Origin of the sequence: Rhizobium sp. WW22 (assembly GCF_047041135.1) — a bacterium.
Classification (GTDB): Bacteria; Pseudomonadota; Alphaproteobacteria; order Rhizobiales; family Rhizobiaceae; genus Rhizobium.
In genome coordinates this window covers 57,672-288,357 of the sequence record NZ_CP178199.1, presented here as the reverse complement: position 1 = coordinate 288,357, position 230,686 = coordinate 57,672, and the positions used below count along the sequence as shown (strand labels likewise).

Below are 230,686 nucleotides of genomic sequence, written 5' to 3'. Positions count from 1 at the left end.
ATCGCCGAAGCGGTCTGTTGAGCTGTTTGGACTGGCGCGTAGCCATTGGTGGCCAGATTGGTGTAGCGCTTGTTGTTCTGCTCGGCGAAGGTTTCGTTGGCTTTATCGACATCGAGCGTTGCTCGGGCGGCAGCGATTGTGGACTGCTGAATGTCAAGCGACGCCTGCTTGGCATTGACCGTCGCCTCCGCGGCGGCGACATCTGCCGTCGCCTGATCGAGCGCCGTACGGAAATCCCGATCATCGATATGGGCGAGTGGTTGGCCAGCCTTGACCACTTCATTGTCGCTGACAAGAACCTCGGACAGATAGCCGGAAACCTTCGGTGCGACGGTCGTGCTGTCCGCCTTGACATAGGCGTCATCGGTCGAAACCTCGAAGCGGCCCTCCGTCCAATAATTGTGCCCATAATACGCAACGGCGGCAGCCACAGCGATAGCTGCCGCACCAAGTAGCAATGAGCGTCCGCGAAGCTGGCGGCTCGGTCCATGCGCCGTCGCGACCGCGGCCGCCGCGCCACTGCGGGGCGTCTTGCCGGCGTCAAGAGTTGTGGGCACTCGTTCCGCGGCCGGTTCGAGGGTAGATCTAGCTCCCGCAGCGTTTTCGTTTACGGCATGCAGCGCTTGAACAGACATCATCCTTCTCCTTGTGAAAGGTCGCTGTCATCTCGGCCGCGGCCTTGAAATTGGGGGCAAGCTCTCTTTAGGAAACTATCTGTTTTCCAATATACGTCACTCGCCCGCGGTGTCAATATTTTAGAAAACAAATTGTTTCCTAATTATCCAACTTGCCGATGCCTAATCTTTATTCCTGGAGGCGTGAACGCCTAGCGCTACGTCCGGTCTCGTGTGAGAAAACAGCGCGCCGCAGATTCGCTGCTGTCGTCAAAATAGGAAACTTGCTATTTTCTTTAACAATCATATCGTGGTGGAGAAACACGAGGACTACGGAATGACTGAGCGAAACCGGCAGGAAAAGCGATGCCGCGGCAGGCCACGAGTAAGATCGGACGAGGAAACGAGACAGTTAATCCTTGAGGCAGCAAACCAGCAGTTTGTGAAGGCAGGCTATGCGTCGGCAAATATCAGCGTCATTGCTCAAACGGCAGGCATTTCAACGAAGACGCTATATCGCCTTTTCCCGACAAAAGCGGATCTGTTTTCCGACGTTATCTCAAAGACGATCAACGACTACATGCTTGCCTCGGATTTTGAGCAACTCGCAAAGTTGCCCCTCCGGGAAAGCCTCGAAAAGCTGCTAATCGCTTACGGCAGGCTTACGCTTTCCCATGAGACAATCATCATGACGCGGCTTGTCCTCGGCGAATCCGAACGTTTTCCAGAGATTGCAACGGCGTTTTATGTACGGGCCATTCAAAAGACCAGCAAGACAATGCAAGATTGGCTGCAGACACGTATCGCCTCACAAGAGATCGAGGTTCAGGATGCGCATGCCGCGACCGGAATGCTCCGGGGAATGATGGTGATGGAACCTCAGCGCGCTGTCATGCTTGGCCAGGTAGAAGACATAGCCGATGGCGAGATCGTCGCGCGCGCGCAAGCCTGCGCACAGCTTTTCCTGGAAGGCACGAGGGCGCGATAACGAAACGGCGCCGCTGCTGCGTTTCTCGGTCAGCTCTCCGCTCGTCGCGTTTCTGCACCAATGAAGGCTCGAACAGGCGCGAATGCAAGGCGGTCCCAACGTTTGCCGGTCGATAGGTCAAACGATCGTGAAACCAGCGTCAAGCTGTTGGTCCGTTCGACAGGCGCGATCATCGCTCCCGTCGGCGAGCTTGTGTAACAGCGCGCGCGGCCCGGGTTGCAAAGCTCCGCCGACTCTGAAGGGCTGCCGCGTCCATTCCTCACGGTCATGATCTCTTGGCTTGCAATTCTGTTCGTAAAATTCGACCTTCAGGCACCGCCGCATAGAACAGTCCTCACGGTTATACTTGTTTCGGCCTTGCCCGTCGCGGGCGCAGTCTTCGTCATTTCCGACATGGCAAACCCCTATGCTGGCGTTACCAGGGCCTCCCAAGAACCGCCACAGGAGCGTCTTGGGCGTGCCGACGCTGAGCTTACTGTCGACGGTCAATCGAAATCCTGGAATCAGGGGGGCGCCTTCTCCTTTATGAAGAGCAAAAGTGATACAATTTTTAGTGGTCTTGAAGAGACATGAACCGTCTACCCTTGCGCTATCGTGGAGTCGAAGGGAATCGAACCCCAAGAACCGAGGCTGTCAAACTGCTCGTTCCTTGTCCCCGTCGCCGCAAGACGCTATATAAGGCAATGTATTAATTGCGGTAAAAATCGATGACGTTCGTCACTATGACAGTATTAGCCACGGTAAACGCCCCTTACGGGACGAGCCTTTCGGCTGAGCAGTTGACGTCAAAGATTGTCGACCCGGCAAGCGCCAAGTATTGCGACGCATCTGCATTTGCGTTCTTTTCTGAAGTTTGCGAAAGCCTTCAGCATTCGTTTCTGGATGAAATGTACGTCAATCTTACTGATGCCTCTGTCGTTGCACAGCGGTTTTCCGACATGGCCGGATACGAACTATCGCTTGCCCGGGCCGCCTAGGCCGTGTCCCCATAACGGGGTTCATGTTGGTGCTGGTGTGTGATTCAATCTCCAGAAAAGGAGATTGCCATGCGCCGTCATGAATTGACCGACGAGGAATGGGCGGTTATCGCGCCGTTGCTGCCGACCAACAGCCGTGGAATTGAGCGCGTAGATGACCGCCGGGTGATCAATGGTATCCTATGGCGCTTCCGGACTGGCTCATCCTGGCGTGATGTGCCGGAGCGCTATGGTCCACGCACAACGCTTTACAATCGGTTCTCGCGCTGGCGTAAAGCGGGCGTCTGGGATCGCCTTCTGGCTGCTGTTTCAAAACGTTATGCCGGCGACATAGTGATGATCGATTCCTCCTGCGTCCGCGTTCACCAACATGGTGCCAATGCAAAAAAGGGGGATCTGCCGATCCTTGCATGGGACGTTCGCGTGGCGGCCTGACAACAAAGATCCACGCGCTCGTCGATGCTGATGGCTTGCCTGTTCGGCTGGAACCGAGCGCGGGTCAAGCCGCCGATGCTCCCATGGCCGAAAAGTTGCTGAGCGACATGCAGCCCGGATCGACACTCCTTGCAGACAAGGCCTACGACACCGACGCGATCCGTAACTTTGCCAAGCAACGCAAGTGCTGGGCAAACATCCCCGCCAAGGCCAACCGCAGACAGACCTTCAGCTTCAGCCGTTGGGTCTATCGCCAGCGCAATCTGGTGGAGCGTTTCTTCAATCGCATCAAACAGATGCGTGGTCTGGCAACACGATACGACAGACGTGCGGACAACTACCTTGCAGGCCTCAAACTCGCCGCAACGAGGATATGGATCGCTTCAGCTAATGAGTCCGCGTCCTAGTGACACAATCGCAAAATAGTCATTGGGCAGCGCTCTTTGACCAGGCCCTGAAAATAATCAGCCAAGCTAATTCGAAGTTTCCGTTCTCGACAGCTGGAGTTTCGGCGGCGGCACTGCGCTGATGCTTCAAATCGGCCACCGGGAAAGTTTCGACGTCGATATCTTCATCGACGATCCTCAGGTGCTACCTTATCTCAATCCACAAACGCAGGGCTTCGCTCTCGACCTGTACCCTGACGCTTACACTTTCGACGGCACACATGCTCTCAAAATCGTGTTCAAGGATATCGGAGAGGTCGCTCTATCGTCGCAACGCACCTTGGGTTTGAGCCCACGAGAGAAAGAGAAATACGTGGGCAGAGGCTTTACCTCGAAACGCCAGCCGAGATCGTTGCGAAAAAGATTTTCTATCGCGGGGGCTCAATGCAGCCGCGCGACGCCCGGCTCGACGAGGCTGTTATGTCTAAACTTTTATACCAATCAGAATACTCAAGGATTCCATCACAAGCCCACCAGATGACAATTGAGATTTTAGAGGCCGTTTGTGGCTATGAGCCAACAACCGAGGTTTAAGCGGGACTACTTGCTCTTGATGGGATTCGAACCATCGATCCGGCCGCCCGATTTGCAATTATGATGCGCAAAAGTCTGAACACTTTAGCTTCCACCGCAGGTCGCCGCATCCGAACATCCTGCGGGCCGCAGCGCAGATTGCAAAACCTGCATCGCCAGCGCGTTTTCGATTGCGGCTCCGGAAGCGGTATTGTCGAACACGCACCAGCCGTCCGGCGCCAAAAGTTTCGAAAACGATCGCATCTCCTCATCTGCATAGCTCGAGTAGTAGATTTTAGGTTTACCGTGGAGACGAACGTATCGCGGCACCGTGTCGAAATCCTCTGCCTGCCACACCGGCGCAGGATCGGCGAGAACCCGGTCAATCGCAAAGCTTTTGATCAGATCCAATGCCTCGGCCGATGCCCAGCTCTTATGCCTTACCTCGATGACAATCGGTCCCTTATCGGCGTTCCGCATCGCCTTAAACGTCGTCTCGAACTCATCAGCGTCGAACGCCAGCGACGGTGGCAGCTGGCAGAGCAGCGGACCGCGTTTTTCTCCAAGGGGCGCGATCTCATCGAGAAATGTCTGGAACAGCTGGGCGATGTCTTTCATCGCTCGAGTATGGGTAATCTCTTTGGGGATCTTTACCGCAAACCGGAAATTCTTGGGAACGGTTTCGGCCCAGCGTGCAAAAGTTGATGTTTTGTGATGGCGGTAAAAGGTGGAATTGATCTCGACGCCATCGAACACCGAAGCGTATCGAGTCAACGCACTTCCCTCCTGTGCAAACCGGCCGGCTACCTTTTTTGGAATGGACCAGGCCGCAGTGGCAACGATCGGCAAATCGACTTCCTCCGAGCTTTTGGGCGCTCGAACGAAACGAGGGAGCCAATGGCAGAGTTCCGGCCGCCATTAGGCAACGTCGCGAACCACAATGCTATCCAGAACATTTTAAGCTGACGTGCCACCCAGTATTTAACCTTATCTTGGTCAGACAAAGTGCTATTTTGCAGCATGCCCTTGACGAGATCGGCGATGGCTGGTGTCAGCAGCGCAGAGGTTGCAGCGCCAGCAGCCCCTTGAACGCACCCTCCCAGCCATTGACGACGCCGAGAATACCGGCACCGATCATGCGCAGCAGCACGCGGCCGGCTCCGCCCTCCCTCCAACGTTGGTCGACACCACAACAGACGCTCAGCGAGCGCGATCCTGTTCGGCACTTGTCAACAATTTAATAGTGATCGCTATTTTAATGGATCAACAAGCCCGCAAGCGTGGCAGGCCACGCGTGCTCGATCGCGACGCCGGGCTCGATATCGCGGCACGGCTGTTCTGGGAGCACGGTTACGAAGGAACATCGACAGCCGACCTGACGAAAGCCATGGGGATCAATCCGCCGACGCTTTATTCGATGTTCGGCTCAAAGGAAGAATTGTACCGCCAGGCGCTCGACTTCAGCATTGCCCGGGAGACCAGCCGTCGATCGGAAATCCTGCAATCTGATCTTCCAGTCTATGAGGCTTTGAGCCGTTACCTTTACGATATCGCCGATGGTGACACGCAGCCGGACAAGCCACGAGGTTGCATGGTCTCGACCGCTGTCCTGCAGCATGCGGAGGAGAATGCATCCGTGGCGCGAATGACGGCGGCACTGCGCGAGACGTCAATGCAGACCCTCAAAGCCCGCTTCGACCGGGCCGTCGAGGAGGGCGAACTACCCACACATACAGATACCGATACCCTCGCGCGCTTCTATGGTGCGATCATCCAGGGCATGTCCGCTCAGGCTTGCGACGGCGCCTGCAATGCCCTGCTGAAACGGCTGATCGACGTTGCACTCACGGCCTGGCCCGGGAAGCGTGGCACCTGAAGGGAACCGATAGACACGCCCCTTATGCTGTCCGCAAGTAGAGAACTTTATTGCGGCCGGCGTATGGGCGCCTTGAAGGGATCCGAACTTGCGACCTCTTGAACGGTTAGCTAACACGTTGGAATATCCGCCGATATTCCACGCAACATCACGATCGTTCCAAGTGGTGGGCAGGTCTGGCCAGCATGTTGATTCCACCTGCACGGATGCAGACGTCAAGTTGGCAATTTCCCACTCGGCCACACCATAATGGCTCAAAACCGCATGTCGCCCAGCATAAATCTTTAGGACACCCAACCGATCCGCCCTGGCTTTCGGGCAACTATGGCCATCCAATCATATAATAACCCTTGATCCTCCTTGGAGAAAGGCGCCCTGTGTTTAAGCCATTCCAAGGTATCCCGGGATGGCAACGGGCGTAATCCTCGCGGATCAGTGCCTCGTATCCGTCACCAAGCTGAGATCGCCCGGCTCGATCGGCAACATAAGTCTATCCGCTGCGAGAAAAAGCGTTGGGTTCTCGGCTGCACTCATCGCCGCCCCGACTTCGTCAATGTGGAGCAGGAGATCTGCCGGGTCGGCATAGACACGAATCGCACCTTCTTGTCGAGGATATCGATGCGGCAACGTCTTCCATCCATCTGTTGGTCTACATATTTGCAGACGATACCGTCGCCCAGAGGACTGCAGATGCGCTCGGACGCGCGAAGGTCCGCGGCGTCGAAGGCGACGAAGGCGACGGTTTGGCTTCGTTGTGGATTTACTTCGGGGTCACGTCGAAGCCGAACCATTTCTGAGACAGCTTTGCGATCGTGCCGTCGGCTTTTGCCGCTGCGATCGCATCGTTGAACATCGCCTTCAACTCGGTGTCGTCCTTGCGCAGGCCGACGGAACTGCCGCGACCGAGAAGGCCGCCTTGGAAGCGCGGTCCGGTCACGGTCATATCTTCATTGCCGGGCTTTGCAGCTGCTGTCGAAAGATAGGCCATGGATGCCATGATGAGATCGACGCGGCCGGCCTTCAGGTCGAGGTCGTGCTGCTCGGTCGTCTTGTATTCGCGAATATCGGCAATGCCCTTCAGATACTTGTCGAGGAAGGTTGCCGCGATCGATGCCGTCTGCACGCCGATCGTCTTGCCCTTGAGCATCGGTTCGAGTTCCTTCAGCGCCTTGACCGCGCCGGCTTCATCGGTCGCGAGGGAAAACACCTGGCCCTTCATCGGAAGATCGACAAGTGGGGAGTCCTTCAGGGTTGCGAAAGTCTGGCCGGTCGTCCCGTAGGAATCGCTGAAGGCAATGACTTCCTCCCGCTTTGCGGTTGCCGACATGCCAGAAATGATCGCGTCGAACTTACCTGCATTGAGCGCCGGGATCATGCCGTCGAAGGGCTGGATGACGGTCGTGCATTCGACTTTCATGTGATCGCAGAGATATTTGATCAGTTCGATCTCATATCCGTCCAGGCTGCCGTCCGCCTTGGTGAAATTCCATGGGCGAAAAGCGCCTTCGGTCGCGATGGTGACATGCGTCCACTTTTTGTCCTCCGCGCGCACGACGCTCGTCGTTGCGAGGGTCGCGACCATCATGATCGCAGTCAGCAGTCCGGTCAGGTATTTCATGATCGAGTTCCCCATTGTAATTGAGCTTGAAATTATTGGCTGATGAACTGGCGGAAGCGTTCGGAACGCGAACCGGCAAAGACATCCTGCGGCTTGCCGTCTTCCTCGACGACGCCCTTGTGCAGGAAGATGACGCGGCTCGAGACCTCGCGCGCAAAGCCCATCTCATGCGTAACGACGAGCATGGTGCGCCCCTCCTCGGCGAGCGCGCGCATGACCCTCAGGACCTCGCCCACAAGCTCGGGGTCGAGCGCCGACGTCGGTTCATCGAACAGCATGACCTTCGGATGCATGGCGAGCGCACGCGCGATGGCCGCGCGCTGTTGTTGGCCCCCCGAAAGATGAGTCGGGTAGAAATTGCGCTTGTCGGCGATGCCGACCTTGGCGAGCAGCGCTTCCGCTTCCTCTATGCATTCGGCGCGCGAACGACCCTGGACGTAGACGGGCGCCTCTATCACGTTCTCCAGCACCGTCTTGTGGGACCAGAGATTGAAGCTCTGGAACACCATGCCGAGCTGGGACCGGATGCGATCGACCTGCCTGCCGTCAGACGCGCGATGGGCGCCGCGGGCGGTGCGCTGCATACGGATCGTTTCGCCCGCCACGGTTACTTCGCCGGAATCGGGCGTCTCCAGCAAATTGATGCATCGCAGGAACGTCGATTTTCCAGAGCCTGACGAGCCGAGAATCGAGACGACGTCGCCTTCCAACGCATCGAGCGAGATGCCCCTGAGCACCTCGACCGGTCCAAAGCTCTTGTGCATGTCGCGCACGCTGAGTGCGATTGGCGTGGCGGTCATTTCGGATCTCCTATGGAGGCTGCCGCAGCGGCGGTATCGCGCATCACCGGCACGGGCGGGCGCAGGTGTGGGCTCAGCCGGTACTCGGCAAACTGGATGAGGCGTGTCAGCACGAAGTTGATCGCCAGGTAGATGGCACCTGAAACAACGAAGACCTCGATGGCGCGGTAGCTTTCCGAAATAATCTTCGCCGCAACGCCCGTGACTTCCATCAGCGTGATGATCGAGGCGAGCGATGTCGCCTTCACCATCGAGATCATCTCGTTGCCATAGCCCGGCAGCGCCTGGCGGATGGCAAGCGGAAGGATGATGCGCCGGAACATCATGAGACGATGCATGCCACAGGCGCGCGCAGCCTCCACCTGCCCATGCGGCACCGAAAGCAGACCACCGCGGATGATTTCGCTGGCATAGGCCGCCGTATTCAGGGTCAACGCAAGGACGGCGCACCAATAGGGATCGCGCAGAAACGGCCAGAAAATACTGTGACGGATGACGGGGAACTGGCCGAGACCGTAGTAGATCAGGAAGATCTGGACGAGCAGCGGCGTGCCGCGAAAGACGAAGACGTAGAGCCGGGCAAACCAGTCGAGAATGGTGAAGCCCGACAGACGTGCAAGCGCCAGAAGCAATGCGAGGATGGCGCCGAGGCAGATCGATGTCACAGCAAGTTCGATCGTCAACGGGATCGCCGCGACAAGGCTCACGAAAGTCTCTTCAAGAAATTGCCAATCCATCAGCGTTTCCTCACACCGCGCGACAGATGGCGCTCGGCCCGCTGGATGACCAGGCCGGATAGGGTCGAGATCATCAGATAGATCACCCCTGCGATCAGGTAGAAATCGAACGGCAGTCCCGTGGAGCCAGCGCCGACCTGCGCCTGTCGCAGCAACTCGGCAACACCGGTGATCGAGACCAGCGCCGACTCCTTGAGGACGACCTGCCAGACGTTACCGAGCCCCGGCAGCGCATGGCGCAAGGTCAGCGGCGCGATAATCCGGCGCAAGCGCAGCCAGCGCGGCATTCCGCAGGCAATGGCAGCCTCGATCTCACCGGGATGCACGGCCTTGAACCCGCCGCGCAGCACCTCTGTGAACTGCGCACCGGACGTGACACCGACGGCAAGAGAACCAGCCAGGAAACCCGGAAAACCGAGGAAGCCTTCCGCTCCGAACATCTTGCCGATGGCCGTAACGACCGCGCTGCCGCCGAAGTAGAAGAGGTAGATGACCAATAGATCGGGAATGCCGCGAAGGACCGTCGTATAGGCATCCGCCGTGGCGCGGGCAAACCGATTGCCCGCGATTTTGCCCCACGCGCCGAGCGTTCCGATACAGGCGCCGACTGCATAGCCGGCAAGCGCGACAAGAATGGTCATCCAGGCGCCGGCCAGGAGGGCATGACCCCAGCCATCCGGACCGAAGCCGGCAAGCTCGAATAGGGTTGGCTGGTTCATGCGCTTGACCTGAAAGAATGGATATGGGCAAGGGAAGTCATGGTCTTAGCCTCGGCCAGGAACGATGGATGCGGGATGCGCTCAATTGGCCTCGAAGGTCGGCGTCAAATCGATCTTGCTCCATTTTTCCGAGAGCTGCTTGATGGTACCATCCTTGGCCGCCTGCTTGATGGCATCGTCGAATTTCGCCTTCAGATCGGTTTCGCCCTTGCGCATGCCGAGAGCGACCTCCGTTGCCAACATCGCACCCTTCACCAGGGGTCCGGACATCATCAGATCGTCGTTGCCGGGTTTGGCGAGCACGGAGGTTTCGTAGACGCCGCTGTCGAAGCCGGCATCGATACGGCCCGCCTTCAGATCGAGATCGCGCTCTCCGGAATTCTTATAGGCGCGCACCGTCACATCGGATCCGAAATAGGAATTGATCAACTGCTCCTGGCTGGTCGACTGGACGACGCCAACCGTCTTACCCTTCAAAGCCTTGCCGATCTCCGCCATCACCGGATCCGCCTTCGCTTTATCGTTGAGATTCAGCCGCTCACCCGTCATCGGCAAGGGTGAAACCGATCCATCTTTCACGAGCAGGAAGCTTGCGACACCGCTCGCATAGGGTACGGTAAAATCGACCACCTGCTTGCGCTTCTCGTTGATGCCGAGCGTCATCACCAGATCGAACTTGCCGGCATTCAGGCTTGGGATCATCGCGTTCCATTCGCCGGCTATCAACTCGCAATCCACCTTGGCGCGCTTGCAGAGATCGTTGATGAGATCGACGTCGAAGCCGGCAAGCTTGCCGCTCGAATCCATCAGATTCCATGGCGGGAATGCGCCTTCGATGCCGACCTTCACCTGGGTCCAGTCCTTGGCGCCGGCGGTCAGCGGAGCAAGGAAGGTAATCACGCCGAATACGGCGGCAAGGATTTTTCTATTTTTCATGTTCGTTCCCCTTTTCGGCTGCCTAAGCGGCCTTTTCTCAGATCCGGTATTCTCGGCGTCAGGTCTCCAGAGCCGCTTGCAGGGCTGCATTGGCTTCCCGCAGCGCGTGAGCGACGCGATTTCTCGTCTGACGCGCATGAACGACGTAAAAAGCGGTATCCGGCGCGCCCTCATCCAATCTCGCCAGCGCGCGCAGCCCTTCCAGCGAGGGCCAGGCGACGTGCGGGAGCGCGGAATCGGGATGGAAGCGTTCGCCGCTCGTATAGTTCAGCGGCACGAGATGCCGCCCTGCGCGCATCAGCGAGGCATCCATCCGCGCCGCTCTTTCCGGCGTGGGATCCCTCACCCGCAGAAGCGAATTTGCGTTGACGCGCAAGTCTTCGATGGCCTGGGACAGGCCGGAGATATCGAGACGGCCGGCAAGCGCTGCCCGCAATTGCCCAATCTGTTCGCCGAGGGAGGCGGCATATTGAGTGTAATCCAGCGGCAGGACGGGCAAAGTCAGCAGCCGCAAGAGAACCTCGAGAACAATCGCCGTGTCCCGGCAAAGATTGTCCGGATCGATATGTTCCGCGGTATCGTGCGGCGTATGCCACCACCATCCAAGCGCCGTCAGCATCTTGACAGGCCCCGGGGGCTGATGGCTGAGGCTGCCGAACATCGAGGGAATGCCGATGCCCCAGAAAGACTGATCCGCAGCACGGCCATGACGCCTGCCGGCGTGTTTCTGTCCGGTCACGCGCTCGATCACATCCGCGGCCAAAGGCCTGAGTTCGTCGATCACACCGGAATTGGTGAGGACGGTCGCGCCCTCGCCGCCGGTGGAATCGACATTGACATGGACGGCGCAGCGACGATCGAGTTCGTCGAAATACTCGTCCGCGTACCAGGCGGAGCCGGAATAGCGGCCATGGGAATGACCGGACCAGAAGCATAGGCGCAAGCCCCGGCGCCATTCGGAGGCACGAAGCGCGAGCAGGCGCGCCGCTTCCAGCATCGTCGCGTTGGCGCCGCCATTGTCCATGACCCCGAAATGCCAGGTATCGTGATGGCCGGAAAACAGGACGAAGGGCCCATCGTCGCCTTTCGGTTGAAGCTCGGCAACAAGCAGCGGCGTCTTGCGCCAACCCGTATCGACGTCCGCGCAAAGCGTTGCAGTTACGGCTTCTCCGCGCGCAATCCTTTCACGCAGGCGGCGGCCGTCATCCTTCGCGATCGAGCAGATGACGGTCGTCGGCAGCCTGTCGCGCGTGTGTTGCGACGGGCTGCCCCAGACCGGCGAGACGCACATCTCGTAGAGATGCTCGTTCGGACTGATGTGAAGTTCGCCGAGCGCGCCGAACGCACTCGCAAGAGCGGCCACTTCTTCGGTCGCGATACCATCGACCAGAACGATCTTGCCGGCAACATCCTTACCTGCGAAATCGGTTTCGGTTCCCTCGCCGACATGGATGAGATGGCCGGTTACCCCTGCGGCTGAAGTCGAGACCGACATGGAATGCGTGATGCAATGAAGGTTCTCGCCATCGATCTCAACAGTGGCGGCGCCTGGCAAACTGATGAAGGCATCGTGCGTCAGAAGCTGGGTGCGATAGCCAAAGCCGTCCATTTCAGCCTGGAGATAGCGGAAGCTTTCCAGCTCTTCGGCCGTGCCCGAAAGCTTTACCCGGCGCGCGAATTCGCCAATATGCGCCATCAAGCGCGCGCGATCGGGCTTCAGACCGGCCTCAGCCATTGACCTTCTCCGGCAGCGGCGGCTCGACATCGTTCGGGATCGGATTGACGAAGGGCGTACCTTCGAGGCGCGCCTTGTGATCTTCCTTGGCGGCCGCGATGAGCGCGGGATTGCGGATGAGTTCGACGGCCGTGCTCGCCATCACCTTGGCGGCATGTTCGGTGCCCTTGTGAGCGACAGGCAGCTTGCCCTGCGCGACGAGCTGCCAGGAGTGCCCGGGCGTGCCGATCGCATAGGTGGCGCCGCGCATCTGCACGGTCGGGACGACCCAGCTGACCGTTCCGACATCGGTCGAACCGACCAGCGTGCCGTCGCCGGCATTCAACGGAAAGATTTCCTCGCAGAGCGCCTGGCCCTTCTTCGGCTTCAACGCAAATCGGCCGTAGGAAGCGGCGATATCCTCTGCACTGAAGGTCTGCTGAAACTTCAGCGCGGTCTCGCGATCCGTGTCGTCAAACACGGGCGGCCCGAGCCGATCCAGCTGCGCGAACATGCATTCCTCGAGCGGTGTATTGCCGACGAGATTGGCGTCGCCGCTGATGATCTCGCTGCGAACCGTCGTCTCCGTCATCAAGGCGGCACCCTCGGCAACCTTCTTGACACGGGCGACCAGCGAAAGGAGTTCCGGCAGGGTCCGCGCCCGCACGAGATAACGCACGGTGGCGCGCGCCTGCACCACATTGGGAGCAGCGCCGCCAGCATCGGTGACGGCATAGTGAATGCGCGCCGTCGACGGCATGTGTTCGCGCATGTAGTTGACGCCGACATTCATCAGCTCGACCGCATCCAGCGCGCTGCGGCCAAGATGAGGCGTGGCCGAAGCGTGCGAGGCACGGCCGGAAAAATGGAAATTGATCTCGTTGCAGGCGAGCGAAATGGGATTGTTGACGCCGGCGAAGGCTGCTGGATGCCAGGAGATCGCGATATCGACATCATCGAAAACGCCAGCGCGAACCATGAAGCCCTTGGAGGATCCACCCTCCTCGGCCGGGCAACCGTAATAGCGCACCCTACCCTTCAGGCCGTTTTGCGCGAGGAAATCCTTGACCGCGGCCGCGGCGAGCATAGAGCCGGCGCCCAGCATGTTATGACCGCAACCATGGCCATTGCCGCCATCGACCAGCGGCCGCTCTTCCGCTACACCGGCTTCCTGGCTCAATCCCGGCAGCGCATCGAACTCGCCGAGGATCGCGATGACCGGACCATCCTCGCCCGCCTCGCCCATAACAGCCGTCGGCATGCCGGCGATGCCGCGCTCGACGCGAAACCCCTGACGCTCAAGCATCTCGGCATGTTCTTCCGCGGATCGGTATTCCAGGTAGTTCGTTTCCGGAATGTCCCAGATCCGATCGCTGAGTGCGAAGAATTCGGCACTTTTCTTTTCGACGATGTCCCAGACCGCATCGGAATTTTGCATGGACTTGCCATTCGCCTCATATAATGGATACTAAATTGGCACCAATTTATGTGCCAATAAGAACGGATGCGCAAGAGATGAGCATGGATATTTTTTCGGCAGCGATCACGGGCCGTTGTTGAAAAATGCGGACCTATGATAGTCATCGCCAACTTGGGAAGGTCTGGGAGAGCTGCATGAACTCACTGGAAGCTGAAGCGGCAGCGCCGTCACACGAAGATATGCCCGACGTGACCGAGCTCATTCTCCAGGACATCCTTGCGGGCAGGCTCCCACCGGGAACATGGCTAAAGCAGATCGATCTGGAGCGTCGGTACAGCTGTACGAGGCCGCAGGTGCGGCGGGCGCTCGACCGCCTCGTGCAGAAGCGGCTTGTCGAGCACATTCCCAATCGCGGCTATCACGTGCACGAGCAGGACGGGCGCCGCGCCCAGGAAGTAAGCGATATTCGCGTGATCCTCGAAGTGGCGATCAGCGACCGTATCGTCGCCAATGCCGGCGACGCGGATATTGCCAATTTGCGTACGCTGGCTTCGCGCTTCGACGATCTGGTGCTCAATGGCACCATGCTCGAACTTTACGAAGCCAACTTGGCTTTTCACCGGTACCTGCTGGTACTTGCGGGAAATCAGGAGCTTGTCGAACTCATCACCGAAATCCGGCAGCGCACCTCGTCGGCACCGGTGTCGCAATGGCGAACCCGAGCCCGCATCGAGCAGTCCGGCCGCGAGCACCAGCAGATGATCGACGCAATAGAGAAACGCGACGTCGATATACTCAAGGAGCTGACCCGCAGGCATATTTTGCAGACATAGGTGATATCGACCACAGCTCGAATAAAAGGGGCATGCCCGGCGAGCCTATCCCCACAGATTCTGACAAGGCGTGTCCTTTGCCTTCGCGGATCTTCTATTGATGATGCGGGCACAATCGCGTCAAGTCATAAAGCTCTTGAAGGTGCGGCCAGAGGGCGTCCACGGTTCTCATAGCATTGCAGCCGATTGCAGAGTGGGATGCTCCGACGGATTTCAAGGAGCTTCCCGCCCCCATGCCAGAACTAAGTCCAGATAGTAGCTGGCGGAAAGCGGGTAGGCAACTTGATGAAAACCGGACGTCGGCGATGTTATGAACGCAGCTCCGCCAAGACGCCGTCCTCGACGGTGTTTTGACATTTCCACTCAGCGCGAGGATGTTCATGACGACAACGTGCCCAGTTGATTAGATAATTTACACTATATTTTAGTAGATTTTAGGCAGGAAAAGATGTTCTAATCTTCAAAGAAAATTGGATTGAATTGCTGCTTCCAGCAGCGACTCATCGGAAGAATTTTCTCTGGCGCTAAGTGTCATCCATAGCAGCGGGGCGCTAGGCCGCAGCGAAATCCGGAGCAGATTGTTATGCGAGAACCTGGAAAGCTCAAACTCGGATGTCGAATTGCGAGACTTCGATCAGAACACTGACGGGTGCTGTCACGTTGATTTCGGTTTAATGGTTGGCTGTTAGGTCGGGCAGGATGAGCTTGCCGACCGTCAATGATAAGTACCGCCGTTTCCCGCCACAGGTCACCGCTCGGGCAGTTTGGCTGTATTTCCGGTTCCTACTGAGCCTGCGATTGGTGGAGGAGATGCTGTTGGAACGCGGCGTCGTCGCTTCCTATGAAATCATCCGCCGATGGGGCCGGAAATTCGGCTCCGCCTATGCGCGGCAAGAAACCGTCGCATCGTGACATCTGGCATCTGGATGAGGTCATGATAGCCATCGGCGGGCGAAGACATTGGCTTTGGCGCGCGGTTGACCAGGATGGTTATGGTCTCGATGAGATCGTTCAAACCCGCAGGAACACAAAGGTGGCCAAGCGGTTGCTGATCCGGCTGCTGAAGAAACAAAGTCTCGCACCCAAGCGCATCATCACCGACAAACTGCGCTCATACGGTGCGGCCAAGCGCGACGTCATGCCAGCCGTCGAGCGCCGATCCCACAAGGGACTGAACAATCGAGCGGAGAGCTCGCATCTACCTTTGCGAAAACGAGAGCGAATGATGCAGGGCTTCCGATCGCCTGGAGGTCTGCAGCGGTTCATCAGCATATTCTCAACGCTGCGAAATCTCTTCGTCCCACCAAGCTCCAAAAACTCCGCGCTGGCCATCCATATCCACCGCCAAGGCCATGGCGGAATAGAAAGCCGTGACCGGAATGCGGTACTAAATTAGGTCCCGCTGCTCAATGCTGACCTTTTCAAACAACGTGACAGCACCTACCGGGAGTTTGACGCTACACCTTATGCTGTGCCGATATGGGCTCCCGGATACCAGTCAGCCCAGGCCACGAAGCAGAAATGCGAACATGATCGTCGAGATCGGTTCCGCGTCACGAGGTAGCGAATTTCACGGTCACCCCGCGTTGACGAAAATAGGCCTGCATGAGTTTCCTGCCTGAACGATTGTTCTGCACCAGTTTAGCCGGGTCGAATACGGCTTCCTTTAAACCCGCCCGCGCCAAGGCTGCCTTGAGGGTCGCGATATGCAAGTCGATGTCGGCATTGTCCGCCTGGAGCGATTCATAAATGCGGTTGATTGCGTCTGATACGGTCGGGTCAGTCACTCTGATGCTCCTGTTGTGGCTTCGCTCGTTCTTACCAAATTTCTCGGCGCGACCTTATTGTGGTGAAGTACGTCCTCGTCAATGAGTAGCGACGGATCAAAATGCCGCATACGCTGTTCGAGATGAGCCAAGACAAGCCGACCAGCGTGCCGACCCCCGGGCTTTTCACGCTCTTGACAATCAGAAGCGCTCCTAATCTCGATTATTGAAAAGCCACAAGGAAAGTTTTAGTTTCTAAGTGAATTCCCCAATCCATGGTCAGGAGATGGCGAAGGGTGGTCAATAGATACTCTCGCACCAGAGATATGTCCCTGGATTCCGAGGCGCTCGGTACCTGTCAACACGTATTTGACGCCATCCTTGCCGAACTGAGCATTAATCGGGAAGCCGAAAAGGCTGAGGACATTGCCGCCTTTGTCATCAAGCTTTATCAGCAGGGCGTCCACGATGAGAAAAAGCTCTTCGAGCTTGGTATGAGCGCCGCCGATCATCTCGGATGACTAAGCAGTGCAGGCCTTATGCCCATGCCTATATCTCGCATGATCCTGATGATGAGAAGATTTTCGTGTCGGCAGCCGAGCACTCCACGTTGAGGAGCTTTGCCATATCCTCGGCGAGACGTTCGCTGAGACCGGCAAGAATAACGTTGTTGTAAGCCGCAACCCGGCCTGTGTTCGCGTCGAGGACAGACCAAGACCAAGCGGTGTCGCGCACGGCGCAATATCTTGCAGGCCCCATCTTAGACCTCCGAAATTCATACCGCTTAAACCCCTCCCGGTGGTCTGAGGTTCCCACGTGGGACGCGGGCAACGCCCTATCATTTCGTCAGCTGAGACCTCGCCGTCAGCTTATTTCCGTCAACATCGCGAAGATATGCGACGAATGCTCCATTCGGGCGCTCCGCAGGCGGGCTCTCAATTGCCGCACCGCCATGTGCGACACCGGCGGCATGCCACGCCAGAACATGGCCGCGACTTGCGGCGGCGATACCGATCGCCCCACCGTTGGCAGCGGTCGCGGGCTTACCGTCGATCGGTTTCGTGATCATCAGCCGATGGGACCAGAACATCTTGGCCTGCATGAACACGTCCGAAATTGGCGTTAGCGATTGCGGAACGCTTTTCCTTGCCCATATCATGGTCGGATCAAGCAGTGGGACGCATTTTTCGAAAATTTACGGGGCGGCACCGGCGACCCGAAGACTACGCCTGAAGGCGTTTCAGGCAGGGGGGTGCCGAAGCGGGTTCGCCCCTGCGGAGCGCAACGGCATACTCTATGGTGCTGAGTAGATCGGTCGCGAAGACGGGCTTAACCAGAGCCCCGATAGCGTGAGGATCGGCGGCGACGATTTCCGGATTGGCGGTTGCGAATATGACAGTGACACCATGCGCTTGGCTTAGGTACCCGGCCAATGAGGGACCCGTCTGACCATCACTGAGATGAACATCGACGAGGGCGATATCGGCGCCAATTCCCAACTCGGTAGCATCCTCGCTATTGCCGACTGGCCCTGCAACGTCATAGCCGGCTGAGCGCAGTACAGATTCCACATCAAGGGCAATCAGAACTTCATCTTCAACAACCAGGATTCGCATGAATGCCTCGTCAAAATCCTTGTGCGATTTGTCGGATCGCTGGCCCGGCCGGAGGGTAAATAGCGGCCCATCGGCAGCTGTCCACCTTCGTCAGGAAGTCCGGCAAGCGGCGGCGCATTTCGGTCATTCCAACATCACGCCAATAGAAATGTTCCCAAAGCCACCCAGCGCGATTGAACTTTCCGGGCGAATAGTCGCCACTTGAGCGGGAGACTCTGCTGATGCCGCTAGAGACATCATTAACTTTGAAACTTCTCGGCTTGGCATCCATTATACAGAGCATAGGTTAAATGCGGTTACTCGGATCGATCCGGGCAGCTGAGAGGCAGTCTATCGCGCCTCCAAGAGACGACACGACGAATTGATTCTCGCAATCTGTGACAGCGTAAGAGACAGGAGAAACAAGTGTCACACGCACGCAACGATGCCCATTCGGCGGCCCTCCCCCTATCGGCTGACGCCTGGCTTGCTGCAATCGTCGAAAGTTCAGAAGATGCCATTATCAGCAAATCCGTCAACGGCATCATCACGAGCTGGAACAAAAGCGCAGAGCGACTCTTCGGTTTCTCAGCTGCCGAAGCAATCGGACAGCCCATCACCATTATCGTGCCGCCCAATCTTTTGGATGAGGAGGCAACCATAATCGCCTCCATTCGGGCAGGCCGGCGGATTGAGCATTATGAGACGGTGAGGTGTCGCAAAGATGGGACGCTGGTCGATATTTCGCTGACGGTTTCCCCTGTGACGGACAAGGATGGCGAGATCGTCGGCGCTTCCAAGATCGTACGCGACATTTCCGAGCGGAAGCGGTTGATCGAGAGGCAAGATCTCCTGCTGCAAGAGATGAGCCACCGGGTGAAGAACCTGTTTGCCGTCATGAATTCGCTTGTCTCGGTGAGCGAACGAACAACCACGAGCGCCCGCGGCCTTGCCGACGACTTGCGCGCGCGCATCCGGGCTCTTTCTGCCGCACACAATCTCGTTTTGGGTCACACCGGCGGAAACTCCCAATCCAGCGGCTCCGCGAGCCTTTTTGCCCTCATTCAAGCGATTTTCGCAGCGCACCAGGATCAGAAGGGTGAGCGCATCGCCGTCCAAGGCAATGACATTGCGGTCGGCGCTGTTGCGCTTACATCGATCGCGTTGCTCCTTCATGAGCTGGTCACCAATTCGATCAAATATGGCGCGCTGTCGGCATCCGGTGGCCATATCGACGTCGAAGTTCGAGACCAGGATGGAGTTGAGTTGCATTGGGCCGAGGTCGGTGGGCCCTCAATTGACGCGCCAAGCGGGGCGGCTGGTTTCGGCTCTCGATTGGAGCAACTCGCACTGGACGCTCTCAAGGGCTCGATCACCCGAGATTGGAGATCGGACGGCTTGCGCATCAGTCTGAGGATCCCGCTACAGTCGCTTGGTGGATAATCCCTCTAGCAGACCCGAAATATGCCAGCGAACAAGGCATGCGATTGTGGAGTTAAACCATTTAGGAGTTAAACCATTTAACTGTACCATCTGGCGACCAGTGGAGGCATCGCGCTTCAAATTTTCCGGCTCAATCAGCTTCACCTAACGCCGCGCAAGCTGATCAGGGATTTCAACGAGGATACGCACCCCATCAGGACGCCAATCTCGATGGATCGATCCCCTCAATGAGGCGATTGTCATGCGTTCAAGCTCAGATCCGAAGCCAGCGGATCCCTCGGGGACCCGTGCGGGAGGCCCATCGACTTCGGTCCACGTCAGCGCGAGTCCGTTATTACGAGAGACCTCAATTTCGACCCGACCGCCGTTTACCGAAAGAGAGCCATATTTTATCGCGTTCGTTGCGAATTCGTGCAAAAGCAGAGCTAGCGACGTCAGCACGGCATTGTTCACGCTAACGTCCTCTCCGCTAACGACGATGCGGGCGCCATTCTTGTCCTGGTGAGCCGACAAGATTGCGTCAATGAGACCAAAAAGGCTTGTTGAAGCATGCCCATCGGAGCCGCCTTCTGATTCCTTTAGGACAAAATTTTGAGCGGCGGCCAATGCTGCCACCCGCGCGCGTAGGTCGTTGGCGAAAGATGAACCGGGCGCTTCCGCGGACCTTTCGCTGACGGAAATCAATGCGCTGACGATGGCGAACAGATTTTTGATGCGATGGTGCATTTCCCGCAGCATCAGCCGCTGTCGCTCCACCATCCGCTTTCGCTCGGAGATGTCGCGAGCGATCTTCGACGCGCCGACAATTTCGCCATTCTTATCCCGGACTGGTGAGATCGTCAGCGAAATATCGAGGAGCGTTCCATCCTTATGCTGCCTTATCGTCTCGAAATGTTCGATCCTCCTGCCATTGCGAATGTGATTGATAATTGTATCTTCTTCATGCAGGCGATCGTCAGGGATGATGATACTGATGTGACGCCCTACCGCCTCGGCGGCGGAAAATCCGAAAAGTCGCTCGGCGCTTCTGTTCCAGCTGGTGATAATTCCATTGACGGTCTTACTGACGATCGCATCGTCGGAATTTTCAACGATGGCGGCGAGCCACGCTTCGGCAGAAAGACCCAAGATACCGAAGTGTCCCCCCAGCGGGTTGTTCATCACCGAATCCGAGGACGCCTTCCTCCGTTCGTACGCGGTGAAGGGCGAACCTGTAGGCTCATTTGCATCTTGCGTCATATTCACGCTCCTCCATCGCCAGCAGCCTTGTCTCGAAAGCTGCTTGCCGAGCGCCGACCAGCTTGGATGGGAAGCAGGTTGGGGTTTAAACACCGGACAGCGCATAGCCCTGAGGCTATGAGGGAGACATGAGGATTGCCAATCCTTCCTCCAGCTGGACCACGAGCATTGCTCTATTGTCTAAAAATGTGTCGCAATACGATTTTTTCAAGCACAAGCGTCTAGCCGCACCGTGGAGCACCTCGTCAATTCGCGTATCGGCTTCCTTTAAGGCAAGGAAGAAGCTCGATAATCTTCACGTCGGAAGGTTCGAATTGACAAAGATTGCGAGCCCCTGGCGCTGTGCAGTGCAGAAGGTGGAAGGCGGCGGCTCAAAGCATGGCGCATTCGCTCGAACCAATACAAATGAAACGCGTTGTCCCCTGAGAAACAATGAGGAGACAACGCAATGGACTGGAAGCAAGTAAGGGCGCGGTCCGACGTCGATAATTGGTACGATCGTCAAACCTGGTGAGCGGAAAGTATCCTTTCTGCCAACAGCTTTGTACAAATCTGTGCATTAGACTCATATCGCCGGGCCGCATGCTGGTACGAGGTCCGGCAATCTAGAGGTTATCGGAGAGGTCTCCTTCAGCGAGCCAAAAGACCAAGCCGTTAAATAGACATCCTTGCTGCGATAGGAGGCATGTTGACGCTCCCTTCGACAACGTCATGCGGCAGATATGGGTGCGTTTAGCGCAGCGCGACAGGTCTGCCTTGCTCGATCGCGACGCAAAGGCCATGGTGAACCGCGCATTGCGTCTATCTGGTTCCGCGACGTTGGAGCGCTGATACGTAGCCCAATAGCTCGCCCAGGCCGTGCGTGCTCTTTCACAATATTTCGCGCTGTGGGGAACTTTCAGTCTCGCCAGCGATTTTGCTGAGCTACGCGAGGAGATGACGCAATATGGAAACGCAACGGCCTTTGGAGCGGCGCCGACTGGTAAGGGGCAACCCCTATTCGCTGGAGGATTTCCAAAAGAAATATGGTCTCGATGATGCCATGGCCGAAAACCTTTTCCTTCGTTTCGGCCCATCATCGATCGAGCTCGATTTGCTCATGGCTGCGAAACGTCGGTCTCCGTCATTTAGCGAACTGACGAATGACTTTCCGATAAAAACCAGGAGGAACTTCCGTGGCCAATCACGAAGACAAAAACTCGGATAAGCGTCGTGAGCGTGCCTACAAAATCTGGGAGGAAGAGGGTCGACCGGAGGGACGGCACCTTGATCATTGGCAACGCGCCGAAGAACAGCATGAGCGAACCGAGCAAGAGACCGACAAGTCAGAGGACCTGAAAAGCAATGGTTCGGGACCGCATGACCGTAAAGAGAAGAAAACTACTCGTGCCAAAAGCCCGCGACCCATTCGTGAATAACCTGTTTCCAGGGTCGTCGGGCCGCAGAGACTACAAACCGGGCTCCATCCGACGACGGAGCAGCGGCCCGGAATCTCGTGAATTCTCTTGCAGGGCGCAGCCAGTAGGTGGTTCCCTGATGGAGACAAATCTATATCGCAACAATCATTTCCGCCCGTACTGGCCCTTGCGAGACCGATGCCCGCACTCGAATGGTCCCCCTACTCACGCAAATCGACGACGCTAAAGTTCCGGCGGGACATACGAGCGCCAAAGAGACAATCACACCTGTATTCAACTGTCATCAGGAACTTTCTCAAAGGCGCGCGGTTCTATAACCGGAAGGGTTCCCCGCCTTCCTTTCGGTTCTCCTGCCGAAGAGCCGATAGCTGCCGACGAGCAGCTATCGGCGTTCGTGCGCAGCCGAGATGCGGATTGCGACAGTCGATTGGAAATCCTGTGCATTTCCAAGAACCTCCCTGCTCGACATAGCTTGCGCGCCGCTCATCCGCATTGACTGCATGGGCCTGAAGGATCGATCGAGCTCGCGCTACGCGATCATCGTCCAGGGGGCGGCGACCAGGGACCCGCCGCGGCGAATTCCCTCGCCATATAAATTCGCCTCCTCCTCCGGCACACCTTCGTCGATCATCGCGCCGACGAGGCCCGAGCAAACGACGCCGTTGCGAAAACCGCCGCACTGAAGGTGATGGGCGCAAGCTTTTTCGTCATCAAGCCCTTCGTGGATATGTATGTGCCAACCATACCAAGGGCCGCATGTTCCCGGAATTTCACTAGAGTATGAATTTGGAGGACAAACAAGGACAGCAATCCCTTTATCGACATATCCCCGCCATGGCCGAGATAATCCACCAGGCATCAGCCTGCGCCGGGAACCGGAATCACTCCTTGAGGTTATATTCATAGGAAAGGAGACGCTGCCATGATCCGCAAACTGAAGTCAGGCGAATATCGCCTTTACTCGCGCAAGCTCGATCCCAAGACGCACAGGCGTAAAAACCTCGGGACTTTCAAAACCCGTGAGGCGGCAGAAAAGCACGAGCGCGAAGTGCAATATTTCAAGCACCATTAGAAACAAGAACGCTGGGCCACGCATCGCACCGAGTGTCCGGGCTGGCTGCCGCTGTGCTGGAAATGGAGGCCTGGGATGAGGAGGCATGCGCCTTTCCTTCTCAGGTTCTTTCGCTGATCGTTTGCCCTCGCCAACCCTCATCCGACCCTCAGGTTCCCTGCACAACGAAGAGTCCTCACGCCAATGGAACCTGCGGAGCTTCAGGTGGTTCTGACCCTTCAACGTCCCAGGGATTTCGGATCGCCGAATTTAGCAGAGGAAGCGATGCGTCAAGCCAACGGTCGGCAGAGTGGCCCTGCCTAAGCTGCCGTCAACGGCTGGGGCAGTCTTGGCAGGCATCGATCACGACAGGCAACATGGAGGCGATGCCATGCATCACAAGAAAATCGATCTTCAAAACGGGCAGAAGACCTATGTCGTCGTTCTCGACGCGAATGAGGACGCATTCGCGACGCTTGCCGCATTCGCAACCGAACAGGGGTTGACCGCAGCTTCAATCACCGCAATCGGCGCCTTTGAACATGCGACCGTCGGCTGGTTCGATTTCGCCGACTGCAGCTATCGCAAGATTCTCGTTGCCGAACAGTGCGAGGTGCTGAACCTGATTGGTGATATTGCGACGGGCGACGATGGCAAGGCGAGCCTCCATCTTCATGCCGTCTTGGGTCTCAGAGATGGCTCGACGCGCGGCGGTCATTTCCTTGAAGGTGTCGTGCATCCGACCTTGGAAGCGACCATCATCGAAACGCCGGTAGCGCTGCATCGTCGCCATCGGAAGGATCTCGGCATCGCACTGATCGAGCTTTGAGATCGTCGGATACCAATCTCAAATCAAGCGGAACATTGCCGATCGAAAGAGGTTCGGTCTGCAGTTCCGACGGCAAAAGGAGGACATCATGGCGACAGACACACCCTTCGAAACTTCCCGCGGCGAAGGCGGCGAGACACACCAGCACATCCCCGAGAGTGGCCCCCATGGGGGCGCCGATCATCTGACGACCAACCAGGGCATTCGGGTTTCCGACAATCAGAACAGCCTCAAATCCGGTGTCCGAGGCCCGACCCTGCTAGAAGACTTTGTCCTGCGTGAAAAGATCTTCCATTTCGACCACGAGCGTATTCCCGAAAGGATCGTGCATGCCCGCGGATCGGCTGCGCACGGCTTCTTTGAGCTTTATGAGCCCCTTTCGGACATCACGAGCGCCGATCTTTTTCAGCGCAAAGGCGAGAAGACGCCGGTTTTCGTCCGCTTCTCAACCGTCGCCGGCGGCGCCGGCTCGGTGGACACACCGCGCGATGTTCGCGGCTTCGCGGTAAAGTTCTATACCAAGCAAGGCAATTGGGACCTAGTCGGCAACAACATCCCTGTGTTCTTCATCCAGGACGCGATGAAGTTTCCAGACCTCGTTCATGCCGTTAAAATGGAAGCTGACCGGGGCTATCCGCAGGCCGCCACCGCCCATGACACCTTCTGGGACTGGGCGTCGCTGATGCCGGAATCCACACATATGCTGATGTGGGCAATGTCGGATCGCGCCATTCCCCGATCCTTCCGCATGATGCAAGGGTTCGGCGTTCACACCTTCCGCCTCGTCAACGATGCGGGCAAATCGACATTCGTGAAGTTTCACTGGAGACCGAAGCTTGGCGTGCAATCGCTGGTCTGGGACGAGGCATTGAAATTACAGGCGGCCGATAACGACTATCATCGCCGCGATCTTTTCGAAGCGATCGCCGCCGGGCACTTTCCGGAATGGGAGTTCGGATTGCAGCTGTTCGACGAGGCCCTTGCAGAGAGCCTTCCCTACGACATCCTCGACCCCACCAAGATCATCCCGGAAGAAGTCCTGCCGCTGAAGATCGTCGGACGCCTCGTCCTCGATCGCAACCCGGACAATTTCTTTGCCGAAACCGAACAGGTGGCGTTCTGCCCGGCCAACATCGTACCGGGTGTCGATTTCACCAACGATCCCCTGCTCCAAGGTCGTCTCTTCAGCTATCTCGACACGCAGAAATCCCGTCTCGGGACGACCAATTTCCATCAATTGCCAATCAACGCGCCGAAATGCCCCGTCATGAATTTCCAGCGCGACGGGCAAATGCAAATGGAGATTCCGAAGGGCCGCGCCAGTTACGAACCGAACAGTTTAAGTGAGAATAGCGAAGCCGGAGGCCCCCGCGAATGTCCTGTAACCGGCTTCCACACCTATGAGCATGCGTCGGCTCCTGGTGAACAAGGCGACAAGCGGCGTGCGCGTGCCGAACTTTTTGCCGACCACTACAGCCAGGCGCGTCTCTTCTGGAAATCCCAGACGCCGTCAGAACAGGCCCACATTGCTTCCGCCTTCGTCTTCGAGCTATCAAAAGTGCAACTGCCGCATGTGCCTCCGCGCATGGTCGGCAATCTCTTGAACGTCGATGCAGGTCTCGCCAATCGCGTTGCCGCCGGGCTGGGACTTGTCAACCCGGCCAGGAACTCGCCGGCGCGCGAACCGATCGAGCTCGATGCGTCCGCCGCTCTTTCCATTCAGAAAAACATGAAAGAAACGCTGGAAGGACGGCAGATCGGCATATTGATCGCTGGCGGAAGCGACGCCAAGACTATCTCCGATCTCATCGGCGCCCTGAACAACGCCAAGGCGAGGCCCTTTATCGTCGCACCCAAGGTCGGGGAGACGAAGCTTTCCGACGGAAATACGATCCGTGCCGACGGACAGCTCCTTGGTTCACCTTCGCAGCTTTTCGACGCGATCGCCGTCATTCTTTCAAACGAGGGAGCAACGTCTTTGATACACGAGGGAGCGGCGGTTCAGTGGGTCATGGATGCATTCGGACACTTGAAAGCCATCGGTCATGACGCAGCCGCGAAGGCGCTGCTCGACAAAGCGGGTATTCAACCCGATGCCGGCGTCGTAGATCTCGGCTCCTTCATAGAGGCCGCTTCCAAGCGATATTGGGATCGCGAGCCCAAAATACGCATGCTCGCCTGAACAGCCGACGACCCATGCCGCCACTCATGGATTGGAATCGTGTCGAAGGCAACTGGAAGCAGTTTAAAGGCAAGGTCAAAGAGCAATGGGGTAAGCTTACCGACGACGATCTTGATCAAATCGCCGGAAAGCGGGACAGCTCGAAGGTAAAATCCAGGAGCGGTACGGACTTGCGACGGACCGCGCCAAATCTGATGTCGACGATTGGTATGGCCACCAGACTTGGTAAGGATGTCGGAGGACCGGCTTGGCATAAGTCGCGGCCATCTAACTATGCGAACGGATCTGCCCCAACCGGCTGTTCGCATTCGAGGTTGATTGCTTAGCCTCACAGCCTGCCTCGGAACCCCGAGGCAGGTCTATTTGCCGATAGACAACGGCCCATTCACTTCACTACATCGGCTCTTTCTCGGGGACGGACGAGGCCATCACCGCGAAGGCTTTGCTCAGGCGACAATTCGTTCTCATCGAACGCGTGCCGGCGCAAAAGCTTGAAAATCGCTTCGTTTATGTCGCGTCCGTCGAGGAGGCTGGGATCGTCGCACAACACATCGATCGTCCGCCGAGCCACACGTTTTGCGACCATCTCGGACCTGACAAGCTTTCGAGCCCACAGCAATAACGCTTCGCGGAAATTGGGATCATTTGGAATAGATGCGTATTTCCGAAAGGGCATAATGCCGCTTCCTCGGTCTTGCAGGCGGGAGCACGTATAAGCCCTCAGTCGCCACCGCCTACTTATTCGCTTGGCGACGATACCTCATCTTACGCTTTGAGAAGCCGGAGTCCATCCGTTCCTACGCCAACAAACCGAGCTTTCATGATCTCTGAGGCCTAAGTCCTTGCTTAGCCGGGACTTTGGTCCGTATCCACGAGCAGCGCTCATGGCATACTAGGCCTAAGGCGCAGGTTAGCGCGCCGCCGCCCTATGTAGATTGGAATGGAAAGACATGAAAAGAATTGTAATCGCAGCACTGGCGCTCGCCGCGACCTTGGCTGCATCGCCGGCATTCTCTCAGGTCTACTTTGAATATGGAGTTGGACCTCGCTACGACTATGATGCGCCGCCACGCTATTATCGCGATCGGCCGGCCTACGCAGATGATGGATACTATGACGCTCCGCGCTATAGGTATCATCGCCGGTGCTGGACGGAGAGGCGCTATGGCTACCGCCATCATCATCGGGTCGTCGTGCGTGAAACCGTTTGCGAATAGTCGGTGCGGGAACGTAATTCTGGTTCCGCATGTCCATTCCTAGATGCGAATGGTGGCATTCACAAAACTGTCACACAATGATAGATTGAGGTGCGCAAGTTACTGAACTCCAGTTCCCCCCACTCGCGCAAATACTGCTACGCAGCCGCCCTGCCTGGCCCCACCCGGCAGGGCAATTTCTTTGAGGTAATCGGAACGTTAGAGCGGTTCATTGCGTATCGGAATCGGAGTGGATTCCCAAATCATCAGAATTGTGATTCATGATGGATGCTGGAATGGAAGCTTGGATCTATGACGCGACCCTATCCTAGCTTCCACATTCCTAAGACCTGGATGTGCATCGTCTTTTCTCCCACGCTTGTTTCAGGCTGGCCGCAAAAGCGAGAGGCTGCGGGCTTCAAGTTTCAAGAATTTCTTGTCGACCATGCCTCGATCCGGCTCATCTGGATCGGATGTCGACAGTTCCGGCGCCCAGCGTTTGTCATCTGGCAAGGTAAAGTTGACATCTCCATCGTGAGGGTTGAACAGGATCAGAACATCATCCCAGCCCTCTTCGAATGGCTGCTCGCGCAATAGGCGCAAACCGATCGCCGTATTCGCTTCATCGTCCCATTGCTCATCCGTCCGCTCACCACCACCCGGATTGAGCCAGGTGACAATCAGACCATCGCGCCAATTTTCTCGTCTGAGAATGGAATGTGCCTGACGCAAGGCGATCAGGCGTTTGACGAAAGTATAAAGCGCTTCGGCGCTGCCATATCGATCGTCCCAATGCAGCCAGCTAAGTTCGTTGTCCTGACAGTAGCCATTGTTGTTGCCCATCTGGCTTCGGCCGGATTCATCACCCGCCAGCAGCATCGGGGTACCATGCGAAAGAAAGAGGGTCGCGAGAAAATTGCGCTTTTGGCGCTCCCGAACGGTATTGATGGCTTCATCGTCCGTCGGACCTTCAGCGCCATAATTGTAGCTACGGTTGTCGTTGTGGCCATCATTGTTATCTTCGCCATTCGCCTCATTATGCTTCTCGTTATAGGAGACGAGATCATTGAGCGTGAAGCCATCATGGGCGGCGATGAAATTGACGCTCGCCCATGGGCGGCGGCCGCGAAGATCATAAACATCGCCTGACCCTAAAATGCGGGCGGCAAAATCCCTTGTCATGCCGGGTGTGCCCTTCCAGTAATCCCGTACCGTGTCGCGATATTTGTCATTCCATTCCGCCCAGCCCGGCGGAAATCCCCCCACTTGATAACCGCCCGGGCCGATGTCCCACGGCTCGCCGACAAGTTTGACTTTAGCAAGCACCGGATCCTGGCCGACTGCATCGAAGAAGCCGCTCCGTTGGTCGAACCCCTGGGGTTCACGGCCAAGAATGGTCCCGAGATCGAAACGAAAGCCATCGACCTGCATTTCTTCGACCCAATAGCGTAGCGAGTCCGTCACCATTTGCAGCACGCGCGGATGCGACGTGTTGATCGTGTTACCGGTGCCGGTGTCGTTAATATAGTAACGGGGCTGATCCGGCAGGGTCCGGTAATAGGAGAAATTATCGATGCCTTTGAATGAAAGGGTCGGACCGAGTTCATTGCCCTCCGCGGTGTGATTGTAGACGACATCGAGGATGACCTCGATACCGGCATCGTGAAAGGCACGCACCATGTCGCGAACGCCTTCGAGGCCTTTCGGCCCGTAATAACGCGTTGCCGGCGCGAAGAAGGCAAGGCTGTTGTAGCCCCAATAGTTGCGCAGACCCTTGTCGAGCAGATGACTGTCATCGGGAAAGAAATGGATGGGAAGGAGCTCGATCGAGGTAATGCCGAGGCTCTTGATGTAATCGACGACTGCTGCGTGCCCAAAGCCGTCAAACGTGCCACGCAACGGCTCCGGAATTGCCGGATGCAGCATCGTCATTCCCTTGACGTGCGCCTCATAGAAAATGGTGTCAGGCCATGCGACAGTCGGCCTTTTATCGGGCGCTTCATTTTTCAGGTCGACGACACGGCATTTGGGCATCTGTCCGGCGCTATCGGTCTCGTCGAAGGAAAGATCCTTTTGTTCGTCGTCCAGACCATAGGCGAACTGGGCCTGCGACCATTCTATGTTGCCTACAAGCTCGCGGGCGTAGGGATCGACAAGCAATTTGTTCGCATTGAAACGATGGCCTTTTAACGGGTCGAACGGGCCATGCACGCGGTAGCCATATAAGGCGCCCGGCTTCAATCCTGGAACATAGCCATGCCAGATCTCATGGGTATATTCCGGCAGAGCGATCCGTTCGATCTCCTGCTTTCCGCTTTCGTCGAAAAGGCAAAGCTCCACCTTTTCCGCATAGGCGCTGAAAAGCGCAAAATTGACACCCTCTCCATCATAATTTGCTCCCAGGCGCGTGTAATCGCCCGGCTCGATCGCATGCCTACCGCCGCTTTGCGTCATGGAAGCCTCGTGATTGTTGCTGCGCAGCATAAACACCAATCGAAGCGCTTTGTTCCGGCCTTGCGGTTGGAGTACGCATGAACCGATGCCGTGATCGTCACCTATCTCCAACGAAAAGGGCGACGGGATGATCGGCAAACAGCTGCGCTGCGAGAAGGTTGTCGGCTGAGACCGGCCGATCCGTGAGGAGATCATAGAGCGGCCCCTTGAACTCTCGCGGCATCACGACGGCGGTGTCTTGCCAGAAATCCGATGAAGGCATGCGGACCAGACGCGGCACGATGGTAACCGCTATTTCCCGCTCGTGAACGCGCGCGAAGGCCACGAGATTGGACGCTCGTGGCCCGCTGGTTTCCAGGGGCACATATTTGCCCTCAAGAAAAAGAAGGGGGTGCTGATTGCGATAACTCAGCACCTTGCAGAGGATGTGCCGTTTCAAGGACGCGGCATCCGACGCGAGAGAGTGGGCTGCTCCCGTGTCGGCCCACAGATGGTCGACCGGTCTTCGATTGTCCGGATCGACCAGGCTGAAATCCAGACTCTCGGTACCCTGATAGATATCTGGAATGCCTGGAGCCGTGAGCTTGATCAGCAATTGCGACAGGCTGTTGCGAAAGCCAAACTCCATGAAAGGGCGCAGGGTCCGGTCAAAGTCGCGGATGAACTCCCGATTGTCCTCCGAAAACAAGGCGGCAGCAAAGGTCTGAACCGCACGCTCGTAGGTAGGATTTTCATTCATCCAATCCGTCCGGAGCTTGGCTTCTCGGATCGCTTTCAAGACATAGGCGCAAAACCGCTCCTGCAGCGCGTTCCGATCGGCGACTTCCATCTCCTGCGGCCAGACGCCGGCCAGTGCCTGGTAAAGCATCCATTCGACATTGGGCTCAGGCGCAAGTCCATCTGCGAGGCTGGAGCGGAAAGGAGAACTCATGCTGCGCCACCGCTCGGCACCGGCGATCCACGCATCAGGATCCTGCGTCAGGCTGTAGAGGCGGGCGCGGGCGTCTTCTCCCCGCTTGGTATCATGCGTCGATGTCGCGGAAAGGCCGCGAGGTTGCCGCCGAAATCGATCGGTCATGAATTGATGAAAGCCCGCTACCGAGCCCGGCGGCACATGGGGCTCGCCTCCGACCTCGTTCAACCCGATGAGGCGGTTATACCGATAAAACAGCGTGTCCTCGACCGCCTTTGCCATGATCGGACCGCTGAGCTGCTGGAATCTGGCTCGAAACTCCAGAGCTTGGGCTGCAGAAACCTCCCCTTTCAAAAGACGGCCGAGCGCATCCAGGACATCAATGACCGGTAATCGGCTTCGTGCGTTCTCGCAGGCACTCTCGATGACCGCCGCGTCATTAGACGATGCAGCGCCCCGATAGCCGTAGGTACGATAAACCGGGAAGGCAACCAGCAGCTCGCGAAGTGCCAACGATATTTCTCCCGCGTCGAAATCGGGAAAAATCGAACATGCCAGCTGCGTCAGGCGCCTCATCTCGCCGGCAAAATTGCGCTCGACCATCAGCAGCTTCGCCTTGCGCAAACCTGCGGCAAAGTCGGCATCTTCCGCGCTGACGGACCTGTAAACGGCGTCCAACTTGCGTAATCCCTCTTCGTCAACGAAGAGATCGGCCATGGCGGCAATGAACTCGTAGCCGGTCGTTCCTGATACCGGCCAATCCGCCGGCAGCGTTTCGCCATGGGCAAGGATCTTCTCGACTACGACGAAAATGTCCGGGCCGATGGCCTGCCGCAAATGCTCTAGATAGCTCTTCGGATCGGCCAGTCCGTCGATATGGTCGACGCGTAATCCTTGGACCTGTCCGGCGCGAACCAATTCGATGATCAGCCGATGCGTGTCGTTGAAGACGCGTGCGTCCTCCACTCGCATCCCGACCAGACCTGCCACCTCGAAGAAGCGCCGATAGCTCAGGTTTTCGGCGGCGTCTTTCCAATAGAGCAATTGGCAGTGCTGTTCCGCGAGAAGTTCTCTCATCGCGGCCGCATCGTTCGAAAATGCGCGCAACCGCTCCGCATCCGTTCCTATGTCCGCCGTCAGCCGCTCGGCACTTTCGATCGAGAGCGGAAGCAGATCGTCGAAATAGACCAAATAGATGCCCCCATCCGTAGGCTCGTAGCGAAGATGAAAGTCCGCCGCGGCCAGACTTTCCTCGAACGGACGCCCCAGAAGCGGCAAAGTGAGCTTACGGCGCCAGTCGATATCGAAATGGCTGGCATAGGCACTGCCCGGTCCACGCTGCAACACGTCACGCCACCACGGGTTTTCGACGGAGGCGGCCATATGGTTGGGCACGATATCGAGGATCAGGCCCAGCTTCGCCTGCTGCAAGGCCGTGCAGAAAACATCGAACCCGGCGCGGCCGCCAAGCGCCGGGTCGATCTCGTTCGCATCCGTGACATCATATCCATGCGTCGATCCCTTCTTGGCTGCAAAGATCGGCGAGGCATAGACATGGCTGATGCCGAGATCCTTCAGATAGGGAACCAACTCCGTTGCCCTGTCGAAGGTGACATCTCCGCGAAACTGCAGGCGATAGGTAGAGGTTAAGACAGTCATAGCTTCCTCGCTGCGTCGGACCGCCTTAACGAACGGGACTGAAAGAGATCTGTTCCCACCTCAGGAACCGTTCTCAGCAAGATGCGTTGGAATGCAGGAAAATTTCAACGTCATCGACGGACGGGATGTCATGCAGCACAACTTCGCATTTGGACCGCAACTCAACGAGAATGCCGTCCTGTTCCGCCTATGGGCGCCCTTGGCGGAGCGCGTGCTTGTCCGCATCGAGCAGCGTGGGGAATGGACCATGCGGCGGAGGCAGGACGGGTGGCATGTCGTCGAAGTCAAGGATGCGCGGATCGGCGATCGCTATAAATTCGTGCTGGGCGACGGGTTTGCCGTGCCGGATCCTGCCTCGCGCTTTCAACCCGAAGACGTCCACGGCCCGAGCGAGCTAATCGATCCATTGTTCGAATGGCAAACGCAGGGATGGAAGGGACGCCGCTGGGAAGAAATCGTCATCTACGAATTGCATGTCGGCGCCTTCACCGAAGCTGGCACGTTTCTAGCGGCCATGGAAAAGCTCGACCATTTGCAGCGCCTTGGAATAACGGCCATTCAACTCATGCCGCTTTCGGATTTTCGCGGTCGATATGGGTGGGGTTACGACGGTGTTTTACCCTATGCGCCGGATAGCAGCTATGGTCGCCCCGAACGGTGGCGTCGCCTTAACTGATTCTGGCCGAAGGAGGGGCTTGTGCGCCGAACGTCAGAGCACGCTGGACAATGCGATTTCACGCCAGGTTGTGACGGCATCGGCGCGGAGTTGGCGGTGGGCTGCGGCAGTGTGACATTTCCGATGTAGGTGGAAGAGGTTGGCGATCTGGCCATGGGCTGAAACGAAATGTTGGCATTGTCGCGTCGACTTGAAGCGCATCATGCGCCTCTCTCGTCGTCTCAGCGGAAGATGAGAATTTTCAGCGCGGTTGTTCAATCCTTTATGCGAGCGATGCTCGACGTCTGGCATCAACTCAGCCCTTGCGGCGGCGTAAGAGCGCAACTTGTCGGTTACCATCACTCGCGGCATGACGCCCTGTCCTTTGAGCAGCTTGCGCATCAGCCGAAGAGCTGCCTTTTTGTTTCTCCGGCTTTGCAACAGAGCATCGAGAACGAAACCATCCTGATCTACGGCACGCCAAAGCCAATATTTCCTGCCCTTGATCGAGACGACCAGGCGAGTGGCGCAGGGGAATTTCACCCCCACGCTCTCTCAGAACCGGACGTGATACTCTCGCATCATCCGGCTCCCATTGTTCGACCGTATCCATGAAGCAGAGGCCAATGGGCGAACAGCCGAGGTTGGCGCTGCGCGATGCGCAAAAGCCAATGCCGGGATCGCCGCTTATGCCCACGCAAGGACTTGTACTTTCCCGAGGCCCATCGGGCCAAGTATCGCTCGACACTCCAGAGCGTAGGTTGGAGAGCTGAAGGACAGAACCGACCATAGTAATTGATCCAGCCGCGGATGTACGAGTTGAACATCCGTGCCAGATCATCGAGAGCCCTGTCACTGCGAAGGTGCAAGGACCAACTACGGATCGTGCCCCGTATCGCCTTGAGCGCCGTCGGACTGGCCGCAGGACCGAATGAAACACCCATGCCCCCGGCCTTCTTGCTCACAAGTCTCGGCCGGAAAGCGTAGCCGAGAAAGTCGAACTTGTAGACCGGATGAGTGCCTCGCCGACTTTCATCCCTGCAATAGACGATTTTGGTCTTGTCAGGATGAAGCGTCAGCCCACAATCAGTAAAACGCGCGTCCAGAGCGTTCCGAAGCGCCATCGCCTGGTCCTCGGTCCGACAATGACAGATCGCGTCGTCAGCATAACGCTCAAACGGAATGTTCGGGAAATTCCGACACATCCACATGTCAAACGCATAGTGAAGAAAGAGGTTTGCCAAGAGAGGGCTGATTACCCCGCCCTGTGGCGTTCCTCGTTCTCTGGCGACGAGATTTCCGTCCGGCATCTGCACTGGCGCTTTCAGCCATCGTTCAATGTATAAAAGCACCCACGGGCAATCGGTGTGCTTGCGCACAGCCCGCATCAGCAGGTCCGGTTCAATGCTATCAAAGAAAGCCTTGATATCGAGATCAAGAACCCAGTTGTAACGCCAGCATCGCTGCCGCGCCACGCTGATCGCATCGAGTGCCGATTTGCCGGGCCGATACCCATAGGAATCCGGATGGAATTCAGGCTCCACCGCCGGTTCCAGATGGCGTTTGACCACCATCTGCGCAATGCGATCGGCGACCGTGGGTATGCCCAGCGGGCGCGTCTTCCCATCGCTCTTGGGTATGTCGACCCGCCGCACCGGCGGCGGAAAGTAGCTGCCCGACGCCAGCCGATTCCAGAGCTTGTACAGGTTGTTCGTAAGATCAGCCTCAAAGTCCAAAATCGTCTGGCCGTCAATACCAGCCGCTCCTTGGTTGGCTCTAACCCTCTTATATGCTTCCCACACCTCCCTTTTCGGGATCGCGTACGGCTTTGCTCTATCCACGAGGATCCTCCCGTCGCCGGTTGTCCACGCTCCAGAGCTGAACAACGCAGCCCCTTCGCTCCAGCCCCATTACAGGACCTTCAGCACTACTACGGGCTGCTCCGCCCCTGTGCTCCGCTTCGGTAATCTCACCCTCGCAGGGACCGCCGGCTTGGGTTTCTCCCTTAACATCGGAGCGACAGGTTCCCGCGTTCCACACGAAAGCCTGGTTAAGAGTCACGCCGCCTTCATGCCGGATGCCGCCTGGGCAGAAATCAGGTCGCCCCCCAGACTTGTCCCGGGCTAACGAATTCCTCCCGGTTTCGACATCATCTTGCACTTTTCGACACGTCATCAGCGGTTCGCTTGCGCTCGTCTCTCTAAACCTCACCTGACGGACTAACGTCCGCCTTTTCTGCAACGCTCACCACCACGGCTCTTTACCGTTGCAGCTTGCAGTGGTTTGAAACCTACCCCTGACGGTCGGCTTCGAGGGACCATACCCTCATCTTCCGTGCAGCTCGGCTCCCACACTGCTGTGGGTGCCTCGCGGCACACTCTCATCGAGCTGCCACTTGTCGGCAAAGTGGCCTCGTGAGCGCCTCCGTAGTTGATAAGCGAATTTGAGGCCAAACTTCGCCGCCCATTCCGCGACGGTCTGAAACGAGACGTTAATTCCGCGCTCGGAAAGCAGGTCCTCGACGTCGCGCAGGCTCAGCAGAAACCGATAATAGAGCCAGACTGCATGGGCGATAATTTCGGCTGGAAAGCGATGGCGGCGGTAATGGTTAAGCGGCTCTTCGGTCATGCTGGTCGGATATCATTTCGCTCAGCAAAATCCGTTAAGGCGACGCCACCGTTCAATGGCTTCGCCGACTATGAATACTTTCCGACCCCTCACCTGTAATCGTCTTAGGCCCAGAAATGCTGCGCCTGCGCGTATAACTTCCTGACCTCTGCAGCGCTTCATCCATATCGCTGCGAAGACATATCCCGGCTCCGTTTAGGCTGAAGCACCTTCCCCCACCTCATCAATAATGATGAGGCAAGGCGAACGACCTCCACCTTCCTCAAGGCTTCCCCAGGCTGCATACTGGCGTTGCGGCCTTGGACTTAACGTCCGGCGTTCGCAGCTCCCCTTGTATGGAACAGCGTCCGTTTGGGAAGCGTCGCAGGCGGGACATGTACATGAAGCTATCGCACCACTCTCCACACTTGTTCTTTCGAGCTGCATCTGTCATCGGTGTAGTCGCCTTTCTCTTCGGAGCAATGTCGCCAGCACACGCCGATGGTGGTCCCTTTGTTTCGCAGACTAGAATGCGTCTGACAGTTGTCCAATGGATTCAATCGAAAGGCCAATATGAACGATGGGATGCGCTTGGGGGCGAATATACAGTCTCGGATGAAGGTGCCGTCCTTTTACCCTTTCTAGGATCCCTTCCCGTTGTAAACCGCGACAGCGCCAGCGTTACAGGCGAGATTGCCAGGCGTCTGCAGGAAAAAATCGGCTTGGTTCAGCCACCCGCAGTCACCATCGAAATTCTCGACTACCCCCCAATTTATGTCGTGGGGGACGTAACCACACCTGGCGAGTACAAATTCCGTCTAGGACTTACCGTCCTGCAATCCCTTGCAATGAGCGGCGGCCCGTTCCGTGAAAAAAGCCAATCGCAAACGCAGTCGATCAGGTTTGCAGGCGAATTGCGAGAAATCGATCACTCCATCCTGCGCAGCGCGGCAAAGTTATCGCGACTAGAAGCAGAGATGGAGGGGGCGAAGGAGATAACGTTCGACAACGCGCCGGGTGTCGACCAGCAATATGTCGCCGGGATCGACAACGAGGAAAGGGTTATCTTTCAAGCTCGCGCAAACGCGCTGGACAGGCAGTCAAAGGCGCTCACGGAATTGCGCGATCTTTTGACCACCGAGATCGCAACACTGACGGAAAAGCTGGCAGGTGCCGATGACAACATCAAATCGGTCGAGGACCAACTGAGCAGCGTTAAGGGCCTAGTCGAGAAGGGCCTTGCGCTCTCGTCGCGTCAACTGGACCTGGAGCGATTGCTCACGACCTACCGCTCCGATAAGCTTGACCTCGTCACCGCCGTCATGCGGGGCCGCCAGGCAATCAGCGAGACAACGCGGAACCTTGAGGGATTGTCTGACACGCGACGGAGCGAAGTCGCTTCCGAAGCGCAGTCGGAACGAGCAAATCTGGATCAGCTCAAAATGAAGCGTGAGATGACGCAAAGGCTACTCGTCGATGACCTCGCGACCGGCGGCGGCGCAAAAAATCGAGGCGAAGAACTTCCGCTCACTTTTACCGTAAGCCGGCGGAGTGAAGGACAGATCAAACAGTTCGAAGCCTCTGAGACAACCACGTTGGTACCGGGCGATGTCGTGAGAGTTGTTCAGCACCACATTTCAGACGCCTCGTCTGAGGCCGCCTCTGATTTCTCTTCTGATCCTGAGACGCTCGCCAATAGGTCAAATCAATGATCAGCGAAAAGCAAGTGTTCCAATCAAGCCCTTTGTCGGCTGGCTTCTTGCGCTCCACAGGCAAGATCAACGCAGAAGCGGTCGTCCACTTGGGCTGGGTCGAAGGCAAAACCTCAAGCAATCAGGACAAGTCGGTAAAGCCGAGTTCCGTTAGACACCGGAGATCCAATCCCACAAGACAACTGGCCAGGGATATCTGACGACTTTGCGCACAATCCCACCCAGCGGTCAGACTTATACCCAGATCCTCAAGTCGACAATGCTGATGGGCGGCTCCTCGCTCGTGAATGTTGCCCTTAGCATCATCCGCAACAAAGCTCTGGCTGTTCTGCTCGGACCGGAGGGTGTGGGGCTTATCGGCCTCTATGGGTCCATCGTCGATATTGCGCAAACGGCAGCGGGCCTGGGATTGGGAGGTAGCGGGGTACGCCAGATCGCCGAGGCTGCCGGCACCGACGATGCCGCGAGGATCGCACAGTCGGCTAAAGTGCTCAGACGCATATCAATGGTGCTCGGCTTGTTTGGCGCACTCTTCCTCGCTGCGCTGGCATTTCCGGTCTCGAATTTTACGTTCGGCGACTATCAGCACGCCGGCGGCATTGCGCTGCTCTCCCTGGCCGTATTCTTCCGCGTGGTATCTTCTGGACAGACTGCGTTGATCCAAGGATTGCGGGGCATTGCAAATCTTGCGCGCATCAACGTGCTCGCAGGTCTTCTCGGCACCTTGATCAGTGTCCCGCTGATCTACCTTTTCGGTGCTTACGCCATTGCGCCTTCCGTAGTGGCCGTAGCAGCAGTCACAACCCTTTCGACCTGGTGGTACAGCAGACGGATAGGCGCAAGCCCGCCTCCGATGTCGATGCGCCAGTTTAGCCGGGAAGGTAACGTATTGTTCAGGCTCGGGATCGTCTTCATGGCAAGCGGACTGCTGACCTTCGGCGCAGCCTATGCCATCCGCCTCATTATGCTCAAGGAAGGGGGCGCCGTAGCCGCGGGATTATATCAGGCGGCCTGGGGGCTCGGCGGTCTCTACGCAGGCTTCATTTTGCAGGCGATGGGAACTGACTTCTATCCGCGCTTGACTGCGACCGCAGACAACCATGCCGAATGCAACCGGCTGGTCAATGAGCAGACAGAAATCAGCATACTATTGGCCGGCCCCGGTCTGCTTGCCACATTGACACTGGCGCCGCTCATGATGAGTTTGTTCTACTCCGCGGAGTTTCATGGAGCGGTGGAACTTCTTCGCTGGATATGCCTGGGGATGATGCTCAGGATCGTCGCGTGGCCGATGGGTTTCATCGTCGTGGCGAAGGGTGCGCAGACTATTTTTTTCTGGACCGAGGTAGCGGCGACGCTGGTGCATGTGGGGCTGGCCTGGCTCTTCGTATCAAAGCTCGGCGCGCCAGGAGCCGGCATGGCATTTTTTGGCCTCTATGTCTGGCACGGTATCCTGATTTACGTGATCGTGCGGCGGCTTACCGGCTTCCGCTGGTCCATAGCCAATCGCAGGCACTCGCTGCTTTTCCTGCCCGCATCAGGATTGGTATTTTCGGCGTTCCTGGTCTTGCCGCCGTGGTCGGCGATGGTAGTTGGCTTCATCGCCGTGGCTCTCAGCGGGCTGTACTCGCTGCGCATGTTGGTCGAACTGCTACCGCTCGAGTCAGTGCCCGCATTTATCAAGGGGTGGATCACGAATTCCGCGTGACAAACGATGGGCATCGAGCCCTGCAGCATGCAAATGCTACATCACGCAAGAGCGATGTTCCGATCGCGGTAAATCGCGTCTGTGGTGGCGCCTCCACCAAAGGATCTGCGCAGTTCCTCGACAACCCTGATGATGTCAAGGTCCGTCATCTGAACAAAAAGCGGCAGAATTATCGTTTGCCGCTGTGCCGACACGCTTCGAACCAAGCTTTTATCGGCACGATGGAAGCCTGCGCTGGAATAGGCTCCCTCCAGATGAATGTTCATCACACCGCGCCGGGTCGAGATCCCCTTATCGAGTAGCGCCTGCATGACTATTCGTTGGTCGACCGTATCAGGCAATCTCACGCAAAAGCTCTGCCAGTTACTGCGAGCCCAGCCAGGCTCGATCGGCAACGTTAGTCCGGTGATCGTTGAAAGCCGCTCGCAATACTGTTCGGCAAGCCGCCTTCGCTGCGCAATTAGGTCCGGCAGCCGCCGCAACTGCACCCGTCCGACCGCCGCCTGGAGATCGGTCATACGATAGTTGTAACCCAATTCATCGTAGTTCTCGAAGATCACCTGTTTCGAACCGTGGCGGACTGCATCGGTGACGCTCATGCCATGCTGGCGCCATAGTCGGAATTTTCGGTCATATTCGGGATTAGCAGTAGTCAACATGCCGCCGTCACCTGTCGTGATCACCTTCCGGGGATGGAAAGAGAAGCAAGCAATATCGCCATGCGGCTTGCCGATCTTCTCCCAACGCTCATTCCAGAAGATTTCGCTTCCCGTCGCGCAGGCAGCATCTTCAATAATCGGTATGGAGTGGCGCCTCCCGATTTCCACGACGGCGCGGAGATCACAAGGCATGCCGAGCTGATGCACACACAGGATTGCCTTGGTACGGGATGTGATTGCTGCTTCGATCTGACTGGGGTCGATGTTGTAACCATCCGCCTCGATGTCGATGAAAACAGGCACGCCATCGCAATATCGAATGGCGTTCGCCGTTGCGATGAACGAATGGCTGACCGTAATGACTTCATCACCGGCGCCTACGCCGACCGTCTTCAAGGCCAGATGAAGCGCAGTCGTGCAGTTGGAAACGGCGCAGGCGTATGCGGCGCCGACAAAGGCCGCAAATTCACGCTCGAAAGCTGCGACTTCGGGTCCCTGCGTCACCCATCCCGACAGAATAACGCGGCGAACAGCCTCAGCCTCTTCTTCTCCGAGAACGGGCTTGGCGACTGGAATTGCAGAGAGCGATAGCGTCATGCAGCTTGACCTCCTGTCAGTGCGGTCTTCAGCCGCCACCACGCGACGAGGTCACGAAGTCCCTCCTCGATCTGCGTCTCTGCCTTGAACCCCAGAAGACGTTCGGTTTTGCCCGTGTCGGCAAGACGACGGGTCACGCCGTTGACCGTCCGCGCCTCGAGGTGCTGCGGTTCGAGCGCGGCCCCCATGACGTCGCTCAGAATTTTCGCGAGTTCCCGGAGGCTTGTCTCTTTGCCGCTGGCGACATTGAACACCTCGTCCGTGACATCACTCGTCGCGGCCAACAGGTTAGCTCGCGCAATGTCGCGGACATGCACGAAGTCCATGGTTTGGTTGCCGTCTCCGTAGATGATAGGCGGCATTCCGGCCGCCAGTCGCTCCATCCAGCGGATCAATACTTCCGTATAGGCCCCGTAAACGTCCATTCGTGGGCCATAGACGTTGAAATAGCGCAGCGCGACATAGCGCAGCCCATACATCTCCGCGAAACTGCGAAGGAGCCCCTCGTTGAAGGTTTTCGCCGCGCCGTAGATCGTCCGATTGTTGTAAGGGTGATGCTCTTCAGTCGTCGGAAAGCTCTCGGCAAGGCCCAGCACCGAAGCGGAAGAGGCTGCAACCACCTTCGAGACGCCTGCCTTAACGGCAGCTTCGAGAACATTGAATGTGCCTTCCGCCAGAACCTCGAAGGCAAGCCGCGGCTCTTCGGCACATTGCGTAATTCGGATGGCGGCCTGATGGAAGACGATGTCCACGCCTTCGAAGACTTTCGCCAACAGCGATCTGTCTCGGATATCTCCGTCGATAATGTTAAGCGGCCCGCGGCTTATTGCCGTGCTGAGATTGTCGCGGCGACCGCGCACGAAATTGTCGAGGATGATAATCTCACGCGGCTTTTCCAATGCAACGAGATCGGCAATATGCGAACCGATAAGACCGGCTCCGCCGGTAATGAGCACCCGTTTATCTCTCATGATCTTTCCCACGCGAAATATCCATCACCGGATCGGCGTCGGTGCGCCAACGTATGAACCTCGCCGGCACACCGGCTACGACTGAAAACGGCTCGACGTCAGAGACAACGACTGCTCCCGCTCCAACGATCGCGCCCTTCCCTATGCATACGCCGGGAAGAACTGTCGCATTCGTTCCGATGTCGGCCCATGCGCCGATGCGCACCGGTTTGATTTCCAGGTCCGTGCGAATGATTGGCACGTCCACAGGCAGCGCTGTGTGGGTCGAGCCAAGCACCTTGGCGCCAGGCCCCCACCCCACGCAATCCTCGATCACCAGATCACGCGCGTCGAAATAGGCCATCGGCCCGATCCAGACGTTGTCCCCGATCACGCATGTGCCATCGTAGCGTCCCTGGATATAGGCCTGAGCTCCAATGAACACTCCGTTGCCGATTTCGAAAGTTTCGGGGTGTTTGAAGCCGGCGCCGCTTGAGACGTGCAAAGCTTCACCGCAGCGTCGCGCGATGCTTTGCCAGATAGCTTTCCGCATCAAGGTGTCGACAACCCCTTCGCCTGTCGCGAAGCGACCGTAGAGTTCGATCAGGCCGGCACGTCCGTAGGATTGCCTGAGTTCTTCGACCAACCCGGCCTGGTAGGCCGGATCTGCCCGCTTTTCATGGCGGCCGTGGACCGCTTGTACGAGTCGAGTCTTCCCTGCGCGGTTAACTGACATAGGCATGCTCCAGCGCGGCGACCACCTGGTCAAGATGCCACGCGGGCATCTCGGGATAGATCGGCAGCGAGAGAACCTCCCGTGCGGCGTCCTCCGAGATTGGGAAATCATTGGTTTTGTAACCAAGATCGGCATGGGCCTTCTGCAGGTGAACAGGAATGGGATAGTGCAGTCCGGATTGGATGCCTTCCGCGCTAAGCGCGCGCTGGAGCCCGTCGCGATCGCGACTTCTTATCGCATAGACATGATAGACGTGACGCCGGTCGGCTGCTTCCACAGGGGTTATCAAATCCACTGATCCGGCAAGCAGCGATGAGTAGCGGCGGGCATGAGCACGACGCGCTTCGGTCCAGGCTTCGAGATGCCGAAGCTTGACACGCAGGATTGCGCCTTGAATGGCGTCCATGCGGTAGTTAAAGCCTTTCAGCAGATGGTGATAGCGCTGTTCCTGACCCCAGTCCCGCAGCATGCGTATCGTCTTGGCCTGCTCGTCGCTGCTGGTAACGACCATCCCCCCCTCGCCGCAGGCGCCGAGATTTTTGCCGGGATAGAAGCTGAAGCAGCCGGATACACCGATGCTGCCGGCACGGTCGCCTTTGTAACGCGCGCCATGGGCTTGGCAGGCATCTTCGATGATCGGTATCCGGTAGTGGCCAGCAACCGCCTTGATTGCGTCCATATCCGCCATTTGTCCGTAAAGGTGGACAGGAACAATGGCCTTCGTCCGAGGCGTAATCTTTGCCTCGATCCTGGCCGGATCCATTGTGAGCGTCACCGGCTCAACATCGACGAACACGGGTCGCGCGCCTGTGTAGCAGATTGCCGATGCGGTTGCGACAAACGTGAACGGCACGGTAATGACCTCATCGCCAGGGCCGATGCCCGCAGCAAGAAAGGCAAGATGCAAGGCACTCGTTCCGGTGTTGACGGCAATCGCGTGCTTGACGTTGCAATAGTCCGCGAATTCCTGCTCGAAACGCGCGACCTCGTCGCCCAATGCGTACTGGCCCGATGCCAGGACACTGAGCACGGCCGCGTCGATCTCGTCCTTGATCGACGCATATTGTGCTTTGATGTTCAGGAAGGGGATCATGCGATGCGCCTCACCTCTTCGAGCTCAACGATACGGCCGCGCTGGGCGAGCGATCGGGTCGCGGCTTCCAGGATGCGAACGACACGCAACCCGGCAAGGCCGTCTGTGATGGGCCGCGCACTTTGCTCGATGCAATCGACGAACAGTTCCAGTTCGCGCTTCAATGCCTCGGTCATATCAAGCTTGGGCGCCCACATGTCGCCACTGCGATAGCCCACCAACATCTGATGGACGTTCTCGCCGTATGCGAGAGAATTGGGGTTCAGCGTGATGCCCCTGTCGTAGACCTTGATCTTTTCACTTGGTTCCAGATCGTCGTAGACGATCATCTTATTGCTGCCGCCGATCAGCGTGCGGCGTACTTTGACCGGCGCCAGCCAATTCACGTGGATGTGCGCGATGAGCTTACTTTCGAAGAAAAGCGTCAAATAGGCGATGTTTTCCGGTTCGCCCAGCACATGGCTCATTCCCATGGCCGAAACCGCCACAGGCTTCTCCTGCAGGACATAGTCCAAGATAGACAGATCATGCACTGCGAGGTCCCAAATGACGCTGACATCGTGCTGGAAGAGCCCCAGATTGACCCGAACAGAGTCGTAGTAATACATGTCTCCCAGGCCGCTTTCGACGAGTTCGCACATCTTACGAACGGCGCCCGTGTGGACGAAGGTATGGTCCACGGCCAAGACGACGCGGCGGCGCGCTGCTTCGTCGACCATCCGCGCGGCTTCCTCCCCCGTCGCGGCCATCGGCTTTTCGACAAAAACGTGCTTTCCTGCCATCAAAGCCTGCATGGCAAGCCTGAAATGGCTTGAAACGGGCGTCGCGATTGCGATGGCATCCACAGTCGAATCGCGTAAGACTTCCTCGAAATTATCGGTGGTCTTTATTGCCGGATAGCGGCTCCGAACAGCAGCCAGTCGCTCGCTGTTTAGATCACAGACCGAAACGAGGCGTGCTCCAGCCGCCTCCGAGATGTTGCGAACCAGATTAGGGCCCCAATATCCATACCCCACAACAGCGATGCCGATCATCGCATTCCCTCCAACGCATGCATATCATCGTCTGGCCCACCATTCACGCGACCGATTATTCTGGCCGGGACGCCAGCGACGATGCCGCCGGCGGGCACATCCTTTGTCACAACCGCTCCGGCGCCGACCAGCGCAGCTTCTCCGATCATCACACCAGGCAGAATGGTGGCGTTGCTGCCGATCGACGCGTGGCGCTTAACCAGCGTAGGGATGACCATCCAGTCGGCCTCCGTCTGGAGGCTGCTATCCGGATTAACGGCACGCGGGTAAATGTCGTTTGTAAACATGACTCCGTGGCCTATGAAAACGCCATCTTCCAGGGTCACCCCCTCGCAGAGGAAGGAATGGCTGGAGATCTTGCAGTTTTTTCCGATCACAACGTTTTTCTGAATCTCAACGAAGGTACCGATGCGCGTTCCTGAGCCGATTGTGCAGCCATAAAGGTTCACAAGGTCCGGATGATGGATAACGACGCCGTCTTCCAGGTTGACGTTTGATGCGATCATCCTGTCCCCCTAAACAGGCCCTGATTTTCAGCTGAAACCTGCAATCGCGTGATTTGCGCTCAAGCTTTCTTTGCTACAGGGCCGATATTTCTTCCTTCCAAGAGAAATGTTTTTATCAACCGAGTAAAGAAACAATACGTTTGAGCTGGTTCACCTAACGACGTATCTTTTTATGAAGGAGAACCACAAAATGTATGATGCACAATAACATTTGTAATATATCTCGCTCAATCGCGACACCATGAGCACAGTTTTCGTCCGTGTTGTCGCGACAATCTTACTGATTGAATTTAAAATTTAAATCACCGCTAAATACCTCTAATACAAGTGTAGTATCTAACAAGTTTCATTTATGAATAGAACTATTTTATTATTTCTCGCGAAAGTTCTATTTTGTTGTTGTATATTTCTTAGTGTAATTCTTTATAAACTATGTTATTCAATTCCTAATTTAATGTATTTACAGAGCCCACGGATCAAAGAGGGGCTAAATGTTTCGCCTTAGTGGCGGAGAAACTAGGTAAGGGAGGATGAAGCGGTGAATTCAGCGCTTATACAAAATTTGAACCTTCGGCAGGAAAACGCAGCTCCTCCCCTCAAGATAGAGAACGGTTCGACGGCACTTACCCTGCCGCCAGAGCCAATGCGCTCGCTCGTCATACTCGACAACCGTGAATTGGATAGGCAATGCCTTGCGCAATGCATGGCCGTCCATAAGACGGATTTGCTTATCCTGGCATTTGGATCGATTGAGGAGTGGAAGCAAAAACGCGACGAGTATCCCCCGCTTGCAGCAATCCTCTTAAACATCGGTGGCAAAAAGATCGACGAGCCTGCAGTTTCGGAGCATATCAAAAGTCTTTCGTCGGAATTCGATCCGACACCAGTCATCATATTGGCGGATAGTGACGATTTCACCCAAATCGTGAAGGCGTTCGAATTGGGGGCCAAGGGTTATATACCTACGTTGGTCAGCATTCGCGTGTGCATGGAACTGATCGCTTTGTCCGTGGCCGGCGGACTTTTTGTGCCTGCAAGCGCCCTATTCGCCATGCATCACCTACTGGAGTCGAGCAACTCAACCACCCGCCCATTGGCCGACATATTCACGGATCGCCAGGCCGAAGTCGTAGAGGCGCTCCGGCGCGGAAAAGCGAACAAGATCATTGCCTACGAGCTCAAACTGCGCGAAAGCACCGTTAAAGTGCATGTTCGCAACATCATGAAAAAGCTCAAAGCAACGAACCGAACCGAAGTCGTATTCAAGCTTAACCATCTCTTGGACAAGCCTACGGGGTCGGGGGCGAATAGAGCGCAGCTCTGATGTCCCCAGCCACTCAAGACTTCCTTCACATCATAAGCGATTGCTCGCTTTGAACCATAGTTGGTGGCGCAAAACAAACGCACTGACCAAGACTGAGATCTAGTGCCGAGGTCTCTCGGATGGGCGGCCCCGAAGGTCTCGCCTGCGGCGACCTCATGCACAGGCGTGATTGTAAGGTGCTTCTTACTTAATATCACCCATAGTAATTACCAACGGTCATAGAGAAAGCCTGGAAAACGCCATTCGGATCCTCCGCAACGCGCTTCTCTGCGAATGAGGGACCAAGCCGCGTGCAAGCTGCCAAAGATACTGAAATTCCGGGAGGGGTGGTACGTTTGGTCTGAAGTCACTCAGGTGCAGTTTAATCATCAGGCTATCCGCGGCTGAGTAGAACCGCAGATGCCAATCAACGTCGCGTTTGGAGTGTAGAGACGGTACGGTCTCGGCCGCTCCGCCGCCTTCAAAGGCAACATGACGAAGAACCTTTGCAAGATCTGGCTGCTGACAGCGATCGAGAATATCGGAGAACCAGGCAAGCCACTCGGGATCGCTCCGTTTAGGGATTTGGTGAATGCTTTTTCGATCGCTGCAATGCTGGCTGGAACTAACACGCTCATCCTTGCGGTCGAGTTGATCAAGGACAATGCGAGCGCGCCTGAGTTCGTCGTGGGATAAGCGTGGATAAAAGTCTTGCAGCCTGCGCGCCTGATCAAGGTGGCCTCTACAGATCATGGCAAGTAGGAAATACGCCCATTCGACTGGGTCCGGGTCGGCCGCCCCATAGTCAATCATCGTTACCTTGACCATGTTGACCAGAAGGCCGTAGGCGCGATCAGCATCGCCCTGCCGCAATGCGCATATGGCGAGACGGAATTTGGCTTCAGGCAGATAAGAAACGTAGTCCAGGCAGCGGATATAGCACTGCTTGGCCTCCTCCACTCTGTCCTGTTCAAGAAGAAAATCGCCTTGCTTCAGTAAAGCGCGATCACTCGCTTCCCCGATAATGCGGATGCTCTCTCGCTGTGAGGTACGCTCCACCTTGATAAGATCGCTGAATGGTCCGGGCTGGATGATTTTTTCGTCGGATCGCAGGCCTTTGTTCAACATGAACCATTGATATATTTGCGGCCTGTCATTCAGCGTATGACGCGAGTGGATCAAATTATAACCGGCTGCAGCAATTCGTTGTACTTCGTCGGGATGAGCAAAGAGATAGTCTAGTCGGTCCACAACGTTGCGGTGGTCGGCAAAGACACAGTTCTCCATATCGGTAAAGCCAGCCGTCTCCACTGCTGCCGTGCGTTCCGTCACTAAACAGGCATTCGCCCCTGGAATCTCAAAGTGCTTCCGCACAACCTCTCCAGCAACAGTTCCGCATGTAGGGACGACGAGGCTTGCGTTGAGGACGCGCGCATAGGCCTCTCCCGATAGCTGCTGGGAGGCAAGCTTGCTCTCATATGTGTGTTGCGGTGATCCTAGGCAGGGGTAACGGTCGCGGATTAACGGGAAAACCTTCTCTCGCCAAGGGTACAGGCCACTGACCTGGCCCGTTAGCGTAACCGGTATGATCTTGTGCTGGCGATAGTCGTGGTAAATCTCGGGATCGATGAAATTGGGCCAGACGAATAGGTTCTCCTTCAACTCCGGCATATATTCTGGTGTCATCGTTCCGATCGAGAAATATGTATCGATACCCCACTGCTCCATATCGGAAAGGAACCCGGTGCGCCGATCGCACCATGGATCGGCATTATGAAGGCCAAGCTTCGGGACGTCGATATGAGAACGGGTGTTGGTGATTTTTATCCGCCGCGAACCATGTGACCGATAGCCGCTTTCAAACAGCGTCAGATCCGGTTCGTACCTGTCGCAGATCTCAGCGTAGTCGCAGTCGTGGTTTATGACGACGACATCGAAGTGCGTCTCAAGGCATTTGACCTGCTGCTGCATATGCAGCAGCAGGTAACCGGCGCCATTTACATTGGGATAGTGATCCCACTGAAAGAAAACGAGCCTTGGTTTTTGATGATCTGCGTTGCTATCCATGTCCTTATCTGATGGCTTCTGAAACGGGAAGGCCGGCGTTCGGAAGCAGCTGATGCGGATAAGCCTGGTGCAAGGAATTGGCGCTGAGCATGTTCCCCACCCCTCCCGAAAGCTTCCACTCGAAATAGGCGATCGTTCTCTCGAGTCCTTCACGCAGGCACACCGTCGGCTGCCAGCCAAGTTCCTTCGTTGCGCAGCTGATATCCGGCTTCCGCTGTGTCGGGTCGTCCGCCGGCAGAGGCTTGAAGGCGATGCCTGATTTCGATCCCGTCATTTCGATCACCATTTCGGCCAATTCACGCACCTGGAATTCTACAGGGTTGCCGAGATTAATTGGACCCGTCACCCCGGTGGGCGCACCCATTAGACGGATGAAGCCGTCGATCAGATCATCCACATAACAGAACGACCGTGTCTGCGTGCCGTTTCCGAAGATGGTGATCGGCTCGCCTCGAAGCGCCTGAACGATGAAATTGGAGACGACTCGGCCGTCATTGGTCTGCATTCGTGGCCCATATGTGTTGAAGATCCGGGCCACGCGGATTTCCACGCCGTATTGACGATGATAGTCGAAAAACAGAGTTTCGGCGCACCGCTTACCTTCATCATAGCAAGCTCGCGGGCCTATGGGATTGACGCTGCCTCGATAATCCTCAGTCTGAGGGTGGACTGTCGGATCGCCATAAACTTCGCTCGTGGATGCCTGGAAGATCTTCGCCTTGGTGCGTTTGGCCAAGCCGAGCATGTTGATGGCCCCATGCACATTGGTCTTCACGGTCTGCACGGGATCGAACTGGTAGTGGACCGGTGATGCTGGGCAGGCGAGGTTGTAGATCTCGTCGACCTCCACATAAAGCGGGAAGGTGATGTCGTGGCGAAGAATCTCAAAGCGGGGATCGTCAAGAAGATGCAGAACATTTTCACGTGATCCGGTGTAGTAATTGTCCACGCAAAGGACGTCATTGCCTTCTCGCAGAAGCCTTTCGCACAAGAATGACCCCAGGAAGCCGGTGCCACCGGTTACCATAATTCGCCTTTGTCCATGCATTGTGTGCTCCATTGTTGATGGTTGCCTCGCAGATGGCGAGGATGGTCAGTAGGCTCCCCTGCCTTTAAAGACCGCAGGGATTGTGCTGAGAAGAATTTGGCAGTCCAACCATGGGGACCGGTTGTCGATGTAATATTCGTCGAGTTGCTGCTGCAGTTCGATGTCCGCGTTGCTTCGTTCGGATATTTGCCAAAGGCCTGTGAGCCCCGGCATGACGGAGCGCCGCTTGTCTCGAAATTCGCCGTCCATGGCCCGAAGGTGGTAGTCCGGAAACGGGCGGGGTCCGACGATGGCCATCTGACCCGCAACGATGTTCACCAACTGCGGGAGCTCATCGATGCTCCAAGAGCGCAGCAAATGACCTATAACCGGAAGGATGCGCGGGTCATCCTGGAGCTTGAAGTGGCTCAACCACTCGGCTCGCATGGCAGGGTTGTCCCGGAATAAGGCTTCAAGACGCTGCTCCGCATCTTGATACATTGTCCTCAATTTCAGTACGCGCACCGGCTTGCCGGACCGCCCTTCCCTGGTATGTCGAAAGAAGACGGGACCTGGATCGATGGCATAGATTGCGACCGCTGCAAACGCTACGAATGGCGCGGCCACTATCATTGCGGGGATGGCAATTGCGAGATCGAGGATCCGGCGAACCAGATCCGAGTTGACCCAACTCCCCCCGCTGATGAGGCGAACGCCGATCTCTCCGCCGATATCCGCAGGTCGCAAACCGCTTACCTTGAGCCTCGGCGTGTCGGACAGCAAAATGACTTCGGCGAACTTTCGACGCATCGTCGCCAACTCGGCAGCAAGGGAGCCCGTGTCCCCCGCAATCAGGGCAATGGATGGCCCGTCCTCGAGTGATATTTCCAAAGCGTCGGGTGAATAGAATTCCGGCCTGATGCCATACTGCCAATGGTCGGTGAAATGCGCCATGAGAGCGGGCATACGATTGCGGTTCCCTATGATTACCGCCCGTTCTCCCCAGATTCCAAGCCTCCGGCACAGGTCTCGTACGACCCAATGCAGGACAGGTTGAACAATCAGCCCGAGGCCAACAAAGCCAAGGACGCCAATCAGCAATCGCGATCCTTCTGGCAGGAGGATCGCCCCGAGCGCCGCAAAGACAGCCACTTTCACGGAAGCTATCGTGCGGCGGCGCAGATGCTCGTGGTCATGAAGCCGATATCCAGGATAGAGAGCGTCCGATGCATAGAGAATGATCGCCGCCAAGGCTGCGAAAGCGAAAACACGCTCCAGAACCGCGTTCTCGGAACCGTTCGGAAGAAACGGCAGAAGAAGAAAATAAGCGATGAGATAGCTCGCGACATCGCCAGCGACCAAAAGTGACGACGTAGCAAGCCGGCTCTGCTTACGGGATTCGGCGACCTTTGCGGGGTTTGTTACGGGTCGGACAGACGCCGGCGACGCAAATGAGGACATGATGGTATTACTCCCCTACATTCGTTGTCTCGACGCGCTCGATCCACCAACCTCATCAGCGATCGGAAACGTCCGAAGCCCCAGTCTCTGGACTATAGTCAGTGAGATGAAGGTAGGCACGACGACCGCATAACGCAGCCACAGCCGCCGCGGCTCGCATAGAAGGCGGAACGCCCATTCAAAACCACTTCTTTGGATTATCCTCGGAGCTTGCCGCTTGAGACCTGCGTGGAAATCGAAGGCAGCTCCGACGCCGATGAGCATCGAAGCATCCAGGCGCTCGCGCATGCGCGCCATCCAGAGTTCCTGCTTGGGGCTGCCGAGTCCCACCCAGATGATATCGGCGCCCGATCGATTGATCCGGTCAACGATATCGCCTTCCTCTTGCTTAGACAGTTCGCGAAAAGGCGGCGCATAGGAGCCGACTATCAGCGCCTCCGGAAATCTTAGCAGGAGTCGCGCCTGCAGCTGCTCAAGCGTCTTCGTAGTTGCACCATAGATGAAGTGGCGTAGGCCGTTGGCTCTGCCGGCCTCAAAAACAGATAGCATCAGATCAGGTCCGTAAACCCTGCCGCTTTCCGAATGGCCAGCATGCTTCAATGCCCATACCAGCGGCATGCCGTCAGGTGTCACTAGGAACGCCCGATTATGAATAGACCGAAGCTCGGGGTCCGTTTGACAGCGGACGACGCCGTGTGCGTCGCGAACGCACACATATTCTTTCTTTCCCTCTGCAACCGCCTTTTGAATGAGTCTGGTCGCGCTTTTAAGATTGACCGCCGAAATGCGAACACCGAGGACATTAGTCCATTCAAATGAGCCCATTGAATTGGGAGCTGAAGTTTGCCCGCTGTCCGACGTTTGCACTCTCATGGCTTATGCCTTCACGACCTGAACTGACGCAAGGATATGACGCCAGGCCGATTGCCTCCATAGTTACCATCGCAGCTATTGGACGTAAAAAGACTGCCTATTTGTAACTCGGCGCTGACATGAACTACGATATTTGAAGTAAGGCACATACATCTTGGTCGACCGCCTTGCTCTTTTGGATGACCTCAACACCAAAAGAACGGTATGACGCTCGCAGCGCTGCACAAGATAGTTGCTTTCGCGCAAATAATTCTGAGCAGTTCTAAGCTGCATCGACCATTCATCAATTCCAGACGAAGACGGCGGATAGATGGATGGGCCCTAGGAAGTTGATGGCATATGTGGTGACGGGTCGCGACGCGACGGAAGTATTGAACTTGTCGAAGCAGTGCTTGATGAGTTTTGAGCCTAATAGGCTTGAAGTCGTATGCAACGAGGTACTTGTGCGCGAAGGTGTAGCCATTTTTGCTGAACTTTCTCTTCACGTTGCGGATGCGGATTGAGGGAAGGCTAGAGACCCGGTCGCCACATTCGCAAGGATGGTCGACAACCAAAGTCGCTTGGCGGCGTTGAACAATCGCGCGTCGAGCCGCGCCAATAGATCCACTCACCGGCAACGCGCATGAAATGGCGGTAGAGTTTTCTAAATCGACACAGCTGGACCCCCTGTCTCCGGCGGAAAGCCGCTCGTGCCGGGAAACGCCTTTATTGCGAACCCGACAGGACGCTGCCGGAGTCCACGCCAGCTTTCTGAAGATCGCCTAGGCTGCCAAACTCCCCGGATGGCAGGATCCTGGGATGTATTCGGAAGCTTTTGTCGTTTAGATTACCGCTGTAGCGATTGCGTGCGAATCGTACCGAGCCCGGCTTGTGGTCGGGCGCATAGACATAAGCGGCAAGCCCGTTGCCACTTTCGACGGATACGATATTGTCCTCGATCCGATTTGGATCTGCCCAAGGGGGATGCCATCCTATCCCGGTGCCGTCGTCAACGCGAAAGGCTGCGCCGGATCCACCTCGAATGGTGTTTCCTATCACCAAGTTGCTCCAGCCGCCATTGATGCCAATCGCCGATACGTTGTCGGAGAGAGTATTGCCCTCGATGCGTACCCCACTGGCCTTCCCGTCGATGTAGATGGCCCAACTGATAGGAGACGGCCATTCATCGATATTTTCATATCGGGGTGGCCAGAATGTACCATCGGCCCTGTTCATAAGCTGGTCTGTGCCGGTGACCAAATTGTAGCGGATACTGCTGTTCAGGGGATCGGACTGCTCGCCCATCATCTTGATGGCCCCACCATCCGCTGTTTGCTGATTGGCGTTGCGGATCACGTTATATTCGATGATCGCGTCATGCACAGCGTCCTGGGGGCCCCATAGGGAACCACCAGCTATGCCGAACTGCGCGGCGTGTTCGATCAAGTTGTGAGCTATCCTGATATCGTCTCCCGCCTGGAACCATATCCCCGCAGTTTCAAAATAAACCCTTCCGATATCATGGATATGGTTCGACAGGATCCTGGCACGATCGGATTTGCCGAAGGTACCATAGGCCGTGCCAAGGTAAATCCCGTTACCGGCCACATTTCCGATCGCATTGCCCGCGATCAGAACATCCTTGCTTTCGGCCACGTGGATTCCAACGCCGACGTTTTCGATCACGTTGCCGAGCAGCTTGACGCGATCGGCATGTTCGAGCCGTATGGCGCCAAACCCTCTGGTGTCGGTCTCGAACTTGCCGCTACCCTGCGGGGCTCCATCACGAAAGTGAAGGCCTGACACAGCCATTCCATCGGCTCCATTCAGCCTGAAGAACGTAGGCAGAAGGCCGGCGACGACCTTGGAACTGGGTAAAAATCGGTCCGTAGGAATGTAGTCAAGCTTTCCGCCATGGCTATCGTACCACCATTCGCCCGGGGCATCGAGGAAGGCCGCCGCGCCGGTTAAAAAATAGCGACTACCTTCCTCAGTGAAGAAATAAGCGGTGCCCTTGGTATGAATGGTCTGGGTTGCGGTGTCGATTGAGACCACTGGGAGCGTGTCGCTACCCCACTGGCTTCCGGGGAGAAAGCCACCCACGATGTTCGCGACAAGCCCTTTTGCATCGCCTAACGCCGGTAAGTCGCCGCTGTGAAAGCAAAAACGCGTATTGCCTTGCCAGCCGTTGCTATCTGTTCCACACTTGGCCGCAAACAGCCACCCTTTCCGCGGATCTCCATCAAGGGGAGCATTGGGAAAACGGGCTTGCGTCTGGAGGACCCCATCTACGAAAAGGTCGCCCACCGCCTTATCTGGAGATAATTTCAGGGATGCCGTCCAACGACCGTCGGCCTGCAACACCCAATGCCCCACAAGCGGGCCGCCGTGCAGGACCGGCGTCTGGTTGCATCTCGAAGTAATGATCAGGCCGGAATCACGAGAGTCAAAGACGATCGATTGAGTGAGATAGTAATCTCCATTGCCCATCGCGATCGTGCTTTGGCCCCCCTTCGCGCGCGCGGCATCGCGCGCCCTCTCAATTGTGGCAAAAGGACCATCGGAGCGTTGAGAATTTGCTTTGGGAAGGAGGCCGCTCCAAGTGTCTTTGCCATCTGGAGAAACGTAGAGTATGGTCCGGGCCGCGGGTGCGCTGGCCAATAAATCGCTCAGGGAAGTCCCCTGCAGCTTGGCCGATAAGCTCGCTGGCGCAGCTTCCGCACAAGTCGCTTCGCTGATTGCCGTTTGCAGCCGGTCGGGTGCATCAGCGTCCGAACTCGACCATGCCAGCGCATCTGACGGTAGAAGCGGCGTCGCAAGCAAAATGCTCAGGATCGGAGCGAAGCGCAACCTCATAAGATTTGCTACTCCATTATTATGCAGCCCGCGGACGGCTGACGCACTGAAGCCGAATTGCTCGAGACGACGGGCGCATATAGCGAGAACATGATGATCGCCGTGGCAAATAGAACGAAAATGGCGTCGTTCTGAAGAAAGAACGTGCTCTCGGTCAGATTCATCACCAAAATCGCGACCGTGAAGACGTTTAACCACAGCCAACCATATTTCCGATCGTGACAATGAAGAGCCGCGCCTTGATGCACCGCGTGGAAAAGCATCAGGACGAACAAAGCCATTCCGGTTATTCCGAAGTTCAACATGGTATCGCGGAATCCATTATGAGCGTGGGGAGCCATCCATTGGAGCTTTCCCCAGATAACCCATGCTTCGGGATTCGATTCAGTCCAAAATGCCTGATAGCCGAAACCGAGAAGCAGATGATCACCTATCTGACCATCAACCAGCTCCCATAGCGGCAGGCGGCCCGTCAAAGTAGAATCCTTGCCAAGAGCTTCCAAGAACGGCACAAGGAATTCATGCAACGAAATCAGGAGACCTGCTGCTATCTGAACAGAAATCAGAACAAAGACGATACGGCTGACGCCGCGGATTCGTGGTAAGATGGAGTAGAAGCCGATCAAACAGTATGACGATGCCGTCACAATTATCGCGGTCACAGACCCTGAGCCTACGAGACACACCACGCCTGCGATCAACAGAGCCAAAGCAGTTCGCCGCAAGCTTAGAGCACCGTCCATCAGTACGGCGGTCGCCGCAAGTATCGTTATACTGGCATACCAACCGAGATTATTCTTGTGAATGAAGATACCCCGTATCGCCCCATCGGGCATGCGTGCCAGGTGCGGTGACGCTGCAAAGACGGCCAGGCTAAGGACGATGCACGTTCCAAACGTTGCGAATGCGAGTAGAAGCAACTGCCTCGGAGTGAAACGTATCGCCAACACATAGGCCAGAAGCATTGTAAACAGGAGTGCGACGGCACGCCGCAAGGTCGTCGATGGGCCGACGGACCAGAAGACAGACACAAACGGCAAGGCAACCATCAGAGGGACAAAAAGATTCCGCCTTAGTGCAATCCGAAATTGCGGAAAGTTCCGCATCAGCATCAATAGGGTATATGCATATACGGGTAGGCAGAGGAGACGCAATATGGATTTGGCCGAACCGTTGAGGTCGCCGGCGGCATCGGCCAACATAAGCGGAAAAAGCGCACCGGTCTGAAGAAAAAGAGACATGGCGGCGCCCCAACATTCTATGGCTCGCCAACCGAAGGCCAGCCTACTCGCAACTTCGGGCGCATTCGGCCTCATCGTCGGTCCCAGCTGGCTTGGACAACCAAGTGAGTGTTGATCGCGGCAATTTGGAAAGACATGGGTTCCGTCTCATAGCTGCGCTAATCACCAAAGAACAATCATCCGGCCACCTCCGCAGTCAACTAACGCAAATGAAGGTTGGGGTAATTCTAACGCTTATGCCCTCCATCAAAAGACGGTGGTGCGTTTGAGCTCTCAGTCGACCTATTCCCCAAAGGGTGAATGGCCGGGTCGACCAGCTTGCCAATAAGAGCAGATGTTACCCGTGATCATTCATCAGTAGCTTGATGATGGGCGCTAACCACGAAAGCGCGGCGCTGAGCCGCAGCTTCCGGTCAAACAAGGCAATAGTTCTGGCGCGACTGACAATCCGCAGTTGAGGTATAGAATGGTTGGGACTCTTATGGTTTTGCGTGACGGTGCTGGTCCTCGTTCTTTACGTTATACGACAAGAACGTCACTCGTTGCAGCATTAGCGGCGCTGATCTTGCCAGCTCCGGCCGAAGGCGTGGTTGCAGGGAATGACGCCGGGCCGCATCTACTTTCTCCGCAATATCTCGCGCTGCCAAACGCGCGAAAGTTCGCAACTCTGCCGCACCAACGCGTTGCGCAGCGACCCGCGTGAGAGGTGTCATGAAGCGACCGGCCATCAGCGTGCTTATCAACAATTATAATTACGCTCGCTTCGTTGGCCGTGCGATTGACAGCGTCTTGGCACAACAGGCGCCGGACATCGAGATAATCGTCGTAGACGACGGGTCAAGCGACGAATCGTGCTCCATTCTGGCCGCCTACGGCGACCGCATTAAAGTGCTCTTTCAGGAAAATCAGGGGCAGGCCGCCGCGATCAATGCCGCAGTACAACTAAGCAGTGGCGACATCCTCAGTTTTTTGGATGCAGACGACTGGTGGGCGCCGGACAAGCTGTCCGCGACTGCGGCGGCTTTCCACACGAATCCTCAGGCATCACTCGTCTATCACCGACTTCAGCCAGCGCTGACCGATGGCTCGCCGGTCCTCAAGCCAATCCCTCGAACCTTGTGTTCGGGAGATTTGTCGCCACGGCTCACTCAGTCGGCTGGCTGGTGGCCGTTCCCGATGACGTCCGCAATCGCTGTGCGACGCAGCGCGTGGGATGCTGCAGGGGATATTCCCAAACAGTTCCGCATATCTGCCGACGCTTGGCTTGTGGGCATCTATCCGTTCCTAGGGGACGTTGCTGCTTTGCCCAGTCCTCTTGGATTCTACCGTATTCACGACAATACATGGTATCGGCCGATCGATGATGCCGCCATGCTGCGAAAGCGAATGGCTCACTGGCTTGCGGTCGTTGAGGCGACAAACATCTTTCTTGCAAGCCGGGGGTTAGCAGAGAGGCTTCATCTGGCTGATCATTATCCTTACCGGATCGCGTCAGCGAAGCTGGGCGGCGTTGATTGGCGCACTCGGTTCAAAATTGCAGTCGAAGGACTTTTCTTTGCAGGAGAACCAAATTTGCTTAGGCGGGTGCGCGATGCGTTGCGCACAGCTTACAACCTCCCTCGGCTCGATCGAGACGCCGGCGTATCGGAGCCCGCGAAATGAAAGCGCTGTTGCTGGTTTCCGAACTGGAAGACTACACCATCTCCTTCGCCAACGGCGTTGCGGGACATGCGCAAGTCGTCCTGGCGGTTCCGCGCAGGCGCTATGCGCGCCTTGCCTCCTGGCTTGATCCGGCTGTCGATCTGCACCTTATGGACTGGCCAAGGCACCGCTCGCTCTCTAATCCATGGTTCCTTCACCAGCTCACACGTCTCATCCGGCGCGAACGGCCCGACCTCATCCACCTCTTAAGCAATTCTACCCTTTGGTTGAACTTCGCTGCTCCGTTCTGGCGACCCATCCCGCTTGTCACGACCGTGCATGACGTGGATGTGCATCCTGGCGATTCCGATACCCGAACGCTACCTGCCTGGGCATCCGGATGTATGGTGAGGCAATCAAAACATGTCATCGTACATGGCGAGGGGCTGAAGCAGATGATCCTCGACCGATACAAAAAAGCCGCCAATTGCGTCCATGTTCTGTCCCATCCGGCCATTCCTCGTTATGCCGACCTCGCGCGGCAGCAGAAATTGGCGCGACGCCGCGCAGACGGAACCGTGCGCGTCCTGCTCTTTGGCCGGATTTTTGCTTACAAGGGCTTGGAGCATTTGATCCGCGCCGAGGCGATGCTCAAGGACTCGCTCCCCAATCTACGCATCACTGTGGCGGGCCGTGGCGACGATGCGTGGGCCTTCCAGTCACTCATGGGAGAAGCTATCCGCTATGATATTCACAACCGCTTTATTGAAGATGCGGAGGTTGCCCAGCTTTTCCTGGACGCCGATATCGTTGTTCTCCCCTACACGGAAGCCTCCCAAAGTGGGGTCCTCAACATCGCAGCGACGTTCGGCAAACCCGTTATCGTCACAGACGTCGGCGAATTGCGGGCCACTGTTCAGCCCAATAGGGTGGGATTGGTGGTTCCCCCACGGGATGCCGAACAGCTTGCGAGAGCCATCAGGGTACTGGCAGAAAACGGCGAGCTCAGAAGCCGCTTCGGGACCAACGCACTCGAATGGGCGACCGGACCGAATTCGCCTAAACAGGTCGGAGCCAAGGCCGCCGCCGTTTATCGGGAGGTGGTCGGGGCATGTTGATGAAGGCGTTCACGAGCGGAAATCAGACAGCACCACGGAATGCGGCAACCGTACGCCACTATGTGCCGGGTGGCTGCGAGAACGGCGGCGGTATCGGCAGGCTGGTTGGCTATATATCCGGTGCGGCAAGGGAGTTAGGCGGAAAACATCTGGTTACCGATACCAGAGGAGCTCGATGGTCCGTGGCGACGTCGCCGCTGCACCTATTGGGTGCCGTCTTGATGATGGTGAAAGATAGGATCGTTGCTCCGGCACGCATTCACCATATCCATGTCGCGGGTCGCGGCAGCACTTCGCGAAAACTGATCTTAACGCAGGCCGCCCGTTTTCTTCGGTGCTTTCATGTCTTGCACCTGCACGACTACGATTATGCGAGCGACTTTGCTGCCCGCTCGCCTCGGCAACAATTGCTCATCCGCCGGATGTTTCAAAATGCTGATTACGTCGTGGTGCTCGGCCAGCGTGATCATATGACACTAACGACACTGCTGGGCGTGGAGGAGTGCCGTATAGTCGTCGCACATAATTGCGTTCCCGATCCCGGAATACGCAATGTTCGGGTCGGCGAGACGCCGTTGATCGTATTCCTCGGTCGATTGAGCGAGCGTAAGGGTGTTAAGGAGCTTCTGCTTGCGCTAAGCGACCCGATCATGAAAGAGCTCCGGTGGCGAGCCGTGCTGGCTGGCGACGGGCCTGTAGAAGACTACAGACGCCAGGCCGCAGACATGGCGCTTTCAGATTTAGTGGAAATGCCAGGCTGGCTTGACGCCAACGCGGCGCGGGCCTTGTGCGCACGGGCAGATATTCTGGTCTTGCCCTCGCATGCCGAGGGCATGGCGATGGCGGTGATGAGGGTCTTGCCCACGGCCTCGCCGTCGTCACTACCCGTGTTGGGGCCCATGACGAAGCTATTTCCGATGGCGAAACTGGCATCTTCGTGCCTGTCGGAGACAAGGATGCTTTGGCTGTAGCATTGGCAAAACTGGTCAGTGATCCTGACATCAGGAGCCACCTCTCCTCCAAAGGCCGTGCCCACTATCTCAAGCACTTCAGTATGGACGCATACATGCGATCGCTGGAAAATCTCTATGAAGCAGTCTCCGCGCCACGCAAAAAAAGGGTTGGAGCACCATGACAATCTCAACTCCTCCTCCGGCCCGCAGCGGCTCGTTCCCGTCGATGCGCTATGAGCCACAGTTCCAGGCAGGGGCCAAATCGGACGATTTTGACCTGACGTCATGCTTGCGCCTCATCCGCCGAAGGACCCCCGTGATCGTGGCTCTCACCACACTGCTATTGGCACCTGCCATCCCGGTGATTTGGGGACTGAAACCGAGCTATCATGCCGAATCCCGCCTGATAATTCACAGGCCTCTGGCGACAACGCTCGGCGCGGAGGATCCCGTCCGTAACGATCCGCTGGACCTTACATCTGAGACCGAGCGGCTTCTTTCCAGAAGTGCCGCAGAAAGAGTTATCCGCGAGCTGCGGCTCGAGGAGCGGCCTGAATTCAATCCGACACTGCGGAAAACCTCACTTGTCGGCAAGGCCAGAGAAACATTTCGCGATCTGTTCGACAATGAAGGAACGTCTTTGCCGATACGAAACAACCTGGAGCCGGTAATTCCGGCGTACTACAGAGCGCTCCGGGTATGGCGCGACGGCCAAGGCGGCGTTATCGAGATCGGGTTCGATTCAAGTGATCCCGAACTGGCAGCCGCGGTTCCGAACCGGCTTCTCAGCATCTACCTCGAAGAACGGAAGGTGAGTATCCGTGGCCGTCTGGACGCAGCGGAGGGATGGATTCAACAGCGAATCGCCGAACAGCAGGTTCGGGCAAAGGCAGCCCGTGATGCTGCCGACAGTTACCAGAAAACGATGAGCGCGACCTCAAACGACGACACGCAGGGTGACCAGATCAAGTCGTTGATGGAGCTGAGCGACCGGCAGATAAAAATCGAACAAAGCCGCGCCGAGCTAACCGCAACGATTTCCACTCTCGAAGCGGCCGACGACGCCTCCCTTGCTCTGCAGAATATATCCATCCCCGACAGCATTGGCGCGATGGTACGCGACCTTCGTGCGCAACAGCAAGATCTCGATCATCTTCTTGAGACATACGGCAATAACGCCGAAGCAGTGGTCGACTTGCGTGCAAAGATACTTAAGTCCCGCACGGATCTCGGTCTTGCGGTCGATCGATATCTCCAGTCAATGCGCGCCAAACTTACGGCACTTGATCGTGAAGGAGGCGCAGTCCGATCCGCGTTAGCGGCCGCTTACGAGCAACGTTCTCGCTCTGCCCTGGCACAAACTGAGTTGGCGCGGTTACAGCGCAGTGCCGAAAGGGAGCAAACGGCGTTAGATGAGCTCGAGGCGCAGCGCCGGACCTTGGCGGGACAAGCCATGCTGCCGGGAGCGGAAGTAGAGGTTCTGTCACCGGCTGCGGTGCCGCTCGCGCCACAGGGACGCGGACGGCTTTTCTATCTGATCGGTGCCCTGCTAGGTTCGATTTCGATCGCGGTGACGGCCGCTTTCGTGGTGGAGATGTTGGATAAGACTGTCCGCAGCTTCGACCAGTTGACCGGAATGGCGCGTATCTTGCCCGCCGGGTTCATACCACGCCTGAGAAGGACAGACCGGAAAAATCAATCCATACTCTTAGGACATGTTCAAGGCGGGATGTTTGAGGAAGCGATGCGCACCATCGTAATTTCGCTCAAACAATCCAATGGTGGAAAGTTACCGAGCAGTATTCTTGTAACGTCGGCTCACAGCGGAGAAGGTAAGTCTCTGGTCGCCAGATCGCTGGCAATCGAACTCGCCGCCAGCGGAAGCTCAGTGCTGCTTGTCGATGGCGATCTCCGACGCGGAAACCTCGACTCGATTTTCAAATCGGGGCTAAAGCATGGATTGAATGAATTCCTGCGCGGGCAGGCTGGAATCCAGGAGGTTATCCACCACCACCCAAGTGGCATCGACTTCATCCCAGCCGGCGCTCTCAGTTTGCGTCGCCGCGCCGGTTTGACTGCGGTGGCTGACATCATCGAGATGGCCCGCGCGCGCGGCCAAATCGTTATCTTCGACAGCGCTCCCGTACTTGCCTCGACTGATACGAGACACCTGGCAGCGTTGGCAGAACAAACGTTAGTCATAGTGAAATGGGGCAGAACGAGCCGCCGCGCTGTCGAACTCAGCTTGCAGCATCTGAAAAACTCACGAAATTCCGAAATTCCGATTGCCATCAATAACGTTAACCCGAAGAAGCATGCGCAATACAACTTTACAGACTCAGAACTATTTTCAAAATCATTGATGAAATACTATGTTCTCAAAACATAGTTTTGAATATATTGGAAAATTTATCTTTCGAGACCAATAATTTTATCTGGGAGGTGAAAATGAGTAGACCAGAAATCTTAAGTGCCGGCTTTACAAGCAAGGATGGAGCCAATCCGTCCGAACGGTTTCGTCGCAAACCTGCCTTAACAGCCCGCAATCCCATCCGGTTTCTGGCGGTCGGGCGACAAGCCGGACGATGGACTCGGTTGACAGGCGAAGCTCGCCTATTCCGTTTGATGTCAGCTTCTCGAAGCCGTCATGCCGACGGGTTCCATTTGGGAGGAAAATTATGGATGACGCGGTGAGAAATAACGGCAGAGTCGCGCTGATTTCCGGAGTAACAGGTCAGGACGGAGCGTATTTGGCCGAAATGCTCCTGGAGAAGGGCTATATCGTTCACGGCATCAAGCGGCGCTCATCCTCCTTCAACACCACTCGTATCGAGCATCTCTACGAGGATCCCCACGTCGAGAATCCTCGCTTTATCCTGCATTTCGGAGACATGACGGATTCAACGAATCTGATCCGGATCGTTCAGGAAACCCAGCCTGACGAGATCTACAATCTTGCGGCACAAAGCCATGTCCAAGTCTCTTTCGAGACGCCGGAATATACATCCAATGCGGATGGAACAGGCACCCTCCGGCTGCTTGAAGCGGTTCGCCTCTTAGGCCTGACCAAGAAGACCCGCTTCTATCAGGCGTCCACCTCCGAACTTTACGGCAAAGTTCAGGAAGTTCCCCAGAGCGAGACAACACCGTTCTATCCTCGCTCACCCTACGCGGCTGCCAAACTTTATGCCTATTGGATCGTGGTCAATTATCGCGAGGCCTATGGCATGCATGCCTCGAATGGCATTTTGTTCAATCACGAAAGCCCCATCCGCGGCGAGACATTCGTGACGCGCAAAATTACTCGGGCGGCCGCGGCTATCCATCTTGGCCTCCAGGAACGACTCTATCTTGGCAATTTGAATGCCAAGCGTGACTGGGGGCATGCGCGAGAATATGTCCGCGGCATGTGGCTGATGTTGCAACAGGATGAACCGGAAGACTACGTCCTGGCGACCGGCGAAACCCACTCTGTTCGCTCCTTTGTCGAGAAGGCCTTTGCCAAACTGGGCATGCCGATTGCTTGGCGTGGCGAGGGTGCTGAGGAAAAGGGATACGACAAGACATCGGGTCATTGTGTGGTGGAGGTCGATCCAGCTTACTTCCGCCCGACGGAAGTTGATCTTCTGATTGGCGATCCAACGAAAGCGTATAAAAAGCTTGGCTGGAAACATGAGACCAGTCTCGATCAGCTGGTTGCGGAAATGGTTCGCGAGGACCTGAAAGTAATGGCGCGAAATGTTCCGTCGATAGGTGTGAACAAAGGCTTGGCTTATGCCTGAGGTGATCTACAGCCTTGCTGGAAAAAAGGTCTATGTCGCGGGCCACCGCGGCATGGTGGGCTCTGCGATCGTGCGACGTCTCGCTTCTGAGGACTGCGAGATTTTGACGGCCACGCGCGCCGAGGTCGATCTGAGACGGCAGGAACAGGTCGAAGCCTGGATGTGCAAACACCGCCCCGACGTTGTCTTCCTGGCCGCAGCGAGGGTCGGCGGTATTCTCGCGAACGCTACCTATCCGGCTGATTTTCTATACGATAACATGATCCTCCAAGCGAACGTCATCCATGCAGCTTATAAAACTCACGTCGAAAAGCTTATGTTTTTGGGCTCGTCCTGCATCTATCCAAAAATCGCCGATCAGCCGATCGCTGAGGAGGCGCTTCTGACCGGACCCCTTGAACCAACGAACGAATGGTATGCGATCGCCAAAATTGCCGGATTGAAGCTCTGCCAAGCTTATCGCAAACAGCACGGCAAAGATTTCATCTCGGCCATGCCGACCAATCTCTATGGTCCGGGTGACAATTTTGACCTCGAGTCGAGTCATGTCATGCCGGCACTAATACGCAAAACGCATGAAGCCAAGATTCATCAGCAGCAAGAAATATGCATCTGGGGCACTGGAAATCCACGACGCGAATTCCTGCATGTCGACGATTGCGCCGACGCGTGCGTCCATCTCATGAAGACCTATTCGGCCGAAAGTCATGTGAATGTCGGCTCCGGCGAAGATATCACCGTCCTCAACTTGGCGCATCTCGTCTCCATGGTTGTGGGTTTCGAAGGTAAAATTACTCACGATCTGACCAAACCGGATGGCACGATACGCAAACTCATGAGCGTCGACAAACTCCGCACACTCGGCTGGTCGCCTAAGATAGGGCTAAAAGAGGGCATCGCAGACGCTTATCGCTCTTTCCTGAACGGGCGCAATTTTGAACGCAGCAACGCAGTGCCGCTAAACGGCAACGCTTGAAGTGCTTCCTGGTGGATCCGTCAGTGATTCTTCCGCAGGGGCGTCCTCGCCGCCATGCTCGTCCAAGACGGTGCTGTTGACAGACATATCATCCTGGTCGTCGCAAGGCTCTGGCATCGATCATGTGGTTATTTGCGAAATCACCTAATTTGGGGAGGCGCGTTGCCCGTCCTCAGCTCTTCGAACCAGGCGAGCGACCACCTCAGTCCGGTTCTGGACCCGCAACTTGCGCATTATGTGCTGCAGATGCATCTTCACCGTATGCCCCGACAGGTTGAGCTTTCCTGCAATAACCTTGTTTGAGCAGCCACATTGCAACTCCGCGAGAACTTCCGCCTCCCGGGGAGTGAAATCGGCTATCGGCCAATATTGCGTCCTTTCATCCAAGCTTTTCTCCGCCTCGTTTCTGGCTGGAGCATGCTCGTCTGATCCATCTGCGACAACGCCCAGCAGCTGCGGGCAGAATGTTCCTCCCGCCAGAACGAGACGAAGGCCGGCAAGGGCAATATCAATGGGAAGTGATGTCGAAAAGAAACCCCGGATGCCCATCTTGAGCGCCTGACGAACTATACCGACATCATCTGTACCTAAGAGCAAGGTGACGGGAGCCTCAGGAAAGCGCTCGGCGATCGCCGCAAGATCGTCACGCAGGCTTATACTCTCGACACCCCTGCCGGCCAAATCTAGCGCAATTAAGCGCACCTCGGCTCCGAGAGCTCTATCAAGACTCTCTGTCGAGTTCATATCGATAAAATTCCAACCCGCGAATTCGCGCTCAAGAAGCTTCACCACAGTCGTGCGCGCCAATGTGGAATGTTGAATAACGACAATAGTTGGTAAATTGCGCCCGATGTGACGCTTAGCTTTAGCACTACTGGACACTTGACTGCTCCCCGAAATATTTGCAGCCCGTAATCTATGTTATTCTCGTTCTCGTTTCATGTCACGATACAAAAAGAGGTATTATTGATATCAATAGTCTTATTATCACGATAGTGATTATAGGATGTAAGCAATCATATAGATCAAACCTTTGCATGTATAATAAAATGAAATATTCATCTATCAGGATATATCGCTTCGATATGTCGCGCTGAAATCATAGGCAGAAAGCGCACCAGAGAAGCGTTGGAGGGTATTGGAAATATATATGAAATTATACAAACAAAGTCAGCAAATCCGGGTCGATGCAACTATCTATCGATCAACTTTGTTTTAAGCGCGACTTTCAATTTAAAGCCGCTGCAATATCGAATTTCGCACCTAGAGATCGCCGCCAGACACAACAAACGCAGACTGTCCGGATCTATAACAGCGTAAATATTGTTATGCCGGAATATTCCGCATCCCGGTGACCGGCATTCCGCGCAGTGTCGCTCCGAGAGGCAAAGGCCACTCGGATGATGCGATTCGGCATATATTTGAGAAATGGCACGCAAGACAACTTCATGAAGTTGAGCTTTCGCAATGCCAGCAGGAGACTATATGTCAGGTATGTCCGAAGCCCAGAATGTCGTCTACGAGGGCTGAGTGGGTGTCCATAAGGTTGCCGCCGCCACCATGGCCGCCGATGCCGGCCACTTGAAGTGCATGCTGATCGTAGAGAACATGGTCGATCTGCTGGGCATCCGCAGTGCCGCCGGCCGGAACTGCAATATTGATAGGATGGAAATAGGCGAGATTGACGTCCACCATGCTGCCGGTCGACGATCCAAATCCGCCGCCGCCAGCTTCGTGGTTGCCCGTAAAAATCGTCCCCGATGACATGTTGAAGCCACCACCGTTGCCGCCGATGCCGGCAATCTGCATGGTGCCCTGATCAAAAATTGCGTTGTTTGTCTGATGGGCTTCGGCCGAACCGCCTGCAGCGCCTACCGCGATGTTGATCGGGGAGAAGATGGCCACGTTCACATCGACCATGCTGCCGACGAAAACGCCGTTGCCGCCATGTCCCGCATAATTGTCTCCGGTAAATGTAACTGCAGTTCCCGGGCTCACCGCCGGGTCGTGGAGTGCGACATTATGGTCCCCGCCGGAACCGCCGATGCCACCCATCTGGGTTGCCCCCTGCAGGAATAGCGCGTTATTCGATTGATCGGCGTGAGCCTCAGCGCCAGGCCCAACCGCCACAGCGGTGTTCACGGGGGCAAACACCGCAACATCGGAGCTAACGAGCCCACCAAAAAAGAGGCCGTTGCCACCGGTGCCGGCATGATTGACGTCCCCACCGCCGCCGATGGCAACATTGCCGCTTCCGCCATGCCCGCCGATCCCAGCTATTTCGGTGGGATGCTGATTGATTAGTGCATCGTTACCCTGGAAGGCGTCTGCGCTCGAATGAGGTCCCGCAATGGCCACATTCGAGGGCACGAAGACGGCCAGTGCGTTGCTGTCGATCACACCGTCGCTTATCCCGTCACCGCCGCTGCCAGCTGAATTGTAGGTCGGACCCGAAGCGACATCCAGTGGAAGCCAGGTCGGGACCAGAGCCAGATGCCCAGTGGCAGAATTGGAGGTGAGGTTCTGATCGGTGCCCGTTTTGGGCAAGTCTTCCAATACGGAACGGGTTTCCGTCATAACCATCTCCATTGCACAATTGACCCACATTGAGGTGGGTGGACAACTTATGCGGCCAGAATTTCCGAACATTGTGCATCTGAACGTGAGAAAAGCAGAGCCTGCAATTCGTCTACATCCAGTCGGCTAGTATCGTAGCCATTTGGCTATCATGGATGTAGCCTTTCATCATGTTAATTTGAGAGCGTCAAAGCCGCCTCGCAGGAGAGACCCGACGTGTTTGCGCCGTTTTCTCGCAACTGTTTTCGGCTCTGAACCGGCCCTCCTCAGCCCCCTAAAATTCAGCCTGTTCGCTTGAACTGCCTTTGCTTCGAAGGATTAGGCGCGTCGATCAGGCCCCGACCTGATCACGACCATCTCATCTACAGCCTATCACGACGCACTGAGGTCAAATTGCGCTCCGTCATCTCCGAACATGCGCCCGAACGAGTGTCCCCGAATATCTAGATAGTTCGCAGATTTGACCACAGGTAATATTCACCCGCGGTTATATTGCTGGCGGTGAAATACTGAGTACGCCTGCCATAGAACCCACAGACGAAACGAAAGCGAAGGAGGAACATCAATGCCTATTCCACAAATATCTGACACGATTCATTTCAGCGACCCGATTGCCGGCGACGGGAGCGCTGGCAATGGCGGCGCTGGCAATAGCCATGGCAATATCGACTACAATCCGGTTGCGTATGTCGCCAACGTGCAATCGGTCGAAGGAGCATCTACCGATCTGCACAACGGCGACCATGTCGGACAGATGGCAGATTGGACTGCCGGTAGCGGCGGACCTGGTGGCTTTACTCAGGCCCAGAATGGCTTCCTGGCGGCAGTCACGAATAGCGGCGCCGGAGGTGCCGGAGGAGATTCTCACTCCAACGGGAGCCAGGGAAGCGTGAGCGGCGGCGATACGGCGGCGGTAAGCGCGGGTACGACGGCGACGCAATATACTCAGCTTATGGCTGATCAGCATGCCACCATTCTCGCGGGAGTCGGCGGCAACGGCGGTAACGGCAACATGGCCCGCGGCGGCGACATCTCGGCAGCGCTAGTTCACACGGATCCCTCAACGACGACCGTGAATAATGCTCTCGATCATTTCACGAACGACTTCGGCCATATCGACCTCAGCCATCTTGGCTCATGAACCACGAGCCCAAGGGTCGCCGGGTTTGGCTGGCGACCCTCATAGGCTGCGCAATCTACCGGCAGCCTCGTCTTGTCAGCATCACGTGGAGCGAGATCGATAATGGCAACGCCTTCTGTAACGCCATCGCGCCCACAGACAGAGCTCGTTGTTGCGCTGCGGGCCTGCGCCGGAGCCCTAGGGTTGGTTTTCCTCTATAGCTGCGGCTACAATCTCTTCCTCTTAGCACCTTCCGTCTATCTCCTGCAGATCTATGACAGGGTTCTATCGAGCCGAAGCGCTGACACGCTTCTGATGCTGACAATGATCATCGCCATCGCCGTGGTGGTCGGCGCAATGCTGGACATCGTGCGGCGGGCAGCTCTCTCGCGCATCGGCAGCTGGCTGGATCACAGACTACGGCCCATGGTGCTCACCGCATCATTCGAATATGCTGCGCGCGCCGATGCGGGAGCCGCCACAGAATGCTACAGGGACTTGGCCACCTTACGCCAATTCCTGGATTCACCGGCAAGTTCCCTGTTTTTTGACGTACCCTGGGCGCCGGTTTTCCTGCTCCTGCTCTTTCTTGTTCATCCCCTGCTTGGGGCGATCGGTCTTCTGAGCGCACTGGCGCTTCTGCTGTTTGCGTTCCTCACGGAATTGGCGACGCAACAGCCGCTCGCCCGCGCCAATCTTGCCCTTTCTAGAAGCTATATGCGATTTGCGAGCATCCTCAAAAACATCGAGGTGATCCGGGCAATGGGCATGCAGTATGGTGCAGCGTTGCTGGTCTATCGCGATGCGGAAATGGCAAGAAGGGCGCAAGACATTGCGATGCATCGAACGGAGATCATTCTTGGTTTCTCCAAATCGATCCGGACACTCGCGCAGATCCTGATGATGGGATCTGCCACATGGCTCGTGCTTGCGAGCAACAGCAGCCCCGGCATCATCTTCGTTGCGAGCCTGCTGCTCGGGCGCGGGCTTGCGCCGATCGAGGGCGCGATAGGTGCATGGCGCTCCCTGACCTTTGCTCGCAATGCCTTCAATCGCCTTAACCGAATGCTGATCGCCGTTGCATCGGAACGCGATGCCCGAACGATACCGCAACCGGAACCCAATGGCCTCGTTCTCGATAACGTCGGCTATATTCAGCCATTCGCCAACAGGCAGATACTGACGGGCATCACATTGCGCCTGGCGCCCGGCGATTGCGTCGCCCTCATCGGCCCGTCGGGATCGGGGAAATCGACGCTAGGTCGCGTCATCGCCGGCGTTGTGCAAGCAACAAGCGGCTGCGCTCTTCTTGGCGGGGTCGATATTTCGGCCCTACGCCTTTGCGGAGGGACCCACCACGTCGGATACCTGCCGCAGGACATCGAACTCTTCGGCGGAGCAATCAAGGATGTGATCGGCCGGCTGGATGGAGCAGATTCTGCCAAAGCGATCGATGCCGCGAAGCTGGTTGGATTGCACGAAGCGATCATGCGGCTGCCAAAGGGCTACGAGACCGATATCGGCGAAGGCGGAAGCCTGCTCCTTCGCGCTCAGCGCCAACAGCTGGGATTGGCACGGGCCGCCTATGGAAATCCGTCCCTCATCGTTCTCGACGATCCGAATTCGAGCCTGGATTATGACGGCGAGCGCATGCTTTACAAGGCGATCGAGCGCATGAAATCGAGGGGCATGACCGTCGTTATCATAACTCACCGGATGGGTATCCTGCCAGTTACCAACAAGATTGCGATTATGCGCAACGGGACGGTATCCGCCTTCGGCGACAGTGAGCGGATTTATGAAACCTATCTTCAACCGCCATCTCGAACAGGAACGTAGGGAGGAACGCCATGACCCTTGTTCGACTGGACGCAACGCTGGCAAGATTTTCGAATTCATCAAGAGCTAGTCAACGGTTCGCTGAACGATCAATTGCGGCGCCCAAGCAACTGGTAGCCTACGCGCCGGTGATCGAGTCGAAACAGCGCGGACCCGCGCCCCCTTCGCCGATACCGAGGCTTAGAGGCGTTATCTGGACAGGGAACCTATTAATCGGCGTCTTCATAGTCGGATTGGGAATCTGGTCAGTTCTCGCACCGCTGAAAAGTGCAGCGGTTGCATCGGGCGTCATCGAACCGGAGTCCAGCCGCAAGACCATTCAGCACCTGGAAGGCGGAATCGTGCGACGCATACTCGTCAAGAACGGCGACGCGGTCACGGCCGGTCAAGTCTTGATAGAACTCGACGACACGAAGTCCCGCTCGGAGCGCGACAGCATCCAAGGCCAGCTTTGGGACGCCGAAGGAAGCCGCGCCCGCCTGCTTGCCGAGCAAACGGGCACCGATGATATAGTCTTTCCGCAGGATCTCAGGGTAGCAATGGACAAAGATCTTTCGGTCGGCGCGATTATAACCGGACAACGGAAAATCTTTGAAGCGCGCCGCGAGGTCATGCAGGCAGAAGCTGGTATCACCAATGAGAAAATCGCGCAGGTTCGGCAGGAAATCATCGGACTTAGCGCGCAAAAGGCGGCACTGACCGATAGAGCGGTAATCTCGCAGCAGGAACTGAATCAGGTTACGGCTCTCAACGCCAAGGGATTGGAACGAAAGAATACTGTTCTCAACCTTCAGCGGGAAAAAGCAGACCTTGCCGGCCAGCAGGGTCAGGTGGAGGCGCAGATTTCCCGCGCCTACCAAGTGATCAGCGGGGCGCAGGCCGATCTCGCAAAGCTTGAGAGCGACCGGCTGAGCGAAGTCGCGCAGGGCATGCGCGATACGGAAAACCAGATAATGCAATTGCGCGAGCGCTTGTGGGCGATCGACGACCAGCTTTCAAGGACCGAGATCCGTGCCCCCGAAGATGGAACAATCATGAACCTGCGCATCCACACCGCCGGCGGAGTGATCGGCGCGGGCGAGCCGCTCGTGGATCTTGTGCCGCGCAGCGATCGGCTCATCGTATCAGCCCATGTCAGACCGGAAGACATCAATCTCGTCCGTGCGGGGCTTGAGGCGCAGGTTCACCTCCTCCCATACAATCAGCGGCGCGTTCCATTGCTGAAGGGCCGGGTCGAATATGTATCGGCGGACCGTCTCACCGACGCGCAGAGCGGCCAGCCGTACTTTGCCGCGACGATCCGAGTGACGGACAAGCGGTTGGCGAAAATGAGCGACGTCGAACTGGTCGCGGGCATGCCCGTACAGACATTGATCGAAACGGGCAAAAGCAGCGTGGCGTTCTATGCCATCAGACCACTCCTCGACAGCTTCAACAGAGCATTTCGTGAGGACTGAAGCGGTGATGGGCAAGAGAAAATTCAACGACGACCAGATTACCGGCATTCTGAAGGAGCACCAGGCAGGGGTGACGGTGGCGGATGTTTGCCACAAGCACGGCATCAGCGAACCGACCTTCTATCGATGGCAATCCCTGCAGTCCGGAAATACCGGTCTCGATACCAAAAGATTGAGAGCACTGGAGGAAGAGAACCAGAAGCTCAAGAAGCTTCTGGCCGAAGCCATGCTCTCGGCGGCGACGCTGAGTGAGATGCTAGCGAAGACATCGAATGGGCGACACTAACCGTTAAGCCTTTCATTTCAGCAATAATCGCCCTCTCCACAGCACTCTTCGGTGATCCAATGGTTGGATCCTGTTCTGCTTCGATCACCATCCACACTTTATAGCCGCGCTCGAAGGACCTGATGAAGGGCGCAGGCCTCACGTGTGGCGGTCCTAAACATAATTCGCGTCGAAGGACGATCTTGCCGTGTTTGCATAGCGGTAGGCACTGGAAAACACCACAAAAAGATGGTCGACCGCGGCGGCAACGCCTCAGATCCCTTGGAAGCAATCATGTCGTTCTGTCTCTCCAAGGATCACAGAGGAGAGAAGGCGGAAGGTTGCCCGCTTTGGCGCTGAGTGCGGATGCGGCTCGGCAAAAATGAGAGGTTAGGCACCCATATGAGAACGTACTGCCGGCTTCGTCTTCGAGAGCGATATGCCTACTCCTTTTGACGGAGAGCCAGCGCTGTTCGGTGAAGTTGAATAAAAAGCAACCTGTCGTATCATTTGCAGCTATTCCTTTTGAAAAAGGAGACGAGCATGTCCTCCAGGAAAAACCCGAAGCGGCCGCGTAATGCTGCACGCAGGCATTTTCTAGGTGTCGCCGCAGCGGCCGGTGCCGGGCTTGCTGGCCTAGCAGCCTTGGCAATGGCAATTTCTACCTCTCCTGCAAGTGCGATGGGGCGTCTTTGGGGGCGGGGCGACGCTGATGGACACGGAGACTCTCACGGCAGTGCTCCCGGTGGAGGCTATGGCGGCGGTGCGAACTGCTTTCTGCGTGGTACGGCGATCCTCACCGATCGCGGTGAAAAGCCCGTAGAAGATCTACGCATCAATGATTGCGTGACCCTTCCGGACGGGAGCGCCCGCCCAATCAAATGGATCGGTCGCCAAGTCTTCAAGAAGAGCGGCGCCCTCTGGCACAAGGACGTCATCCCGATCCGAGTTTCCCGTTACGCGCTGGATGGCCACACACCACATTCCGATCTGTACCTGTCGCCCGGCCATGCGCTGTTTCTGGACGGCGTTTTTATCCGCGTGAAGGAACTTGTAAACGGCACGACTATCGCACCTGTAATCCCAGCCGACGGCATGCCGATTGAGTACTATGCCGTGATGCTCGATACCCATGAAGTCATCCTTGCCGAGGGTGCTGCTGCCGAGACTTTTTGTCTAAAGGGTAGCAATCACGAGAACTTCGCCAATTTTGCCGAGTACACGCGTCTCTACGGCGAAGAACGCACCGTGATGACATCCTATGCGCCGGTGCTTGGGGGCGGCTGGATGCATTTTAAAGCGCTTATCCTGCTCGGCGTTTCCCCGCTAGTGCCAGTGCGCGATCCGGTCCGGGATGCCTGCGAGAAAATCAACGCACGAGCCAAGGAGCTATCGCCCTGATAAGCTGCGCGACTGCGATCAAAGTCTCCGGGCTTCAGGGTGGGTTCAAGTCGGAATTTACATACGTCCAACTCGGATTTCAACTTCGTCCAATCCGGAATTTTGCCGTCCGTTTCGGATGTGAACATGTGCCAGCTTGGGGCCACAACAAGAGCAGTCCGAAATCGATGGGATGGAATGCTCCCGCTCCCCCGGTGCTAGAATGGCATCGTGTGTGGAAGGCTCCCGCGTTGAGGGAAAATGGCTTCATTATGCAGCGCATCTCGAGTGCAGTCGTGGGTAGCGTCGCCTTAACTGATTCTGGCCGAAGGAGGGGCTTGTGCGCCGAACGTCAGAGCACGCTGGACAATGCGATTTCACGCCAGGTTGTGACGGCATCGGCGCGGAGTTGGCGGTGGGCTGCGGCAGTGTGACATTTCCGATGTAGGTGGAAGAGGTTGGCGATCTGGCCATGGGCTGAAACGAAATGTTGGCATTGTCGCGTCGACTTGAAGCGCATCATGCGCCTCTCTCGTCGTCTCAGCGGAAGATGAGAATTTTCAGCGCGGTTGTTCAATCCTTTATGCGAGCGATGCTCGACGTCTGGCATCAACTCAGCCCTTGCGGCGGCGTAAGAGCGCAACTTGTCGGTTACCATCACTCGCGGCATGACGCCCTGTCCTTTGAGCAGCTTGCGCATCAGCCGAAGAGCTGCCTTTTTGTTTCTCCGGCTTTGCAACAGAGCATCGAGAACGAAACCATCCTGATCTACGGCACGCCAAAGCCAATATTTCCTGCCCTTGATCGAGACGACCAGGCGAGTGGCGCAGGGGAATTTCACCCCCACGCTCTCTCAGAACCGGACGTGATACTCTCGCATCATCCGGCTCCCATTGTTCGACCGTATCCATGAAGCAGAGGCCAATGGGCGAACAGCCGAGGTTGGCGCTGCGCGATGCGCAAAAGCCAATGCCGGGATCGCCGCTTATGCCCACGCAAGGACTTGTACTTTCCCGAGGCCCATCGGGCCAAGTATCGCTCGACACTCCAGAGCGTAGGTTGGAGAGCTGAAGGACAGAACCGACCATAGTAATTGATCCAGCCGCGGATGTACGAGTTGAACATCCGTGCCAGATCATCGAGAGCCCTGTCACTGCGAAGGTGCAAGGACCAACTACGGATCGTGCCCCGTATCGCCTTGAGCGCCGTCGGACTGGCCGCAGGACCGAATGAAACACCCATGCCCCCGGCCTTCTTGCTCACAAGTCTCGGCCGGAAAGCGTAGCCGAGAAAGTCGAACTTGTAGACCGGATGAGTGCCTCGCCGACTTTCATCCCTGCAATAGACGATTTTGGTCTTGTCAGGATGAAGCGTCAGCCCACAATCAGTAAAACGCGCGTCCAGAGCGTTCCGAAGCGCCATCGCCTGGTCCTCGGTCCGACAATGACAGATCGCGTCGTCAGCATAACGCTCAAACGGAATGTTCGGGAAATTCCGACACATCCACATGTCAAACGCATAGTGAAGAAAGAGGTTTGCCAAGAGAGGGCTGATTACCCCGCCCTGTGGCGTTCCTCGTTCTCTGGCGACGAGATTTCCGTCCGGCATCTGCACTGGCGCTTTCAGCCATCGTTCAATGTATAAAAGCACCCACGGGCAATCGGTGTGCTTGCGCACAGCCCGCATCAGCAGGTCCGGTTCAATGCTATCAAAGAAAGCCTTGATATCGAGATCAAGAACCCAGTTGTAACGCCAGCATCGCTGCCGCGCCACGCTGATCGCATCGAGTGCCGATTTGCCGGGCCGATACCCATAGGAATCCGGATGGAATTCAGGCTCCACCGCCGGTTCCAGATGGCGTTTGACCACCATCTGCGCAATGCGATCGGCGACCGTGGGTATGCCCAGCGGGCGCGTCTTCCCATCGCTCTTGGGTATGTCGACCCGCCGCACCGGCGGCGGAAAGTAGCTGCCCGACGCCAGCCGATTCCAGAGCTTGTACAGGTTGTTCGTAAGATCAGCCTCAAAGTCCAAAATCGTCTGGCCGTCAATACCAGCCGCTCCTTGGTTGGCTCTAACCCTCTTATATGCTTCCCACACCTCCCTTTTCGGGATCGCGTACGGCTTTGCTCTATCCACGAGGATCCTCCCGTCGCCGGTTGTCCACGCTCCAGAGCTGAACAACGCAGCCCCTTCGCTCCAGCCCCATTACAGGACCTTCAGCACTACTACGGGCTGCTCCGCCCCTGTGCTCCGCTTCGGTAATCTCACCCTCGCAGGGACCGCCGGCTTGGGTTTCTCCCTTAACATCGGAGCGACAGGTTCCCGCGTTCCACACGAAAGCCTGGTTAAGAGTCACGCCGCCTTCATGCCGGATGCCGCCTGGGCAGAAATCAGGTCGCCCCCCAGACTTGTCCCGGGCTAACGAATTCCTCCCGGTTTCGACATCATCTTGCACTTTTCGACACGTCATCAGCGGTTCGCTTGCGCTCGTCTCTCTAAACCTCACCTGACGGACTAACGTCCGCCTTTTCTGCAACGCTCACCACCACGGCTCTTTACCGTTGCAGCTTGCAGTGGTTTGAAACCTACCCCTGACGGTCGGCTTCGAGGGACCATACCCTCATCTTCCGTGCAGCTCGGCTCCCACACTGCTGTGGGTGCCTCGCGGCACACTCTCATCGAGCTGCCACTTGTCGGCAAAGTGGCCTCGTGAGCGCCGCCGGAGCTGATGAGCGAACTTCAAGCCGAATTTTGCCGCCCATTCCGTGACGGTCTGAAACGTGACCGTGATGCCGCGCTCCGCCAATAGATCTTCGACGTCGCGCAGGCTCAGCGGGAATCGATAATACAGCCATACCGCATGGGCAATGATCTCAGCAGGAAACCGGTGGCGTCTGAAGTGAGCATGCGGGGCTTCGGTCATGACAGACCGAATACCAAGTCGATTCAAACCAGCCGGTTAAGGCGACGCCACCATTGCGGATTGAACGAACAATCAGCGCATATGTATGGCTGCTTGTCTTCTGGAAATCAGCGAGGCGCTAAGGCCAATCGCCCTCCCATTCGGAGGGCTCATACCTCGTTTTTCTTATTCTCTTTGAGCACCATATCGACCCTGCGCAGCAGGCTTTTCAACTCTGGCTCGCGGACATGAGCGGCGGCCTCATTGGGCGAGAACCACTGCAGGTGGCGCTGACCGCGCTCGGGAAAGCGCTCGACTAATTCGGCGACTTCAAGCAGATGAACCTGAACGACGGCGGGGACAGTATCGCCGGTATCGAGAGACTTCAAATAGGTGTAATAGCCAAAACTCTTCTTCCTGGCCTTTCCCTTGACGCCGGCCTCTTCCCAGGCCTCACGTTCGGCGACCTGATGCGGCAGCTTGCCAACGATCGGCCATCCCTTTGGAATGATCCACCGACGGCTGTCGCGCGAGGTGATCAGCAGGATTTCTACATCTTTCAGCACCGGCGAGCGCCTATAGCAGATCGCGGCATATTGCTCGATCGGCCGACCGGCGAAGAGCTTTTCTGCCGCGTCCGCCAAACGGCTGAGATAGGTCTTTTTACTCATGTGCGGTCACTGCAACCGGTTGGGCCGGGCCTGGAGTCCGGCTTTGCAGGAGTTCGCCGCGCTCCTCCAGAACGGGATAGGCGGCAGCGGCGACCAGATGGGAATTGATCTGTTTGAGATCACGTAGCAGGTCGAGGTGAAGAGAACTGGTCTCGACGGTCTCGATCCCGCCTTGCCGCAGGCGTTGGAAATGAGCCTCCGTACCCTCACGCTCCGCTTTGCGAAAGATAACCTTCTCCTCCGCCAGCATGCGAGCGGTGCTCTCGTTTTGGGTCATGAGCAAGGCCGCCGTCGTGCGCAGGTTCGTCTGCAATCGATCGAACAGCCGCGCCAATTCAAGTTGGCCCTCCTTCGAGAAGTTCAGACCCCGGCGCAGACGTTTGGCCAGATGCGGCAAGAGGTTCTGATCGAGAACGTCGCCGGCGTGTTCCATATTCATCGAGAACAGCAGGATCTCGTTCAAGCGTCGTCTGTCGGCCTCGCCGAGTTCATCGGGATCGATCGAGGTGAGATAGGTCTTTACGGCCGCATTCAGACTGTCGAGGATATTGTCCAGCGACCGCAATCGCGTCAGCGCCTTTCGATCCGTATCCGACAGGGCAGTCTTGGCGCCGGCGAGCATTTCGGAGAGGACATCGACCAATCTCAATGCCTCCCGTGCTGCCGCGCCAAGCGCGACGACAGGCGTCTCCTTGGCAGCCGGGTCGAGATATCGGGGACGCGTCGGATCGGCCTCGTCAATCTTCCGCGGCAGCAATTTGGTCAGGAGATCGGCATAGGGCCGCAATAGCGGCATGAACACCATGGCCAAAACGACGTTGAAGGCGGTATGAAAATTGGCGACGGCGCGGGCGCTATCGCTATCCACCAGCGCCGACAGGCGCGTGACCGGTTCGAGAAAGCCAATCAGCGCGGCGACGCCGACAATGCGTGTCATCATATTGCCGATGGGTAGGCGTTTCACCGATAGATCGGTCCCCGATTGCCCTTCGATGAGCGGATTGATCGCGGTTCCGAGATTGGCGCCCAGAACGAGCGCAAAAGCCTGGTCGACATCGACAAGGCCCTTGCTCGCGAGAGACATGATGAGCAACACGACGGCCACGCTGGAATGGGCGGCCCATGTCAGAATAGCGGCAAGGAGCATGCTCAGCACCGGCGTCGCGGCAATCGCATCGAGGACGTATGCAAGCGCCGTCGATCCCTCATACTGAGTCATCAGGTCGAGAAGTTGATGCAGCGCCAGAAGCATGAAGCCAAGCCCGACCATAACCCGGCCAAGATCGTGCACGCGTGAATTCCCGGTTCGGCGGAACATCAGCACGCCGATCAGGATCAGCGCCGGGGAAGCCGCCGCGACATTGAAAGACAACACCTGGACGATCAGGGTCGTGCCAACATTGGCTCCCAGCATGACGGCAAGCGCCGGCACAAGATCCACCAGGCCACCGGCCGCGAAGCCGGAAGCCATCAGGCCGGTTGCCGTGCTGCTCTGCAGGATGGCAGTGACGCCGATCCCGGCAAAAAACGCCTTGGTGCGATTGCTAAGCGCGCGGCCCAGAAAAGACCGCAGATCAGGTCCGAAGGCGCGCTGAATGCCGGTCTGGACCATACGCGTGCCCCAGAGCAGAAGGGCGATGTGGCCGGCCAGAGCAACGAGGCCGAGGATAAGCGCCATAATGGTCCTCCATAAGCCTGCGATCTCTCCCGAGACAAGCGCTGGGAATCAAGATTGCAGATTGTAAACTTTCATTAGCCGACTATGTTCTTTGTCTTTGCACCTTTTGCAAGGGCGGATTGTCATAAAACTGTCGTAAATCAAGTTTTTGTTTTATAAACAACGGGATATGGTCCCCCTATCCGCCTCTGATCGTCTCGCGCCAGACGAGGTCCGCCTGCATTGTCAAAGACTTGCCCTTGACAATGCCGCTTTCGGCCAACCAGGTTACGGCCTCACGTGCAATTGCCGTGACTGGCTGCGAAAACGTGGTCAGCCGGTAGGAAGACCAGGACGCCTGTTCGATGTCGTCGAAACCGACGACGCAGAGCTGCTGCGGGATCGACAAGGAAAACTGATGGCGAGCGGCATCCATGAAGCCACAGGCTAGCAGATCGGTCGCACAGAAGACGGCATCGGGCCGCTCCTTTCGTGTCAGCAGGCGCTGTGCCACGATCTGACCCGCCTCATATCCGGTCCAACCATGCCTTTCCACCACGACACTAAGACCGTGCTCGCGAGCGGCGGCTATAAAGCCCTCCTCCCTTGCCATGAGGCTTGGCGTACCAGCCTCAGAATTCGCAAAGGCGAGCCGCGCGCAGCCAGCACGCACAAACGCCGTTACCACACGTGCGGCCGCCTCGCGGTCGTCGAGATTGATGTGCAGCGGCCCCGACTGATCTTCATCGCGATTGATCAATACGAGCCGCTGTCCGCTCCGCAGACAGAGCTGCGTAATCGACTTGTCCGGCAGGCCTGAAAGGATCACGGATGCATCGGCCCGGTAGCGGATCGCCTGCTGCAGCGCTTTGTTGACGCTGCCGTCGGAACGATCGGTATTGATCAGCATCGCCACCTTTCCGGCAAGTTGCAAGTGCAGCGTCAGTTCGCGTAGAAGGGCGGAGCGATAGGGTGTCGCGACATCCGAAACGATGAGGCAGACGATGCCGCTTTCGTTGCGCATCAACCCACGGGCAAGATGATTGACCTGGTATCCCAACTCTTCCGCCGCCTGCAGGACCTTCTGCCTGGTAGCCTCGGAGACGCTCGCCCCCGGCGTGAAGGCGCGCGAGACCGCCGAGCGCGAAACACCTGCGCGCTGCGCCACTTCCTCAGCGCTGACAAAATCTCGTTGCGACACGGCGCCTCCCCTATTCGCCACAAGACTTCATCATAGTTTGCAATCGCGTGCAACACATTGATCATGGCGGCATTGTGAAACTTTTGTGAAAATTCGGGTTGACAGCGCAAGCCGAGCAATGCAGCATTTGCACACGCTTGCAAAAAGCGCTCGGCGTGGAGGCGCCGCATAGCAGGGAGGACATCATGCGATTGATCAACATGGCTGCGGCAACCCTTGCCGCGGGAATATCTCTTATTGCCTGGTCGGCCCATGCAGCCGGCGATCTCAATGTGATCTGCTCTGCCGATCCCGAAGTCTGCGATCTGATGAAGGGGCTGTTCGAGAAGCAGAGCGACATCAAGGTCAACATGGTTCGGCTTTCGGCCGGCGAAACGTACGCCAAGATCCGCGCCGAGGCGCGTAATCCAAAGACGGACATCTGGTGGGCTGGAACCGGCGACCCGCATTTGCAGGCCGCAGCCGAGGGCTTGACGCTGGAATATAAATCACCGCTTTTCGATCAGCTTCAGGGCTGGGCGAAGAAGCAGGCAGAAAGCGCCAATTTCCGTACGGTCGGCGTTTATGCGGGAGCGCTTGGCTGGGGCTATAACACGGACATCTTGAAGAAGAAGGGCTTGAAGGAGCCCAAATGCTGGGCCGACCTTCCTGACCCCTCCTATAAGGGCGAGATCCAGATCGCCAATCCGAACTCGTCGGGGACATCCTACAACACGCTAGCGACACTTGTGCAGATCATGGGCGAGGACAAGGCCTTCGATTACCTATCGAAGCTCAATGCCAATGTCTCGCAATATACCAAGTCTGGTTCCGCCCCTGTGAAGGCGGCTGCTCGCGGGGAATCGACGATCGGCATCGTTTTCATGCATGACGCGGTTGCACAGACCGTCGAAGGCTTTCCCATCAAGGCGGTCGCACCGTGCGAAGGCACGGGCTACGAGATTGGCTCCATGTCGATCATCAAGGGCGCCAGAAATCTAGATAATGCCAAGAAGTGGTATGATTGGGCGCTCAGCGCCGAGGCGCAATCGCACATGAAGGATGCCAAGTCCTATCAGCTTCCCTCCAACAAGTCGGCTGCCGTTCCGAAGGAAGCCCCGAAGTTCGAGGACATTAAGCTGATCGACTACGACTTCAAGAAATACGGCGATCCCACGATCCGCAAGGCCCTGCTTGCGCGATGGGACAAGGAAATCGGCGCCAAGGCCAACTGACGGCTTTTTCGACTGCCCTCGCAGGCCGGTTCCTCGCACATCCGACCTGCTTCATCTCTGAATTTTGCTGAATGGGATGCGAATCCGACCATGACCAATAGCAAACGCCGGCTGGATGTTGCGCTGATCTTCGGTACTGCTGCCCTGATACTCCTCCCATGGTATCGCATCGAGGGCGGCTTCTTCAGCCTTGGCTGGTTAGGCAGCTTTCCAAGCGACCCCTCCACAGCGCCTGGGATCCTGCAGATTGCCAGCTACGGCCGATGGTGGCTCGCGATCGCCGCCGGGCTCCTAATGCTCGGTGGCATCGCGCGCTTCATATCCAGTCCGATGTCGCGCGGCGCGCTCATGACGCTTGCCGGTGCATTGGGTTTTGCCTTTTTGTCGCTGCAGGGACTCGCGATCACGTCGGCGGGCTGGAGCTGGTCGATCTGCGAGACCATCTTCGGTGCGCTGGCGGACGGCCAACCAGCGATGGGTGCCGGCGCCATTATCCTAGGCATCGTCTTCGTCCTGCTCTTTTCATTTGGCCTTGCCGAACGCGGCGTAATGAAGGGCGATGCCTTCGTTGTCAGTGCCGTCACCATGCTGGTCGTGCTGGTCGCGATCTTTGTGTTCTATCCCGTTGGCAGCATGTTTGTCGGCGCTTTCCAGTCATTCGACGGATCGTTCGATCCCGGCGGCTTCACGACGAACATCCAGGATCCGTCGATCTGGAGTCTTGGCTGCGTGGTTGGCGGCGACCGTTGCGGTGTGGCCTGGCGCACACTCTTGCTGGCGATCCTGACGGCAGGCGCGTCGACGCTACTTGGGCTCTGCTTTGCCCTTGTCGCCACTCGCACCCGCTTTCCCTTCAAGAAGGGACTGAGGCTTCTCACGATCCTGCCGATCATCACACCGCCCTTCGTAGTCGGTCTGGCGCTGACCCTGCTGTTCGGACGGGCCGGTGTAGTCACCCAAGCTGCGGCCTCGATCTTCGGAACCGAACCCAGCCGCTGGCTCTATGGCCTGACGGGTATCTGGATCGCGCAGGTTCTTTCCTTTACGCCAATTTCCTTTCTTGTCCTCATCGGCGTGGTCGAAGGCGTCAGCCCGTCGATGGAAGAGGCGTCACAGACCCTGCGCGCCAATCGCTGGCGCACGTTTTGGCGCGTGTCCCTGCCGCTGATGAAGCCGGGTCTCGCAAACGCCTTCCTGATCGGCTTCATCGAAAGCATGGCGGATTTCGGCAATCCGATGGTTCTCGGCGGCAGCCACGGGGTTCTGTCGACAGAGATATTCTTCAGTGTCGTCGGCGCACAGAACGATCCGTCGCGCGCGGCAGTCCTTGCCATGATCCTGCTCGTCTTCACGCTCAGCGCCTTCCTCGCGCAACGCCTCTGGCTACAGGGCAAGAGCTTTGCGACGGTGACAGGCAAGGGAGATTCGGGCGCTCATGGCGCCCTGCCCCGCGGCCTCTCGATCGCGGTCCATACGCTCGTCATCCCCTGGATGGTGTTCACCGTCGTTGTCTACGTCATGATACTCTTCGGCGGCTTTGTCCGCACCTGGGGTCTCGACAACACGCTGACGGTGGAACATTACGTCAAGGCCTTCTCGATCGGCCTACGTGACGATGGCGGCATCGCCTGGACCGGTGTTGCCTGGAACTCCTTCTGGACGACGATGGAGATCGCCCTGATCTCCGCGCCCTTGACGGCTGCCGTCGGCCTTCTGACGGCCTATCTGATCGTGCGCCAGAAATTCGTCGGGCGCGGCCTGTTCGAATTCGCGCTGATGATGAGCTTTGCCATCCCCGGCACGGTCATCGGCATCAGCTACATCATGGCCTTCAACCTGCCGCCGCTGGAGATGACCGGGACTGCGCTCATTCTCATTGCCTGCTTCGTGTTTCGCAACATGCCGGTCGGTGTGCGCGGCGGCGTTGCCGCCATGAGCCAGCTCGACAAAAGCCTCGACGAGGCATCGCTGACATTGCGGGCCGACAGCCTGCGCACCATCCGGAAAGTAATTCTGCCGCTGCTGCGGCCGGCGATTACCGCAGCACTTGTCTATTCCTTCGTACGGGCCATCACCTCGATCAGCGCCGCTATCTTCCTCGTCAGCGCCCAGTACAACATGTCCACGGCCTATATCGTCGGCCTGGTCGAAAACGGCGAGTATGGCATCGCAATCGCTTATTCCTCCGCCCTTATCGTCGTCATGATATCAGTCATTGCCGGGTTCCAGCTGCTCGTCGGAGAAAGGCGGCTGCGGCGCGTAAACCGCGTCGCGATGACGCCGTCGCCGACCGCGCCCGCATCCATCGTTCAGGAGAAAACCGCATGAATCCGAAGGCTCCCGGTTCCGTCGTCTTCGAGAATGTTCGAAAAACCTTCGGCGCGTTCACGGCCATTCCCGATCTGTCGCTCACCATCGAGCCCGGCACGCTCGTCACCCTGCTCGGCCCTTCCGGCTGCGGCAAGACGACGACGCTTCGCATGCTGGCGGGGCTGGAACACCCCTCCTCCGGCCGCATTCTGATCGGCGGCAAGGATGTCACCATGCTTCCGGCCAATGAACGCGACGTCTCGATGGTCTTCCAGAGCTATGCCTTGTTTCCGCATATGACGGCGCTCGACAATGTCGCCTATGGACTGGAATCCTCCGGCATGAAACGCAGGGACGCACGCGAGAAGGCGGAAGGTGCGCTTGGCCTTGTCGGCCTTGCCGGCATGGGCTCGCGTCTTCCGGCCGAACTTTCCGGGGGCCAGCAGCAGCGTGTCGCCGTGGCGCGTGCGCTCGTCGTCGAACCTCAGGTGCTGCTTCTCGACGAGCCGCTTTCCAATCTCGATGCTCGGCTGCGCCGGCGCGTCCGGACGGATATCCGCGAATTGCAGCAGCGGCTTGGCTTTACTGCCGTCTATGTGACCCATGACCAGGACGAAGCACTTGCCGTATCCGATCGCATCATCGTCATGAAGGATGGCGGCATCGCGCAGCAGGGTGCACCGCGCGAGCTCTACGATACGCCAGCCTCCGCCTTCATTGCCGACTTCATGGGCGAAGCCAATGTCGTGCCATGCGATGTCGTCGAAACCGACGGCGATGGCGTCACGATCACGATCCAGGGACTTCGCCACAGGGTCAACAGCCGTTCGGTCAAATGCGGTTCCGCGCAGCTCGCCGTGCGGCCGAACGCGATCATTCTGACGCCAGGAACAGGCAACGGCCAGTTCAATGGCCAGATCACTCATTCCGCCTATCTCGGCGATCACGTCGAGTACGAGGTAAAGACCGATCGCGGATCGCTCTTCGTTGTCGATGCAACGGTCGATTCCGCCCTTCCTCCCAACACCGATGTCACGATCGCTTTCAAGGATCGCGGCATTGCCGTCATCGGCGGCTGATTGCCGTCAAACATCAGACGATTAAGGACCTAGCTGCATGACCTCCGTTACCCTCGCCGATCTCGAAGCACGCCTCGTTCTTGCCGAGACCATCGCCCGCGAGGCCGGCAATCTCGCTCTCGACTATTTCAAGCGGCGCGAGACCCTGATCATCGAAACCAAGCGCGACCTGCAGGATGTTGTCTCGATTGCCGACCGGGAGGTTGAAAATCTCATCCGCGGAAGCATCCATACGGCGCATCCTCAGGACAGCATCCTCGGCGAGGAATATGGTCTGGAAACCGGCACCTCCGGCTACACCTGGGTCGTCGACCCGATCGATGGGACGAGCCCCTTCGTCAACGGCATGCCCAACTGGTGCGTTTCCATCGCAGTATTGCGTGACGGCACTCCCGTGATCGGCGTCATCTCGGCACCATGCCACGATGAGCTTTACGTCGCCGCGCACGGCAGAGGTGCCACCTTGAACGGCAAGAGCCTCAAGCTGGATGCATCGCGCAATATCCGCAACGCCGTGACTGGCATCGGCGCCAACAATCATGTCTCACCCGCCTTCGTCGCGAAAATGGTCGAGCAGGTTCTCGAAGCCGGCGGCAATTTCATCCGCAACGGCTCGGGCGCCCTGATGCTCGCCTATGTCGCCGCCGGCCGCCTGGTCGGCTATTACGAACCATACATGCATGCCTGGGATTGCCTGGCCGGCTATTGCCTCGTGAAGGAAGCCGGCGGCTGGTACCATCCCTTCCCGACGGAAGGCGAACGTCTGACCAAGGGATCGGTGGTTCTGGGTGCCGCCCCGGGTGCGATCGACGATCTGAAAAAGATAGCTGGCTTATAAGTTTTCCCGGTAGACAACAGTTGAGTAAGCATTAGTTTAAATGAACGCGCTTGCAAGTTGATCGTCACATCCGGCGGCAGTGCAGCGCAAAGCGGGTCGGCCGATCGAGGAGGATCGACCAAGCCGTTTCACGGAACGAATAATAATGGGAGGAAAAATGCCTAATCGCCTCGCGTGGAGCTGCCTTGTAGCGGCAGCAATTTCATTCGGAGGAACGTCGCACGCGTTTGCAGTGACCGAGCTGCAATGGTGGCACGCAATGTCGGGCGCCAACAACGAAGTCGTCGAGCAACTGGCCAAGGAATTCAACGAGGGCCAAAAGGACTATAAAATTGTTCCGGTGTTCAAGGGCACCTATCCGGAAGCGCTGAATGCCGGTATTGCGGCGTTTCGCTCCAAGCAGGCGCCGGCGATCCTGCAGGTCTTCGACGCCGGCAGCGGCGTGATGATGGGTGCGGAAGGCGCGATCATGCCGGCGGCCGATGTGTTGAAGAAGGGGGGCTACACGTTCGACAAATCACAATACTTGTCGGGCATCGTCTCCTATTATTCAAAGCCGGACGGCACGATGCTGTCCTTCCCCTATAATTCGTCTTCGCCGATCCTCTACTACAACAAGGACACCTTCAAGAAGGCTGGGCTCGACCCCGAGAATCCGCCGAAAACCTGGCCTGACGTCTTCGAGGCCGCCAAGAAGATCAAGTCGAGCGGCGCATCGGCCTGCGGCTTCACCTCGACCTGGCTCACCTGGATTCAGACCGAGAATTTCGCAGCCTGGAACAATGTCAGCTACGGCACCAACGAAAACGGGCTGGGCGGCACCGACGTCAAGCTGGCGTTCAATGCACCGCTCTTCGTCCAGCATTTCCAAGCGATCGCCGATCTTGCCAAGGATGGCACCTTCCGCTACGGCGGCCGCACCTCGGAGGCCAAGCAACTCTTCACCTCGGGTGAATGCGGCATTCTGACGGAATCGTCTGGCGGCCTTGGCGATATCATCAAGAGCGGCATGAATTACGGCATCGGCCAGCTTCCCTATTATGATGGTGAAGGCCGGCCGCAGAACACCATCCCGGGCGGCGCCAGCCTCTGGGTTTTCGCGGGCAAGAGCGATACCGAATACAAAGGCATCGCCGAGTTCTTCCATTTCCTCTCACAGACCAAGATCCAGGCGCGCCTGCATCAGGTTTCGGGTTATCTGCCGGTGACAATGGCCGCCTACGAGGAAACCAAGAAATCCGGTTTTTACGACAAGAATCCCGGCCGCGAGACGCCGATCCTGCAGATGCTCGGCAAGGCTCCCACGACCAACTCCAAGGGCGTTCGCCTCGTCAACCTGCCGCAGGTGCGCGACATCATGAACGAGGAGTTCGAGGCGATGCTGGCCGGCAAGGAAGATGCCAAGACGGCACTCGACAAGGCCGTCGAACGCGGCAATGCCGCTATCCAGCAAGCCATCGGCAACTGATGCACTGATACGGTTTGGCCCGCGGCCACCAAGGCTGCGGGCAGTTTCCCATCACAGGAGATCGCCGTGCAGCGCGTCGTCTTTCCAAACAAGATCCTTCCTTATTTCCTGGTCGCACCGCAGATCATCCTGACGGTCGTCTTCTTTTTCTGGCCGGCAAGCCAGGCGCTTTATCAATCGACACAGCGCGAAGACCCCTTCGGGCTGAAGAGCGGCTTCGTGGGGTTTGCGAATTTCCGCGCGATTTTGTCTGACGGGACCTATCTGCATTCCCTGCAGGTGACGGTGATTTTCAGCGTTGCGACGGCGCTGCTGTCGATGATTGTTGCGCTCGCGCTCGCCACTGCTGCCGACAAGGTGGTGCGCGGACAGACGCTCTATCGTGCGCTGCTGATCTGGCCCTACGCGGTCGCACCCGCCGTCGCCGGCATGCTCTGGCTGTTCATGTTCAACCCGGCCATGGGCACCTTGGCCTATATTCTGCGCCGCAATGGCTTTGCCTGGGATCCGCTGCTGAACGGCAACCAGGCACTGGTGCTGGTCATTGTCGCCGCCGCCTGGAAACAGATCAGCTACAATTTCCTGTTCTTCGTCGCGGGGCTGCAGGCAATCCCCAAATCATTGCTCGAAGCGGCCTCCATCGACGGTGCTCGCGGCAATCGGCGCTTCTGGACGATCGTCTTTCCGCTGCTAGCGCCGACGACCTTCTTTCTCCTGGTGGTCAATACGGTCTACGCCTTCTTCGACACCTTCGGCATCATCCATGCCGTCACCGGCGGCGGACCGGCAAAGGCGACAGAGACCCTGGTCTACAAGGTCTACAATGACGGCTTCGTCAATCTCAATCTCGGCTCGTCGGCAGCCCAGTCCGTCGTCCTCATGGTGATCGTGATCGCGCTGACGGCATTCCAATTCCGCTTCGTCGAGAAGCGCGTGCATTATGCGTGAGGCGAGACGATGATTGAAAAACGCCCCATCGCCAATCTGATCGGCCATCTGATGCTGATCATCGGCATTATCATCGTCGCCTTCCCGATCTATTACACCTTCGTCGCCTCGACGATGACGTCGGCCGAGATTTTGCGGCCGCCGATCTCGCTGCTGCCCGGCGGCCATTTCGCCGAAAACTATGGCGAGGCGCTGAACGGCGGTGTCGAGCGCGTGGTCGGCGTCAGCCTCGAGCGGATGCTCTGGAATACATTTGTCGTTGCAGTCGTCATCGCTGCCGGCAAGATCGCGATCTCTTTCCTGTCGGCCTTTGCCATCGTCTTCTTTCGCTTTCCACTGCGGATGGTGTTCTTCTGGATGATCTTCGTCACGCTGATGCTGCCGGTGGAGGTGCGCATCTTGCCGACCTACAAGGTTATCGTCGATCTTGGAATGATCGACACCTATGCAGGTCTGACTTTACCGCTGATGGCGTCGGCAACGGCGACATTCCTGTTCCGGCAGTTCTTCCTGACGGTGCCGGGGGAGCTGCTGGAAGCCGCCCGCATCGACAATGCCGGCCCCTTTCGCTTCATGCGCGATATCCTATTGCCGCTGTCGAAGACCAATATCGCAGCCCTTTTCGTGATCCTCTTCATCTACGGCTGGACGCAATATTTGTGGCCACTGCTCGTCACCAACGACGCGAAGATGTCGACGATCATTATTGGGCTGCGGAAAATGGTGGATTTCGCCGATGCGGCGACACCCTGGAATTTCGTGATGGTGACGGCGATCCTGGCGATCATCCCGCCCATTCTCGTCGTCGTGCTGATGCAGCGCTGGTTCGTCAAAGGTCTTGTGGAGACGGAGAAATAATGGCTGGGATCACCCTCAAGGATGTCCGCAAAACCTATGGCGGCAACGTTGATGCAATCAAGGGCGTGTCGCTCGATATCGCCGACGGCGAACTCGTCGTGCTGGTCGGGCCTTCCGGCTGCGGCAAGTCCACGCTCCTGCGTATGATCGCAGGTCTTGAAGCCATCACATCCGGCGAAATCAATATAGGCGGCCGCATCGTCAATCGTCTGGAACCCTCCGAACGCGACATCGCGATGGTCTTTCAGAACTATGCGCTTTATCCGCACATGACCGTGCGCCAGAACCTGGCATATGGTCTGAAGAACAGGAATGTGCCAGCTGCGGAAATAGACCAGCGCATCCAGTCGGCAGCTCGATCGCTGGAGATCGAATCTTTCCTCGAGCGCAAGCCACGTCAGCTCTCCGGCGGCCAGCGGCAACGTGTGGCGATGGGCCGTGCCATCGTGCGCGAGCCGGCGGCGTTCCTGTTCGACGAGCCGCTCTCCAATCTCGATGCCAAGCTGCGGGTGCAAATGCGTGTCGAGATCAGACGGCTGCAACGATCTCTCGCGACCACGAGCGTCTATGTCACCCATGACCAGATGGAGGCCATGACGCTGGCCGATCGCCTGGTCGTCTTGAATGGCGGGCGAATCGAACAGGTCGGCACACCCATCGAACTCTATGAACGACCCGCCACGACCTTCGTTGCGACCTTCATAGGCTCGCCTTCCATGAACCTTCTGAAATCTACCGAAAGCAGCACAATTGCGCTTTCACCCGGCGGCCGCCTTATCGGCGCTGACACGACGATCGGCGTTCGGCCCGAGGACCTTCACCTGGCCGATGGCGCGAGCGATGCGGCGTTCAGCGCAAAAGCGCGTGTCCAGGCGGTGGAGCTCGTCGGGGCGGAAAGCTATGTCTACGGTGCTCTGGCGGATGGCCAAACCATCGTCTTTCGAGTTTCGGGGCGGTCCCGGATCGCAATTGACAGCGAATGCGTGGTTGCCGCTTCCGCCGACAGCCTGCATTTCTTCGACGGTCACGGGAACCGATTAGACCGCGCATAAGCAGTTCAAATCTTGTGATGAGACTGTCGGAGAGCGCCGTTTTGCGGATGTCTCGGCTTTCCATGTCGGGCCCCGTCATTTATGACGGATTTATGACAACGCCTGTTTGGAGTGCGGAAAGTGAACTGGTTTCGTAGACTGATGCCGAGAGAAGACCGTTTTTTTGATCTTTTCTCTCGACATTCGCGCACGATCGTCAGCGCGGCGGAAGCTCTGAACGAATTGCTGGCTGGCAAAGACACGGAGCAGCACTGCCAGCGCATCGTTGAGCTCGAGAACGAGGCCGATGACATCACGCGCGAAGTTCTGCTTGCCACTCGGCGCAGTTTCATCACGCCCTTTGACCGTGGCGACATCAAGGATCTCATCATGTCAATGGACGATGCGATCGACATGATGCACAAGACGGTCAAGACCATCCGGCTATTCGAACAGGACAGCTTTGATCCCGGTATGCAGGAAATGGGCAAGGCGATCGTCGAGGCCGCAAAACTGGTAGCCGAGGCAATCCCTCTCCTTGATCGCATGAGTGCCAACTCTTCTCGCCTCAGCGCGCTCACTGAAGAGGTCGTAAAGGTCGAGGGTCGCTCCGATGAGCTACATGATCAAGGTCTAAAAGATCTCTTTCGCCGGTATGGCGGCACCAATCCAATGGCATACATGATCGGCAGCGAGATCTTTGGTGAATTGGAGAAGGTGGTAGACCGTTTCGAGGATGTCGCCAATGAAATCAACGGCATCGTAATCGAGAACGTCTGATGGAGGCCACTCTCGCTTTCCCATTGCTGGTGGGCCTCATCGCGGTGGCATTGTTCTTCGATTTTTTGAATGGGCTGCACGACGCAGCCAACTCAATTGCCACCATCGTCTCGACCCGGGTCCTGCGACCGCAATACGCCGTGTTATGGGCCGCATTCTTCAATTTCATCGCTTTCCTGTTCTTCGGGCTCCACGTCGCCGAAACCCTCGGCACCGGCATTATCGATCCCAACATCGTCACGCCACAGGTCATCTTCGCCGCCCTGATAGGGGCGATCATATGGAATATCGTGACCTGGGTACTGGGCATCCCATCAAGCTCGTCGCATGCTCTGGTCGGTGGCCTCGTCGGTGCCGGCGTGGCGAAGATTGGCATGGATGCCATTGTTTGGTCCGGCCTGCTGAAGACGGCCGGCGCCATCGTCATGTCGCCACTGCTTGGCTTCGTGCTCGCGCTCTTCCTCGTGCTGTGCGTGACATGGATATTCGTTCGCCAGACGCCTTTCGCCGTCGACAGCACCTTCCGCGTCCTGCAATTCGTCTCCGCTTCTCTCTACTCCCTCGGCCATGGCGGAAACGACGCCCAGAAGACCATGGGCATCATCGCCGTACTGCTCTACTCCCAAGGTCATACCGGTGCGGAGTTCCACGTGCCCCTGTGGGTGGTGTTATCCTGTCAATCCGCGATGGCGCTCGGGACACTGTTTGGCGGTTGGCGGATCGTGCACACGATGGGCTCGAAGATCACGAGGCTCAATCCAATGCAGGGCTTTTGCGCTGAGACCGGTGGCGCCTTGACCTTGTTCGCCGCGACATGGCTTGGCATCCCAGTCTCGACGACCCATACGATCACGGGCGCAATCGTCGGTGTCGGCGCCGCGCGGCGGATCTCGGCGGTTCGATGGGGATTGGCGAGCAATATCGTCGTCGCATGGATAATAACCCTGCCCGCGGCGGCGGCTATCTCGGCAATAGCCTACTGGATCACGAACTGGGTGTGAATCGGCGTCGCCGAATGACCCCGCCCATCCTTGAAATATCAACAGCTTGTGACGCCGATTTGCCCCTAATCATCGCGCCGATTCACAGCCAGCATTTCCGTTTGCGCCTTCCCGATCTTTGCGGCGACCTGTTGGTCTAGAGCGTTTCTGATTTTGTTAGAATCGCAGATTCCCTTTTGCTGTGGAATGTGATTCAAGATGCTGGCTGAGAGGAGGTCAGCATCGATGGTCGCACCTCTTTCGAATGATCTGCGTGAACGTGTCGTGGGCGCTGTAGCGGCGGGAGAGAGCTGCCGCTCGGTGGCGGTGCGGTTTGGTGTCTCGGTCTCATCTGTGGTGAAGTGGTCGCAGCGGTATCGCCGCAGCGGTTCGGTCGCGCCCGGTCAGATGGGAGGGCATCGCAAACGTCTTTTGGAACCACATCGCGCTTTCATAGCCGAGCGGATTGCGCAGAGCCCGCAAATCAGCCTGCATGGTCTCAAGGACGAACTGGCGGTCAGAGGCGTCATTGTCTCGCATGACGCCGTTTGGCGTTTCCTGCGCCGCGAGGGGCTGCGCTTCAAAAAACGTATGGCTCGCCCGTCTGCAAGTGGTATGAAAGAGCCTGATCAATCTGCACCAACGTATCCGGTCTCAAAGCATGCCTTGGCCAAGATGGAGCTCCGCACGCCCTGATCCTCATAAACGCTTCGGCGAGGTCCGCCATCTTTTTGATCGGGTTTTCAAGGCGTCGTCTAACTGTCAGGCCATCTTCCTCATTCCACCCGCAGATACTCGCGAGGCAGCAACGCCTCGACTACGACACGGCGGCTGTGTGTTCGAACATCACACGTTTCTGCAACACTGCCCAAATGATGCGCGCCATCTTTGCCGCCAATGCGACGATAACGATGTTTGGATGAGCGCGCGCGATCAGTCCTCGTAGCCACGCTCCAGTTGCGGTCTGGGTTCGTGCCAGATGCGGCATGGCGGCCCTGGCCCCATGGATCAGCATGCGACGCAGGGCTTCTGTTGCAAACTTCCTGGTTACTGGTGACATGGCATTGATCTCCGGAAGTCGCGGAGATTGGCAATGTTCAAAGGTCGGCATTTCGAGCAGTCGGTGATCTTGCTGTGCGTGCGCTGGTATCTGAGCTATGGCCTGAGCCTGCGCGACCTGAAGGAAATGATGGCCGAAGGCGGCATCAGCGTCGATCATTCGACGATCCATCGCTGGGTCGTCCACTTTGCGCCCCCGTTGGCGGATCGGTTCAATCGGCGCAAGCGCGCCATCACTGGCAAGCGGCACGCCGACGACACTATATCAAGGTTCGCGGCCGATGGACGTATCTCTATCGCGCCATCGACAGCAACGGCGACACGGTCGAGTTCTTCTTCAGCGAGAAGCGCAACCCGCCGGCTGCCAAATGCTTCTTCAGAAAGGCTTTCGCCCGGCACGGCCGGTCGGAGCGCATTGTCATCGATGGCAGCCAGACCAACCGGGAAGCGATCATTTCCTGTGACACCACAAGCCGCCTTCAGGATCGGTCCTGCCGTCGCCCTGAATCCCTATGCATTCGACAGAGTCAGTATCTGAACAACCGCATCGAGCAGGATCACCGGCGCATCAAGCGGCGTGTCAGACCGATGCTCGGCTTCAAGTCATTTAAATCGGCCATAGCAACATTGTCCGGAATTGAGATGATCCACATGCTACGAAAGCGCCAATTGCAGGACGCTTACGCTGCCAACCCGTCAATCTCTGATCAGGTTGAGAGCCTGGCTGCCGCGTTCTGAGCAGCCGTGGCAATCGGTCGACGCGACTACCTCAAATTTTGCAACAGAACCGATGAAAGGGCCGTGCTCGTAGATCATTCCACGATTTATCGCCGGGTCCGGAAATAAGCGCCGGAAATGGAAAGCGGTTGCGCTCGCACTGGCGCCGGCCGCAGTCAACAAGCTGGCGCGTCGATGAAACCTACGTTAAGGTGCGCGGACAATGGACCTACCTTTTCCGGGCCGTCGGTAAATTCGGCAACACCATCCAAATAATAAACCGGACCAAGCATCGTGAAACTCGATGGGCGGTATTTTATATGAAGTTCTCCCTGCCATTGTTGCCAACGAATGCGATTGCGTCGATTTCGACTAGATATCCGTAGTGAAGTTCAGGCACTGGCACAACGGTGCGGGCCGGTTTTGCGTCCCCCAGTCGCTGCGCATAGATCTGATTGAAGCGCGGCCAGTTGCCGACCCCAACTATGTAGGCGGTCACTCTGACGAGGTCAGCCGGGGCGCCGCCCGCAGCCTTCAAGATTGCCAACACGTTGTCGATTGCCTGTTCGACCTGCGTCTCGAAGCTGTCGTCATGGAGCGGCGCCCCGTCCGGCCGGATAGGAAGCTGGCCGGAGATGAAGATATGTTGAAAAGCGACCTTTGCCTGCACATAATGCCCTGCCGGGGCCGGAGCGTGATCTGTACTGACGTTAATAGGTGCGGACATCACCAACCTCCAAAGCGCGGCCAGCAGGCCTCGACCACTTGCGAATGCCCGCGCACGACATGATATGCGTCATGCTGCGCAGCGGTTGCACATGCATGGTTCGGCAGAATCCTCACCCGTTCCCCCACCGCAAGATCGGGCAGCTGCGCACCCGACCCGGGACGAACTGCGATAATTCCGTGCTCCTGATTGGCGTCGGCAACAATAATGTCGCCATAAAGGTTGCCATCGATGTCACAGACTAGACCGTAGCCCTGATCAACAGCCTGCTTGGCCGTGCCGCGATCACGCGAAAGCGACATCCACCCGCCGTCAGTGATGATCCAGCCCTTTTCACGCTGATGTCCGATTACCGTCGCAAGAACGCTGAGCGCGATGTCGCTGACCTGGCAGATGCCGATGCCGGCCATGACCAGATCGAAGAAGACGAACACGCCGGCGCGGACCTCCGTCACACCGGAAAGATCCGTCGCATGATGCGCGGTTGGGGTCGAGCCAACGCTAACGACTGGGCAAGATAGACCGGCGGCGCGCAGGACCCGCGCGGCCTCCACAACGGCCAACCGCTCCGCTTCGGCATAGCGCTGCTGCGCTTCTACGCCGCCGCCCTTATAACTATCGCCGGCATGGGTCATCACCCCCCGCAATTCGGCGCCCGCCGCCAGCGCTTGCCCGACTTCCAGAAGCAAGGCCCGATTGGCTGGCGCAATCCCGGACCGATGCCCGTCGCAATCGATTTCGATCATGGCCGGGATGGGTATTCCCGCATTCAGGGACGCCTCGGCGATCGCATGGGCCTGATCAACGCTGTCGAGAACGACGACCAGATCGCCCCCCTTCTCTCGCAGCGCCAGAACACGGGCAATCTTGGAAGGCGTGATCCCGACCGCGTAGATCATGTCGCGAACGCCTGCGGACGCAAATTGCTCTGCTTCCTTTAGCGTGGAGACTGTTGCCGGGCCTTCGGGCGTCGTCATCACCCGGCGGGCTACCTCGGCAGACTTGGCTGTCTTCAGATGCGGGCGCAGCGAGACGCCCAGACCATCCAGCCGGCTCCTCAGTCGCTTGATGTTCCGCTCCATCCGCTCGGCGTCCAGCACCAGACAGGGCGTCTCCAATGTTTGAAGCGTCATTTCCGTTTCCGTGTGGGCGGTCGTCGCAACCGTCTGTTCCATCCGTTCCATTTCCGTTTGCCTTTGATCTTGCTTTCTTTGCAGTCCTGACGGCGTCAAAATCCGAGGATGGATTTCGTCTCGAGATATTCCTCGAGCCCATAGACCCCGTATTCACGCCCGTTGCCCGACCGCTTGTAACCACCAAAGGCGGCTGCTCCGTCCCAAGCCGGATAGTTGATATGAACCTGGCCCGCCCGGATCCGCGCCGCGACCCTTCGCGCCCGTTCTAAATTGGAGGACTGCACATGGGCGCCGAGACCATAGACGCTGTCATTGGCAATCGAGACAGCGTCATCCTCATCCCTATAGGACATGATGGAAAGCACGGGGCCGAAGATTTCCTCCCGCGCGATCCGCATGTCGGGCGTCACCTCGGAAAAGATCGTCGGCCTGGCAAAGAAACCATGGTTCAGTTCGTTTGGGCGCCCGAGGCCGCCGCACAACAGCTTGGCGCCGTCATCGATGCCGGCTTGAATCATCGCCTGGACACGCTCGAACTGGGCGCGATTGGCAATAGGTCCCATGTTGGTTTGCGGATCACGCGGATCGCCAACAACGAGTGCGCGCGCAGTCTTCGCTGCCAAATCTTCGACCTCGGCAAGCCGATGCGCGGGAACGAGCATCCGGGTCGGCGCACTACACGACTGGCCGACATTGCGCATGCCGGCCAGCACGCCCTTCGCAACTGCCTCGTCTAAATCGGCGTCATCAAGAAGAATATTGGGTGATTTGCCGCCGAGTTCCTGAACGACCCGCTTGACGGTGGGTGCAGCGGCCTGTGCGACGAGCACGCCCGCGCGCGTCGAGCCGGTAATGGAAATCATGTCGACCTCCGGATGGCTGGCAAGAGCCGCTCCGACGCTCTCGCCTGTGCCATTGACCAGATTGAACACTCCCGGTGGCGTACCTGCATCATGCATCAGCTGTGCAAAAAGGAGGGCGCTGTAAGGCGAGAGCTCGCTGGGCTTGAGCACGATCGTGCAGCCAGCAGCGATGGCCGGGGCCACCTTGGCGGTGATCTGATAAAGCGGCCAGTTCCAAGGCGTGATCAAGGCACAGACGCCGATGGCTTCCCTAGTCGTCGCTCGTGTCCCATCGACCGCAACGAAGGGATATTTCTCGAGAACCTCCATCTGAACCCGGATATGCTCGGCGGCAAAAGGCACCTGTGACGCGCGTGCAAAGCTGATCGCGGCTCCCATTTCCGTGACGAGGGCCTGCGCAAAAGCCTCGGCGCGCTCCTTCAGAAGGGAATGCATCCTGCCAAGCAGACTAATCCTTTCCGGCACAGGCATTTGCGAAAATTTCGGAAATGCCTTGCGGGCGGCCGCAACGGCGATGTCCACGTGGCGGGCTCCTCCCGCTGCAATCTGCCCGGTCACCATTTCCGACGTCGGATCGATGACGGGTAGACGGGCCACATCCCTGAATTCCTGCCACTGGCCGTCAATGTAGAAACTGCTTTCTCTCTCAATCATAAGGGTTTCCTTGCGCTACGACATGACGGCCATTTCGCGGGGGCTAAAGTGGCCTAAAGGGTAAAAAGGGCGGGCAATCAACGGAGGCGGAACCCCGTTACCAAGCAGTCTTGACTTCAAGCCTCCCACTTGAGGTGTGGCTCGCAGCAGCCCTAGCCGAGCGCCTGGCTCACCAGCGAATAGGTGCGCGTCCCCGATGATTTTCCGATCGCGGATATGAACCATCCTTGTAACACGGTCACCCAACAGGTGCCTCGTCGTTGCAACGGCTTTGGCTGTCGGTCATATCTTAGTCTGTTCCGCTACAGGTGTAGCATCGATAGTATTCGAGGATGGCGAGGCATTTGCATTCTCTCTTTCATCCTATCACTGCTCTAAACGCCGTTTCACGTTTTCGATCCCAAACACAGGGCTTGTCAGAACTGGAATGCAGTGTGTCATTCCCCGCACCGCACGCGCCATCGATGCTTGCGCCAAGACGATTACGTCGACCTTCTGCGATAGCTCTTCGAGAGCTTGGCGCAATTGCGCATTATGGGTCTCCACGTCCCCGCCGGCGAGGAGTTGAAACGCGCCCTGAACAAGCACATCGTCGATCATCACGTCCTTGCCCGCCTCATGTGCCTGGCGCTTCAGCAGATCCATCGTCGGGACCAGCGTCGTGGATAAGGTCGCCATGACGCCTATGCGATTTCCATGCTCGACGGCGGCTTTGGCCATGCCTTCGTCAATTCGGAACAGCGGCACAGGGCAAAGCGGCGCAACCGCATCGACTGCCGACCATGTGTAGATCGCGAGCCTCCGTATCGTCAGATCGGACAACGACCCGCGCTCGATCGTATCCCGCAAGAGGCTCTCGTCGAGAACCGCGAATGGCTTCCAGTCGGGCAGATGTTGTTTCGCGAGGCCCTCAAACTCGGAAACAAGGCCCGAAACGGTATGGATGAACGCCAGGTTTCTGGCTGGAGCGCTTGGTATTGACATATGATTTCCATATAGCTTCTACGAAGATCTCGCTCATCTGCGGCCAAATCGCATCAGATGGCGCCCACTTCAATTTTCGATCTGTCCGTAAAACGCGACAACCGGAATGGGGTCGGATCGACGCATGGAGCGTCGCCCGCGACCAGATCCGCCGCCAGATGGCCAATGCCAGGGCCAGCTCCGAAGCCGTGTCCGGAACAGCCTGCGGCGGTGTACACGCCTGCGATGCTGTCCACCGGTGAAATCACGGGTATGGCATCCGGTGTGCAGTCGACATATCCACCCCAAGAGGACACAATGCCTGCATCGGCAACGGCGGGGAACAAGGCTTTTACCCGCGTCATTATGGTTGCCACCAGCCGCATGTCCGGAGCGGGATCGAGTACGCGGATACGTTCAAACGGGGTTGGCCTGTCGAGATGCCAGCGCTCGAGTGTTTCCGGACCCTGGAAGAACGAGCGGCCCATGCCGATCTCGATGGTACTCAGTCGCTTGATGAACATGGGCATGAACGGGCGCGCATAGCGGATGCTCTGCGGTGTGAGTTCGAGCTTCGCCCTGCCGCTGACGGCTACCGTGTAGCTGCCATCGATCCGGCGCGTCAGGGCACAGTCAGACGTATAGATTGCCCCGCCAAAATCCGGCGCAGGGCCAGTCCGTAAGGCGGTCTGACGGACGCTGGCCTGGGGCAGCGAAACCGCGTGCATGCGCAGGAAAGCGGAAGCCCAGGCGCCGGCTGCACAGAGTACCGCGCTGGTGCGGATGGTGCCATTCTCAGTGACGACGCCACTCACTTGCCCATTGGTGATGTCCAGTCCGCGTGCTGCGCAGTTCTGATGAATGGTGGCGCCATGCATGCGCGCGCCCTCAGCTATCCGGGGGGCGGCGAGCCATGGCTCGGCCTTGCCGTCGTCTGCCGCGTGGACCCCGCCCAGCCACTTGCGGCCGCTAGCCGCAGGAACGGCGGCGGCGGCCTCATTGGCCGTAAGCATCCGCGTATTGACGTCGAACCGTTCGGCAACCTCGCGCCATTTGTCCCATTCGGCGAGTTGCTTTTGATCGGAGCTCGCATAGATGAGCCCGCAACGGCGGAAACCAAGGTCATGCCCGATCTCTTTGGTGAGTTGTTCCCACAGCCGCAGCGCCAGATTGGCGATCGGCAACTCACGTGCATCGCGGTTCTGCCGGCGGCACCAGCCCCAGTTCCGGCTCGACTGTTCGCAACCGACATATCCCTTTTCGATCAGCGCCACCGACAGGCCGCGCCGCGCCAGAAAATAGGCCGCGCTGGCGCCGACAATCCCGCCGCCGATCACTACAACGTCCGCAGACTTGGGCAGCGCTTCATCACTGCAGATGTGGTGGATTGTAGGGGACATCGGCGCCTCGACGATCAACAGGAACTGGCATTATCGGCAATTGGTGCCGCAGAATGCACCTACTGCATCAGCATTTCGGTATTTTGCGCCGAATATTGCCTGCATTCAGCAAATGACGCGGAAGAGGCGGCGCGACCCTCGAAGCACGCGACAACGCTTGCACCGGCAGACCTGGACGGGAGTACGTGGTCTTCCGAGAATCTCTGGTCTTCACGGAGATGCTTCTGAGCGTCTCTTCTTGCGCTTCGCGCCCTGGTATGGTCCGCTGGATGACGGGTTTCGGGGAATGGCTTAGCTCTGCTGAACGACCGATATGACGGCGTAAAGCTGCCGAAGGCGTACACTACTGGCGGGCCTCGCCCACGAAGGGCTGACCCGATTTACGAACGTCTACCGCCTTGAATAGATTTGAACCCTCGGCCTCATATCTGCGATTTGCTCAGCGCGTTGAATTTTTATGGCAATGTTCTCTGTCGTTAGTAGAATGAGCCTCCTCGGTTACTATCAATGCACCACAGGACCGACATCGAGGCCGGAATAGGTCACGGCCTCCTTGACGACGGTAACGTTTGTTCCGTTGCGGAACTTCGTGCGCATGCGTTCGAAGGGCTCAAGCTTGTTGACGATGGCGCGCGCAGCGGCGAAATCGCCTTTCTCCAAGGCAGCGTGAACGGCAAGCCCACGGCAGCCTCATGAATCCTGCTGTGGGCATGAAGGAGGTCGGTTACGAAAATCCTGTCCTGATCGCAGTGGGTAACGCTGTTTCGGCCCGCCAAAACACGACCGCAAATGCCTACGGCCTTGCGGAAAACCCCACGGGAGCTATAGGTGCGATCTCTCCGAAAAATTCGCGTCTGCTCAACGATCATTGGTCAGTGACCGCTTTCGGATGAGCTCCAAAATAAGGACGCCGCTCGAGTTCGGCAGATTTCAAGGAACTCCTGAGCCGCAACAAGTCCTTACGCGCGATTAGGCCAACAAGTTTGCCGGTCGATCGATCTATGATAGGGATTCGGCCGGTGTCTGCGGCAAGCATGAGATCGGCAATGAATCCAACGGTGTCGTCGGGATGACCGACGGGGAGCGAACCGTCAGAAATGTTTTCCTTAAGACTTTGGCCGGCAAGATCTTCGTCACCCTGCCAACGCAGCACGTCGGCACGAGAGACCACGCCTGCAAGCAGGCCACTATCTTCGACGACCGGATAGACGCGATGGCTTTTTTGTTGAGATGAAAAGAAGCTACAGGCCTCTCCGAGGCTTATATTTGCAGACAAAGTGTCAACTTGCCGGATCATAATTTCGGATGCACGTGTCAGTTCAAAGGGATCAATGCCGTATTCGCGGGTGATATGCTGACCGCGACGTGCAATCTTTTCGGTCAGAATGGAACGGCGGAGCAGCAGAACGGTGACGGCGTAGGCTGTGACCGTCGCTGCAAGCAGCGGCACAAGGGCGCTGATGTCGCCGGTGATCTCGACCGCGAAGAACGTTCCAGTCAACGGCGCACGCATCGTGCCACCCATCATGGCAGCCATGCCCAGCAAGGCCCAGAAGCCTGGATCTCCGGGAAAGACGAGCCCAACGAGCCAGCCGAGAGCACCACCGAGAATGAGGAGCGGCGCAAGCACGCCACCTGACGTTCCAGAGGACAGAGCCACCAGCCAGATCCCGGCCTTAACAAGAAGGATTGCAAGGACCGCTTTGGCAACGATATGGCTGCCCAACAGATCCGAGATGATGTCATAGCCGACGCCAAGCGCACGCGGTTCGATCAACCCACCAAGCCCCACTACTAAGCCACCGAGCGCAGGCCACCACATCCAATGGATCGGTAACCGTTCGAACGCATCCTCAATTTTGTAAAGCAAGGTCGTCAGCAGACCGGACTGCAGACCGGAAATGATGCCCATCGCAAGGCAGAGAAACACGCTCCACCAGGGAAGATGGCTCTGGAAATTGGTCGGAAAAAGTGGACCTTGTCCAAACAGTAGCGGTCGCCAGTAGATCGAAACACATGCCGCCACCGCAACGGGAATGAAGCTGCGCGGTTTCCATTCGAACAACAACAATTCGACAGCCAGCATCACTGCCGCAATCGGCGATCCGAAAATCGCTGTCATACCGGCCGCAGCACCTGCAACCAGCAGCGTTTTGCGTTCCGCAGCGCTCATGTGGAAACATTGCGCAAACAGCGAGCCGATGGCACCGCCGGTCATGATGATCGGACCTTCCGCGCCGAAAGGGCCGCCGGTTCCAATGGAGATGGCCGATGAAAGCGGCTTTAGAAGTGCGACTTTGGGTGACATCCGACTGCCGCCGATCAGGATGGCCTCGATGGCCTCGGGAATACCGTGCCCGCGGATCTTGTCAGAGCCGAACCGGGCCAACAGGCCGATCACGAGGCCACCGATCACGGGAGCCGCCACCATCCAGGCCGATCGCGGCGCATTCGCGAGTGAAGACGCTTGCGTGCTGACGTGTCCGAGCCACACAACGTTTGTCACAAGCGAAATCAAATTGACGAGTAACCAGGCGGCTAAGGCGCCGCCCGTGCCGACGATAATCGCCATGCCGATCAATAAAAGCACGCGCTTGTCTGTTGTGAAGTCGCCAGCCTCCCGTCGGGCAAGGCCGCCGGTGAAATCATGTTGACGATGGTGTGGTCTGCTTTCCGGGTTTTTCAATGCGTTGTCTCCAAATCGCGCTGCTGTTCAACGCAGGCGCATTTTTTCATCGCTTCCCCGATATGTCGTGATACGATATAAATCAACATCTTTGTGACTGATGGAGTTGCAGCATGACCACGAAAACACATGAGGATGCCCTTTCGCCGGGAGATTATGAGGCCCTTGCGAACCTGCGCTATGCACTGCGAAAATTTACGGAGTTCAGTAACGCGGAAGTATCGAATCTCGGCCTGACGCCACAGCAACATCTGGCGCTGCTTGCGATCAAAGGGCTACCACCTGAAAAAGAGATGACCGTCGGAATGCTCGCCGATCGGCTGCTGATTGCGTCGCATTCAGCAACGGAGCTTGTGAGCAGGATCGCCGAGGCGGGCTATATTGAGCGCATATCGAGCAAGGCCCATGGCCGCTGGCAGATCGTACGATTGATGGACAAGGCCGAACGCATTCTGGCAAAGCTCAGCGGAGCGCATCTGCACGAAATCAGGGAGATGGCTCCGGAGCTGATGCAAGCACTGCGTATCCTCCAGGATCGACGCAAGCTGGAGAAAATCGCCTGGATGGCATAGATGTGGTTGGCTAGAGCGACGCAAATACTGAGATCGTGCAGATGACGAAAGAAACTTTGAGTGGCAGTGATTATGAAGCGTTGGCCAATTTACGCTATACGCTGCGCAGATTTATGGATTTCAGCACATCGGCTGCCCAGGAAGAAGGACTTCCCAGCCAGCAGCACCAGGCCTTGCTCGCGATCAAGGCGCAGCCCGTCAATGATGCTATGACCATCGGATTGCTGGCGAACCGTCTACTGATTGCACCCCACACAGCGACCGAGCTCGTTGGACGATTGAGCGCCGCCGATTTGGTGACACGACACTCGGACCCGCAGGACAAACGGCGACAGACATTGACGCTGACCGCGAAGGCAGACGACGTCCTGCTGCGGCTCAGCGCTGTGCACCTCAAGGAAATACGGGAAATGGCACCCGAACTCATCATGATCCTGCAACGCCTGCAGGCCAAAATCGCCTGACGACGAAGATTTCATCGTGGTATCCGGTCCGCCTTGCAATCTCGCTGTAGGTGAGGCCCTGCTGGCGCAAAGCTTGAAGCGTGTCGAAAATTTCCTGACGAGATTGCCTGTGCGCCAAGCGGGCACGGCGCTGTTGTGACCTGGCGCTGGCGATAGCATCTTCGGAGAGTATCGGCCTAATATGGGCGTGACCATAAACGCTGATCTGCTCCTTGATTGCCTCCCTGAGATTTTGAACCAGATGAAAACGATCAGCCACCTGGCGGGCTTGGGGCGCCCCCTCTCGGGCTGCCTGTGCATACAAGCCGCAGCGATCTCGGCTCACGACCTCGATCGTCGGACGCTCTTGCAACCAAGATTTTGCGCTCTCGACGCTGCGGTCCTCCAGAACATCGACGACCGAATGACGCTCAAGATCGACCATGATTGTCCCGTATCGCGAGGAATGCCGCCAGCTCCAATCATCAATGCCCACGACCCGAATAGTGTCTTTTTGTATGGATGCCGGATTACCGCGCTTCAACTGCCGCAAGATCGTGTCGTCGCTGACCGGCATACCGAGCCGATGCATCAAGTTCTCTCCTGGACGACCACCTAGTCTGTGGCCAATCAAGCCGACAATCTCCGCCATCCGCCCAGTTCGTCGCATATAGGGTGCAGCAATCCCGGGCAATCTGTCGGTGAAGGTTCGTCGCCCGCATTTCCTGTGTCGACACTGCCATCGGTTCAGAGCGAGTTTGATTCTCACCACTTGACCTTGAACAGGCAAGTCCTGGAGGCGGCGGTTGTGCCAGCCGTGCCTGTGTCGGCTTCGTGTTCCGCAATCTGGGCAGATGCCGACCGGTTTCGCAGCAGCCGAAACAACCCAGTTTTCTTCATCATGAAGCGTGATACCCAGAATTTTGACCCCTGGGCCGGGTGACCATTTCGATTGCGTTCGCATCCCCGCAGATAGCAGTCGTGGCGCTAACACTCTGTTAACCACAGAAATTGAGGAAGAACCCGCCATTTCGATAGCTTACAGTTTTATCTCTGCACCTTTTGGCCATCGAGGTAGCCGTGTTCGAAAGCCTTGGCGAGCACGCTTCGTTCCGGATAAGGATTTTCCTCACCTGTCACGTCCCGCATACCAGCTTCGCCGCCACGCTCATATGCCTCTCTGGTCGCCTCATCCGAGGCTTTCAAATCCGGGAGTTCGAGTATTTCTGTGCCGACCGGATCAGGAGGGTTCGACGTCACGCGGTGTCCTGACGGACCTGGACGATTTTCGACTTGCATAGCTGTTTCCTCCTGAGGGCGTGGAGCGATGAGCACTGACGAACAGGCCGCGTATGCGGTCATCACAAAGGCCGCATTTAAAAGAAGCCGTTCCATCGCCCCGAAGGATCGCGATCTGCTGATCGAGGCGAGACGAGAGCGACGCTGACAAAATCAGTATCGCTCTCCATTTAAGGCTATTTGATGCGCTCAGGCTTGCGGGATTTATCGTTTCTGCTCTTGCTGGATGATGTCTTCGCATCGAAGGCCTGCCCGAAATTCGTGCCGCCGAGATGCCCGCCACCACTCGTGTTGTTGACTTGGCGCAGTGTGTGATCAGGCTCGGAACACTGACCCTGTTGAAAGTCCCGACAACGATTTGAAATTAATGGCAAAAGCGGGTGGCTTGCGGGGGTTATGACCGACGCCGATTGCAACCCGCCAATATTACGGAAAGTCAAATCTATTTCAACAGCTTAAGCGCGCTCTCGACGGGGTGATTCTTCAACGCTTATTCACAGCCATGGAGATGTGGAATGGGATCGCACGCTTGAAAACGGCATAAGCGAAAGCAGAGGGTGAGATTTTTGGCCGGACAGCATTAAGTTTACAGTGCCCTCTCCCGAGACCATGACCTTCCAAGCTATCCGCGCCATCTTTTTCGCGAGTGCTCGATGACGCAGACGGCCAGCTACTACAACAATGCCGAACGAAGAAACGGACGCCCGGCGCGACTTGTGATCTGAACTGCGATCACGTCGGCCACCGGAATGTGAAAATTACTTGCTGCCTGTCAGTCAAGAGCCTAATCTGTGGACCAGTCGGAGAAGAGGATGCATCACGTTTACCAACTTGGCGCAATCTCTGATGGGCAGAAGTGTTTGCCAACCGGCTCGCCTCAGATGCCGGTTCTCGCCTCCAATAGTGAAAGCGAGGCAGCCCATGGATATCTTCATTGCAAAGAGAAACATCCAAAACTTCAATACTTTGCTCCTTGCGGAGCAGAGCGATATTCAGAAAAGCGTTCTCGTGGAGCTGCTTCGACGAGAAGAGAAAAAGCTAAAAGCAGCAATCTTGGCAGACGACCATCGAACCCTAGCGCACAACGACTCAAACGAGATTCCAAACTCCTCGCCCCCGGCGATGGAAGCTAGCGCAAGGTGCGCTAATCTCCCTGCGGTTTCTGGTAATGTGCTCTGGAGAAAAATCGCGCTTGAGCGATGGGAAAATGAAGGCGGTGCCACTCGACTGCATTGATGGTGGCTAGGAAGGGCGCACGAGGTTTTGCTACGCTCTCAACAATGGGAAATGAGGTGCTCTCCTACTCGACGGAATACGCGGTGATAGTCGAGCGAGCGGCTTTTCGCGCTTCTCCCACTCTGGCACTTCCACTATTACGCGTCAGGCTTGCAGAACGTCAGCAGCACTTTTAGAAATCCTATAGCGGCCGGCGATGGCTTGGACGCGCAGCTGGGCATTGATGATATAGACGCCCGCGACGATCGCAGTGTGTGGCAAGGTGAGTTTGTTTGAAGCCACCATTGGAGGATGGGCATCATGATTGAAGTTCGTACGATTGGTCTGGATCTGGCCAAGACGGTATTTCAGGTCCATGGCGCGGATGCATCTGGGGTAACTGTGCTTCGCAAGCAGTTGCGGCGCGGACAGGTTTTGAAATTCTTTGGTGGCCTGCCACGGTGCCTGGTTGCGATGGAAACCTGCGGAAGTTCTCATTTCTGGGCTCGCGAGATCGGCCGTCTGGGACACGAGGTCCGGATGATCCCTCCGGCTTACGTGAAGCCGTTTGTGAAGCGTCAAAAGAACGACATGGCCGATGCCGAGGCGATCTGCGAGGCAGCGCAACGACCAACGATGCGCTTTGTTGCCGTGAAGAGCGAAGAGACACAAGGAGCAGCAGTGGTATTACGCACCCGCGATCTGCTGATTCGGCAACGAACGCAGACCATCAATGCGCTGCGTGGCCATCTGGCAGAATTCGGCGAGGTGGCACCGCAGGGCTTGGGCTACGGTCCGAAACTGTTCGCGATGGTCGAGGATCCGCAAACAGCGCTTCCGGAAACGGCACGGACTGCTCTGCGGTTTCTGACGGCGACCTTGTCGCAATTGAATGACCAGATCCGGGCGCTGGATGCGCAGATCGTGCGCCGGGCCCGTGAAGATGAGACAGTGCGTCGGTTGATGACAATTCCCGGAATTGGGCCGCTGATTGCCAGCGCACTGGTGGCGCTTGCACCATCGCCGGAAACTTTCAAACGTGGACGGGACTTTGCCGCATGGCTTGGGCTCGTGCCGCGACAACATTCGACAGGCGGCAAGCAACGTCTCGGCTCCACGACGAAGATGGGGGAACGATCTCTGCGGCGGCTCCTGATCATGGGAGCCAATAGCGAGGTCGTGTGGCGCGCCCGCAAGGGAGCAGCGCCTGGATCATGGCTGGCCAGGATACTGGCGCGCAAACCACCGATGCTGGTGAGAGTGGCGCTTGCCAATAAGATGGCGCGCATCGTCTGGGCGATCATGTCCAGGGGAGGAATATACAGAGCTCCGGTTGCTGCGGCTTAACGCCAACGTAACCGAGGGGGACGTCGCGGCGAGAGAGGTCATTGGAAGTATGGCGCAACGGTCGTGAGACGGGATCAGGAAAACCAGTGCGCACCAAAGTGTCTCAAGAGCACGCGGCGTTGATTTGGACCTGACCTGCGAACACCATACGGGCCAGCGGCATATGAGAAAGCCGCACAACAGGCCGGACACATGTCAGCACCGACAACGCGCAAATGCCGACCCAAAGATTCCTCTTGCCAACCGGGTGTCTACACATGGTGCGCGGTTCGTTAATGGCGTTGTCGTACGTGGTCGGCAATCGCAATAACCGGTCTTCGTCACGATGCCTTTCAAGTACAATGCTTCCCGCCGCCATCGCATTGGCAAGATGAAGTTCAAGGTCACGAACTGGGCGGAATATGAGGCAGGTCTTCGTCGATGCGGTAGTCTGACCCTGTGGATCACGGCGGAGGCCCTGTGGCCCTGTCGTCCTGGCAGGCGCCGAAGCGCACGACGCGCGGTGGCCAGTTCGCGGCCGATGGCGCCTATGACGGCAATCCGACCTATGACGCCGTCACCAGGCACAGTGCCGGTGCTGTCGTGGTCATTCCGCCACGCGCCAATGCGGTGGAACGGCCGGACGCCGATCCTTCGAGCCAGCGAGACCGACACATTGCGGCGAGCAACACCGATGGCCGGTTGAAGTGGCAAGCCGCTACGGGATATGGCAAGCGATCGCTGGTCGAGACTGCGATCGGTCGCTACAAGTCGATCATCGGACACCGACTACGGGCACGCTCATTCGGCGCCCAGCAGACGGAAGTCGCCATCGGCTGCGCCGTCCTCAATAGAATGCTGGCATGCGCACGCCCGAAATCCGTCCGCTGCAAGACTGCAACGCCGTAGCAACAGCATCAAAGTGCGGACTCTGAAAAACACCCGAGCCGCGCACCAAAGCCAATACGACGCCTACTCTGAACGCTCCAATGAAATTAGCCCCTCGGAGAAACGGTGCCGGAAATCATCCAAGCTGCTGCTATCTTGGATGGAAATGTCGGTCAGTTTCTGAACCTCAGAAATCAGGTTCGCGCTGCGAAGTTTCAGTTCGGCAACCAGCATTTCTTGCCGCGCCTGCAAAGCTTTGAGATCTTCCACGTCTGTCGATGTGGCGAGCCATTCCAGAACTGTGCCATTGTCATCGCGAACTGGCGTCGCCTGCGTACGAAACCAGCGATACGAGCCTGTTTCAGCGTTGCGAATACGATATTCGATTTCGAAGCCGCCCATTTCGATCGCGTCTTCCCAGGTCTTCGTTGCTACCTCACGGTCGTCAGGGTGAACGACTTCGAGCCACCCCAGCCCATGGCTTTCAAGTTCTTTCTGTCCGGTGTAGTTCATCCACTGCGGACCAGACCACGTGAAATGTCCCCCCTCAGTGGCTCGCCAGACAAGTTGCGGTATCCCTTCTAGAAAGGCACGTTGGCGTAATTGCGCAGTTGCCAACGCTTCTTCCGCTTTCTTTATTGATGTGATGTCGTGGCAGATCCCGCCCAAATGGACAATCTTGCCATTGCCGTCTTTGATGGGGAAGTCGGTTGTGCGGAGCCATCGAATGCTGCCGTCGGTAGGCCGCTCGATACGGTAGTCGAACGTCACAAATTCTCCGCTCCGAACTCGGCGGAGGTTTTCCGCAGCACCGTCCCGATCCTCTTTCACGATCAACTCAAGCCAGCCGAGCATATTGTCAGCGCGCAGCGCCGCTTCACGGTCCAGGCCAAAGATTTTTTCGAACGCCGGCGTTAGATACGACCATTGCAAGGTCTCTGCATCTCGGATCCAGAGGATGTCCTGTGACGCCTCTCCGAATTGACGGAAGCGATTCTCACTCTCTCTTAGCGCTGCTTGCGCACGGGCTCGTTCCGAGACATCCACGAATGTAACGACGGTCCCATCAATCCTATCTTCCACGGTTCTGTAAGGCCGAAGGCGCATGGAAAATTCCTTGCCCCGCCGGCTGGTGACCTCTCGCTCGATCGGCACCAGATCCTTCAAAACCTTTCGCGCATCAGCGTCGATATCGTCATAGTCGAGAAAGTGTGTGAAGTCCGTGATTGCGCGACCAATATCGTGCCGGGTGATATTGAAGAGCTCGGCGACCGGTGCGGTAAACATCTTGATCCTGAGATCGGAGTCGAGAAAGAGGGTGCCGATCTCCGTCGCAGACGACAGGTTCTGTAGGTCGCTGTGCGCGGCAGATATGCTATCGAGCTTGTTTTTCAGTTCGGCGTTGACTGTGTGCAATTCCTCATTGATAGACTGCAGCTCTTCCTTTGAAGTTTCAAGCTCTTCGGCTGTCGAGCGGTATTCCTCATTCATCGACTGAAGTTCTTCGTTGGCCGCACGGAGCTCCTGGACGAGAGCCTCGTGCCCGTTTCGGCTCATCATCAAGGCTTCTTGTGACGCTTTCAGCTCCGCGTAAATGCGACGCACTTCATCGGGTCGGGTGTCAGAAACCTGGGCAGCATCCTCGTTTTCGAGCACGATACCGCCATCCAGGAAGAACACGAGCGCTTGAGTGGCCTTGTCCGTCTCGTTCCTAACCGGAGTTACCTGTAATGCGACACGCCGTTTGCCGTGGTCGAAGGCGACAACCGTCGGAAATGTCAACGACGGCTCCCCCGATTCCAGTGCGCGTGCAAGCGCGATGCCAAGGCCCAGGCGCAACTCCGGTCTTACAACCGCCGTCAGTGACCGTGAGACTGGGCCTGCAGAATGGAGAAGGAAGCGACCGGCAGTTGGGGAAAGATGCAGGATATTCTCGCTGTCATCGAGGAGCGCGCTAGCTGGCGCGTGTTGCTCCAATGACGCGACGTGGAGAGCCGCAGGCAGAGCTCCCCGATCGCTGACGAGCGGAATGGGACGGGTAAAATCTGCAAGCTGTTCTGAAACAGCAAACTGCGGAAGGATAGGAAGCAATTGGGTGCCATTTGCGCGGGCGCTGTAAATCCGCGCCTGTCGGTCTATTGGCGCAAAAAGATTGGCAGCGGCATCGACTGTTTCCGCCGAACCCAGGAACAAAAAACGCCCGGTTCGCAGGCTATAGCTGAACAGCGAGCAAATCTGGGCTTGCAGCCCGCGTTCAAGATAGATCAGCAGGTTGCGACATGTGATCAAATCGAGCCGCATAAACGGCGGCTCTTTGAGAATGCTGTGTTTGGCAAAAAGGACTGTTTCGCGAAGCTCCTTACGCACACGAAAGTGGGTCCCCTCGTCGACAAAAAACTGCGCAAGTCGCTCTTGCGAAACATCGGCCTCGATTGATCGAGGATAACGACCTTCCCTGGCCACCGCCAAGGCAGCTTCGTCAAGGTCTGTCGCAAAAATCTGCAGCGGTATATTTACGCTTTGCCGAGCCATTTCCTCGTGGAGCAAGATTGCGACGCTGTAGGCTTCTTCGCCTGTTGCGCAACCGACGACCCACACTCGTACGCTATCCTCGTTTGCTGCATCGTATCCACTAACCAGGGGGCATATCACCTGGCGCGCCAGTGCCGCAAAAGCATGTTCATCCCGAAAAAACATCGTTACCGATATTAGAAGGTCGGAGAAAAGGGCCATTGCTTCGTCAGGGGTGGCTATTAGGTAATCGGCGTACTCGGTGAGCGTCTTACTTCGGCTCACCTGCATTCGACGAACGACACGCCGCATGACTGTGGCGCGCTTGTAGGCGGAAAAGTCATGGCCGACGCGAGAGCGCAACAATGCGACAATGCGCCGAAGATCGCTTGCTGATCCCTTTACATCGAGAGACCGCACAGCGTCCTTGCTGCCAGCCACTTCGGCGAGATGCTCAATAAGGCGTGCAATCGGTGCAACGAAATCAGCCGCTCCTGTCGCTATGGCATTCCGCGGCATGGATGGGAAGGCCGCCTCTGCGGGATCCTGCACCATGATGACGCCGCCAGCTTCCTTGACGGCTGTGACACCAAGCGAGCCGTCGGTTCCAGCTCCTGTCAGCACAATCGCGACGCCGTCGCCGCGGGCTAGCGCCACAGAACGAAAAAACATATCGATAGGAGCCCGTTTGCCCCGAGGCTCCGTAAACGGTCGCGCTGCGATGCTGTCGCCCTCGATAACGAGTTCGCGGTCTGGCGGGATGACATAGACGCAGTTTGCCATAAGCGTCGGAGTGTCTTCTATCTGGTAGACCGGCATGCGTGTGCAAACGGAAAGAATCTCTCGCAGCGCACTAGGCTCGTCTGGTGATAGATGGAGAATGACGACGTAAGCCAAACCGAGATCGGGAGCGATCAGCCTGAACATGGTTTGCAGAGCCGCCACGCCACCTGCGGACGCTCCGATCGCACACACCGGTACGAAGTTCTGACTGCTGTTGAAGGGTTTCTCAGTAAGATCCGTCATGTAGCCTCTGTTATTGTCAACCGCCACCCCGCGCAACAGTGGCTAGCGGGCGCGTCGACAATATATACTGAGGCGCGACTGAAGCTAGGCGGCTGACTTCGGGCTCCCGGAAATTTTGCCGATTTCTTCGAGTGTCGCCATGACTTTCAAAATGTCTTGTGATGAACACGAGTAGTAAAGGTTTTGTGCTTCTCGGCGCACAGCAACCAGATTGGCGCTCCTGAATCGTGCAAGATGCTGAGACAAGGAAGACTGGCTAAGCCCCAGCTCCGTTGCAAGCTCTGACACGCCCCACTCATCTTTGGTGATCAGCTCCAGCACTTTCAGACGGCTGGGATTTGCGAGAAGCCCAAGCAGCTCCGCAGCTTTATCGGCATTGAACTTTATATCGTCTGTCATCAAGCAATCCCCTAAGAATTTGGGGTGAGAAAAAACGCCAGTCATCACAGTTGATAAAGGTAATGTTCAATACCCTGTGCTTGTATTAGGTTATACTATGCTATGAAGGCGGACAATGGGCCTTGGAGAGGGCGTTCAATTGGAGCAAATGGAGCGAACGAAGGTTCTTACGTCGGAGATCGCCGGTCTCCTGTCGGATGTCCGGGAGAACATCAGTTTAAGCCGCAGGCTTTTGCAGGACGCGCCGAGTGTCCCGTCTGCGCGCGAAACCGTAAGGCTTGTGATCCCCGAAATCGGCTTCTTTACGTGGTTTGTTGCAGGGAACCTTTACCATGGTGATAGCTTATTCGCGGCGCTCCACGGGATGGAGGCAGAGGACCTGGCGGCCGGTGTGGCTGTCGAGGACTTAATAGGCCGTATGGAGAAAAGTGACCAGCCTCAGGTCGCTCACGGGCTCTTTCAAGCCATCAAAACAGGAGAACGATGCCATCTTGAATACTCGACCTATCCCGGTGGAACCCAACGGAAAGTGGTGCTTACGGGCTGCTGTCTGAGAAATGAGCTAGGTCTAGCCTCATTCTTTTGCGGCATAGTCGTCGAGAAGAAAGCCGCCCTTGTTCTTGATGGCTCGGAGCCGTTTCAGGCTTACTGTGATGCAGCCTTGTCTTTGGCGAGGGAGCGGGGAAACCTGCTCGCAGCCCGCTACCTCAAGTCGGCGCTCAATTCAGTACAGGTGTCGCTTTGCTCTTAAAGGCGAGATGAGAGCTTTGGTGCGCGGCTCGGGTGTTTTTCAGAGTCCGCACTTTGATGTTGTCGTCTAGGGGGTTGCCTTCCCGCAACGGACGGATTTCGGGCGTGCACATGCCAACATGCGATTGAGGGCTCTGTTGCAAACATTGCGAGAGGTTGGATAGGTGCCGTGTTCTCTACCCTCATGCAGCCTGAGTTTCGAGATTCCGGGCGAGCAGAGCTACGGCTTCCGTCAGGGCGCTCGGTCCGATGCCAAAAGCCCGTTCAACGATACGGGCTTCACCACGGGCGTCACCCGTCAGATTGAAAATCGCAGCCTGGCCCTTGCGCAAGGCTCGCATGACCTCGAAACCTTTGATCGACGCATAGGCTGTTTTCAGCGTCTTGAACCCTCTCACCGGCCTGATCAGTTGTTTCAGCTTGCCATGATCAGCCTCAACGACATTGTTCAGATATTTGACCTGCCGGTGCACAAGCTCGCCGGGGCATTTGCCTTCGGCCTTCAATTGCGCGATGGCAATGCCATAGGTTGGCGCTTTGTCGGTGTTGATCACGGCTGGCTTTTCCCAATCCTTCAGACCGTTCAGGGCCTTGCCGAGAAAGCGCGTGGCGGCTTTCGCGTTGCGGGTCGGGGACAAATAGAAATCGATCGTGTTGCCGAATTTGTCGACGGCCCGGTAAAGGTATGTCCATTGGCCACGAACCTTCACATAAGTTTCGTCGACACGCCAACTCGTTGATTGCGGACGACGCCAGTGCCAGCGCAGCCGTTTTTCGATCTCCGGCGCGTACTTCTGGACCCAACGATAGATCGTGGAATGATCAACAGGAACGCCCCGTTCACCCATCATCTGTTCAAGATCCCGGTAGCTCACCCCATAGCGGCAGTACCAGCGGACCGCCCAAAGGATGATTTCACCCTGGAAATGACGCCACTTAAAATCGCTCATCAAAAATCTCACTCAAAATCTTTGGTGCTCCTTCCGGCATCTTTGGAATTTTTGCAACAGAGCCTTCCTGTCAGCATAGGGTGTCTGCGGCTCGTATCGAAATCTCTCGGATCTGCTGACGGAAAACCTGTCGGAACTCCCTGAAGTTATCGAACCCGAGAGCAACGGCAACTCTGGCCACGGTTGAGGGCGACACTCCGCATCGGTTCGCAAGCGATTGCGCAGTGCCGAACGCTACAATTTCAGGATGAGCGAGAGCCGTGCGTGCGACACGCTCTTGTTGCTCCGGGAGGCTAAGCTTGGTTGCTACAATCATATCCTTTAGCTCGGCGATGGTCGTCAGTTTTCGAATTGTTTTATCCGTGCTCATGATCATGCTTCCGGTGCTTGTTCGGCTATAACTTTTGGGAAGGGTCGTTGAAGGTTGTCACCCCCGAACTTTGCCTGGAGGGCAGCACAGGCCTGCGCCATGTATTCTCTAAGCGGAGCAATCGCGGACTTACCCCCGCTTCGACGACGAGCCATCCGGCACAAACCACGTTCTCCACAAGTGCATGACCGGATCGAATTCAACGGAAACGTTCCTTCGGATGGTGAACGTTCCCGTCCGCACCATCGCTCAACCTGATATCCTGTGGCCGGTACCCGTAGTCGCAGCAGGTCGTTGATCGAGTCTTCAGCGGCGCATCCTCCGGCATCAGGAGTATGCGACGGCTCGATCCGAAGGTCGGGCCGCCGCTAGATCGGGCAGGAGGAGTTGTCCGACAGAGACTGTTTTGCTTTCTCTGAAAGCTCAGCCAAGAACCTCTGCCAATTTCACGAGGGATCCGGTCTTTGCAGACTGGGTTGCAGCTTCCGCCATGGCGAGCGCTGCGACACCATCATCGAGCGTGACCGGCAGAGCCGAGGCTGTGTTCACAGCGGTGACAAATGCTGCCCATTCCGCCGCATAGGCGGGCATGTAGCGTTCGAGGAAGAAATAGGTGGGCTTTGAGCCCGTCACGCCAGAGGTGGTGGACTTTACCACTGTGTTTTCCAGCATGTTCTGCGCCTGCAGCAATCCTTCCGAACCCAGCAATTCCAGACGCTGATCATAGCCATAGACGGCGCGGCGGCTGTTCTTGATCACGGCAATACGGCCATCGGCGTAGGAAAGCGTCACCACGGCGGTATCGACATCACCAGCGGCACCGATTTCGGGATCAACGACCGATGTTCCGACAGCCGAGACAGCGACGGGAGCCGCACCCAGGATGAAGTTAGCCATGTCGAAGTCATGGATCATCATGTCACGGAAGAGGCCGCCCGAGACCTTGATATAGGCGACCGGCGGCGGCGCGGGGTCGAAGGACGTGATTGACAGGAGTTCAGTCTTGCCGATTTCACCACGGTCGGCTGCTGCCTTGAGAGCCGCAAAGTTGGGATCGAAACGGCGGTTGAAGCCAATCATCACCGGCTTACCGGTAGCGACGGCCGTCTTCTGGCAAACCTGTGCCCTTGCAAGGCTGAGGTCGACAGGCTTTTCACAAAGCACGGCCTTGCCTGCTGTCGTCGCCCGCTCGATCAAGTCGGAATGGGTATCGGTGGAGGTGGCAATCAGCACGGCATCAATGGCGCGATCATCGAGGATCGCATCGGTCGAGCGAGCTTCGGCGCCATACTGGGCGGCGATCTTCTCAGCGGCGGCCTGATTGATGTCGGAGACAGCCGCGAGGCGGCTGCCGGGATTGGTGGAAATGGCGGTGGCATGGACGCCAGCAATACGGCCTGCGCCCAAAAGACCGACGTTCAGGATGGTGGATGACACGGATGATCCTCCTAGGAAAACAACATCAGATAGTGAAAGCGGTGCGGAACGCTTCAAGCGCATCTTCCGGATCGCCGGAGGCAAAGGCTTCCATACCGACAGGCCCCGCATAGCCCATCGCTTTCAGGGCTTTTGCAACGCCGTGCCAGTTCACTTCGCCCGTGCCCGGCTCGCAACGGCCGGGATTGTCAGCCACCTGAACCTCCCCAATCCAGGGCAGACAGGCCTTGCACCAGCGGATAAGATCACCCTCGCCGATCTGGGTATGGTAGAGATCGAGATTGATGCGCAATTGCGGGCGGTTCACGGCAGAAACGATAGCAAGCACATCAGCGGTCGAGCCGAAAGGGCAACCAGGATGATCGATGGGGTTGAGGTTTTCTAACGTGAAAACCTGACCCTCGGCTTCTGCCAGATCGCAGATGCGGTTAAGCGTATCGCGCGCCCGCTGTTCCATACCCGGCGCGAAGGCACCGATCTTCGGTATCGGAATGCCCAGTTCACCAAGCCCCGTGCCATGCAGATTGAGGCGGTGGACACCGAGGCGCTTGCCAACCTTCGCCGTTTCCGTGGCAGACGCCAGAAGCATCTCACAACCTTCTGCATCGGTGAGCCGACCTTCGAGATAGCCGTTCATGATAGTGAAGGTGGCACCGGTTTTTTCCAGGGCGTCGAGATTCCAGGCGGGCCAGTTCCAAAGGCCGACGCCGAAGCCCATCTCCTTCAGGCGGCTTGCCCGCCATTCGATTGGTCTGTCGCGCCAGAGCATTTCGGCGCAAGCGGCAAGTTGGAAGGTCATCTTAGATTTCCTGAAGTTTGAAATCGGCCGGTGCAACGGGCATAACACCCCTTAGTAGGGCCACGGATTTTTTAAGCCCTTCGAGCGAATTGAGAAGCACGTCCTCATGTTCAACGGAGAGCCAGCCGTCGTAACCGGCCATTTTCAGGCGATAGCAGAACTGGCGCCACCATTCCTCCCCGTGGCCGAAGCCGAGCGTGATATAGGACCAGGAGCGGGCCGGAATGTCGGTGAGGCTCCCATTTTCGAGGAGGCTGGTCACCGCCTGCTTCGGCGCGTTCAGGAATGTATCCTTGGCATGGACGTGATAGACGGCCTTCCCCAATGCCTCGGCCGCTATCAGCGGATCCGCCCCCATCCAGAACAGATGTGAAGGGTCGAGGTTTGCACCGACGACAGGGCCGACTTGCTGTCGGAGCTTCAGGAGCGACGGCACGTTGTAGACGCACTGGTTACCATGTAGTTCGAGCGCAATCCTTTCCACGCCGCATTCGTTTGCCAGCGCCACTATCTCGGCCCAGAAGGGCAGGAGCTTTTCTTCCCACTGGTATTTGAGGATCGCCTGCGTTTCCGGCGGCCAGGAAGAGACGACCCAATTCGGCATGGTATCGGACGGATTGCCCGCAGGCAGGCCAGACATGGTGCAGACCGTCTTGATGCCCATTTCGCCTGCGACCCGGATGGTTTTCTTCAGATCTTCGCCCTGAGCCGGATCGGTTGGGTGAAGCGGATTGCCATTGGCATTCAGGCTGATCACATCAAGCCCACGATCTGAAAAGCCCTTGAGGAAGTCCTTCTGCGCGACCGTGTTGCCCAGCATGGATTTGAGATCGAAATGCGGGGCTGTCGACCAGCCGCAAGTGTTGACCTCGACCCCCGAGACACCCATGCGGGCCGCATTGTCGAGTAGGTCATTGAGCGGCATGTCCCCAAGGCTGTCGGATACGAAACCCAGTTTCATGCGTAGAACTCCGGCTTGGAAATCATGGTGACGGGTTGCTTTTGACCGCAAGCAAGTGCTTTAACGCCTGCCTCGGCGACGACGGCAGCGGTATAGCCATCCCAGCAGCTCGATGCGAATTCCGGGAAAATGCCTGTCTTGACGAAGCCTAGGAAAGCCCGGTTCTGGCGGCGATAGGCATCGAAATAGCGGCTTCGCCAATCGGCATCGTAGCCGGTATGAACACCCAGCGACTGCTCCAGCCGTGTATAGGCGACATGGTTCATTGCCATGCTCGCCTGCTCGCCGACGAGTTCGGCACGGACATCATAGCCGTATGCCGCGTTGTTATTGATCTCGATATTGACGAGTTGACCATGAGAGGTTTCGAGAACCATGAAGACTGGTGCAACCCTGGCATCCGATCGAACGGGCTGGAAGGCCGAAATCGCGGCATATTCAGTTCCGAGCACATAGCGGACCACGTCGAATTCATGTGGCGCCGAATTGGTGATCGCCATTGCCCCCGTAAAGTTCGAAGCGGGCGTTTCCACATTGCGGTGGAAGTTGTGCATCATCAGCGCCCGGCCAAGTTTGCCGGTCGACAATGCCTGCTTCATCTCGCAATAGGATTGGTCGTAGCGCCGCATGAAGCCAAGCTGTACGAACCTTCGACCGACTTTCTGTTCCGCCTGCATAACCGAGAGGCATTCTGCCGAGGACTGCGACAGAGGCTTTTCGCACAGCACCTTCTTGCCCGCGTTGATGCAGGCGAGTGACAGCGGCGCATGTGTGAAGTCCGGGCTCGCGACGATCACCGCATCCACATCGGCGCGGGCAATCACAGCTTCCGGGTCAGTCGCAACGTCTGCTGCACCATGGGCATCGGCCACCTTGCGCGCCCGGACTTCGTCCATGTCGCAGACCACCTGAAGGCTTGCGCCTTGCATTTCCTCGGTGACGATCCTGGCATGATCAGCGCCCATCAGTCCCGCACCAATGACTGCGATTCGCACCATTGGACAAACTCCTTCCATTCGGTTGGCGCAAGGCCCAACCGCTTCCGTTCAACACAATCCGCTACGTGATGGCTCAATCAGATTCATTCAGTGCGCGGGCGGGGCGGAACACCGTCATGGGTCTCCCTATAGCCTTCGATGGAGGCTTCGAGAGTTGCCATCGATTCCCCTCCGGCCATTAGATCGGCGATCTGCTCGCGTGTTTTTTCCCCCTTTCGGAAGTCGGCCGCAATGGCACCCCGGATGAGCACCGCGAAGTGATCGCCCACGGCCATGGCATGCATCACCTGATGGGTGATGAAAACGACCGCGAGGCCGCGGCGTTTGGCCTCATTGACGATCCGCAGTACGTGCGCAGCCTGTTTGACGCCGAGGGCTGCCGTCGGCTCGTCAAGGATGAGAACACGGGCTCCGAAATAGACAGCACGCGCGATCGCGAGCGACTGGCGCTCCCCTCCGGACAGACCGCCGACCAAACGGTCCCCGTCGGTGATGCGAGTGATCCCCATCTTCTGAACCTCCGCAACGGCCACTCGGTTGGCGGTCGTGCGGTCGAAATACTTGAACGGGCCCCAGCCCTTTGTCGGTTCTGAACCCATGAAAAAGTTGCGCCCTATGGACATCAAGGGATAGGTCCCACCGAATTGGTGAACCGTAGCGATCCCCCGTTCCTGCGCTTCGCGGGGACTGGAGAAATTGGTGGGCTCGCCATCCATCAAGATTTCGCCACGCGTCGGCTGATAGACTCCGGACAGGGTCTTGATGAGTGTGGACTTGCCCGCGCCGTTGTCGCCAAGCAGGCAGAGCACCTCACCTTCGACTACCTTAATACTGATATCGTGCAGAGCATCAATATGGCCAAAGGATTTGTCGACGTTTCGAAATTCGAGAACGGGTTTCTTGGCGGACATTGTCGCTCTCCTTACTTCTTCTTGGACGTCGACCAGCTGGTGGCCAAATGACGAAACGTGTCGTTGAGCAGGACGGCGATCAAAAGCATGACGCCGATGATCAGAAAGGACAGGTTTCTGTCGATCTCCGTGAAACCGATAGCCTGGGTTACGATCGAAAGCGTGAGCACCCCGAAGACAATGCCCATTACCGTACCGAAACCACCGGTCAGGAGAACGCCACCGACGACGACCGCGATAATGGTGTTGAAGATCAGGCCAAAATTGGCCTGGGACGTTGCGGAGCTGAATGTCATCACCTGGAGAACACCGGCGAAGGCCGCCGACGTGGAACACAGCATGAAGAGAGCAATCTTCATCTTAGTTACAGGGATACCTGCGTTTCTCGCGCTTTCCTGGTCGCCACCGAGAGCGAAGACCCAGCTTCCCTTTGGGGAGTAGTGCAGGAAGAAGACGAATGCTGTGATGAGGCCACCCCACCAGAAGACGGAAGAGTTAAAGCCATACACTTTGCCGCCGAAGAGCGATTTTGCCCAATCTGGCGCATGATAGAAAGAATTGGTGTTGTTGATGAAGAAGATCGACAGGTAGAGCGTGATACCTGCCACGGCAAAGAGCGTCGCCAATGTCACGATGAACGACGGCACGCGCGTGTGAGTGACGATGTATCCGTTGATGAAGCCGATCAGGGCACCAATGGCAAGAGCCGCAGCGACACCAACAAGCACGGGCATCTGATAGTGCTCACAGACGATCGCAATCGTCATAGTCGACGCAGGAAGTACGGCACCCGTCGAAATGTCGAGTTCACCGGCGATCATCAGAAATCCGACTGGAATTGCGATCATCCCGACCAGGGACGCGAAATTGACCCATGTCGTCACACCCGGAACTGAGAGAAAATTACGGCTGTATCCGAAAATCGAAAAGAGAACGAAGACGGCCACGAATCCCATGAAAGCACCAGCGGCAGGGGTGCGAAAAAAGGCCTTGATGGATGAAATGGTCGTTTCACTCTGGACGGCGGTTGTCTCAACGGTGCTGGTTCTCAGGTTTGTGGCGGTCATGTAGCAAAATCCTCAATCAACGCAGACGAAGTTACATGGAGGGAGCAGGGCTGAAACCCGGCCAGTTTAGTGGCCAGATCTCAGCCTCAGGCCCGCCTCAACGTGCGCCGAGCTTGACGCCTTCGATTGCGGAAGCAACATTGGTCTTGTCGACAATCGCCGGGCCGGTCAGAACCGGCTTCGTTGCAATCGCAGTGCCGAACTTCAGGTTGGCGAACAGCATCGAGGTTGCGAGGAATCCCTGCAGATAGGGCTGCTGGTCTATGGCGAAGGTCTGCGTGCCCTTCGAAATGCGATCCAGAACCGAGGCGGACATATCGAAGGTGCCAAGCTGAATCTTGCCGCTCTTGCCCTGCTGATCGATGGAGCTAGCGGCAGCATCCGCGGCCCAGGCGGCGAGCGTGATTACGGCGTCGATCGACGGATCGGCGATCAGCTCGGATTTGATCGCCTCAGAGGTACCATTCATGTCCTGGTCGAGGTTGGCGGGAACACGAAGGATGAAGGTGTCCGCGCCAGCCTTCTTCGCACCGTCCTGAACGCCCTTGCAGCGGGTTTCGAGGTTTACGGCTCCCGGGTTCTGGATGTGGCAGAGGATCTTCTTTGCACCGTGAGATGCGAGATACTTGCCGCCCTCGACGCCCGCCAGGTATTCGTCCGAGCCGAAATAGTTCAGCGAGCCGTAATTATCCATCTCGCCTTGGCCAGCGTTGAAGGAGATGATCACCACGCCCTTGTCGCGCGCAGCCTTGAGGGCAGGCGTTTCGGATTCCGGCAGCCAGTTCGGAATAGCGATACCCTTGGCCCCCTGGGCTACGGCCTGTTCGATCAGCGAAGCGAGATCCGGGCCAAAGTTGTCATAGTTTTGGGTCTGCATGAAGTTGACGGTGCCGCCATTGGCCTTGACCATCAGCGACGCGTCGTCGACGCCCTTCTTGACCATGTTCCAGAAGCCATCTTGAGCCGAACCAACGATGACGGCGATATCCGTGTCAGCCGCATGAGCGCTGGATGCCAGCATGAATGCCATGGCTGCGGTGGCGATTTTCTTGGTGAACGACATGTCGAATTCCTCCTCAGGTTAAAGCCGCATGGCTGCGGCTCGACATATTTTTTTGGCCATGCGGCCGATCCCGGCAGGCACGCGCAGGTCCGCGATCTCAACCAAGCGCCGTTGAGCTCCCTCGTCCAAATTGTGCGCTGGGCCTCCCCCCAAAGCGCTGACGGCTCCTAGATCGCTGAGCGCCGTCAACGCGCAATGAATGCTACGTTGACATCTTTCGGGTCAACATGGATTAATATCGCTTACTAAATTCGTCTCAAATCGTTTCAACAACTTGGCTAAATGACATGTTGTGACATACCTGCAATCATGGAAATGGAAATTTTGACATGAAGAGACCAACCATTCCAGACTTGGCGAGAGCGGCGGCTGTATCCGTGTCAACGGTCAATCGTGTTCTCTCCGAGCCTCAATCGGTCCGCAGCAATACGCGCACGCGCGTTTTGGCAGCCGCTGAGGAAATCGGCTTCTACGGACTTGGCACCATCAAGCAGGCGGCGAAGGCACAAGAGGTGATCCACCGTGTTGGGGTTTTGCTGCAGCGACGAGAGAGACGATTCTATCGCCTACTTGGCGATTCAATAGCGCAAGCCGCGAAAGCTCATCCTGCCGCCAATATAGATCTTGCCGTCGAGTACATGGAAGATCTCACGCCGGAGAAAGTCGCAGCACATATTCAGTCGCTCGGCGCTCGGTGCGAAGCACTTGCGATTGTAGCGCCGCAGCATCCCGCCGTTGCTGACGCGATCGACGCAGTTCTTGAAAGCGGCGTGCCGGTCGTTTCACTTATCGGCCCCCTTACGGCCAAGGGAGGAATCAGCTTTGTCGGGCTCGACAATTGGAAAGTGGGACGCACCGCTGCCTGGGCGTTTGACCGCATGGTGCGACAGCCGGGGAAGATAGGCATTCTTGTGGGCAGCCACCGATTGCGAAACCAGGAAATGAATGAAAGCGGGTTTCGGTCCTACTTCCGTGAACATAATTCGGGATTCACGCTGCTCGAACCGCTACCAACTTACGAGTCGGCTGTGGTTGCCCGTGAACATGTCGAAAAGCTGCTGACAGACCATCCCGATATGTGCGGGCTATTCATCTCGGGGGGTGGTGTTACAGGTGCGATAGCCGCGCTCAGAGCTACTCCGAAACGGGAAGACTTCGTCACCGTAGGCTATGAGCTTTTTGAAGATACGCGGGCTGCTTTGATAGATGGCACAATTTCGCTGATCCTGTCACACCCCATAGAGCGTTTTGCATCTGAGACAATTGCGACTTTGCTGAAAGCGAAGAACGCAAGTCCTGATAACGGAGTATTTAGGATCACATTTCCATTCGATATGTATAGCCCCGAGAGCGTCTGATGAGGACCTCTTAAGTTGGCCATGCAAGTGGCAGGCTGGGGTTCGCCTGCGTCTTCGCGTCCGCCTTGGGGCCGAATCGAAAGGTCCTCAACTATACGATGGACGAACTCTTAACGCCTACACGCCGATGAGGGAAGCCCCGCCGGCACGGCCGAAATCGGGCGCCTGCGCCAAAGTGGTATTTCCATCATTGAAAATTGGTGCGTTTCACAATTGCGCGCTCGGTGACGCGGCCCTTCGCTCGGCAGACAATCATGAACATCGCGATATTGCGAGATTCTCACCAGCACCTAAAAGTGTGGCTCCCCTATGAACATCGTCGCCTTGAAGGGACCGCTGTTTTCGTGTCGCATCCCACATTATCAATGACTTAGGCATCCGATCCAGCATAGTGCGATTTATGGAACTTCGCTTATCGAAGACATTTGAGTTCGCTAGCGGGCAGCCCGAGACGTACCGAGTTGCAGCTGATTCATTCATAATCCCTTCGCTCTTGCAGCTCGCTTGTTCTTGCTGAGGCCCCACAAGGACCGCACTGAAGTTCGCCCGACCAGCTTACAAGGTAGCAGCACCAGTCACGAACCCGCTGACATATGACGATTTCCCTTGTCACATACGTATGAAGCGGGCTGCGTCGAATGCGTTCGGACTGTCTGTAGCGGCGTACTTAGAACGTCGGTTCATGAAGAGGTCGCCACCGCCGGATACCGGCATCAGGCGGTGGCAAGTTCGCCTGCTTCCCGCCATCTGCGCAGCAAAGCGAACAACTCTTCGCGGTCCTTCTCATCAAGACGTGGCACGCCCGGAACGCGGACAGGACCGACATCGAGGCCGGAATAGGTCACGGCCTCCTTGACGACGGTAACGTTTGTTCCGTTGCGGAACTTCGTGCGCATGCGTTCGAAGGGCTCAAGCTTGTTGACGATGGCGCGCGCAGCGGTGAAATCGCCTTTCTCCAAGGCAGCGTGAACGGCAAGCGACAGCTTCGGCGCAACATTGACGAGGCCTGAGGTGAAGCCTCTTGCGCCCGCCGCCGCAAATGTCGGAGCCCAGCTTTCGGCCAGACCGCAGACGAAGAGCGCGCCTTTTGGGTCGGAACTCGCGATCGCCCGCGAAAGCAGCATCAGATCCGTCGTCGCAAACTTGATGCCGACAACGTTGCCGTGACCGGCCAGGCGAACCATGTCTTCGACGCTGAAGCCCTCGGCACGGACATAGGCAACGAGCGGCAGGGGCGAGGCCTCCGCCAGATCGCGGAAATAGTCGATCTGCGAGCCGGGTGCGGCGAAAGGATCCACCGGCTGGTGCGACATGACGGCTGAAGCACCGATCGAGGCAGCATCCTTCGCCATCTGGATCGCCTCGCGCAATGAACGGCCAATCGCCGCCGTCACCGGCGCCTTGCCGTCGACGCCGGATATCGCCGCTTCATGGACGCGGCGGATTTCTTGCGGAGTGAGCGCATAGAACTCGCCGGTATTCCCAGCCGCAACGATGTTGTGAATGCCGGCAGCCGCTACCCGCTGATAGACCTGAGCGGTGACGCGCGGTTCCACCTCGCCACTTCCATCATAGGCCGTGACCGGAACACCGGAGACGCCGGTCAGCACCTGCCGCATGGTTTCAATGCTCATCTTCCTACCCTGACCCTTTATCATCCATCGAGACGCAAACGAGGAGACGTAAAGAAGCCATCACCTCGCCTTCGCCTCATCCAATTCCCTATACGCCCTGGAACATGCGGGCGCGTGCATTCAAGATATGGCGCTTCATGGCATCGTGAGCCTCGGTCTCCTGCCGCGCGAAAATCGCCTGCACGATGACGGCATGCTCATCCTGAACACTGCGGATCTGTTCTGGCGTCCGCTTGAGGCTGAGGCTGCGGGTCACGGAATGACCGATGGCGAAGTGCGGCTTGAACAATTCGCGAGCAGAGACATGGAATTGATTGCCGGTGGCGACCGCAATGGCATCGTGCAGTTCCTGATCTTCTTCAGCGCCAAGTCGGCCCTCGCGAAGACACTGTTCGATTTTTTGAAGCGCTAGTGTGATCCGCTCCTTGTCATCAGCCTGCCAGTTGCGCGCAGCAAGCTCGGCGGCCTCCGCCTCAAGCCCGGCGCGAAATTCGAAAAAGCGCTGGACATCGGCAAGCGATCCTACAGGCACCATTTTCAGGACCGACGAATCCGGCCTTTGCCTGACATAGGAACCCGACCCCTTGCTCGAAACGACCAAACCATCTGCACGCAGCCGCTCCAGAGCGTCGCGCACAACAGGCCGTGACGCGCCGAACATTTCCGCGAGCTTGGCTTCCGCCGGCAACCGCTCGTTCACGGGAAAGGTTCCATCCGCAATCATCGCGACGATCCTCTCATAGATGATGTCGCCGAAGCGCGTCACGCCTACACCGGAATCGTTGGCGACAGAGAGTTTCATCATCATCCTTCGTGAATGGCGGCGCAGGCACAGCGCACCTGCGCGTTCAGAACTACAAAATCTGTAAAAATCTGTCAACTATTGTAATTACCTGAGAATGTAATATGGTCTCGACGCTGCGCCGGATGGGTGCATGGTGACGGGACGGGAGCCTGTTGCATCGGCCGAGGCAGAGCCAGGTCGAGATTAAAACGGGAGGGATTCGATGCGCGATGAAATATTGCCCCGCGGCGTGAGCAGGCGCGCCGTCCTCGGCGGCATGGCGGGAATGGCAGCCCTGTCTGTGGCCGGTCGTGTCAACGCTGCCGATGCAGGTGGCGAGGCGCCCGCCCTGGCTGTGCTCGTCAAAGAAGGCAAGCTGCCGCCGCTGGCCGACCGCTTGCCGAAAAAGCCAATGGTCGTCACCCCTTACGAGAAGGTCGGAACCTATGGCGGCACGTTACGGCGTGGCCTGCGCGGCTCGTCCGACCATAATGGCATTCTGCGCATGGTGGGCAATCAGAGCCTGGTGCGCTGGAACCTCGAGTTTACTCAGGTCCTGCCGAACCTCGCCGAACGCTGGGACGTCAATGCCGACGCTTCGCAATTCACCTTCTATCTCATTCAAGGCGCTCGCTGGTCCGACGGCCATCCCTTTACGGCCGACGACGTCGTTTTCGCTATCGAAGACTGTGTCAAGAATACCGATCTCTATAGCGCGGCGCCGGCGCAACTGTCCGTCGCCGGCAAGGCCGTCAGTGTCACGAAGATCGACGACTATACGGTGAAATTCACCTTTGCCGCTCCAAACGCGCTTTATCTGGAAAATCTCGCAACCCCGCTCGGCCAGCACCCGACGCTGTTTCCGAAGCACTATTGCAGCCAGTTCCTGCCTAAATACAATCCGAACGTCGCCGAGGATGCGAAGAAGGCCGGCGTCAGCAATTGGCCCGAACTCTTCCGCGCCCGCTGCGGCGACATCGAAATCCCCTCGCGGTGGGGCAATCCCGACAAACCGACGCTCGATCCCTGGGTCGTCAAGGAACCCTATACCGGCGGTGCAACCCGCGTCGTCATGACGCGCAACCCATACTTCTGGCAGGTCGATACATCAGGAACCAGCTTCCCTATGTCGACGAGATCAATTTCGGCATCTCGCAGGATGTGGAATCGCTGATGCTGAATGTCATCTCCGGCAAGATCGATATTCAAGAGCGCCATATCAGCGTACTCGCCAACAAGCCGACGCTTTCGCAGAACATGAAGAAGGGCGACTATCGCCTTCTAACTCTTATTCCTTCCACCTCGCAGCAATGCCAGATCTACTTCAACATCACCCATAAAGATCCGGCCATGCGCAAGATGTTTGCCGACAAGTCGATCCGGCAGGCGCTCTCGCTCGGTATCAACCGGCAGGAGATCATCGACATCGTCTACTTCGGCCAGAGCCAACCCTACCAGGCCGGGCCGCGTCCGGAGCATCCCTGGTACAACGAGAAATATGCCCGCCAGTTCACCGACTATGATCCGGACAAGGCCGGCGCGATGCTGGACCAGGCCGGTTATGGCAAGAAGGATGCGAACGGCTTCCGGCTCCGGCCGGATGGTCAGAAGATGTTCTTCACCGTCGATGTCATTCCGACCCTCTATCCCGATCTGGTCGATGCTCTCGAGCTGGTGAAGGCACATTGGGCACAGATCGGCGTCGACATGAAAGTCAACACGATCGAGCGGGCGCTTTACTATACGCGCGGCGACGACAACGCCCATGATGCCCAGGTCTGGCCAGGCCCCGGTGGCCTCGATCCGATGCTCGACCCGCGCGACTTCTTCGCTTTCCACCCGCAAGGCTCGCGCTACGCAATCCCATGGTCGGTCTGGTACACCTCGAACGGCAAGCAGGGCGAGGAACCACCGGAAAGCCAAAAGAAGCGTATGAAACTTTTCGATGAGGCGCGCTCGACGGCCGATCTCGACAAGCGCGGCGCGGTCATGAAGCAGATTTTTGATATCGCCGCCGAAGAATTTGAAACCGTTGGCCTTTGCCTCGCCGTCGGCGGCTTCGGCATCATCCGCAACAATCTGCGCAATGTTCCCGAAAAGCAGCCGGACAGCTGGTCGTGGCCCAATCCGGGACCGGCCATGCCGCAGCAATTCTTCTTTACCAGCTGATCACACCGATCCGGCGCCGCCTTGCATGGGCGGCGCTTTCCATCATGCGGAGCTGCCCGCGGCAGCGCTCACTGCGAGAAACAGCCATGCTGGTCTTCATCGGTAAACGCCTTTTATGGATGATCCCATCCCTTTTTGCCGTCAGCTTCCTGGCCTTCGTGCTGATCCAGCTGCCTCCCGGCGACTATGTGACGACGTATATCGCCACGCTCGCCTCTTCGAATGAGGTGGTCGATCAGAACACGGCCGCGCAGCTACGCGAGCGCTTCGGCCTCGATCAGCCGATGCTCATCCAATATCTGAAATGGATGTGGGGCATTCTTTCGCGCGGCGATTTCGGTATCTCATTTGAATGGCAACAGCCGGTCTCCGGCCTTATCTGGGAGCGCATGGCGCTGACGCTCATTCTGGCGCTTGCGGCGCTGATTGCCACCTGGGCGATCGCGCTGCCGATCGGCGTCTATTCCGCCGTCAAGAAATACTCGATCGGCGATTATCTCTTTACCGCCTTCACCTTTCTCGGACTTGCCATTCCCTCCTTCCTGCTCGCGCTGGTGCTGATGTATGTCGCCGCGGTCGAGTTCGGCCAGGATGTCGGCGGCCTGTTTTCCTCTCAGTTCGAGACGGCACCCTGGAGTATCGCCAAGACGGTGGATCTCCTGTCGCATTTGTGGCTGCCGGTCGTCATCCTTGCAGTTTCATCGACCGCAAGCCTCATCCGCGTCATGCGCGCCAATATGCTGGACGAGCTGCCCAAACCCTATGTGACGACGGCACGGGCAAAAGGCCTCTCCGAGTTCCGGCTGCTGGTCAAATATCCGCTGCGCATTGCCCTCAATCCGTTTATTTCCACCATCGCCTGGCTGCTGCCCAATCTCATTTCCGGGTCGGTCGTCGTGGCGATCGTCCTCAACCTGCCAACGGCGGCGCCCTTGCTGCTGCAGGCGCTGATGGCACAGGACATGTATCTCGCCGGCGCTTTCGTGCTGCTGATCTGCGCGCTCACGCTGATCGGGTCACTCATCAGCGACATTCTGCTTGCCCTCGTCGATCCCCGCATCCGGTTGGAATAGGAGCAGCCCATGGCCGATATCGCCGTCACAACCCTGCGCCCCGACCGCGCCGCCGTCGCCTCGCAATGGCAGCTGATCTGGTGGGCCTTCCGCCGCCACAAGCTTGCCATGGTTGCGCTTGTCGTCACCGTGATGATGTATATCGTCGCGATCGTGCCAGGCTTCTTTGCCATAAACGATCCCAATCAGCAAAACGCGCGCGCAACCTTCCACCCGCCGCAAAGGGTGCATTTATTTGACACGGATAACTGCTTTTCCCTCGGGCTTCACTATTATCCGCTGAAGCTAACCCGCGATCCGGAGACACTTGCACCGATCTTCAAGGAGGATACGACGAAGCCCGTCTCCATCAGCCTGTTCGGGAGAGGCTATGAGTATTCCGTGCTCGGGCTCTTCACGAGCAACATCCATCTCTTGGCATCTTCCGACAAGTCGACGCCTCTTCTTCTGTTCGGCGCAGACCGACTCGGGCGCGACGTCTTCAGCCGCACCGTTCAGGGCTCACAGATTTCGCTGTCGATCGGCCTCGTCGGCGTCTTCTTTTCGCTTCTGCTCGGTATCGTTCTTGGTGGGGTTTCGGGCTATTACGGTGGAAAGCTCGACTTTTTCATCCAGCGCCTGATCGATTTCGTACTGTCGCTGCCCACCATCCCCATCTGGCTCGCCATGGCGGCAGCGCTGCCGCAAGGCTGGCCGGCGGCACTGCAATATATGATGATCACGATCATCCTGTCCTTGACCGGCTGGGCTCAGCTTGCCCGCGTCGTACGCGGCCGCTTCCTATCGCTGCGGACGGAAGAATTCGTCGCCGCCGCAAGGCTCGATGGCGCCAGCGAGGGGCGCATCATCTTCCGCCACATGCTGCCGAGTTTTGCCAGCCACATCATCGCTTCCATCACGCTTGCCGTGCCGGCGATGATTCTGGCCGAGACGTCGCTTTCCTTCCTCGGGCTCGGCCTCCAGCCGCCGACCATCTCCTGGGGGGTGCTGCTGCGCGAGGCGCAAAACATCCGCTCGATCGCAACGGCACCGTGGCTCTTCCTGCCGGGTGTCGCCGTCGTCATCGCCGTCATGGCGTTGAACCTTCTCGGCGACGGCCTGCGCGACGCGGCCGATCCCTACAACAAATGAGGCGGGAATGACCGATATCGTTTCCATGAACACCGCTCGCCCGCTGCTGCAGGTCAAGAATCTCACCGTCGACTTCCCGTTGCGAACCGGCACCTTTCGCGCGGTCGACAATCTCTCCTTCGCCATCGAGCCGGGAAAGACACTCTGCGTCGTCGGGGAGAGCGGATCCGGCAAATCGGTCACCGCGCGCTCTATCCTGCAGATCGTCGACGCCCCCGGCAGCATCACCGGCGGCTCGATCATTCTCAACGGCACCGGCGGCAGTTCGGTCGATCTCGCCAAGCTCAATCCGCGCGGGCGGCAGATCAGATCCATCCGCGGGCGCGATATCGCCATGATCTTCCAGGAGCCGATGGCCTCGCTCTCGCCGGTCCACACGGTCGGCGACCAGATCATGGAGGCGCTGCGTCTTCACACGCGCATGAGCAAGGCGGAAGCACGCGCCGAGGCGATCTCGCTTCTAAAGCAGGTGGAAATCCCCTTTCCGGAAAAAGCCATAGACCGCTACGCCTTTCAATATTCGGGCGGCATGCGCCAGCGCGCCATGATCGCCATGGCGCTCGCCTGCAAGCCGCAGCTGCTGATCGCCGACGAACCGACAACGGCGCTCGACGTGACGACACAAGCCGAAATCCTCGATCTCATTGCCCGGCTGCAGAAGGCCACCGGCATGGCGGTGCTGTTCATCACCCACGACATGGGTGTGGTCGCACAGATCGCCGACGACGTGCTCGTCATGCACAATGGCGTGGTCAAGGAACATGGTCCGGTCGAGCAGATCTTCCATGCTCCGAAAGACGACTATACTCGCATGTTGATCGGTTCCGTGCTGAAGCTCGAAAGGAAGGCGGAAATCCGTCTGGCGCGACCGCCGCTCGATAAAGGCGCGGCGCCGATCCTCGAATTGCGCAATGTCTCGATGGCCTTCGGCGAGGTCCGCGCCCTCGATGATGTCTCGATCTCGCTCTTGCCGCGCGAGACGCTCGGCATCGTCGGCGAGAGCGGGTCCGGCAAAACGACAATGGGTCGCTCGATCATGCGCCTTATCGATCCGAGTGCAGGCGAAATCCTCTATCGCCGCGCCGATGGCGATATCACCGACTTGGCAAGCGCAAAGGGGCCGTCCCTTGCGGCAGCACGCCGCGAATTGCGCATGGTGTTTCAGGACCCGTTCGGCTCGCTCAATCCGCGCATGACCGTCTCGCAGATCATCGGCGAGCCATTGCTCGTCAACGGCATTGCCAAGGGCCGCGCGCTCGACGAGCGCGTCTGCCATCTGATGGAGCAGGTCGGGCTCGATCCAAGGGCGCGCGAGCGCTATCCTCATGCCTTCTCCGGCGGCCAGCGCCAGCGCATCGGCATTGCCCGCGCCATCACGCTTAATCCGCGCGTGATCGTCGCTGACGAGGCGACATCGGCTCTCGATGTCTCCGTGCGCTCACAGGTGCTCGATCTTCTGATGCGCCTGCAGGACGAGCTTGGCCTCGCCTATATCTTCATCAGCCATGATATCGGCGTCATCCGCTACATGTGCGACCGTGTCGGCGTCATGTACAAGGGGCGCCTGGTCGAGGTTGGCGACGCCGACAAGGTCTGCAATTCACCCGACCACGCCTATACGCAAGCACTGATTTCGGCGATCCCGCGCCCCGACCCTCGCGATCGCGATCGCTCGCGACGCTTTCGCTATGTCGAGCCGGAAACCGTGAAGAACGGAAGCGCTGCGTGATGGCCTTATTCAACCAGGCCGGAACGCTTATTTGCCGCGCTCGGATTTCGCCGCAGCACGGCAAGGATCTCCCCACCTGCGGCACCTCCCATGCCGCATTTATAACCACCGATAGAAGGAAGTAAGATGAAGATCGACCGCATGCGGGTATTCATGACCCGCGACAAGGATCGCCCGCGCGTCATCGTGGCGCTGGACACCGACGACGGATTGACCGGCTGGGGCGAGTGCTACAATCACGGCCCGGATTTGGCGCTGCCGCCGATCCTCGACTATCTCTATGGCTTCATCGGCGGCCAGGATCCGAGCCGCATCGACTATCTCATCAACCTCTTGATCCAGCAGAGCCGCTTCCCGCCGGGCGCGCTTGGCCTTTCGGCGATCTCCGCGCTCGACCATTGCCTTTGGGATCTCTCGGCAAAGGCTCTCAATGTCCCGGTCTACAAGCTGCTCGGCGGTGCGGTGCGCGATCGCATCAAGGTCTATGCCGGCGTTTACACCGCGCCGGACGCGCCGGCGGCCCGCGACGAGCTCGATCGACTGAACGCCGAATGGGGTTTTACCGCCTTCAAGCTCAGCCCTTGGCGCATCGACATGCACGCCCATCGCTGGGGCAATGTCGTGAAGGCATCGGCTGACTATTTTCGCTCGCTGCGCGAGACCGTGCGCGACGATTATGAGATCGCCTTCGACGCCCATGCCAAGATCTTCGAGCCGATCGCCGCCCGCCAGCTTGGCAATGCGCTGGCGCCCTATGACCCGCTCTTCTACGAGGAGCCGCTGCGTCCGGAAAACATCGAGATGTGGGGCGAACTGAAACAGGGCCTCAATTGTGTGCTCGCGACCGGCGAGTCCCTCTATAACCGCAACGAGTTCCTGCGTCTGCTGCAGGTCAAGGGCGCCGACCTCATCCAGCCGGATATCTGCGTGGTCGGCGGCATCAGCGAGATGCGGCGCATCGCGACGATCGCCGAAGCGCATTTCGTCGGCGTCGCTCCACACAACCCGATGGGGCCGCTCGCGACCGCCGTCAATGTGCACTTCTCCGCCGCCGCGCAGAACTTCAAGATCCTCGAATACCGGCTGCCGAAAGGCCAAGCCTATGTCTATGGCGGCAACGAGGTCGAGCAGCGGCAAGGGGAGACCCGCTATGTCGTCGATCCCTATCTGCCGAAGGACGGCTATCTCGAGCTGAGGCCGGACCGGCCCGGCTGGGGCGTCGACATGGATGAGAAGGCCATGGAAGAGGAAGGCTATATTCATTGGCAGCGGCGCGTGCCGAAGCGTCCGGATGGTTCGTATGCCTTTGCGTGAGCTTGACATCAGCGTCACCTGAAAAATCGGGGCGGCCATTGGGGCGCCCCTCTTTGGTCGATGCCTTTAAAAGTATGAGCGCAATCATTTCACGCGTGCTGCGCCTGAATTGCCGAGATCTTCCGGACGCGGTATGCGCGGCACTATGCGCCCGATCACAAGAACCAGCAGCACCGCGATCACAAGGCAGGCAGCCAGGAAGAACATCGATGCGATCGTGCTGCCCGTCGCATCCTTGATCCAGGGCACGACATTCTAGACGATGAAGCCGCCGAGATTGCCGACCGAATTGATAGCAGCAAGACCCGCGGCAGCCCCTTTCCCTGCAGGAAGCGCGACGGCAAGCTCCAGAACACCGGCTGGCCCGCGAAAATGCCGGCTGCCGCGATGGAGGGGAAGATGCACGGATGCGTTGCTATCCGTGCACTGTGTCGAGCGATCACATTATTAGCACTGCGCTTAAGCGCATAAGAGGCAGAGCGCACCGGATTGCAGTAGCGCTGCGTTGCCACCGCCGGCGACTGTTTGAGACTTTACGCTGCCCTGATCTTCGTCTCTGCATCGCGATCACGGTAAGCGATCAGATCCTCAATGGTGATAAGATGGAGGCCATGCCGCTCGGCGAACACTTCAAGGTCGGGAAGGCGCGCCATGGTACCATCGTCTTTAGCGACCTCGCAGATGACTCCGGACGCGGAAAGGCCAGCAAGCCGGGCAAGATCGACAGCAGCCTCAGTGTGCCCCGGCCTTCCGAGTACACCTTCGGGATGAGCGCGCAACGGGAAGATATGGCCGGGTCGGGCGAAGTCCTCAGGACGCGCACCCTTCGTCACCAAGGCGCGGACGGTCGCAGCGCGGTCAGCCGCCGAGATGCCCGTTGTCGTCTCAGGGATATAGTCGACCGAAACGGTGAAAGCGGTCTTCAGCATCTCGGTGTTGTTAGGCACCATCAAGGGAATGTCGAGTTCGTCCAGCCGCTCGCCTTCCATCGGCACGCAGATCAGACCGCGCGCATGGTTCATCATGAACGCGATGGCCTCCGGCGTGATCAATTCCGATGCGACGAGCAGATCCCCTTCATTTTCTCTGTCGCGGTCATCGACCACAACCACGATTTCACCACGGCCGATCGCGGCGATCGCATCTTCAATTCGGGAAATTGCCATTTCAATGCCTTTCAAGGGTTAACCGCTTTAGCGGCCGCATGACCAATGACGGCCACAAATATCCCTTGGGCGAACAGGCGTAGGAACGTCGCAACCCGCGACGCCCGCTGCATGCTCTCTTCCATCCGGACTATACCGTCGGCCCCGGCCTCTCACCGGATCTGCTGACCTTCCGTTCGCGGAAGCGCTCGCGGGCTCCGGGTTTCCCCGATACCGCCGGTGGGGAATTGCACCCCGCCCTGAGAACAAATCTAACATAAGGGACCGGACCTCATCTTTGCAAGAGGGCCACGCCACCTTCCAACTTCCGAACCTTGCGATGCGATCGAACACACCGTTCTGGAATAGTGAATTACGACATGATCAGTCCGCCGTCGACGTTAATGGTCTGGCCGGTAATATAGGCAGCATCGTCGCTCGCAAGGAAGGTCACGAGGCCGGCCACGTCTTCGCCGGAGCCTGCGCGCTTCATCGGAATGCCTTCGACCCATTCTTTCATCAGTTCGCCGGGGCCGTAGTTGCCGAGCAGCTTGCCCCAAGCCTGGTCGTTATAGGCCCACATGTCGGTTTCGATGATGCCTGGGCAGAAAGCGTTGACAGTGATTTTCTGCGTGGCAACTTCCTTGGCGAGGCTCTGGGTGATGCCGACGACGCCCATTTTTGATGCGGCATAGTGCGGCGTATAGATGAAGCCGGCGCGAGCCTGCCCGGACGCTGTATTGATGATGCGGCCACCGCGACCATGCTTGCGCATCCGGGCGATCGCTTCCTGGGCGCAGAGAAATACGCCCTTCGTGTTGACGGCCATTACCTTGTCCCACTCCCCTTCGGTCATGTCCTCGATCTTGGCGATGGTGATGACACCGGCGTTCTGGATGGAAACGTCTACTGTGCCAAAGGCCTGTTCCGCTGCGTCATAGAGCGCGATGACGCTTGACTTGTCGGTAACGTCGCCGACGAAGGGGATCGCCTTGCCGCCGTCTGCCTTGATCTGCTCGGCAACTGCATGAACGCTGTCTTCGTTGGCAGAGACAACGAGGTTCGCGCCCTCGCAGGCAAAGCGTTTGGCAATCGCGGCACCGATGCCACGGCTTGCGCCGGTTATGACCACCGTCTTGTTTTCGAAGCGTTGCATTCTCTTTTCCTTCCAGGATGCGGCTGTACGCGCTCCTCAACCGGAGTGCCCGCTCAAATTCACGTGGCTGCCAGAACAATCTCGGCGAAGTCCGACGCATTCAACGAGGCGCCGCCGACCAGAGCGCCATCCACATTGCGCAATCCGAAAATCGCCGCAGCATTGACGCCTTTGACGGAGCCGCCATAGAGGATCCTAACGGCACCGCCATCGTGTCCGAAACGCTGCTCGAGCCCCTTGCGAATGGTGGCATGGACCTCTTCGATCTGTTCATGCGTCGGCACCAGACCGGTCCCGATCGCCCAGACGGGTTCGTAGGCGATGACGAGGTTGCGGCTGTCGGTTTCACCCGGGACGGACCCCGCCAATTGCTCGTTTACCACTTCGATTGCCCGCCCTTCGTCGCGCTCGTGGCGCGTCTCGCCGATGCAGACGATGGTCGTCAGACCAGCGCGATGGGCGGCTCTTACCTTTGCAAGCACAATCTCGTCATCCTCGCCGTGAGAGACACGACGCTCGGAATGCCCGAGGATAATGTAGCGCGCGCCGCTGTCGGCGAGCATTTCGGCAGAAACATCGCCAGTGAAGGCTCCGTTCGCCTGCGCGTGGCAATCCTGCGCTCCGACCGAAAGGGGCGAGCCAACGGCCTGCCGAACAGCGCGGTCAATCAGCGTAAAGGGCGGGCAGACGACGATATCGCAGGCCGCACTACCCGTTAGCCCCTTCAGCGCCTCGATCTCTGCCAGGGAGGAAACGAGACCGTTCATTTTCCAATTGCCCGCAATCAGCTTTCGCATGGCATCACCAGCAGCAGAAGCCGCCGTCGACGAGCAGGTCGACGCCCGTCACGAAGCTTGCGGCCTCGGACAACAAGAAGACTGCCGGACCGACCATTTCATTGACGGATGCCATGCGCTGCATCGGAGTCTGCTCTTCGAAGAGCTTCGTCTGATGAATCATTTCAGGCCGCGTATTCATCGGCGTTGCCGTATAGCCGGGCGATATGGTGTTGACGCGGATGCCGCGGTCGACCCACTCCATGGCAAACGACTTCGACAGGTGGATCACACCTGCCTTGGACGCATTGTAATGCGCCTGGCTGAGCCCCCGGTTGACGATGACGCCGGACATGGAGGCGATGTTGACGATCGAGCCGCGGCCATTCTTCAGCATGGCGCGCGCTTCTGCCTGGCAAGACAGGAAGATGCCTTTCAGGTTGACGTCCATCAACGCCTGATATTGGTCTTCTTCCATTTCCTCGGCCGGGTTTGCGTTGGCGATGCCCGCCGCGTTCACAGCCAGCGAAAGAGGTCCGAGCTCAGCTTCGGTTCGGGCCACCGCATTGGCGAGCGATCCCTTGTTCGTGACGTCAGCGGCAATTTCGATCGAGCGACGGCCGGCAGCTCTGATGTGGCCTGCGGTTGTCGCTAAGCCGTCATCGCTGCGACGATCGAGAAGTGCGACGTCGGCGCCGCATTGCGCAAGGCCGATGGCGATACGTTGGCCGATACCGCTGCCGGCGCCGGTAACGATAGCCACCTGGCCGCTGAGATCGAATAGTTTCGGTGCATTGAGAGTGACGTCCGACACCGCTCTTCCTTTCTGTCTTGTTTAGATTGTCGCCAGTTCCATGACGGAGACGTCGTTGGCCTCGTCCCGGTTCAAAATGCCCGCCTGTTTGCCCTGCGCCAAAACGAGGATGCGGTTCGAAACGCCGAGGATCTCCTCGAGGTCCGAGCTGACGACGATGACCGCAACGCCCTGTTTAGCGAGGTTGACGATGATGTCGTAGATACCGGCGCGAGCGCCGACATCGATGCCGCGCGTCGGCTCATCCAGTACGACAACCTTAGGATCGCGCATCAGCCACTTGGCGATGACGACCTTCTGCTGGTTGCCGCCGGACAGATCCGAGGCAAACTGCTCGGCGCGACCCTTGACGCCAAACTTGGCGACCGCTTTATCGGCGAAGGCACGCTTGACTGCGGAAGTAATCCACCGCCCGCCCAGCTTGTCGAGATTGGCGTAGATAATGTTTTCGCCGATCCTGTGCGAAACGACGAGGCCTTGTTGCTTGCGGTCTTCGGGGACCATGACGATGCCGCGGGCAATCGCGTCTGCAGGACTGCGCAGCTTCAGGGCTTCGCCCTCCAGCCTGATCGTGCCGGAACTGACGGGATCGGCACCTGATATCGCCCGCACGAGCTCGGTGCGTCCGGCGCCGACGAGACCGGCGATGCCAAGGATCTCACCCGCATGAACGTCGAAGCTGACATCACGGAAGGATTTTTCCGGCGACGATAGGCCGGAAACCTGAAGCACCGGCCGGTCGGTCGGTACTGGAAGTGTTGGGAATAAGCGATCGAGAGAGCGCCCAACCATGCTTTCGACGATTGTACGCACCTGCGTCGAGCTGTCGGCAAATTCGTGAACCCGCTCGCCGTCACGCAAAACAACGATACGGTCGGTGATCTTCTTGATCTCTTCCATGCGGTGCGAAATGTAGATGATGCCGACGCCCTCGGCGCGAAGCTTGCGCACCTGCTCAAAGAGAGCTTCCGTCTCGGCCCCGCCAAGGGCCGCTGTCGGCTCATCGAGGATCAGCAGCTTCGCGTTTAGCGCGAGAGCCTTGGCGATCTCGATGAGCTGCTGGTTGGCGGTCGACAGGCCCGCGACCTTGCGCGTCGCCGGAATGTGCAGGTTGAGCCGGGCGAGCTGTTCCTGAGCACGGCGAACCATCTCCTTGCGATCGACCACGCCATTCTTCATCGGCCAGCGGCCGATGAAGACGTTCTCGGCGATCGAAAGATGCGGCAGAAGCTGGAGTTCCTGGTGGATCAGCACCAAACCCTTGTCGATCGCCTCGCGTGGGGTGGCCGGGGCATAGGGCTGCCCCAGCCAGGTCATCGTGCCCTCGGAGGGTGTCCGCGATCCAGCAATGATGCCCGATAGCGTCGATTTACCGGCGCCGTTTTCTCCGAGAAGCGCAACCACTTCGCCGGGATATACGTCCAGGTCCACGTTTTTGAGAACCTGAAGCACTCCGTAGCGCTTGGATATGCCCCTGAGGGAAAGAACCGGCTCGGTCACGACACTACCTCCTCTGGATATCGACTGATCACGGGTGGTTGGCGATAAAGCCAGCCACGTTTTCCTTGGTCGTCAGGGTCGCGTCGAGAAGCTGTACCGGCGGCACCTTTTCGCCGGCAACGAGCTTAACGGCATTTGCGACCGCATCGCGGCCCATCTTCTGCGTCTGCTGCGTAGCCGTCACGTCGAACACGCCCTTGCTCAGCGCTTCGAGCGCCGCGGTGTCGCCGTCAAACCCGCCGACGACGATTTTCTGGGAGGGATTGCCGACCTTGATTGCCTGGGCGGCGCCGAGCGCCAGAGCGTCGGCCTGTGCGAAGACGATGGAGATGTCCGGATTGGCCTGCAGCATGTTCTGCATGATCTGGAAGCCCTCGTCCTGGAACCAGTTGTTGGAATACTGTTCGGCGACGACCTTCACGTCCGGATTGGCCTTCAGCGAATCCGCGCATCCCTTTGAGCGGTCGAGCTCGGGCGTCGTGCCCTTCTGGCCATGGATGATGACCATCTTGCCCTTGCCGCCAGCTTCCTTGAGGATGTAGTCGCAAACGGCCTTCGCGGATGCAACCGAGTCCGTTGCAAGGAAGGTGTCGCCCGGCGCGCCGTCAGCGTTGCGGTCCACGTTGACAACCGGGATGCCTGCCTGCTTGGCGAGCTTCACCGGGACGGTTGCGGCTGCCGCACCTGCCGGAATGTAGATGAGGGCGTCGATCTTCTGCGTCAGAAGGTCCTGTACCTGGTTGATCTGGGTCGGGCCATCGCCCTTCGCATCGACCGTTACAACCTGAATGCCGCGCGCCTTGGCTTCGGCCTCAACGGCCTGCTTGATCTGATTGAAGAAGTTTGCCTGCAGGTTGGCGACGGCGAGACCGATCTTCTTAGCTTCCTTGGCCTGAACCGAGCCGAGCGAGACGGCCAGAACGGCGGCCGAGGTCAAAAGAATACGCGCAAGTTTCATTTTCTTTCCTCCATTTTGATGAACCCCTGGGTACCTCCCCATCGGGTCGTAGTCCGCTCCAACCTTTCGGAGAGGAATATGCTTGGCCCGCACGGCTCCCGGGCCGAAATCTCAAGCAGCCCGACGTCTGCGAATTGTCTCTGCGCCGACCGCCAGAACGATGACGATGCCGATGACGACCTGTTGCAGGAATGGGGAGACGTTGAGCAGGTTCAGGCCGTTGCGAAGGACACCGATGATGAGAACGCCAATCAGCGTGCCGCCAATGCCGCCGGTGCCGCCCGAGAGCGACGTCCCGCCAATGACCACAGCAGCGATCGTGTCCAGTTCATAGCCGAAACCGCTGGACGGCTGCGCGGAGTCGAGGCGAGCCGCAAGGACGATGCCGGCGAGGCCCGCGAGAATCGCGCTCAGTACATAGACGAGAATCGTGACGATCTGCACGTTTATGCCGGCAAGGCGCGCAACCTCGGGATTGCCGCCCACGGCATAAAGCATGCGGCCTTCCGACCGGAAATGTAGAAACAGCCAGGCGATGAGCGCAACGGCGAGCATCAGAAAAACAGTTGCCGTCAACACACCGAAATGGCGGTCGATCGCCAGCATCATGAACCAGTCTGGAAAGCCGACGATCTGCTGCCCGTCGGTGATCATGTTGGCAACACCGCGCGCCGCCGACATCATCGCAAGTGTCGCGATAAAGGCGGGCACCCGGAAGAGCGTGATGACCAGACCGACGATGAGCCCGCTGGTCGCCGAGGCCAGCAATCCGAGTGCGATACCGGCGCCGAGCGGCAGGCCGGCAGTATTGGCCGTCCAGCCCATCACCATCATCGAAAGCGCAAGAACCGACCCGACCGACAGGTCGATCCCGCCGATCAAGATCACGAAGGTCATGCCGACGGCCATGATGCCGAGCACGGTGATCTGGTCGAGAATGTTCAAGCCATTGCGCAGCGACAGGAATGCGTCGGTGGTGAATGTCAGGAACAGGCAAAGAAGAAAAAGGCCGACAAGCGGCCCCGTGGCTCCAGTGAGCTTGCTGCGCCATGTCCCAGACGAATGAGCCCGGTCTTGGATATCTACCGCCACCATCGTTCCTCCTGCAATTGCGACGTTACCTTGATATTTGTTCATATAAGAATAAATATTCAAGCATGGTGGAAAATTCGTAACAACTTGACGAAAGCCTGTCAACTACCGTTCTCCAGCCGCATCAATTATTGAAACGCCGCAATGGGGCTTGACTAAACCGATCGCTGTGCAAAAATATCATGATCTGAATAATTATGCACTATGAGGGAATATCATGGAGATTACCGACCTTGAGCGCGTTGCTCGACAGATCCGTGTGCGCGACCTACAGGCCGTCTACGAAGCCGGCGCCGGTCATATCGGCGGAGAAATGTCGGTGATCGATCTTCTGGCAGCACTCTATTTTCGAGTGCTGCGGGTTTGGCCGGATAATCCGAAGAACCCCGATCGCGATCGCTTCGTCCTTTCCAAGGGTCATACGGCCTGCGCGCTCTATGTCGTGCTGGCAAAGCGCGGCTTCATCCCGGAAGAGGAAATCTCGTCTTTCCTCAAGCCGCATTCGCGGCTGAACGGCCACCCCAACTGCAACAAGGTTCCCGGCGTTGAGACCAATACGGGGCCGCTCGGACACGGGCTGCCTGTCGCTGTCGGGATGGCCAAAGCCGCAAAGCTATCAGGTGCGCGCTACCACACCTATGTCATCACCGGCGACGGCGAGATGCAGGAAGGTTCGAACTGGGAAGCGATCATGGCGGCCGCCCAGTTCGGCCTCGACAATCTCACGCTTGTCGTCGATCACAATCGTTTCCAGCAGGGCGCGTCCCTCTCCGACACGAACGATATCGCCCCTCTACGCCCAAAGCTCGAGGCTTTCGGCTGGGACGTCACCGAGATTGATGGCAACTCTATGGCTGAAGTCGTTCCCGCGCTCGAGCGCCGCGGATCGCGCCCGCATTGCATCGTCGCCCACACGAACAAGGGGCACGGCATCTCGTTCATGCAGGACACAGTCGACTGGCACCACAAGGTTCCGAGCAAGGAACAATATGAAATCGCATTGGCAGAACTGTCGGAGGCAATTTGATGAACGCGCCCTTAAACACACCGAAGCTTCACGACTGCCGCGATGCCTTCGCCGCGACGCTTGAACGCCTGGCGGCCGAAAACGAAACGATCGTCGCCGTCTGCAACGACTCCGTCGGCTCCTCCAAGCTTGGAGGTTTCAAGTCCAAGTTTCCCGAACGCCTCGTCAACGTCGGCATCGCGGAGCAGAACATGGTCGGCGTTAGCGCCGGCCTCGCAAACGGCGGGCGGCTGCCCTATGTCTGCGGTGCCTCGCCATTTCTGACCGGCCGCTCGCTGGAACAGATCAAGGCCGACATTTCCTACTCCAATGCCAACGTCAAGCTCGTCGGCATCTCCTCGGGCTTGGCTTACGGCGAACTCGGGCCGACCCATCATTCAATCGAGGATTTCGCCTGGACCCGCGTGCTGCCGAACCTTCCGGTGATCGCCCCCTGCGATCGCATCGAGACGGCCACCGCCGTCGAATGGGCCGCAAGCTACAACGGTCCCTGTTTCCTGCGCCTGTCACGGGTCGGCGTTCCGGATCTGCTGCCCGAAGGTCACAAGTTCGAAGTCGGCAAGGCGAACCTGCTGCGCGAAGGCTCCGATGTCACGCTGATTGCCAACGGCACGCTGACTCACCGGATGATGAAGGCCGCCGAGATCCTGGCCGAGCGCGGAATCCAGGCTCGTGTCCTGAACATGGCAACTGTCCGCCCGATCGACGAGGCGGCAATCATAGCTGCAGCCAACGAGACGGGCGCAATCGTGACGGCCGAAGAGCATTCGATCTTCGGCGGTCTCGGCTCGGCCGTAGCCGAAGTCGTCGTCGACAATGCACCCGTGCCGATGAAGCGCCTCGGCGTTCCCGGTATCTACGCCCCGACGGGCTCGGCCGAATTCCTCCTCGACGAATTCGGCATGGCGCCTATAGCAATTGCCGATGCCGCAGGCGCGCTGCTCAAGCGCAAATAATCTAGTAGCAGATTATATAAGCCGGCGCGCGCATCCGCCCCGGCCCTATATGTGAGGAGACGACGATGCGGGCAATTCTGGCAATCGACCAGGGTACCACCAATTCCAAGGCCGTATTGGTTTCCGAAACTGGAGAGATCCTTGCCAGAGGCTCGGCCGCGGTTGGAATTTCCTATCCGCAGCCGGGCTGGGTGGAGCAAGATCCACGCAGAATTTTCGCTTCCGTCTGCGAAGCGATCGAGGCCTGCCTGACGAAGGCCGGCGAAGTCACCGTCGAGGCGGTCGCTATCTCCAATCAACGCGAATCCGTCACCGTCTGGGACGCCGAAACCGGCGATGCGCTCGGCCCGGTGCTCAGCTGGCAGTGCCGGCGAACCGCTAGCGATTGCGAACGCCTGATAGGCGAGGGCCATCTATCGCGTGTGGAAGCGCTGACCGGCTTGCCGCTCGATCCGATGTTTCCTGGCGCGAAGTTTCGCTGGCTTCTCGACCGTGCTCCAGCCGGCCGGCGGCTTAGGCTTGGGACCATCGACAGCTGGCTCATTCATTGCCTGAGCGGTGGCAGCCGGCATGTCTGCGATGCGTCCAACGCCGCGCGTAGCCAGTTGTTTGACCTCAAACATCAGAAATGGAGCGAGGAACTCGGCGAGATCTTCGGCATCGATGTCGGGCTCCTACCCGAGGTGCTCGACAGTTCAGCCGATTTCGGATCCACGCAAGGGCTGCCCGGCATTGCCGATGGCACGCCGATCCGCGCCGCTATCGGTGATAGTCATGCGGCGCTTTTCGGCCACGGCGCCTTTAAACCGGGCGACGGAAAGGTGACCTTCGGTACCGGGTCTTCCGTCATGAAGACGCTGCCCGCATTTATCGCACCGCGCAACGGCATCACGACGACCGTTGCCTGGCGGATCGGCGGAACGCCAACCTTCGCTTTCGAAGGCAATATCCTCGTTTCCGCCGCCAGCCTGCCGTGGATGGCGGAGATCCTCGGGCTCGCCGACGTTGCGGCATTGGTCGAACTCGCCGCAACCGCAGAACCGGGCGGCCCAGGCTTCGTCCCGGCTTTCGTCGGCCTCGGAGCACCCTATTGGAATTCGGAGGCGCGGGCTCTTTTTTCGCAGATCAACTTTTCCACGACGAAAGCGCAGATGGCGCGCGCCGTGACGGACTCGATCGCCTGCCAAGTGCATGACGTGATCGCCGCGATGCGCGCCCAAAGCGGAGGCGAGCTCGGCGCGCTCTACGTCGACGGCGGGCCAAGCCAGAACCGCTTCCTGATGCAAAGCGTCTCAAACCTTATCGAGCATGCCGTCATCCAGTGCGAAGCGCCGGAGGCATCGGCGCTTGGTGCCGCTTATCTTGCCGGGCTCTCGTTGGGTCTGTGGAAGGATCTCGACACAATCGCGTCCCTTCCCCGGGCCGTTCGGGCAATCACTCCTGAGGCTCGGGACCGTGCCGGTTTATTGAATACGTGGAATGATGCGCTCGCGCGCTCGACGGCGCGCCCGACACCGGCTAAGTGTGAATAAACATTCAAGCCGGAATTGCCCATGTCCCGCCTCAACGAACTCCGCCTGATTTCGAGAGTGGCCCAGATGTATCACATCGAAGGGCGACGACAGGCGGAAATCGCCCAGCATCTGAGACTGTCGCAAGCGACCGTCTCACGAATGCTGAAACGGGCAGAGGCCGAAGACATCGTGCGCACGAGCGTCATCCCTCCGGTCGGGACTTATAGCGAACTCGAGAGCGGGCTACGCGAAAAATACGGCCTTCCGGAAGCAATCGTCGTCGAATGTACGGAAGATCGCGATGGCGCGATCATGGCGCGCATCGGCGAGGCGGCAGCCCATCTGCTCGAATTGACGCTGTCCCCTGGAGAGATCATCGGCGTCTCGAGCTGGAGCCAGACGATCTTCAAGATGGTCGAAAACATCCATCCGCAGAAGAGCGCTCGGGCAAAATACGTCGTGCAGACGCTCGGCGGGATGGGCGACCCTTCCGTCCAGACGCACGCGACGCAGTTGACGACGCGTTTGGCCCGCCTAACGGGCGCCGAGCCCAAACTTCTTCCTGTGCAAGGCGTGACCTCCTCGCGCGAGGCGAAGCTCCTCATGCAAGCCGATCCCTTCGTTCGCGAGACGATGGACCTGTTTGGCAGCATTACGCTGGCGATCGTCGGTATTGGCGCAGTCGAACCATCGGAGCTGCTCAGCCGATCCGGAAACATCTTCTCGTCACGCGAGCTAGCCGATCTCGCCGAGGCCGGCGCCGTTGGCGACATCTCGCTTCGCTTTTTCGACAAAGACGGAAAATCTGTGAAAACCCCGCTCGACGACCGGGTCATCGGCCTTCCGCTCGAAGACCTCCACGGCGTCGACCGCGTTATTGCATTGGCCGGGGGCGCGAAGAAGAGCGCGGCAATCGCCGGCGCGTTGCGAGTGGGCGTGATCGACACGCTGGTGACAGACAAATTCACGGCACAGAGGCTAATCGGCCAGGCTGACCAATCCCACCCATAGTGTCCGCGGACGTCCGTCCTGCCGCTGATTAGATTAGCCGCCTTGAGCGGATTAGAACCGGCGACCGGGTTGTTACGAAAGCGAACCGTCTGAAATTCCCCAGTAGCGGACATTAGCCCTTCCGGCATGTAATGACCGACATAGGGGCCGGAAGCAGACCGACATCCCAGAATAGCAAGATATAGCTTCCCCTGGTTAGAGGGATTTCGCCGGAGCTGTGACCAGGCCAGTCGGCGGCATCAGTCGAGGCACACCCGGCTGCGTGCCGATGTGCGTACCGAGGATCAGATCGACGGCGAGGTTAACCAAGATGAGGCGGACATTGCTCGCGCGCCATTTGACGGCCAAGGATTGTCGCGGCGGTGATTCAGTGACAATTCCACCGATCTGCGAGAGGAGTTTCCCGTCCTCCCTCATTTTTTCCGAAAGGCATTGAATGCCGTCATTATTGACGCTATATAGCGTCTATATTAATGGCACCATGAAGATGGAGGCGGATCATGGGCATCGCCCAATATGCAGACGATGGGCTGTTCGCACCACGCAAGATCGCGGATGCATTTCGCACGACCAGCGAAGAGATCGCGCGCACTGCCGGACTTGGAAAAGACGCGATCCAACGTAAGGATCGTATTCGCTCCGACAGAACGCAGCGGCGCCTGCGGGAGATGATTGAGATCGTCAATAAGGTCGAACCGCGCTTCGGCTCGGCGCTGATGGCCTACGCTTGGTATCGCTCCGAGCCGCTGTCTGGTTTCTCCGGTCAGACGGCGATGCAACTGGTCCGCAACGGTCGCGCCGACGAGGTGCTCGACTATATCGACGCGGTCGACGCCGGCATTCACGCATAACCCCCGCCGATGCAGTATCAAGGAAAGCTCTATCGGGCGCTCAACCCGATCTACGCCCGCGAGCCTTTGTCGGGACGCGGCGCGGAACTCTATGGCGGCCGCTTCAACCCGAAAGGCGTGCCGGCCCTCTATACGGCGCTGACTATCATGACGGCGCTGAAGGAAGCGAATCAGGTCGGAAATCTGCAACCGACGACGCTGGTTTCCTATGATGCCAATATCGAACATGTGTTCGACTGCCGGGACGACGCGGCCCTTCGGACGCGGGGCATGGATGCGAAGGCACTCGCCGATCCAACATGGCGTGACCAGATGAAGGTTTCGGGTGAGGCGAAAACACAAGCCTTCGCGCGCCAGCTTGCTGCCGACGGCTGTTGCGGGCTGCTCGTGAAGAGCTTCGCATCCGCTGCAACGAACGACGATTTCAATCTCGTCCTCTGGACGTGGGGCAGCACACCGCCTAGCCGCCTAATCCTGATCGACGACAAACACCGACTGTCACGATAATCTGCGCAGCACATCATCTATCTCGCCGCGGAAAAACTTGCCGCGGATGACCACGCGACCGGCCCATCATTGCATCAACCGCTCATCGCCCGACGCGATAGCTTTGGCCATGGCGAATTGGTCGGCGGTACCCTTGCCAATATCCTCAAGCCTCCGGATCGAGGTGAAGCCGGAGAGTGCCGCGGCGATGAACCGCGCCTTGCGCTCGTTGTTCTGCCACATCGAGGCGGCAAGCGAGCCTTCGGTGGCATAGGCGAAGATATCGACCTCCTCATGCTGATTGCCCTGGCGGACAATACGTCCCTCGTGCTGTTCGATCTGCGATGGCAACCACGAGACGTCGAGATGCTGGAGCGTTTTGAGCCTGAGCTGGGCATTGACGCCGGTGCCTATCGTCTCCGACGAGCCTATCAGGAAACGAACCTTGCCGGCGCTGGCACCGCCGAACAGCCAGTTGAAGGTCTACGCCTGCATCATCTCAGCCCCATCGAATACCGAAAAAGTCTCGGCCTTAACGTGAAAATCAGTCCAACTTTTAATCCGCCCCCCCAGAAGGTCAACTCGCGGCGGTATTCGACAACCCATTGGCAGCGGCGATAACTTCACCGCTGCCATAGATACGGTCACTCAACCGGCTTGATCGAGGCGATGATCGCCTTGACTTCAGCATCGTGCTTATCTTCCTCGCCCTTGTCTCCCCAGTACGTCACGACGAGAGCGTTGTCAGCGCTCACCTGCGCGATTAGCAAGCCGACGCTAACGGGACCGTCTTCATCCTTGCCATCCCATTCCAGGGTGGCCATCTGCATACCGTTGACGTCGGTTGCAGGCGTCTCCTTTTGGGAAGATGGGTCGATCGTTACTTTGTTTTCTGCGAGAAAATCGATTGCACCGGTAACAACTTTCTCCATGGATTTGCCGCTGGCGACCTCGACTGAAAGGTAGACCGCAGAATCGTCGGAGGTTCCCTGGACGCCACCGTCGGTTTCCTCCGGCTTCCAGCTATCCGGAATGGTGATACTTGCGACGGGCTTGTCACCGGGAAATGTCAAGGTCGCGGCCTGCGCCCCGAAAGGAGACGCTAATACAAGCAGGGCCAATGCAAAGATTTTCTTCATGGTAGAATCCTTAGAACTTAAAACCGATATAAAGGACGGCCATGAGACTTCTAAATGCACATGTTAAGATCTTAACCATTTTGCCAAACAAAGTAGCAAATTTAACTGCAATAATCCAAGCCGACATATATTCAGTTATTATTGACACGCTAAACAACAGAACAATTTCTAATCGCTGGCCGTTTTCTCATACTTGATAAGTATGTAATGATATTTAGGCCTCGGATGTGAAATTTCTTACAAGAATTCAGGCCAATTCCCATCTTGCGATAGCCCGGAGTCGGTGGGAAATAACAAAGAATTTCACAGTCCTGTCCGCCCTTTGCCGAGGTAACTTTTGGGGGAAGGGCCTGGTAGAATCTCGACCTCAGCCGGCCCCACGGAGGCAATTAAGGAGATGCTCGCGGCAATCTTCAAAGTTGGGCCTGATCGTCTCTTTGCGGTCGGCCTCGAGATCACGGTAGCTGATGCCGTAGCGGCAATACCATCGCACCGTCCAAAGGATAATCACGCCCTCAAAATGACGCCATTTGAAATCGTTCATTAAAAATCTCGCTGAAAATCTGCGGCCCTCTTTCGGACATCAACGCGGTTTTTGCAACAGTGCCACCGGCCTTCGGTCAGCAGCACGCAAACCTCTTACCCAGCCATTCTGTCTGAGCAGGATCGACTTGCCGCGCACGGGCCCCGTCAACGCGACCGGCCAACGTGCCGGAGGCCGTCCTGTGGCTTTTCACCGACGACCTTGTCCGTCTTCTGACCGTGGGTCCGGAGCAGCACAGCCATTTCGGACGCGGGCATCGCCTTGGCATAAAGATAGCCTTGGCCAAGGGTGCAGCCACGGGCCAGGAGTATGTCGGCCTGCGCTGGGGTTTCCACACCTTCCGCGACCACAGGGACCCCCATTCGCCTGGCGATGTGGAGTATGCCTTCGACAATTGCTATGCCGACATCATCGTCACCCAAACGATCGGTAAACGATTTGTCGATCTTGATCAGGTCGACCGGGATTGTGATCAGGTGTGTGAGCGAGGCAAAGCCCGTGCCGAAGTCATCCAGCGCAATCTTGAAGCCAGCCGCACGCATCGCGGCTATCTTCTTGGCAACGATCTGATCTCGTCCGCCGAGATAAACGGATTCGGTCACCTCAAGAATTGCATGATGGAGCGGAACTCCCTCTCGTTCGAACGCGGCTTGGAGACTCTGCGGAAAATCCTCGCATTGAAAATCCGCGGCTGAGAGATTGATGCCCACATGCTGGATTGGAATGCCCGATCTAAGCCAGTGACCGACGTCCTTCGAAATGCAGTTGATCATCAAGCGTGTGAGGGATGCCGCCACATGGGCGTCTTTCGTTGCTTCATGGAAAACGGCGGCCGGCAACACTTCGCCGCTCGCCAGACGTAGGCGCGCCAAAGCTTCGACGCCGACGATCTCTCCGGTATCGATGCGGACGATCGGTTGGTACCAAGCTTCGATTCGTTCGTCCCTCAAGGCCGCCGCGACGGTCTGCACAACTTCGTAGCGCTTTGCGATTGTCGAAGTCAGAGCCGCGTCGTAGGTGACGAAGCCGCCGCGAACTGTATCCTTTGCATGGTAAAGGGCGAGGTCGGCGAGATGGCGGATTTCTTCAGTCGAATGTCTTTGCTCAGAATGCGCGATTCCGACGGTGATAGATGGAAACACCGTATGACCGGCGCATATAGTCGGCTGATGGACCTTCCGGGCAAATTCAGTGGCGATTTCTTCCGCTTCAGTGACCGAAGCGGGATCAAGGACGATTGCGAACTCGTCGCCCCCCAGACGATAGACGGCTCGAGGGCTGACGACGCTCAGCAACCCTCGTGCGACCGATGCAATCAGGTCGTCGCCCGCCGCATGGCCGAATGTGTCGTTGACGATCTTCAAGTTGTCGACGTCGACAAGCAGAAGCGCCCAGTCGCCCGGCGACATTTCGTCCATCGCGACGTTGAACCTTGCGCGATTTGGTAGCCCGGTCAGGATGTCGGTGAAGGCAAGTCGGCGGTGCTCCCGCAAACGCTCGTGCCGCTCCAGCGCAATCATGCAAAGCGGCAAACAGCTTTCTACGATAGCTTGCTCAAGCAAAGACGGTGCACGCGCATACCGAAAATAGAGCGCGAATGTGCCAAGGATTTTGCCCTTGCTACCAAAGATCGGGCTCGAGTAACATGCCCTGAGGCTGTGCGGCAATGCGAGGGCCTTGAAATCAGCCCATCGAGGATCTCGCTCGATGTCATCAACGATCACCGCTTCGCCAAAAAATGCCGCAGACCCACACGAACCGACAGCCGGCCCGATTTCGACATCATCAAGCGCCATTGAGTAGCTTAAAGGCAAGCCGGGCGCAGCACATGGGTGTAGGCGTCCCTGATCATCCAAGGTTAGTACCGATGCAACAGCGCCCGGCAGGAGGTGCTCGACCTCGACGCAAAGTCTCTCCAAGGTCGCTTGGAGCTCGTCGCCCTGCGCAACCATTCTGAGGATGATGTTCTGCAGGCCCAGTAACATTGATGTCTCCATGCGGCTGGAAGACATTGAACCTAGCTAAGGTTGCAGATTACTTATCGCCGGGCAGAAATTCAATGGTTTTTGCTAAATGGGAGCTTTCCAGTGTTCGAACCTCGTTAGCCAAACTGTAGTTTGCAGCTATAGCCTCTTCGACCGTAGCCGCGTTCTTCTGCGTATCCTGGTCCAATTGATTGACGGCTGTGTTGATCTGCTGAAGCCCGGAAGACTGCTCTTGAGCTGATTCCACGATTGCGGAGACATGGCGCTTGATTTCCTGCACCTCCGCCACGATGGTCTCGAGACCGTCCGGTATCGCTGACGAGCTGCATGCTCTGCTGGAGCAACTCTGAGCCATAGAACATCGACCCCAGCGTGTGGTGGAAGCACCGATGAGGAAAGGGCTATATCGCGAGGGGTGCGTCCGACGGCAATATAAGGGGCAACCGTCGGACGCTGCACTGTCCGACCCGAGGGTGGCATTCAGGCCGGCAATTAGAATATTAGCGTCTACCATTGGTTTAGTTGAGCTACCCGTTTGGGTTGGTGCTACTGGCGTTCCGGTGCGTTCGCGTCAATCGTGCCGCCGCTCCTTCGATCAAGGCTTTCCGCCCGATGCGGCGAGGAACCTGCCAGTACGGTGGCTGGAACTGCGCGTAGGATGGGCGGATGCCTGTGCCGGAGGATACTGTGGTCGTCAGGCCGGCGTAGGCGGCCAGCCCTTTTTGACTGGCTCCAAGCTTCGCGAAGACAAAGCCCGCGCGAAGCGGGTTCAGCATTGCATTTGGCGAACTTTCAAGGGTCTGGCTTATTCACCTGCTTTGGTCTTGATCCTTCTCGGGCCAGGCTTCGCACGCGGGGCTCTGGCGGCAGACGTCACTGACGCGGACCTGGCTGCCCCGCTTGCGCTTATTGCCAGCAGACCCGAGACGAGTGCCAGTCGCGTGATGACGCTCCATTTCGATAGCATTCGCATTCCCCTCACCGCTTTTGAAGCAACCCAGAACATCGGTGGTTGGACGGCTAGATTCAAAGTTTATGTCGATCGAGCGCTTCACGCTGCAAACGAAACTCCGACCCGAATTGGCGAAGGATGAGCGCAGGTATTCCAGGAGATCCAGCCTGCGAGAAGGAGACGTGAAGGCCAGGAGCAGGCGAACTGAAGGTCCTTTCACCACTTGGCACCAGCGGAACTGGATTGAGCGATCCAACTTGCAAAGTTAGACCATCATCGCCAAACGCGACAATCGACGTTATGCCGCCAGCGTGCCTATATGTGCCTGCCAACGCTCCGTAGTCGAGCACGCTCGCTTCAGTGTGTGCGTTGGATGTGAGAGCTGCGGCTTCAAACCTGCGGAAATCTGGAGAATGGATGACGTGGTTCGTCAGCGATATTTGAGAAAACCGGTTGATGCAGACAAGCTCCGCTGACGCTCCCGGCCAACCTTATTCGAGAGTCGCTATGAGCGCCACGACGTCACCCAAAGAGTTGCAGGCGTAGTCTGGCTCGGGCAGTTCGAGAGGCCATGTTTCGATTTCCCCGAAATACACCGCACTCATTCCCGCATTCAGAGCCCCCAACACATCCGCCGTCGGATTATCTCCGACGAACACGCATTCCGAAGGAAGCAGGCCTAGCCTTTCTGCAGCCATTTCAAAAATCTGACGATCGGGCTTACGAATACCTACTTCGCCGGATATGAGAGCAAATTCAATCAGGTCTGCGAGACCGGCTACCTCAATTTTCTTCCTCTGGACGCCCCCCTCGCCATTGCTGATAATCGCACAAGGCAGGCCCACCTTCCGGAGGGTTTGAAGAGCTTCACGTGCCCCGTTCATCGGGCGAGCCATTTCGGGATAACGCAAACGGAAATGATTGAGGAGCGGACCTGACAACTCAGCAGGTAATCCGAATGATGCGACAAGCGCAGGGTAAAGGTCGGACTTTTTTACGAGGCCTTCTTCTTCGAGTTTGAAGTAGCGTGCTGCATACTGATCTTGCGACAGAGCGTCACCGAACTGCCCGGCGACCAGTTCACGATACTGCATCTGCAAGAATTCAGCTGCCGTTGAACGCCGATCCAACAGTGTCTCGTCGAGGTCGAACAGGATTGCTTTTATCACCACGCCGCCCCCTCAACTCTCAGTCACTCGCCTTGCATAATCCATGCTTATGACAAGCCGCTTCGTCAACGCGGAGAAATTTGAAAGCGGTGACAGGCCTGCTGGGCAGGTGACGCAGAACCAATACCTGCCCGATTGCCGGGTATTCAACTGCGTGGCGCGGTAAAGCTCGCAAGTCATGGTGAATATTTGATTACAGCCACTCGATCTTCGTCTTCCCTTTGACATTGGCCATGGCGGCTCCCATCTCTCTGCCGCTTGTTTTCGGGAGAGACAATGAGAGACTTTGTGAATGCGACGTTCGGATCCGTTGAACTCGACATCATCAGCCAGGCACTCGAGGAGTGGCGAACTTCAATCGGTATCGACCGTGCCGCCCCGGAGTACGAAATCGCGGCCGCCACCGTTGTCACCTTGTTCAGGGAAGGCAACCGGACGCTTCCGGAGCTTCAAGCTGCAATTTCGACCCACCAGTGGCTCTCTCGGGATGCCGTGGAACTGGCGAAGATCTCGGTGCATCCCGCAAGTAAGGCTTCGTAGGCGCGGAGCATAAAAAGCGCCTTCGGCAGGACCACTGAAGAGGCACCGCGATTCAGCTTGCCCGCACAGAACAGTGCATTACCAAACCAGCGCGACCGGTCTACCATTCGAGACGGCTGCGCGACAGGCTTCCAACAGGTCCTCTGCGCATTCGCTGAAGAGCGGTCGAGGGTCGTTTGGCATGCGTTCTATCCAAACTCTCAAGGGATCTAAAAGCTTGGCCGCATCGGCTGGCGCAATCAGAATGTGATCGCTCGCTATCTCAAGCGCCTCATTAACTGCTCGAACAACACTCTCGACTTCAGATCCGGCTCCTTCCGAAATCTCAGCCAACACGGCCTCAAACGGCGTCCCGGATTTGTCGCGTCCGACGAATGGTGGACAATGAATATTGATACCACCCATAATGGCTCTTCCCTTGCTCGGCGAATGCTTGGCAGCCCACCATGATATCCGCGATTTGGGGGCGAATGCCAGCGAGCAGCTTCGACAATATGCCGAACTCTAGTTCACCCTCACCATGAGCCGATTTGATCTGACCGACCTCGGTTAAGGCGTATTCTCGGCAATAGCCAGCAATGCATCTTTCACGCCAGCAAACGTCAGAGCCTTCACGTGTTCTCGACTATATATGAGCGCACCGTCACCGATTTCGAATGCTCTGCGCGTGTCGACCCCTTGCCGAAGCTCCAAACGGCTCAGCTTCGCGCCAGTTGCCGGGTCAGAGAAACAGACGCTGACAATCCCGGCGTATATTGCTTTCCGAACTGGATCGTCCATGCTGCTTCACCCGTGTCTTAGCTCGTGTGGCGTGAGAACCACTTTAGATCCGGGATGTGATCGCATCGATGACAAATCGATGCCACGACCACGGGTGATCGTTCTTGCTGTCGGTGCGTAGATCGCGACCGCCTCTTCTCCAGCGGCTCTCCCATTGTTATGACAGGAGTGCCTCGAACTAAGAGAACCCGAATGCCACACGACTTCCTCGTCACCGGCCCTGAAGACGCCAAGATCACGATCGTTCTCGCTCATGGAGCGGGCGGTGCAATGGACACGATGTGGATGGAAAACATGTCGTCCGCATTTGCCGATCAGGGCCTGCGGGTCGTCCGATTCGAGTTCGATTACATGGCAGCACGACGTTCCACCGGAAAACGGTCGCCGCCCCCACGCGCCGAACTCCTGAAGCAGGAATATGAAGCTGTGATCGATGGACTCGGTGCGCGAGGAACCCTCGTCATCGCGGGCAAATCCATGGGCGGTCGCGTGGCCAGCATGATCGCGGATGACCTCTACGATACCGGAAAGATCTCCGGACTGCTCTGCCTGGGTTACCCGTTCCATCCCATCGGAAAACCTGACAGCTTGCGGACAGACCATCTCGCGGAAATGAAGACCCCGACCCTCATCTGCCAGGGCACACGTGATCTATTCGGATCGCGAGAGGAGGTTTCGGGCTACACGCTTTCCAGCATGATCGAAATTCTGTGGCTCGAAGATGGAGATCACGATTTTCGGCCGAGAAAGGCTGTTTCCGGCCTGACGGTTGCAGAGCATATCACGACAGTCGCCGATCACGTAGCTAAATGGGCCCACGGGCTACCGTAAGCCGCCGAATGTTAGCCTTGACCGGTGACTGAGTAGCCGCATTTACGCCTGGTTTGCAGAAGTCCCTACCCGGTGAGGTCACGTATGGCGAAACGTGTAAAAGCGGAACCAAGTAAAATTGGTTGGCCCGAAGTCGAAGTCGGTCACTGGAGCGGCGAGTTTGCCAAAAGGCCCTCCGGGTCTATCGGGCAGCACGTCCAACCAGGCCCCCCAGCGATGTCTGTAGAATTCACCTATCTTATCGTCGGTGCAGCAGTGCTCACGCCGCAAACAAAAATGCGATGGCCTGCAGTCGTGTCGTTTTGGGTACGCACGCCATTTACTCCTGAGAGAGTTGAGGCCGGTTTTATGTTTAAGTCGGACAACATGCCCTCCTTCAATCTCGGACTGGAGGTTACTCGACCGCAGTTCACCGAGACGGTGTGGCTCTTTGGAGAGAAACTGCTCAGCAATTTCCATTTCACTGTTGCCCAACGACGCGACAACCATTGGCCGATTACCAGCTGGGGTGCCACATTTGAGCTATAGACTCTGATCAGGCTCGGAACACTGACCCTGTTGAAAGTCCCGACAACGATTTGAAATTAATGGCAAAAGCAGGTGACTTGCAGGGTCATGACCGACGCCGATCGCAACCCGCCAATATTTCGGAACGTCAAATCTATTTCAGCAGCTTAAGCGCTTTCTCGACGGGGTGATTCTTTAATCCTTATTCACAATCGACGAAGGGCGGCGATACGAGATGGCCGCCGGCCTCGACCGCGCTCGTGCCGCCCAATTATCCACCCGGCTGGAGCCGATGAAACATCCGCTCGATCTGGGCTACGAGGGCGAAGAAGGCAATGCCGGACAGCGAGGCGAGAACGACGGCGGCGAAAAGCCTTTCCGCCTGATAGTTGAAGGTCGACTGGATGATGACGGCGCCCAGCCCCTGATTCGAGCCGATCCACTCCCCGACGATGGCGCCGATGACGCAGGTGGTGGCGGAGATGCGCAACGAAGCAAAGAGTAGCGGCGCTGCCCGCGGCGCCCGCAGCCGCCAGAATGTTTCCAAACCGCTAGCTGACAGCACATGCATCAGCTCCAGCTCGTTGGCCGTCGCGAGGTTGAGGCCCTGTGCCGTGTTCACAAGGGTTGGAAAGAAGCAGAGGAGTGCTGCGATGATGACCTTCGGCAACATGCCCAAGCCGAAAATCAGAATGATGATCGGCGCGAGCGCGAGCACGGGGATCGTGTTGAACAGCAGGACGACCGGGAAATAGGCAGCCCGCAGGCGTGGATTGTAGGCAAAGGCGACGGCCATGAGCACGCCGAGGACGTTGCCGAGCAGAAAGCCGAGCGCTGCCTCGGCCCAGGTCGGCAGGGCGTTCAGCAGGAGGAAGCGCCATTCCGTCGCGAAGGTGCGCAGCACGGCGGCCGGCGTTGGCACGATATAGGCGGGAACACCGAGCGCCGGCACCAGCCATTGCCAGGCGGCGAGCAGCGACAGGGCACCGATCAACGGGAGGGCGGCCGTTTCGGTCATGGACAGACGAGACTGCATCATGCCGGAAGGCTCCCTTCCTGCAGCAGCCGGCGCAGATGGGCCGCGGTCTCCTGGACGTCGGCACTCTCCCGGCGGCAGAAGCCGTTTTCATCCTTAAGCGGTGCAAGGTCGATCATCGCCTGGACCCGCCCCGGATTGGCGGCCAGCACGAGCACGCGCCCGCCGAGATAGATGGCCTCGATGATGCTGTGGGTCACGAACAGGATGGTCGCGCCGGTCCTGCGCCAGATGGTCAGCAGCTCATCGTTCAAGCGGTCGCGGGTGATCTCGTCGAGGGCGCCGAAGGGTTCGTCCATGAGCAGCACGTCCGGCTCGCACTGCAGCGCTCGGGCAATGGCGACGCGCTGGCGCTGTCCGCCGGAAAGCTGGTGCGGATAGCGATCAGCGAGGTGGGAGAGGCCGACGAGGTCGAGCCAATGATCCGGCTTCGGTTCGACCGGGCGCGAGACGCTTTTCCTCCCGACTTGCAGCGGCAGCGCAACATTTTGCCGGACGGTGCGCCATGGCAGTAGGGTCGCCTCTTGGAAGACGAAGGCGACTTCTCTGCTATTTCGGGCTTCGGATGGCGTCCGTCCGAATACCGACAGGTTGCCGTCCATGGTTGGCAGCAGGTCCGCCACCGCCCGCAGAAGGGTGGACTTGCCGCATCCGGAGGGGCCGAGAATGGTCAGGAATTCTCCCTTGCCGATGGTAAGATCGACACCGGAGAGGACGCGCACGGGGCCGCCTGCCCCAGCATAACCCAGGGACAATCCGGTTGCTCGGATGGCAGATGCTTCAGGCAACGATCCCTCACGCGATCTTGGGGCGATCGGCCGCCGTCATGTCCAGTATCTTGGTGGAATAGCAGTCTTCCACCTTCGGCGCACCGGACTTGAACTGGCCGATCTTGTCATAGACGGAAATCTGTTCGGCAATGGCGGCGGGATCGAAAATGCCCCATCCATCCTTGCCGGTCGCAGCGTCGAAGCTGAGCGAAAGAATGCGAGGCACGGTTTTCAGTTCGATGGCGAGATCGAGCTGGGGATAGACTTCGACCGCCAGCTTGACCGCATCCTCGGGATGCTCATGCGTCCACGCCCAACCCTTGGCGATGGCTCGTAGAGCGGCCGCCAGCGTATCGGCATGGTTTTGCAGAGCGTCATCGGTGGCGAAATAGACATTGGCGTAAGACGGCAGGCCGGTATCCTTCATCATAAGGTCTATACGGTCGGGGCCGATGATGGAGAGCGCCTGAGTATTGGTGATCCAGCCGGTGACTGCGCCGACCTGGCCGGTGGTAAGGGGCGTCATGTCGAAGCCGATATTGGTGATGGTGAGGCTGGAGGGATCGATGTTGTTCTTCAGCAGAATAGCGTCGAGCACGTAGCGCGCCGTTGGCTGGATGCCGATACGCTTGCCGACCATGTCCTGAACGGTGCGGATCGGCGCCTTCGGCAGCGAATAGAAGGCAAAGGGTGCCATGCGGAAGCCGCAGGCGAAGATCTTGACCGGAACGCCGGAGGCGCGAGCGAGAAGGAGCTGAGCGGAATCCGAGAACTGGCCGAACTGCGCCTGGCCGGTAACGACGGGCGGCACCGTCGCCGAATTGGGACCGCCGGGGGAGAATTCCACGTCCAGCCCTTCCGCCTGGAAGAAACCCTGTTTGGCGGCGACGATATCGCCGATCTGGCCGTTGCTCATCAGCCAGTCATACTTGACGACCACCTTGGCGGCCGCCTTCGAGTCGCGGGGGGTAAGCAGGCTGATGCCTGCGGCCGCTGCGGCAAACGTGAAGGCTGCGCCCTTCAGGATAGTGCGACGGCCTGGCATTGTCGGATTTGTGCGTTCTGTCATCGTTCTTGCCTTCCCCTCTTGTTTCTTGAATGGCGTGCGGGACAAACCGCCGGCTAGTTCCGATCGATATCGCCGATTGGGCCGCCATCAGCCCAGGCATAAAGTTCCCAGAGATTGTCGTCCGGATCGGCGAAATAGCAGCAGCGGGCGTTCCAGCTATAATCCTGCGGCGGCCGTTGGAAGACGACGCCGGCGGCTTTCAGTTCTTCATAGGCCGTGTCGACCGCGGCCGGCGAGGAAAGCTCCACGGCTGCGCAGGCCTTATGCACGCCGGCGGGTGCTCGAAGGCTTGAGACGCCGGTGTTCTCGGCGATATGGCCGATCTCCCAGAGCGCCAGCGTTACGCCTGCGCAACTGAAATCGGCAAAGCCCGGCGCCCGGCGGCGGGGCTTGAAGCCCATCCGTTCGACATAAAATGCTGTGGCCCTGTCGATATCCTCGACCAGAAAGCAGATGTCGGTAATGGGGTTGAGCTGGGCAAATGCTGTCATGATGCGGTCTCCTGATAGAGGGAGACTCGCAGGTCGCGGGCCGTCTGGCTTTCATATTCCTGCTAAGCTTTTTCCTGAAACTGCTGACTTGCCGTCCCACAAGGGCCGCTTCACGGCTGGACCGATCGCCGGTATTCTTTCGGCGTCATGCCGGTCAGGCGATGAAAGACGCTGGAAAAGTGCGCCTGGCTTGAAAAGCCCGTCGCGTAGGCGATATCGGTGAGCAGCCGCTTGCCATCGGCAAGATGCAGTTTCGCCCGCTCGACTCTGCGCTCCAGAATGAAGCGGTGCGGCGCCACGCCCGTGGTTCGCTTGAATTCCCGGCTGAAATGAAAAGGGCTCATATGGGCGACGCCGGCCAGTTCCTCGATGCTGAGATCGGATTTGCCGAGCAGGCCCTCTATATAGTCGATCACCCGCCGAAGATTGCCCGAGGTCAGCGGACTGCCCGCGGTGGGGCCAGTCCCCAGCAGTTTCACGACGCAGCAGGCGAGCGCAGTTCCCAGATGTTCCATCAGCAAGGGATCGCTGCTGTCGGCCTGGATGGCGAGTGCAAGGGAGAGCGCGACCTGCAAGGTAGTCGGATCGGTGATCGCACTGAGCCCTTCTTCGTTGCGACAGTCGGGGTCGAAGTCATTGCCGCCGATACTTTCGTATAGCGCCGTGGGTTGGAAGATAGAGATATAGTCGGACGCATCGCCATCGACTTCCAGCGCCACGTTTGCGGGCTGGAAGCCCAGAGTAAAAGCCGGTCGATCGACCTTTCGAAACGCGCCACTGCCGAATCGGTAGGCATATCGGCCATGGGCGGTGCGATTGATCGATATCCGGTGAAGAGAACCCTTCGAAATCATCTGGCCAGCTTCGCTGCGGTAGGTTTCGACGATCATGTTGCGCTGCACGAACGCCCTGTAGTTTGCAAGCGCGGGACGGCTTATCGAGAAAATCTGCGGATCTATGTCTGGCATGGCGGTTCTCCTGCGGATTTGGAGAAGCAAGTTTCGCGCCATGTGGAGCTGATGCCGAGGCGCACTTGCCGGAATGCAGCGGGCGTGCGGAGGCGTGCAGCGTAGCGGGAACTCCATCCCGTTCGAGGAGCAGTCCCAGCCATTCCACGTGCCAGAGATGTTCGGCTTCGCCATTGGAGATGGGCTAACCACCCACCCCACATCCATTCACAAGGGGCGGCATCATCTCGGAACGAGGGGGCGGCTATTTCTCGGAATTGGGGGGCGACATCATTTCGGAATCAGAGAGCGGATTGCCTCGGAATTTGCAGATTCGAACGCGGCAGGCCATTTTATTGTCTGCCGATGGATGCCGAACGCCTGAAAGATGAGCTTGAGAAACCGATCCGTAGCGCGGAAGCAGCCGAGAAGATGCCGTCGCCGAGATCCTTCGCTTCCGATTCCCCTGTTTAACAAAGGTTCAGGCTGAAGCGTCGCCTTGAACAGATTCGAACCAACGGCCCCATGGTTAGAAAGTGCTTCCCTCCTCAAGTTTTCCAATAGCACGCATCGCCCTAGCGTCGATGGAATGTCCGACCCGAGGCCGACGGCTTCCAACGACCTACCGATCACGGTTTCGCTTGGGAAGGACTGCTAAATACAACTCTCGGAGATTTTTCGGGATAGAGGCCGTGCGCAATTCTCCAACCCAGTTTTGGCATCCATCGAAGAGGCGATGTATCGCATTCGGTATTGCGCGTTACAGTTGATGCGATAACATGCATCTGGTGTTTTTCGGGGTGAGTACCGGTGTTGCTGCGTCGATCCGTTCTGGCCATCATCGCATCCGCAACCTTGTTCGGCGCGGCGCATGCAGACATGACGATACAGAGGATACCAATAGAAAACGCGGCTCCCGTTCTTCTTCTGAAGGGTGAATTCAGCCAGTCGGATGATCCTCAGCAGCTCTCCCGGGAGGTCGCAGCAAGCGGCGCCAAGGCTGTTACCTTTGACAGCAACGGCGGCAACATCCTTGCAGCGATGGCCTACGGCAGGATGATCCGGTCGCTCGGGCTGGCGACGTTTCAGCTGCGTGCCAGCCAATGCGCATCCGCCTGCACGCTGGCATTCGTCGGCGGGCTGATCCGCCAAGCAGAGCCGGGCGCCATCGGTGTTCATCAATCTTCGTTTGCGCCAGGGGCCGGGCTCGACAGTCCCACAGCCGTAGCTGCGATACAGACAATGACGGCACAAATCATGTCGTATTTTACGGAGATGGGCGTCGATCCAAAGTTGCTCCAGGTCAGCCTCTCCGTACCCAGCGACGATATGCGGTATCTCACCGCCAGCGAGATGCAGAGCTATGGCGTGACCTTCGGCAACCTGAAGGATATAGCTGGCCAGTTTACCGCAGCAGGAGCGGCTGTGCCGGCGCCTCCCTCTTCCGCATCGCAGGAACCTGCAGCACAGACAACCGAGCAAAAGGCCAGGGCCTTCATATCTGCCTATTACGACGCATGGTCTGGCGGGAATACCGAAGCCGTTGCATTCATGGAAAAGACGTATGGCGAGACCGTGGATTTCTACGGGAAAGCGACACCCAAAGCGGAGGTGGTCACTGCAAAGCGCGACTTTGCGACACGATGGCCGATACGGGCATACAGCGAAAAGCCGCAGTCTCTGAAGATCAGCTGTTCCGATACCTGTAGGATCGACGGAAATGTCGATTGGTACGCAAAGCGCGCCGGCGATCGCATATCGTCGGGAACTGCGGAGTTCGCCTTCGTCTGGGATGTGAAGACCGGAACAATCATATCGGAGAGTGGAAAGGTCAACGAGGCGGATAAGGGAGCCTCCGCACCGATCCGCCTGATAGCGCAGTGGCAAGAGCAAAATGGAACATGCCGCGGTGGTAGTGGAGATTCGACTGACACTCTGGCAGCCTGTGACCGACGCGAGCGCATCGCAGCAAAGCTTCAGACCGTCGGCTGGTGCTTTGGTCGCGAAGGCGAGTATGGCTATCAAATGGACTGGCATGCATGTGACGTCCCATCGTCTCCGAAAATAGCTGCAGGCGCCAACGCATCAGGTGCACCGAGTGTCGTGCGGAAAAACCCGGCCGACTTTCCAACCTCAGGCCGATTTGCCGGAAGGACGATGCTACCGGACTTCAAGGGGCGAGACCGCGAGTTCAATTCCTTCAGAACTCGCATCCGTGATGGCATGCGCCAAGGACCCAACTTTGCGGGGCACTACACCCTTATTCAGATCGGCTGCGGAACGGGATGCTCCTTCGCGATCGTCGCCGACAACAAGACTGGCCAGCCGGCGAGCTTTCCGCGCGGCGGCGAAGCTAACATGTATCTCACGTTGGATTATCGTCTCGAAAGTCGCCTGCTTGCGGCTCAATGGTTCAGCTACGACGCTGGTCGCTGCTTTCTTGAGTATTTCGATTTTGATCGAGATGAGTGGAAACCGCTAACCAAGGCTGACATCGGAAATAGCGATACCTGCTACAAGACCATCGAAGAAAATCTTCACTGATGCCGCGCTGTCGTGGCTCAGAAGGGTGGCGTCGCCTTAACTGATTCTAGCCGAAGGAGGGGCTTGTGCGCCGAACGTCAGAGCACGCTGGACAATGCGATTTCACGCCAGGTTGTGACGGCATCGGCGCGGAGTTGGCGGTGGGCTGCGGCAGTGTGATGTTTCCGATGTAGGTGGAAGAGGTTGGCGATCTGGCCATGGGCTGAAACGAAATGTTGGCATTGTCGCGTCGACTTGAAGCGCATCATGCGCCTCTCTCGTCGTCTCAGCGGAAGATGAGAATTTTCAGCGCGGTTGTTCAATCCTTTATGCGAGCGATGCTCGACGTCTGGCATCAACTCAGCCCTTGCGGCGGCGTAAGAGCGCAGCTTGTCGGTTACCATCACTCGCGGCATGACGCCCTGCCCTTTGAGCAGCTTGCGCATCAGCCGAAGAGCTGCCTTTTTGTTTCTCCGGCTTTGCAACAGAGCATCGAGAACGAAACCATCCTGATCTACGGCACGCCAAAGCCAATATTTCCTGCCCTTGATCGAGACGACCAGGCGAGTGGCGCAGGGGAATTTCACCCCCACGCTCTCTCAGAACCGGACGTGATACTCTCGCATCATCCGGCTCCCATTGTTCGACCGTATCCATGAAGCAGAGGCCAATGGGCGAACAGCCGAGGTTGGCGCTGCGCGATGCGCAAAAGCCAATGCCGGGATCGCCGCTTATGCCCACGCAAGGACTTGTACTTTCCCGAGGCCCATCGGGCCAAGTATCGCTCGACACTCCAGAGCGTAGGTTGGAGAGCTGAAGGACAGAACCGACCATAGTAATTGATCCAGCCGCGGATGTACGAGTTGAACATCCGTGCCAGATCATCGAGAGCCCTGTCACTGCGAAGGTGCAAGGACCAACTACGGATCGTGCCCCGTATCGCCTTGAGCGCCGTCGGACTGGCCGCAGGACCGAATGAAACACCCATGCCCCCGGCCTTCTTGCTCACAAGTCTCGGCCGGAAAGCGTAGCCGAGAAAGTCGAACTTGTAGACCGGATGAGTGCCTCGCCGACTTTCATCCCTGCAATAGACGATTTTGGTCTTGTCAGGATGAAGCGTCAGCCCACAATCAGTAAAACGCGCGTCCAGAGCGTTCCGAAGCGCCATCGCCTGGTCCTCGGTCCGACAATGACAGATCGCGTCGTCAGCATAACGCTCAAACGGAATGTTCGGGAAATTCCGACACATCCACATGTCAAACGCATAGTGAAGAAAGAGGTTTGCCAAGAGAGGGCTGATTACCCCGCCCTGTGGCGTTCCTCGTTCTCTGGCGACGAGATTTCCGTCCGGCATCTGCACTGGCGCTTTCAGCCATCGTTCAATGTATAAAAGCACCCACGGGCAATCGGTGTGCTTGCGCACAGCCCGCATCAGCAGGTCCGGTTCAATGCTATCAAAGAAAGCCTTGATATCGAGATCAAGAACCCAGTTGTAACGCCAGCATCGCTGCCGCGCCACGCTGATCGCATCGAGTGCCGATTTGCCGGGCCGATACCCATAGGAATCCGGATGGAATTCAGGCTCCACCGCCGGTTCCAGATGGCGTTTGACCACCATCTGCGCAATGCGATCGGCGACCGTGGGTATGCCCAGCGGGCGCGTCTTCCCATCGCTCTTGGGTATGTCGACCCGCCGCACCGGCGGCGGAAAGTAGCTGCCCGACGCCAGCCGATTCCAGAGCTTGTACAGGTTGTTCGTAAGATCAGCCTCAAAGTCCAAAATCGTCTGGCCGTCAATACCAGCCGCTCCTTGGTTGGCTCTAACCCTCTTATATGCTTCCCACACCTCCCTTTTCGGGATCGCGTACGGCTTTGCTCTATCCACGAGGATCCTCCCGTCGCCGGTTGTCCACGCTCCAGAGCTGAACAACGCAGCCCCTTCGCTCCAGCCCCATTACAGGACCTTCAGCACTACTACGGGCTGCTCCGCCCCTGTGCTCCGCTTCGGTAATCTCACCCTCGCAGGGACCGCCGGCTTGGGTTTCTCCCTTAACATCGGAGCGACAGGTTCCCGCGTTCCACACGAAAGCCTGGTTAAGAGTCACGCCGCCTTCATGCCGGATGCCGCCTGGGCAGAAATCAGGTCGCCCCCCAGACTTGTCCCGGGCTAACGAATTCCTCCCGGTTTCGACATCATCTTGCACTTTTCGACACGTCATCAGCGGTTCGCTTGCGCTCGTCTCTCTAAACCTCACCTGACGGACTAACGTCCGCCTTTTCTGCAACGCTCACCACCACGGCTCTTTACCGTTGCAGCTTGCAGTGGTTTGAAACCTACCCCTGACGGTCGGCTTCGAGGGACCATACCCTCATCTTCCGTGCAGCTCGGCTCCCACACTGCTGTGGGTGCCTCGCGGCATACTCTCGTCGAGGTGCCACTTGGCGGCAAGGTTGCCGCGCCATCGCCTCCGTAGTTGATAAGCGAATTTGAGGCCAAACTTCGCCGCCCATTCCGCGACGGTCTGAAACGAGACGTTAATTCCGCGCTCGGAAAGCAGGTCCTCGACGTCGCGCAGGCTCAGCAGAAACCGATAATAGAGCCAGACTGCATGGGCGATAATTTCGGCTGGAAAGCGATGGCGGCGGTAATGGTTAAGCGGCTCTTCGGTCATGCTGGTCGGATATCATTTCGCTCAGCAAAATCCGTTAAGGCGACGCCACCCTGTGAGGTGATATCACCAATCTACAGCCAGAACGAGACTTGCCGGCGCCAGCCGGTCCTTGTCTCCGGAAACAACCGCCGATATATATTCAAGGGCGTTCGCAATTCCGTTCATTGTGTAGGGCTTCTCAATAGCGCCAATCGCACCAGCGAAGTCCGGCGGCAGCTTTTTGATATTGCCGCTGACAAAGACGTACGGGATACCCCTTTCAGCAAGCGCTCGCCCAAAATCGATACCCTTCGGCCCGTCCTGCAACTGGATGTCCACAAAAGCAAATTCCGGTGGAGACGTTTCCAAAAATTCCAGTGCTTGAGCGCTACTTGCCGCCTGTCCGACAACCGTATGACCGGCAGCCTCGATCTCCCATTGGAGCTCCATCGCAAGCAACATTTCGTCTTCAACGATCATGACTTTCAAAGCAGTAGTTCCTCCTAGATTTCGATCCGTAAAGTGACGTCCACGGTCGTGTGCCGCCCTTCGCACTTTCGCTCGATTGTCGCGCCTACCTGAAGCGCCGACCTCTCCAGAAGCAGCCGACTCAATTCTGCGCTCACCTCATCCGGGGTAACCGGTTCCGATATATCCTCCACCCTGATGAGGAGGCATCCGTTGAAGTGTTTGACGACAACATGAATGTCACCTCCGCTGTCCCTGATCCCATGGCTGAGGGCATCGCCGACCAACTCGTTCACGATAAGCGACAGCGGCGACGCCTTCAGCGCAGGAACATAAGCCGGCGAAATATCGAGTGTCAGTCGTATATCATCACGTTTGATAGCTCCGAGGAGATCCAAAACGAGCTCATACGCGAAATCACCCAGGTCAAAGCGAGTGACGTCGTTGGTTGTAAAAAGCTTACGCTGGACGGTGCTTATCGCTTCGATTCGGTTGAGCACGGACATCAGCGCATTTTGCTGGCCATGGTCCTTCGTCAACCTTAATTGCATCTTGACGATCGAAGCCATGGTCAGAAGATTGTTTCTGACACGATGATCAACTTCGTGAATCAGCAGTGTCTTGGCCGCCAGCGCTGCGTGCAGATCGTTCGTACGATCCTTGACTGCTTCCTCGGCCTGGTGACGAGCGGACGCTAGGTCCGCCTCCCTGCTTCTAATGTTCGTAAAGTCGAGTTGCGAAGCGAAGAAATAGATAATTCTACCTTGCTGATCCCATACCGGGCTGATGAACAATGCATTCCAGAACGCGCTGCCATCCTTCCTATAGTTCAAAATGTCGACCGAGACACCGCGTCCGTTGGCAAGTGCATCGCGGACGACAGCAACGGTCTCTCGATTGGTCTCCGCACCCTGCAGAATTCGACAATTGCGCCCGATCAATTCTTCGTTCGAATAACCGGTTAGACGTTCAAAGGCGCCGTTGCAAAATATAATCGGATTGTCGTGCTGGTTTGGGTCGGTGATAATCATCGGCATGCGCGTTGCCTTGAACGCCGCAGCGAACGGATCTTCGCTTGAGTGAGCTGCTACAAGCCGTTCGCCGGCTCGCCTTGCCTCTTCCTGATCCTGATCTCGGTCCATAATACTCGATCCCGTGCCTAGAGGAGCGAAATTGGGGATATCCGATTAATTTCAACGGCAGGCAATCTTTCGGTTCATGGAACCAAGACACCGCATCTAGGGACATGCCATATCGTCAACCGACGAATACCAAAATGAAACCTTTGCTCCTTGTCCTAAATCGCATCTAAGTCCGATCGACGACTTTCCTCTAAACTGTGCCGGATTACTCTTTCCGACCAGAGATTTTCTATTGCATCCCACATCCGACACTTACAAAAATTCGCTCTAGCCACGAGCGATGCTTTGGCCGCGAACCAATTTGTGACTTTGATCTTCTGTTAGTACACATGACGGTCTCCGTTGAATTCCAGAACGAAATGATCGGCAAGAAGTATTGTTCCCGGGGCTATTTGTCTTCTCCACCAGCACTGGCGCTCAAACGCAATCAGATGCCTACGATAGGCGCGAGCAATCTGCCAAGAAATCCCTTGAAGCGCACACGTCCTTCGATAGCCGCCAGGGATATGCACTCGCCGTCGCTACCGATCACAGGACTATGATCCGTCTCATCGTCACCCTCTACGAAGTCACCTGCCTCGTAACGACTATCGCCATCCGAGAACGATCCTTTCAGGACCTGCGTCACCTCCAGGTTCGTATGCCCATGCGCCGGCATGCGCTTGTTCGCTTTAACCTTCAGCAAAATGACGTTTGCTTCTGGCGCATGGGGCACGCCGACACGGCTAAGCCGGACGCCTGGACCCACGGCACGCCAAGGTCCTACTTTGCAGCCAGCTAGCGGGCCTGGGAGAATAATGCCATCAATGGAAACCGGTGAGGGCTGCGGCGCGGTGCGACCCGCCCTGTGATCCAAGTCCAAACGCGCAAGCGTTTGTTCAAGAGCCTCGGGAGAAAGCGCCTGGGGGTCCGTCCGGACCAGCATCTCACCCCCAATGGCCTCGAAGATCGCCACGCGCCTCTGACAGAAAGGGCAACCACTCAAATGGGCGGCAACGACGAGCGCAGGACCGGCCGGCAACGTGCCTGCAGCAAAACGCAGGAGTGTCTGATCGCTGGGATGATGCTTGTTCGTCATAATGTTTCTTCCAGCATATCCCTAAGTTTTCCAAGCGCACGCCTGATACGAGACTTCACAGTGCCGAGCGGCAAATCCAATTCCCTGGCAATTTCAGAGTGAGGACGATCACGGAAAAAGGACAATCTGATGATCTCTTCCTGTTCGGAACTCAGCGCCTGAAGCGCGGCGCGAACCTTTTCTTCATCCGCTCTGATAAACAAAATCTCTTCAGGCGTGGGTTCAGCAGCCTGCATGACCTCAGTTTCGTCACCATACGGCTGATTTGACGACCTTGATTTCCGCTGAAAATCAATCCGCAAGTTGCGGGCTATCGTGAAAATCCATGTCATCGCACTGGCGCGCGCCGGATCGAAATAAGTTGCCTTGCGCCAGACCACAAGCATCGCCTCCTGGGCGATTTCTTCGGCAATTTCAGCCGTCGAGCCCGAGCGCATCATGAACGCCTTGATCCGGGGCGCTGCAAAATTGAAGAGCTCGGCAAAGGCCTGACGATCCTGACGGGTTGCTATCGTCAGAACAAGTTGATTGACCGCTTCGCGCGACAATGGATCGTGCTCGTGCAAAGTCGTCACCGCTCGTCTCCTTTCGAAGGAGATGATGCTGTTCTGTTTGCCACGGCTATCGATAGGCGGTGCTGAAACATTCATGCGCTTTCTACGATGGGCAATGCCGCTTGGATCCCATGATCCGATCCAGAAAAATCCACGTATCAGATTTGAAGAGCAGGAACAAAGGCTTCGGTTTGGCAAACGCCGTGCAGGAAGCGGGCCAGAAGAGAGATTATGATGCCGCGAAAAACAGTGGACCAACAAAAGCCTTTGGTGAAGGCCGGCCTCGCGGCGATCCCGGTTATCTTAACCCTTCTTCTCGGACAGTGGGCGACCCTGCCGAACATTGAGGGCTGGTACGCAGGCCTTGCCAAGCCCGCATTCAATCCACCGAATTGGATCTTTGGGCCGGTCTGGACCTTCCTTTATGCATCTATGTCGTTTGCGGTCTGGCGCATATGGATACTTCCAGGAGACCAACCGCAAAAGTCGGCGGCGCTCATTTGCTTTTATCTGCAACTGGCGTTCAATGCCGCATGGTCGTGGGCCTTCTTTGCGCTCCATAGCCCGCTGCTTGGCGTTATCAACATCGTTCCGCAATGGATTTTAATCCTGCTCACAATCTTCAAGTTTCGCCTTCTCGACCGGACCGCTAGTTACAGTCTTGTACCTCTCGCTGTTTGGGTTGCTTTCGCGATAGCGCTCAATTTCGAAATTTGGCGGTTAAATCTTTGAATGTGCAGGCTATCGCGAATAGCACTCACCCCTGATCCTCAGCCATGTGTAACAGTTCCGAGGAGACGCGCCGTTATCCATTGCCCGCAACCGGCGGCAAAGCCTGAGAGGACCGTACCCCAAAAAAGATCGGCTAAGGTCAGAACAGTCGACCAGTTCTTGAGTGTCGCCTGATTGGTCAGATCATAGGTGGCATAAGCCGTAAAGCCGAGCATCGCCCCGCACACTATCGCAGTCTGGATCGACTCCCCGATCAGACCGGGGCGAACAGCGAGAACCGTAAGTCCAAACGCATAAATCAGGTAGAAGGCGATGGCAGGCGCGAGCCGGAAGTCAGCTGTCAGTATCTCTGCCATTACAGGTCGGTAAAGACGGTCGGTCATGCTGCTCAGCCAGATAAAATCGATGGCGATGAACACAACCAGTGTGACGATATAGGCAACGACGTAGGTTTTCACCACATTCTCCATAGCGGCCTTCCTTCGGTCGATCAGCGGATGCGTGTCCAATCGACACCCCGGCAAATCAGGCCGGCGATAACACAGCCCCTCGTGGACATCCGATCACCATCCACTTTCACTGTGATCCGGTAGCTCAAATCACGTTGAGGATCGAAAGCCTCACCGGAATAGACGCCATCGTCACTGGGTTTGATCGTCATCACCAGCTTGTCGCCAGCCTTTTCGCTTGGCGTTCCCGGCTTGATCCACGTATTGGTTGCGCAGACGTCCGATCCGCAGGGTGCAACTCTCACTTTGGCATTGCCATCTGCCCGAGCCCATAGGCCCTCGATTTCGGCCGCTTGCGCATTAGTTGCAGATGCTGCGGCCAGATAAACAATCGCTCCAATCATCGCTCTCATGCCTGGATCTCCTTTTAACCGCCGACCTTCATGCGTGCTCAAGTGTATAAAGTCCGACGTCGATGCTCCCCTCCTCAAAGCCGGCTTCGCAATAACACAGGTAGTAGTGCCAAAGGCAACGGAATCGCTCGTCAAAGCCTAGGGCCGCAATGGTCGGCCAGCGCGCATGAAAACGGGTGCGCCACTCGAGAAGTGTTCGTGCGTAGGATTTGCCGAAATGTTCTCTTGCTGCCAGCCGGAAGCCCGCTTTTGCAACTGCCGCCTCCAAAGCGGAACCAGAGGGCAGAAAGCCGCCGGGAAAGACATGCTTCTGGATAAAATCGGAGCCGCGCCGATAGGCATCAAAGCGCTTTTCTTCAATCGAGATCACCTGCAGCACAGCCTTTCCACCTGGTCGCAAACAACGTTTCAACGTCGAGAAATATTCCGGCCAATAGGCCTCGCCTACTGCTTCGAACATCTCTATAGAAACGATGCGATCGAACTGGCCATCGAGATCACGGTAGTCCTGCAGGCGCAGGTCCACCTGCTCTATCACGTCAGCACTGGCGGCTGCCTGTCTTGCCCAGGCGAGCTGTGAAGGTGACAAGGTGATACCCGTCACCTTGGCGTTGGCACGCGCTGCCAAGAATACGGAAAGAGCACCCCAGCCACAGCCGATTTCCAAAACACTCTGGTTGTGATCGAGCGCAAGCTTTTTCAGAACTTGCTCTAGCTTCTTTTGCTGGGCGGCTTCGAGGGTGTGCGTACAATCATCATAAATTCCCGAGGAATATAGCATCGTCGGGTCGAGCCACTGTCTGTAGAATTCGTTGCCGAGATCGTAATGTGCCTCGATGTTGCGACGGCTGCCATGCTTCGTATTGGCATTGAAGAGATGCTTTGCACGATTGAACAGCCGCATTATCGCGCTGCCTTGGATAGCGGGTGCTAACGCTTGCGTATTTCTTGCCGCGAAGCGGATGACCGCCGTTAGATCGGGAGTCGTCCAGTCCTCATCGAGGTAACTCTCCGCAAAGCCGATATCTCCCGCAACGATCAGGCGAGGTAACATACGCCAACGCCGCATGTTGACGATCGCCTCGGGACCCGGTTCGGCACCGGATTTTTCGACCACCAGTCCTGAAGGCAGCGTGATCCTCAGATGGCCATAGCGCACGTTGCGCAATAGCCTCATGAGGAGGTGCCCGACAAGGCCGAGTCCCCCTATGCTATCGGACGCACGCATCGACGCCCTGGAGAAATCGTCAAAATGGCTCATGAATTTCAACCTTGGAATTGGGTATTTTCACTTCAGTGGGAGATGAGCAACCGAATGAAACAGAGCTTTCCGGAGGATGGGGACGTACCCGCAATCCAATACCTTTCAGCCAGATCTTCATCGCTTCCCAATGAATGCCTCCGACGACACGAAGCGTCAGAAAAGGGATCGCGAAAAACGCCTTAAGCAATGCGCGATCCGTAAGCTCGCTACGACGCGCCACATGCCTCGCGGTCAATACCGGCCCATCGCGATCGAAAGTCTCGATTCGGATCGAAAGAACGTCGGCGGGCGGCGACACGCGAAACTGATACCGCAGATCCATGTCCATAAAAGGCGAGACATAGAAAGCCTTGTCGCACTGCTGGATAATTTCCGGCGCATCGTTCGCCTCGACCGGGATCATATAGCCGTGACGCTCACCGAACGTGTTGTCCACTTCCCAGAGGATGGCTTTGAGCGACACATCCTTCGAATAACAGAAGAACACGCTCAGCGGATTGAAAGCCCAACCGAACAGTCGCGGCATTGTCAGCAGCCGTATTGGACCGCCATCCGGGTCGATACCGGCGCTTCGCATGTTCCTCTCGACCTGTTTCCTCAGATCGGATCCTGACCGGTCGCCTCGATCCTTGCGATAGAAGGAGAAAAGGTTGAAACGATCGATGGAGAGAAGGCGGAACCGCCGATCGATCTGGTCAAGCTCATCGAGATCGAGCAGCAGAGAATAGATCCGATAGCTAAGCTTGTGCTGCTTAGGCCTTACACGAGCATGTGTGACCAGGCCGGAAAAAAGCGCAGATTGAAGTTCCGCACTCATGCGGTAACCTCCACGCCCGGCAGCGGCTTGACAGGCTGGCTAATCGGCTGACGGACGATACGACCACTTTCCCGCGAGACCTGCCAAGGCCGCCGCAAGCCACCGAGATCCTCGGCGACCGCAAGGCCCGCCTGGATGCCATCCTCGTGGAAGCCAGAACCGAAATGCGCGCCACAAAACCAGGTATTGCGGATGCCTTGAAGCGACCAGATTTCCTTCTGTGCACGATCGGTCAATAGGTCGAAAACCGGATGTTCATATATCTCACGGCAGATGATGGTTTCCTCCTTTGGCGCTCTGCGCGGATTGAGGGTGACAAAGGTCGGCGGCGCTGAACCCAGCGGCTGCAGCTTATTCATCCAATAGGTGATGGAGGGTTGGCTCGGTCCGTCGCGCGTATCCGCTGTATAGTTCCAGCTCGACCAGGCAGCGCGCCGTTTCGGCATTAGCGAGACATCGCTATGCAGGACAGCTTCGTTACGCGAATAGCGGAAAGCACCCAGAATACGTCTTTCCTCGGTGCTTGCATCCACAAGCATTCGAAGCGCCTGATCAGCATGGGTGGCGATCACCACATCGTCGAAGAGGTGATGGCCGCCAGTAGCCGCCTCAAGCTCTACGCCTTGTGATCCGCGTCTTATCGACTTTACTGGCGTCGACAACCGGATACGGACGAAAAAGCTGTTGGTCATGCGGGCAACATATTCGCGGCTGCCGCCCCTTACAGTGCGCCAAATCGGCCGACCCCATAGATTGAGCAAGCCGTGATTGTTACAGAAGCGGACAAAACTTGCCGCTGGATAAGCGCCGATCTCCATCGCAGGGGTAGACCAGATCGCCGCGGCCATCGGGTAGAGATGGTCGTCGCGAAAGGCGCGACCATAGCCGTTGCATGAGAGATAATCATCGAGGGAGATGCCGTCCATGTCGGGCAAGTCCCGCGGGGCATCGCGATAGAAGCGCACCAGATCGCGCATCATTGACCAGAAACGCGGGCGGACAATGTTTGATTTCTGTGCGAAAAGACCGAGACCCGTACCGCCGGAATATTCATAGGCGCCGTCGTTGATCGAAACGGCAAAGGACATATTGGAGGCAGCCGTGGGCACGTCGAGCGTGCGGAACAACGCCGTCAAATTAGGATATGTGAGCTCGTTGTAGACAATGAAGCCTGTATCAACGGAAACAGCGCCTGCGGCGCTTTCGAATGTCACCGTATTACTATGGCCGCCGAGCCGATCGCTTGCTTCGAAGACAGTCACGTCATGGCGATTTGAGAGAAGCCAAGCTGCCGACAGTCCCGAAATGCCACTTCCTATTATCGCAATGTTCAGACGGCGGCCGCCGTTTCGATCGTAGTTACCCATAAAACCCCTCGGCTCCCGCAATAAGCTTTTGACTTTCAAGACAGATACGGAGGGCGGCGGCGGCTGGTTTCGCACAAAGAGAGATTTTTTCGAGTAGCACGAAACCGGTTCAACCGACCGTCCGTAAATAGTTCACAGCGACACAAGAGCGCATCAATGCGAGCGAACGGATGGATTGGTTTCTTCTAGCTATCGTGGCTGTCGGCATATCTCTGGCGATGGCCGCCGCCTGGATCGTGCAGCGCAAAACCGGTATGAGCGGGTGGATCGACACCATTTGGTCCGCGGCTGTGGGCTTGGGCGGCATCCTCACCGCCGGCTGTGCAGAAGGCTCATTCTCGCGCCGGATGACGCTGATAATGATCGTGGCAGCCTGGGCGCTGCGGCTCGCCTGGCATATTGGAGTTCGCACCAAAGGCGGCGGAGAAGATCCACGCTATGCCAAACTGATGAAGGACTGGGGCGCCAGTGCCAGCTCGCGGCTCTTTATCTTTCTGCAGGTTCAGGCTCTTGCGGCTTTCATCCTTGTATTCGCGATCTATCTCGCCGCGATCAATGACAAGGCCTATCCGGCGGTAACGGATTTCGTTGCCGTGTTGCTTTCCGCCACAGCCCTCGCTGGAGAGGCGCTTTCAGATGCGCAGCTTTCCCGATTTCGCAGAAGGCCAGAAGCCAAGACTGAGGTCTGCAAGACGGGGTTGTGGCGTTATTCCCGCCATCCCAACTATTTTTTCGAATGGCTGTTCTGGTGCTGCCTGCCGCTATTCGCCGTCACAAGCTCACCAACGAGCTTGTTATCGCTGCTCGCACCGGCGTTGATGTATTGGCTGCTGGTGCATGTATCCGGAATTCCCCCGTTGGAAGAGCATATGCTGCGCTCGCGCGGCGATAAATTTCGCGCACAGCGGAAGCGTGTGAACGCCTTCTTTCCAGGCCCTCGCAAAACCGAATTCGTTTCCCAAGGAGAATAGTCGATGAATATGCTGGCATTTGCGATCAACGCCGCAGAGCGAGCACCGCTTACGGACAGCATGACGCTGGCTGGGATAGATTTTCTCTGTGCACGCACCAAACACCGTCTGTCGCTGATTTCGCAAGATGCGGAAAATACGTTCGTCGAGGCAATGGGCAGTTTTCCGGTAGCGACGCACACTGATGAGGCCAACCGACAGCATTATGAAGTCCCGGCGGAATTCTTCAGCTTAACCCTGGGACCTCAACGAAAATACTCTTGCTGCCTTTATCCGGACCCCCATACGACGCTGGCGGAAGCTGAGACTTATGCACTTGCCGAAACTGTGGAGCATGCCGAAATCGAGGATGGAAACAGTATCCTGGAACTTGGTTGCGGCTGGGGTTCGCTGTCCCTTTATCTTGCAAAGCAATTTCCCAATTCGCGGATTACGTCGGTTTCGAACTCCACCTCACAGCGCGAATACATTCTCGCCATGGCGCAGAAGCACGATCTCGGCAATCTTACCGTCATCACGGCAGACATGAACGACTTTGCGACCGATGGACGCTTTGATCGCGTGATCTCGGTCGAGATGTTCGAGCATATGTCCAACTGGCGCACCTTGCTAGAGCGTGTCCGCGAATGGCTCAATCCGCACGGCAAGCTTTTCCTCCATGTCTTCACCCACAAGGACCGCTCCTATCGCTTCAACCACCAGGATCCGGCCGACTGGATTGCCCGTCATTTCTTTACCGGCGGCATTATGCCGGCACATGATCTGCCGTATCGCTTTGCCGATCTGCTTTCAGTCGAAAAGGAATGGCGCTGGTCGGGCATGCATTACCGCCGGACGGCACTCGACTGGCTCGCCAATTTCGACCGTGAGATCGACCGCATCCAGCCGATCTTCGCCAAGGTCTATGGGAGGGACAGCACACTCTGGCAGCGCCGTTGGCGGCTCTTTTTCCTCGCCACCGCTGGCCTCTTCGGCCACGACAACGGTCATGTCTGGGGCGTAGGTCACTATTTGCTGAGGCCAGCGGGATGAGGCGGCCGGCGCTCGATGCAAGGACCGGAGCAACGATTACCATTGCCTGGGTCATCTTAGCCAACAAGCCGTTCTACCCAATGTATGTTTGGTGGCTGGTTGGCGATGGCGTTGAAACATCAGCCATAACGCTCGTCGCCATTCCCTTTTTTCTGGCGGTACCTTTGATCGCTAGAAAATCGCCGTTTAGTGCCCGGCTGGCGCTGCCGCTGATCGGCACGATCGATACCGTATTCGAATCCATCGTTTTCGGAAGAGCGTCCGCCACACTTCTATTCCTTGCACCCTGCATGGCGCTGACACTAGTCTCGTTCCAACCCGATGAGAAATGGTGGCAGCGGGGCCTTGTTTGCTGCATCTTTGTCTGCTTTGCGATATGCTGGTGGAGGCTCAAGGACCCCGTCTTTCCATGGACCGGTGGCCAGATCGCAATGCTGATGAACATCAATGTCTTTGCAGTGGCCAGTCTGATGACCTTTATTGGCGCGCGCTATGCCGGCACATAGCCCGAAAACACGTCCTTCTAAACGAGCCGAGCTCAGGCGTAGCGTTGTAGAACTCTTCAACAATCGCTATATTCGGCGCTTTTGATGGGGTCCGAACCCACGACCCGCACCATTCGGAACCTAACTCGTTGATTTTGCGTGAAGGGGGCAACGGCGACTATATAATTTCGTGGCTAAAATCAAGCTGGTCATTGGCTACGATTGACGGCCGCCGCAAACGGCGAAATCAATCCGCTTTCATATAGCCCAGACCTTCAAAGCCCAACATTATCGAATTGTTCGAACTCAGTGAAACTGTGCCCGAGAATTGATGGGATAGTTGCCCAGCTTTTGCGAAGCCTGCAGTCCCTTCACTTCAGCTCTATCAAATCAGTGAAAACCGCCCGCCTTTGCAATTCCGCCAACGCACCGGGTTGATTGGCTGGGGATGGGTATTCATATTCCGTCACCCGAATGCGTCGATCGAACTCGCCTTGCGGCAGCGGGAGTATGAGCTGCGCGCCCAAAGTCCCGCTCGTGGCTTGTGGAACCGCCCGCCAGCCTGGAATCGCAGAATCCGCTTGCATTACCGTCGGCCCGCTCCAGTCGCCTGTCCCCTTGGGCCTTTGTTCTAAAGCGATTTCAACGACATTGCGCGATGGGCCGGCCTGACTTATGCCTTCGAGCGTTACGGAAATGTTCTGCGCATCGACCTGTGTCCAGCTTAGCGTTCGGCTTGGCATCAATGGCACGAAGCTTGTCTGCACGATTTTTGAAATCGCGCGCCCCTCCAAGCTCTCTGGCTGGTATCGGGCAACGCACAATTGTACGAGAGGAGCGTAAGAGAGGGCTGCCAATTGCGCGATGGCAATATCCGAATACCAGCATCCGCGCACTGCGTCGTACGAGACCTGGTGCGGAACGGCGATCACCGGACCCGACACACCGGGCGGCACGACCGTCACCCCGTCGGCTGTCCCTGAAGAAAGCTGGTCGCCGCGAAGCCAACGTTGTGTCGTGCCACTCTGCCAAAGCGGATCGCGCCCGACCTGGCTCACGCTATTGGCAAGATCAGGCCCCGGAGCGCCGTCCGCGCAGACGATCACCGCCTACCGCAAGGTTCTCGTAACCCTCGGTGCGGCCAGCACGAAGCTCGGACAGGACGACGCCCTCGTGTTGCCCCCAAAGCGAAGGTGCCAGCCCCGAGGAACGCAAGCGTTATGTCGACGCCCGTCCGTTGCCGGAGATGGTGAAGACCTACAAAGGACTCGCCTCTTCTTTGATGTCAGCGGCCATGTCACCCCCGGGGCCGTTAGGTCTTGTGACCGCCAAAGCTTAAGGTCCGCTTCTCTCCAACGTCGACCGCAGCTGTCTCAACAGAATAACCGATCCAACTGACGCTTCGCGTCCTCCTTCCCGGCCGTTGCAGAAAGCTGACAAAGGCGGAACTGCAAATCGATGTCGCCTTGCCTTTTAATCAGTCTTTCGAAAACGGTACCGGGCGCAAAAAGGGTGGCAAAGCGCTGGGGGCCATTGAGCCGGCTCCGAAAGGTTGTATCTTTGCCATGTCGCAAGTCAGGTGCGAAACTCTCGTCTCTGGCGGGACATTCGCATTCGAGAGCAGACAAGACGGAGTATGCATGCGGATCACCATTATTGTCCTTGGCATGTTGCTTTTCGCAGCAGCGGCAAATGCCCAATCGTCCCGGCAGGAGTTCACAGTTCCCACACCGAGCGGTGGAGTTTTGGTGGAAAGTTTCGGAAACTGCGCGAGCAAAAAATGTCCGGCAGTTCTGATCTTAAGCGGTAGCAAGGGTTTTGGCGCTTCGGCGTATGGCGAGCTTGGGCAGGCCTTCGAGGCAGCTGGTTTGAACGCATATCTCGTTCATGTCGTTTCGGCGGCTGACCTAAACGCCATCGTCAAGATGGACGGTGCATCCGCGCGGATAGCCTATTATGCGCGTCGATGGTCACAATGGACATCGGCCGTTCAAAGCGTAGCTGCGTATATTCGCGCTCAGTCACCTGGTCAGGTCAAGGTTGGTATTCTCGGAATTTCGCTTGGTGCGCAGATCGCCGCGGCTGCGTCGGCAGGGCGATCCGATATTGACGGGCTGGTGCTTGTCGACGGCGGTTTCCCAAATGGCTATTCGAAGCCTGTTCGTTCATTGCCGCCGTTGTTATTGATTTGGGGCAGCGCCGATCGGACTTTCCCGCTGGCAATCGGCCGGGATTTGCAACAGACGGCGCAAAGGCTCGGGAAGCCTGTCGGCCTCGACGTTTTTGAAGACGGCACGCACGATTTTTTCTTAAGATCCGGAACCCCCAACGCTGGCGCTGCTCATCGGAAAACGGTCGCGTTTCTAGCATCATATTTGTTACGATGATTCCGATTTGCGGGAACCGTTTCTCATTGTTTGCGGCGAATGGAGATTAGCAGGTTGCTGAGTTGACGAGATCGGCCAGCGGCGGGATCTTTGATCCGCCCGCGTCCAGCCCGAGGCGATCGCCAAGATAAATATAGAATGAGATACCAAGCTTCTGGCAGGTCTTCAGTAGGCCGAGTATGACGTCGCGAGCGATACGACCGTCAAGGCTCATGGTGCCGCCGGAGATCTTTCGCTTGGTCACGAAGGTCCTCAGATCGTTCTCCGAGGCATTGGTATGCAGCGGAATAGCGGGATGTTCGAGGACCTTGAGAAGCTCCCGGCGGCGCCGATACAAGCGCACCAGTAGCCTGTCGAGTGCGTCATATCCGGTGCGCAGGGTGAAGATGCGATCGAACCTGCGCCGGAATGCGTGGACTGCCTGCGGTGACGGTTGCTGCTTCCAGATCTTCAGCGCCTTGTAAAATCGCCAGACGAGGTAGCGGATCAACTCGACACATCGCACCTCTCGTCGCTTTGCCGGCATCAGCTTTTGCAACAGGCGCTCGCAATGAATCCAGCACAAAGCGTGATTGCCGACGCGGAACTGGCCAGCGTCGTCAGAGACAATGACCGTGTTGCCGAGTAGGCCGTGATGGCGGATCGTGCCCCAACTGCCGGCTTCGACAAGCGGGCGTATCAGTTGCCGGTCAAAGATATCAATACCTCAGCCAGTCAAGTACTCCAGGAAGGCAACCTGATCGGCAAAGATGGTGGTGGACCGGGTGACGAGCTTCTCGACGATAGCCTGCTCGACAGCACCCTGTGTTCGCAGCCAGTTCATCGCCTCCTCATTCAGGATATAGTCCTGATGACCTGCCTCCAGGATCGACAGGAAGTTGAGCCGCGATTTGGAAAAACCGGTGCGGAAGATGGAGAACCGCTCACCGCCGATCTGGGTGGTGTAGGCGTTGCGCCGGATATGGCGAGCGCCGGTGTCGTCGACGGTGATGAAGGGTGCCGAAACCAGCCCGGCATGCAGAACGGCGCTGTCTTCGGTTATAAACGGATCGAGACGCGTGGTCGGCAGCCGCAAGACCTGCCGCTTAGAGATCTCAATGCCGATGCTGTTGAGCATCTCGCTCAGCCTGGGCGTCGTGACCTGTCCTTGTGCATGGAGCGCCAGACAGATCCGACGCAAATTGCGACCAAAGCCGCAGGCGACTCCGTCTGGCAAGGGAGCCGTTATCAGTTTGCCCTGAGGCGTCCGCCAGCGTTCGCGCCTATAATGGACAAGTTCCGCGGCAAGTATCAGATCACGTACGAAGAAGCTTTTGTACCCTTTGAAGCGCGAGCCTTCGGGTATGTCGGCCTTCAGCGTCACGGTGCGGGTGATCCGGTTCTTGTCCCGCTTAGGGCCGCGGGCGGCTTGCCGGCTGTTCGATCATCCTCGGGATTAACCTTGCCCGGATCTGTTGCCTTGTCCATACCCGATGGTCGAAACGGCGGACGCTGCGGCAGTTTCTTCAGCCGTGCGATCTCGTCACGCAGTTGCTGGTTCTCGACCTTCAAGCGGACATTCTCCAGCCGGAGTTCGGCATTGTCTTGCCGCAAGGCTTCGTTCTCGGATCGCAGCGCTGCGACATCGGCCTTCAACGTGTGGAGCTCTTCGACAAGGCCGCCGACGAGCCGGCGCGTCGCCACCAGCGACAGCGTCTCAACATGCTCATCGGGCGGCAGCGACTTCTTGCCCATAGCGAGAAGGAATCATGATTTGCTCGCAGGCGGAATCGGCCACGATAGTCGTCGGATTCAAGGCCGATGGTTATGCACAGATAACTGCGCGCCCGTCGTTGCCAGCGCGGAAACTCCATCGGCGCCACCCCTTTTGCTCCGCGTACCCCGATCCCTCGATCATGTAAGGGGAGCAGATTTTCTGGCGATGCAGAACCGCCCGCCATGCAGAAGCGGGTTCTAATTGCGATGGACGGTGCAAGCTGTTTATCTAAGATGAGGAATTGCAAGTGGCTGGACAGCAAAAGGCTGCATTTGAGATGGCCCCCTATCTGCTATTATTTTTCATCTTCGTCACATGCGGCCTCGTCAATATGACACGCCCTCGAAACTCCATTCGACCAGCAAGTGAACGAGACACTGAAAACGCCTACAACGCGGCTTTCAAAGTTGAATCCAAGGAGACGGCAGAGCGACGAAAGCTCATAAGCCTACTTCTGGTGATCGCATTGCTAATCGACATGCTCCTCATCGTATGGATAGTTCGCTTTGCCTAATCAGCAGGTTTGCTAAGCGCGAAAAGCCCCGTGGATGCGGGGGGGGGGGTAGCTCCGTCCCAAGAAATGCCGAGGCCATTGCCGCATGGGAGAAATCCCCTATTGTCTGTTTGCCGACCATGGAGAAGCTAGCCCCGTTATGCGTGTTTTCGTTTTACTGATGGGTTTTCCTGGCGTCGGAAAGCTGACAATTGCAAATGAGTTGAGCACCCTCATTTCCGCAAAAGTCATTGATAACCATTGGTTCAATAATCCCATATTCCGCCTGCTAGATGACGACGGGACTACGCCCCTTCCAAAAGGGATATCGGAATACACCGGGAGAATCCGACAAGCCGTCCTAGACGCAATTGTTGCCTACAGCCCTCCTTCAGCGAATTTCATCTTCACGCAGGCTCTCACCGAAGATGACGAACGTAGCGTTCGCACGTTTCAACAGATCGCCAATGCCTCGCAACAATGCGAGGCTCTGATGGTGCCTGTCAGACTGCTTTGCGATGAGGAAGAACTTGTTCGCCGTGTCTCCACGCCTGCTCGTCGGGATCGGCTGAAGACGATTGATACACGAGCATCCAGAGAGAGAAGCAGCAAAGCTCGTGTCCTGAAGCCTTCGCATCCGTTTATCCTGGATTTGGACATCACGTCCAAAAGCGTGGAAGCTAGTGCAATAGCGATCCGGCAGCATATAAACTGGGTGAGCGCCGGCGAATCCGGTTTGCCCCCGACGGCAGATGCGGCCCGCTTGCAATAGGTCCGGTCTGTCTTTGTGGAAATATTCCCGCCGAGCAACTCCAGAGAAGCGTGCACAACGGTATTCTCCAGGGGCGAATTCTCGTTCTGGGGATTCCGCCACAAGGGCAAATCATGATTCAGTCCGGGGATGGCAAAGAGACGGCTCCCCGCACCTGAACATGCCGACACCCTATCGCTGAAGGCACTACGCAGTCTGGTGACTGGCCTTTTGGAGCGGGCTGAACAGGCCGAGGCTCGTCTCGAAAAGCTTGAGGCCGAAAACGCGGGGCTGTGGCTGGAAAATTCCCAGCTGAAGGTGGAGAACCAGCAATTGCGTGATGAGATCGCGCGGCTGAAGAACCTGCCGCCGCGGCCGCCGTTTCGGCCGTCCGGCATGGATAAGGCGACCGATATCAAATCTGGCGACAAACAGGCGGCCAAGAAGAAGCCGCGCGGCCCAAAGCTGGATGTGAAACGGGTCAGCTGGGAAGAGTTCTTGCGTGCCAGTGTTCCAGTCGGCTCGCGGTTCAAAGGCTATAAGAGTTGCTTCGTGCGGGAACTGATGCTGTCGGCCGAGCTTGTTCATTACCGACGCGAATGCTGACTGACCCCGGGCGGCAAGACGGTGCTGGCACCGCTGCCCGCGGGGATCACGGGTGGCTATGGGCCGAACCTCAGGCGGTTTTGCCTGATGCTGCACGCGCAAGGGCAAGTGACGACTGGGCGACTGATGACGTTGCTGAATGATATCGGCGTCGAGATCTCCAAGCGTCAGGTCGTGCGCCTTCTGACGAGGGAGCTGGATGGGTTTGTTGCCGAGGATGCGGCGGTGTTGCATGCCGGCCTGGTGTCGTCCTCTATGTCACGGTCGACGACACCGGCGCCCGCCATGCGCATGCCAACTTTTATACGACCCAGATCGGCGGCGAGCATTTTACCGTCTTCCGCACCACGAAATCGAAATCGCGGCTGAACTTCCTGTTGCTGTTGCGCGGCAACTACCAGGACTATGTCCTCAACGACGCGGCGTTCGGCTATCTGGAAGACCGTCGTGCCGATCCGGCACTTGGCTCCGAACTGCGCGGTGTCGAGCCCCGGCTCTTTAGTAACCAGGTGCCGTATATGGAATATCTGGCGCGCAGGGGTGTCGACATTTTTGACCGCCAGGGGATTGGTGTCCTGGCCGAAGCAGGCCTCTGGGGGTGTATTCGCCATCATGGGCTGGTGGGCGACGTGGTCATCGTCTCCGACGATGCCGGTCAGTTCCGCGTCGGCAATCATGCTCTGTGCTGGATCCATGCGGAACGGTTGTTACAGAAGCTGATGCCGGCAAAGGCGAAAGAGGTTCGATCGGTCGCGCTGGTTCGCGATCTCGTCTGGCGATTTTATAAGGCGCTGAAGGCCTGGAAACAAAAGCCGTCACCGCAGGCCATCCCGGCTTTCCGACGACGGTTTGACCGGATCTTTACCATGCGCACCGGCTATAACGCGCTCGACACATTACTGGTGCGTCTTCACCGGCGCAAAGACGAATTGCTGAAGGTGCTCGAGCGGCCGGAAATCCCGCTTCATACCAATGCGTCGGAGAATAATCTGCGAACCTTCGTCACCAAGCGCAAAATCTCCGGCGGCACTATGAGCAGAGACGGCCGGACTGCCCGCGACACCATGCTCGGGCTGATGAAGACCTGCAAGAAACTCGGGCTCTACTTCTGGCACTACCTCGGCGATCGGCTGGGAGTTGGCGATGGCAATCAGTCTATCCCGCCCCTGCCCGGCGCCATCCTCGCGCGTGGCTGAACCCGGATCAGCCCGATGAGGTCAGCTTGCCGGCGCCCGGCACATTGGCCCGGATCCATGCAGCATAATCGTCCTCGTTCAAAGTCAGGAACGGCATCTCCCGCTCGACCTGCGCTCGTATGTCGTCCTGCGTGATCCGGATCAGATGCGGCGAAATATTCCACTGCGTGTGGTCGTCGACTTGAATGCTCAACGTCTTGCGATTGCGACGGACGACAATGCCGCTGACCAGCGTATTGTCCGGCCCTTCGAACATCACGCGACCGCCGATCTTGATTTGCCGCAGCGCTCGCGCCGTCTTCTCCAGATCCAACACCTGCAGCCGCCCGACGATGCGGTCGTCCAGCGAGATCAGCGCCGCTTCATCTAAGCTGTCGATATCGATCTCATCCACTTCCACTGTGCCCCTCCCGTCGCTGATCGCGTCTTATGCTCCACAGCCAATTATGGTAGAAGAGCAACAACGGCACAATTGCCCGCCAAACCGGCAGTGCCAGAAAATCAGCCCCTTTTACCCCACGGCCATGGCAGCTTCTTGCTTTGTTAACCATATGAATTAACGCTGTTGTTTCGCAATAGTGAATCGAAATCGGTGTTTGTTTCCGTTGCTCAGATGGTGCTGTTCTGCGGTGATCACTAGCGATAGGTATCAAGTATCGATAGTAAGCCATCTGACGGCCCTTCCTTGCTATCTTCGGCCCAAAGCACTATCTTTGCGGCATAATATCCGCGTCAGGAGTGCCCAAATGTCCGAACCGCAGCTTTCCATCCGCAGCAGCAAGGCACGCGATCTGGCACATGCGCTGGCCAGACGCACCGGCCAACCAATCAACAAGCTCGTCGAAATTGCGCTCGAGCACTACGACCAAGAACTGCGGCAAAAGTCGGCACAGACGCCAGCCGACACGCTTTGGGAGCTGATGGCCGAGGGCCGCCGGTCCGTGCCACCCGGCACCACCTCCGCCCATGACGATCTTTACGACGAAAACGGTTTGCCGAAATGATTGCCGTCGATACGTCGGTGATTGTGGCCACGTCGCTGGGAGAGCCCGAAGCTGAACGGTTTCATGCGCTCGTCACCCGTGAGGAGGTCGTCATTGGCTGGCCGACCTTGCTTGAGGCACGAATGGTGCTCACCGGCAAGAGCTTTCCTAACGCCGCAGCCATCATTTCACAGCTCGTCGCTTTGCCAAATGTGACCGCTGTGGCCTTTGGCGAGCGGCATTACTATGCTGCCGAGAAGGCCTTCGACCTGTTTGGCAAAGGTCGCCATCCAGCTAGTCTCAATATGGGCGACTGCTATTCGTACGCCGTTGCCGCGATCGCCAAGGCGCCTTTGCTGTTCAAGGGGCAAGATTTTGGGCGGACGGACGTGAGATGTCATCCCGCATCGGCTACCCAATGACAAGGAAAACGATCGTCCGCATCTCCCCCGCCGATCCGGTGCTGGCGCGCGCCGAGGAGCTCGATGCGCTCGACGCCATCCTGCCTTTCGATCGCCGCGATCAGCTGGCAACGCTGCTGACCGACGAGGATGTCGCCACCCTCAAGCATCTGGCCAAGGAGGGCATGGGCGCGAATACACTGAGAGCGCTCGCCTCCGATCTCGGCTATCTCGAAGCCTGGTGCGAGTTGTCGACAGGCAGCCCCCTCCCCTGGCCGGCGCCGGAGAGCCTGCTCCTGAAATTCGTCGCTCATCATCTCTGGGACCCGGTCGAACGGGCCGAGGATTCTTCCCACGGCATGCCTGATGACGTCGAGATCGGGTTACGCGCCAAAGGCCTGCTGCGCGCCGAAGGCCCACACGCGCCCGATACCGTGAGGCGTCGCCTCACCTCATGGTCGATCCTCTCCCGCTGGCGTGGCCTAGCGGGATCCTTTACCGCTCCCTCGTTGAAGGCCGCATTGCGACTGGCAGTCCGCGCCGCACCCCGGCAACGCCGCAGCAAGAGCAGACGAGCGGTCACCGCCGACGTTCTGACAAAGCTGCTGGCCACCTGTAACGGCGAGCGCCTGGTCGATCTTCGCGATCGCGCCTTGCTGCTGACCGCCTTTGCCTCCGGCGGCCGCCGGCGCTCCGAAGTTGCCGGTCTGCGGGTCGAGGATCTGGTCGATGAAGACCAGGTCCATGCCGATCCACGAAACCCCGCCTCCCCCCTCCTGCCGTGTCTCACCGTTCATCTCGGCCGCACGAAGACGACGACGACTGAAGACCAGGCGCATGCCGTTCTGATCGGCCGGCCGGTTGTCGCGTTGAAGCGCTGGATTGAAGAATCAAGGATCGAGAGCGGACCGCTCTTCCGGCGGATCGACCAGTGGGGGAACATCGACCGGCGCGCGCTGACGCCGCAATCGGTCAATCTGATCCTGAAAAGCCGGTGCAAGCTGGCGGGGTTGGACGTAGAGATGTTTTCGGCGCATGGGCTGCGATCGGGCTATCTGACCGAGGCGGCCAACCGCGGCGTGCCGCTGCAGGAGGCGATGCAGCAGTCTTTGCATAAGTCGGTGGCCCAGGCCGCGAGCTACTATAACAATGCCGAGAGGAAAAACGGGCGCGCAGCGCGTTTGCTTGTGTAGCGGCACGGCTGGCTATCTGAGGCGAGAGTAGAGCATTTTTCTAAGTGTTCAATTTCCACTCGGATCAACGGCCGAACATCAAGAATGGCGAGAGCACCATACGCCTAGCTCGCCTTGATGCAAAATGGCTCAAGATCGACATATAGGCCCGGAGTCATACTGAAGCCGTCTCCGATTGTCTGGTCACCTGTTCTAGGCGGCAATGCCACGCCTTCCAAAGATGGTTTCAGTAGTTACCGGAGCAAAGAATCCTAATCCTTGGGTTTGCAGATGTGCTCGCGAAAATAAACAAGCGCCTCTTGGGCATTCTTCTGTCGAGATATTTTCGCTTCATCAGTGTATGGATACGGCAACAGAAAATCGCGTGAACGGGTCCACATACCTTGTTCCTCGAACACAGTCTTACCGGATCCATGATCACAGAACGAAAGCGGCACCGACTGGACACATTGTAATTTCGCTCCTTCGAAACGCACCTCTTCCGCCACGCCATCGAATATCGGCCTAATTGTTACCGCAGTCAGGCCGCTGAAATCGAATTGGTAAACACTGTCGTTCGAGCTTTGCCCCGTTTTCTCATTTATAGTTGCAGTTTCGGCCCCCAAATTCGGGTTATCGAATATTTGGACGCGCACTCTGAAGGTGCAATTGTCCAGCTTGGTCACGGACAGCGAGGAAATTTGTCTTGAGCGATGTGAGCCGTCTTTTGCGATGCCGTTTTCATCTACAGCTAAAGCTAACGGCTTTTCAGAGACCTTTCTGGCAATACGAACACCTGTAAACTGTGGGCTTCTGATATCGACCTTGTCGCCTTCTTCGAAGCCTAAAATCAAATGGGTGACTGCTTCGTCAGCATCCCTATTTTGAAATGAAGCTGCAGATAATGGAGATGGCAGAAGAGCTAACGCAACGACCGTCGCGACAATGGCGATATTCATTATATTTTCCCCATTCGCATCAAGTAAGGTTATGCAAAAGCGCTCTTATGCTGTTTACGTTACCAAAGGTCTATGCATTTTCGATCACGTTCCCGGCAATCCTGCCGATATCCTCGAATGGTACCTTGTGCGCGATCAGCATGAGCTTGTCGAATTGCTGGCCTTTGCTGCAGCACATGCCATCGACGCAGTGAAGGAAAAGTATGATTTTCGCAAGACGCAGCGCCCGCGCCGAGGTGCTGGTAAGGCTCTCGACCTCGACATGAGCAATCACTTCGAGGCGACGGTGGGAAGGTATTTAATCACCTCACCCGCGATCGTATCGAAGCCGCATTGACAGAAATCAAAGGACCGCGGGATCAATCGTATGAAGAAGGCCGAAGCCGCATCTATGCCGAGGCTCAAGCCCAGGGCACGGCATGGCTCCCCTCGCCGCTGCGTGTCGCCATGTTCAAGGTACAGGGCGGCAATGGCCTCTTGTCAGAGGCCTATGCGGGGGAGACGGCAACGACAATACTGCAGGCGTGATTAATGACGCCGACGATGGTGGCATAGTCGACTTCCCCGAGGCGGCTGAGTAACACCAGCGGTCGCCGGTCGCAGCCTCTCCTCGCTGCCACCGGGTTTTTCAATGGAGGGCATGTTGGCGGATTTGACAACGCCGTAGGATGTTGGCATTATGGACAACATGAAGGCACAGAAGATCACCGAACATAAGAGTGTCGAGGCAGACGGAAGCATTATTCAATTCGTCGTCTGGAAAGTGCCAACGCCTGTTCCCCCAACCGACCACGGATTTAAGTACCGTATGGTCTACATTCGGAACGGTGCGCGTGTTGTTGGCTTCGACAATGAGCGTGGAAAAGGCGATCACATGCATTTGGATGGCAAGGAGTTTCCCTACCAGTTCACAACACTCGACCAACTCATCGAGGACTTTCTGTCCGAAATCGAAAAGCGGAGGCAGTCATGAGAACACTGACGATCACGACAAACGCCGACTGGAAATCGGCACTGCGCGCAGCCGGAAAACGCGCCGCGAGCGGTCTTTCGACGGGTGAATATCAGGGTGAAACGCTCAACTTCGAGACGCCGGGCGCTTTCTTTTCCCGCTTGACCGAGCGCCGCTGGCAATTGCTGGACGTGCTTTTGGGAAGCGGTACGGTAGGGGTGCGGGAACTGGCGCGGAGATTGGACCGGGACGTTAAGCGTGTCCATGAAGACGCGGCGGTATTGGTCGATCTGGGGTTGATCGAGAAGGACGAGCGCGGCGCATTAAATTGCCCGTTTGAGAATATCCATGTGGATATGGTAATGACGCCGGCTAAAAGGGTAGCATGATTAAGAAGCGGAATGTGACCGCTTCCATTCAACATGCGGCTCCTCTGTGAAGACAGTGGCACGGCGGATGGCGAGGAGAATCCTCGCGCACCCCTGCCCGCCCGGACCGAAGGCCGTCTAATCATGCGCGTTCAGTCCCCTCGCTGTGTTGCCATATACCGGGTCGTGGCGGCAAGCTGGAGCGATACTTGTGTGTAAAACTGTGCCCTTCCGCCTCCGCCTCTTTCTCTATTCCCATCGAACGACGACTCGGCTCCTGTAAGCGAATGACCGCGTTAACCTTTCGTTTACCCTCTTTTTCTTGCCATGAAGACGGAATCGGAGCATTGTCCCGATAATTGGTGCGGAAGTGCCAAAATATCGTGACTGAGTGGATTTCGAAAGATGAGCGTGAAAATGGCCACTTCTGAGAAAGTGCCGGGTTTTGCAGATACGATCCTTGAACAAGGGGGCGATATCTCGTCAAAGCTCGACATGCTGCGGCAGGAAAAATTTCCGCCGAACGCGCAGAAGTCTTTGCGCCAATTTTCGTTGGCCGAGGTTGCCGATTTCGTCGGTGTCTCGCAAAGCTATCTCAAGAAGCTACATCTTCAAGGCAAGGGCGTCGAGCCTGCTACGACGACGTCCACAGGGCGGCGATACTATTCGGCCGACCAGATGAATGATTTGCGCGCCCTCCTTGATCGCGTTCCGCACCGTAAGGAAGGCGAGCGACTCCAGGTAATCGCCGTCGTAAACTTCAAGGGAGGCTCCGGTAAAACAACGACCTCTGCACACTTGGCGCAGTTCCTGGCATTGCGTGGCTATCGTGTCCTTGCGGTCGATCTCGACCCGCAGGCATCGCTGACCGCACTCTACGGCATTCAGCCCGAGCTTGACGACAAGGCTTCATTCTACGAGTCGCTGCGCTACGATGAAGAGCGGAAGTCCATCACCGAAATCATCCAGTCGACTAACTTCCCTAATCTGGATATCGTCCCTGCAAATCTGGAACTTCAAGAATACGAGTACGAGACGCCCATCGCCATGCAGCGGAAAGATTCCAATGCGGGAAAGCTATTCTATACCCGGATTGGAGACGCTCTCGCGGAGGTCGACGATCGGTATGATATCGTCGTGGTCGATTGCCCTCCGCAGCTCGGCTACCTCACGCTCACAGCGTTGACGGCAGCTACGTCCGTCCTGATCACCGTTCATCCTCAGATGCTTGACATTATGTCGATGAGCCAGTTCCTCTTGATGCTCGGCAACATCTTGAAGTCGGTTGAAGCCGTCGGCGTGAATGTCTCGCTCGACTGGTTCCGGTATCTCGTGACGAGATATGAGCCGACCGACATTCCACAGCAGCAAATGGTCGGTTTCATGCAGTCGATGTTTGCCGCCCAGATGATGCGAAATCAAATGGTGAAATCAACGGCAATTTCTGACGCCGGTTTGACCAAACAAACGCTCTATGAAGTCGAGCGCTCGCAGTTCACGCCTTCGACCTATGACCGTGCCCGTGAATCAATGGACGCGGTGAATGCGGAGGTGATCGATCTGCTGCATAAGGCATGGGGGCGTCGGAATGCATAAGCAGAATTGTCAGCCGTACAAACGGCATTTTTCTCCAATGAAATCAACAAAGGCGAGTGTCTGTCATGGCTAGAAGGGACGTATTCTCAAATATCACGTCGCCTAAAAGCGACGACCAGGAAAGGAAGCCTGCGCCGACCTACGCTGCCAAAGGCGCGTCCCGATCGATGATCAGCTCGTTGAACGAGCTAGCTGAAAAAGCCGCCCTCGCCGACCAGAATCTTGCGGGCGAACAGGTTCTCGAACTAGACACTGCCGATCTCGACGGCTCCTTTGTTTCGGATCGTATGGCCGAAGACGATGTCGCCTATTCGGAACTTGTGAAAGCTATCAGGGAACGAGGGCAAGATTCCCCAATTCTGGTGCGCCCTCACCAGTCGAAGCACGGTAGATATCAAATCGTTTTCGGCCATCGCCGAGCCCGGGCCGCAAAAGACCTGGGTCGCAAAGTTCGGGCAGTCGTCAAGGAAATCACTGACGCCCAACATGTGATCGCCCAAGGCCAGGAAAACTCGGCTCGACAAAACCTGTCGTTCATCGAGCGATCGATATTTGCTCAACGCTTGCTCGATCTAGGTTATGACAAGCCTACGATCCAGTCGGCTCTTGCAACTGACGCTCCGATGTTGACCCGCATGCTCTCGGTATCCGGCCGAGTGCCTGAAGCCGTTGCAACGAAGATCGGTCCCGCGAAATCCATCGGCCGAGACAGATGGATCGATTTCGCGCAGAAGATCGAGAAGCCGTCCACCAAGAAGCTTGTCCTCAAGCTCGTCCAGGGGGACACATTCGGCTCCCTCGAATCGGACGCTCGCTTCGAGTTCCTGGTGTCCGAGATCAAGAAGGCGGATCAGGTAGAGAAGGAAGTGCCACAAAAGGGCGAGTGGCGAGCGGGTGATGCGTCGGTTCGCGCAGAGTTCAAGGGCACCGGCAAGAGCTATTCAATCGCGCTCAAGTCTGATGATGCAGGCAATTTTGGCCGCTTCATCGCTGAGAATTTGGAACGGTTGCACCAAGAGTTTCTGTCGTCAACCAAAACTGAGGAAGGGTAGGCAGCAAAAGAAAAAGGCCCCCAAACGGTTGCCCGTGGAAGCCTCTCTCGTATTCTCTAGCAAGGTCGAGAATCGCATTTCCACGAATCGCAGTCAAGGGTCTTTGGCACCGTTTTGGTGAGCGAACTTCTTTTGCCTATTGAAAGGTGAAGGAAATGGAGAGTGGAAGTGTGTCGACGCCCTTTGGGCGGCGGGCGATGACGCTTGGCATGTTGGCAAGCCAGCAACTGGCCGAGGAGATCGAACCCGGCATTAATAGGAACAAGTGGAAGCTCTTTCGCGCGATCTGTGAAGCAAGGCCTTCTTTAGGGGTATCGGACCGCGCCCTGACAGTTCTCGACGCACTGCTAACGTTCTATCCGGGCGATGAAATTTCGGAGGAGCGCGGGCTGGTGGTATTCCCATCAAACGCTCAGCTCTCGATCCGTGCCCGGGGAATGACTGCTGCAACACTTCGACGGCACTTGGCTGTCCTAGTAGAGGCCGGTTTGATCTTGCGGAAGGACAGCGCCAATGGAAAGCGCTATGCGCGACGCGACGGGGCAGGCGAGGTCTCAGAGGCTTTTGGCTTCTCGTTGGCTCCATTGCTCGCACGGGCAGCTGAGATCGAAACGATCGCTGCCCAGGTTCAAGCAGATCGAGAGCTTCTCCGTACGACCAAAGAACGCTGACCATCTGCCGCCGTGACATCTCGAAGCTCGTCAACGTTGCGATAGAGGAGGGTGTGGAGGGTGATTGGGAGAAGATCATGCTTATCTTCCTTGACATCATTGGGCGGCTTCCGCGAGCCGCTACGATCGATGATGTCGCCCATGTGCTCGATGAGCTGACGATGCTTCGCGAAGAAGTACTCAACCGTCTGAAAATGCGGATCAAAATGAATAAATTGCGCGCCAATGAGTCTCAAATTGAGCGGCACATACAGAATTCAAATCCCGAATCCATTTCTGATCTTGAACCAGCTCTCGAAAAAGAGCAGGGGGCGAAATCGAGCCAAGCCATGAAACTTCCGGGGGAGCCGATAAAGGCGTTCCCCCTTGGTATGGTCCTGCAAGCCTGCCCTGAGATCTCGAATTACGGGCGGGGAGGCTCGATCGGCAGCCGGCGAGAGCTGATGTCAGCGGCAGTCGTGGTTCGATCCATGCTGGGCGTCAGTCCGAGCGCTTATCAGGATGCCTGCGATATCCTCGGTCCCGAAAACGCCGCCGCAGTGATGGCTTGCATCCTCGAAAGGGCAGGGCACATCAATTCGGCCGGAGCATATCTGCGTGATCTCACCCGGAAGGCCGAGCGCGGCGAGTTTTCAATGGGGCCGATGTTGATGGCGTTGATGCGCTTGAACGGAGCGCCGTCTCGAGAGGCTTCTTAGTCGTCTTGGCGCACCGCTTACTTCTGTCCCGCACATTACGGGCTGCTGTCGACATTTGATCCATGGTCTTAACTTGCTTAAAACGACCAGCGTTTATGGATGTCGCAAGTACCTTGTGAGGCGGCAGTTGAGCGATTTGGCTCGTCGACGTTTGTTGGCTTCATGCGTACGGCGAAGGGCCGTCGTCTTCGTCGCGGCTCTGGACTTCGACATTGAAGACACCCCGTCAGCATAAGAGCGGGAACGGCGTTTATCAAGAACTCGGTGTCAGCAAGGATTCCGAATTTCAATCCCAGGAAGCGGAGACAGTTTTGAAGAAATTCGATCCCATTCGAATGCATGAGGTGATCGATGGAACTATCGCCCATGCACTTCGTACAGAATACGATCCCGCAAGGCCGATGGGGAATTTTGCGGTGCATGACATTAGTGATGTTATCCGTGCCTGGCTGGTGCGTCGTGAAAAGCAAATAGCACCCGTTCTTCCACGGGCGCTCCAATGGCTGGACAAGGCCATCGAGGAAAAAGAAGAGGAAAGGTTTGGATCCTTGCCCTGCTTCCACCGCAAGACATTGCACTGGGCCAAGGCCCTTGGCCAATGGATGCACGATAAAGGAAACGACGAAGCATCGTGGAAAACCGCACAAGAAGCAGAGATTGAATACATGCGAACCGGCTTTACCAAGGTACTCGGTGTCGACAAGTTTGATTACAAGCTCCAACGTTTCGTTCCTCAGGAAATCAAGGGCTTGCCGCATAGTTCGCGGCGGCTGCTCGTCGACAGAATTCTTGACGACTTCATGGCGTTCAGCCTTCAGGCTTGTCAGCACGACACCGCAGTCGAGGAATATGAGCGGCACTTGAAGCCGAAAACCCCATCGCTCAAAACAACGTTAAAGCCGCGGGCGTTTGCCTATGCGCTTTGTCTAAATAAGCTAGGGCGGGCGCGGTTTGATGAAGATGACCTGTTGGAGGCCGGGCGGCGAATGTTACAGGCCAATCTCGAGGAAACTTGGTTGGGAGCCGGCCAATATGCGCGCGCGGCCACATGGTTGAAGATCGTCTATTGGGACCGCGAGCAGACTTTGACGCCATTGGAGACCATCCTCAAAGCGTACGATACCATGCCAAACGTACCGTTGCCCGATTTCATGCTGGCAACCCGGTCTGAAGCCGAGCCAATTTCCTACGAACGCGGTGGGCACAATTAGTGGATAGACTGCGGTTCAAATGAGGTTTGCATGTGCAGGTATACGCTTCGCCTATTCCCCAAAGGGTGGTCACCAGATCGGTTTGTTTTTCAGACGTCACTGGTTGCTTGGATGACACAGCCCTCAGTTTTGATCTCTGCGGATCGGAACGATATGGAAAGTATTTTCTCTGCGGCCACGTATCCGGTCAAGATGCCTCATGAGAGCGCCGAGCCAGTAGGAGCTTTCCGGGGAGTGTAGCCGCACCAGGGGCTTGGAGTAGGAGGACAACCGTTTCGGCCGCATACGAATGGCACCGCCAGTCCCTCCGCTATCTAAGTCTGGCCGAAATCCTTTCCATCGACCTGTAGGATGCCGCAACTTCCGCCGTAGTTGCACTTATCCGTACCTTCCGTCCCAGGTTTGCACGAGCACGAGACCTTGGTCAACGTAGATGAACCGGATGCCGCCAGCTGCCTCACCCGTTCTGTGGCCTTGTTGGTCGCTGAACATGAAAGGCGCGTAGATATACGGTAGAGCTGCGCAGCACCAGACGTGGATTTTCGTGCGGCGCACCAATGCTCATTCGAGCGAGAGCCGCGCCGAGTTCAGGTTCCTGCCTTCGAGTATCTCCTCTGCGGTCAAGCGCCCAATCAATGGTGCAAGGGTAACGCCGGGATGGCCGACTGCAAGATAGAGACCACTGATCTCCGGAAGGAATCCGAACCGCGGTAAGCCGTCGGCAAAAACAGGGCGATCGCCGATTTGCGCACCTTTCAGAGCGGGCTCGTTGGGTAAATCCAGCTCTTCCTTCATTACAGCTAACATTTTCTCACCGACGAGCCGAGGGCCATTCTCATCTCCGTTGTCGATGTAGGATTTCGCAACGAGTAGCGTGCTGTCGCTGGCCTGCCTAATTTCCAGCTGCGGACTACGCAGGATGTGGTTGATGATGCGGCAATCACAAGCGTAGCGGAGAAGCAAGGCCGGAGACGTCCTCAGGCCTGTTTGAACACCAAGTCGATCAGCTAGCATGTGGACACCAGCACCCGCCGCTATAACTACAATGTCGATAGCGATTTTCTCATCCCCGACTCGTATCCCGGAGACTTTGCCATTGACAGCGTCAATAGCACTGACGGCCGCCCCGAAACGCGTCGAGGCACCAGCGGCACTTGCAGCAGTTACCAAGTCTTTGGCAAGCTGCATTGGGTCGAGAGCCAGATCATTCGGTGAGAACGCGGCGAGGTTCGGTACTTGGCGGAGGCGTGGTTCCAGCTTCTGTATGGCGCTTCGTTGCAACAGGTCAATGCGCTCCCCGGCATTCCGGTGAAGTTCTGCAAACTGCTCGGTTTCCTCTGATGTAGCCTTCCACAGCAGGGAACCGGAACGAGCGTCGGAAAAGGTCGTTGGCAGGGCATCTCTCAGGTTTCGGTACTCAGCGACGGCCTGGCGCCAGAGGGCATAACTACTGGTGCCTGGTACTCCGTTGATAACGTTGATCCAACCAAACGCTCGACCTGTCACGCCGGAACCGGCCATTATGCCTTGATCAATGAGTGAGACGTCCGCACCCCGAATGGCTAGATTGTATGTTATCGCCGAACCGATGATACCTGCGCCGATAACTACGATGTGCGGACGATGATGTTTCAAGAAAGGGATCTCACGAAAAGAAAAACGTAGACTGGTCGGCTAGGCTGCGTCGGTGACACCGTCGTGAAAGGAATGACGTTTTTCAGAGCTTCAAATGATGAGCACCCTCACTGTTGCCCGAAATCACCAACTAGCTTGCGTTATGACGGGAATGATCGTCTCTTCTACCGTGCAACCCTCTCAACATCTTTCGTACTTTTAGCGAGACTTCATCCAGAGTTGCCATGACTCGATTCATCTGCGAGAGCGTAGCCGTCGTCTCCGATCCATAACTGACGGCGAGATACTCTCTGCTTGATGAGAGAGTTGCCAAATGTGCCGCTGTACGCTTGCGTAGAACCAGGCCGAGATCCATTGCGACGCGAGTTCGCTCGTTTAAATTGCCCTCAAAGCTGCAGATTGTCTGGCGATTAAGGCCGTTAGCAAGCAGAAGAGCATCCAGATACAGCTTAATCGAATGGAGAGCCAGAAGACGTCGCGGAAGGTGATTGGGCTTCGACAAACCCTCGCCAAGCGTGTTGGCGGCGTCTCGGTATCGGGCTGCCAAATTTAGAATGCCTCGTACATCCGCTGCCTTGCCGGTATATGCAGGTCCATTGCCTGGTTCCGGCCAGCCCTTTTCCATAAGGAGAAGGAGATCCTTCAGCATTGTCCGTAGTTCGGGCCAAGGTGCTTCTTCAAGCTTCAAGCCGGGATCGTGCATGACGATCAGGCAATGGAGCTTCGCCGTGACTTCGATCAGCGAGGAGGGTCGTGTGATCCACATGACACGTCCGGATATCCCAGCCCGTTCCGCGAGTTCTTGTTCTCGGGCAAGGATCGCACTGTATCCCAGGCGCCGATCCGCTTCTTTCCATCGTTTCCGGCGCCGACGAAGCTCCGCTCGCGCTTGAGACAGGTGTTCGGTATCGAACTGAGAGGCCATTCGATTGATGTCGGCAAAAGAGCGAACCTCGACGACGCCATCCTTTCCGACGTTCGGAAGCATAACCACAGGAAGGCCGCCGGCCGCTTTGAGCAGTTCCGCCTTCAGCTTTTCCCTAAGACGGATGGCCCTCACGTGCTGCTGGTGGTACTCGTACCAGCGAGGCCACATTTCTCTGACGGGCGTCGGACCACTCTGCCTGGGTTGCCGGGATTCCGCGATCAGTGCGCTCAGCAGGCGCGCGGCGACGGGAAGCAGGTTCCGGCGGTCGATCACGCGCGGTAAGATTTCGGTGGCGCCGCTCACTGAGTGCTTTTTTCTAGGCGTAATTGCAGGCAAAGTTCTGCTATTCTCAGAATCAGCCATGATCCGAGCCTCACTTATGGATTTTGGTCGTGCCGCTCGTGGTGGGCTAACCAGGAGCGGTGGAACGATGAAATCGTAACATGGATACGATATCCGCCAATGCAGCAGACTTCAATACAAAATCGTATCGGTGTTACGAAATGATTCCGATTCAGTGCAAAATGGCGCGCGCGGCGCTGGGATGGGGAACTCGCGATTTGGCCAAATTCGCGCACGTATCTCCCGATACGATCGCCAGGTTAGAACGAGGTGAACAGCTTCGGGCTTCAACCGTTGAAGCTATCCAAGTTGCCTTCGAGAAGGCAGGTATCGAATTTATCCCCGAAAACGGGGGTGGCGTCGGCGTTCGATTCTCTAGGCCAAAATCACAATTATAATCAGGAGGCGGCTTTGGCACTGGATATCTCTCGAAGATTAGTCGCCGACTACCGTAAGTGCTTGGCGCACAAACCATTACGGGCATTGCCTTCGACAATACATACTCGAAACAACATGACTGGGCCAACATCATGATCGAGAGCGAGACACGACAGGCGGATTGGCGTCGGGCAAACCCAGCAAAGTACGACGCGCATCTGGCGGTCCAGAGAGCCTTGAAGACCGGGCAACTGGAAAAAGGTGTCTGCGAGGTCTGCGGCATTGAAGCAGTCGACGCCCACCACGACCAGTACGACAACCCGTTGCAAGTTCGTTGGCTCTGCCGGCGCCATCACACACGCCTTCACCATTATGGGGAAGACATGTTCCCCATGAGGTCGGTTGCGGCGCACCGCGAAGCTTAGGAAGAGCGATTTGCATCGTGAGGATGGCTTGTGGGAGGTCCTGCGAACCTGCCCGTGAAGGGGCGCCGACCCGCGGGAGGCCGTTCACGCCGGATCGAACCTCCCTTCGAATTCCACATCGGCATAGTAGCGCAACTTCTTAACCCATGCCGGCCGCTGCCCTTGTCTCAGCACAACCATCTTGTCGTCTGGCAGGCGCAGGATCTCGTCGGCGTTGATGAGATCACGTGCCGAGATGTGTTCCGATGTGGAGTTCTTACCCTCGCTCCACGATCGGGTGATGTACTGCGCGTCTGTTTTGCCGATCGAACGAGTGATGAGCTCAGCGGTTTCGATATCATTGACCCCAAACACCTGAAGGACAGCGGCATTCGACAGGAAGGTGCCGGCGCGCTTTCCATAGGTGGCGCGCAGCTGATGGATGTCCTGGAGGATTGGCCAGAGCTGAACGCCATAACCGGCCATCAGACCCATGGCGCGTTCAACGGGAGCGAGATGGCCAAGGGCGGCGAATTCGTCGAGCAGGTAGAGCACGGGCCGGGTAGGGGAGGCGGGATCACGCGCCATGTCGGTGAGGCTTTGGGTGACCAGCAACCGCAGCCATCGCGAATAGGTGGAAAGCCGATCCGGTGGCAGTACCAGGAACACCGTTGCGTTGTTGCGCTTAAGGTCAGCAAAGCGGAAATCCGATCGGCCGAGCACGGCGGTCATGCGCGGACTGTCTAGGAAATGGGTGTGACGTTGGGCGGCAGAGAGAACGCCGGCCGCCTCCCGATCGGACTTTCCGAGATGTCGATTGGCGGCGCGGGCAATCAGACCGTTCACCTCTTCCATCTCCCGCATGACGGCGAGCAGCGTGGCGAACCGTTCCGGTGGAAACGTCAGATATTCTCGCAGCGTTGCGAGGTGTCGGCGCTCCGGAGATTCCCCAACGGCAATCGCGAGGATCAGCCCGGCGATGAGCGCCTTGGCCTCCTCGTTCCAATGCGCTTCCCCGGCCATGCCGGGTTCATCGAAGACGAGCGCGTCGGCAAGCGTGCTTGCGTCTTCGGCGACGTCGAGGCCATTCGGATCGAGCGTATCGAGGGGATTGAAGGCGGCCGATCGTTGTCCCGTCACGGCGAACGGATCGAGGATATGGACCAGCCCGAACCGCGCCCGAGTGCGTCCGGTGACCTTGGCATTCTCACCCTTCGGATCGATGCAGATCACCGAGCGTTCGGCGGTCAGCAAATTGGGAATGATGGTGCCAACGCCCTTGCCGGTTCGTGTCGGCGCCATTGTCAGCAGATGCGCGGGTCCGTCATAGCGCAGCAGCTTGTTCGTCACCGGATCCCGGCCGATCAGCAGGCCGTTATCGATGGCCGAGAGCGTCCGCAATTCTTTCGTCGTTGCCCAACGGGCAGAGCCGAACACGGCAGCGATCGGAGCATCCGTCATGAAGGCCGAGAGGAAACCTCCGACACCAAATAGAAGCGGCAGATATTTGACGACGGCAACGAAGAGTTGGCTGACAGCCCCATGCTCAATCCCAGCAACCAGATGGATGAGACCGTTGGCAAGCACGAGCAGTCCGGCAAGAAGAGTGCCGATGATCGCACATCCGACGGCCATGACCGGCGCCTTGACAGTCAGTTTCACCAATCGGGCAAACGTCATTTCCCGCCGCCGATCGGTTCAGACGAGGAGCCCGGCTTGAGGATGTCGTCGAACAGAGCTTTGTCACCATCGCGGTGAGGAAGCCGGGTAGCTCGCTCCGCAACCAGTCGCCCAGTCGTCGGGTGAAGTCTGCATCGTTGGAATTCTCCAGCCGATGCAGCACGAGCGCCCCAAGCAGCACCTTTCGCCGCGTGTCTTCCGCGCGCTCTCGTTTTCCAAGACGCGCCTGCAGCGCCTTCTTGCTAACCTCCAGTTCGGCAATGCGTTGTTCCAGGGTTTTGCGCGCCATGTTATCCTTTCCTGCCGGCTGTCTACTGAACCGTTCTGAAGATGAACAAGGATTGCCGTTGCGGTGATGTATTGTTTTCCGGCATGCTCACGAGACTACACAGCGTTGCGTCTGCAACAACCCTGAATATATACTGATGTTGGTGCGTCTTGCCTAAATCCCGACGGAGGGAGCGAAGCGAGTGTAGTTTCTAAGGGTGCACTTACGAGTTGCAGCGCAACTCAAGGCTTGTTATGTTCGATTGGCCGTTTCAATTCGCAAAACTCTCATTTGGCGATCTATCACTTCAGCATGAAGACGATAGCCCGTAGCGGCGGCCGCAGCGCGGTTGCATCCGCTGCTTATCGTGCGGCCGTCAAACTCACCAATGAGCGCGATGGCCTGGTGCACGACTTCACCCGCAAGCAAGGTGTCGAACACGCGGAGATCGTGCTACCGGAAGGTGTCGTGGCCGATTGGGCACGCGATCGATCCGACCTTTGGAATGCGGTCGAACGCGCCGAGGTGCGCAAGGATGCGCGGGTGGCGCGGGAGTTCGAACTAGCGCTTCCGCATGAGCTCAATTCGGAGCAACGCCTTTCGCTGACGAGGGACTTCGCGCGCGACTTGGCAAACCGCTATGGTGCCGCGGTCGACTTTGCCATTCACCAGCCGCAAGGGGAGGAGGACGTTCGCAACGTTCATGCCCATCTGTTGATGACGACGCGGATGGTGCGGGAGACTGGGCTTGGCGAGAAGACGCTGATCGAGCGCAAGAACAAGTGGCTGTTGAACCATGATCAGCCAACCTCTCATATGCAGCTTCGCGATATCCGTCAGGCTTGGGATAGCCACGCCAATCGTCATCTGGTGCGGGCCGGACTTGATGTGCGGATCGATCATCGATCGCATCAGGAACGTGGGCTGGAGATCGAGCCGACCGAGCATATGGGTGTGCATGCCTCGCAGATGGATCGGCGTGGGCTGGAGGTGTCACGGACGCGGCTCGATGAGAAGGCGGCCCGGCGCAATGCCGAACTGATCCGGGAGAAGCCTGAGCAGGTTCTGGCGACCATTACGGCTGAGAAGAGTGTGTTCGATCGACACGACGTGGCGCGGGCGCTGCATCGCTATATCGACGATATCAAAGGTTTCCCGAATGCCTTTGCTTCCGTCATGGCGTCGTCGGCATTGGTCGAACTGCAGCCCGAGCGGGACGGTGAGCTGGCGCGTTACTCGACGCGGGAGATGGTCGAGATCGAACATGCCATGGCCGAGAGGGCATCGAAAATGGCGAGCGCTCTCGGCCATGGTGTTGATCGACATCATGTCGATCAGGCTATAATCCTACAGGACAGCGCCATCCGGGCAAGGACCGCGTCCTCCCTCTCCGGAAAAGTTGAACGCGACGTGATGCCGCTTGTCGATCGAGAGCGAGCGATCGAGCGGTCCGGCTTGAGCGAGGAGCAGCGCCTGGCCATTCAGCACGTCACCGGAGCGCAGCAGATCGCTGTTGTGATCGGGTTTGCGGGAGCGGGAAAGTCGACGATGCTGGCGGCCGCGCGCGATGCCTGGGAGCGCCAGGGCTACCGCGTTCACGGGGCCGCACTCGCCGGCAAGGCGGCGGAGGGATTGGAAGAGTCCTCTGGCATCGCCTCGCGCACATTGGCCTCGTGGGAATATGGCTGGCAGGCAGGGAAGGGCGAGCTTGGAAAGGGCGACATCCTGGTCATCGATGAAGCCGGCATGGTTGGCAGCCGACAACTGGCACGGTTCGTCGCTGAAGTGGAGGCGAGGGGAGCAAAGCTGGTGCTCGTCGGCGATCACGAGCAGTTGCAGGCGATCGGCGCCGGCTCACCCTTCAGGGCGATCGCCGAGCAGGTGGGTGCGGTCGAGCTCTCGGAAATCCGCCGACAGAAGGAGGATTGGCAGCGCCATGCGTCGATCGCCTTTGCCACCCATCGAACGGTCGAGGGACTGACCGCCCATGCCGATCGGGGTGGGGTTCAGTTCGGTGCTGACAGGGACGAGACACGGGCCTCGTTGGTGCGCGACTACCTGGCGGATCTTGAGCAGCATCCATCGGGTTCCCGCATCGCACTGGCGCATCGCCGCGCCGACGTTCGGGCGATCAATGCGGATATTCGTGCCGCGCTTCAGGAGCGTGGGCTGTTGGCGTCTGGCGCAGGTGAGGGCGCGGCCAAGGTCAACCGGGACGCAGAAACGCTGGGCCGCGAACTGGTCTATCAGACCAATGACGGCAAGCGCGCCTTTGCACCCGGCGATCGTATCCTTCTGTTGGAGAACAACCGCGATCTCGGTGTGAAGAATGGCATGTTGGGAACGGTTGAGGCCGTCGAGGCGGACGCACTACAAATACGTCTCGACGGCTCAGGCGACGGGCGGAACGGCGCCCGGACCATCTCGATACCAGTCAATAGTTACCAAGCCTTTGATCATGGCTACGCAACGACGATCCATAAGTCTCAAGGGGCGACCGTCGACCGAGCGTTCGTCATGGCGTCCGCCAGCATGGACCGGCATCTGACGTATGTGGCCATGACGCGTCACCGCGACAGCGTGAAGCTTTATGCGGCTTCGGACGAGCTCAAGGATATGAAGGTGCTCAGCACGAGCTTGAGCCGCTCTGGCGCGAAGGAAACGACGCTCGATTATATCGGCGTCTTTGCCGAGCGGCGGGGGATTGCCGAAGAGTTTGGCGTTCGCAGCGAGATTGCCATCGATCTTGCGTCACCGACGCAGGCCCAGGCTCAGATGTCGGCAGCACCGGAGCAGGTCGGGCGGGTAGGGGAGAAGCAGCTCGAGAGGGTGGCGCCACTGGTGCCCGCGATCACGGGATATTCCCGCAGTGTCGAGGACATAGCCCGGGAGAGGGCACAGCCGCATCTGCAGGATGCCATGGACACGGTGCGTTCCGTTGGCCGCCATGTCTACACGGATCCCGTCGGCGCCGCGGAGAGGATCAGCGCGGCGATCGTGGACCAAGGGATTGGCCGCGAGGCGCTCGCCAAAACTGTCGCCGAGCATCCGGAGCAGTTCGGTGAGCTGTGTGGAAAAGTGGGCCTGTTGGGCGAGAACAGGCAGCGCAAGGCTGCAAGGCACTACTCCACCGCGCTGAGCAATCATGTCGCGGCCGCAGGTCTCAGCTGGGAGCGCCGGCTGGAGGCGGAGCGTCAATCCGAAACCTGGCACCGCGAGAAGCGCGATGTGGTCGAGGTGCCCGGACTGACTAGCCGCAGCGAGGAGCTGCTGAAGCAGTTCGATGCCCTCTCTCAGGCCGACAAGCCGAAGTTCCTTGAGCAACTGTCCGGCACGCCGGAAGGACGACAGGCCCTCCATGAGGCGAAGACGATCGTCCAGGCGCTTGAGCAACGGTTCGGCAGTTCCGATCCGCGCGAGTTGAAGAAAGGGAACCTGCGGCTTGGACCAGAGGTTGCCGATAAGCTCCATCGCATCGAGGCTGTCGCTCGTATTACCGATCGGGCACAGAAGGCAGAGCTGTCGCGTCAATACGAGTTAAAGCGGACCCTGAACAAAGGGCTGGGATTGGGGATGTAGTTCGCTTGCAAGTGGATGTCCCGGGTTAAGGCACCAGGCCATTTGGCTTCGGCTATCCCGACCCTTTTTCGGGCGAGGGGGTCTGCTGCAGGCGGAGCCCCAACCGTCGCATTCGTTGAAATTGTCGCTACTTTTCTGCCCGCCAATCTGGAACAAGGAGATCGCCATGGTGAAGTTTGCATATGTTTTAGGGGGACTGCTTATTCTGATCGGTCTCGTCTGGATGGGGCAGGGCAGTGGGTATTTTCCCTATCCGGCCGAGAGCTTCATGATCGACCAGTCGCCCTGGATTTATCGGGGAGCCCTGGTCGCCATTGTCGGCGTTGCGGTGATCGTGCTGGCGCGACGCAAGCGGCCGCTCCCGTGATTGGCTGCGGCAGCAACGAAACTCTACGAGCGCCAATCCCGGCGCCGACATGAGGATCCGATGCGAATAATGGAAACCACCGATATCTGCTGCGGCGTTCCACCATGGAAAGGGCGCGTCGCCTGCGTTTGACAACTGGGCACATGATCCGACCGATCTGACCATCATTCCGCTCAACGTAGTGGAACCTGTGCTGATCGTTCGCGGAACGAACGTCGCTCATGAAGTGGCTGCAATCGAGCGAGGCCATTCACTCCGGGGTTGGCCTGATCGGGACGGCGAGAGATGTAATGGTAGCTGGAACTTGTGGAGCGTTGAACTTCGATCGGTCCTTTGCGAGGCAGCACAAAAGGCATAATCAAGCGCGGCCGCGCAACGTCCCATTAAGGGGTAAATTGGGTAAAAGTTATCGAGGTGTACGCTTCAGGAAGAACTTCCTTCATCACCTCTCGCTCTGCCGCCGAGGCCTCAGATGCTACAACGATAGGATTGCTACGTCGTCCCACTAGGCGGATGTAGCCGGCATCGACAATTTGCCCGGCACCAATTGTAATCGTGCTGGCGCCGCCCAGCGGGCTAACGTAACTGAACAGAAAATTATGGTCACCACCGGCCTCGATCTTGACGCCGTTGCTAAACTGGCTGATGCCGTACTGGCAATCCGCATAGGTGATGGCATAGCGGCCGGGTGCGATAGGCCTGAAAGACTGGGCATAGGAGCTGGCGTTCGCCACGCGATAAAGGAAAGTCGCCTGCATATCCTTCGGCTTCTTTTCATTGGGCAGCAGCCACCGATCGGCGGAATAGATATCTTCAAACGGCGTATTTTTATCAGGTTTGCCGTTGTCCATCCGGCGCAGGCGAATATGCCCTGAGCAATATTGATCACCCATCAGGTTCCCATCCACGATCCGGACGAGCAGCAAGGCACCTTTCTGGCTTTTCTTCGATGCGATCTGTGCGACAGCCGCGCTGTGTTCAGCGGCCGCCTTAGCCGGATCATGCCCTCCGGCGCATCCTGCCAGGAGACTCGTCACTAAGCCGAGCGCGATTGTGGCAAAAAGTTTTGCGTTCAATTTAAATTCTCCGGAAACGGTTCTTACATCTGACTCCAGATCGCCATTGCCATCGACAGCGCCGGCATTTCTCTACGCAACCTCAGCCGTAAAGAACGTTGCGCAAACGATCCTGCAGATCACGGGTAGATTGGTCTTTAAAACTGGTCTCGGAGACCTCTACGCGGAGCACGTTCTCCGTCAATTGCTCCGTCTTCGCCTGTGAAAATTCGGCTAGCCACTCTTTGCGGTTTGAACCGACATACCGCCAGAACAGATCGCTGAGCCACATGATGGAACCGACTGCCTCTATATACCCGGAACGAAATTCCCAGCGACCAGGATTCTGGGAAATATCAATCACCATCTGCTCCACTGGCGGCGGCAACCCATTCGAACGCATAGGTAGAGATGAGTAATCCCGATTGGCGGCCTTGTAGATTAAGGGATCTTCAGTGTTTTGCCACTTGTCGTATTCTACATCGGCAATCCATGCCTGCACAAAATGGGGAGAGACGATGAACGGTGCCGCCCATTTCTCCCAATCGATAGCGGCGCCTGCAATCTTCTCCGCGATTATCACCTGACAAAGTTCAGCGTTCGCCACGGCACCATAGTTAAAGACGAGTGTGGTTGTCTCAAATTGACCTAGATGGTCAGTATTTTTAGCTGATGCTAAAAGGTTGTTTAGCTTTATAGGCCTGCCGTTAGCGTGAAGCTTGTCATCCAGTTGCAGCGTACGCAGCACTGAGAGAATGGCCTCTAGAGCTTCGAGAGCAGAGAGTTCGCCGTATCGCCGCTGCACTTCGATTTTGGGCTTCTCGGTGATGGTGACCGTGTTTCCACTGCGCGGTTTTAAGGTAAAAACAAGCCTTAGTTTTTCTGATCTGTCGCGCGCCATCATCGAAACTCCTTCACCAGCACCGTTATGCCTTGATTTCTGCCGTAGTCTACCAATGCTTGTGCTGCATCAATTCCACCCGGCTGAACTCGAATGTCAAGAATCTTGGTTGCCGGACTTCCATCAACGGTTATGTCGCTCCTTCGGAGCTCGTCAATTGTATTTTGTATTCGCGACATCCAGGTCGAACCTGTGGTGTCGACGGTTTTCACACTGACGACTGTATTCCCGTTCTGAAAATCAATTAATGGGAAATAGCCGTTTCTTTCCGCACCGATGCGGAACCAGCCATTCGCACTGCTGTAGTCGGTTTGCGCCAGGGATGTCTCAATCGAGTTACCTCTATCGATTGGGTTAAGTGACCAGACATTCGACTTTGAGGCTGCCTCGCTTGTTTTGGCAATCTCACCAAGCGTCGACGTGCCGAAAATCTTGAGCTTGGTGGCCAATGCGACGATCTGCGCCATGGCCGCAGGATCGCCATTACTTGCCTGCTGAATCATCGACGGAATGCCGAAAAAGCCTGCCGGATCCGTGACTAAGAGGCCATAAATTGCTGGGAGGTCACGTTTCTGCTCGGCAGTCAGGTTTTCGACACCGTTTGGCGCGAGAATTTTGAGGATTTGGTCAGCTCCGCCGGACCCTTCGAGAAGCTGCTTGGCGGCCTGTTGGTCTTTTTCTGACGCCCAATAGGATATCGTGCCGGCATAGCTGGAGAGCGACGCCACGACATCGCTTAGAACTGTAAGGCAACCAGAACCGCTGTAACCATTGGCCCGGCACCCGACGTAGGCTTCCTGTTGTTGGCTGTCTTTCTGCTCAAGTCGAGTTTGCTCGCCGCAAGCCTTCGGATCCCCATTTCCGCCATCGCATGCGGCTTTTGCGGCGGCAAGAGCGTCATTGTCGGCATGATTGAGATAGTTGTTCTGATAGTTTGCGGCTCCATAGGATCCACCTTCACCGGCACCGACGGCACTACCAACCGCAGCACTCAGGCTTGAGCCGACAAACGTGGCAAGCGTCTCCTTGTCGGCGTCCGACAAGGAGCTATCCTTCAGCATACCCTTGATAAGGTCGGCAATGGCCGGCGCCATTATCGTGCTTGCGGTACCGCCTAGGGCGCCCTTAAGCGCTCCCTCCCATCCATTAACCCCTCCGAGGATGCCACCGCCTATGGCGTGCAATAGCGCACGACCCGCGCCACCCTCCTTCCAATACTCCATGCCAGCCTGGTCTTTATTCTCAGCGGCTTGCCTGTAGAACTGGCTGGCGATGTCTCCGGCCAGTCCTGCCATAGTTGCCTGCGCCGCCTGTAGATCCGCCTGGGTCTTGTATTGATCGCGCAGGATATGCTCGAGATCGGGCAGACCGGGCAGCGAAGTATTGGTGTTGTTGGTATCGCGGCGGATCGCATCAACATCCTGCGTCTGATGCGCCGGATCAGTGATGATGATCGGAATATTGCCGCCAATCGCCGAAAGCGCCTGACCGGTTTTGTTTTCGCTCGCTTTCACTGGCGGGGTCGGCATGATGCCGCTGGTGCCAATCGAAAGCCCGTAAGTATCGGCCTTCCAGGTGGAATGCGTATCTATGTCGGTGACCGTCAGTGTGCCGGTCGAAAAGCTGTTGCGACCTTCACCAGCTTCACTAGTGATCAACCCGCCGACCAGTGAAGTCTGGCCACTCACATCGATAGACAGGCCGCCCGTTCCAGCATGAATACCTGATTGCTCGGAGACTAGCGCCGCATCGCCCTTGGCCTTTTGGGTGACACCGGAAGCATTGGTCGAGCCAAAGCCTGTCTGTGCTGAAAGATTGAGCTGATCAGCCTTGGCTTTGGCCGTATCCAACTGGCTTTCGATCGTCAGGTTCTTCACGTTGGCGGTGACGGAGTTGCCTGTCACCGTCGCCCCGCGCAGCGACAGGTCGTTGGTGACGATGGTGATGTCACCGGTGCCATTGATGTGGGTATTGGTGTGGCTAAGGTTTTCCGTGTCGCCACTGCCCTTGCCATAGCCGACATTGGCAACCAGACCAAGATCACCGTTTCCACCACCGCCGAACGTCGCGCCGACTCCGACGCCAACGCTCCAGGAGGAGTTGGCGCTGGTCGAATCCGACGTGCCTGTCGCAGCATTCAGGTTGATGTCGCCGTTCCTGGCCGACAGGAAGATATCACCGACCAGCGGATCGCCGGAGGTCGTGGGTATGCCGTTCTTGTCATAACCCGCCAGGATCTGCGCGCCATCGCTGGTGATGGAGCCGTTCTCTGCCTCCATCGAGATCGAGCGGCCAGCGCGGATATCGGTGACGACGGGCGTCGAGGATGAGGAGGACCAGCTGTTTTCCTGATGGTTGGCGCCGACCGTCAATGAGACGTTGACGCCGATATCACCGGACTTCTGATACTGATCATAGACGCCCTGCAGGTCCTTGTAGGCCTGATAGAAGCCGAGGCCAGCAATGGCTGTATTGGTCACCGCATTGACGTCGCCGCTGTCCGACAGACGCTCGGCCGAGTTCATGATGCTTTGGGCCGCCTTCCCGACCTGGCTGGAGACCGTCAGCGTCACGCCGGCGAAGCTCTTTTCGTGTGCCTCCTGGTAATTGGTGACGTCGTTGGCCGACAGCAGATTGATGTTACTGCCGGCAAAGACGCTCACATCACGCTCGGCCGAGGCGCTGGTCGCCTGCAGGTTGACGTCATGACCAGCCGAGATGTTGAGGTCGCGGCCAGCCGAGAGCGTCGACATGGCATTGGTGTCGGACTGCTGCGCCTTGCTGTCCTTCGTCGACTGCGCGCCGATCCCGATCGAGAAACCGCCGCCGCCGGCCGAGAGGGCCAAGCCGAAGCCGGACTTCTTCTGCTGTTCGGACTGTGACGAGCTCTCGGCGCCGGGCGTGACATTGACGTCACGGGTGGCGGAGAGGTTGATGTCGCGATCGGCGCTGACCGACGATCCCATGATGTTGAGATCACCAGCGCGATCGCCTGCGATCGTCGCGCCGCCCCTCGCCGTCAGGTTGACATCCTGACCGGCCGAAAGCGTCGAGCCCACATTGTCCGTGGAGGATTGCTGGCCCTGTTTCTCGTTCTTGCCGTAGAGCGAGATGAAGCCACCACCGGAGCCGACGAAGAGGCCTGAATCCTTGCGCTGGCTGTCGGACTGATGGTTCTCCTGCGCGCCAAGAATGCTGACGCTCTCACCTGAGATATTCAGCGAGCCATCGGCATTGACCTTCGAGCCGACAATGGCCGCCGCCTTGCCGGCGTCCAGGTTGACGTCGCCGGAGGCTGAAAGCTGCGATCCCACAGTGGTTTCGTTGTAGCCGTCATAGCTGGAGCTGCCACTGCGCAGGAAACCCTTGCGCTTGGCGCTGTCGTGTTCGGTCTCAGTGTCCTTGCCGGCGGTGACAATGAGATTGCCACCGGTCTGGATATTGAGATCGGATGTATGCGTGGCGTCTCCCGCCGTCACCTTAGAGGCCGAGACAGTGGTATTGCCGCCGGAGATGAGGGTGGTGCCGCCCTTACCGGAGAGTGTGGAGCCAGCCGATGTGGTATTTTCCAGATGACCGGAAGCGTTCTCCTTCGTCGATCCCAGGAAGCCGCTCCTCTTGCTCGAACTTTTGACATCGAGCGTATAGGCATCGGTCGCCTCAGCGATGGTGACGTTGTTTTTCGCCTGTAGGCCGAGCATGCCGTCCGCCGCCATCGTCGAGCCGATGACATTGATGTCGCTGTTGGACTTCGCGACCAGATCGCCACCGGCGGTGATGGTAGAGCCGTTGTGCGTCAGCTCGGACGAGGAGTTCTTGCCGAACGTCGAGTTCGACTGGTTCTGCGAGGTGGTGACATTGATGTCGCCGTTGGACGTCAAGCCAACGTCACCCTTGGCTGTCAGGTCGGAACCAGAGATCAGAACACCGGTATTGGCATTGACCTGTAGATTGCCGCCGGCCGAGAGCTGCGAGGCCTGCTGATCGGTGCCTGATGTCCTGGTGTAGCCATCGTCCGTCTTGCGGGTGAGATCGGTCGAGACGACGTTGACCGCGCCATTCGTGGCTTTGACGCTGAGATCGCCGCCTGATTTAGCAGAAGAACCGATGACGTTGACGTCGTTGGCGCCGGTGATGCTCAGGCTTCCGCCCGCATCGACGCGGGCGCCCGTCGCATTTTGCTGACCGCTATTGTCAACCTTGACTGCGGTGAGATTGACATTGTTGCCGGATAGCTGCGCGTTGCCGCCGGCCTTGACGCTGGCGCCCTGGAGATTGAGATCGCTGTTGTTGGCGGCCAGCTGAACATTGCCGCCGGCCGAGACGCTCGCATTCGGACTGACGACATTCTGGCCGCCGATGGTCATGGTCTGGGCGGCAAGCGTAATGCCGTTCGAAGCCGTCAGGTTCAGGTTGCCACCGGCATAGAAGGTGCCGGTCGACTTGATCGTGCTGGCGGCAATGTTGAGCCCGCCGGCAGCTGCAACCGCACCGGAATTGTTCAGGTTTCCGACATTGAGATCGACCGTGTTGCCGGCGATCATGGCACCGGCCGATGTTCCCGCCTTGGCACGGTCGGCAGCCGACAGATAGACCACGGGGGCCAGCACCTGGACGCCGTTGACGGTCCGGGCCTGATAGAGGACGATCGACTGCTTCAGATTGGCAGCCTGCTCAGGCGTGAGGCCCTGACCGAAAGCCAGACCGTTGGCTTCAGCGTAAGCTGCACCATTGTCGAGCAGTGACTTCATCTGGTCGATGGCGTTGTTGCCGGGGATGAAGGAGCCGTTTCCGAGCCCATCGCCGACCAGTTGGCGCAGTTGCGTGTCGATGAGCTGATTGTCGAAATAGGCGTCGCCGAGGAACGGAATGCCTGTCTCCGGATTGTAGCCGGCGCGATTGATGAAGTAGGCCGAGCCGTAGAACTTCGAAACGTCGAGGAAAGCCGCGCGCGTCTCGAAAATGAACGCCTGCCCCGGCACGGTCCCGCCGACCCCACCGGATTGCGGCTTGGCAAGCGCTGCGAGCTGCGCGACGTTCGCCGCGGAGATCTGGGTTAGGTTGCCGAGCGCCACGGTCAGGCCGCCGCCCGTCGTCGGTGTGCTGTTGCCAGCCACGTTCGAGAGTGCGCTGTTGACCGTAAACAAGGCGCCACCGGCAGTCATGCCGCTCAGGGCAGATAGAGGATCGCTTGAAGTCGAGGGCGCGCTCACAGCCGCACCGCCACTCGTCGAACCAAGCGAGGTGTTGTTGACCGTGCCAAAATTGAGGCTCAGCGCGCCGGCCGCCTTGAGCGTACCGGCAGCACCTCCGATCACCTGTGATCCCGACACGATCGAGGTGCCATTGGCGATATCACGCGACGGGTCGGCCGTGCCATCGGCATTGTAGGCCGTGCAGGCGCTCTGGGCATTGCAGGTCAGCATCGCGGTGCGATTGAGGACGACGCCCTCGTTGGTGAGCGTAGACCCGCTGAGCGTCGCGTTACCGCCGGCCTCGATCCTGCTGTAGGAATTGGTGAGGTTGGTCGCGTCGACGGCGAGGTTGCCACCGGCCCGAATGACCGCCTCAGGACTGAGTGCGCCGATAAACCGGTCCTCATAAACCGATTGGCTGAGATTGGCTGTCGGGTCCCATGTGTAGGTCGTGCTGGCGTCAGTGCCGTTTCTGACGACCTCATCAACAATGAAATACTTCGACGGGTTGTTGGGATCGAGGACTGGATTGCCGTTGGCGTCCTTCGGCACACGCGCCTTGATCCAGTCGAAGATCGGTCCCACCAGAACCGGCCCGTTGGCGGATGTCCAGGTCCAGGCATGATACGTCGTGCCATCGGCAAGCGTCGCCTGAGACCAGAGCAGCGGTTGATAATCCTGCCATGCCGGCGGATTGATGCCGGGATAAAGCTGGAAAATGTTCTGGTCGCTGGTTTCCAGATAGGCGAAGGGCTTGCCGGCAACATCGGGATTGAGCACGAAGGTGCCGACGACATTGCCCGACGAGACTAACTGACTCGTCACCCATGTTGGTGTCGTCGACCGCTTGTTGATGAGATTGGATGTCAGGATCGACATGTCACGGCCGGCCTGGATCAAGCCGGAAATGTTGGTGGTCGCCCCGTTGCGTTGAGTTATCGTGCTGCCTCCAATCGTCAGATCGTTGCCGGCAAGGATAGCGCCCTGAGCGTTGGTCAGCGTCCCCGCGACCAGAAGAGACGCGTCCTTCCCGGCATAGAGGAGGCCGGTCGCATTGTTGGTGAGATCGCCTGATGTACTGATGGTCAAATCGTTGCCGGCGGCGATCTGACCGCTGTTGGTGAGCGTCGGCAGGGTGAGCGTCACGTCATGGGCGGCGAGCAAAGTCGTGGTGTCGCTTGCGGTCAGACCGGCTGCGGTGATGGCGATGTCGCCGGAGCCGCCGGCTCCCGCGTTACCGGTACCGGTAACGCTAGACGTAACCGTACTCACCCGCGCATCGGTCAGATCGGCCTGACCGCTAAGATTGAGCGTGAGCCCGCCAAGGACGAGGTTGCTTCCCGTCAGGTCTGCGGATGTGGCCGTGACGGCAAGATCACCGCCGACGGCGAGCTTGGCGCCGCGCGTTCCCGAGAAATCGATCGTACCGGTATCGATCGTCAGATTGCCGGTGACATTGGTGTTGTTGGTGTAGGTGATGGTACCCGGCGCGGTCAGCGAGGCATTCGCAAGGCTCTGCAGCAATGCGTAACTAATATCGCTGCTTGCCGCGGCGGAGAAATTGCCGCCAGACAATAGCGCATTGCTGGCCGTGATATCGCCATTCGTAGCGATGAGCGTCATCGTACCGGACTGGGTATTGCCCTGCGAAAGCATCAGAGCCCCGGTAGTGGACGCACGGGTAGCCGCGAAGTCGACGCCCGACACCAGGCTTCCAGCTGATATCCACTGGGCCTGCAGGTTGATATTGCCCGCAGCCATGGATTGGCCCGCAAGGGCGATCGTGCCACCGGCCGTCATCGTCAAGCTCTGGTGAGCAACCACGTTGACCGGGGTGGTATTGCCGATGCTGCCGCTTGCGGTGGCGTTGATCCCGCCTGCCGCCAGCAAGTTGGAAGCATTGAGATTGCCAGCGGTGGCATTGAGCGTGAGTGCGCCGGTGGGGCCGAGCACCACGCTACCGTCCACGGACTGGCTGGTGGCGGCAAAATCGACGCCCGAGACGAGTGTGCCTGCGGAAATGTCAGCGCCAGTGATACCGACATTGCCGCCCGCCAGCAGCGTTCCTGTCAAGTTCGTAGCGGCATTGATCGTGACATTGCCGTGACCGGTGACAGTCGAACCCGAGAACGAGCCGCCCGTCACAGTGAAATCGCCAGCGACAAGAAGCGGACCCGTCGTGGCGCTCGTGGCGTTGATCGTCAGGTCGCCAGCCGAGCCTATGACGATTGCGGCGGTCGAAGATCGCGCCATCGCCGCGAAATCCACACCAGTCACTATCTGGCCGGTCGAAACCGTTCCGCCCGAGAGCGTGACGTCGTTCGCGCCGAGGATCTGGCCGGCCGCGGTCAGGCTGGAAGTGCCGGTAAGAGCGATATCTTTGTGGCCCGTGGCACTGCCGAGACTGAGATCCGCCGCCGTGGCCATGATCATGCCGGCCGTGAGCAAGGCTGTGGCCGTCAGGCTGCCCGAGGCCTGTAATGTCAGATCACCAGCCGTGCCAAGCGTAATATTGCCGCCATTGGCTTGGGTTCCAGCGAAATCGAGACCACTGACGATCTGATTGGCGGATATCGTGCCGCCAGAAAGCGAAACGTTACCAGCACCGAGAACCTGGCCGGTCGCCGTCAGGCTGGAAGTACCTGTGAGTGTGATGGCCTGATGACCGCTGACGTTCCCGACAGTGAGAGCGGCGGATGTGGCGGAAATCGATCCCGCTGCCAGCAGCGTATTGACTGACATGTTGCCCGAGGCCGCCAGTGTCATGCCGCCGGCGCTGCCAAGGACGAGATTGCCGCCGTTCGCAGCGGTTTGCGCAAAGTCGACCCCAGAGACGATGACCCCAGCCGAGATTGTGGAGCCCGAGATCAGGACGTTGTTTGCGCCGAGAATCTGACCGCTCACATTCGTCGCTGCGTTCAGCGTGAGCGCCCCATGCGACGTGATACCGCTCGATGTTAGTGACGTCGCGGTTACCGTCAGGTCGTTGGTAGACTGAAGGCTGCCTGCGGTAATATTGCCGGTCGCCGTCGTATTGAGCGCACTGGCCGACAGCAGGTTGCCCGTCGCGATATTGCCGCCCCTGGCCGTCAGGCTAAGATTACCTGCAGTCCCGAGCACCACATTACCACTCGGATCGGCACTGGTGGCAGCGATATTGATGCCCGAGACGACCATACCGGCGGACACCGAGCGGCCGGTGGCGCTGACATTGCCTTGCGCCAGGACATTACCGGCGACTGCAATATCAAGGCCGGCATTCAAGGTGATGCTCTGGTTGCTTGACAGCGAAGCGGCCGAGATCGAACCAACAGAAGCGGTCAGAGTAAGGTCGCCGGTGCTATTGGCCGCCCCTGCAATCGCGATATCGCCTGAGGTCGCGGAAAGCGTTGCAGCACCACTCCCAGCGGTGACGCTGCCGGCAGCAATGCCGCCGCCCGAACTCATCTGCACAGTCGTGCCGCTGTTGACATCACCAGAAATGCTGAGCAGACCGGCGCCGCTTGCAAGCACGATATCGCTATCGGCGGCGATCGACTGCAGGGTAATGCCTTGATCGGCTTGAACCTTGACCTTCTGCCTCGAGGTCACCTTGGCGGCAGTGACCTTCTGTTTCGAGGTGATGGTGACGCCATCGCGTGCGGACGCATTGCCGATCGAGATCTTGCCGTCGGCTGATAGCGAGAGCTCGCCGGCATTGGCGGCCATGTCGCCGCTCATCCTGACGCCGGCGCCCTTTTCGGTGACGACGACCTTGATACGATCAGCCTGCATAGCCCCGAGCGCCGTGCCGTCGATCGCATATTCCGGCGTGCCCGAGGTGGCGGTCAGCGCCGTCGCCTCGCCGGTGGCATAATCGTACTTGCTGGCCCCGCCAGTCAGGCGCACGGTCTTGCCGTAGATCGGCGCGTTGACATGGATCTGGCGGGAGACGACGTCGAACAGATCGACAGCGCCAGGAGCAGCCGCAAAGTTTCCGCCTGCGCCTTCGAAGGTGACATCGCCGCCATTGACGGTGAATCCTGTCAGGCTTCCGTCGGCGCCGATAGTGGGAACACCAGTCGTCAGCGTCGCATGCGGCGTATTAATGAAACCGCAGCCGGCGCAGGTGATTCCATTCGGATTAGCTATGATGACGTCGGCCCTGCCGCCATAGACTTCTGTCGGGCCGTTCAGCGCCGAGCGATTGCCTGAGGTGACCTCGTTGAGAATGACGGAAGCCGCGTTCGAGGCATTGAGGTTTGGATTGCCCGGCGTCACCCCGCCGAGGTTCGAGATGCCCTGCTCGCCTTTGAAGTTATTGAGGATCAAGCCTTGGGTGCCAACATTGAAGTTGTCGTACTTGTTATGCGAGAGGCCGGCGGCGTTCGGCGTGACGATATCGATCAGCGGCACGCCGTTGGGCGCTGCACCAACGCCCGGCTGGTTGGCAGCGGGAACAGATCCTGCCGCGGAAACGGATTGCGCGTTTGCAATTGCCGGCTGAAGAAACAGAAGCAAGCTCAGAGTGACGGCAAGCAACTGTCGCCCAAGGCGCAGAAGCTGGCTTCGCAGACCAAACGCGACGTCCTCGTCTTTAGCCGCAAGCCTTGATCCAACCAATGCGATTTTCTTGCTCATCACACGCCTTTACTGGTGACTGCGCGGCACGCTGAATTTGCCGCAGTTGAACCAAAGCTTGCAGATCGATCACTACACCCATGGCCGCGCGATCAACGCGTTTCCGGCCCTTGGCTGAAGCAATCCTTGTGTGATCGGCATGAGCCGTTCACACCGAATCCTCTCGTAAAGTCGACGTCAGAGCCGGCCTCCCCCTATTTCTTCGTCAACAACCACTTCTTGACGTTGGCGGTGAACGAGTCGGAAAGGCGCTGAGCCATAACCTCAGGAGATCCGGAGGTTTGCATCGCATTGACGGCGACCGCGACAATGACGCCATAGCCACTTCCGCGCATGGAAAGGTCTTCACCGTGTATGTTCTGGGCTGCTGCGATCAGTTCACCGGTCTTGGCGTTTTCCAGCCGGATCGTCCCGTCGATGCGACTGTCATGGCCCCCGATGACACGCGCCTTCTTCGTGCTGACGTCAAAGACATGCAACGTGACAACTAGACGGCCCGATACGGGTCCGCCCGGCAGGCCGACGAGCTGCTTTGTCATTGTCGTCCGCAACACCCGGATCGCATCCGACATCTCTTGTTCCGCCAGCTTTTTATCCGCTTCCGGGAATGCCATTAGATCAGGCGTCGTCTCGATGCGGATTTCGCGCACGGAGGTCTTTTGAAGAGCAGCCACAAGACGTGGGTCCGTCGTGACGCACGACGCGAGCAACATCATGAGAACAAGGGCGATACCACCGGAGATGTATCGCATTAGCTTGGCCCCAAAGGCACCGGTTACAGATATCAAGCGCAGATCCATCGTCATCTCCTCAGCCGCCTCTTGTGGCCGGGGTGGTTTTCACACCGCCGTCGAGTTTTTTGTAAAGTTCGCCCAATTGAGATTTCGGCGCCGCGCACCCTCTCGAACGTGCAAGATCCGTCAGCACCTGATTGCGATTGCGCAAGGCGTCGATCTCGATCTTCTCCGGCGATTTGGGATCCATGAAAAACAGGGCCGGCCAGAACAGAAGAACGCCCGTGGCGCCAAGGATGACATTCTTGCCCTGGGCCTGCGAACGCTCCTTGACGGTTGACAGGATCTGGCGTTCGTTCGCGGCGAATTCGCGATTGATACCGCTGCACTCCAACCCGGCATCACCCACACTGGTCGATGCAATCGGATGCGCCTCGCGGCCACCACAACCCGACAGCATGATTGAACAGCTCAAAAGCACTGCGGTGGATAGCGCGGGAGCTTTTCGGTTTTTCATCATTGCGAAATTCATGATCTTGCCCTGTTACACTTTTACCAACGTATTGAAGTACTTACGAAAAGAAGCCCGGAGTCGCGGCGGTCGACCGTGCCACCAAAGACATCCGAATAACCCATATCGAAATTGACATTGCCGCCGGCGAGCTTGGCGCCGACCGTCCAGCCAAGCATGTCGCCGCCTGCGATCTGGTAACGGGCCTGGCGGGCGATCCGCCCGTAATCGAGGCCGACATAGGGCCTGAACTCTCCGAGGATCTTCGCCAGTTCGGCATTGTCGGCAAATGGCTGCGTCCGCCAGACGAGATCGTTGCGAACGAAGAAGCCGTTATTGCCGTAAAGCATCGTCTCGCGCGTGCCGCGCACGGAGGAATAGCCACCGACCGAGATCTGCTCCGCCCCGAACAGATTGTCGGGGGAATATTGCCCGGTGGCGATCGAATTGATCTCGAAATGCTGCTCCGCCACTTCGAATGGCCGCGTCACAGTGATGGTGCCTGAGAACTTCGAGAAGCGGGGATTGGCGTTGCCTGCACCGGCATCGCCGGGAGCGACCGCGTCAAAGAGGTTGAGCCCCTGGCTGTAGGAGAGATCGAAGACCCACAGTCCTCCCAGCATGCGGCGCGAATGCGAAATGCCGAGATCGCCGACCGTGTATTTGCGGCTGCCGACCTCGATCCTGTTGCCGAGCAGGAAGTTGTTGGTTTCCTTGTAGGTGAGCCCGCTGTTGAAGGTGGTGATCGAATCCTTGTCGCGGAAGATCACGCGGTCGGCGCCGATGCCGACCTGCTTGCTATCGCCCGACGTATTGAGCGGCCCGAAATTACCCGGAACGGAACTGTCATATTCATACCAGGAGCCATTGGCGGAAAAGGTCCAATAGCCGTAGGGCACGCTGACATTGCCGGAATAGCTGTTGCTCTTGCCATGGCCGTCATTGCGCCAGGGGTAATCGGGGCCGGTATGCTCGTAGCCGAAATTCCACTGGTCGTTGATGCCGAAAAGATTGTCGTAGCCTAGCGAGGCTGAGGACTTGGAATATCCCGTCTGCTCCTGGCCGAGATTGCTGTTACCGAATGACAGATGCCAGGGATGGCTGGGCTTGTTCTCGATATTGAGGATCGAGGTGCCGTCCGTCTTGCCGGGCAGCATCGCGGTCTTGGCATTGTTGGAGGTGAGACGATTGATCTGGTCGAGCCCCTGCTCGATATCGCGCAGATTGGTGATCTCGCCTTTCATGCCGGGAAAGGCCGTGGCGATCACGCCGGAGCCTGCCGCGCCGAAACCCGAAACTGGCTTGCTATTGATGTAGATATCGGCAAGCGTGCCTTCGACGGCAACGAGGCGCAGCACCTTGGTTCTGGCGATATCCTGCGCCGGCACATAGACACGGGAGCTGACAAAACCCTTATCGAGATAGAGATGCGTCAGGTCGCGCAAGAGCGCGTTGATCTCGCCGACGCCGACGCAGCGGTTCGCATAACCTGCGGTGACCTTGTCGATCGCGCCGGCCGAAAACTGCGTGACGCCTTCAACCTCGATATGGGTGATGGCAAAGCACGGGCCGGACTTGCCGCCACCGGCCTTTTCCGGCTGCGGAACTTCGGCCGGAGAAGGCTTCGGCGTCATCTGACCCAAGCTCTGCAGCCGCTGCTGCTCGGCTTCCTGCGCCTGACGGCGCGCGAAGTCGTCATTCGGCGATTGCTGTGCGGCAGCCTGGGCCGAAACCAGGATCACCGACAGCAACACGGTGGCAAACGGCACAATGAATGACGACTTCGAAAAGCACCGGCCGCTCCGCGCAGGAGGCGACCCTAAAGCCAGTGTCATGAGCTATTCCCGCCGTCCGCTTACTTCGAGGCGGGCTTCTGCAGCGCATCGAGCGCCGCCGACAATCCCTTCAGCGAGAACTTGATGTTGACTTTCTGGCCATTCATCATCTGGACATGACCGGTGCCATCCGAGGCCTTGGAAAGGGCCGACACCATCTTGGCATCCAGCTTCTGCTGCGCCCAGCAGCCCGCCTGATTGCAGTTGCGGTAGACCAACTGCACGACGGGCTTGTCGCTTGCATCGATGCTAAGCCCGGCGGGAATGTACATATTGAGTGGCACGAGCGTGGTTAGCACCAGTTCACTGGCAGGCTGCTTTGCCGCCTTCTTGTCCGTTGAGGTGGGAGCAGGCACCTTCGCAACCGCGAGCGTCAAAACGTTGACATCCTGGTCGCCCTGCTTGACTGTTGCGATTTGCGCGACTTCGCAGCTCTCCGCTGCAGAACCGTCCGCCGCCTTGCCGTCGATGCAGCGATAGTACCAGTCATCAAATTTCTGGACGCGCGCCTGAGGTGCTGGCGGCTGTTGAGCATTTGCGGCGGGTGCGGCATTTTGTACGGCACCTGCATTGGCAGGTGCGTTTGCTGCCGGTGCCGGCTGCTCCTGTGCAAAGCCTGGCAAAGCGTAGAGTGCCGATGTGGCGATGATTATGGAAGCAAAGGACTTGATGGCATATGTCTTTGCCAGCGCCGAAAACGTCATGCAAACCTTCCCGAAAGCAACAGCGATCCAGCAGGACAAAGAGGCCTTGTCCTACGATCGATCATTAAGTTCCTGAAACAGCACCTGATACGCGGTGCGGCCGGTCATCGGCTAAGGCGCTACATAGCAGAATTCTAATCTATGCATCATAAAGTAGCGGATGCGGCGTGCCAATTCGCGCACGTTTCCGGAGCAGAGTGGCGGTTGTGCAACAAACGCGGTTATTTCTTTGAAGCATCAACGTTTCTTGGGGAAGAAAAACTATTCAAGATTGAAATCTCTCGATCGTCGCTACGATCTAGCGGCGATTGGGGCAGGCGGAGAATGAATGAGCCGATACTCTCTATTTCCGCGTTTTGGCGTGGTAGGGCCTTTTTTGATCAGCACGTCCCGGTAGAATATCAGGTGCCACCACGAAAGCGGTTCTCGAAACGATCGCCGAGACTTTAGACGACATCCCTGAGCACCGTCTTCATGCTCCGGAGACAGCCATGTGGGGACAGGCAGGTGTGCTGGCGGGGTTGCTGTTTCGGTTGAGCAACCTTCCTAAAGGGAAAGGGCATGAGAGGCGTTTCGTCAATGACGCCCTTGTTTTTCTGCAAGCGCGGCAGCTAGGCGCGAGCGTGCCAACCGGTAATGTGCGGGACTTTGATTTCCTTTCGCAAATCATGCCGACCGGACGGGTTATTCTGTACCGAGTTATGAGCTTGTGAGCGGTGAACCAAGTGCTGGGCACTAAGTGGCTGAATGTCATAATTCTACTTATCTTATATTTAGTTGTAGCGGGGGTACATTCTATTTTCAAGTGCGACATGCCAATGATTTCAATGGCTTCACTTTGGAGATTTTGGCATGTCCCGATGCTATTCGCAACTGACCCTCGCCGATCGACGGCGTCTTCATCACCTGGTCGAGCGCTAGGTGCCGATCAACGAGATGGCACGCCAAGTCGGTCGGCATCGCTCGACGATCTATCGCGAGATCAGGCGCAACACTTTTCATGATCGGGAGCTGCCACAATACAGTGGCTACTTCTCGACGGTTGGCGATGACATCGCCAAAGCGCGGCGACGCCGCTTGAGAAAGCTTCGTCGCCAACTGGCAAGTGCTTCCGATGTCAGCCACAGCGTCAGACTGCCCCGCCCACAAAGCCCTGCCTCATACCCCGCCCCGTTTGTCACCTTGAACTTCATGTTGCCAATGTGATGGCGGCGGGCGGAATTGTGTTTGAAAGGCATCGTTGCGAAAGACCAATTATGGAGCCTGACGCCCACCTACGACAACACGATTAACGTTCCGCGCACCAAGGTCCCTTGTACCCGTTATAAAGTACGATGCCGAAGTGAATCGTTCTCAAGCGGCCGTGATCGTTACGTGTGTGTACGCTTCGGGGAAATCGCCATCGGTCACCCAATGCACGCCATCGTAATAGAAGCCGCATTTCTGGAAGAGATCGCGAACGATCAAATTGGCTTCCGTTTCGACGATACGTCCGCTCTTCAGGTCTCCATGATGGTAGAGAAAGCGAATGACCGCACTTTCGACCCCGAGTCCGACGACCCGGCAACTCATGACGAATTGATCCAAATATGATCCATTCAATATTGCTACACCGACCAATCCGTAGGAGGAATAATTGTCCTGAACTTCAAACGTCGAGAATTTCCAGCCGTCAGCGAACGCCCGGCTACATTCTTCGATGCTCCATCGTTTGCCCGTCGTATTGAACTGGTTGGATTTGTTGAGCAATTCGAATGCTCGCGGGAAGCTGGCATGTGAGATATCCGTTATCTCTCGAATGGCAACCTTCACACCGAGAGATGCAAGGAAGTCCTCGCGGTTCATCCCAGATTTAGCGGTCTCGCGCTTGACTTGATCCTGGATCATTTGCGTGCGCCGGCTCGATTCCTGGCTAATATAAGGAACCTGCAATTCCGGCGCCCACAGAAGAATTCGCCGGATCGCGTACAGTTCCTCTCCCAAGGTGCGGATTGTCGGGAAAGCTGCCTGGACCGATTGGCGTTCGACGGGGTTATCGTCGATAAAGAGAACGTTTTTCGGCAAGAGATTTGTGTAGGTCAGAATCTCCTGGATATTTTCAGCCTTTGGGCGCCAATTGATTTTTCGGATCGCGAAATCATCAAGAGCAAGCCGGCCACCAAGAATGTCGGGCCAAAGCTCGGTTATCCGTGCTTCTTCGTTTTTGCTGACGATTGCCAGGACTATGCCCCTGTGCTTGAGATACTTCAGGGTCTCGATCATGCCAAGTGGCCAGCCCTCCAGAATGTAAGGATGGATGCCCTCTTCAGCCACGACGCCGCGCCAGACGGTATCATCAAGATCCACGATTACCAACTTTACACTGTCTTGCTGCCTGATCGTTCGATACATGGCATCGATCTCGCTCCAAATGGCGAGAATGAAATCTTGCGTGTTGAACGGATAGAGATCCGAGAGCTTGGTCGGAACAGCAATGCGTTTCGTATCGTGCACGCTGTCCCAATCGTTGGCGTACGATGCATGGCTCCACGGCCAAACTAAGTCTTCCTGAATAAACTTTTTGCCGAAGGTAGAGGCTATCGAGTCCGTTTGCACCACGTGAGTATTGGCGCGTTCCGCCGCAATCTCATGAAGGACCTTGTTGAGCTGCTCTACAAAGTAAGTCGGATTGCGAAAGTCATGACGAGGCAAAAGCCGGCCAAACAGACTCTGTTGGGGGGCCAAGAACTCCGATACGAATGTGAGCAAATTGGAGTTTTCTGTATATTTCAGTGCACCGTTCAACGTTTGGAGGAGCCTGTTCTTTGCCTCCTCAAACTTCGCAATAAACGGTTCTTCGCTTTCATGTGATATATTCGCGAGCATCGTTTCAGGCACGACCGTGCGCAAAGGAAGATAGATAAACTGAAAGTCGTATTCACTCGCCGGCCGCGGCAAATTGCTTTCATCGACACCGGGGAAATTGTAAAGAATATGATCGACTTCAGTCCTTGGGAAAACGCGGTGGGCATAATGATAGATGCCTTGCGAGGTGCATGAGCCGATAACAAGAATTCGTTTTACTTCTGTCTCCGAAACAGCAAGCTCCCGCGGTGTACGAAAGCTATACTCTTGGGAGGATTTCGTCACTGATGCGCTGCGTTCGAGCATCCCTCTGTCCTGACCGTGTGGTTAAGCCCAACTATTGCCTCGAAACCAATCAACTGTCTCCCCACGCCGCATTCCTCAACGGGACATAACGGTGATCGGATTTTTCGATTGAATTGGCTCATCCAAATAGACAAGAATCTTATTCGATATGTTAGTACGCTGGAATTGATCTCCGCATCTCATCTTACAGTGATGCCAAAATCCCCACCCATCGACTAAAGACTTAATATCCAAGTCGTCTAAAGAGGTGGGATCTGGAATCATAGGAAGTTTCTCGGGTGATATCAGAACGCAATATCACCATAGCTTGGCGTTAATACCAGCCAGAAACCGCCGAGCTTATACGTTTTTTGCCTTCTAATGATACTGCCGAAAACAGACGTGCCTCTTCGGAACTGACGATAGATTTGCAATCAGCAGTTCACTTTCAAATTTCCTGAATGCTCTTACGCTCGAAGAGCGTCCTATCTCGGATCTCATCGATACATCTGCCGGCCACACGCAGTACACCGTGCGCTCGCCCTCAGAAGCGCTCAAGTGACTCCCCGTGCCTTCGCACATACGCGCGGATGTTCGGGGCGGTCGTCAGATAAGCAACAAGCACCTGGTCCTGACCACGAGCCTTGCCTTCCTTTTCGACTGGCTCTCGCGCGGCGTTCAGAGGATCCTCGCAGCCACTTGTTCAAAGGCCGAAACCAAGCCGATATATTCATATTTTATGTTGTTCTCGTACGCGAACTCCTGGAAAGCGCGATACTCGTGCCGCTTCCAATCGGGGTAGTTGAAATATTCGTCAAACAGAATGACGGTTCCGGGAACGATGCGATCGCGCACCTCAGTCAAAACCGTTCTCGTTGAGGAATAAAGATCGCAATCAACGTGAAGGAAAGAAATATTGCCTGGATGGGTGGCCAAGAAAGTCTTCAGCGTGTCGTCGAACCAGCCGACCACAAGTTGAACATTTTCCCGAACGGATGGAAGCCCTTCGCGTGCGAAGGCGCCAGCCTTTGCACCCGCTGTCCAATCCTCCGGGAGTCCTTTGAATGAATCGAAGCCATAGATCATCTTGTGATTGAGCTTATCGGCTATGATATTGATCGTGTGTCCGGAAAAAACACCGAACTCCAAAACGAGCCCATCGATCAATATTTTATCCAGGCTGAAGTGCAGTAGCGCTTCACGGGTATCAAATCGAGCAGCCTTTCGCATATGCTCGCGCGCATACTGATAGCTCTCAATGGCAGCTGCAAAGTAGGCGACTGAATCTATATTGTAAGGCCCACCCCTTGCTCCAAACAGCTTATCATGGGCCACCTTTACCTTGTGAAAAAATATCAACTCCGCAGCATCATCTGCGGCCTTATCTATAGAGGTGCCTTGATCCATTATTCGTGCTTCCCATTTTTGCAAACAATTTCGGTTTGGCAGGGGAGTGTGCAGTCGTAGCCACTCGTCGATCAATGCTATGGCTGATAGTCAATATCTCGATAGTTCTATTGGTGCGCCAGCCAGAAACCGCCCAGCTTATACGTTTTCGGACGCCGGAAGTATTATGAAGGACGCAAGATTCCTTGCCTAACGAAGGCGAGGTCGAGACAGGATGATATTTTCGACATATCTAATGAAAGCTACTTGACGGGAGCTTTATCATTGTAAGAGTTTATGAACGCAACTTCCGGTCAACAATGCACCCGCAGAAAGATGGCCATGAACCTCTACACATATTTTCTGAACAATACCGGCCGGCAGATAATCAAGTATGCCCACTATTTTCCGATCTATGAGAGGTATTTTTCTCAATATATCAATCGACCGCTCACCTTCCTGGAGATCGGAACCGGGCATGGCGGCTCCTCTCAAATGTGGAAATATTACTTCGGCCCAATGGCTCGCATCGTATCGATTGATATTCGGCCGGAATGCAAATCATACGAGGAAGAGCAAATCAACGTGAGGATCGGTAGCCAAAGCGACCGACAATTTCTGCAGAGCCTCCTGGACGAATTCGGTCCACCCGATATCGTTCTTGATGACGGAAGCCATCACAACAGTGATATCAATGTCTCATTCGACTATCTTTATCCGCGCATGGCCCCCCACGGCGTCTATTTGGCGGAAGATTTGAATGGCTCTTACTGGCCACAACTTGGCGGTGGGTTACGCTCGGAAAATTCATTCATCAATCGGTGCAAAGGATTCGTGGACGAGATGCACGCGAAGTCTACTGCGTATGGAGATGAAATTGTGCCCGAGACTCATATAACCAACACGACGTCTGCGATCCATTTTTATGACTCTGTCGTGGTGTTGGAAAAAACACCTTACATCAACAAGACTATGCTGATGATCCCTGAGAATACGAAAACGTGAAGCCGCTTCAAACACGTTCAAGGTGACCTGCCACGAGTAATTTCCTCGAGATTGGATTAGAGTCCGGCCAACGCCGCGCAAGATCAAAGCTTCGCGTTTCCGCCGGTTGCTCGCACCGCGCCACTTGGCGTTCTCAAAACCGCTGGGGCTTTAGTCGCCGCTGGGTGAAAGTTTTATGGCAGGCTAAAGGGGAATTGACCCATGACGTCCGAATCATGGGAAACTTATAGATTCAGACCATGGCTAAATGTGCAACGGTAATGCCATGCATGGATTTGCGTTTCGATGTCCGCAAATCCACTCGTGGCACCCAGCAATATCGCTCCCGCACTCAATGTGGATGCTGTGGTGGCTTCAGGCAAAGCATAGAACCTTATGTACTCCAATTTCCGCGTAGCGCCAGCTATTGCTGTGGATTTCTGCCGGTAAGTCCCGGTCCAGGAGCTTGCGAAGCTGCGTCAGCATAGTTGGGTGCTCGGAATAGGTCGTCAAAAACAGCTTGTTCTGAAAGATGAGGAGTGGAGCGAGCCGCGTATTGGCAGTTCGCAGAAACTCGAAGAGGCCCTCGGAAACGCTCGGCCAAAGCGGGCCAAGGAAATCATCCAACAGAATGACGCCTCCCGGCACAAGCAACTCCTGCGCGAGAAGCATGTCATTGATTACGTGTCTGACTGTGTGGCCGCCATCTACGGAAAATAGCCTGGCCCCAGATGTACCAAGCCGCCCACGGATCGTTGCCGGCGTGATGGACATGCTATCGCCTGAAATCGCCGATACTTGCGGTTTCAGGTGCGGAAAATAGTCGTTCATGTGCTGCGTAAAAGTCGACAGCGACCCTTTTCCGCTATGATCTAGGTTTTTGTCCTGATCTTCGAACAGATCTACGGCTATGCACTTTTCGTTCGGTCGCGCCGCAGCGGCCATGATGAAGAACAGCTTGCCATGATGCACGCCGATTTCAACGATATCCCCATGAGTACCGTTTATAGTTTGGATCTCGTGTACCAGCTTCAATATGTGCGGGACCCGATGCCCAACCCAGCCTTGGACATTCGACCACACAACGCTCAAAGCTGATCCAATTGGATCGCGGTCAACTTCCGGTAAGGTGTCTATGACTTGTTCCTCCTCGATCGCCAGGTGGGAAAGTGTATTTTCCTGCCAAGGTCGCAACAATCCTTAAAGCGCCCAATTCGACCAATTTGCGATGAGCGTCTGGCTGAGACTCTCACTTTTGCAAGTCCAACCGAACTTATGGAACCGGGTGCTGCTCCGATCAGCGTAAGATCCGAACCGCAACCTGTTCATAGCCATCAACAGAGCCTGGTGAGCCGAGGCCACTTCTTCTGATATCATGCTCGTATCCCCTTTAAGAGCGCTCATCTGCCAGTCATCGATAGAGGCTGCGTTGAGCCCGGGCTCAGGTCATGTCCACAAGACTGCTCCAGCTTATCTTACAGCTATGTCGCAGGAGGTATTCAGCTCGGCTGCGCTGAAGGCGATCCATCTTACGTAGGTTACGGCATTGGCGGCCGTAGCGATGGCACATGGCGTTCCGCCCTGAAATTTGAACGAAGAGGAAAAGGTGATGCTTCTGCCGCCCGTCGCGTCTTGCGACAAGCGTATGAATCCGGTCCTTCCCGGCACCACATTCAGAGGATTATCCAGATTGGTTACAGGCAGGGTGAGAGTGAGCGAATAATTTCTGCCAGCCGCCATATTGAGGCTGATGTGGCTCGCGCCGGTCAGGGCAACCGGAGCGTCTTGAGCTATCAGTGAAGACGGCTGTACCAGCCGATTGGGGGTCCCTGCCCAGATATCTGCGGCGGTGGCGGTGACAGCCGGAATCTTCAGCCAGGAACCGCTATAGATATTAAAGTTCTTATTGGTTGCATCAAACGCAAAGGGTACCATGGCCGCCACCGAAGTGGGTGTGCCCGTCAGGTTTCCATCCGTCGATCCCATATATGGGAAGCCGGAGAATGACGTGGTGGAGAGCGATTGTTGCCCAAGATATACGTTGCCGCCGGATGGGTTGATAGCAAACGGCATTGGTAAAACGCCGGCATTTATCATTGCGTCACGCCGATATTGTTTATTGGGTCCCAGCCCAATGCAATTCGTTTCAATGGCGTGGTCGTATCGGATATGAACAAGCTTCCATTATTGGAAAAATCGCCGAACGGCGAGGATTGCCAGCTCTGGTTCGGAGTAAGCGACTTGATATTGGTCAATCCACCAAAGGCGAAGCGATAAGGCGAGAGAGGCCCGATCGAAGCATCATCGAAGGCGCGGGTCATTGCTTCCTTATGGTTGATCTGCAATCCGGTGACCACGGCGTCAAGCTTGAATGCGGTAGGCCCGTTCGTGCCGAGGGCTGCGTTCATATTGATGAGGCCGGTGACGTTATTGGGTCCGCCGGTGGTCTCGATTGCATAGGACCAACTAGGAGGGCCACCTTGCGCCACCTCCGTATTAGTTTGCCCCTCGATCACTAGATTATCGATCATCAGATTTGAAATCGGCAATGGCTGGCAGTTCTGGCCGTTTGCGTCGCAGGACTGTTCATCGTTTCGAATTCGAACGGCGGCATAGGCGCCAGCCGCAGCCTGGGAAGGGCTTTGACATTCGACATTGTTCCATTTGGATGATGTGGCGCCGATGATCAGACATTGCTGGCCGGCTCCGCGAATGGTTATGTTGCTCCATGACGATTGCGAGCTACCAGCATCCGCCCAGATGCCGAAGGATGCGGGCGAGATGATATTGATATTGCTAAAAGTGCCGGCGCCTGACCCGCTGTAGAAGCCGAATCCGGACGCCGGTTGGCCCGTCTGCGATGGATCCTTACGGGCAAAGTAGCCCCAGGCATTGGTCCAGTTGACGCTTCCACCGGCGTTGAGATCATTCCCAAAGTTGCTGAACGACTGATTGTCGATCACGTTGCTGATGTTGACGAATGAACCCGATCCGTTATCGATTCCAAAACCGTTGTGACCCGGAATTGGCTGGTTTGCCCCCGCAAGACCGTTACCGCAGAATTCGGTATAGATGTTGTCGAGATTGACATTGCTGGGGCTACCGAAAACAGGCGAGAGCCCGTCGCTGCTGACCTTGCCAATGCCGATGCAATTGGTGAAAGCGTTCCTTCCTTTCAGATTGTAGCCGGTAAAGTTATCGCCTTCGATAACGAAGGCAACTTCGCCCCAAGGGGCCATCAGCGACGTGGTCAGTCCGCCATAGTAGACGGAATCCGTATAATTCTTCCCCGCCGCGTTGCCATCTACACCAAGGTCATGAATCGTCACGCCTTTGGCCAAAACATCGATGGTCGGAGCATAAGGGGTGCCGGCTGGGCTGTTCCATACGATAATGGTATTGGCTGCGCCCTGGCCCTCAATTTCCATTGAATTGGTTATCTGCAATGTGCTTGTCGGCGTGTTCAAGCAGAAAGTTCCTGCCGGGAGGATGAGCTTTTTCCTAGCGGCCGCTGCTATTGACGCTCTCAACGAAGACGTCGCATCGGTTGCGCAGGTCGGGTCGCTGATCAGGCCAAAATCGGCGGCGTTGACGATCTGGTCGAGTTTGCTCTTCACTGTCCCGGCGATCGTGCCGGCACCGGAAGACTGATAGGTTATCGTCTTGTTGGACAAGGTCTGCGCGTCCGTGGTGCCGACAACCGTTCCCGATGGTAACGCCTTACCGCTGTCCAGCAACGTTGTCCCTGTCATATCACCAAAAACGGGGACATCCCCGATAGTCGACGTAGTAGGCCCCGAGATTGGCCCGGAGAGCGGTACAGCGCCTTGAGCGTGAGCCAAGATTGGAAGGATTACAAACAAGAGAGCCAAATGCAAACGCTGCATAATTATAACCCTTTGAATGAGATTAGGTGTGGCGGTCGGAGGATGGAATGATTGAGCTACCGCTCACCTACTCAACTGCCAGGTCGTACGGTATAGTATGTTACGTTCACCATGGAGTTGTAAGGCAAGGACAAAGTCTTAATGCTCGCCTCAAAGTTTCCAACTAAATAGTGGCTGCCTTCGATGCTGTCTTTTGACTGAAGGCGGTCGATTGACGGAAGCTCGACCTTTGAATGTTATCCCCAGCTGTCACTCTTAAACCAATCGGCCGGCTCACCGTTTACGTCCGGCAGCGAGAGATATTCTTGATTCAAATTTTTGCTGCGAATAAGCGCATTGAGGATGACGATCATGCTGTCGGCTTCATCTTTGGAAAGCCCAGCACTGTCGCATCTTGCCTTCTGCGAGTCCCAGAATTTCCATTCGTCGATTAAGCTCCGCAAATCTAAGTCATTATAGATAGAGGGATGAGAGGCCATTGCAATTTTCCAAACTCGTTCAACGGATGGTACCGTTCGCGTCCGGGCTGGTTCCATTCAAATGACGTCGCAATTATACCGAATAATCTGCGAGTTTAGCTTAAGCACGAAGGTTCTGTCGCAACACGGTATCGAGGTCACGGATGTTGAGCCATGCACTGGGGCTGAGGCGGCAATAAGTTCGAATTGCTCTGCGATTGACGGGCGTGGATTGTCGGCGAACCTCGCCTACCGTTTGCGCATCATATGGACCATCTCGATACCGGAGAATGACTTCAGCGCTTGCCGTCGATTTGAAGCCGAGCACGGACCGGATGCGGCACTTGATGCGCCGATGGTCCTGCTCGATCCGGTTGTTGAGATATTTGCTCCTGCGGATGCGGATCGGGTTCAGTGAACGCCGCGATCGGTTGCGCAGGCGGTCTTCGGCATCGCTGGAAATGACCGCCTGGTGATTGGTCAGGCTGCCGTCGATGACGATGCAATCCGGCCGGCCATGACGATCCAACGCCCTGCGAAGGAAGCGCTTGGCCGCCGGCAGGTCACGGCTTTCGCTGAAGAGAAACTCGACCGTATCGCCGACGCTGTCGATAGCGCGGTAGAGATACATCCATTCGCCGCGGACCTTGATGTATGTCTCGTCCATATGCCACTTGCCAGTAACGCACCGCTTACGACGGTTAAAGCGCTCCAGCAACTGGGGAGAAGTGGACGACCCATCGATGGATGGTGGAGTGATCGACGCTCATGCCGCGTTCGGCCATCATCTCTTCCAGGTCCCGCAGACTCAAATTGTAAGCCAGATACCAACGGACGCACAGCAGCATCACCGATCGATCGACGTGGCTGCCGATGAACATTACAAACTCCCCTGAAAATCAGAGGGCTTAATGCCGGGGATAGGTCGCTATTTCGTTTTGCGACAGAACCGCAAAATATCGCCACGGCGGTAGAAGAACTCATGGATGACGGATAGGAGCCCCGGGTGCATAGTAGAGGCCCTTTCTGAACTGGCAGATGATTACATGGATAGCGTGACCGGGGACACCGCAATCCATGCCCGCTCCCGGCGAATTCATTGATGGTCGTCACGACGGTCGGCCGAAATCTTGGTGGATGGAAGTACCGGAACGTATACTATCAACTTCGATCCGAGCGTGAACACCGCCGACTTCGCGGTCTCGGGCAATACCATCACCACCAGCCAGGTGCCCTGCTTCGTCTCCGGCACGCGCATCCGCACCACGCGGGGTGAAGTGCCAGTGGAGGACCTCCAGGTGGGCGACCTGGCCGTGACATCCTCCGGCAAGGCACGCCCCATCGTCTGGATCGGACACCGCCGAATCGAGCGCCCGGCGCCAGCAGTCTGGCCCGTGCGGATCATGGCCGGTGCGTTCGGCAACAATATCCCCATCCGCGACCTGTTCCTATCGCCCGGCCACGCAGTCTGCGTGGACATGGCGGGCGAGGTGTTCGTGCCCGTGGGCCAGCTGGTCAACGGATCGACCATCGACTGGGTCGAGGTTGCGGAGGTGGCCTACTGGCATGTGGAGCTTGAGAGCCACGATGTGCTGCTCGCCGAAGGGATGCCTTGTGAAAGTTATATGGAGGCCGGCAACGGCGCCTTCTTCCGCCGCGCGCATGGCCGCCTCGGTAAAGTCGATCCTGGGCGCGTTGCCGAAAGCTTGAGCAGATATGCCCGGCCGTTCGTTGATGGCGGCCTGATCGTCGAGGCGATCAGGGAACGCCTCGCCTGCCGTGCAGAAGCGCTAGCCCAGAAACAAGCAACTAGAGCCGCATAATCCCAGGTGCCTCGCCCTCCTGAGCCCGCAGACGTTACAACCTTACGGGGTAAAATCAGCTCTTGGTTCCGAACTGGAGCATCAAGGGTGGCGGTGTGTGTCGTACGCTGGTCTCAACGGGCCAGCAATTTCGTCAAGGGTTGTCCGATGATGCCCTATGAGATCGACAATGGCCAGGTCATCTCAGCGCTCATATCCGAGGTGCCAGCCGGCTTCGTTTCGGGAACTCGCATCCGCACCCCACACGGCGAAATCGCAGTGGAGAAATTAACTGTGGGCGACTTTGTGATGACCGCCGCCGGTAATACGAGCGCCATCGTCAGAATCGCCTCACGGACGATCCGGGAACCCGCGCGCGAGCACCGGCCTGTTCAGGTCAAAGCCCGGGCCTTTCCGGGCGATGTTCCCCAACGAGGCCTCCAGCTATCACAGAGCCATGCCGTGTGCGTGCGGGCGCTAGACGAGGTGTTGATCCCGATCGACCGATTGATAAACGGCGCTACAGTCGCCGCAGTCGATATCGATGAAGTCACGTATTGGCATGTCGAGCTCGCCAGCCACGAGGTACTCCTGGCGGAGGGGCTCAGTTGCGAGAGCTGCCTGAACCGCGGTGCCGTCTCTTCCGGGGACACTCCGGTCGGGGACAAGACGAGAGTCATCATCGACCAACACGCCAAGCCATTGGTGAAGGACGGCGCAGTCATAGCGGTAATCCGTCACCGTCTACACTCCCGCGCGGAATCGATGGGCTGGGCGCCGCAATGCGGAGATGGACCCGCACCTCATCGTCGATGGCCGACGCACCGAGCCGACGATCGACGACAATCTGGCGGTGTTCATCTTTCTGGTCGGCGCCAAGGAAGTCATGCTTGTCTCGCGCACCTGGGTTCCGGCTGACGACGGCGTAAGCGATGACAGACGGACACTCGGTCTTTCCGTTCACGGCCTGACTATCTTCGACGGTCTCCGCGTCGAGCGCCAGATCCCGCTCGACGCGATTGCGGGCTTTTACCCTGAGGAGGCTGCTGAACGCTGCGATTGGCGCTGGACGAACGGTCGGCTTTCTCTGCCCCCACACCTTTGGGTCGACTGCCGCGGCCATGTTATCCTACGCCTTGCCTTTGATCCCAGTGCCGGCAGATCCTGGACACCCCCGACTGCCATGCAGACAACTTCGGTCAGGCCATAAGCGAAGGCACGTATTCCTCAAAGCAAGCGAGGCTCCCCCGCAAGGCCTTGATTTTGAGATTTGGAACCCTTGACGCTCTTGAGCGGAATCGAACTCTCGGCGCGATACTAACTTTGCCGCTTCTAGGTAGATCAACTGCTTGGAAGACCAAAGGGGCCTGCAAACGGCAGTTCAATTTCTTCACGGCTTCTTTCGCGCCCTCAATCAGCTTATGGCGGCAGCATTCTCGCCCTTGCTCGAATACCTTCTTGCCACGCAGGCCCACGCTCCCATGCTTCATTGCAGACGAGCGCCAAGTCAGCAGATCGCCTTGTCTGCTGCAGGGTTTCAAAGAGCAGCGCAGCCTGACGAAGGTCCGTCTCTCGCTTTGCTGCCCCCGCCCGTCAGTGCGACCTATCCCAGCGGAGCAAACCGAAGCTTCATCATCGTAAACGCCGGGCAGATGATGCTGATCGCCTGCTCCTGAGAACACGTTGTTCACGGCGCTCCTGCGGTATCGCGTTGCGATTGCCGCCGATGACATTTGTGTCGACGAGCGCCTTTACCATTCCCGATTTCGGACGATCGGTGGCGACAGCCACTATTGACAAGCTGCCCCGCATATCCCTTGATATGCGCTATCCGAGATAACAGACACATGTCCACAATATCGGATTGTAAAGCCATTGACCAAGGGGAACAACCATGAGCATTACTTTTCGCGCCGGCCTAATGTCGCTGGTCGCCGCCGCACTCCTCTCTTCCACGCCCGTTCTCGCCGACGGCAGCAAGCTCGATGAGGTGCTTGCCCGCGGCCACCTCGTTCTTGGAACCGGCAGCACGAACGCGCCGTGGCACTTCAAAAGCGCCGATGACAAGCTGCAGGGTTTCGATGTCGACATGGGCCACATCATTGCCAAGGCCCTCTTTGGCGATCCCGACAAGATCGAATATGTCAATCAATCGTCTGACGCCCGTATTCCGAACATCACTACGGGCAAGGTCGATATTACCTGCCAATTCATGACTGTAACCGGTGAGCGCGCCCAGCAGGTTGCCTTCACCATTCCCTATTATCGCGAAGGCGTCGGCCTGATGCTGAAGGCGGATGGGCAATATGCGGATTATGGTGCGCTGAAGGCGGCGGGCTCCTCCGTCACCGTGTCGGTTCTTCAAAACGTCTACGCGGAATCCATGGTCCACGCCGCCCTGCCGGATGCGAAGGTCGACCAGTATGAGTCCGTCGATCTCATCTACCAGGCACTGGAATCAGGACGCGCCGATGCCGTTGCCACCGATCAGTCGTCGCTCGCCTGGTATATGACGCAGAACCCCGGCCGCTATAAGGATGCGGGCTATGGATGGAACCCGCAGACCTATGCCTGTGCGGTCAAGCGCGGCGATCAGGACTGGCTGAATTTCGTCAATACCGCTCTGCATGAAGCCATGACCGGCGTCGAATTCGATAGCTACGCCAAGTCATACAAGACCTGGTTCGGCAAAGACCTCGCCCCCCCGCAGATCGGCTTTCCGGTCGAATACAAGTAACAGCATAGCGGAGCGGGTATTCCCCGCTCCGCCAGCCTGAAAAGGGATAGCCCGCCATGGGTTACACGCTGAACTTTGCCGCCGTCTGGCGCAACTTTGATTTTCTACTGAGCGGCTTGGCGCTCAGCCTCGGCCTTGCGATTATCTCGATCCTCATCGGTGCTCTGATCGGCCTTGTGCTGGCCTTCGCGCTGACATCGAAGAGCCATATCGCTGTCGTGCCGGCACAGGTCTACGTCACCACAATTCGCAACCTACCGATCCTCGTCCTGGTGCTCTTCGTCTTCTTTGCCCTGCCGCAGCTGGGCTTCCGCCTGGATAAGGTGAAGAGCTTCGTCCTGGTGCTTTCCGTTTACTCGGGCGCCTATCTGGCAGAGGTATTCCGTGCAGGATTGCTATCGATTCCGAAGGGGCTGACCGAAGCGGGTCTTTCCATCGGCCTGACATCCATGCAGATCCGTGGGTCCATCATCGCTCCCTTGATGCTGCGCAACGTCCTGCCGTCATTGTCTTCGACGATCATCTCCTTGTTCAAGGACACGTCACTGGCGGCAGCCATTGCCGTGCCGGAGCTGACCTTTGCCGCCCGCAAGATCAATGTCGAAAGCTTCCGCGTCATCGAAACGTGGCTCGTCACCTCGGCTCTTTATGTCGCAACCTGTTTCCTCATCGCCATACTGATGCGCTTCGTCGAGCGCCGTCTGGCTCTGCCGAGGTAAGATCGAATGTCGCACACATTTCTCGAACAACTCTGGATCGCCCGATACGTCGTCTTGAATGGCATCGGCGTGACTGTGTCGATCTCGCTGCTCGCCATTCTTGTGGGGTCCGTGCTCGGCGTTTTCGTCGGCTTGGCGCTTGTTTATGCCGGCGCCATCCTGCGCCTTGTGATGAGAGCCTATACCGATATCATTCGCGGTACGCCGGTCCTCGTGCTTGTGCTGGCAAGCTATTACGTTTCGTCCGCGGTAGGACTTGATTTAGGGCCGTTTTCCGCAGGCGTGCTGGCTTTGGCAATCTTTTGCTCGTCTCATGTCGGCGAGATCGTGCGCGGTGCT

General features: G+C 57.4%; 192 protein-coding genes, 30 pseudogenes and 1 riboswitch (2 of these 223 only partly in view). Of the genes and pseudogenes, 101 read left to right on the top strand and 121 right to left on the bottom strand.

What is annotated here, in order from left to right:
- Positions 1-635, bottom strand: the 5' portion of a protein-coding gene (locus ACK83U_RS20250) for an HlyD family secretion protein (RefSeq protein WP_112610538.1). The gene continues 571 nt to the left of window position 1, outside the view; the window shows 635 of its 1,206 coding nt (coding positions 1-635); its start codon is at positions 633-635; its stop codon lies beyond the left edge, outside the window.
- A gap of 316 nt (positions 636-951) precedes the next feature.
- On the opposite strand from ACK83U_RS20250, the gene ACK83U_RS20245 reads away from it, so the two are divergent.
- From ACK83U_RS20245 to ACK83U_RS20230, 4 genes are all read left to right on the top strand, one after another.
- A complete protein-coding gene (locus tag ACK83U_RS20245) occupies positions 952-1,602 on the top strand; it encodes a TetR/AcrR family transcriptional regulator (protein WP_112610536.1) in 651 nt (216 codons plus the stop codon).
- Between the two features lie 707 nt (positions 1,603-2,309).
- Positions 2,310-2,579 (top strand): hypothetical protein, encoded by a 270-nt coding sequence (locus ACK83U_RS20240; RefSeq protein ID WP_112610532.1) that lies wholly within the window; start codon positions 2,310-2,312, stop codon positions 2,577-2,579.
- Between the two features lie 63 nt (positions 2,580-2,642).
- Positions 2,643-3,421, top strand: a protein-coding gene (locus ACK83U_RS20235) for an IS5 family transposase (protein WP_412475021.1) whose coding sequence is annotated in 2 segments (ribosomal slippage) — positions 2,643-2,975 and positions 2,978-3,421 — 777 coding nt in all. Because the reading frame shifts where the segments join, the coding sequence is not laid out codon by codon here.
- Positions 3,422-3,542: 121 nt separating this feature from the next.
- Complete coding sequence (locus tag ACK83U_RS20230) at positions 3,543-3,941, top strand: hypothetical protein (protein ID WP_412474976.1); 399 nt, start codon at positions 3,543-3,545, stop codon at positions 3,939-3,941.
- Between the two features lie 137 nt (positions 3,942-4,078).
- Here the strand turns inward: ACK83U_RS20230 and ACK83U_RS20225 are convergent, their stop codons facing one another.
- Positions 4,079-4,822, bottom strand: a complete 744-nt coding sequence (locus ACK83U_RS20225; protein WP_112610530.1) for a DUF72 domain-containing protein — start codon at positions 4,820-4,822, stop codon at positions 4,079-4,081.
- Positions 4,823-5,231: 409 nt separating this feature from the next.
- On the opposite strand from ACK83U_RS20225, the gene ACK83U_RS20220 reads away from it, so the two are divergent.
- The gene (locus ACK83U_RS20220; RefSeq protein WP_112610528.1) at positions 5,232-5,849 is read left to right on the top strand and encodes a TetR/AcrR family transcriptional regulator; all 618 of its coding nucleotides are present in this window, start codon (positions 5,232-5,234) and stop codon (positions 5,847-5,849) included.
- Positions 5,850-6,609: 760 nt separating this feature from the next.
- Here the strand turns inward: ACK83U_RS20220 and ACK83U_RS20215 are convergent.
- From ACK83U_RS20215 to ACK83U_RS20185, 7 genes are all read right to left on the bottom strand, one after another.
- Positions 6,610-7,467 carry a transporter substrate-binding domain-containing protein gene (locus tag ACK83U_RS20215; RefSeq protein ID WP_112610526.1) on the bottom strand — a complete coding sequence of 286 codons (858 nt, stop codon included), beginning with the start codon at positions 7,465-7,467 and terminating at the stop codon, positions 6,610-6,612.
- 32 nt (positions 7,468-7,499) lie between these two features.
- Positions 7,500-8,267: an ATP-binding cassette domain-containing protein gene (locus ACK83U_RS20210; protein WP_112610524.1), complete on the bottom strand. Its 768-nt coding sequence runs from the start codon at positions 8,265-8,267 to the stop codon at positions 7,500-7,502.
- Positions 8,264-9,004: an ABC transporter permease gene (locus tag ACK83U_RS20205; RefSeq protein WP_112610522.1), complete on the bottom strand. Its 741-nt coding sequence runs from the start codon at positions 9,002-9,004 to the stop codon at positions 8,264-8,266. The genes ACK83U_RS20210 and ACK83U_RS20205 overlap by 4 nt, the downstream gene beginning before the upstream one ends.
- Positions 9,004-9,723: an ABC transporter permease gene (locus ACK83U_RS20200; RefSeq protein ID WP_112610520.1), complete on the bottom strand. Its 720-nt coding sequence runs from the start codon at positions 9,721-9,723 to the stop codon at positions 9,004-9,006. The genes ACK83U_RS20205 and ACK83U_RS20200 overlap by 1 nt, the downstream gene beginning before the upstream one ends.
- Before the next feature lie 81 nt (positions 9,724-9,804).
- Positions 9,805-10,659, bottom strand: a complete 855-nt coding sequence (locus ACK83U_RS20195) for a transporter substrate-binding domain-containing protein (RefSeq protein WP_112415616.1) — start codon at positions 10,657-10,659, stop codon at positions 9,805-9,807.
- 58 nt (positions 10,660-10,717) lie between these two features.
- Entirely contained in the window at positions 10,718-12,394 is a 1,677-nt protein-coding gene (locus ACK83U_RS20190) for a M28 family peptidase (RefSeq protein WP_112610518.1), read from the bottom strand.
- Positions 12,387-13,811 carry a M20 family metallopeptidase gene (locus tag ACK83U_RS20185; RefSeq protein WP_112610516.1) on the bottom strand — a complete coding sequence of 475 codons (1,425 nt, stop codon included), beginning with the start codon at positions 13,809-13,811 and terminating at the stop codon, positions 12,387-12,389. The genes ACK83U_RS20190 and ACK83U_RS20185 overlap by 8 nt, the downstream gene beginning before the upstream one ends.
- 176 nt (positions 13,812-13,987) lie before the next feature.
- Here ACK83U_RS20185 and ACK83U_RS20180 point away from each other — a divergent pair, with 176 nt between their 5' ends.
- Together ACK83U_RS20180 and ACK83U_RS20175 are read left to right on the top strand one after the other, a co-directional pair.
- Positions 13,988-14,626, top strand: coding sequence for a GntR family transcriptional regulator (locus ACK83U_RS20180; RefSeq protein ID WP_112338778.1), 639 nt, complete (start codon positions 13,988-13,990; stop codon positions 14,624-14,626).
- 699 nt (positions 14,627-15,325) lie between these two features.
- Positions 15,326-16,022, top strand: a pseudogene (locus ACK83U_RS20175) (IS6 family transposase).
- A 157-nt stretch (positions 16,023-16,179) separates the two neighbouring features.
- Here ACK83U_RS20175 and ACK83U_RS20170 read toward each other — a convergent pair.
- Positions 16,180-16,413 (bottom strand): hypothetical protein, encoded by a 234-nt coding sequence (locus ACK83U_RS20170; protein WP_112610514.1) that lies wholly within the window; start codon positions 16,411-16,413, stop codon positions 16,180-16,182.
- Positions 16,414-16,718: 305 nt separating this feature from the next.
- Between ACK83U_RS20170 and ACK83U_RS20165 the strand changes: the two genes are divergently transcribed.
- Positions 16,719-16,913 (top strand): hypothetical protein, encoded by a 195-nt coding sequence (locus ACK83U_RS20165; RefSeq protein WP_112610512.1) that lies wholly within the window; start codon positions 16,719-16,721, stop codon positions 16,911-16,913.
- Positions 16,914-17,230: 317 nt separating this feature from the next.
- Here the strand turns inward: ACK83U_RS20165 and ACK83U_RS20160 are convergent.
- Both ACK83U_RS20160 and ACK83U_RS20155 read right to left on the bottom strand, forming a co-directional pair.
- Positions 17,231-17,467, bottom strand: a pseudogene (locus tag ACK83U_RS20160) (VOC family protein); the annotation flags it as partial.
- A 148-nt stretch (positions 17,468-17,615) separates the two neighbouring features.
- Positions 17,616-18,008: a response regulator gene (locus ACK83U_RS20155; RefSeq protein WP_112610508.1), complete on the bottom strand. Its 393-nt coding sequence runs from the start codon at positions 18,006-18,008 to the stop codon at positions 17,616-17,618.
- A 405-nt stretch (positions 18,009-18,413) separates the two neighbouring features.
- Here ACK83U_RS20155 and ACK83U_RS20150 point away from each other — a divergent pair, with 405 nt between their 5' ends.
- Positions 18,414-19,430 carry a sensor histidine kinase gene (locus tag ACK83U_RS20150; RefSeq protein WP_112610506.1) on the top strand — a complete coding sequence of 339 codons (1,017 nt, stop codon included), beginning with the start codon at positions 18,414-18,416 and terminating at the stop codon, positions 19,428-19,430.
- A gap of 144 nt (positions 19,431-19,574) precedes the next feature.
- Here the strand turns inward: ACK83U_RS20150 and ACK83U_RS20145 are convergent, their stop codons facing one another.
- A complete protein-coding gene (locus ACK83U_RS20145) occupies positions 19,575-20,669 on the bottom strand; it encodes a sensor histidine kinase (protein WP_412474975.1) in 1,095 nt (364 codons plus the stop codon).
- Positions 20,670-21,615: 946 nt separating this feature from the next.
- Between ACK83U_RS20145 and ACK83U_RS20140 the strand changes: the two genes are divergently transcribed.
- From ACK83U_RS20140 to ACK83U_RS20115, 6 genes and pseudogenes are all read left to right on the top strand, one after another.
- Entirely contained in the window at positions 21,616-21,876 is a 261-nt protein-coding gene (locus ACK83U_RS20140) for a hypothetical protein (protein WP_112401008.1), read from the top strand.
- Positions 21,845-22,087, top strand: a complete 243-nt coding sequence (locus ACK83U_RS20135; protein ID WP_112610502.1) for a DUF2934 domain-containing protein — start codon at positions 21,845-21,847, stop codon at positions 22,085-22,087. The genes ACK83U_RS20140 and ACK83U_RS20135 overlap by 32 nt, the downstream gene beginning before the upstream one ends.
- Positions 22,088-23,009: 922 nt before the next feature.
- On the top strand, positions 23,010-23,159 hold the full coding sequence (locus ACK83U_RS20130; RefSeq protein ID WP_112339658.1) for a hypothetical protein: 150 nt from the start codon (positions 23,010-23,012) through the stop codon (positions 23,157-23,159).
- Positions 23,160-23,529: 370 nt separating this feature from the next.
- Complete coding sequence (locus ACK83U_RS20125; protein ID WP_112610498.1) at positions 23,530-23,967, top strand: PPC domain-containing DNA-binding protein; 438 nt, start codon at positions 23,530-23,532, stop codon at positions 23,965-23,967.
- An 88-nt stretch (positions 23,968-24,055) separates the two neighbouring features.
- Entirely contained in the window at positions 24,056-26,149 is a 2,094-nt protein-coding gene (locus tag ACK83U_RS20120) for a catalase (RefSeq protein ID WP_112610496.1), read from the top strand.
- A gap of 26 nt (positions 26,150-26,175) precedes the next feature.
- Positions 26,176-26,378: pseudogene (locus tag ACK83U_RS20115) on the top strand (CsbD family protein).
- 156 nt (positions 26,379-26,534) lie between these two features.
- Here ACK83U_RS20115 and ACK83U_RS20110 read toward each other — a convergent pair.
- The gene (locus ACK83U_RS20110) at positions 26,535-26,825 is read right to left on the bottom strand and encodes a hypothetical protein (RefSeq protein ID WP_112610494.1); all 291 of its coding nucleotides are present in this window, start codon (positions 26,823-26,825) and stop codon (positions 26,535-26,537) included.
- Positions 26,826-27,099: 274 nt separating this feature from the next.
- On the opposite strand from ACK83U_RS20110, the gene ACK83U_RS20105 reads away from it, so the two are divergent.
- Entirely contained in the window at positions 27,100-27,366 is a 267-nt protein-coding gene (locus ACK83U_RS20105; RefSeq protein ID WP_112339654.1) for a hypothetical protein, read from the top strand.
- 363 nt (positions 27,367-27,729) lie between these two features.
- Here the strand turns inward: ACK83U_RS20105 and glgX are convergent, their stop codons facing one another.
- Positions 27,730-29,799 carry a glycogen debranching protein GlgX gene (glgX, locus tag ACK83U_RS20100; protein WP_112610548.1) on the bottom strand — a complete coding sequence of 690 codons (2,070 nt, stop codon included), beginning with the start codon at positions 29,797-29,799 and terminating at the stop codon, positions 27,730-27,732.
- A 97-nt stretch (positions 29,800-29,896) separates the two neighbouring features.
- Positions 29,897-32,371, bottom strand: a complete 2,475-nt coding sequence (gene treY / locus ACK83U_RS20095; RefSeq protein ID WP_112610492.1) for a malto-oligosyltrehalose synthase — start codon at positions 32,369-32,371, stop codon at positions 29,897-29,899.
- A gap of 91 nt (positions 32,372-32,462) precedes the next feature.
- On the opposite strand from treY, the gene ACK83U_RS20090 reads away from it, so the two are divergent.
- Entirely contained in the window at positions 32,463-33,047 is a 585-nt protein-coding gene (locus ACK83U_RS20090) for a hypothetical protein (protein WP_162708087.1), read from the top strand.
- Positions 33,048-33,080: 33 nt separating this feature from the next.
- Here the strand turns inward: ACK83U_RS20090 and ACK83U_RS20085 are convergent.
- The 3 genes and pseudogenes from ACK83U_RS20085 to ACK83U_RS20075 form a co-directional block, all read right to left on the bottom strand.
- A pseudogene (locus tag ACK83U_RS20085) lies at positions 33,081-33,545 on the bottom strand (IS6 family transposase); the annotation flags it as partial.
- 62 nt (positions 33,546-33,607) lie between these two features.
- On the bottom strand, positions 33,608-34,867 hold the full coding sequence (gene ltrA, locus ACK83U_RS20080; protein ID WP_112611032.1) for a group II intron reverse transcriptase/maturase: 1,260 nt from the start codon (positions 34,865-34,867) through the stop codon (positions 33,608-33,610).
- A 532-nt stretch (positions 34,868-35,399) separates the two neighbouring features.
- A pseudogene (locus ACK83U_RS20075) lies at positions 35,400-35,654 on the bottom strand (IS6 family transposase); the annotation flags it as partial.
- A gap of 380 nt (positions 35,655-36,034) precedes the next feature.
- On the opposite strand from ACK83U_RS20075, the gene ACK83U_RS20070 reads away from it, so the two are divergent.
- Entirely contained in the window at positions 36,035-37,345 is a 1,311-nt protein-coding gene (locus ACK83U_RS20070; protein WP_412474974.1) for an SLBB domain-containing protein, read from the top strand.
- A gap of 259 nt (positions 37,346-37,604) precedes the next feature.
- Positions 37,605-39,053, top strand: coding sequence for an O-antigen translocase (locus ACK83U_RS20065; protein ID WP_112611234.1), 1,449 nt, complete (start codon positions 37,605-37,607; stop codon positions 39,051-39,053).
- Positions 39,054-39,094: 41 nt separating this feature from the next.
- Here the strand turns inward: ACK83U_RS20065 and ACK83U_RS20060 are convergent, their stop codons facing one another.
- Genes ACK83U_RS20060 through ACK83U_RS20035 form a run of 6 tightly spaced genes read right to left on the bottom strand, consistent with a single transcriptional unit; the run spans position 39,095 to position 44,628 of the window.
- Positions 39,095-40,309 carry a DegT/DnrJ/EryC1/StrS family aminotransferase gene (locus ACK83U_RS20060; RefSeq protein ID WP_112611236.1) on the bottom strand — a complete coding sequence of 405 codons (1,215 nt, stop codon included), beginning with the start codon at positions 40,307-40,309 and terminating at the stop codon, positions 39,095-39,097.
- Positions 40,306-41,280 carry an NAD-dependent epimerase/dehydratase family protein gene (locus ACK83U_RS20055; RefSeq protein ID WP_112611238.1) on the bottom strand — a complete coding sequence of 325 codons (975 nt, stop codon included), beginning with the start codon at positions 41,278-41,280 and terminating at the stop codon, positions 40,306-40,308. The genes ACK83U_RS20060 and ACK83U_RS20055 overlap by 4 nt, the downstream gene beginning before the upstream one ends.
- Positions 41,270-41,995 (bottom strand): acyltransferase, encoded by a 726-nt coding sequence (locus ACK83U_RS20050; protein ID WP_112611240.1) that lies wholly within the window; start codon positions 41,993-41,995, stop codon positions 41,270-41,272. Before ACK83U_RS20050 ends, ACK83U_RS20055 begins: the two co-directional genes overlap by 11 nt.
- Positions 41,985-43,088 carry a DegT/DnrJ/EryC1/StrS family aminotransferase gene (locus tag ACK83U_RS20045; RefSeq protein ID WP_112611242.1) on the bottom strand — a complete coding sequence of 368 codons (1,104 nt, stop codon included), beginning with the start codon at positions 43,086-43,088 and terminating at the stop codon, positions 41,985-41,987. Before ACK83U_RS20045 ends, ACK83U_RS20050 begins: the two co-directional genes overlap by 11 nt.
- Positions 43,085-44,122: a Gfo/Idh/MocA family protein gene (locus ACK83U_RS20040; RefSeq protein ID WP_112611244.1), complete on the bottom strand. Its 1,038-nt coding sequence runs from the start codon at positions 44,120-44,122 to the stop codon at positions 43,085-43,087. Before ACK83U_RS20040 ends, ACK83U_RS20045 begins: the two co-directional genes overlap by 4 nt.
- Complete coding sequence (locus ACK83U_RS20035) at positions 44,119-44,628, bottom strand: acyltransferase (protein ID WP_112399393.1); 510 nt, start codon at positions 44,626-44,628, stop codon at positions 44,119-44,121. The genes ACK83U_RS20040 and ACK83U_RS20035 overlap by 4 nt, the downstream gene beginning before the upstream one ends.
- Before the next feature lie 538 nt (positions 44,629-45,166).
- Between ACK83U_RS20035 and ACK83U_RS20030 the strand changes: the two genes are divergently transcribed.
- Positions 45,167-45,952, top strand: a complete 786-nt coding sequence (locus ACK83U_RS20030; protein ID WP_112611246.1) for a LuxR C-terminal-related transcriptional regulator — start codon at positions 45,167-45,169, stop codon at positions 45,950-45,952.
- 216 nt (positions 45,953-46,168) lie between these two features.
- Here ACK83U_RS20030 and ACK83U_RS20025 read toward each other — a convergent pair whose 3' ends face one another.
- The 6 genes from ACK83U_RS20025 to ACK83U_RS20000 form a co-directional block, all read right to left on the bottom strand.
- Positions 46,169-47,998, bottom strand: coding sequence for a glycosyltransferase (locus ACK83U_RS20025; protein ID WP_412474973.1), 1,830 nt, complete (start codon positions 47,996-47,998; stop codon positions 46,169-46,171).
- Positions 47,999-48,002: 4 nt separating this feature from the next.
- On the bottom strand, positions 48,003-49,046 hold the full coding sequence (locus tag ACK83U_RS20020) for a UDP-glucuronic acid decarboxylase family protein (protein ID WP_112611250.1): 1,044 nt from the start codon (positions 49,044-49,046) through the stop codon (positions 48,003-48,005).
- Positions 49,047-49,091: 45 nt separating this feature from the next.
- On the bottom strand, positions 49,092-50,486 hold the full coding sequence (locus ACK83U_RS20015) for a sugar transferase (protein ID WP_112611252.1): 1,395 nt from the start codon (positions 50,484-50,486) through the stop codon (positions 49,092-49,094).
- 15 nt (positions 50,487-50,501) lie between these two features.
- The gene (locus tag ACK83U_RS20010) at positions 50,502-51,359 is read right to left on the bottom strand and encodes a WecB/TagA/CpsF family glycosyltransferase (protein ID WP_112611254.1); all 858 of its coding nucleotides are present in this window, start codon (positions 51,357-51,359) and stop codon (positions 50,502-50,504) included.
- Positions 51,360-52,064: 705 nt separating this feature from the next.
- A complete protein-coding gene (locus ACK83U_RS20005; RefSeq protein ID WP_112611258.1) occupies positions 52,065-54,194 on the bottom strand; it encodes a right-handed parallel beta-helix repeat-containing protein in 2,130 nt (709 codons plus the stop codon).
- A gap of 8 nt (positions 54,195-54,202) precedes the next feature.
- Positions 54,203-55,510 (bottom strand): O-antigen ligase family protein, encoded by a 1,308-nt coding sequence (locus tag ACK83U_RS20000; RefSeq protein WP_112611260.1) that lies wholly within the window; start codon positions 55,508-55,510, stop codon positions 54,203-54,205.
- A 636-nt stretch (positions 55,511-56,146) separates the two neighbouring features.
- Between ACK83U_RS20000 and ACK83U_RS19995 the strand changes: the two genes are divergently transcribed.
- The 6 genes and pseudogenes from ACK83U_RS19995 (at position 56,147) to fcl (ending at position 63,905) form a co-directional block, all read left to right on the top strand.
- Positions 56,147-57,097, top strand: a complete 951-nt coding sequence (locus ACK83U_RS19995; RefSeq protein WP_112611262.1) for a glycosyltransferase — start codon at positions 56,147-56,149, stop codon at positions 57,095-57,097.
- Entirely contained in the window at positions 57,094-58,194 is a 1,101-nt protein-coding gene (locus ACK83U_RS19990) for a glycosyltransferase family 4 protein (RefSeq protein WP_112611264.1), read from the top strand. Before ACK83U_RS19995 ends, ACK83U_RS19990 begins: the two co-directional genes overlap by 4 nt.
- Positions 58,188-59,329 (top strand): annotated as a pseudogene (locus ACK83U_RS19985) (glycosyltransferase family 4 protein). Before ACK83U_RS19990 ends, ACK83U_RS19985 begins: the two are co-directional and overlap by 7 nt.
- Positions 59,326-61,536: a polysaccharide biosynthesis tyrosine autokinase gene (locus ACK83U_RS19980; RefSeq protein ID WP_112611268.1), complete on the top strand. Its 2,211-nt coding sequence runs from the start codon at positions 59,326-59,328 to the stop codon at positions 61,534-61,536. Before ACK83U_RS19985 ends, ACK83U_RS19980 begins: the two are co-directional and overlap by 4 nt.
- Positions 61,537-61,825: 289 nt before the next feature.
- Positions 61,826-62,929: a GDP-mannose 4,6-dehydratase gene (gene gmd, locus ACK83U_RS19975; protein ID WP_112611270.1), complete on the top strand. Its 1,104-nt coding sequence runs from the start codon at positions 61,826-61,828 to the stop codon at positions 62,927-62,929.
- Positions 62,922-63,905, top strand: a complete 984-nt coding sequence (gene fcl / locus ACK83U_RS19970; RefSeq protein ID WP_112611272.1) for a GDP-L-fucose synthase — start codon at positions 62,922-62,924, stop codon at positions 63,903-63,905. Before gmd ends, fcl begins: the two co-directional genes overlap by 8 nt.
- Positions 63,906-64,160: 255 nt before the next feature.
- On the opposite strand, the pseudogene ACK83U_RS19965 reads toward fcl, so the two are convergent.
- Positions 64,161-64,454, bottom strand: a pseudogene (locus ACK83U_RS19965) (helix-turn-helix transcriptional regulator); the annotation flags it as partial.
- A 939-nt stretch (positions 64,455-65,393) separates the two neighbouring features.
- The gene (locus ACK83U_RS19960) at positions 65,394-66,482 is read right to left on the bottom strand and encodes a hypothetical protein (protein WP_112611276.1); all 1,089 of its coding nucleotides are present in this window, start codon (positions 66,480-66,482) and stop codon (positions 65,394-65,396) included.
- A 565-nt stretch (positions 66,483-67,047) separates the two neighbouring features.
- Here ACK83U_RS19960 and ACK83U_RS19955 point away from each other — a divergent pair.
- The 6 genes and pseudogenes from ACK83U_RS19955 (at position 67,048) to ACK83U_RS19930 (ending at position 72,564) form a co-directional block, all read left to right on the top strand.
- Positions 67,048-67,623, top strand: coding sequence for a PE-PGRS family protein (locus tag ACK83U_RS19955; RefSeq protein WP_112611278.1), 576 nt, complete (start codon positions 67,048-67,050; stop codon positions 67,621-67,623).
- Positions 67,624-67,725: 102 nt separating this feature from the next.
- Entirely contained in the window at positions 67,726-69,441 is a 1,716-nt protein-coding gene (locus ACK83U_RS19950; protein ID WP_112611280.1) for a type I secretion system permease/ATPase, read from the top strand.
- An 11-nt stretch (positions 69,442-69,452) separates the two neighbouring features.
- Positions 69,453-70,898, top strand: a complete 1,446-nt coding sequence (locus ACK83U_RS19945) for an HlyD family type I secretion periplasmic adaptor subunit (RefSeq protein WP_112611282.1) — start codon at positions 69,453-69,455, stop codon at positions 70,896-70,898.
- A 7-nt stretch (positions 70,899-70,905) separates the two neighbouring features.
- The gene (locus ACK83U_RS19940) at positions 70,906-71,184 is read left to right on the top strand and encodes a transposase (RefSeq protein ID WP_162708114.1); all 279 of its coding nucleotides are present in this window, start codon (positions 70,906-70,908) and stop codon (positions 71,182-71,184) included.
- 113 nt (positions 71,185-71,297) lie between these two features.
- Positions 71,298-71,546, top strand: a pseudogene (locus ACK83U_RS19935) (TetR/AcrR family transcriptional regulator); the annotation flags it as partial.
- Positions 71,547-71,706: 160 nt separating this feature from the next.
- On the top strand, positions 71,707-72,564 hold the full coding sequence (locus tag ACK83U_RS19930) for a Hint domain-containing protein (protein ID WP_112611286.1): 858 nt from the start codon (positions 71,707-71,709) through the stop codon (positions 72,562-72,564).
- A 331-nt stretch (positions 72,565-72,895) separates the two neighbouring features.
- Here ACK83U_RS19930 and ACK83U_RS19925 read toward each other — a convergent pair.
- The 6 genes and pseudogenes from ACK83U_RS19925 to ACK83U_RS19900 form a co-directional block, all read right to left on the bottom strand.
- Positions 72,896-73,360 (bottom strand): annotated as a pseudogene (locus tag ACK83U_RS19925) (IS6 family transposase); the annotation flags it as partial.
- Between the two features lie 62 nt (positions 73,361-73,422).
- Positions 73,423-74,682, bottom strand: a complete 1,260-nt coding sequence (ltrA, locus tag ACK83U_RS19920; RefSeq protein WP_112611032.1) for a group II intron reverse transcriptase/maturase — start codon at positions 74,680-74,682, stop codon at positions 73,423-73,425.
- Positions 74,683-75,214: 532 nt separating this feature from the next.
- Positions 75,215-75,469, bottom strand: a pseudogene (locus ACK83U_RS19915) (IS6 family transposase); the annotation flags it as partial.
- A gap of 149 nt (positions 75,470-75,618) precedes the next feature.
- Positions 75,619-76,119, bottom strand: coding sequence for an NUDIX hydrolase (locus ACK83U_RS19910; RefSeq protein ID WP_183716127.1), 501 nt, complete (start codon positions 76,117-76,119; stop codon positions 75,619-75,621).
- Positions 76,112-77,797, bottom strand: a complete 1,686-nt coding sequence (locus ACK83U_RS19905) for a Na/Pi cotransporter family protein (protein WP_412474972.1) — start codon at positions 77,795-77,797, stop codon at positions 76,112-76,114. Before ACK83U_RS19905 ends, ACK83U_RS19910 begins: the two co-directional genes overlap by 8 nt.
- 178 nt (positions 77,798-77,975) lie before the next feature.
- Positions 77,976-78,977 carry a substrate-binding domain-containing protein gene (locus ACK83U_RS19900; RefSeq protein ID WP_112610367.1) on the bottom strand — a complete coding sequence of 334 codons (1,002 nt, stop codon included), beginning with the start codon at positions 78,975-78,977 and terminating at the stop codon, positions 77,976-77,978.
- 185 nt (positions 78,978-79,162) lie between these two features.
- Between ACK83U_RS19900 and ACK83U_RS19895 the strand changes: the two genes are divergently transcribed.
- The 11 genes and pseudogenes from ACK83U_RS19895 to ACK83U_RS19845 all read left to right on the top strand — a co-directional run.
- Positions 79,163-80,191 (top strand): ABC transporter substrate-binding protein, encoded by a 1,029-nt coding sequence (locus ACK83U_RS19895; protein WP_112610369.1) that lies wholly within the window; start codon positions 79,163-79,165, stop codon positions 80,189-80,191.
- 90 nt (positions 80,192-80,281) lie between these two features.
- The gene (locus ACK83U_RS19890; RefSeq protein ID WP_112610371.1) at positions 80,282-82,519 is read left to right on the top strand and encodes an ABC transporter permease; all 2,238 of its coding nucleotides are present in this window, start codon (positions 80,282-80,284) and stop codon (positions 82,517-82,519) included.
- On the top strand, positions 82,516-83,580 hold the full coding sequence (locus ACK83U_RS19885) for an ABC transporter ATP-binding protein (RefSeq protein WP_112610373.1): 1,065 nt from the start codon (positions 82,516-82,518) through the stop codon (positions 83,578-83,580). The genes ACK83U_RS19890 and ACK83U_RS19885 overlap by 4 nt, the downstream gene beginning before the upstream one ends.
- Positions 83,581-83,617: 37 nt before the next feature.
- Positions 83,618-84,418, top strand: a complete 801-nt coding sequence (locus ACK83U_RS19880) for an inositol monophosphatase family protein (protein ID WP_112610375.1) — start codon at positions 83,618-83,620, stop codon at positions 84,416-84,418.
- 157 nt (positions 84,419-84,575) lie between these two features.
- On the top strand, positions 84,576-85,886 hold the full coding sequence (gene ugpB, locus ACK83U_RS19875) for a sn-glycerol-3-phosphate ABC transporter substrate-binding protein UgpB (protein WP_162708082.1): 1,311 nt from the start codon (positions 84,576-84,578) through the stop codon (positions 85,884-85,886).
- A gap of 66 nt (positions 85,887-85,952) precedes the next feature.
- A complete protein-coding gene (ugpA, locus tag ACK83U_RS19870; protein ID WP_112610379.1) occupies positions 85,953-86,834 on the top strand; it encodes a sn-glycerol-3-phosphate ABC transporter permease UgpA in 882 nt (293 codons plus the stop codon).
- 9 nt (positions 86,835-86,843) lie between these two features.
- Positions 86,844-87,692, top strand: a complete 849-nt coding sequence (gene ugpE, locus ACK83U_RS19865; protein ID WP_112401258.1) for a sn-glycerol-3-phosphate ABC transporter permease UgpE — start codon at positions 86,844-86,846, stop codon at positions 87,690-87,692.
- A complete protein-coding gene (locus ACK83U_RS19860; RefSeq protein ID WP_112610381.1) occupies positions 87,692-88,744 on the top strand; it encodes a sn-glycerol-3-phosphate import ATP-binding protein UgpC in 1,053 nt (350 codons plus the stop codon). The genes ugpE and ACK83U_RS19860 overlap by 1 nt, the downstream gene beginning before the upstream one ends.
- 141 nt (positions 88,745-88,885) lie before the next feature.
- Positions 88,886-89,503, top strand: a complete 618-nt coding sequence (locus ACK83U_RS19855; RefSeq protein ID WP_112610383.1) for a DUF47 domain-containing protein — start codon at positions 88,886-88,888, stop codon at positions 89,501-89,503.
- Positions 89,503-90,504: an inorganic phosphate transporter gene (locus ACK83U_RS19850; RefSeq protein WP_112610385.1), complete on the top strand. Its 1,002-nt coding sequence runs from the start codon at positions 89,503-89,505 to the stop codon at positions 90,502-90,504. Before ACK83U_RS19855 ends, ACK83U_RS19850 begins: the two co-directional genes overlap by 1 nt.
- A 225-nt stretch (positions 90,505-90,729) precedes the next feature.
- Positions 90,730-91,077, top strand: a pseudogene (locus ACK83U_RS19845) (helix-turn-helix domain-containing protein); the annotation flags it as partial.
- A 223-nt stretch (positions 91,078-91,300) separates the two neighbouring features.
- Here the strand turns inward: ACK83U_RS19845 and ACK83U_RS19840 are convergent.
- Positions 91,301-91,543: a hypothetical protein gene (locus ACK83U_RS19840; RefSeq protein ID WP_183716135.1), complete on the bottom strand. Its 243-nt coding sequence runs from the start codon at positions 91,541-91,543 to the stop codon at positions 91,301-91,303.
- A 33-nt stretch (positions 91,544-91,576) separates the two neighbouring features.
- Between ACK83U_RS19840 and ACK83U_RS19835 the strand changes: the two genes are divergently transcribed.
- Both ACK83U_RS19835 and ACK83U_RS19830 read left to right on the top strand, forming a co-directional pair.
- Positions 91,577-92,280 (top strand): IS6 family transposase gene (locus tag ACK83U_RS19835; protein ID WP_412474971.1). Its coding sequence is split into 2 segments (ribosomal slippage): positions 91,577-91,802 and positions 91,802-92,280, totalling 705 coding nucleotides; the frame shifts between segments, so codons are not numbered across the junction.
- Positions 92,281-92,334: 54 nt separating this feature from the next.
- Positions 92,335-92,528, top strand: a pseudogene (locus ACK83U_RS19830) (DDE-type integrase/transposase/recombinase); the annotation flags it as partial.
- Between the two features lie 47 nt (positions 92,529-92,575).
- Here ACK83U_RS19830 and ACK83U_RS19825 read toward each other — a convergent pair.
- The 7 genes and pseudogenes from ACK83U_RS19825 to ACK83U_RS19795 form a co-directional block, all read right to left on the bottom strand.
- On the bottom strand, positions 92,576-92,986 hold the full coding sequence (locus ACK83U_RS19825; RefSeq protein WP_112611620.1) for a RidA family protein: 411 nt from the start codon (positions 92,984-92,986) through the stop codon (positions 92,576-92,578).
- A complete protein-coding gene (locus ACK83U_RS19820) occupies positions 92,986-94,161 on the bottom strand; it encodes a DSD1 family PLP-dependent enzyme (protein WP_112611618.1) in 1,176 nt (391 codons plus the stop codon). Before ACK83U_RS19820 ends, ACK83U_RS19825 begins: the two co-directional genes overlap by 1 nt.
- Positions 94,162-94,214: 53 nt before the next feature.
- Positions 94,215-95,639 (bottom strand): aldehyde dehydrogenase family protein, encoded by a 1,425-nt coding sequence (locus ACK83U_RS19815; RefSeq protein ID WP_112611616.1) that lies wholly within the window; start codon positions 95,637-95,639, stop codon positions 94,215-94,217.
- 366 nt (positions 95,640-96,005) lie between these two features.
- Positions 96,006-96,623, bottom strand: coding sequence for an aspartate/glutamate racemase family protein (locus ACK83U_RS19810; RefSeq protein WP_112611614.1), 618 nt, complete (start codon positions 96,621-96,623; stop codon positions 96,006-96,008).
- A gap of 53 nt (positions 96,624-96,676) precedes the next feature.
- Entirely contained in the window at positions 96,677-98,002 is a 1,326-nt protein-coding gene (locus ACK83U_RS19805) for an NAD(P)/FAD-dependent oxidoreductase (RefSeq protein WP_112611624.1), read from the bottom strand.
- Between the two features lie 513 nt (positions 98,003-98,515).
- Positions 98,516-98,680, bottom strand: a pseudogene (locus tag ACK83U_RS19800) (dihydrodipicolinate synthase family protein); the annotation flags it as partial.
- Between the two features lie 187 nt (positions 98,681-98,867).
- Positions 98,868-100,688, bottom strand: coding sequence for a chloride channel protein (locus ACK83U_RS19795; protein WP_412474970.1), 1,821 nt, complete (start codon positions 100,686-100,688; stop codon positions 98,868-98,870).
- A 113-nt stretch (positions 100,689-100,801) separates the two neighbouring features.
- Here ACK83U_RS19795 and ACK83U_RS19790 point away from each other — a divergent pair, with 113 nt between their 5' ends.
- Positions 100,802-101,260: a MarR family transcriptional regulator gene (locus tag ACK83U_RS19790; RefSeq protein WP_112611660.1), complete on the top strand. Its 459-nt coding sequence runs from the start codon at positions 100,802-100,804 to the stop codon at positions 101,258-101,260.
- Positions 101,261-101,301: 41 nt separating this feature from the next.
- A complete protein-coding gene (locus ACK83U_RS19785) occupies positions 101,302-101,724 on the top strand; it encodes a MarR family winged helix-turn-helix transcriptional regulator (protein ID WP_034513032.1) in 423 nt (140 codons plus the stop codon).
- 19 nt (positions 101,725-101,743) lie between these two features.
- Here ACK83U_RS19785 and ACK83U_RS19780 read toward each other — a convergent pair.
- A pseudogene (locus ACK83U_RS19780) lies at positions 101,744-102,667 on the bottom strand (ISL3 family transposase); the annotation flags it as partial.
- 83 nt (positions 102,668-102,750) lie between these two features.
- Positions 102,751-103,002: an Sf3a2-prov protein gene (locus tag ACK83U_RS19775; RefSeq protein WP_112611652.1), complete on the bottom strand. Its 252-nt coding sequence runs from the start codon at positions 103,000-103,002 to the stop codon at positions 102,751-102,753.
- A 921-nt stretch (positions 103,003-103,923) separates the two neighbouring features.
- Between ACK83U_RS19775 and ACK83U_RS19770 the strand changes: the two genes are divergently transcribed.
- The 3 genes and pseudogenes from ACK83U_RS19770 (at position 103,924) to ACK83U_RS19760 (ending at position 106,452) form a co-directional block, all read left to right on the top strand.
- The gene (locus ACK83U_RS19770; protein ID WP_112611648.1) at positions 103,924-104,238 is read left to right on the top strand and encodes a hypothetical protein; all 315 of its coding nucleotides are present in this window, start codon (positions 103,924-103,926) and stop codon (positions 104,236-104,238) included.
- Between the two features lie 300 nt (positions 104,239-104,538).
- Positions 104,539-105,564 carry an IS110 family transposase gene (locus tag ACK83U_RS19765; RefSeq protein WP_112611646.1) on the top strand — a complete coding sequence of 342 codons (1,026 nt, stop codon included), beginning with the start codon at positions 104,539-104,541 and terminating at the stop codon, positions 105,562-105,564.
- A 325-nt stretch (positions 105,565-105,889) separates the two neighbouring features.
- Positions 105,890-106,452, top strand: a pseudogene (locus tag ACK83U_RS19760) (transposase).
- 63 nt (positions 106,453-106,515) lie between these two features.
- On the opposite strand, the gene ACK83U_RS19755 reads toward ACK83U_RS19760, so the two are convergent.
- Together ACK83U_RS19755 and ACK83U_RS19750 are read right to left on the bottom strand one after the other, a co-directional pair.
- A complete protein-coding gene (locus ACK83U_RS19755; RefSeq protein WP_112611056.1) occupies positions 106,516-109,968 on the bottom strand; it encodes a chemotaxis protein CheB in 3,453 nt (1,150 codons plus the stop codon).
- 84 nt (positions 109,969-110,052) lie between these two features.
- A complete protein-coding gene (locus ACK83U_RS19750) occupies positions 110,053-110,367 on the bottom strand; it encodes a metalloregulator ArsR/SmtB family transcription factor (RefSeq protein WP_112611058.1) in 315 nt (104 codons plus the stop codon).
- A 115-nt stretch (positions 110,368-110,482) separates the two neighbouring features.
- On the opposite strand from ACK83U_RS19750, the gene ACK83U_RS19745 reads away from it, so the two are divergent.
- Entirely contained in the window at positions 110,483-111,118 is a 636-nt protein-coding gene (locus tag ACK83U_RS19745) for a hypothetical protein (protein ID WP_112611060.1), read from the top strand.
- 181 nt (positions 111,119-111,299) lie between these two features.
- Here ACK83U_RS19745 and ACK83U_RS19740 read toward each other — a convergent pair whose 3' ends face one another.
- The 9 genes from ACK83U_RS19740 to ACK83U_RS19700 form a co-directional block, all read right to left on the bottom strand.
- Positions 111,300-112,067: an IS6 family transposase gene (locus ACK83U_RS19740; protein WP_112611062.1), complete on the bottom strand. Its 768-nt coding sequence runs from the start codon at positions 112,065-112,067 to the stop codon at positions 111,300-111,302.
- A 70-nt stretch (positions 112,068-112,137) separates the two neighbouring features.
- On the bottom strand, positions 112,138-112,383 hold the full coding sequence (locus ACK83U_RS19735) for a MurR/RpiR family transcriptional regulator (RefSeq protein WP_412475020.1): 246 nt from the start codon (positions 112,381-112,383) through the stop codon (positions 112,138-112,140).
- 477 nt (positions 112,384-112,860) lie between these two features.
- Entirely contained in the window at positions 112,861-113,862 is a 1,002-nt protein-coding gene (gene iolG, locus ACK83U_RS19730) for an inositol 2-dehydrogenase (protein WP_112611080.1), read from the bottom strand.
- Positions 113,863-113,899: 37 nt separating this feature from the next.
- The gene (locus tag ACK83U_RS19725) at positions 113,900-114,673 is read right to left on the bottom strand and encodes a TIM barrel protein (protein ID WP_112611066.1); all 774 of its coding nucleotides are present in this window, start codon (positions 114,671-114,673) and stop codon (positions 113,900-113,902) included.
- Position 114,674: 1 nt separating this feature from the next.
- On the bottom strand, positions 114,675-115,634 hold the full coding sequence (locus ACK83U_RS19720; protein WP_112611068.1) for a sugar phosphate isomerase/epimerase family protein: 960 nt from the start codon (positions 115,632-115,634) through the stop codon (positions 114,675-114,677).
- Positions 115,631-116,632 (bottom strand): Gfo/Idh/MocA family oxidoreductase, encoded by a 1,002-nt coding sequence (locus ACK83U_RS19715; protein WP_210290530.1) that lies wholly within the window; start codon positions 116,630-116,632, stop codon positions 115,631-115,633. The genes ACK83U_RS19720 and ACK83U_RS19715 overlap by 4 nt, the downstream gene beginning before the upstream one ends.
- An 83-nt stretch (positions 116,633-116,715) precedes the next feature.
- Entirely contained in the window at positions 116,716-117,543 is an 828-nt protein-coding gene (locus tag ACK83U_RS19710; protein WP_112611072.1) for a sugar ABC transporter ATP-binding protein, read from the bottom strand.
- Between the two features lie 11 nt (positions 117,544-117,554).
- Positions 117,555-118,610, bottom strand: coding sequence for an ABC transporter permease (locus ACK83U_RS19705; RefSeq protein WP_112611074.1), 1,056 nt, complete (start codon positions 118,608-118,610; stop codon positions 117,555-117,557).
- A 97-nt stretch (positions 118,611-118,707) separates the two neighbouring features.
- Positions 118,708-119,673 carry a substrate-binding domain-containing protein gene (locus tag ACK83U_RS19700; protein WP_112611076.1) on the bottom strand — a complete coding sequence of 322 codons (966 nt, stop codon included), beginning with the start codon at positions 119,671-119,673 and terminating at the stop codon, positions 118,708-118,710.
- 329 nt (positions 119,674-120,002) lie between these two features.
- Between ACK83U_RS19700 and ACK83U_RS19695 the strand changes: the two genes are divergently transcribed.
- Entirely contained in the window at positions 120,003-121,031 is a 1,029-nt protein-coding gene (locus tag ACK83U_RS19695; protein ID WP_112611078.1) for a LacI family DNA-binding transcriptional regulator, read from the top strand.
- 713 nt (positions 121,032-121,744) lie between these two features.
- Here ACK83U_RS19695 and ACK83U_RS19690 read toward each other — a convergent pair.
- Together ACK83U_RS19690 and ACK83U_RS19685 are read right to left on the bottom strand one after the other, a co-directional pair.
- Entirely contained in the window at positions 121,745-122,665 is a 921-nt protein-coding gene (locus ACK83U_RS19690) for a dihydrodipicolinate synthase family protein (protein ID WP_412474969.1), read from the bottom strand.
- 88 nt (positions 122,666-122,753) lie between these two features.
- Positions 122,754-123,467 (bottom strand): FadR/GntR family transcriptional regulator, encoded by a 714-nt coding sequence (locus ACK83U_RS19685; protein ID WP_112604069.1) that lies wholly within the window; start codon positions 123,465-123,467, stop codon positions 122,754-122,756.
- Between the two features lie 205 nt (positions 123,468-123,672).
- Here ACK83U_RS19685 and ACK83U_RS19680 point away from each other — a divergent pair.
- The 5 genes and pseudogenes from ACK83U_RS19680 (at position 123,673) to ACK83U_RS19660 (ending at position 130,865) form a co-directional block, all read left to right on the top strand.
- Positions 123,673-125,618: pseudogene (locus ACK83U_RS19680) on the top strand (ABC transporter substrate-binding protein).
- Between the two features lie 86 nt (positions 125,619-125,704).
- The gene (locus ACK83U_RS19675) at positions 125,705-126,691 is read left to right on the top strand and encodes an ABC transporter permease (RefSeq protein WP_112609697.1); all 987 of its coding nucleotides are present in this window, start codon (positions 125,705-125,707) and stop codon (positions 126,689-126,691) included.
- 9 nt (positions 126,692-126,700) lie between these two features.
- A complete protein-coding gene (locus tag ACK83U_RS19670) occupies positions 126,701-127,822 on the top strand; it encodes an ABC transporter permease (RefSeq protein WP_112609693.1) in 1,122 nt (373 codons plus the stop codon).
- 7 nt (positions 127,823-127,829) lie between these two features.
- Entirely contained in the window at positions 127,830-129,551 is a 1,722-nt protein-coding gene (locus tag ACK83U_RS19665) for an ABC transporter ATP-binding protein (protein ID WP_112609691.1), read from the top strand.
- A gap of 126 nt (positions 129,552-129,677) precedes the next feature.
- On the top strand, positions 129,678-130,865 hold the full coding sequence (locus ACK83U_RS19660; RefSeq protein WP_112609689.1) for a galactarate dehydratase: 1,188 nt from the start codon (positions 129,678-129,680) through the stop codon (positions 130,863-130,865).
- An 84-nt stretch (positions 130,866-130,949) separates the two neighbouring features.
- Here the strand turns inward: ACK83U_RS19660 and ACK83U_RS19655 are convergent.
- The 8 genes and pseudogenes from ACK83U_RS19655 to ACK83U_RS19620 form a co-directional block, all read right to left on the bottom strand.
- Positions 130,950-131,293: pseudogene (locus tag ACK83U_RS19655) on the bottom strand (MFS transporter); the annotation flags it as partial.
- 105 nt (positions 131,294-131,398) lie between these two features.
- A complete protein-coding gene (gene ribB, locus ACK83U_RS19650) occupies positions 131,399-132,031 on the bottom strand; it encodes a 3,4-dihydroxy-2-butanone-4-phosphate synthase (protein WP_112609687.1) in 633 nt (210 codons plus the stop codon).
- A gap of 109 nt (positions 132,032-132,140) precedes the next feature.
- Positions 132,141-132,282: riboswitch (FMN riboswitch) on the bottom strand.
- Positions 132,283-132,383: 101 nt separating this feature from the next.
- Complete coding sequence (locus tag ACK83U_RS19645; RefSeq protein ID WP_112609685.1) at positions 132,384-133,166, bottom strand: glucose 1-dehydrogenase; 783 nt, start codon at positions 133,164-133,166, stop codon at positions 132,384-132,386.
- A 59-nt stretch (positions 133,167-133,225) separates the two neighbouring features.
- Positions 133,226-133,963, bottom strand: coding sequence for a triose-phosphate isomerase (gene tpiA, locus ACK83U_RS19640; RefSeq protein ID WP_112609683.1), 738 nt, complete (start codon positions 133,961-133,963; stop codon positions 133,226-133,228).
- 4 nt (positions 133,964-133,967) lie between these two features.
- Complete coding sequence (locus tag ACK83U_RS19635) at positions 133,968-134,756, bottom strand: SDR family oxidoreductase (RefSeq protein WP_112413063.1); 789 nt, start codon at positions 134,754-134,756, stop codon at positions 133,968-133,970.
- A 21-nt stretch (positions 134,757-134,777) separates the two neighbouring features.
- On the bottom strand, positions 134,778-136,256 hold the full coding sequence (locus ACK83U_RS19630; RefSeq protein ID WP_112609677.1) for an ATP-binding cassette domain-containing protein: 1,479 nt from the start codon (positions 136,254-136,256) through the stop codon (positions 134,778-134,780).
- Positions 136,257-136,284: 28 nt separating this feature from the next.
- On the bottom strand, positions 136,285-137,214 hold the full coding sequence (locus ACK83U_RS19625) for a sugar ABC transporter substrate-binding protein (RefSeq protein WP_112413065.1): 930 nt from the start codon (positions 137,212-137,214) through the stop codon (positions 136,285-136,287).
- Between the two features lie 111 nt (positions 137,215-137,325).
- Complete coding sequence (locus ACK83U_RS19620; protein ID WP_112609675.1) at positions 137,326-138,309, bottom strand: ABC transporter permease; 984 nt, start codon at positions 138,307-138,309, stop codon at positions 137,326-137,328.
- A gap of 214 nt (positions 138,310-138,523) precedes the next feature.
- On the opposite strand from ACK83U_RS19620, the gene ACK83U_RS19615 reads away from it, so the two are divergent.
- From ACK83U_RS19615 to ACK83U_RS19590, 6 genes are all read left to right on the top strand, one after another.
- Positions 138,524-139,333 carry a transketolase gene (locus ACK83U_RS19615; RefSeq protein ID WP_112609673.1) on the top strand — a complete coding sequence of 270 codons (810 nt, stop codon included), beginning with the start codon at positions 138,524-138,526 and terminating at the stop codon, positions 139,331-139,333.
- On the top strand, positions 139,333-140,289 hold the full coding sequence (locus tag ACK83U_RS19610) for a transketolase family protein (RefSeq protein WP_112609671.1): 957 nt from the start codon (positions 139,333-139,335) through the stop codon (positions 140,287-140,289). Before ACK83U_RS19615 ends, ACK83U_RS19610 begins: the two co-directional genes overlap by 1 nt.
- A 65-nt stretch (positions 140,290-140,354) precedes the next feature.
- Positions 140,355-141,821 (top strand): FGGY-family carbohydrate kinase, encoded by a 1,467-nt coding sequence (locus ACK83U_RS19605; RefSeq protein ID WP_112609669.1) that lies wholly within the window; start codon positions 140,355-140,357, stop codon positions 141,819-141,821.
- Between the two features lie 21 nt (positions 141,822-141,842).
- The gene (locus ACK83U_RS19600; protein WP_112609667.1) at positions 141,843-142,814 is read left to right on the top strand and encodes a sugar-binding transcriptional regulator; all 972 of its coding nucleotides are present in this window, start codon (positions 141,843-141,845) and stop codon (positions 142,812-142,814) included.
- A gap of 500 nt (positions 142,815-143,314) precedes the next feature.
- The gene (locus ACK83U_RS19595) at positions 143,315-143,665 is read left to right on the top strand and encodes an antitoxin Xre/MbcA/ParS toxin-binding domain-containing protein (RefSeq protein WP_112609663.1); all 351 of its coding nucleotides are present in this window, start codon (positions 143,315-143,317) and stop codon (positions 143,663-143,665) included.
- A gap of 9 nt (positions 143,666-143,674) precedes the next feature.
- The gene (locus ACK83U_RS19590) at positions 143,675-144,172 is read left to right on the top strand and encodes an RES family NAD+ phosphorylase (RefSeq protein WP_112609661.1); all 498 of its coding nucleotides are present in this window, start codon (positions 143,675-143,677) and stop codon (positions 144,170-144,172) included.
- A gap of 69 nt (positions 144,173-144,241) precedes the next feature.
- Here the strand turns inward: ACK83U_RS19590 and ACK83U_RS19585 are convergent.
- A pseudogene (locus ACK83U_RS19585) lies at positions 144,242-144,622 on the bottom strand (hypothetical protein); the annotation flags it as partial.
- Between ACK83U_RS19585 and ACK83U_RS19580 the strand changes: the two are divergent.
- Positions 144,518-144,772 carry a hypothetical protein gene (locus ACK83U_RS19580; protein ID WP_162708069.1) on the top strand — a complete coding sequence of 85 codons (255 nt, stop codon included), beginning with the start codon at positions 144,518-144,520 and terminating at the stop codon, positions 144,770-144,772. The pseudogene ACK83U_RS19585 and the gene ACK83U_RS19580 overlap by 105 nt on opposite strands.
- A gap of 23 nt (positions 144,773-144,795) precedes the next feature.
- Here ACK83U_RS19580 and ACK83U_RS19575 read toward each other — a convergent pair whose 3' ends face one another.
- The 5 genes and pseudogenes from ACK83U_RS19575 to ACK83U_RS19555 all read right to left on the bottom strand — a co-directional run bounded on the left by ACK83U_RS19575 (position 144,796) and on the right by ACK83U_RS19555 (position 149,943).
- A complete protein-coding gene (locus ACK83U_RS19575) occupies positions 144,796-145,290 on the bottom strand; it encodes a histidine kinase (protein WP_112609659.1) in 495 nt (164 codons plus the stop codon).
- A gap of 448 nt (positions 145,291-145,738) precedes the next feature.
- Positions 145,739-145,834, bottom strand: a pseudogene (locus tag ACK83U_RS19570) (IS6 family transposase); the annotation flags it as partial.
- 146 nt (positions 145,835-145,980) lie between these two features.
- On the bottom strand, positions 145,981-147,819 hold the full coding sequence (locus ACK83U_RS19565) for a GGDEF domain-containing phosphodiesterase (protein ID WP_112609657.1): 1,839 nt from the start codon (positions 147,817-147,819) through the stop codon (positions 145,981-145,983).
- 100 nt (positions 147,820-147,919) lie between these two features.
- Positions 147,920-148,160, bottom strand: a pseudogene (locus ACK83U_RS19560) (methyl-accepting chemotaxis protein); the annotation flags it as partial.
- A 1,102-nt stretch (positions 148,161-149,262) separates the two neighbouring features.
- The gene (locus ACK83U_RS19555) at positions 149,263-149,943 is read right to left on the bottom strand and encodes an HAD family hydrolase (RefSeq protein WP_112609653.1); all 681 of its coding nucleotides are present in this window, start codon (positions 149,941-149,943) and stop codon (positions 149,263-149,265) included.
- A gap of 273 nt (positions 149,944-150,216) precedes the next feature.
- On the opposite strand from ACK83U_RS19555, the gene ACK83U_RS19550 reads away from it, so the two are divergent.
- A complete protein-coding gene (locus tag ACK83U_RS19550) occupies positions 150,217-150,480 on the top strand; it encodes a hypothetical protein (RefSeq protein WP_112609651.1) in 264 nt (87 codons plus the stop codon).
- 78 nt (positions 150,481-150,558) lie between these two features.
- On the opposite strand, the gene ACK83U_RS19545 is transcribed toward ACK83U_RS19550, so the two are convergent.
- Positions 150,559-150,885, bottom strand: a complete 327-nt coding sequence (locus ACK83U_RS19545) for a hypothetical protein (protein ID WP_112609649.1) — start codon at positions 150,883-150,885, stop codon at positions 150,559-150,561.
- A 144-nt stretch (positions 150,886-151,029) separates the two neighbouring features.
- Positions 151,030-151,260, bottom strand: coding sequence for a hypothetical protein (locus ACK83U_RS19540; protein WP_112609647.1), 231 nt, complete (start codon positions 151,258-151,260; stop codon positions 151,030-151,032).
- A 192-nt stretch (positions 151,261-151,452) separates the two neighbouring features.
- Here ACK83U_RS19540 and ACK83U_RS19535 point away from each other — a divergent pair, with 192 nt between their 5' ends.
- Both ACK83U_RS19535 and ACK83U_RS19530 read left to right on the top strand, forming a co-directional pair.
- Positions 151,453-152,091: an alpha/beta fold hydrolase gene (locus tag ACK83U_RS19535; RefSeq protein WP_112609645.1), complete on the top strand. Its 639-nt coding sequence runs from the start codon at positions 151,453-151,455 to the stop codon at positions 152,089-152,091.
- An 84-nt stretch (positions 152,092-152,175) separates the two neighbouring features.
- Positions 152,176-152,619 carry a hypothetical protein gene (locus ACK83U_RS19530; protein WP_112609643.1) on the top strand — a complete coding sequence of 148 codons (444 nt, stop codon included), beginning with the start codon at positions 152,176-152,178 and terminating at the stop codon, positions 152,617-152,619.
- Between the two features lie 250 nt (positions 152,620-152,869).
- On the opposite strand, the gene ACK83U_RS19525 is transcribed toward ACK83U_RS19530, so the two are convergent.
- The 5 genes from ACK83U_RS19525 to ACK83U_RS19505 all read right to left on the bottom strand — a co-directional run bounded on the left by ACK83U_RS19525 (position 152,870) and on the right by ACK83U_RS19505 (position 156,932).
- The gene (locus ACK83U_RS19525; RefSeq protein WP_112609641.1) at positions 152,870-153,637 is read right to left on the bottom strand and encodes an ABC transporter permease; all 768 of its coding nucleotides are present in this window, start codon (positions 153,635-153,637) and stop codon (positions 152,870-152,872) included.
- Positions 153,634-154,422, bottom strand: coding sequence for an ABC transporter ATP-binding protein (locus tag ACK83U_RS19520; protein ID WP_112609639.1), 789 nt, complete (start codon positions 154,420-154,422; stop codon positions 153,634-153,636). Before ACK83U_RS19520 ends, ACK83U_RS19525 begins: the two co-directional genes overlap by 4 nt.
- A gap of 7 nt (positions 154,423-154,429) precedes the next feature.
- Positions 154,430-155,473: an ABC transporter substrate-binding protein gene (locus tag ACK83U_RS19515; RefSeq protein WP_112609637.1), complete on the bottom strand. Its 1,044-nt coding sequence runs from the start codon at positions 155,471-155,473 to the stop codon at positions 154,430-154,432.
- Positions 155,474-155,526: 53 nt separating this feature from the next.
- Entirely contained in the window at positions 155,527-155,964 is a 438-nt protein-coding gene (locus tag ACK83U_RS19510; protein WP_112609635.1) for a VOC family protein, read from the bottom strand.
- A gap of 110 nt (positions 155,965-156,074) precedes the next feature.
- Positions 156,075-156,932: a helix-turn-helix domain-containing protein gene (locus ACK83U_RS19505; protein WP_112609633.1), complete on the bottom strand. Its 858-nt coding sequence runs from the start codon at positions 156,930-156,932 to the stop codon at positions 156,075-156,077.
- 858 nt (positions 156,933-157,790) lie between these two features.
- Here ACK83U_RS19505 and ACK83U_RS19500 point away from each other — a divergent pair.
- The gene (locus tag ACK83U_RS19500; RefSeq protein ID WP_246712278.1) at positions 157,791-159,455 is read left to right on the top strand and encodes a hypothetical protein; all 1,665 of its coding nucleotides are present in this window, start codon (positions 157,791-157,793) and stop codon (positions 159,453-159,455) included.
- A gap of 77 nt (positions 159,456-159,532) precedes the next feature.
- Here the strand turns inward: ACK83U_RS19500 and ACK83U_RS19495 are convergent.
- From ACK83U_RS19495 to ACK83U_RS19465, 7 genes and pseudogenes are all read right to left on the bottom strand, one after another.
- A pseudogene (locus ACK83U_RS19495) lies at positions 159,533-159,997 on the bottom strand (IS6 family transposase); the annotation flags it as partial.
- A 62-nt stretch (positions 159,998-160,059) separates the two neighbouring features.
- Positions 160,060-161,319: a group II intron reverse transcriptase/maturase gene (gene ltrA / locus ACK83U_RS19490; protein WP_112611032.1), complete on the bottom strand. Its 1,260-nt coding sequence runs from the start codon at positions 161,317-161,319 to the stop codon at positions 160,060-160,062.
- 538 nt (positions 161,320-161,857) lie between these two features.
- Positions 161,858-162,106: pseudogene (locus ACK83U_RS19485) on the bottom strand (IS6 family transposase); the annotation flags it as partial.
- Between the two features lie 63 nt (positions 162,107-162,169).
- Entirely contained in the window at positions 162,170-162,574 is a 405-nt protein-coding gene (locus ACK83U_RS19480) for a response regulator (protein WP_112401218.1), read from the bottom strand.
- Between the two features lie 14 nt (positions 162,575-162,588).
- On the bottom strand, positions 162,589-163,698 hold the full coding sequence (locus tag ACK83U_RS19475) for a PAS domain-containing protein (RefSeq protein ID WP_112611389.1): 1,110 nt from the start codon (positions 163,696-163,698) through the stop codon (positions 162,589-162,591).
- 424 nt (positions 163,699-164,122) lie between these two features.
- Entirely contained in the window at positions 164,123-164,773 is a 651-nt protein-coding gene (locus tag ACK83U_RS19470) for a ChrR family anti-sigma-E factor (RefSeq protein WP_112611387.1), read from the bottom strand.
- Positions 164,770-165,423 carry a sigma-70 family RNA polymerase sigma factor gene (locus ACK83U_RS19465; protein WP_412474968.1) on the bottom strand — a complete coding sequence of 218 codons (654 nt, stop codon included), beginning with the start codon at positions 165,421-165,423 and terminating at the stop codon, positions 164,770-164,772. Before ACK83U_RS19465 ends, ACK83U_RS19470 begins: the two co-directional genes overlap by 4 nt.
- Positions 165,424-165,558: 135 nt before the next feature.
- Between ACK83U_RS19465 and ACK83U_RS19460 the strand changes: the two genes are divergently transcribed.
- Complete coding sequence (locus ACK83U_RS19460; protein ID WP_348648158.1) at positions 165,559-166,059, top strand: TspO/MBR family protein; 501 nt, start codon at positions 165,559-165,561, stop codon at positions 166,057-166,059.
- A 38-nt stretch (positions 166,060-166,097) separates the two neighbouring features.
- Here the strand turns inward: ACK83U_RS19460 and ACK83U_RS19455 are convergent, their stop codons facing one another.
- The 5 genes from ACK83U_RS19455 to ACK83U_RS19435 are packed head-to-tail and all read right to left on the bottom strand — an operon-like array spanning position 166,098 to position 170,369.
- Positions 166,098-166,517: a DUF2177 family protein gene (locus ACK83U_RS19455; protein ID WP_162708126.1), complete on the bottom strand. Its 420-nt coding sequence runs from the start codon at positions 166,515-166,517 to the stop codon at positions 166,098-166,100.
- A 32-nt stretch (positions 166,518-166,549) separates the two neighbouring features.
- Positions 166,550-166,921 (bottom strand): DUF2147 domain-containing protein, encoded by a 372-nt coding sequence (locus tag ACK83U_RS19450; protein WP_112611383.1) that lies wholly within the window; start codon positions 166,919-166,921, stop codon positions 166,550-166,552.
- 28 nt (positions 166,922-166,949) lie between these two features.
- Positions 166,950-168,182 carry an SAM-dependent methyltransferase gene (locus ACK83U_RS19445; RefSeq protein WP_112611381.1) on the bottom strand — a complete coding sequence of 411 codons (1,233 nt, stop codon included), beginning with the start codon at positions 168,180-168,182 and terminating at the stop codon, positions 166,950-166,952.
- Positions 168,169-169,002, bottom strand: a complete 834-nt coding sequence (locus ACK83U_RS19440) for a DUF1365 domain-containing protein (RefSeq protein ID WP_112611379.1) — start codon at positions 169,000-169,002, stop codon at positions 168,169-168,171. The genes ACK83U_RS19445 and ACK83U_RS19440 overlap by 14 nt, the downstream gene beginning before the upstream one ends.
- Positions 168,999-170,369, bottom strand: coding sequence for an NAD(P)/FAD-dependent oxidoreductase (locus ACK83U_RS19435; RefSeq protein ID WP_112611377.1), 1,371 nt, complete (start codon positions 170,367-170,369; stop codon positions 168,999-169,001). Before ACK83U_RS19435 ends, ACK83U_RS19440 begins: the two co-directional genes overlap by 4 nt.
- Positions 170,370-170,539: 170 nt before the next feature.
- Here ACK83U_RS19435 and ACK83U_RS19430 point away from each other — a divergent pair, with 170 nt between their 5' ends.
- The 3 genes from ACK83U_RS19430 to ACK83U_RS19420 are packed head-to-tail and all read left to right on the top strand — an operon-like array spanning position 170,540 to position 172,878.
- Positions 170,540-171,340 (top strand): DUF1295 domain-containing protein, encoded by an 801-nt coding sequence (locus ACK83U_RS19430; protein WP_112611375.1) that lies wholly within the window; start codon positions 170,540-170,542, stop codon positions 171,338-171,340.
- A gap of 3 nt (positions 171,341-171,343) precedes the next feature.
- Positions 171,344-172,372: an SAM-dependent methyltransferase gene (locus ACK83U_RS19425; RefSeq protein ID WP_112611373.1), complete on the top strand. Its 1,029-nt coding sequence runs from the start codon at positions 171,344-171,346 to the stop codon at positions 172,370-172,372.
- A complete protein-coding gene (locus ACK83U_RS19420; protein ID WP_112611370.1) occupies positions 172,369-172,878 on the top strand; it encodes a hypothetical protein in 510 nt (169 codons plus the stop codon). The genes ACK83U_RS19425 and ACK83U_RS19420 overlap by 4 nt, the downstream gene beginning before the upstream one ends.
- Positions 172,879-173,228: 350 nt before the next feature.
- Here the strand turns inward: ACK83U_RS19420 and ACK83U_RS19415 are convergent, their stop codons facing one another.
- Complete coding sequence (locus ACK83U_RS19415) at positions 173,229-173,822, bottom strand: hypothetical protein (RefSeq protein ID WP_162708122.1); 594 nt, start codon at positions 173,820-173,822, stop codon at positions 173,229-173,231.
- A 675-nt stretch (positions 173,823-174,497) separates the two neighbouring features.
- Here ACK83U_RS19415 and ACK83U_RS19410 point away from each other — a divergent pair.
- Positions 174,498-175,244 carry a dienelactone hydrolase family protein gene (locus ACK83U_RS19410; protein WP_112611366.1) on the top strand — a complete coding sequence of 249 codons (747 nt, stop codon included), beginning with the start codon at positions 174,498-174,500 and terminating at the stop codon, positions 175,242-175,244.
- Between the two features lie 46 nt (positions 175,245-175,290).
- Here ACK83U_RS19410 and ACK83U_RS19405 read toward each other — a convergent pair whose 3' ends face one another.
- From ACK83U_RS19405 to ACK83U_RS19395, 3 genes are all read right to left on the bottom strand, one after another.
- Positions 175,291-175,770: an IS66 family transposase gene (locus tag ACK83U_RS19405; protein WP_246712210.1), complete on the bottom strand. Its 480-nt coding sequence runs from the start codon at positions 175,768-175,770 to the stop codon at positions 175,291-175,293.
- A 180-nt stretch (positions 175,771-175,950) separates the two neighbouring features.
- Entirely contained in the window at positions 175,951-176,361 is a 411-nt protein-coding gene (locus ACK83U_RS19400) for a hypothetical protein (RefSeq protein ID WP_412474967.1), read from the bottom strand.
- A gap of 242 nt (positions 176,362-176,603) precedes the next feature.
- Complete coding sequence (locus tag ACK83U_RS19395; protein WP_246712212.1) at positions 176,604-176,978, bottom strand: cell division protein ZapB; 375 nt, start codon at positions 176,976-176,978, stop codon at positions 176,604-176,606.
- A gap of 675 nt (positions 176,979-177,653) precedes the next feature.
- Between ACK83U_RS19395 and ACK83U_RS19390 the strand changes: the two genes are divergently transcribed.
- The 3 genes from ACK83U_RS19390 to ACK83U_RS19380 all read left to right on the top strand — a co-directional run bounded on the left by ACK83U_RS19390 (position 177,654) and on the right by ACK83U_RS19380 (position 180,046).
- Positions 177,654-178,265, top strand: a complete 612-nt coding sequence (locus tag ACK83U_RS19390) for a phosphotransferase-like protein (protein ID WP_112611362.1) — start codon at positions 177,654-177,656, stop codon at positions 178,263-178,265.
- A 129-nt stretch (positions 178,266-178,394) separates the two neighbouring features.
- A complete protein-coding gene (locus ACK83U_RS19385; RefSeq protein ID WP_112611360.1) occupies positions 178,395-178,850 on the top strand; it encodes a hypothetical protein in 456 nt (151 codons plus the stop codon).
- 518 nt (positions 178,851-179,368) lie between these two features.
- Positions 179,369-180,046, top strand: coding sequence for an IS66 family transposase (locus ACK83U_RS19380; RefSeq protein ID WP_412475041.1), 678 nt, complete (start codon positions 179,369-179,371; stop codon positions 180,044-180,046).
- A gap of 7 nt (positions 180,047-180,053) precedes the next feature.
- Here the strand turns inward: ACK83U_RS19380 and ACK83U_RS19375 are convergent, their stop codons facing one another.
- Positions 180,054-180,446, bottom strand: coding sequence for a hypothetical protein (locus ACK83U_RS19375; RefSeq protein WP_183715474.1), 393 nt, complete (start codon positions 180,444-180,446; stop codon positions 180,054-180,056).
- Between the two features lie 346 nt (positions 180,447-180,792).
- Here ACK83U_RS19375 and ACK83U_RS19370 point away from each other — a divergent pair, with 346 nt between their 5' ends.
- From ACK83U_RS19370 to ACK83U_RS19360, 3 genes are read left to right on the top strand one after another with little or no spacing between them, the layout of a single operon-like run.
- Positions 180,793-181,050, top strand: a complete 258-nt coding sequence (locus tag ACK83U_RS19370; RefSeq protein WP_112611358.1) for a type II toxin-antitoxin system VapB family antitoxin — start codon at positions 180,793-180,795, stop codon at positions 181,048-181,050.
- The gene (locus tag ACK83U_RS19365) at positions 181,047-181,451 is read left to right on the top strand and encodes a type II toxin-antitoxin system VapC family toxin (RefSeq protein WP_112611356.1); all 405 of its coding nucleotides are present in this window, start codon (positions 181,047-181,049) and stop codon (positions 181,449-181,451) included. Before ACK83U_RS19370 ends, ACK83U_RS19365 begins: the two co-directional genes overlap by 4 nt.
- Complete coding sequence (locus ACK83U_RS19360) at positions 181,448-182,623, top strand: site-specific integrase (RefSeq protein WP_112611354.1); 1,176 nt, start codon at positions 181,448-181,450, stop codon at positions 182,621-182,623. The genes ACK83U_RS19365 and ACK83U_RS19360 overlap by 4 nt, the downstream gene beginning before the upstream one ends.
- Positions 182,624-182,874: 251 nt before the next feature.
- Here the strand turns inward: ACK83U_RS19360 and ACK83U_RS19355 are convergent, their stop codons facing one another.
- Positions 182,875-183,561 (bottom strand): hypothetical protein, encoded by a 687-nt coding sequence (locus tag ACK83U_RS19355; protein ID WP_112611352.1) that lies wholly within the window; start codon positions 183,559-183,561, stop codon positions 182,875-182,877.
- On the opposite strand from ACK83U_RS19355, the gene ACK83U_RS19350 reads away from it, so the two are divergent.
- From ACK83U_RS19350 to ACK83U_RS19315, 8 genes and pseudogenes are all read left to right on the top strand, one after another.
- Positions 183,548-183,898: a hypothetical protein gene (locus tag ACK83U_RS19350; protein ID WP_162708120.1), complete on the top strand. Its 351-nt coding sequence runs from the start codon at positions 183,548-183,550 to the stop codon at positions 183,896-183,898. The two genes, ACK83U_RS19355 and ACK83U_RS19350, sit on opposite strands and share 14 nt — an antisense overlap.
- A complete protein-coding gene (locus tag ACK83U_RS19345) occupies positions 183,895-184,089 on the top strand; it encodes a hypothetical protein (RefSeq protein WP_112611348.1) in 195 nt (64 codons plus the stop codon). The genes ACK83U_RS19350 and ACK83U_RS19345 overlap by 4 nt, the downstream gene beginning before the upstream one ends.
- A 151-nt stretch (positions 184,090-184,240) precedes the next feature.
- Positions 184,241-184,534 (top strand): DUF6516 family protein, encoded by a 294-nt coding sequence (locus tag ACK83U_RS19340; RefSeq protein WP_348648165.1) that lies wholly within the window; start codon positions 184,241-184,243, stop codon positions 184,532-184,534.
- Entirely contained in the window at positions 184,531-184,902 is a 372-nt protein-coding gene (locus tag ACK83U_RS19335; protein WP_112611346.1) for a hypothetical protein, read from the top strand. Before ACK83U_RS19340 ends, ACK83U_RS19335 begins: the two co-directional genes overlap by 4 nt.
- Before the next feature lie 396 nt (positions 184,903-185,298).
- Positions 185,299-186,477 (top strand): plasmid partitioning protein RepA, encoded by a 1,179-nt coding sequence (gene repA, locus ACK83U_RS19330; protein WP_162708124.1) that lies wholly within the window; start codon positions 185,299-185,301, stop codon positions 186,475-186,477.
- 65 nt (positions 186,478-186,542) lie between these two features.
- On the top strand, positions 186,543-187,529 hold the full coding sequence (gene repB / locus ACK83U_RS19325; RefSeq protein ID WP_112611342.1) for a plasmid partitioning protein RepB: 987 nt from the start codon (positions 186,543-186,545) through the stop codon (positions 187,527-187,529).
- Positions 187,530-187,684: 155 nt separating this feature from the next.
- Positions 187,685-188,898: pseudogene (gene repC / locus ACK83U_RS19320) on the top strand (plasmid replication protein RepC).
- A 212-nt stretch (positions 188,899-189,110) separates the two neighbouring features.
- Positions 189,111-190,109, top strand: coding sequence for a hypothetical protein (locus ACK83U_RS19315; protein WP_412474966.1), 999 nt, complete (start codon positions 189,111-189,113; stop codon positions 190,107-190,109).
- A 561-nt stretch (positions 190,110-190,670) separates the two neighbouring features.
- On the opposite strand, the gene ACK83U_RS19310 is transcribed toward ACK83U_RS19315, so the two are convergent.
- Together ACK83U_RS19310 and ACK83U_RS19305 are read right to left on the bottom strand one after the other, a co-directional pair.
- Positions 190,671-191,744: an NAD(P)/FAD-dependent oxidoreductase gene (locus tag ACK83U_RS19310; protein WP_162708118.1), complete on the bottom strand. Its 1,074-nt coding sequence runs from the start codon at positions 191,742-191,744 to the stop codon at positions 190,671-190,673.
- Positions 191,745-191,874: 130 nt separating this feature from the next.
- The gene (locus ACK83U_RS19305) at positions 191,875-193,035 is read right to left on the bottom strand and encodes a hypothetical protein (protein ID WP_246712237.1); all 1,161 of its coding nucleotides are present in this window, start codon (positions 193,033-193,035) and stop codon (positions 191,875-191,877) included.
- A gap of 161 nt (positions 193,036-193,196) precedes the next feature.
- On the opposite strand from ACK83U_RS19305, the gene ACK83U_RS19300 reads away from it, so the two are divergent.
- Together ACK83U_RS19300 and ACK83U_RS19295 are read left to right on the top strand one after the other, a co-directional pair.
- The gene (locus ACK83U_RS19300; RefSeq protein ID WP_112611393.1) at positions 193,197-193,412 is read left to right on the top strand and encodes a helix-turn-helix domain-containing protein; all 216 of its coding nucleotides are present in this window, start codon (positions 193,197-193,199) and stop codon (positions 193,410-193,412) included.
- Between the two features lie 132 nt (positions 193,413-193,544).
- Positions 193,545-193,817 carry a hypothetical protein gene (locus ACK83U_RS19295; protein ID WP_112611391.1) on the top strand — a complete coding sequence of 91 codons (273 nt, stop codon included), beginning with the start codon at positions 193,545-193,547 and terminating at the stop codon, positions 193,815-193,817.
- 84 nt (positions 193,818-193,901) lie between these two features.
- On the opposite strand, the gene ACK83U_RS19290 is transcribed toward ACK83U_RS19295, so the two are convergent.
- The gene (locus ACK83U_RS19290; RefSeq protein ID WP_112611338.1) at positions 193,902-195,476 is read right to left on the bottom strand and encodes a type IV secretory system conjugative DNA transfer family protein; all 1,575 of its coding nucleotides are present in this window, start codon (positions 195,474-195,476) and stop codon (positions 193,902-193,904) included.
- Positions 195,473-195,708 (bottom strand): annotated as a pseudogene (locus tag ACK83U_RS19285) (mobilization protein). The gene ACK83U_RS19290 and the pseudogene ACK83U_RS19285 overlap by 4 nt, the downstream one beginning before the upstream one ends.
- On the opposite strand from ACK83U_RS19285, the gene ACK83U_RS19280 reads away from it, so the two are divergent.
- From ACK83U_RS19280 to ACK83U_RS19270, 3 genes are all read left to right on the top strand, one after another.
- Positions 195,631-195,804, top strand: coding sequence for a choline/carnitine O-acyltransferase (locus tag ACK83U_RS19280; RefSeq protein ID WP_162708116.1), 174 nt, complete (start codon positions 195,631-195,633; stop codon positions 195,802-195,804). The pseudogene ACK83U_RS19285 and the gene ACK83U_RS19280 sit on opposite strands and share 78 nt — an antisense overlap.
- Before the next feature lie 231 nt (positions 195,805-196,035).
- Positions 196,036-199,323 (top strand): Ti-type conjugative transfer relaxase TraA, encoded by a 3,288-nt coding sequence (gene traA / locus ACK83U_RS19275; protein ID WP_412474965.1) that lies wholly within the window; start codon positions 196,036-196,038, stop codon positions 199,321-199,323.
- Between the two features lie 166 nt (positions 199,324-199,489).
- A complete protein-coding gene (locus tag ACK83U_RS19270; protein ID WP_112611334.1) occupies positions 199,490-199,690 on the top strand; it encodes a hypothetical protein in 201 nt (66 codons plus the stop codon).
- A 383-nt stretch (positions 199,691-200,073) separates the two neighbouring features.
- Here the strand turns inward: ACK83U_RS19270 and ACK83U_RS19265 are convergent, their stop codons facing one another.
- The 7 genes from ACK83U_RS19265 to ACK83U_RS19235 form a co-directional block, all read right to left on the bottom strand.
- Positions 200,074-200,766 (bottom strand): hypothetical protein, encoded by a 693-nt coding sequence (locus ACK83U_RS19265; protein ID WP_112611332.1) that lies wholly within the window; start codon positions 200,764-200,766, stop codon positions 200,074-200,076.
- A gap of 82 nt (positions 200,767-200,848) precedes the next feature.
- On the bottom strand, positions 200,849-201,649 hold the full coding sequence (locus tag ACK83U_RS19260; protein WP_112611330.1) for a hypothetical protein: 801 nt from the start codon (positions 201,647-201,649) through the stop codon (positions 200,849-200,851).
- Entirely contained in the window at positions 201,646-211,461 is a 9,816-nt protein-coding gene (locus ACK83U_RS19255; RefSeq protein ID WP_412474964.1) for a hemagglutinin repeat-containing protein, read from the bottom strand. The genes ACK83U_RS19260 and ACK83U_RS19255 overlap by 4 nt, the downstream gene beginning before the upstream one ends.
- Positions 211,462-211,655: 194 nt before the next feature.
- Positions 211,656-212,213 carry a hypothetical protein gene (locus tag ACK83U_RS19250; protein ID WP_112611644.1) on the bottom strand — a complete coding sequence of 186 codons (558 nt, stop codon included), beginning with the start codon at positions 212,211-212,213 and terminating at the stop codon, positions 211,656-211,658.
- Positions 212,214-212,271: 58 nt separating this feature from the next.
- Complete coding sequence (locus ACK83U_RS19245) at positions 212,272-212,727, bottom strand: hypothetical protein (protein ID WP_112611642.1); 456 nt, start codon at positions 212,725-212,727, stop codon at positions 212,272-212,274.
- 20 nt (positions 212,728-212,747) lie between these two features.
- Positions 212,748-214,541, bottom strand: a complete 1,794-nt coding sequence (locus ACK83U_RS19240; RefSeq protein WP_412474963.1) for a ShlB/FhaC/HecB family hemolysin secretion/activation protein — start codon at positions 214,539-214,541, stop codon at positions 212,748-212,750.
- 20 nt (positions 214,542-214,561) lie between these two features.
- Complete coding sequence (locus ACK83U_RS19235) at positions 214,562-215,245, bottom strand: invasion associated locus B family protein (RefSeq protein ID WP_112610858.1); 684 nt, start codon at positions 215,243-215,245, stop codon at positions 214,562-214,564.
- A gap of 407 nt (positions 215,246-215,652) precedes the next feature.
- On the opposite strand from ACK83U_RS19235, the pseudogene ACK83U_RS19230 reads away from it, so the two are divergent.
- Both ACK83U_RS19230 and ACK83U_RS19225 read left to right on the top strand, forming a co-directional pair.
- Positions 215,653-215,958, top strand: a pseudogene (locus ACK83U_RS19230) (hypothetical protein); the annotation flags it as partial.
- A 139-nt stretch (positions 215,959-216,097) separates the two neighbouring features.
- Positions 216,098-216,340, top strand: a pseudogene (locus ACK83U_RS19225) (helix-turn-helix domain-containing protein); the annotation flags it as partial.
- On the opposite strand, the pseudogene ACK83U_RS19220 reads toward ACK83U_RS19225, so the two are convergent.
- From ACK83U_RS19220 to ACK83U_RS19210, 3 genes and pseudogenes are all read right to left on the bottom strand, one after another.
- Positions 216,340-216,483: pseudogene (locus ACK83U_RS19220) on the bottom strand (IS5/IS1182 family transposase); the annotation flags it as partial. The pseudogenes ACK83U_RS19225 and ACK83U_RS19220 sit on opposite strands and share 1 nt — an antisense overlap.
- A 115-nt stretch (positions 216,484-216,598) precedes the next feature.
- The gene (locus tag ACK83U_RS19215; RefSeq protein WP_112610862.1) at positions 216,599-218,395 is read right to left on the bottom strand and encodes an HAD-IIIC family phosphatase; all 1,797 of its coding nucleotides are present in this window, start codon (positions 218,393-218,395) and stop codon (positions 216,599-216,601) included.
- 657 nt (positions 218,396-219,052) lie between these two features.
- The gene (locus ACK83U_RS19210) at positions 219,053-219,781 is read right to left on the bottom strand and encodes a class I SAM-dependent methyltransferase (protein ID WP_112610864.1); all 729 of its coding nucleotides are present in this window, start codon (positions 219,779-219,781) and stop codon (positions 219,053-219,055) included.
- Positions 219,782-220,102: 321 nt separating this feature from the next.
- Here ACK83U_RS19210 and ACK83U_RS19205 point away from each other — a divergent pair, with 321 nt between their 5' ends.
- Complete coding sequence (locus ACK83U_RS19205) at positions 220,103-220,765, top strand: class I SAM-dependent methyltransferase (protein ID WP_112610946.1); 663 nt, start codon at positions 220,103-220,105, stop codon at positions 220,763-220,765.
- Positions 220,766-221,119: 354 nt separating this feature from the next.
- Here the strand turns inward: ACK83U_RS19205 and ACK83U_RS19200 are convergent, their stop codons facing one another.
- The 5 genes and pseudogenes from ACK83U_RS19200 to ACK83U_RS19180 form a co-directional block, all read right to left on the bottom strand.
- Positions 221,120-221,941, bottom strand: coding sequence for a class I SAM-dependent methyltransferase (locus ACK83U_RS19200; RefSeq protein ID WP_246712261.1), 822 nt, complete (start codon positions 221,939-221,941; stop codon positions 221,120-221,122).
- 273 nt (positions 221,942-222,214) lie between these two features.
- Complete coding sequence (locus ACK83U_RS19195; protein ID WP_412474962.1) at positions 222,215-222,841, bottom strand: hypothetical protein; 627 nt, start codon at positions 222,839-222,841, stop codon at positions 222,215-222,217.
- The gene (locus tag ACK83U_RS19190) at positions 222,838-224,481 is read right to left on the bottom strand and encodes a hypothetical protein (protein ID WP_412474961.1); all 1,644 of its coding nucleotides are present in this window, start codon (positions 224,479-224,481) and stop codon (positions 222,838-222,840) included. Before ACK83U_RS19190 ends, ACK83U_RS19195 begins: the two co-directional genes overlap by 4 nt.
- A 386-nt stretch (positions 224,482-224,867) precedes the next feature.
- Positions 224,868-225,110 carry a hypothetical protein gene (locus ACK83U_RS19185; RefSeq protein WP_112610870.1) on the bottom strand — a complete coding sequence of 81 codons (243 nt, stop codon included), beginning with the start codon at positions 225,108-225,110 and terminating at the stop codon, positions 224,868-224,870.
- Positions 225,111-225,278: 168 nt separating this feature from the next.
- Positions 225,279-225,970: pseudogene (locus tag ACK83U_RS19180) on the bottom strand (IS6 family transposase); the annotation flags it as partial.
- 297 nt (positions 225,971-226,267) lie between these two features.
- On the opposite strand from ACK83U_RS19180, the gene ACK83U_RS19175 reads away from it, so the two are divergent.
- The 3 genes and pseudogenes from ACK83U_RS19175 (at position 226,268) to ACK83U_RS19165 (ending at position 228,101) form a co-directional block, all read left to right on the top strand.
- Positions 226,268-226,912, top strand: a complete 645-nt coding sequence (locus ACK83U_RS19175; protein ID WP_412474960.1) for a Hint domain-containing protein — start codon at positions 226,268-226,270, stop codon at positions 226,910-226,912.
- Between the two features lie 147 nt (positions 226,913-227,059).
- Positions 227,060-227,458 (top strand): annotated as a pseudogene (locus tag ACK83U_RS19170) (Hint domain-containing protein); the annotation flags it as partial.
- 223 nt (positions 227,459-227,681) lie between these two features.
- Positions 227,682-228,101 (top strand): hypothetical protein, encoded by a 420-nt coding sequence (locus tag ACK83U_RS19165; protein ID WP_412475042.1) that lies wholly within the window; start codon positions 227,682-227,684, stop codon positions 228,099-228,101.
- A 131-nt stretch (positions 228,102-228,232) separates the two neighbouring features.
- Here ACK83U_RS19165 and ACK83U_RS19160 read toward each other — a convergent pair.
- Positions 228,233-228,478: pseudogene (locus ACK83U_RS19160) on the bottom strand (hypothetical protein); the annotation flags it as partial.
- A gap of 307 nt (positions 228,479-228,785) precedes the next feature.
- Here ACK83U_RS19160 and ACK83U_RS19155 point away from each other — a divergent pair.
- The 3 genes in view from ACK83U_RS19155 to ACK83U_RS19145 are tightly spaced (at most 56 nt apart) and all read left to right on the top strand, a layout consistent with a single transcriptional unit that may run on beyond the window.
- Entirely contained in the window at positions 228,786-229,628 is an 843-nt protein-coding gene (locus ACK83U_RS19155) for a transporter substrate-binding domain-containing protein (RefSeq protein WP_112610878.1), read from the top strand.
- Between the two features lie 56 nt (positions 229,629-229,684).
- Positions 229,685-230,347 (top strand): amino acid ABC transporter permease, encoded by a 663-nt coding sequence (locus tag ACK83U_RS19150; RefSeq protein ID WP_112610880.1) that lies wholly within the window; start codon positions 229,685-229,687, stop codon positions 230,345-230,347.
- A 6-nt stretch (positions 230,348-230,353) separates the two neighbouring features.
- Positions 230,354-230,686 carry the 5' portion of an amino acid ABC transporter permease gene (locus tag ACK83U_RS19145; RefSeq protein WP_112610882.1) on the top strand. It continues 327 nt past the right edge of the window, so 333 of the gene's 660 nt are visible here — the first part of the coding sequence; its start codon is at positions 230,354-230,356; its stop codon lies beyond the right edge, outside the window.

Bases quoted from the DNA above. Each gene is read 5' to 3' on its own strand.
- ACK83U_RS19440 (WP_112611379.1), bottom strand. From the start codon at position 169,002: ATGAGTGCGGAACTTCAATCTGCGCTTTTTTCCGGCCTGGTCACACAT.
- ACK83U_RS20190 (WP_112610518.1), bottom strand. From the start codon at position 12,394: ATGGCTGAGGCCGGTCTGAAGCCCGATCGCGCGCGCTTGATGGCGCAT.
- ACK83U_RS20045 (WP_112611242.1), bottom strand. From the start codon at position 43,088: ATGATCCCCTTCCTGAACATCAAAGCACAATATGCGTCGATCAAGGAC.
- ACK83U_RS19515 (WP_112609637.1), bottom strand. From the start codon at position 155,473: ATGACAGAACGCACAAATCCGACAATGCCAGGCCGTCGCACTATCCTG.
- ACK83U_RS20230 (WP_412474976.1), top strand. From the start codon at position 3,543: ATGCTTCAAATCGGCCACCGGGAAAGTTTCGACGTCGATATCTTCATC.
- ACK83U_RS19810 (WP_112611614.1), bottom strand. From the start codon at position 96,623: ATGTCAATACCAAGCGCTCCAGCCAGAAACCTGGCGTTCATCCATACC.
- ACK83U_RS19595 (WP_112609663.1), top strand. From the start codon at position 143,315: ATGGGCATCGCCCAATATGCAGACGATGGGCTGTTCGCACCACGCAAG.
- ACK83U_RS20070 (WP_412474974.1), top strand. From the start codon at position 36,035: ATGAAGCTATCGCACCACTCTCCACACTTGTTCTTTCGAGCTGCATCT.
- ACK83U_RS20140 (WP_112401008.1), top strand. From the start codon at position 21,616: ATGGAAACGCAACGGCCTTTGGAGCGGCGCCGACTGGTAAGGGGCAAC.
- ACK83U_RS19250 (WP_112611644.1), bottom strand. From the start codon at position 212,213: ATGCGATACATCTCCGGTGGTATCGCCCTTGTTCTCATGATGTTGCTC.
- ACK83U_RS19575 (WP_112609659.1), bottom strand. From the start codon at position 145,290: ATGAAGAAAATCTTTGCATTGGCCCTGCTTGTATTAGCGTCTCCTTTC.
- treY (WP_112610492.1), bottom strand. From the start codon at position 32,371: ATGACTGTCTTAACCTCTACCTATCGCCTGCAGTTTCGCGGAGATGTC.
- ACK83U_RS19850 (WP_112610385.1), top strand. From the start codon at position 89,503: ATGGAGGCCACTCTCGCTTTCCCATTGCTGGTGGGCCTCATCGCGGTG.
- ACK83U_RS19755 (WP_112611056.1), bottom strand. From the start codon at position 109,968: ATGACGGATCTTACTGAGAAACCCTTCAACAGCAGTCAGAACTTCGTA.
- ACK83U_RS19735 (WP_412475020.1), bottom strand. From the start codon at position 112,383: ATGATTGTAGCAACCAAGCTTAGCCTCCCGGAGCAACAAGAGCGTGTC.
- ACK83U_RS20090 (WP_162708087.1), top strand. From the start codon at position 32,463: ATGCAGGAAAATTTCAACGTCATCGACGGACGGGATGTCATGCAGCAC.
- ACK83U_RS19700 (WP_112611076.1), bottom strand. From the start codon at position 119,673: ATGTCGTTCACCAAGAAAATCGCCACCGCAGCCATGGCATTCATGCTG.
- ACK83U_RS19450 (WP_112611383.1), bottom strand. From the start codon at position 166,921: ATGAGAGCGATGATTGGAGCGATTGTTTATCTGGCCGCAGCATCTGCA.
- ACK83U_RS19625 (WP_112413065.1), bottom strand. From the start codon at position 137,214: ATGAAACTTGCGCGTATTCTTTTGACCTCGGCCGCCGTTCTGGCCGTC.
- ACK83U_RS19685 (WP_112604069.1), bottom strand. From the start codon at position 123,467: ATGAAACTCTCTGTCGCCAACGATTCCGGTGTAGGCGTGACGCGCTTC.
- ACK83U_RS20220 (WP_112610528.1), top strand. From the start codon at position 5,232: ATGGATCAACAAGCCCGCAAGCGTGGCAGGCCACGCGTGCTCGATCGC.
- ACK83U_RS19290 (WP_112611338.1), bottom strand. From the start codon at position 195,476: ATGACGTTTGCCCGATTGGTGAAACTGACTGTCAAGGCGCCGGTCATG.
- ACK83U_RS19770 (WP_112611648.1), top strand. From the start codon at position 103,924: ATGGATATCTTCATTGCAAAGAGAAACATCCAAAACTTCAATACTTTG.
- ACK83U_RS19785 (WP_034513032.1), top strand. From the start codon at position 101,302: ATGACGAAAGAAACTTTGAGTGGCAGTGATTATGAAGCGTTGGCCAAT.
- ACK83U_RS19360 (WP_112611354.1), top strand. From the start codon at position 181,448: ATGACAAGGAAAACGATCGTCCGCATCTCCCCCGCCGATCCGGTGCTG.
- ACK83U_RS19590 (WP_112609661.1), top strand. From the start codon at position 143,675: ATGCAGTATCAAGGAAAGCTCTATCGGGCGCTCAACCCGATCTACGCC.
- ACK83U_RS20110 (WP_112610494.1), bottom strand. From the start codon at position 26,825: ATGCCCTTTCGGAAATACGCATCTATTCCAAATGATCCCAATTTCCGC.
- ugpB (WP_162708082.1), top strand. From the start codon at position 84,576: ATGCCTAATCGCCTCGCGTGGAGCTGCCTTGTAGCGGCAGCAATTTCA.
- ACK83U_RS19465 (WP_412474968.1), bottom strand. From the start codon at position 165,423: ATGAATGTTTCAGCACCGCCTATCGATAGCCGTGGCAAACAGAACAGC.
- ACK83U_RS19400 (WP_412474967.1), bottom strand. From the start codon at position 176,361: ATGCTCAACAGCATCGGCATTGAGATCTCTAAGCGGCAGGTCTTGCGG.
- ACK83U_RS19550 (WP_112609651.1), top strand. From the start codon at position 150,217: ATGAGAGACTTTGTGAATGCGACGTTCGGATCCGTTGAACTCGACATC.
- ACK83U_RS19260 (WP_112611330.1), bottom strand. From the start codon at position 201,649: ATGATGGCGCGCGACAGATCAGAAAAACTAAGGCTTGTTTTTACCTTA.
- ACK83U_RS20125 (WP_112610498.1), top strand. From the start codon at position 23,530: ATGCATCACAAGAAAATCGATCTTCAAAACGGGCAGAAGACCTATGTC.
- ACK83U_RS19955 (WP_112611278.1), top strand. From the start codon at position 67,048: ATGCCTATTCCACAAATATCTGACACGATTCATTTCAGCGACCCGATT.
- fcl (WP_112611272.1), top strand. From the start codon at position 62,922: ATGCCTGAGGTGATCTACAGCCTTGCTGGAAAAAAGGTCTATGTCGCG.
- ACK83U_RS19775 (WP_112611652.1), bottom strand. From the start codon at position 103,002: ATGCAAGTCGAAAATCGTCCAGGTCCGTCAGGACACCGCGTGACGTCG.
- ACK83U_RS19430 (WP_112611375.1), top strand. From the start codon at position 170,540: ATGGATTGGTTTCTTCTAGCTATCGTGGCTGTCGGCATATCTCTGGCG.
- ACK83U_RS20040 (WP_112611244.1), bottom strand. From the start codon at position 44,122: ATGATCGGCATCGCTGTTGTGGGGTATGGATATTGGGGCCCTAATCTG.
- ACK83U_RS19840 (WP_183716135.1), bottom strand. From the start codon at position 91,543: ATGTCACCAGTAACCAGGAAGTTTGCAACAGAAGCCCTGCGTCGCATG.
- ACK83U_RS19790 (WP_112611660.1), top strand. From the start codon at position 100,802: ATGACCACGAAAACACATGAGGATGCCCTTTCGCCGGGAGATTATGAG.
- ACK83U_RS19245 (WP_112611642.1), bottom strand. From the start codon at position 212,727: ATGAATTTCGCAATGATGAAAAACCGAAAAGCTCCCGCGCTATCCACC.
- ACK83U_RS19910 (WP_183716127.1), bottom strand. From the start codon at position 76,119: ATGAGTAAAAAGACCTATCTCAGCCGTTTGGCGGACGCGGCAGAAAAG.
- ACK83U_RS20000 (WP_112611260.1), bottom strand. From the start codon at position 55,510: ATGAGGCCGAATGCGCCCGAAGTTGCGAGTAGGCTGGCCTTCGGTTGG.
- ACK83U_RS19740 (WP_112611062.1), bottom strand. From the start codon at position 112,067: ATGAGCGATTTTAAGTGGCGTCATTTCCAGGGTGAAATCATCCTTTGG.
- ACK83U_RS19210 (WP_112610864.1), bottom strand. From the start codon at position 219,781: ATGGATCAAGGCACCTCTATAGATAAGGCCGCAGATGATGCTGCGGAG.
- ACK83U_RS19660 (WP_112609689.1), top strand. From the start codon at position 129,678: ATGAAGATCGACCGCATGCGGGTATTCATGACCCGCGACAAGGATCGC.
- ACK83U_RS19380 (WP_412475041.1), top strand. From the start codon at position 179,369: ATGGAATATCTGGCGCGCAGGGGTGTCGACATTTTTGACCGCCAGGGG.
- ACK83U_RS19340 (WP_348648165.1), top strand. From the start codon at position 184,241: ATGGACAACATGAAGGCACAGAAGATCACCGAACATAAGAGTGTCGAG.
- ACK83U_RS19405 (WP_246712210.1), bottom strand. From the start codon at position 175,770: ATGCCGGCAAAGCGACGAGAGGTGCGATGTGTCGAGTTGATCCGCTAC.
- ACK83U_RS20035 (WP_112399393.1), bottom strand. From the start codon at position 44,628: ATGATCGCATCAAACGTCAACCTGGAAGACGGCGTCGTTATCCATCAT.
- ACK83U_RS20205 (WP_112610522.1), bottom strand. From the start codon at position 9,004: ATGGATTGGCAATTTCTTGAAGAGACTTTCGTGAGCCTTGTCGCGGCG.
- gmd (WP_112611270.1), top strand. From the start codon at position 61,826: ATGGATGACGCGGTGAGAAATAACGGCAGAGTCGCGCTGATTTCCGGA.
- ACK83U_RS20185 (WP_112610516.1), bottom strand. From the start codon at position 13,811: ATGCAAAATTCCGATGCGGTCTGGGACATCGTCGAAAAGAAAAGTGCC.
- ACK83U_RS19715 (WP_210290530.1), bottom strand. From the start codon at position 116,632: ATGGTGCGAATCGCAGTCATTGGTGCGGGACTGATGGGCGCTGATCAT.
- ACK83U_RS19365 (WP_112611356.1), top strand. From the start codon at position 181,047: ATGATTGCCGTCGATACGTCGGTGATTGTGGCCACGTCGCTGGGAGAG.
- ACK83U_RS19705 (WP_112611074.1), bottom strand. From the start codon at position 118,610: ATGACCGCCACAAACCTGAGAACCAGCACCGTTGAGACAACCGCCGTC.
- ACK83U_RS19940 (WP_162708114.1), top strand. From the start codon at position 70,906: ATGGGCAAGAGAAAATTCAACGACGACCAGATTACCGGCATTCTGAAG.
- ACK83U_RS19410 (WP_112611366.1), top strand. From the start codon at position 174,498: ATGCGGATCACCATTATTGTCCTTGGCATGTTGCTTTTCGCAGCAGCG.
- ACK83U_RS20025 (WP_412474973.1), bottom strand. From the start codon at position 47,998: ATGGATAGCAACGCAGATCATCAAAAACCAAGGCTCGTTTTCTTTCAG.
- ACK83U_RS19500 (WP_246712278.1), top strand. From the start codon at position 157,791: ATGACGATACAGAGGATACCAATAGAAAACGCGGCTCCCGTTCTTCTT.
- ACK83U_RS20050 (WP_112611240.1), bottom strand. From the start codon at position 41,995: ATGTCAGTTAACCGCGCAGGGAAGACTCGACTCGTACAAGCGGTCCAC.
- ACK83U_RS19390 (WP_112611362.1), top strand. From the start codon at position 177,654: ATGCGTGTTTTCGTTTTACTGATGGGTTTTCCTGGCGTCGGAAAGCTG.
- ACK83U_RS20180 (WP_112338778.1), top strand. From the start codon at position 13,988: ATGAACTCACTGGAAGCTGAAGCGGCAGCGCCGTCACACGAAGATATG.
- ACK83U_RS19750 (WP_112611058.1), bottom strand. From the start codon at position 110,367: ATGACAGACGATATAAAGTTCAATGCCGATAAAGCTGCGGAGCTGCTT.
- ACK83U_RS19825 (WP_112611620.1), bottom strand. From the start codon at position 92,986: ATGTCCGCACCTATTAACGTCAGTACAGATCACGCTCCGGCCCCGGCA.
- ACK83U_RS19670 (WP_112609693.1), top strand. From the start codon at position 126,701: ATGGCCGATATCGCCGTCACAACCCTGCGCCCCGACCGCGCCGCCGTC.
- ACK83U_RS20020 (WP_112611250.1), bottom strand. From the start codon at position 49,046: ATGCATGGACAAAGGCGAATTATGGTAACCGGTGGCACCGGCTTCCTG.
- ACK83U_RS19805 (WP_112611624.1), bottom strand. From the start codon at position 98,002: ATGTCCCCTACAATCCACCACATCTGCAGTGATGAAGCGCTGCCCAAG.
- ACK83U_RS19165 (WP_412475042.1), top strand. From the start codon at position 227,682: ATGGACCCGCACCTCATCGTCGATGGCCGACGCACCGAGCCGACGATC.
- tpiA (WP_112609683.1), bottom strand. From the start codon at position 133,963: ATGCGAAAGCTGATTGCGGGCAATTGGAAAATGAACGGTCTCGTTTCC.
- ACK83U_RS19980 (WP_112611268.1), top strand. From the start codon at position 59,326: ATGACAATCTCAACTCCTCCTCCGGCCCGCAGCGGCTCGTTCCCGTCG.
- ACK83U_RS19335 (WP_112611346.1), top strand. From the start codon at position 184,531: ATGAGAACACTGACGATCACGACAAACGCCGACTGGAAATCGGCACTG.
- ACK83U_RS19950 (WP_112611280.1), top strand. From the start codon at position 67,726: ATGGCAACGCCTTCTGTAACGCCATCGCGCCCACAGACAGAGCTCGTT.
- ACK83U_RS19960 (WP_112611276.1), bottom strand. From the start codon at position 66,482: ATGACGGAAACCCGTTCCGTATTGGAAGACTTGCCCAAAACGGGCACC.
- ugpE (WP_112401258.1), top strand. From the start codon at position 86,844: ATGATTGAAAAACGCCCCATCGCCAATCTGATCGGCCATCTGATGCTG.
- ACK83U_RS19235 (WP_112610858.1), bottom strand. From the start codon at position 215,245: ATGACGTTTTCGGCGCTGGCAAAGACATATGCCATCAAGTCCTTTGCT.
- ACK83U_RS19150 (WP_112610880.1), top strand. From the start codon at position 229,685: ATGGGTTACACGCTGAACTTTGCCGCCGTCTGGCGCAACTTTGATTTT.
- ACK83U_RS19885 (WP_112610373.1), top strand. From the start codon at position 82,516: ATGAATCCGAAGGCTCCCGGTTCCGTCGTCTTCGAGAATGTTCGAAAA.
- ACK83U_RS19860 (WP_112610381.1), top strand. From the start codon at position 87,692: ATGGCTGGGATCACCCTCAAGGATGTCCGCAAAACCTATGGCGGCAAC.
- ACK83U_RS19205 (WP_112610946.1), top strand. From the start codon at position 220,103: ATGAACCTCTACACATATTTTCTGAACAATACCGGCCGGCAGATAATC.
- ACK83U_RS19525 (WP_112609641.1), bottom strand. From the start codon at position 153,637: ATGATGCAGTCTCGTCTGTCCATGACCGAAACGGCCGCCCTCCCGTTG.
- ACK83U_RS19195 (WP_412474962.1), bottom strand. From the start codon at position 222,841: ATGATAAATGCCGGCGTTTTACCAATGCCGTTTGCTATCAACCCATCC.
- ACK83U_RS20165 (WP_112610512.1), top strand. From the start codon at position 16,719: ATGTCCCTGGATTCCGAGGCGCTCGGTACCTGTCAACACGTATTTGAC.
- ACK83U_RS19690 (WP_412474969.1), bottom strand. From the start codon at position 122,665: ATGAGCATTGAAACCATGCGGCAGGTGCTGACCGGCGTCTCCGGTGTT.
- ACK83U_RS19305 (WP_246712237.1), bottom strand. From the start codon at position 193,035: ATGGCTGATTCTGAGAATAGCAGAACTTTGCCTGCAATTACGCCTAGA.
- ACK83U_RS19395 (WP_246712212.1), bottom strand. From the start codon at position 176,978: ATGGGCAAGAAGTCGCTGCCGCCCGATGAGCATGTTGAGACGCTGTCG.
- ACK83U_RS19605 (WP_112609669.1), top strand. From the start codon at position 140,355: ATGCGGGCAATTCTGGCAATCGACCAGGGTACCACCAATTCCAAGGCC.
- ACK83U_RS19185 (WP_112610870.1), bottom strand. From the start codon at position 225,110: ATGGCCTCTCATCCCTCTATCTATAATGACTTAGATTTGCGGAGCTTA.
- ACK83U_RS20005 (WP_112611258.1), bottom strand. From the start codon at position 54,194: ATGAGGTTGCGCTTCGCTCCGATCCTGAGCATTTTGCTTGCGACGCCG.
- ACK83U_RS20200 (WP_112610520.1), bottom strand. From the start codon at position 9,723: ATGAACCAGCCAACCCTATTCGAGCTTGCCGGCTTCGGTCCGGATGGC.
- ACK83U_RS19370 (WP_112611358.1), top strand. From the start codon at position 180,793: ATGTCCGAACCGCAGCTTTCCATCCGCAGCAGCAAGGCACGCGATCTG.
- ACK83U_RS19280 (WP_162708116.1), top strand. From the start codon at position 195,631: ATGCAGCACGAGCGCCCCAAGCAGCACCTTTCGCCGCGTGTCTTCCGC.
- ACK83U_RS19610 (WP_112609671.1), top strand. From the start codon at position 139,333: ATGAACGCGCCCTTAAACACACCGAAGCTTCACGACTGCCGCGATGCC.
- ACK83U_RS19300 (WP_112611393.1), top strand. From the start codon at position 193,197: ATGGCGCGCGCGGCGCTGGGATGGGGAACTCGCGATTTGGCCAAATTC.
- ACK83U_RS20240 (WP_112610532.1), top strand. From the start codon at position 2,310: ATGACGTTCGTCACTATGACAGTATTAGCCACGGTAAACGCCCCTTAC.
- ACK83U_RS19720 (WP_112611068.1), bottom strand. From the start codon at position 115,634: ATGAAACTGGGTTTCGTATCCGACAGCCTTGGGGACATGCCGCTCAAT.
- ACK83U_RS19240 (WP_412474963.1), bottom strand. From the start codon at position 214,541: ATGACACTGGCTTTAGGGTCGCCTCCTGCGCGGAGCGGCCGGTGCTTT.
- repA (WP_162708124.1), top strand. From the start codon at position 185,299: ATGGCCACTTCTGAGAAAGTGCCGGGTTTTGCAGATACGATCCTTGAA.
- ACK83U_RS20145 (WP_412474975.1), bottom strand. From the start codon at position 20,669: ATGACGCAAGATGCAAATGAGCCTACAGGTTCGCCCTTCACCGCGTAC.
- ACK83U_RS19425 (WP_112611373.1), top strand. From the start codon at position 171,344: ATGAATATGCTGGCATTTGCGATCAACGCCGCAGAGCGAGCACCGCTT.
- ACK83U_RS19505 (WP_112609633.1), bottom strand. From the start codon at position 156,932: ATGCCAGACATAGATCCGCAGATTTTCTCGATAAGCCGTCCCGCGCTT.
- ribB (WP_112609687.1), bottom strand. From the start codon at position 132,031: ATGGCAATTTCCCGAATTGAAGATGCGATCGCCGCGATCGGCCGTGGT.
- ACK83U_RS19765 (WP_112611646.1), top strand. From the start codon at position 104,539: ATGATTGAAGTTCGTACGATTGGTCTGGATCTGGCCAAGACGGTATTT.
- ACK83U_RS20065 (WP_112611234.1), top strand. From the start codon at position 37,605: ATGCTGATGGGCGGCTCCTCGCTCGTGAATGTTGCCCTTAGCATCATC.
- ACK83U_RS20015 (WP_112611252.1), bottom strand. From the start codon at position 50,486: ATGTCCTCATTTGCGTCGCCGGCGTCTGTCCGACCCGTAACAAACCCC.
- ACK83U_RS19815 (WP_112611616.1), bottom strand. From the start codon at position 95,639: ATGATTGAGAGAGAAAGCAGTTTCTACATTGACGGCCAGTGGCAGGAA.
- ACK83U_RS19155 (WP_112610878.1), top strand. From the start codon at position 228,786: ATGAGCATTACTTTTCGCGCCGGCCTAATGTCGCTGGTCGCCGCCGCA.
- ACK83U_RS20055 (WP_112611238.1), bottom strand. From the start codon at position 41,280: ATGAGAGATAAACGGGTGCTCATTACCGGCGGAGCCGGTCTTATCGGT.
- ACK83U_RS19580 (WP_162708069.1), top strand. From the start codon at position 144,518: ATGCTGGAGCGTTTTGAGCCTGAGCTGGGCATTGACGCCGGTGCCTAT.
- ACK83U_RS19435 (WP_112611377.1), bottom strand. From the start codon at position 170,369: ATGGGTAACTACGATCGAAACGGCGGCCGCCGTCTGAACATTGCGATA.
- ACK83U_RS19215 (WP_112610862.1), bottom strand. From the start codon at position 218,395: ATGCTCGAACGCAGCGCATCAGTGACGAAATCCTCCCAAGAGTATAGC.
- ACK83U_RS19905 (WP_412474972.1), bottom strand. From the start codon at position 77,797: ATGGCGCTTATCCTCGGCCTCGTTGCTCTGGCCGGCCACATCGCCCTT.
- ACK83U_RS19665 (WP_112609691.1), top strand. From the start codon at position 127,830: ATGACCGATATCGTTTCCATGAACACCGCTCGCCCGCTGCTGCAGGTC.
- ACK83U_RS20105 (WP_112339654.1), top strand. From the start codon at position 27,100: ATGAAAAGAATTGTAATCGCAGCACTGGCGCTCGCCGCGACCTTGGCT.
- ACK83U_RS19990 (WP_112611264.1), top strand. From the start codon at position 57,094: ATGAAAGCGCTGTTGCTGGTTTCCGAACTGGAAGACTACACCATCTCC.
- glgX (WP_112610548.1), bottom strand. From the start codon at position 29,799: ATGACGCAAAGCGGCGGTAGGCATGCGATCGAGCCGGGCGATTACACG.
- ACK83U_RS20120 (WP_112610496.1), top strand. From the start codon at position 24,056: ATGGCGACAGACACACCCTTCGAAACTTCCCGCGGCGAAGGCGGCGAG.
- ACK83U_RS20195 (WP_112415616.1), bottom strand. From the start codon at position 10,659: ATGAAAAATAGAAAAATCCTTGCCGCCGTATTCGGCGTGATTACCTTC.
- ACK83U_RS20210 (WP_112610524.1), bottom strand. From the start codon at position 8,267: ATGACCGCCACGCCAATCGCACTCAGCGTGCGCGACATGCACAAGAGC.
- ACK83U_RS19615 (WP_112609673.1), top strand. From the start codon at position 138,524: ATGGAGATTACCGACCTTGAGCGCGTTGCTCGACAGATCCGTGTGCGC.
- ACK83U_RS19880 (WP_112610375.1), top strand. From the start codon at position 83,618: ATGACCTCCGTTACCCTCGCCGATCTCGAAGCACGCCTCGTTCTTGCC.
- ACK83U_RS19270 (WP_112611334.1), top strand. From the start codon at position 199,490: ATGGTGAAGTTTGCATATGTTTTAGGGGGACTGCTTATTCTGATCGGT.
- ACK83U_RS19355 (WP_112611352.1), bottom strand. From the start codon at position 183,561: ATGAATATCGCCATTGTCGCGACGGTCGTTGCGTTAGCTCTTCTGCCA.
- ACK83U_RS19695 (WP_112611078.1), top strand. From the start codon at position 120,003: ATGAAGAGACCAACCATTCCAGACTTGGCGAGAGCGGCGGCTGTATCC.
- ACK83U_RS20245 (WP_112610536.1), top strand. From the start codon at position 952: ATGACTGAGCGAAACCGGCAGGAAAAGCGATGCCGCGGCAGGCCACGA.
- ACK83U_RS19895 (WP_112610369.1), top strand. From the start codon at position 79,163: ATGCGATTGATCAACATGGCTGCGGCAACCCTTGCCGCGGGAATATCT.
- ACK83U_RS19600 (WP_112609667.1), top strand. From the start codon at position 141,843: ATGTCCCGCCTCAACGAACTCCGCCTGATTTCGAGAGTGGCCCAGATG.
- ACK83U_RS20010 (WP_112611254.1), bottom strand. From the start codon at position 51,359: ATGAGAGTGCAAACGTCGGACAGCGGGCAAACTTCAGCTCCCAATTCA.
- ACK83U_RS20060 (WP_112611236.1), bottom strand. From the start codon at position 40,309: ATGACGCTATCGCTCTCTGCAATTCCAGTCGCCAAGCCCGTTCTCGGA.
- ACK83U_RS19545 (WP_112609649.1), bottom strand. From the start codon at position 150,885: ATGGGTGGTATCAATATTCATTGTCCACCATTCGTCGGACGCGACAAA.
- ACK83U_RS20130 (WP_112339658.1), top strand. From the start codon at position 23,010: ATGATCCGCAAACTGAAGTCAGGCGAATATCGCCTTTACTCGCGCAAG.
- ACK83U_RS19995 (WP_112611262.1), top strand. From the start codon at position 56,147: ATGAAGCGACCGGCCATCAGCGTGCTTATCAACAATTATAATTACGCT.
- ACK83U_RS19295 (WP_112611391.1), top strand. From the start codon at position 193,545: ATGATCGAGAGCGAGACACGACAGGCGGATTGGCGTCGGGCAAACCCA.
- ACK83U_RS20215 (WP_112610526.1), bottom strand. From the start codon at position 7,467: ATGAAATACCTGACCGGACTGCTGACTGCGATCATGATGGTCGCGACC.
- ACK83U_RS19710 (WP_112611072.1), bottom strand. From the start codon at position 117,543: ATGTCCGCCAAGAAACCCGTTCTCGAATTTCGAAACGTCGACAAATCC.
- ACK83U_RS19350 (WP_162708120.1), top strand. From the start codon at position 183,548: ATGGCGATATTCATTATATTTTCCCCATTCGCATCAAGTAAGGTTATG.
- repB (WP_112611342.1), top strand. From the start codon at position 186,543: ATGGCTAGAAGGGACGTATTCTCAAATATCACGTCGCCTAAAAGCGAC.
- ACK83U_RS19645 (WP_112609685.1), bottom strand. From the start codon at position 133,166: ATGCAACGCTTCGAAAACAAGACGGTGGTCATAACCGGCGCAAGCCGT.
- ACK83U_RS19675 (WP_112609697.1), top strand. From the start codon at position 125,705: ATGCTGGTCTTCATCGGTAAACGCCTTTTATGGATGATCCCATCCCTT.
- ACK83U_RS19930 (WP_112611286.1), top strand. From the start codon at position 71,707: ATGTCCTCCAGGAAAAACCCGAAGCGGCCGCGTAATGCTGCACGCAGG.
- ACK83U_RS19725 (WP_112611066.1), bottom strand. From the start codon at position 114,673: ATGACCTTCCAACTTGCCGCTTGCGCCGAAATGCTCTGGCGCGACAGA.
- ACK83U_RS19470 (WP_112611387.1), bottom strand. From the start codon at position 164,773: ATGACGAACAAGCATCATCCCAGCGATCAGACACTCCTGCGTTTTGCT.
- ACK83U_RS19530 (WP_112609643.1), top strand. From the start codon at position 152,176: ATGGCGAAACGTGTAAAAGCGGAACCAAGTAAAATTGGTTGGCCCGAA.
- ACK83U_RS19385 (WP_112611360.1), top strand. From the start codon at position 178,395: ATGGCAAAGAGACGGCTCCCCGCACCTGAACATGCCGACACCCTATCG.
- ACK83U_RS19855 (WP_112610383.1), top strand. From the start codon at position 88,886: ATGCCGAGAGAAGACCGTTTTTTTGATCTTTTCTCTCGACATTCGCGC.
- ACK83U_RS20155 (WP_112610508.1), bottom strand. From the start codon at position 18,008: ATGCGAATCCTGGTTGTTGAAGATGAAGTTCTGATTGCCCTTGATGTG.
- ACK83U_RS19565 (WP_112609657.1), bottom strand. From the start codon at position 147,819: ATGTTACTGGGCCTGCAGAACATCATCCTCAGAATGGTTGCGCAGGGC.
- ACK83U_RS19820 (WP_112611618.1), bottom strand. From the start codon at position 94,161: ATGGAACAGACGGTTGCGACGACCGCCCACACGGAAACGGAAATGACG.
- ACK83U_RS19535 (WP_112609645.1), top strand. From the start codon at position 151,453: ATGCCACACGACTTCCTCGTCACCGGCCCTGAAGACGCCAAGATCACG.
- ACK83U_RS19255 (WP_412474964.1), bottom strand. From the start codon at position 211,461: ATGAGCAAGAAAATCGCATTGGTTGGATCAAGGCTTGCGGCTAAAGAC.
- ACK83U_RS19620 (WP_112609675.1), bottom strand. From the start codon at position 138,309: ATGGTGGCGGTAGATATCCAAGACCGGGCTCATTCGTCTGGGACATGG.
- ACK83U_RS19420 (WP_112611370.1), top strand. From the start codon at position 172,369: ATGAGGCGGCCGGCGCTCGATGCAAGGACCGGAGCAACGATTACCATT.
- ACK83U_RS19890 (WP_112610371.1), top strand. From the start codon at position 80,282: ATGACCAATAGCAAACGCCGGCTGGATGTTGCGCTGATCTTCGGTACT.
- ACK83U_RS19540 (WP_112609647.1), bottom strand. From the start codon at position 151,260: ATGGACGATCCAGTTCGGAAAGCAATATACGCCGGGATTGTCAGCGTC.
- ACK83U_RS19745 (WP_112611060.1), top strand. From the start codon at position 110,483: ATGGGCCTTGGAGAGGGCGTTCAATTGGAGCAAATGGAGCGAACGAAG.
- ACK83U_RS19510 (WP_112609635.1), bottom strand. From the start codon at position 155,964: ATGACAGCATTTGCCCAGCTCAACCCCATTACCGACATCTGCTTTCTG.
- ACK83U_RS19460 (WP_348648158.1), top strand. From the start codon at position 165,559: ATGATGCCGCGAAAAACAGTGGACCAACAAAAGCCTTTGGTGAAGGCC.
- ACK83U_RS19945 (WP_112611282.1), top strand. From the start codon at position 69,453: ATGACCCTTGTTCGACTGGACGCAACGCTGGCAAGATTTTCGAATTCA.
- ACK83U_RS19445 (WP_112611381.1), bottom strand. From the start codon at position 168,182: ATGAGCCATTTTGACGATTTCTCCAGGGCGTCGATGCGTGCGTCCGAT.